The sequence below is a fragment of the Gordonia sp. J1A genome (assembly GCF_055393515.1).
The window spans coordinates 283,578-509,749 of the sequence record NZ_AP041607.1; the positions used below are offsets into that span (position 1 = coordinate 283,578).

The window sequence follows — 226,172 nt, forward strand, 5'->3', positions numbered from 1 at the left end:
CTAGACCGAAAAGGGCGGGCCTCGGCGTCCGACGGCGCCGAGGAAGACGAGCGCGGCCGGTGCGGCTTGCGGGGGAGCGGGAACGACGACGGCGGCGTAGCCGGTCCGGGGCCGCAGCCGCAGACTGCTCGCGCGAACGGCGAGCGCAGAGACGGCCCGCACCAGGATCTCGGCTCCGCACAGCAGCAGCAGTGCGGCTATGGTGCCCGCGGTGTGCATGACGGCCATCGGCGCGGTGAACAGGTCATGGTGATGACCCGAGGTGAGCACGAGCAGCAGGTGGACCAGTGCCTGGCCGGCCACGAGTGCGGGCAGTGCCCGAACGCTGGGCGCGGCGCGGACGCCGATGCCCACGGCCACCGCGGCCGCTCCGACCATCAGAAGTACCGACGTCTCGGGGAGCATGCCCTGCGCGGTCGCGTGGGCGAGCACGCCGGTGACGGCGGACGTTCCGCCGACCACTGCGCCACGCAGGCGCGAGAGGCGGATCGGCGTGTTCACCCGCTCAGATTAGCCCGGCGGCCTCAGCCGATCACCACCAGCCAGACGGCGATGTAGTGCAGGGTCGCTGCGATGGCGGTACAGGCGTGGAACACCTCATGATGGCCGAATACTCCGGGCCAGGGTTCGGGCCAGCGCAGGGCGTAGAGAACGCCGCCGAGGCTGTAGAACACGCCGCCGACGGCGAGCAGCACGATGACCGCGACGCCGGTGTTGTGGACCAGCATCGGCGAGACTGCGATGATCACCCACCCGAGCACGATGTAGAGCACCACTCCCAGCCAGCGCGGCGAGGCGGGCCAGATCATCTTGAGAGCCACTCCGACGACGGCGCCGGCCCACACGACGCCCAGCACCCACCAGCGTGTCGGCGAATCGAGACCCATCACGCAGAACGGGCTGTAGGTGCCGGCGATGAAGACGAAGATCATCGAATGGTCGGCGCGTTTCATGGCGATCCTCGCCCTGGGGGTCCGCCAGTCGATCCGGTGGTACACGCTGCTGGTGCCGAACAGCCCGCAGATGGTGATCACGTACACGACCACTGCCACCACCGCGGGGGCGCTCCGGTGCATCGCCGTGCCGACGATCAGCACGACGCCGACGGCCGCCGCGACGAAGGCGGCGTACGTGTGGATGACTCCGCGCAGCACGGGCTTGACCCCGGCGGCGGGGCCTGCGGGCCTGGTAGGCGTCGAGGAGTCCGTCATGAAACCTACGGTACCGTAAGTTTCGCTCCGGTAACTTACCGGCGGAGTAGGATCACGGCTGTGAAACTGCTCCCAGACCGGCTACGCGGAGGCATGCTGCGCGTCTACGAGCATCGGCTTGTACAGCTGATGGATCCCGAGCGCATTCCGCGGCACGTGGCGATCATCTGCGACGGCAACCGGCGGTGGGCGCGGGAAGCCGGCTTCGAGGACGTCAGCCACGGGCACCGGGTGGGCGCACAGCGCATCGCCGACATGCTCGGGTGGTGCTCGGAACTGGGCATCGAAGCGGTCACCATCTACCTGCTCTCGACCGAGAACCTCACGCGCGACTCGGACGAGCTCGATGCGCTCATGGAGATAGTCCCCGACATCGTGGACGAGATCTCCGACGTCGACGCCGACTGGCGCGTCCGGATCGTCGGAAACCTCGATCAGCTCCCGACCGCGGTCGCCCAACGGCTGCGCGAGGCGTCCGATCGCACCGAGGGCGCGGCCGACATGACCGTGAACGTGGCCGTCGGCTACGGCGGACGGCAGGAGATCGTCGACGCGGTACAGCAATTGCTGATCGAGGCCCTGGCGGCGGGCGCGTCCTCCGAGGAACTGGTGGACGCGGTGACCGTCGAGGGCATCGACTCCCACCTCTACACCAGTGGGACGCCCGATCCGGACCTGGTGATCCGGACTTCGGGCGAGCAGCGCCTCAGCGGATTTCTGCTCTGGCAGTCCGCGTACTCGGAGATCTGGTTCACCGACGCCTACTGGCCTGAGTTCCGGCGCGTCGACTTCCTGCGCGCCTTGCGGGACTACACGGCACGTAACCGCCGCTTCGGCAAATGAAGTCGATCGGCGGCGAGAATCCACGAGAGGGTTGAGAGCATGCGAGTCACCGTCGTCGGCGCCAGCGGGGAGTTCGGTTCGGTGCTCAGCGACATACTGCAACGCCGCGGTGCGCAGGTGACCCGAGCGCATCGGGCGACCGGCGTGGACGCGGTCACCGGTTCGGGCCTGGCGCAGGCGTGCGAGGGCGCCGACGTCGTGGTCGACGCCACCAGCCTGCTGTCCCGAAGCGCTGACGAATCCGTGCGATTCTTCGGTGCCGTGGCCCGGAACATCTCGATCGCCGCGGAGGCTGCGGGCGCGGCAGTGGTGTTCCTGTCGATCTACGGTGCGTCCGACCCGGTCGTCAACAGGAAGATGGGGCACTACCGCGGCAAGGCGGAGCAGGAGACGGTGTACGCCGAGACCCTCGGCGGCACGGCCACCGCGGTGCTGTCGACGCAGTGGTACTCACTGGCGCAGAAGTTCCTCTCGATGCTCACCTTCGGTCCGATCGGTGCAGCACCCCGGATGCTCAGCCGTCCCGCGGCGGTCGAGGATGTGGCCGAGGTGTTCGCCGACGTCGTGCTGGACACTGCGCGACCGGCCCGTGTGACGGTGGCCGGACCGGCCGTCATGGATCTGGCCGACGCCGCCAAAGCGATAGCCGCGCAGAAGGGTTCGCCGAGATTCGTGTTCGGCGTCAACTACGGCGGACCCGGTCTGCGCTCGGGCGGCCTGGTCCCGGACCACCCGGATGCGATCACCGAGACGACTTTCGATCAGTGGCTGGCGAGGCGCTGATGGCAGCGGCGACGCCGGCCATCGCGGCGCTGGAGCGCGCGGGCCTGCCCTTCGAGGTCCACCGGTACAAACACGACCGCCGACGCGGCGACTACGGCGACGAGGCGGTCGCCGTCACGGTGTCGACCCTCGGCGTCGACGCCGCGCAGATCCTCAAGACCCTGGTGGTGGACCTCGGCGGCGAACTCGGTGTGGCGATCCTGCCGGTGCCGGAGAAACTGTCGTTGAAGGCGGTGGCCAAGGCGTTCGGAGCGCCGAAGGCGGAGATGGCGCAGGCGGCGAGAGTGACCCGCTCCACCGGCTACGTCCTCGGCGGTGTGTCGCCGCTGGGCCAGAAGACCGCGCTGCGGACCGTCGTCGACGAGTCTGCGCTGCAATGGGATTCGGTGCTGTGCAGCGGGGGCCGCCGCGGCCTGGAGATCCGGCTGGCTCCCGCCGACCTGGTGACCGCGACGAACGCGGAGATCGCGCCGATCACGGCCTGAGGCCGCGCTCGTCGGCATCGGGCCGGCGTCAGAGTTTGCGCAGCCGCACCCGGTTGATCGCGTGGTTGCCGTCTTTGCGCAGCACGAGGGTGGCCCGCGGTCGCGTCGGCAGGATGTTCTCGATCAGGTTCGGGCGGTTGATGGAGGTCCAGATGTCGCGCGCCGCGATCGTCGCCTGCTCGTCGGTCAGCGACGAGTAGTAGTGGAAATGCGACTCGGGGTCGGCGAACGAACCGGTGCGCATCTGCAGGAATCGGGAGATGTACCACTTCTCGATGTCGGAGGTCTTCGCGTCGACGTAGATCGAGAAGTCGAACAGATCCGAGACGGTCAGGGTGGGACCGGTCTGGAGGACGTTGAGGCCCTCGACGATCAGGATGTCGGGCTGGCGCACCGAGTGCACCACGCCGGGCACGATGTCGTAACTGACGTGGTCGTAGACCGGTGCCGTGACCTCGGGCGTGCCCGACTTCACCTCGGTCACGAAGCGCAGCAGCGCGCGGCGGTCGTACGACTCGGGAAAGCCCTTGCGGTGCATGATGCCCCGCCGCTCCAACTCCGCCGTCGGCAGTAGGAATCCGTCGGTGGTGACGAGGTCGACCTTCGGGTGGGTCTCCCACCGCGACAGCAGCGTCGCCAGGACGCGGGCGGTGGTCGACTTGCCGACGGCCACCGAACCGGCGATGCCGATCACGAAGGGCACCTGTCGATTCCGCTGACGTTCGCCGAGGAAGGTCGACGTCGCCGCGAACAGTCGCTGTCTGGCCTCCACCTGCAGGTGGATCAACCGGGACAGCGGAAGGTAGACCTCAGCGACCTCGTTGAGATCGACTTGCTCACCGAGGCCGACGAGTTTGTCGAGTTCAGACTCGTTCAGCACCATGGGCATCGACTGCCGCAGCTCACGCCACTGCTTGCGGTCGAGTTCCAGGTACAGGCCGGGGTCGCGGTCGTGGGATAGACGCGCCATGGAGGGTAAGGCTACAGGGACGCCGATGTCGCGGAGACGATAGCCGGGCGTCGCCGGTAGCGTTGGTCACATGACAGGTGGCATGTCCGCGGATCCGGTGACCGAGTACCTGCGGCTGGGGCTGGCGTTCGACCGCCTCGAAGAGGGATTCGTCGACGCCTACACCGGTGATCCCGCATTGCGCGTGGAGGTCGAGAACGCGCCCGCGCCGCACCCGGCCGGGCTGGCGGACCGCGCCCGCGCGCTGCAGCGCGAGTTGCCGGCCGGTCTGCCCGCCGAACGGGCCGAGTTCGTCGGGGCCCACTTGCGTGCACTCGAGTGCTCGGCCCGCAAGTTCGCGGGCGAGGAGGTCGGGTTCGTCGACGAGGTCCAGGCGTACTTCGACGTCCGGATCGAGCCCGGCGACGAGGCCGTCTACCGCGAGGCCCACGCCGGGATGGCCGAGGCGCTCGGGGTGCCGGGGGCGACCGGCGACCGGCTCCGCGAGGCGTACGCCGCCTACCGTCGGGCCGACGAGATCCCGGCCGCCGCGGTGGCGCAACTGATCGCGGAGTTCTCGGGCAGTCTGCGCGAGACGGTGCGCACCGCCTTCCCGCTGCCGGATGCGGAGACCGTCGAGTTCGAAGTGGTCGGCGACAAACCGTGGTCGGGCTTCAACTACTACCTGGGCGGTTACCGTTCCAAGGTCGCGGTGAACACCGATCTGCCGCAGTACATGTCCTCATTGCCGGGGCTGATCGCTCACGAGGCCTACCCGGGACACCACACCGAGCACTGCCGCAAGGAACAGGGTCTGGTCGGATCGGGACAACTCGAACACACCGTGTTCCTGGTCAACACGCCCCAGTGTCTGATGGCCGAGGGGCTCGCCGACCACGCGCTCGCGGCGGCCAAGGGCACCGGGTGGCACGAGTGGGCCGCGGAGATCTACGCCGACTTCGGGCTGCGTTTCGACCCCGAGCGGGCGCGCGCGGTCGGGGCCGCGGCCGCCGGTCTGATCCGGGTGCGTCAGGACGCGGCCCTGGCGCTGCACGATCGCGGCGACGACATCGACGATGTCGCGGCCTTCCTCCAGCGCTGGCTGCTCGTGGCTCCTGACCGGGCCCGCCAGATGCTCCGGTTCCTCACCTCGCCGCTCTGGCGCGCGTACATCTCCACCTACGTCGAGGGCTACGCCTTGCTCGAGACCTGGCTCGATCGGGCCGGCCCCTCGGGTCCGGAACGTCTGGCACGGTTCGGCCGACTGCTGGACGAGCCGCTGATCCCGGCGTCGCTGCGCAGGGAACTCGCCGCGTAGCGGGCCGCCGGTTCGCCCGTGAACCCGACGCGGTGGAGAGCGGAGACACGCAGGTAGAATCGGGCGCCATGAGCCTGTTTTCGCAGTCCCTTGCCGACCTGGATCCCGATGTAGCCGCCGCCATGAACGGCGAGTTGTCGCGTCAGCGCGACACCCTGGAGATGATCGCGTCGGAGAACTTCGTTCCCCGGGCCGTCCTGCAGGCGCAGGGCAGCGTGCTGACCAACAAGTACGCCGAGGGCTACCCGGGACGCCGCTACTACGGCGGCTGCGAACACGTGGACGTGATCGAGGACATCGCCCGCGACCGCGCCAAGGCTCTCTTCGGCGCCGATTTCGCCAACGTCCAGCCGCACGCGGGTGCGCAGGCGAATGCCGCGGTGCTGCAGGCTCTCATGGAACCGGGGGAGACGCTCCTCGGACTCGATCTGGCGCACGGCGGCCACCTGACCCACGGCATGCGGCTCAACTTCTCCGGCAAGCTCTACGAGAACGCCTTCTACGGCGTCAGCAAAGAGGACTTCCGCGTCGACATGGACGAGGTGCGCAAGATCGCGCTCGACACCCGTCCGAAGGTGATCGTCGCCGGATGGTCGGCGTACCCGCGCACCCTCGACTTCGCCGCGTTCCGCGAGATCGCGGATGAGGTCGGCGCACACCTCTGGGTCGACATGGCGCACTTCGCCGGTCTGGTCGCGGCCGGGCTGCACCCGAGCCCGGTGCCGCACGCCGACGTCGTCTCCACCACCGTCCACAAGACTCTCGGCGGTCCGCGCTCGGGCATGATCCTCGCCAAGCAGGAGTGGGCCAAGAAGCTCAACTCCGCGGTGTTCCCCGGCCAGCAGGGCGGACCGCTGATGCACGTCATCGCGGCCAAGGCCGTCGCGCTGAAGATCGCCGCGAGCGAGGAGTTCGCCGAGCGCCAGCGCCGCACCCTGTCGGGCGCCAAGATCCTCGCCGAGCGCCTGACGGCCGACGACGTGACCAAGGCCGGCGTCTCGGTCCTGACCGGCGGCACCGACGTCCACCTCGTGCTGGTGGATCTGCGCAACTCCGACCTCGACGGCCAGCAGGCCGAGGATCTGCTGCACGAGGTCGGCATCACGGTCAACCGCAATGCCGTGCCGTTCGACCCCCGCCCGCCGATGGTGACCTCCGGGCTGCGCATCGGCACCCCGGCGCTCGCGACGCGCGGATTCGGCGACGCCGAGTTCACCGAGGTCGCCGACATCATCGGCACCGCGCTCGCCGCGGGCAAGGGCGCCGACGTCTCGGCCCTTCGTGCACGCGTCAGCAAGCTCGCTCTCGATCTGCCTCTGTACGAGGGCCTCGAGGACTGGGGTCTGATGAGCGCGCAGGCCTGATCCGAGCCGAAATCCAGGCGACGCCGGTCCCGTAGCGGCCGGCGTCGACCTGGTTTCGGTGGGGGCCGTCCGTCGTTTAGGGTGGGTGTCGTGGCTGTACTGAGCAATGACGAGTTGATCAACGCGCTGGAGAAGGCGCTCCCGGAGATCGCGGAGGAGCACGCCGAAGGTGCCATCTCGTGGACGCCGTCGGATTGGATCCCCTGGGACCTGGGCCGCAACTTCGCCTTCCTGGGCGGTGACGACTACGTGCCGTCCGATTCCACGCTGCCCGAGACCGCCGCGGCCGGACTCCAGGCGCTGCTGCTCACCAAGGACAATCTGCCCTCGTTCCATCGCGTCCTCGCGATGCACTTCCCCGCGTTCTCCGATTGGCGACAGCTGGTCGGCGTGTGGACCGCCGAGGACAATCGTCACTCGATCGTCCTGCGCGACTACCTGGTGGTGACCCGGGCGGTGGATCCGGTGGAGGCCGAGAACCGTCGTCGCATCCATGTGGTCGCCGGCTGGCGGCAGTCGCCCGAGGCCATCGAGAACCTTGGACCGATGGACGTCCTGGCCCTGCTCGCGGTCCACGAGAACCAGTGCGTCACGTTCATCGAGAAGCTGCTGGGCTACGTCGACGACGAGAACCTGACTCAGATCCTGACCAAGATCCAGACCGACGACGCCGTGCAGGCCGCGACGTTCCAGGCCTTCCTGATGGCGGGCGTGGTAGCGGACCAGGAGTCCACCGTCCTGGCCGTCGACAAGGCGCTCGCCGGGATCGAGCACATCGGTTCCGACATCGCCGACTTCGACGCGCAGCGCGATTTCATCTCGGACTTCGAAGACGTCTCGACCGACGCCGCGATCGCGGCGAAGCTGGCCTCGGAGCTCAAGCTGGAGAGCCTTCAGGAGCTCAGCGCCGAGGCCGAGTCCGCGCGTGCCCGGATTCTCGCGAAGGCTGCCGGGCACTGACTCCCTGCAGGCCCCGGAATCGGGTCCGGGAGATCGTCGTTCCCGGCCCGAGCCGATTCACAGACACCCGCGTCCGTAAGGCTTCGCGCGGCGAACCGCCCCGCACCTCCCGGCGGCGGTCGATCCACCATTGGTGACCGGTCGACGGGCGCGACGCCCGTCGACCGCTGTCGTGGTGCTGAAGTTGCCGCTGATCCGTGGTGTGACGAGAGATCGCTCGGCGTCGTCGTTCGGTAACTCAACCTTCACCGACGCGCCGACTGCGCTTGGCCACTCGGAGATGTGACGCAGCGTACGTTGGGCCTTAACGGGCCGCGGGGAAGCGGTTCGTTCGGGAGGTTCGATTCGTGAACGACACAGGTGTCACGAGAGGGCCGGCCCCGGCTCTCGCCGACTTCGGTTGACCGCCGGCAGGTGGAGATCGAGCAGGCACGAGCCGACCGGCTGCTCAGACAAACTCGTTCCGTGCGGGGCTGCACGGGCGACTAGGAGTCCGACGTGACCGTTCGCACCTACGTCCTCGATACCTCCGTCCTGCTGTCCGACCCGTGGGCGGTGACCCGCTTCGCGGAGCATCACGTAGTGCTCCCGCTGGTCGTCATCAGCGAACTCGAGGGCAAACGCCACCACAGCGAACTCGGCTGGTTCGCGCGTCAGGCACTTCGCCTGCTCGACGACCTGCGAGTCAGACACGAACGTCTCGATCTGCCGATCTCGATCGGCGACGAGGGCGGAACCGTGCAGGTGGAGCTCAACCACACCGACCCGACGGTCCTGCCCGCCGGTTTCCGCAACGACACGAACGACTCGCGGATCCTGGCCTGCGCGCTCAATCTGCGTGCGGAGGGCCGCGACGTCACGCTGGTCTCGAAGGACACCCCGCTGCGCGTCAAGGCGGGCGCGGTCGGCCTCGCCGCCGACGAGTACCACGCCCAGGACGTGGTGGTCTCGGGATGGACCGGAATGGACGAGATCGACGTCGCCGACACGGCGATCGACGCCCTGTTCGCCGACGGGCTGATCGATCTCGACGAGGCGCGGGAACTGCCCTGCCACACGGGCGTGCGGATGGTCGGCAACGGGCAGAGTGCGCTGGGCCGCGTCACCGAGACCAAACAGGTACAGCTCGTCCGCGGCGACCGCGAGGCGTTCGGCCTGCGCGGCCGGTCGGCGGAACAGCGCGTGGCGCTCGACCTGCTGCTCGACGAATCCGTCGGGATCGTCTCCCTGGGCGGCAAGGCCGGCACCGGCAAGTCGGCGCTGGCCCTGTGCGCGGGTCTGGAGGCGGTGCTCGAGCGTCGCACTCAGCGCAAAGTGGTCGTCTTTCGCCCGCTGTACGCGGTCGGCGGTCAGCAACTGGGCTACCTGCCCGGAGGCGAGGCCGAGAAGATGGGGCCGTGGGCGCAGGCCGTCTTCGACACGCTGGAGGGACTGGTGTCGACCGAGGTGGTCGACGAGGTCCTGTCGAGGGGCATGCTCGAGGTTCTGCCGCTGACGCACATCCGCGGACGGTCGCTGCACGATTCCTTCGTGATCGTCGACGAAGCGCAGTCGCTCGAGCGCAACGTGCTGCTCACGGTGCTCTCGCGGCTCGGGTCGGGGTCGCGCGTGGTGCTGACGCACGATGTCGCGCAGCGCGACAACCTGCGCGTCGGCCGCCATGACGGTGTCGCCGCGGTGATCGAGAAGCTCAAGGGCCATCCGCTGTTCGCACACGTGACCCTCACCAGGAGCGAGCGGTCGCCGATCGCAGCGCTGGTGACCGACATGCTGGAGGAGTTCGCGCCGGGCGCCGGGGTGTGACTCCTGGCTCGCGCACAGCATTGACCGATTCGGCGGCTTCCGGCCGAGAAGTTCGGGCGACACGCGTGAGCGGTCAATGCTGTGCGCGCTGCGCCGGACGCATGTGAGTGCCGTTGCGGACGGCCCGGATGATCTTCGCGAGGGTTGCCGTCCATCGGAAGACGATGTCGTCGTAGGTGAAGCGGAGCGTGTGATAGCCGAGGTCGAAGGCGGTCGCGTCGCGCGTCCGGTCGGACTGGAAGTGCGGCCGGTCGCCGTGGATCTCCCAGCCGTCGATCTCGATGATCAGGTAGTCGCCGATGAGGAGGTCGACCCGGCCGACTCCGTCGATCTTCACCTGCGTTCGCACGGGGACGCGGTGAGTGCGCAGTCGTCGGCGAGCCATCGACTCCGGGCCTGACTCGGCGTTCGGATCGCACTCATCGATCAGCAGTCGGACGGACTTCGGAGCGTCGCGGAACAGGTACTCGAGCTCCTCGATGTGCATCAGTCGCAGGTTCAGCACCGAATCGCAAACGACCACAAATCCCTCCGCATCGAGGCAGCGAGCCGCGTGTCGCAGTGCGGTCGGGAGGTCGTCGACTGCGTCGGCCTCCGGAACGGGCCGCCCGAACTGCCTGCAGAACGGTCCTCGAAGGTGCTGCACCGCCCACGAGTTGCCGCGGACGTGGAGCCGGTCGTCGGCGGGAACCCAGACGCCGTGGCGTCTGAGGGCCGACATGCAACTCACTACACCGCCGCGGCGGACCGCGGCGACGTCGTCACTGCGCGCCTCACCGATTCGGTACCAGCCCCGACGGAGCTGTTCGGCGTGGCCGCGCCGGATCAGGTCGTTCAAGCGGGCGCGGCCGATCATCCGTTCGATCTCTCGGTACGGGTACACCCCGGATCTGATCGCGTTCATGCGCAGATGATGCGCACTTCGGGAACTGCGTTCCGGGTTTCCTCCGCGCGGGAGCGCGAGTGTGGATCGATTGCTCCTCGTCTACAGGCGTCAACCTCATGCGCGCCGCAGAATCGACACGGCGAAGTCGGCGTCGTCGTGCCACGGGCGGACGTCCCAGGTCGACAGCCGGAGGTCGAGCGACAGGTCGGTCTCGGTCAGGGCGGCGTCGAAGGTCTCCACCGCCAGTTTCGCCGTATGGAACCCGACGGCGACGAAGCCGTCGGGCAGCAGATGGTCGGACAAGCGCTGCAGCACGACCGCCTCGGTGTTCGGCGCCACGAAGGCCAGCACATTGCCCGCGCAGACGATTGCGTCGAACTGCTCGCGCGTTCCGTCCGGCCGGCGGAGATCGAGTTCGGCGAGATCGGCGACGCGCCAGCGGGGGCCGGGGTAGTCGGTCTGCGCTGCCTCGATGAGCTTCGGATCGACGTCGACGCCGGTGACCCGGTGACCGACGCCGTGCAGGTAGCCGCCGACCCGGCCGGGTCCGCAACCGGCGTCCAGGACCCGCGCCGAGCGGGCGACCATCGCATCGATGAGTCGACCCTCCCCGAACAGATCGTCGCCGTTCGCCGCCATCTCACGGAATCGCTGGATGTACCACTCACTGTGGCCGGGCGCGGTGTCGGTGATCCATCGGGGAGCAGGGGTCATGGCCTCCACCGTAGCCGGAGCCACAGGTCAGCGGCATGGGTGCGGGGCCGGGCCTCGGTGCGGACGCCGTCGGCGAACCCTCCGCAGGCAGCTCACAGAACAGTTGCGGAAAGGTGACGATGGTCTCCAGGTGTGGCAGCCACGAGCGAACGACTGGCACACTGGCATGGTGCTGAAGTTACTGATGAGGCGAATGTTGCAAGTGGGGTTTGCGCTTACTGCGCTCCTCGGAGCACTCGTCGTGGGTGCCGGACAGGCGTCCGCGGTCCCGCAGACCGCGCCGCAGACAGGGTCTCCGCAGACCGGATCCGACAGCATCACGACGTTGATCGACAACCTGCTCAAGGGGATGAAGGAACCGGGTACCCCCGCCGTGCCCGGTGCGCAGGAGACGAGCCAGATGATCGTCGTGACGGCGCCGGTGGCGTCGTCGCAGACCGCGACGCTGACCGCGTTCGAGAAGGATGCGGCAGGTCAGTGGAAGCCGGTCATCGGCCCGACCAAGGCCTTCCTCGGCGAGAAGGGCATGGGCAAGGCGCAGGACAACGTGCACCGGACTCCGGAGGGCACGTTCGGACTCGACCAGGCCTTCGGTCGCCAGGCGAATCCCGGGACCAAGATGCCGTACTTCCAGGCGACCACGCAGGACTGGTGGGACTCCAACGAGAAGTCGCCGACCTACAACACGCACGTCAAGTCGGCCACCAGCCCGGGCGGCGACAGCGAGAACCTGTACAACAGCGGACCGGTGTACGACTACGCGGTCAACATCAACCACAACCCGACCAACACACCGGGCGACGCGTCGGCGATCTTCCTGCACGTGACCAACGGCGAACCGACGCAGGGCTGCGTCGCGATCGACCGCGACAAGATGGTCGAGATCCTCAAGTGGCTCGACCCGGCCAAGAACCCGAAGATCACCATCGGCGTCAACGTCAACGCGCCGAAGGAGGCTCCGGCCGAGCAGAAGATGCCCGGTGCCGATCTCATCGGCGGAGTCCTGGGCAATCTCGCCACGCTGATCCCGAACCTGCTCAGCGGCGCGATGCGCTGACACGCACCCAAGCCACATCGGTTGGACCCGGGGCCGCATGCGACGACGCGTGCGGCCCCGGCGCTTGTCTCGGGGGCACCACAGGCCGGTTCAGCGGGGCCGGATCTGTTCGAAACCCGTGGCGTGCGCGGCGTCGAACCCGTCGATCGCGGCGGTGAACGACTCCACCTGATTGCGGGCCTGATCGGCCACCGGTGTAGACGGATTGAGCACCTCGAGGTACACGCGGTGGCACGACAGCGACTCGACCGCCGCCTCGACGAAGCCCGTCACGTCCACCGCGTGCGTCGGGTGCGGGCCGTTCCAGAACAATCCCGAGGGCGGGTCAGCGAGCTCGTCGTAGGCGTCGACCACCGCCGCCGCGAACTCCATGTGATCGCGCTGATTGGGGAAGCCCGGCGCCCACTCGGGGCCGCCGTACGTCGCCAGGACGACGTCGGGCGACACGCGCTCGATCGCCTCTGTGATCTTCGCGCGCAGCTCCGGAGTGTTTTGCAACTCGCTGTCCGGGAAGCCCCAGAACTCCACCTCATCGACGCCGACCACGGCGGCCGAGGCGATCTGCTCACCTTCTCGCAGCGGCCCGGCCTCGGCCGCGGCCATCCCCTCGATGCCGACCTCTCCGCTGGTCGCCAGGCCGTAGACGACGCGTCTGCCTTCGGATGTCCAGCGCGCGACGGCCGCGGCCATCCCGTACTCCGGGTCGTCGGGATGTGCGACGAGCACGAGGGCGGTGGACCAGTCCGTGGGAAACGTGGTGAGGCTCATGCGAGTCACGCTACGCGGAACCGGCGATCCCGTCCGGCGGGTGCGCTCAGCCGATCAGTCCGCGCTGACGTGCGACGGCAACCACCTTGCTGCGGCTCGAGACGCCGAGCTTGTCGAAGATGTGCACCAGATGCGACTTGACGGTGGCCTCCGAGATGAACAGACGCTTGGCGATCTCGCGGTTGCTGAGGCCGAGGTCGAGATGCTCCACGATCTCGAGCTCTCGTGCCGTGAGGGCCGGCCTGCTGTCGGTGACGCGGGTCAGCAGTCGCGCCGCCACCGCTGGGCCGAGGACCGTCTCGCCGGCGGCAGCCGACCGGATGGCGCTGATCAGGGTCTCGGGCGCGGCGTCCTTGAGCAGGTAGCCGACGGCACCGGCACTGACCGATCGGACGATGTCGGCATCGGATTCGTAGGTGGTGAGGATCAGCACCTGAGGCGGATCGGCCAGCCGGCGGATCGATTGGGTGGCGTAGACGCCGTCCGCGTCGTGCGTCTCGGTCCCGTGCAGGCGCAGATCCATCAGGACGACGTCGAGGGAGAGTTCGCCGGCGAGGGCGATCGCCTCGTCGGCGGTACCGGCCTCGGCCACCACGTCGAGATCGGGGGAGGCGCCCAGGACGGCGCGCAGACCTGCGCGGACCACGGGGTGGTCGTCGACCAGCATGATGCGGATCACGGTTGCCCTCCGATCGGGAGCCGGGCGTGGATCACGGTACCGTCGTCGGGCTCCGATTCGACGCTGACGCTCCCGCCCGCCTCCGACACCCGATTCTGCATGGCGCGCAGGCCGAAGCCCGAGCCGTCGGACCTGCGCGGGGGTCGCCGGCCGGCCGGGAAGCCGACTCCGTCGTCGACGACGTCGAGATGCACCTCGTCGGGCAGATAGGTCAGGGTCACGGTGGCCCGGGTCGCGTGGGCGTGGCGGGCGGCGTTGGTGAGCGCCTCCTGCGCCGTTCTCAGCAGCGTGTTGCGGGTCTCCGGCCGGAGCGCGACGGTGTCGCCGTGCACTCGCAGTTCAGCCGGCAACCCGCTCTGGGAGACCCGATCCACCTCCTCGCGCAGGGCGTCGGTGAGGCCGTCCGGGCGCAGGTCCGGCCCGTCGAGCCCGCGAAGGAAGCGTCGCGACTCGGTGAGCGCCTTCTGTGCGGTGTCGAGCGCGGTGCGGACCTGGACGTCGCGCTGATCGCCCGGGGTCTCATCGTTGGTGGCCGAGCGCAGCAGCAGCACGATGCTCGCCAGGCTCTGCCCGGTGCCGTCGTGGATCTCCCCGCCCAGGCGCTCCCGCTCGGCGAGGATCCCGGCCTGACGTTCCTTGGCGGCCAAAAGTTCTCGGGTTGCGAGGAGATCGGCGACGAGCTCGTCGCGCTCGTCCACCATCGCGATGATCCGACGGAAGATCTCAGTCACGGCGACCGCGGTGGCGATGCCGAACGCCGGACCGATGATGCCGCCGACCATCAGCTCGGGACTGTGGAGCAGCGTGGAGCCGATCGACGTCGTCACGATCACCACCTCGGCGACCACCGAGACCGGCGGTTCGAGGAAGTACCAGCACAGCATGGCCAGGACGAAGGCCAGCCAGACGAACCCGGGGGAGAGCAGCACCAGTGCGACCCACAGCAGGGTGAGGATCACCACCCAGATGCCCGTGTCGAGGCCCCGGCCGCGCGTGTGCGACCACACGCCGAGCAGGTACCACCCGCCGACGACGGCGACACCGGCGATCACCGCGGCGGCCCCGCCGAACACGATGGGCGCCGAGCCGGCCAGAGCTTGAGCCATTCCGGCGAGCAGAAGCGCCAGGAACAGGATGTGGCCGCCCCATTCCGCATAGCGCTCGGCCGGTCGATCGTGCGTCATAGCCTCCAGTATCACCGCCCCGCCGCCACCGACCATGGCGTCTACAACTTTCGATGGATGCCCGCGCGCCGCCGGATGGATGCAGATCTGAGGTGCCCAGACGATGTTCCGGCGCCCGATTCCCGACAGGCTGGAAGCACGTTGGTCGAGCGGTTTCGCACCGCTGTTCACAGGAGGACGCGTGTATCTGGGATTGCGGGAGTTCCGCGCTGCAGCAGGGCGGTTCGCGCTCGTCGTCGGGGTGGTGACACTGCTCGCGTTCATGGTGGTCGCGCTGTCGGCGCTGACCGAGGGGCTCCGCCAGCAGTCGGTGTCGGCCGTGGAGAAGCTCCCCGGAGCCGCGTTGCTGGTGCAGGAGGACGGCGACAAGCCCGCGCTGCTGTCGGACAGCGAGATCACCCGCACCGCCGGTGAGGGCACCGAACTGGGGGTGGCGACGCTGCGTGCCAGCCATGACGGAGCCAACTCCACGGTCGCGGTGTTCGGCCGCGGCGACGTTCACGAGGTGGCGGTGTCGCCGGACATCGCGAAGACGCTGGGCGTGGTCCCCGGCGGCTCGATCCAGCTCGGATCCACGACGGTGCGGGTCGACCGCGTGGCCGACGTCGGTCAGTACGCCCATCAGCAGGTGATCTCCATGCCGGTCGGCGAATGGCGCGAGGTGACGCACCGCGATTCGGTGAACGCACTGATCGTCGACTCCGATAGTGCGGCTCCGGCGGGCCTGGTCCGGGTGGCGCACGCCGATCTGCCCGACCTGGTCCCGGGCTTCTCGTCCGAACACATGTCGCTGCTGTTGATCCAGGGGCTGCTCGTGGTGATCTCGGCGGTCGTCGTCTGCGGATTCTTCGCCGTGTGGACCGGTCAGCGCATCGGCTCGCTCGCGGTGGTCCGGGCGATGGGCGCGGGACGCTGGTACCTGCTGCGCGACGGCCTCGCCCAAGCCGGTTCGGTCCTGGTGGTCGGCCTGGCACTCGGCGCGGCACTGGCGGTCGGTTTCGCCTCGCTGCTGTCGGGCAAGGCGCCGGTGGTCGTCGACCCGGCGGCCGGGGCGACGGTCCTCGCAGGCATGGCCGTCCTGGGACTGGTGGGCGCGGCGCTGGCGCTGCGGCCCCTGGTGAAGGTGGACCCGCTGGTCGCCCTCAACCGCTGACACTTCTCCGATCCGACCGATGACTACTGATGGGAACTGACATGGGATCTGCAACTGACACGGGACTGACACTCACCGACATCGATCTGACCTACCCCGACGGCGACAGCGTGGTGCGCGCGGTGCGCGGGGTGAGCCTGCACGTGGAGCCGGGCACCACCGTCGCGCTCACCGGCCCCTCCGGATGCGGGAAGTCGAGCGTGCTCGCGGTGGCCGGCGCACTGATCCGGCCCGACTCGGGGACGGTGCGGATCGGCGACCGATGCCTCGACGGCCTCGACGCGGAGGCGCTGGCCCGCGTCCGGCGCGAACGGATCGGACTGATCTTCCAGAACGACAACCTGGTACCCGGACTCACCGCAGAGGAACAACTGCTGCTCGCGGCGCATGTGGCCGGTCGCCGGCCGTCGCGGCACCGCGCCCAGGCCCGCGAACTCCTCTCGGCCGTCGGGCTCGACGGAGCGTTCGGACGCCGGCCCGGACAGCTCTCGGGCGGAATGCGGCAGCGGGTCAACATCGCCCGGGCGCTGATGAACGGACCGCAGGTGCTGCTGATCGACGAACCCACCTCCGCGCTCGACTCGACACGGGGAACGCAGATCGTCGAACTGCTCACCGAACTGGCGCGAGACCGCGTCATCGCCTCCCTGCTGGTGACGCACGATCTGCAGACGGTGACCGGGGTGGACGGAGTGCTGGAGATGAAGGACGGCGCCCTGCTGGCCGGTGTCGGGGTCTGACACCGCTGCCGTTCCCCACCGAACGCACCGATGCCCCTCGACTCATGGAGTCGAGGGGCATCGTCGGTCCTCGGTGCGAGGCCGGGGTCAGTCGATCGCGGGGGTCGATCGCGGGGATCAGATGTCCAGGCGCGCGTACTCGCGCAGCTTGGACGTCTGGTGGACCGCCTCGATGGTCCGGATGGTGCCCGACTTGGAGCGCATGACCAGCGAGCGGGTGGTGGCCCCGTTGGGACGGTAGGTGACGCCGCGGAGCATGTCGCCGTTGGTGACGCCGGTCGCGCAGAAGAAGGAGTTCTCTCCGCGCACCAGGATGTCGTTGGTCAGGACCATGTCCGGGTCCAGGCCCGCGTCGACGGCCTTCTGGCGTTCGGCGTCGTCCTTGGGCCACAGCTTGCCCTGGATCTCGCCGCCCATGCACTTCATCGCGACGGCACTGATGATGCCTTCGGGGGTGCCGCCGATGCCCATGAGCATGTCGACGGTGCTGTAATCGCCGGCGGCGGCGATGGCGCCGGCCACGTCGCCGTCGGAGATCAGCCGGATCTTGGCGCCGGCCTCACGGATCTCGTGGATCAGCTCGGCGTGGCGGGGACGGTCGAGGACGACGACGGTCAGGTCGGCGACGTCGATGCCCTTGGCCGCGGCGACCGAATTGATGTTCCACTCGGTGGACTGGTTGATGTCGATCGCGCCCTTCGCGGCCGGGCCGACGGCGATCTTGTTCATGTAGAACACCGCCGACGGGTCGTACATGGTGCCGCGTTCGGAGACCGCGATGACAGCGATCGAGTTCGGACGTCCCTCGGCCATCAGCGTGGTGCCGTCGATCGGGTCGACGGCGACGTCCACCTCGGGGCCCTCGCCGTTGCCGACGATCTCGCCGTTGTACAGCATCGGGGCCTCATCCTTCTCGCCCTCGCCGATCACGACGGTTCCGCGCATCGACACTGTGGAGAGGAGTTCGCGCATCGCGTCGACCGCGGCGCCGTCGCCGGAGTTCTTGTCGCCGCGCCCGACCCACCGACCAGCGGCCAGCGCCGCGGCCTCGGTGACACGGACCAGTTCCATGGCCAGGTTGCGGTCGGGTGCTTGCTTGGTCATGCGGACTCCACTTTCGTTGCGAACCTTGATGAGGTCTAGACCTCGATTCTTTCATGGCCGGGACCGGCGATTGGCTGGGGGCGGCGCCCGACTGCGATAATCGAAGCCATGGCCCAGAAACCCCGGATCCTGCAAGACGGACGAGACCTCGTCTGGTCGCTCATCCCGCTGCTGGTGATCGCACTGATCGTGGCCGGGGTCAGCGGCAGTTGCTCCTGGGGCTTCGGCAACTCGGCGACCGAGCAGAAGATTCCCAGTTTCAACGTCAGTGCAGGTCTGCACGCCGATGCGGAGTCGATGCCGTTCCCGATCCGGGAGCCGAAACTGCCCGCGAACTGGAAGGCCAACTCGGGTTCGACTCAGGAGATCGGCGCCACTCTCTCCAGCAACGTCGGCTGGATCACCCCCAACGGCGTCTACATCCAGCTGACGCAGACCGCCGCGACCGAGGAGCAGCTGGTTCCGAAGCTGCTCGGCGACGGCGCGAGTGGCGGTGGCGTGCGCGAGATCTCGGGCCAGCGCTGGGTCACCTACTCAGGCGACGATCACCGCAAGGCATGGATCGCCGACATGGGCGACGTGCGAGTGGGCGTGGTGAGCCGCGGCGCGGACTCCGACATGCAGACCCTCGCGAAGGCGGTCACCGAGGCCGAACCGCTGCCGTCCAAGCGTCCCTGACCCGAGCCGGTCGCCGGATCGGCCACCGGGCCTGCGGGGAAGTTAATCTTCCAGTCCTCGTCCGCCAGCCCTCGTCCCTCAGTCCTCGTCGTCGGTCTCGGCGTCGTCGTTCAGTGCGGCCTCGATCCGTGATCGAGCTCCCTCGAGATGCTCGGTGCACCGCTTGGCCAGCGCCTCGCCGCGCTCCCAGAGCGCCAGCGACTCGTCGAGACCCAGTCCACCCCGCTCGAGTGCGGTGACCACCTCCGACAATTCGTCACGAGCCTGCTCGTAGTCGAGTTCGGCGACGGGCGTGAAATCGGCTCCGGGATCGGTCACTGTCGGCTCTCCTTCGTGGTCGGCGAGATCACTGCCGCGGCCGATCCGTCGGCGACGCGGATGCGCACGGCCGCTCCGGCCGGCAGGTCGTCCACCGAGCGGACCGCGTGCGGCTGGTCGGAGTCGGTGCGCTGCACCACGGCGTATCCGCGGGCGAGCGTCTGCGCTGGTCCGAGGGTCGACAGCTGCGATGCGAGACGTTCGGTGCGATGCTCCTCGACAGTCACCAGGTGCCGGACACTGCGGCGGATGTCGCGCACTGCGCCGTCGACACGGTCCTGCCGGTCGTCGACCATGCGCAGCGGGTTCGCGAGCACGGGCCGGGCCCGGAGCCCCTCGACCACCCGTTCCTCCCGGTGCACCCAGTTGCGCAGCGCGTGGGCACTGCGCCGGCGCAACTCGGCGATTCCCTGCAGTTCGGCCGAGACGTCCGGCACCACACGCTTGGCGGCATCGGTCGGCGTCGCGGCGCGGACGTCGGCCACCAGGTCGAGCAGCGGACTGTCGGGTTCGTGGCCGATGGCGCTCACCACGGGGGTCCGGCAGGCGGAGACGGCGCGCAGCAGCGTCTCGTCGGAGAAGGGGAGCAGGTCCTCGACGCTGCCGCCCCCGCGCGCGATGACGATGACCTGGACGTGCGGTGCGGCGTCCAGCGCCGCGAGGTGCTCGACGATCGCAGGCACCGCGGTCGGTCCCTGCACGGGCGAATCCCGGACCTCGAACCGCACCGCGTCCCACCGGGCGGTCGCGACGGCGATCACATCGCGCTGTGCGGCACTGGCGCGGCCGGTGATCAGTCCGATCGTGTGGGGGAGGAACGGCAGCGGCCTCTTTCGGCGGGCGTCGAAGAGCCCCTCGGCGGCGAGCAGGGCCCTGACGCGTTCGATCCGGGCGAGGAGTTCGCCGATGCCGACCGGCCGGATGTCGGTGATCCGCAGCGACAGAGTGCCCCGGCCGGTGTAGAAGTTGGGCCGGCCGTACACCACCACCCGGGCGCCCTCGGTGAGCGGCACCGGACTCCGCTGAAGCAGACCCGGGTCGCAGGTCACCGAGATCGAGATGTCGGCGGCGGGATCGCGCAACGTCAGAAAAGCGGTGCGCGTGCCGCGGCGCAGGCTCAGCTGGGTGATCTGACCTTCCACCCACACCTGCCCGAGCCGGTGGATCCAGTCCGCGATCTTGAAACTGAGCGTGCGCACCGGCCACGGATTCTCGGCGGTGTTCCCCTGCTCGGGCGTCATCGCGGAACCCCGGTGCAGAGCCGGGCCGGGTCGATCACTGCGCCGGTTGTCACTGCGCGGTTGCTCACTGCGCGGATTCGGCCTTCTTCTGCTGGCTGACGATGCGGTTGTCGAGCATCGTGACGAAGGGCGTGCGATTGCGGTTCGCCTTCTCGAACTCGAGGATCTCGGTGAGTTCCTCGGTGCCGAGCCCGCGGACCTTGGCGCGCAGCTGGGCCAGCGTCAGCGTCGGGTAGTCGAGGGCGGCGACGGCGGCCGGGAGATGCTCCGGCGACGCTGCGGCATCCGGCGTCGTAGAGGTGGGGCCCGCGGCCACGTCGGCCGGAGCCGAGCTGTAGAGCGCGAAACGTCCGGCGTTGGCCGGGGGCGCGGCGCTGTCGGCGGCGGACTCGTCGGGGCTCGCAGCGGGGGCCTCGGCGGCGCTCGTCTCAGCGTGGTTTGTCGCGGAGTTCATCTCAGGGGCGCGGGCCGGGGCTTGCGGAACAGTGGCCGGCGCGTCGGCACGCAGCGGCCGGCTCGCCGCCTCCGCGTCGTCGTCTTCGTCGAACCGCGCCCACTCGGGCTGTTCCTGAGACTTGTCGCACAGCGGCGCGAGCAGCTCGTCGCCCTTGATGGCGAGCTCGGCGATGTTCTGCTGAAGTCGCATGCCGGCCTGCAGACTCCGGCTCACCGCACCCATCGGCAGAGTGATGACTCGCGTCGGCAGTTTGCGGGTTTCCTCGATGGTGGTGGCGACCAGACCGGCGACCACGCGGGCAGCGTATGGAGGACGACTCATGTACTAACTCTCTCACAGCCGTACCCTGGAGTTCATGGCTGATAGTAAGCGCGTCCTTCTCGCGTCGCCCCGTGGATATTGTGCAGGCGTCGACCGGGCCGTGGAGACTGTCGAGCGGACCCTCGACAAGCACGGTGCGCCGGTGTATGTCCGCAAGGAGATCGTGCACAACCGGCATGTGGTCGACACGCTGACCGAGCGTGGCGCGATCTTCGTCGACGAGACCGACGAAGTGCCCGAGGGTGCGATCGTGGTCTTCTCCGCCCACGGAGTCTCTCCCGAGGTGCACCAGAGCGCTGCGCAGCGCAGCCTCAAGACCATCGACGCGACGTGCCCGCTGGTCACCAAGGTGCATCAGGAGGCGAAGCGGTTCGCGCGCGACGATTACGACATCGTGCTGATCGGCCACGAGGGCCACGAGGAGGTCGAGGGCACCGCCGGCGAGGCCCCGCAGCACATCCAGGTGGTCGACGGACCCGACGCCGTCGACGACGTGCAGGTGCGCGACGAGTCGCGGGTGATCTGGCTGTCGCAGACCACGCTGTCGGTGGACGAGACGATGGAGACGGTGTCCCGGCTCCGGGAACGGTTCCCGCTGCTGAACGACCCGCCGTCGGACGATATCTGCTACGCCACCCAGAACCGCCAGGTAGCTGTCAAGGCGATGGCGCCGCGGTGCGAGCTGGTGATCGTGGTCGGTTCGCAGAACTCGTCCAATTCGCAGCGGCTGGTGGAGGTGGCGCTGCAGAACGGCGCCGAGGCGTCTTACCTGGTGGACTACGCCCGCGACATCGACCTGGCCTGGCTCGACGGCGTCACCACGGTCGGCGTCACCTCGGGTGCCTCGGTCCCGGAGGTCCTCGTCCGCGGGGTGGTGGATCTGCTCGCCGAGCACGGTTACGCGGACGTCGAGACCGTGACCACCGCCGAGGAGACGCTCACCTTCGCGTTGCCGCGCGAACTGCGGCCCGCCCGCAATCCCCGCTGACCGCGGCGCCCATCGCCTCGGCAGCGATCATCGGCGGCGGCGCAGCAGGCGTCCGCCCACGACGGCGACAGCCGCGAAACCCGCACCCGCGAGGATGACGCCCGCACCGGAGCCCGACTCGGGCTCATCGTCGGGGAGAGCCAACGGCCGCAGACCCGGAGCGGCGCGCACCTCGGGGTCGTCGGTGAGTGCGGCGAGCGGATCGATCACCCCGCTGCCGACGGCGTCGTCCCGGCCGCCGCCGTGCGCCGTGTCGACGATGCGGTCGATCACCTCAGCGGCCGACAGTCGCGGGTACCGGGACCGGATCAGCGCCGCCAGGCCCGACACGTACGGCGCCGCGTAGCTGGTGCCGGCGAGCGGGGCCACCCCGTCGCCGGTGCGCAGGCCGCCGGCGAGCCGCGGGCCGCCCGAGCCCGGCATCACGCTGACCACATCGGTGCCCGGCGCCGCCACGCTCACCCACGGCCCGCGCAGGCTGAAGTCCGCCGCTGCGCCGTCGGCGGCCGCGACGGCGCCCACCGTCAGCACCAGCGGCGCGAATCGCGCCGGGGTGACGGCCGTGCGCAGTCGCGCCCACGCCTGCTCGACCGAGGCCGCACCCGACGGGTTCTGCTCCCGACACGCCGTGGTCTCGGTCAGGTTCCCGGCTGCCACGACCACCACCACGTCCCGCTCACGCGCGTAGGCCAGCGCGGTCCCGACGAGACCGTCATCGAGCGGACCGGCGGCGGGTGCGCATGCCACCTCTGAGATGTTGATCACCCGTGCACCCAGGTCGACGGCCCGTACCACCGACCGCGCGAGAGTGGTGAGCGGGCCGTATCCGGCTCCCACCACGGCGTCGTCGGCTCCGCTGCCCCGGGCGCTGAACGCTCCGCTCGACTGCCGAATCGAGATGATGGTCGCCTCGGGCGCCACACCGACGAAGTCGTCGTCGGCGGAGGGCTGTGCTGCGATGATGCCCGCGACCAGCGTTCCGTGGGCGTCGCAGTCCGACAGTCCGTCGCCGGTCCCGACGTAGTCGCCGCCGGCGACGAGGCGCGGCAGCCTGGTGTGCGGGCTCACACCCGTGTCGATGACCGCCACGGACACGCCGGCGCCGCGACTGAACCGATGGGCCGCTGCCACGTCGAGCAGTCGGTGGCCCGCGGGTTCGCCTGCGGTGTCCGCGTCGGCGGTGGTCGCGCAGCGGGCGCGCTGCTCGGTCGGCTCGGGCGGGCCCAGCGGTGCGGCCGAGACCGTCGCCCGGGCGATCACCGGCGCCGGGACCGCCACGGCGGCACCCGCGCCGGAGAACCAGACGACCGCCGCGACCGCCGTGATCGCGCCGATCCGCCGGATCACAGGGTCCGGACCGCCTGATAGACGTCCAGGACCCAGAGCAGCAGCGGAATCACCGCGGTCAGCGCGGCGTATTCGGCGATCTCGACGGCGCGCACGGCGGGCGGAGAGTAGTCGCGGCCGGATGCGACCGTGCCCAGCAGCAGAGCGCCGACCGCCCAGCCGATCGTCCCCGCGAACACCCAGACCGGTTCCGGGCCGGACCCCGCGACGGCGGCGAGCGCGGCGACGACTCCGATGATCCCGGCCGCCCCGACCAGCAGAGCCGACTGCAGCCGGTCGGCGTGCGTCCGGCCGCGGGCGGCGAGTGCCACCACGATGCACGCGCAGTAGCCCAGCGCCACCGGCGATCCGCACGCCGCAGCGGCGACGGCCGCGGTCGCGACCCCGGTGACCAGGACGGCACCGGCGAGTGCGCCCGTCAGAATCGATGCGGTCACGGCGGCGCGGCGCGCGAGCGCGTCGAGGTCGCCCAGCGCGAGGTCGGCGATTGCGCCGAGCGGATCGCGGGTCGAGAGCCGGACCGCGTCCACGCCGTCGACCACCGCGGGATCGGTCCCGTCGGGTGCCGCCGGCGCAGTGTTCGGCACCGACGGCAACGGCAGACGTCCGGCGGCGATCGCGATTCGCGGCGCGCAGAGCACCAGGCCGACGCCCGCCGCCGCGACGACTGCGGCCAGATCCCGCACTGACGGCGCCCACACCGTGGCGAGCAGCCCGGTCGCCGCGGTTGCGCCGCCGACCACGGCGATCGCGGTGTGGGCCGCCGCGGCCCGGCCGGTGCCCTGGTATCCGATCACCGCACCGGCCAGGGCAGCGATGCCCGCTAACGCGAGCTGGACTCCGCCCGCCGCGCCGGGCACGACGAGCGAGGCCGCGACGGCGCCGAGGACGCAGCCCGCGATGCTGAGGACGGCGGAGGTCCGCGGGTCGCTCTCCAGGCGACGGCCGGACAGTGCCGCCCCGAGTGAGACCGCCGCACCCAGGGCCGAGACCGCGAGGACCACCGGAGCGTCGCCGGCGGCCGCCGCCCAGCGGCCGGCCGGGACGGCCCCGACCACCGCGACCAGGAAGACCAGATAGCTCACCATGCGTGAGGCGTCCGACGACCAGCCGAAGCGGTCCCGCTGCAGAGCCGCCGCCACACCGTCGGCGACGTCGTCGATCAGCACCGTCCCGGCATCGGCCGGCGCAGTGCGGATCACCAGCAGATCGCCGTCGCACACCCCGCACTGCGCGAGAGTGTGCTCGGCGGCCAAGGCGGTTCCGTCGATGCGGGCGAGTGTCCAGTTCGCGGGTTCAGCGCTGTCGTCCACCCGGACCCGCAGAGCGTCGAGAAGATCGGGCATCAGCGCCGCGATCGGCACGCCGGCCGGAAGGCCTGCGTCGAGTTGAGTGCTCCCACCCACGATCGATGTCCGGATCATGTCCGGTTCGGTCAACACGGTCATTCGGCAAACCTTCCCCCAAGGTTCCTGATACAACCTCTTCCATCGCCCGTGAGGCGAGGACGTCGTCGAGATAACCATGTCGGGAGTCGTCGCGGTCAGCGATTGGGGGAAATCGCTCAACCGGCCTCACGCGGCGGCCGAATCAGAGCTGGGGGGCTCGAATGGGCAGTGCAACAATCGGTTTCGCGCGTCGTCCGCGGATCGTCGTGGAGGCTCCGCCGGACGGGGAGATCGAGCTGACCGCGCCGCCGGAGCTGTCGCGCGCAGTGCCGCCGAATCTGCTGGTGCGGCTTCTGCCGGCGGTCATGGTGGTCGCCGTCATCGGCATGGTCGCCATGATGGTGATGACCGGAGGCGCTGGGGCACTGGCGAATCCGATGTTTCTGATGTTCCCGCTGATGATGGTGATGTCGATGGTGGGAATGCTGGCATCCGGCGGGCGCGGCGGTCCCGAGCGGGCCGCCGAGGTGAATGAGAACCGCAAGGACTATCTGCGCCATCTCGGTCAGCTTCGCGACGATGTCGCCGAAACGGCTGCAGCGCAACGAGAATCGGCGCAGTGGCGGCATCCGGATCCGGGAGCGTTGATCGGCCTGGTCGGGGGCCGCCGGATGTGGGAGCGCAGATTCACCGACGACGACTTCGGCCATGTCCGCGTCGGCCGCGGGACACACCGCCTCGCGACCGCGTTGGTGCCGCCGGAGACGCCGCCGGGCGACGACCTGGAGCCGGTGTCGGCGGTGGCGCTGAGACGTTTCGCTGCCGCGCATGCGGCCGTCGACGGACTGCCGACGGCGATCGCGCTGCGCGGATTCCCGGCGGTCAGCCTGCTCGGGGATCCGGTGCAGGTGCGCGCCCTGCTGCGGTTCATGCTGTGCTCGCTGGCCGTACTGCACGGTCCGGACCACCTGAGGATCGCGGTCGTCGCCGACGATCCGCTCGACGCCGAATGGGATTGGGTCAAGTGGCTGCCGCACATCGGCCATCCGGCTCGTCGGGACGGGCTCGGTGCCGTGCGCATGGTGTACCCGACGCTCGGCGCCCTCGGCGACGACCTCGCCGCCGATCTCGCGGCCCGCGCGGGTTTCAGCCGGACGGCCGACTCTCCGGCGACGTCCCATCTGTTGATCGTGGTCGACACCGATCGCGTCGATGTGGACGACGAATTGATCGGCGGCGTAGGCCTCGACGGCGTGACAGTGGTGAGTCTGGGCACCGCACCGAGCCCGCTGGCGGTGCGTCGCGGGCTGCAGCTGACGGTGTCCGGCGGTCGTGTCGCCGCCCGCACCGCCGCCGGACTGGAGGAGTTCGCCGTCGCCGACCGGCTGTCCGGGCCGTGCGCCGAAGCCGTCGCGCGCAGGCTCGCCCGGTACCGCCCGGCGTCGCTCGACGCCCTGCTCGATCTCGACACGCCGGTTCTCGCGAGCGATCCCGGACTGCCCGCACTGCTGGGTCTGGGAGACGCGGGCCGCGTCACCCCGGAGTCGGCCTGGCGCGGGCGCCTCGGTGCCGAACGACTGCGCGTGCCGATCGGCTACACCCCGGAGGGCGCTCCCGTGCACCTTGACCTGAAGGAGAGCGCGCACGGCGGAATGGGGCCGCACGGGCTGTGCATCGGCGCCACCGGCAGCGGCAAGAGCGAACTGCTGCGCACCCTCGTCCTCGCGCTGATCGCGACGCACTCCCCGGACGAGTTGAACCTGGTCTTGGTCGACTTCAAGGGCGGGGCCACCTTTCTCGGTCTGGAGCAGGCCAAGCACACGGCCGCGGTGATCACCAACCTCGAGCAGGAACTCGCGATGGTGGACCGGATGGGCGACGCACTCTCCGGCGAACTGAACCGCCGTCAGGAACTGCTGCGCGCCGCAGGCAACTTCGCCAATGTCACCGACTACGAACAGGCCCGCCGGGCGGGGGCGCCGCTCGACCCGCTGCCCGCCCTCTTCATCGTCGTCGACGAGTTCTCCGAACTGCTCGCGCAGAAACCGGAATTCGCGGACCTGTTCGTGGCGATCGGCCGGCTGGGGCGCTCCCTGCACATCCACCTGCTGCTCGCGTCCCAGCGTCTCGAGGAGGGCAGGCTGCGCGGGCTCGACAGTCATCTCTCGTACCGGATCGGATTGAAGACCTTCTCCGCCAACGAGTCCCGGACTGTGCTGGGCGTCCCCGACGCCTATCACCTGCCGAGTGCGCCCGGCGCGGCCTACCTGAAGTGCGATTCGTCGGCGCCGACACGCTTCAACACGTGCTTCGTCTCCGGCCCCTATCGACCACCGGCGGGGCCGTCTGCCGGTTCCGCGTCGTGTGCGCAGACCCGGCCGGTCGCGTTCACCACCGCGGAGGTCCCGCTCGCCGAACCGGCCACGGAGCAGCCGGACGGCCAGGCCGACGAGGGTCCGTCCGCGACGGTGCTCGAGACGGTGGTCGCGGCACTGGCCGGGCACGGCCGCACCCCGCATCGGGTGTGGTTGCCGCCGCTGGAGCGGGCGATCACCCTCGATGCGCTGGCACGCGACACCGCACCCGGCACCTTGACCTTTCCGTACGGGGTCATCGACCTGCCGTTCGAGCAGCGGCGCGACACCGCATGGCTCGACGTCGCGGGTGCGGCCGGGCACGTCGCTGTCGTGGGCGGTCCGCAGTCGGGCAAGTCCACCACGCTGCGCACCCTGATCTGCGGAGCCGCCACGACCCACACCCCCGAACAGGTGCAGTTCTACTGTCTGGACTTCGGCGGCGGCACGCTCGCCGCACTCGATGGTCTGCCGCACGTCGGCTCGGTGGCCACCCGAGTCCAGCACGACCGGATCCGCCGCACGCTCGCCGAGATCCTGGCGGTGAAGACGAGCCGGGAGGCGTGCTTCGCCGAGGACGGCATCGAGTCGATGCGGGAGTACCGCGCGGCGCGCGCTGCGGGCCGCTTCGCCGACGACCGGTACGGCGACGTCTTCCTGGTCATCGACGGGATCGGCGTGCTCCGGGCCGACTTCGAGGCGCTGGAGGAGAAGGTCGACGCCCTCGTCTCGACGGGGCTGGCGTACGGCGTGCACGTGGTGGTCAGCGCGTCGCGGTGGGGCGAGATCCGGCCCGCCATGAAGGACCTGATGGCCGGTCGCGTGGAACTGCGGCTCGGTGACGCCCTCGATTCCGAGATGAGCCGCCGCGCCGCGGCCGGAGTGCCGGAGGGACGGCCGGGCCGCGGGCTGACCGCGCAGGAGAAGCACCTGCTGGTGGCGCTGCCGCGGGTCGACGGCGTCGCCGACGCGACCGATGTGTCCGCCGGAACGGCGAAGCTGGTCGAGGCCGTCGCGCGGGAATACGGCGATCGCCGGGCTCCGGAGGTGCGGACTCTCGCACGAGTGGTGGACGGTTCCGTGCTCGCGGAGACCGTCGCCGCGCAGGGAGCCGGGACGCGGGCCGGTACGGTAGCGCTCGGGCTGTCGGAGACCGACTTGGGGCCGTGCGTCCTCGACTTCGACGCCCAGCCGCACCTGCTGGTGTTCGCCGACGTCGAATCGGGCAAGACCGAGACGCTTCGCACGCTGGTCCGCGGACTGGTGGCCGGCGGAGATCCGGACGAGGTCAAGCTCGTCCTCGTCGACTACCGTCGCGGACTGCTCGGAGAGGTGCCGGAGACGCATCTGGGCGGCTACGCCAGTTCCGAACGCACGGCGCGGCCGATGATGGCGCAACTCGCCGAGTACTTCGCCGCGCGGCTGCCCGGCGACGACGTGACACCGCAACAACTCGTCGACCGCAGCTGGTGGTCGGGGCCCACCGTCTATCTGGTGGTCGACGACTACGACCTCGTCGCCACGGCGTCCGGGAATCCATTGTCGCCATTGATCGAGTTGCTCGGGCACGGTCGCGACATCGGTTTCCGGCTGATCCTCACGCGCCGATCCGGCGGTGTCGGCCGAGCGCTGTTCGATCCGCTGATCGCCTGTCTGCGCGACCTCTCGTGCGATGTCCTCCTGATGAACGGCGACCCCGACGAGGGCTACGTGGTGGGCAGGCACCGCCTGCAGCGGCTGCCGGCCGGCCGCGGCGAACTGGTGTCGCGCAACCGGTCGCCGGAGATCGTCCAGGTCGCGCTGGGAGAACGGGCGTGAGCGGCCCGGTGATCGATCTCGCGTACGGACGTGTGACCGGTCCCGGCGGCACCGTGGACCTGACGACGCTGCTGGAGGACATCGACTGCGCCGAACGGCGGGCCCTCGCCCGGCAGGCGCTGCGCGAGGTGATGCGGCGCGCCGCCGGCGCCTCCCGGATCCTGCTGCCCACCGTGTGGGGACCGGTCCGCACCGAGGCTCTGGTCGGCGAACTCGCCTCCGTGGGCGCCGCCGCCGAACCCGTTCCACGGGCGGTGGCGATCGCCGCTTCGCACGCCGACGCGACCGTGCACCGCTGCGCCGTGGTGGAGACCCGGATGCTGCCGGCCACCGGCGGACACTGGAGCGTGCACACGGTGACTCGCACCGACGGCCGGTGGTCGCTGGGGCGGGGCGCGGTGGACCTCCCGCGCCGGATATCGGCCGAACCCGGGTGGTCGGCTCCGTTGCGCGCCGCCGACGCGGTCTTCGTCGACGGTCCCGATCCGGAATCGGTCGCCGCCGCCCAGCGGTTGCTGCTCGAAGCCTTCGGTGTCCGCGCGATGGCCGTCGACAGAACGGTTCTGACCAGGCACGGAGGTCGGCTCGGCCCGGTGAGTGCCGCGGAGTTGCTCGCCGGCCTGCCCGCGCCGCCGATCGCCGCGTCGCGCCGGGGACTGCGCGCGCCGGCAGCCGTCGCCGCGGTGCTGGTGCTGGCCGCAGCCGCGACCGCCGGGTGGGCGCATTGGCCGCGGCCGGAGCGGTCCGTGCAGCAGACGGTCCGGGTGGGCCGGGCCGAACTCGCCGTTCCGGGCCAGTGGCGGCGCAGTGACGGGGACGATGCGACCGCCGGAAGCCGCACGGTGTTCGCGGCCCCCGACGACGGCAGGCGGCTGATCGTCGTCGTCTCGCGGCTGCGGGGCGGTTCCACCGTCGCGACAGTCGCGGAGAGCCTGCGGAACCGCATCGCGCAGCGCGGGGACGACGCGGTGGCCGAGTTCGCGGCCGACGTGAGCTATGCGGGCCGTCGCGTGATCGGGTATCGCGAGACGCCGGCGTCGGGTTCTCCCGTGGCCTGGTACGTGGCCGTCGAGAGCGGCACGCAGATCAGCATCGGTTGTCAGACGGGCACGGGGGAGGAGTCGGTGGACGGTCCGTGCCGCGGGGCCGTGGGTTCCCTGCGTGTGGTGAGCGATTAGGAGACGGTGACCGACGCCTCCAGCGTCACGACCACCTCGTCGGCCACCTTCAGGGCGCCCATCATCAGCGAATACGGCTTGATCCCGAACGCCGTCTGCGTCACCGCGGACTGCCCGGAGACGGTGCTGCCGTCCACCGCCACGTCGACGGTGTGGGGCTCGGTGACTCCACAGATCGTCAGATCGCCCGACAACCGGTAGCCGTCGCCGCTCGCCGACACGCCGCCGGCTCGGAAGACGATCTCGGGGAAGGCGGACGATTTCAGCGACTTGAGAGCGTTGGCGCGCGCGACCAGCCGTTCCGGACCGGTCATCGGAGTCAGCCCGCCCTCGCCCGAGAGCACCTGCAGGGAGTCGACGTCCACCCGCAGCGCCACGGAGACCGGAGTGTCGCCGTCGAAGGCGATGTCGGCTCGCCACGCGTCGAACCCGATCGTCAAGCTGTGGCCGGTCCGCGCCGCCCGCCCGGCGACGCCGGTGCGCAGGGTGAGGGCGCCGTCGCCGGGACCGATGCTGATCACTGAAGTCATGCTCTCGACGATACGGACCCAGCCGGACGCGCGTTTTGACCCGCGTCGACGAGCCCGCGTAAGCTAGATCGCTGGTGCCCTGCGTCAACAGAGTGCCCGGGTCCCCACTGGTCGCCGGGAGCACGCTCTGCAGAAGTGCCTGACCAGCAGCAAACGAGTTCAAAAGAGGACTACTGTGCCTACCTACACCCCGAAGGCCGGTGACGTGACCCGCGAGTGGTACGTCATCGACGCCACCGACGTGGTGCTCGGCCGCCTCGCCGTCGCGAGCGCCAACCTGCTCCGCGGCAAGGGCAAGCCCACGTTCGCCCCGCACGTCGACGGCGGCGACTACGTCATCATCATCAACGCGGAGAAGGTCGCCGTCAGCGGCAACAAGCTGACCGACAAGCGTCTCTACCGCCACTCGGGTCACCCGGGCGGCCTGAAGTCCCAGAGCATCGGTGAGCTCCTGGCCACCAAGCCCGAGCGCGTCGTCGAGAGCGCCGTCAAGGGCATGCTCCCGAAGAACAAGCTGGGCAACGCCATCGCAGGCAAGCTCAAGGTCTACGCGGGCCCCAACCACCCGCACACCGCGCAGAAGCCGGTCAACTACGAGATCAAGCAGGTGGCCCAGTGACCAACGAGAACCTGAACGACGTCGACGTCGAGGTCATCGAAGAAGAGACCCTGAACGAGGACGGCAGCTACACCACGGAGTCCGTCGAGGTCGTCGAGACCGAGACCGCCACTCGCGGACCGGTCGTGCTCGACCGCCCGATCCAGACCGTGGGCCGCCGCAAGGAGGCCATCGTCCGGGTCCGCCTGGTGCCCGGCACCGGCGAGTTCACGCTCAACGGCCGCACCCTCGAGGACTACTTCCCGAACAAGGTGCACCAGCAGCTCATCAAGGCTCCGCTCGTCACCGTCGAGCGCACCGACGCCTTCGACATCCACGCTCGTCTGGTCGGCGGCGGCCCGTCGGGTCAGGCGGGCGCGCTGCGTCTGGCCATCGCGCGCGGCCTCATCGAGGTCAGCCCCGAGGATCGTCCGGCACTGAAGAAGGCCGGCTTCCTGACCCGCGACGCGCGTGCTGTGGAGCGTAAGAAGTACGGCCTGAAGAAGGCCCGCAAGGCCTCGCAGTACAGCAAGCGCTGATCGCTTCGGCTACTGTGGCTCGCCTTTTCGGCACCGACGGCGTCCGAGGCCGGGCCAACGACCAGCTCACCGCAGAGCTGGCGTTGGCCCTGGCCTCGGCCGCCGTTCGCGTTCTCGGTGCAAACGCTCGTTCCCGTCCGCGCGTCGTCGTCGGACGTGACCCCCGCGCCTCCGGCGAACTCCTGGAGGCCGCGCTGTGCGCCGGTCTGGCCGCGGCGGGCGCCGACGCCATCCGGGTGGGAGTGGTCCCCACCCCGGCCGTCGCCTTTCTGACGGCTGACTATCGGGCGGATTTCGGAGTGATGATCTCCGCCTCGCACAATCCCATGCCCGACAACGGCATCAAGTTCTTCGCCGCGGGCGGCCACAAACTCCCCGACGACGTCGAGGACGAGATCGAGGCGGCGATGCACGCCGACCAGCCCCGTCCCACCGGCGCCGGTGTGGGCCGGATCCGCGACGCCCAGGACGCCGCCGAACGCTACCTCGCTCATCTGGCCGAGTCGGTCCCGACCTCGCTCGACGGGTTGACGCTCGTGGTCGACTGCGCACACGGTGCGGCGTCCCATGTGGCTCCCCGCGCGTATGAGGCCGCCGGCGCCAAGGTCATCGCGATCCACGCCGAGCCCGACGGCCTCAACATCAACGACGGGTGCGGCTCCACGCACATGGACAAACTGCAGGCCGCCGTCCTGGAGTACGGCGCCGACCTCGGCCTGGCCCACGACGGCGACGCCGACCGCTGCCTGGCGGTCGACTCGACCGGTTCGGTGGTCGACGGCGACCGGATCATGGCGATCCTGGCGCTGGCGATGCACGAGGCGGGCCACCTGACCGACGGCGTCCTCGTGGCCACCGTCATGAGCAACCTCGGCCTGCACCTGGCGATGAAGAGCGCGGGAATCGAGCTCAAGGTGACGGGCGTGGGCGACCGTTACGTCCTCGAGGAACTGCGCTCGGGCGGTTACGCCCTCGGCGGTGAGCAGTCCGGCCACATCGTGGTCCCGGCCGTCGGAACCACCGGCGACGGAGTGCTCACCGGCCTCATGCTCGCCGCGCGGGTGGCGCAGACCGGACAGCGCTTGGCCGATCTGGCCGGGGTGATGACGGTTCTGCCGCAGGAGCTCATCAACGTCCCCGTCTCCGACAAACACGCCGTCGCGGTCGCCGAAGAGGTGCTCAGCGCGGTAGCGGCCGCCGAGTCCGAACTGGACGGATGCGGGCGCATCCTGCTGCGTCCGTCGGGAACCGAGCAACTCGTCCGGGTGATGGTGGAGGCGCAGACCCCCGAGTCGGCGCGCGGAATCGCCGAACGCGTGGCCGCTGTGGTCGCGGGCGTCTGAACAGGCCCCGCGACAGACACGCCCGACCGGTCGGGGACGCGACGTTTTCGGCGTGTCGCGGAACCGTGCGGGCGGCGCGTGCGTCCAATAGGCATGGACGCCGGAAGCAATGACTCGATCCACGTCGATCTGGACCAACTCGCGGACTTCACCGCCGCCCAGCAGCACATCGTGACGACGCTCGCGGAATGCGCCGCGGAACTCGACGGCGGCGGGATGTGCGACTGGGCCGATCACGGTCCGCCGCGTCGTGCGGCGGACGCCACGCTGGACCGGCTCCTCGATCTCGCCGCCCGGCTCCGTGGCTGCGGAGTCGCGGTGGACGCGGTGGCCGCGGATCTGGGGCGGGCCGGTGCGGCGTTCGCCGACGCGGAGTCGGCCGCGGCGTCGTGGGCGACGGGCCGGCCGGCATGACGGGCTCGTGCGCGGACGGTTTCGCGACGGTGATCGCCGTCTGCCGGGAACTGGGCCTGACCGCGGTGGACGAGGCGGCCGTACGCCGGCCTCATTCAGCGGTGGACGAGTTTCGGATGCCGGCATTCGTGGCGGATGCGCAACGGTTGAGCGACCTGGCAGACCGCCTCGCCCGCGCGGAGGGAGCAGCGGGTGCGACGGCGACGACGGTCGGGGAATGGTCCGGCAGATCCGGACACGCGGCGGGCAGCGCGGTACGGGTGGTGGCAGGCGACGTCGCCGATCTGCGGAGCCGGCTGACGCAGGGGGCGGCCGTGACCACCCACGCCGCTCAGGTCCTCGAAGAGGTGCTCGCACGCCACGCAGCGGTACTGGAGACGGTGTCCCGTCGCAGGCTGGGCGGGGTGGACCTCGACGCGGTACCTGCCGCTCTGAATGCCGGCGCGGTCACCGAAGGCGAACTGCGAGCCGAAGTGCATTCGCGTCTTGACTACGCCGACTCCGCGGGGGAGCTGGCCGCCGACGCCATCGCCGCAGTCCTCGCGGAGGTGGCCTCGGCATGGACGACCGACACCGGTTCGGCAGGCGAGCTCGTACTGGCGGATCTGCGGTGACGTCTCCGGAGAACCGACTCGAGGCATTGTCCGCCGAATCCGCGAGCGGGTTCGAACAGGCCGGCCGACGCTACCGCGACCGTTTGGCAGCGGCGGCGCCCGCACCGCGCGAGGATCCGGTGCGCGTCCAGCGGCTCCGCGCCCGGCTGCGCGCCGACGCCGATGCGGCCGACGCCGTGCTCGGGCGGCTGATGCTGGCCGCAGGACTCGACGCGGCGCGGCCGCGCACGCGCGGACGGTGATCGGTCGGCACCGAGTCCCTATCCGCGATCGATGTCATAGGGTGGGAGCCGTGTTCGGGAACAACAAGGTCGTGGCGCCTCCGCCCGACAAGCTGATGAAGGAACTCGCGCGCCGCGGACCCAACAAGGTCGATCGCGGCGATCTCGGGATAGTCGGCATGTCCGGTCAGATCTTCGCACCGCGCACCGGCAGCGACCTTCCGGCAGTGGCGTTCGCGCACGGCTGGCTGGTGGGAAGTGCCCGCTACCGGGATCTGCTGTTCCACCTCGCCTCATGGGGCATCGTGGCGGCCGCGCCCGACGGCAGCCGGGGCCCGTTCCCGTCCGACATCTCCCTGGGCACCGACCTGCGCGCCGCGGCGACCGTCGCCGGCAGCGTGCAACTCGGCACCGGCCGGGTCCGCGTCGATCCGAACCGGATCGGGCTCGCCGGACACGGGTTCGGTGCCGCCGCCGCGGTCCGGGCCGCATCCGACGCCGTGCTGCTGGGCAGGCCGCCGATGAACGTCAAGGCGCTGGCGACCGTGTTCCCCGCGCCCACCACCGCCGACCTGCCTGCCGCGGCCGCGACCGTCCGGGTGCCGTCGCTGGTGCTGGCAGGCAGCGGACACCTGGCGTCGATGACCGGCAACGCACTCGACCTGGCGGAGAACGTCGCAGGCGATGTGGTGTTGCGCACACTCCCCGGAGCGGACGCGGGCGACCTCGTCGAGACGCCCTCGGTCAAGTCCCTCATCGGCATCAACGGCGCCGATCGAGCCGTCCACAAGGCGGTTCGGGCGCAGCTGACCGGCTTCTTCCTGCATCGGCTGACCGGCGACGAGAAGTACGCCGCCTTCTCCGACCCCGAGCTCACCATGGGCGACGCGCTCGCCGTCGACCTCGAGTCCGCCGACCGTCCCGAACTGGACACCGTGTCCCAGTTGCTCGGCGCTAAACCACGCTCCGCCTGACGCTATTCTTGGTACCCATGTGTGGAATCGTGGGATATGTAGGCAAGCGCGACGCGCTCGACATCGTCGTGGACGCCCTCCGCCGGATGGAGTACCGCGGCTACGATTCGGCCGGCGTGGCGATCCTGGACGGCAACGGTGCGGTGACGGTCGAGAAGAAGGCCGGCCGGCTGGAGAACCTCGACAAGCAGATCGCTGAAGTCGGCCGTGCGGCGCTCACCGGTCACACCGGTATGGGCCACACGCGCTGGGCCACGCACGGTCAACCGACCGATCGCAATGCGCACCCGCACCTCAGCACCGACCACAAGATCGCCGTCGTGCACAACGGGATCATCGAGAACTACGCGCCGCTGCGTGCCGAGCTCGAAGACTCCGGCATCGAATTCTCCTCCGACACCGACACCGAGACCGCGGTGCATCTGATGGAGCGCGAATACGCGTCGGGCCGGCACGCGGGCGACTTCGTGGCCGCCGCGTACGCCACGCTGCGGCGTCTGGAGGGCGCCTTCACCCTGGTCTTCACCCACGCCGACCACCCGGACACCATCGTCGCCGCACGCCGGTCCACCCCGCTGGTCGTCGGGGTCGGCGACGGCGAGATGTTCGTGGCCTCCGACGTGACGGCGTTCATCGAGCACACCCGCGACGCGATCGAACTCGGCCAGGACAAGGTCGTGGTCATCACCGCCGACACCTATGCGGTCACCGACTTCGACGGCAACCCGACCGGCGGCACCCCGTTCCACATCGACTGGGACCTGGCCGCCGCGGAGAAGGGCGGCTACGACTACTTCATGCTCAAAGAGATCGCCGAGCAGCCCGCGGCGCTCTCGGACACCCTGATCGGTCACCTCCGCAACGGCCGGATCGTGCTCGACGAACAGCGCCTGAGCGATCAGGACCTGCGCGACGTCGACAAGGTCTTCGTCGTCGCCTGCGGCACCGCCTACCACGCTGGACTGATCGCCAAGTACGCGATCGAGCACTGGACCCGACTGCCCGTCGAGGTGGAACTCGCCAGCGAGTTCCGCTACCGCGACCCGGTGCTCGACCGGTCGACGCTGGTGGTGGCGATCAGCCAGTCCGGCGAGACCGCCGACACCCTGGAGGCCGTACGCCACGCCAAGGACCAGAAGGCCCGCGTCCTGGCGATCTGCAACACCAACGGCGCGCAGATCCCGCGCGAATCGGACGCCGTGCTCTACACCCACGCCGGCCCCGAGATCGGGGTCGCGTCCACCAAGTGCTTCCTCGCGCAGATCGCCGCGGCCTACATGGTGGGCCTCGCACTGGCTCAGGCCGTCGGTACCAAGTACGCCGACGAGGTGACACGCGAGTTCGAGGCACTGGAACAGATCCCGGCCGCGGTCGAGAAGGTGCTCGAGCAGATGGAGCCCGTCCGAGAGCTCGCCCGCGGCCTCGCCTCGGCCGACACGATCCTGTTCCTCGGCAGGCACGTCGGCTACCCGGTGGCGCTGGAAGGCGCGCTCAAACTCAAGGAACTCGCGTACATCCACGCCGAGGGTTTCGCGGCAGGCGAGCTGAAGCACGGCCCGATCGCCCTGATCGAAGACGGGCTGCCGGTGATCGTGGTGATGCCGTCCCCCGAGGGCCGGGCCCTGCTGCACTCCAAGATGATCAGCAACATCCGCGAGATCCAGGCGCGCGGTGCCCGGACGATCGTGATCGCCGAGGCCACGGACACCGCGGCGGCGGAGGTCGCCGACCATCTGATCCCGATCCCGCACACCGCGACCCTCCTGCAGCCGCTGGTCTCGACGGTCCCGTTGCAGGTGTTCGCAGCCACCGTCGCCCAGGCGCGCGGCTACGACGTCGACAAGCCGCGGAACCTGGCCAAGTCCGTCACCGTCGAATAGCGATGAGGACCTCGTGGTGACCGGCTACTACACCGCCGCGCAGATCCGGGACGCCGAAGCCGCGACCGGCGATCTGCTCAGCGGCGGTGTGCTGATGGCCCGCGCCGCGAACGCGGTGGCGGCGCAGGTGAGCGCCGAACTGCGCGAGCGGACCGGCGGCGTCTACGGCCGGCGGGTGCTGCTGGTGGTCGGCGCGGGAAACAACGGCGGCGACGCGCTCTACGCCGGCGTTCGTCTGCGGCGGCGCGGCGTCCGCGTCGACGCACTCCTGCTCGATCCCGATCACGCGCACGGTGCGGGCCTGGCGGCGTTCCGGCGCGCCGGCGGCCGCGTGAGCGCCACCGTGCCGGACGAACTCGACATCGCCGTCGACGCCGTGGTGGGGCTCGGCGGCCGCGGCCCGCTGCGACCGCCGGCTGCGGAGGTCTTCGCGCGGATCGCGGACACGGGCGCGGCGGTGCTCTCCGTCGACCTTCCGTCCGGCGTCGATCCCGACACCGGCGTGGTGAACACACCGTCGGTGCGGGCCGACGTGTGCGTGACCTTCGGGGCGCCGAGGCTCGCCCACCTGCTCGCCGCGCCGGCCTGCGGCCGGGTGGTGGTGGCCGACATCGGCATCCCGGTACCGGCTGCACAGGTGACCAGTCCGAGCGATGCGGAGGTGGCCGCGCTGTGGCCGCTTCCCGGGCCGGGCGACGACAAATACTCGCAGGGCGTGGTCGGCGTGATCGCCGGGTCCGCGGTGTTCCCGGGGGCTGCGGTGCTCGCCACCTCGGCCGCGGTGGCTGCGACATCGGGCATGACCCGCTACGTCGGTCCGGCGGTCGACGAGGTGCTGGCGAAGTCGCCGGAGGTGGTCGCGGCGTCCACCGTCGCCGATGCCGGGCGAGTCCAGGCGTGGGCGATCGGCCCCGGAATCGGCACGGGTGAGCAAGCACACGATCTACTGGCAGATGTGCTCGGGACCGACCTTCCGACACTGGTCGACGCCGACGGGCTCACCGTGCTGGCGCGTGCGCCCGAGCTTCTGGCGGATCGGACCGCACCGACGCTGCTGACGCCGCACGCCGGGGAGTTCGCCCGGCTCGCCGGAGCCGAACCGGGGCCGGACCGGCTGAGCGCAGTGCGCGGCCTGGCCGAGAGGCTCGGGGTGACGGTGCTGCTCAAGGGCCGGATCACCCTGGTGGCCGACCCGGACGGTCGGGTCAGCGGCAACGACGCGGAGTCGTCCTGGGCCGCGACCGCCGGGGCGGGCGACGTGCTCACCGGCATCGCCGGATCGTTGTTGGCGGCGGGACTCCCCGCTCGTTCGGCCGGCGTCTGCGCGGCCCGGGTGCACGCGCGCGCCGCCGCGCTCGCGAGCGGGGGAGCGCCGATCAGCGCCGCCGCGTTGCGCGACGCGGTCGCGCCGACGCTCCGCCGTCTGCTGGATTTGCGAGAATAGGTGCGATGGACTCGCACGCTAACCTCTACGCCACTGTCGATCTCGACGCCATCGCCCACAATGTGGGCGTCCTGCGGGAGCGCTCGGGCTCCGATGTGATCGCGGTGGTCAAAGCCGATGGCTACGCGCACGGGGCGGTCGCCGTGGGCCGCACCGCGCTCGGAGCGGGTGCCATCGCGCTCGGTGTGGCGCAGATCAGCGAGGCCCGCGCACTGCGCGCCGCCGGCATCGACGGGCACCTGATCGCCTGGCTGCACACCGCGGAGGCCGATTTCGCCGGGGCGATCGCCGACGGGATCGACATCGCCGTCTCCTCGCCTCGGCAGCTGGAGCTGGTGCTGGCGCAGGCGCGCAGACTCGGCCGGACCGCCACGGTGACGGTGAAGCTCGACACCGGGCTCGCGCGCAGCGGCGTCAGCCCGGAGGAATGGGCGCAGACCGCCGACGCGGTGGCTGCCGCATGTGCGGAGGGCGCGATCAGCCTGCACGGTGTGATGTGTCATCTCGCCTTCGGCGACGTGCCCGACCATCCGCTCAACTCACAGCAGGCGCAGCGTGTCGACGATGCCGTCGCCGACCTGCGTGCGCGCGGCGTACGGCCGCAGCTGGTACACATCGCGAACTCTCCGGCGGCGCTCACCCGGCCCGACCTGGCGCGCGACGCGGTCCGTCCGGGACTGTCGATCTACGGCTACTCGCCGGTCCCGGACATCGGCGACTTCGGGCTGATTCCGGCGATGACGCTGGAGACGCGGATCTCGCTGGTCAAGAAGATTCCGGCCGGGCAGGGCGTCTCCTACAACCACACGTGGGTCGCTCCCGCCGACACCGTTCTCGGCGTGGTGCCCGCGGGCTACGCGGACGGAGTTCCGCGCCTGCTGTCCGGCCGGTTCGGCGTGCACGTGAACGGCCGGATCTTCCCGAACGTCGGGCGGGTCTGCATGGATCAGCTGGTGATCGACCTCGGACCGGACGGCGGCGGCGTCGCCGAGGGCGACCGGGCCGTGCTGTTCGGACCCGCGGGCGCCGCGGGCGGCGCGCCGGTGCCGACCGCGACCGACTGGGCCGACACCATCGGCACGATCGACTACGAGATCATCTCCCGAATCGGTTCGCGCGCGGTGCGACGGTATGTCGGCGGTCCCGGGGGAGACGTCGATGCCTGACCGCGAGCGTGCGAAGCCGCGACGGAAGGCCGCATGGCGCTCGGGACTGTCGGAGGCGCGCTCGCTCGGCGCGGTGACGGCGGGCGGCGCCTTCCGCCGCCGCAAGCTCCGCAAGGCCGACGGGCGGATCGATCCGCACGCGGGCGTCGATTTCAAAGCGATCTACGCCGACGAAGCTGCGACGGTCACCGCCGACGACGGTGTGTGTCTCGCGGTCCGCACGGTGCTCACCGGCGGTCCCGACGTGCGCAGCGACCGCAAGTGGGGGCGCACCGCGACGCCCGAGCTGACCGTGGTCTTCGTGCACGGGTTCACCCTGCGGATGGCGGCCTGGCACTTCCAGCGGTTCGGTCTCGCCGAGCGCTGGGCGGGCCGGCACATCAAGATGGTCTTTTACGACCAGCGCGGCCACGGAGCGAGCGACCCGGCGTCCGCCGAGAGCTCTACGATGGCGCAGCTCGGCGACGACCTCGCCGCGGTGATCCGCACGATGGCGCCGACCGGACCGGTGGTTCTGGTGGGCCATTCGATGGGCGGGATGTCGATCATGTCGTTCGCGCGACGTCATTCGCGGATGTTCTCTCACAGCGGTCGCATCGCGGGCGTCGCACTGGTCTCCACGGCGGCCAGGGGCATCACCGAGGCCGGGCTCGGCGAAGGACTCAACAACCCGATCGTCGATGCGCTGCGCCTGTCGGTCCGCTACATCCCGGGCGCCGTGCAGGCCGGCCGGGGGATCACGCGCCGGGCGGTGGAACCGGTGCTCGTCGCGGCGAGTTTCGGCCACGACCACTACAGTCCGCGCGCCGGCCACGCCGTCGAGTCGATGATTCAGAACACGTCGATCGCGACCATGGTGAACTTCCTGCACGTCTTGGAGAGCCACGACGAGGCGACGGCGCTGCCGGTGCTCGCTCAGGTACCGACGGTGGTGATGTGCGGCGACGAGGACCGGCTGACGCCGCTGCCGAACTCACTGAGCATGTACGGACAGCTCGGTCACGACTCCCGCATGGTCATCGCGGAGGGCTGCGGGCACATGCTCCCCATGGAGGACCCGGAGCTGGTCACCGACGCCATCGACGACCTGGTCTCGCGGTCGCGCCTGGCGCTGGGCCGGCCGGTGCTGCCGTGGCGGCTCTCCGGCCGCGCGCGTTCGGACAAGCACGCACGATCGGAGCGACAGGGATGACGCCGCAGCGCACCTCCGGAACCCGCGACCTGCCCGAGGTAGCCGACACCGAAGACCTCGGCCGCGAGCTCGCCGCCGACCTCGGCCCGGGGGATCTGGTGATCCTCGACGGTCCGCTCGGTGCGGGGAAGACGGCGCTGACGCGCGGTATCGCCGCCGGGCTCGGGGTGGCCGGCCGTGTCTCGTCGCCGACCTTCATCATCGCCCGTCAGCACGCTCCCGGCGTGCCCGGCGGCACCGGCCTGGTCCACGTCGACGCCTACCGGCTGGGCGGCCTGGACGATCTGGACGCCCTCGATCTCGACACCGACCTCGACGACAGCGTGGTCGTGGTCGAATGGGGCGAAGGCGTCGTGGAGCGACTCGTCGACGAATACCTCATCGTCCGGCTGCGCCGCGACGACGACACCGAGACACGACATGCGACCTGGGAGTGGGTGAACCGATGACCGCGCAGCCGCCGATTCGGGCTCTGGCGCTGGACACCGCGACTTCCGCCGTGGTGACCGGCGTGGTGGAACTGCGCGACGAGGGGCCCGTGACGCTCGCGGAGCGGATCGTGACCGATCAGCGCCGTCACGCCGAAGTGCTCACGACGCTGATGCGGGACGTGCTCGCCGAGGCGGGTGTGGCGGGCGACGCCCTCGACGCCGTGGTCGTCGGTTGCGGTCCCGGACCGTTCACCGGGCTGCGCGTCGGAATGGCCACCGGAGCGGCGTACGCCGACGCGCTCGGCCTTCCCGTCTACGGGGTGTGCACGCTCGATGCGATCGACCGCGGCACGCCTGCGCCGGAGGCGGGGACGCGACTGGTACTCACCGATGCCCGTCGCCGCGAGGTGTACTGGGCGCTGTACGAGGCCGGTCGGCGTGTCGCGGGACCGGCCGTCGACTCACCCGACACGCTGGTCGCCGAACTGGCGGGCCGCACGCTCTCCGACGTGGTGGGGGAGAGCAGATTCACCGAGCGCTTCGGCGCGGCGGGCGCCGACCTGGTCACACCGACTCCGGCCTCGCTGGTCGCCGTCGCCGCCGAGCGACTCACCGCTCGGGCTCCGGCCGAGCCTCTGACGCCGTTGTACCTGCGCCGCCCGGACGCCGTCGAACTCAAGGACCAGAAGCGCAAGTCGCTGCTGCCCTCGGCGACACATGAGTGAGGGCCCCGGCCCGGTCGTCGACGAACTGACTCCCTCCGACCTGGCCCGATGTGCCGAGATCGAGCGGGAACTCTTCGCCACGGATTCGCCGTGGCCGCTGACCGGCTTCGTCGCCGAACTGCGGGCGCCGCACAACACCTACTTCGCGGTGCGCACCGCCCCGGGCGCCCCGGTCTCCGGCTACGCGGGTATCAGCGTGCTGGGCCGTGCCGGCGACCACGAGTGCGAGGTGCACACCATCGCGGTCGACGCCGCCTGCCAGGGGCGCGGCTACGGGCGGGCTCTGCTCGACGCGTTGCTGCGGGTTGCCGACGCCGTCCACGCGCCGGTATTCCTGGAAGTGCGCACCGACAACGTCCCGGCGATCGCGCTGTACGAGCGCAGCGGATTCGAGGTGGCGGGAGTGCGACGCAATTACTATCAGCCGTCCGGCGCGGACGCGTACACGATGGTGCGCGCCGCGCGCCGGGACGGCGACGAACACAGCAGCGACGAACACAGCAGCGACGAACACAGTAACGACGAACCGGGCAATCACCGGCCGGAAGGGCACGCGACCTCATGATCGTGATGGGTATCGAGAGCTCCTGCGACGAGACCGGAGTCGGTGTCGTCGAATGGGACGGCGAGACGGCGACGCTGCTGGCCGATGAAGTGGCATCGTCGGTGGACGAGCACGCGCGGTACGGCGGCGTGGTCCCGGAGGTCGCCTCGCGGGCCCACCTGCAGGCGATGGTCCCGACGATGCAGCGGGCGCGTGAGGCGGCCGGGATCGACCGGCCCGACGCCATCGCGGTGACGATCGGACCGGGACTCGCCGGAGCCCTGCTGGTCGGCGTCGCCGCGGCCAAGGCGTATGCGCTGGCCTGGGATGTGCCGCTGTACGCGGTCAATCACCTCGGCGGACATGTCGCGGTCGACACCCTCGAGCACGGTCCGATGCCGCCCGCGGTGGCGCTGCTGGTCTCCGGCGGGCACACGCATCTGCTCGGCGTGCAGAACCTGTCACAGCCGATCGTCGAAATGGGCACCACCGTCGACGACGCCGCGGGGGAGGCCTTCGACAAGGTGGCGCGGCTGCTGGATCTCGGCTACCCGGGGGGTCCCGCACTCGACGCGGCCGCCCGTGGCGGCGATCCCGCCGCGATCGCGTTCCCGCGCGGCATGACCGGGCCCCGCGACGCGCCGTACGACTTCTCCTTCAGCGGTCTCAAGACGGCCGTCGCGCGATACGTGGAGGGCCGGGTCCGGTCGGGTGCCCCCGTGTCGGTGCCCGACGTCGCCGCGTCGTTCCAGGAGGCGGTCGCGGATGTGCTGACCGCCAAGGCGCTGCGCGCATGCCGTGATCGCGGCGTCGACACCCTGGTCTTGGGCGGCGGTGCGACCGCCAATTCGCGGATCCGGTCGCTCGCGGCCGAGCGGACCGCCGCCGCGGGTATCGAACTGCGCGTGCCGAAGCCGAGGTTGTGCACCGACAACGGCGTCATGGTCGCCACCCTGGGAGCCCACGTGATCGGTGGCGGCGCCCCTCCGTCGCCTCTCACCGTGGCGACCGATCCCGGGATGAGCGTGCAGATCAGCAAGCTCTGAGCTGCCGCGACCGGCTCGGACACCGGGGCCCTTGATGTGCTGGCACTCTCATGGGTAGAGTGCTAGTTGGCATCCGAAATGCAGCGCCGCGGCACCCGCGACGACGTGGCAAAGCGACCCGGTGCCGCGAACTTCCCATCAGTTACATGAAGGAAAAGGAACTGACATCGTGGCGAGCGTGAACATCAAGCCGCTTGAGGACAAGATCCTCGTTCAGGCCGTCGAGGCTGAGACCACCACTGCTTCCGGCCTGGTCATCCCGGATTCGGCCAAGGAGAAGCCGCAGGAGGGCAAGGTCATCGCTGTCGGCGAAGGCCGCGTCACCGATCAGGGCAACCGTATCCCGGTCGACGTCAAGGAAGGCGACGTCGTCATCTACAGCAAGTACGGCGGCACCGAGATCAAGTACGCAGGTCAGGAATACCTGATCCTGTCGGCCCGCGACATCCTCGCGGTGGTCGGCTGACGCCAGTCGGCGGACAGACACAGATCAGCCCCGGTTGAGTCCGATCTCAACCGGGGCTGATCGCTGTCTGAGGCTCGATGTCCGGGGCGTTCGGGGCCTCGTACAGGGACCGGCGCTCCGGGACGCTCAGCCGGCCAGGCGCCGGGGATTGCGTCGCCGCATCAGATTCCGCTCCGACTCGGTGAGGCCTCCCCAGATCCCGTACGGCTCGTCCACACGCAGGGCGTGCGCACGGCACTGCTGCAGCACGGGGCAGTCGGCGCAGACCTGCTTGGCACGCCGTTCGCGCTGCATCCGCGCCTGGCCGCGCTCACCCTCGGGGTGAAAGAAGACCGACGATTCGAGCCCTCGGCATCTGCCTTGCATCTGCCAGTCCCAGAAGTCGGAGTTGGGGCCGGGCAGTCTGTCGATTGTGGTCGTCAATCTTCGCTCCTGAATGAGAAACGCTCTTACCTACGACGCTCACGGTATGTGCGTCCGGAAAAGCGAGTCAACTCGTTCTCCGGTCTCGAATCACTGCGATTAAAAGCGAACAAGTGAACGCCCGGTGACGTGACGGGGACCATGGCGGTCTCGGCGGGCGACGGATACTCCGACTCTATGTCGCCCTTTACCTGCGATTTTGTTGATCGAGGGCGGAGGCGCTGGGCCGGTCGAACGGCGCGGCGCCTCGGTGGGAGGATGGACTGCAATCGTACGAAGGTTACGTCGGAGATAACGGGAGTTGTCGACTGCGGCAATTCTGCTTCCACGTGATCATCTTTTGTTAGTCGAAATGAAATCTTCATTCTGCGCGCAGGCGCCGGTAGTGAAAGGTGAATTGCGAATGTCGGATCAGTGGAACGACGCATTCGGCGTCGACGCACCGCCGGACTGTCCGCCGGGGGGCGATCGCTGGGCGCGTGCGGTTCGGCTCGGAGCGCTCGGCAGGGCCGCCGCGGCGCGTGCGCTGATCGCCGACCTGCTCGCCGATCCGGCCACCGGCGCCGGGGTCACCGCACTGGCACTGGCGACTCGCGCGTCGCTCACGCGGCAGGCCGGGGGTCACGGGTACGCGCGAGCCGATGACGGTGCGGCACTGCGCGTCGCGGTGAGCGCGGGAGCGGAGGAGAGCCGCTGGGCCGCCGTCGCTCGAGTGGACGCCCTCGTCGGGCTGGCCGCGGACGGGTTGGGGATCGGCGACTTCGCCGGCTCGGCCCGGCTCCTGGAACGCGCGGCGGCAGAATCGGCGGGCACAGTATCGACGGCGGCCCGCGGGAACTGGGTGCTCGACGGCCGTCCGGCACTGCGCCTGGCGTGGGTGCGTACCGAACTGGCCCTGTACACCGGCCGGTCCGACGCCGCGGACCTCGCGGCGCGGGCGCTCGAGTTGTCCGCCGGGGCACCGTCGGTGCGCCATCGGCTCAAGACCGCACTGATCGCCGCTGCCGCCGACGCGGCCTCGGGCCGGGTCGAGGCGGCGGCGCAGACTGCACGGAACGTCGCAGGCGACTGCGCGGCGGCCGGACTGGCGCCGCTGGAGTGGGCAGCACGCAGCATGCTCGCCTCGTTCGCCGCCGACCGGAACGAGCAGAGCCGGGCGGCGGCCGCCATCCAGGAGAAACTCATCGGCCTGGGCATGGGCTTCGCGCCCTTGGCGGGTTCGGCGCACGCGGCTCGGTACGCTTGATTGATGACTGATCTAGGCGAACCACACGGCGCACCGCGGTCAGTAGTCTCCCGAATGCGTAACACCCGGGCACCTAAGCGGCGATGAAACTTACAGGTGATGCGTTGGGCCAGGCGGTCCGTGCGGCGGCCGATGGTGACCGCGCTGCGCTGACCTCAGTGCTCGACAGTGTGCGGGAACCAGTCCTGCGCTACTGCCGAGGACGAATCGGTGCCGGAGAACGACACTTGTTCTCCGCTGACGACGTGGCTCAGGAGGTGTTGATGGCGGTGATGACGGCGTTGCCCCGGTACGAAGACCAGGGGCGTCCCTTCATGGCGTTCGTATATGGCATCGCCTCGCACAAGGTCGCCGACGCGATGCGTTCGGCGGCCCGCGTGAAGTCAGATCCGGTAGAAGACGTCCCCGACTCGCTCGACTTCTCGAACGGGCCGGAACAGGCTGCCCTCGAATCAGATGCCTCGAGGCAGATGCGAGATCTTCTCGGCACCCTTCCCGAGAAGCAACGCGAGATTCTGGTGCTTCGGCTCGTCGTCGGTCTCTCCGCTGAGGAGACCGCGGACATGGTCGGCAGCAGCCCGGGAGCGGTGCGAGTGGCACAGCATCGGGCGCTCACCAAGCTCAAGAAACTCATGACCCCAGGAGGTGAACGTCGATGACGGAGGACGAAATGCCTACCGGTCCCATCGACGTGGGCGCGGTGCACCACGACGACGAATTCATCGACGATCTCGCGGCAGGCAGGGCCGCCCGGATCGGCGACGACGCCGAGTACCGGCTCGCCGGTCTGCTCGCGCAGTGGCGCGCGGAGTCGTTGGCCGGGCCGGTTCCGAGCACGCCGACGATCGCCGACATCGAGACCGCCATCGCTCGGGCCAACGAGCGGGAGCGTCGCGGCGGACTGGCGCGCAGGCTCCGGGTGGTCTCGGGTGCCGCCGCCATCCTGGCGGTCGCCGGTGCCGGCCTGCTCGTGCTGTCGGAGGGATCGCAGCCCGGTGATCCGCTGTGGTCGGTGAAGCAGGTGGTGTTCTCCGAGCAGGCGCAGCAGACGCAGTCGCGGATGAACGCCGAGCAGAACATCGCCGAGGCCAAGAAGGCGCTCGCCGCGGGCGACACCGTCAAGGCCCGCGAATTGATCGCGAAGGCCGAGAAGGACATCGGCCCGCTCAAGGACAAGTCCGAGGCCGATCAACTGCGCAGCCTGATCGAGGACGTGCGCAGGCAGGACCCGAGTGCGCTGATTCCGCCGCTGTCGTCCCTGCCGTCGCTGCCGTTGCCGACCTCCGCCACCAGCCCCGACGTCCCGGACCCGACCGTGATGCTGAAGCCGCCGGGCTCCTCCAGCGGTTCGAGCAGCCCGAGCACCGCGCCGTCGACCACGCAGGAACCGTCCACGAGCAAGACGGACACGGACAAGCCGACGACCACCACGTCGTCGGCGACGGCGTCGGCGTCGGTGACGACCACCGCGCCGTCGGAGAGCATCCGCTGACCCGAGGGGCCGCGAGGTAGTCCGAACAGCGAGAGGGACCGTGATCGACGATCACGGTCCCTCGCGTGTGTTAGGAGTTCGTTCCCCTGCGGATCAGTAGCGTTCGTGATAGCGCAGTGAGGCGTCGGCGTACCCGCGGCAGTAATCCCAGGTGACGTAGTCGTCGGGCTCGGGATCCACTGCGGGCTCGTGCGGTCGGACCGTGCCGTCCACGAGCAATTGGCGCAGATTGGAGCGCAACATGTCCCAGTCGTGGTAGTGATCTTCGCGACAGTCCTCGCACATCACTACCAGGCCCCGCACACCGCGCGGCGCGAGGAGGCGTTCGTACACATCGAGGTCGGCGAGATCCTCTTCCACCGCGGTGCGTTCACCCTCGTCAAGAGGGATTCCCGGGTCGAGCGCGTCCAGGGCCGACGCAGGGTCGTTCGGGTCATCGGCGAAGGGGTCCGGCGGGAGTCCGGGGAACTGGTCATGCACGTCCTCCACCGTAGCCGATAACCGGGCGGACAGGCTTCCTCAATCCACAGCGGATACGATGTGCAGATGACGCAGGTTCGCACTGGTGGAGATGATCCCGACAAGGTCGCAATGCTCGGCCTCACCTTCGACGACGTACTGCTGCTCCCGGCGGCGTCGGATGTCGTCCCGAACGCCGTGGACACCTCGTCCAGGCTGACCCGGGAGATCACCCTCCGGGTCCCGCTCGTCAGTTCGGCGATGGACACCGTCACCGAGGCCCGGATGGCGATCGCGATGGCGCGCGCCGGCGGTATGGGCGTGCTGCACCGCAACCTCTCGATCGAGGCGCAGGCCGCCGCCGTCGAGACCGTGAAGCGCTCGGAAGCGGGCATGGTCACCAACCCGGTCACCTGTCTGCCGACCAACACGCTCGCCGAGGTCGACGCGATGTGTGCGCGGTACCGGATCTCGGGTCTGCCCGTCGTCGACGCGTCCGGCGATCTGGTCGGCATCATCACCAACCGCGACATGCGCTTCGAGGCCGACGAGACCCGGCCGGTGTCCGAGGTGATGACTCCCGCGCCGCTGATCACCGCGTCCGAGGGCGTCTCCGCCGAGGCGGCGCTCGGTCTGCTGCGCAGGCACAAGATCGAGAAACTGCCGATCGTCGACGGCAACGGCAAGCTGACCGGACTGATCACGGTCAAGGACTTCGTGAAGACCGAGCAGCACCCCGACGCCACCAAGGACGCCGACGGCCGGCTGCTGGTGGGCGCGGCCGTCGGAGCGGGCGACGAGGCGTGGAATCGCGCGCTCGCCCTCGCCGAGGTCGGCGTCGACGTGCTCGTGGTCGACAGCGCCCACGGCCACTCGCGCGGGGTGCTCGAGATGATCGCCAAGCTCAAGGCGGAGGTCGGCGGCCGCGTCCAGCTGATCGGCGGCAACGTCGCGACTCGGTCGGGTGCGCAGGCGCTCATCGACGCGGGCGTCGACGCGGTCAAGGTCGGCGTCGGCCCCGGCTCCATCTGCACCACCCGCGTCGTCGCGGGCGTCGGCGCGCCCCAGATCACCGCGATCCTCGAGGCCGTCGCCGCGTGCAAGGCGGCCGATGTCCCGGTGATCGCCGACGGCGGTCTGCAGTACTCGGGCGATGTCGCCAAGGCGCTGGCCGCCGGTGCCTCGACCGCCATGCTCGGCTCGCTGTTGGCGGGTACCGAGGAGTCGCCGGGTGAGTTGATCCTCGTCAACGGCAAGCAGTTCAAGAGCTACCGCGGCATGGGCTCGCTGGGTGCGATGCAGGGGCGTGGCCAGGGCAAGTCGTACTCCAAGGACCGCTACTTCCAGGACGACGTGCTCGCCGAGGACAAGCTGGTCCCCGAGGGCATCGAAGGTCGGGTGCCGTTCCGCGGACCGCTGTCACAGGTGATCCATCAGCTCACCGGCGGCCTCCGCGCGGCCATGGGCTACACGGGGTCGCAGACCATCGCCGACCTGCAGAACGCGCAGTTCGTGCAGATCACCGCGGCGGGTCTCAAGGAGTCGCACCCGCATGACATCACCCTCACCGCCGAGGCGCCCAACTACTATGCACGCTGAGCCGGTTTGCGGCGCGACCGCCGCAGCCCGCTCGCCTGAGTTTCCACTAGAAAGGCGCAATGGTGCGTGACCTCGTCGAATTCGGCATGGGCCGGACGGCTCGCCGAACGTACGAACTGGAAGACATCTCGATCATCCCGTCCCGGCGGACGCGGTCGTCGAAGAACGTCTCGACCGCATGGCAGATCGATGCATACCGCTTCGAATCGCCGATCCTGAACCATCCGACCGATGCGCTCGGCTCGCCGGAGTCGGCCATCGCGATGGGGAAGCTCGGTGCGCTCGGCGTGCTGAACGGCGAAGGCCTCTGGGCCCGCCACGAGCACGTCGAGGACAAGATCGCCGAGCTGGTCGAGATCGCGGAGAAGAATCCGGACCCGTCCGCGGCGATCCGTCGCCTGCAGGAGCTCCATCGCGCCCCGATCAACCTCGACCTGCTGTCGCAGGCCGTCGCCCGAGTGCGGGAGGCCGGTGTCACCACGGCGGTCCGGGTGAGCCCCCAGCACGCCCCCGAACTGACACCCGCGCTGATCAAGGCGGGCGCCGAGATTCTGGTGGTGCATGGCACGATCATCTCCGCCGAGCACGTGGTGCTGGTCGACCGCGGCCACGAGGACGGACTCGTCGCCGAACCGCTCAACCTGAAGACCTTCATCTCCGACCTCGACATCCCGGTGATCGCCGGAGGCGTGCACGACCACCGCACGGCACTGCATCTGATGCGTACCGGCGCCGCGGGCGTCATCGTCGGATACGGCTCCACGGAGGGATCCACCACGACCGGTGAGGTCCTCGGCATCGGGGTCCCGATGGCGACCGCGATCGCCGACGCGGCCGCGGCCCGTCGCGACTACCTCGACGAGACCGGTGGACGCTATGTGCACGTGATCGCCGACGGCGACATCCACACTTCGGGCGACCTCGCCAAGGCGATCGCGTGCGGTGCCGACGCCGCGGTGCTGGGCACACCGCTCGCCGCCGCCGACACCGCTCCGGGCCGCGGCTGGTTCTGGCCGTCGGCTGCGGCGCACCCCGACACTCCGCGCGGTGCGTTGCTGCAGGTGGCGATCGACGAGGAGCGGCCTTCCCTCGAGACCGTGCTGAACGGACCGTCCGACGATCCGGACGGCCTGCTGAACCTGGTCGGCGGCCTCCGCCGGTCCATGGCGAAGGCGGGTTACTCCGATCTCAAGGAGTTCCAGAAGGTCGGCCTCTCGGTCCGAGCCTGACCTCGCGACGCCAGGCGTCGCCCACTCGGTGAGCCGAGACCCCGGAGTACCGGGGTCTCGGCTCTCTTGGTCTGCGACATGGTCGTGAACCGTCCTGAGTCGTTTCGGGCTGATACCGATCAGTTTCGGTGCCGGCGGCTGTCAATACTGGTGACAGCATCCGACGACAGGAGAACCGTCATGTCATTCCAGGCATACCTCGACACCATCGAGATCAAGACCGGGCACACCCCACGCGAACTCGTCGAGCAGGCAGCCGAACGCGGTTTCGGCCCGGGCACCAAGGCCGGGCCGATTCTCGAATGGCTGAAGGACGAGTACGGGCTCGGCCGTGGACACGGCATGGCGCTGGTCCACGTCATCACCAAGGGGCCGAAGATCAGCGCGAAACACGTCGGGACGTCCGGCCCGCACCGCGATGCCGGCGACACGCTGTGGCTCGACGGGGCGGCGACGAACCCGTCACGCTGACGCGGGCGGGAGGCGGAGGCATCGTCCGTCGTTGACAATATGTGTGAACTGTCTCATAGTTGGGACATGAAGAACGATCTGTCTCCGGAGTTCACCTTGCGGTCGGGTCCGTCCTGGCGCGATCCGTTCGAGATGTACGCGCTCCTGCGCGACCGCGACCCTGTCCATCACGTGGTGCCCGAGGGGGATCCGGCGGCGGACTACTACGTCCTCACTCGCCATGCCGACGTGATGGCCGCCGCGCGGGACTGGGAGACCTTCTCCTCGGCGCGCGGATTGACCGTGGCGTACGGCGAACTGGAGAGCATCGGCCTGCAGGACAACCCGCCGATGGTGATGCAGGATCCGCCGCGGCACACCGCCTTCCGTCGCCTCGTGGCGCGCGGCTTCACGCCGAGACAGGTGACGACGTTGGAGCCCGAGGTTCGCGAGTTCGTGATCGAGCGGCTCGACGACCTTGCCTCCCGCGGCGGCGGAGACATCGCCGCGGACCTGTTCAAACCGCTGCCGAGCATGGTCGTCGCCCACTACCTCGGCGTGCCGGAGTCCGATCGCGGACAGTTCGACGCGTGGACCGACGCGATCGTCGCGGCCAACCCGGGCGCCGACATGGCCTCGGCCGTCGAATCGGCGTCAGAGGCGGTGATGGGGCTGATGGCGTACTTCGCCGACCTCATCGAATTCCGCAAGCGCAGTCCCGGCGACGACACGGTGTCGCATCTGGTGGCCGCCGGCCTGACCGACGACCCGGCGGACCAGTCGGGCGTCCTGTCGGTGCTGGCGTTCGCCTTCACAATGGTCGCCGGCGGAAACGACACGACCACCGGCATGCTGGGCGGCTCGTCGGCGCTGCTGACCATGCATCCGGATCAGCGTGCGATTCTTCGGCGGGAACCCGAGCTGCTGCCGTCGGCCGTCAACGAACTGCTGCGGCTGACCTCGCCGGTGCAGGGGCTGGCCCGTACGGCGACGCGCGACGTCGAGGTCGAGGGGGTGACGATCCCGGCGGGCCGCAAGGTGCTGCTCTGCTACGCGTCGGCCAACCGTGACGAACGCATGTACGGGGAGGACGCCGCCGACCTGGACGTCCGCCGCGACCCCGCGAACATCCTCGCCTTCAGCCACGGATCCCACCACTGCCTCGGCGCCGCCGCCGCACGGATGCAGGCGCGGGTGGCGCTCGAAGAACTGCTCGCGCGGTGCCCGGACTTCCACGTCGACGTCGACGGAATCGAATGGGCGTCCGGAAACTATGTGCGGCGACCGGTCTCGGTACCGTTCTCGGCATGACCGACGATCAGGATCTCCGAGTGCGCGGGGCGGATTGGATGCGCGGCACCCGGCGGCCCGCCGTACAGGACGCGATCCTCGAGATCGCGGGCGAGGTGTTCGCCACGAAGGGGGCCAACGCCTCGATGGGGGACATCGCCGCCGCGGTGGGGTGTTCCCGGGCGACCCTGTACCGCTATTTCGACGGCCGGCGCCAGTTGCAGCTGGCGTACATCGAACGGGTCGCTCGCCGTATCGGCGCCGTGGTGGCCGAGACCGTCTCCGACCGACCGGAGCCTGCGGACCGGCTGACCGAGTCGATCATCGTGGCGCTGACGGAGGTCCGCCGGGATCCCGCGCTGGCCGCCTGGTTCACCGCGGCGGGTGCGGGGGTGGCCGGTGAACTGGCGCTGTCGTCGGAGTTCATCGAGACGGTGGCGACGGCCTTCCTCGGCGCCGGCGGTGAGGACGGGGGAGAGGCGGCGCGATGGGTGGTCCGGGTGATCGTGTCGCTGCTCGCGGTGCCAGAAGGGTCGCCGGAGCGAGAGCGCGCCGTGATCGCTCGTTTCGTCACGCCGACCGTGCTCGGATTCACCGAGACCAGAAGTTAGCGTAGCCTACACTGGCTTTCGATAATGAGACAATGATCATTAGTATGGTCGGCTATGGCGCAGACTGATTTCGACGTCCTCATCATCGGTTCCGGATTCGGCGGCAGCGTCAGTGCGCTCCGCCTCATCGAGAAGGGATATCGCGTCGGCATCGTCGAAGCCGGTCGCCGCTTCGAGGACGACCAGTTCGCCAAGACGAGTTGGCGTCTCAACCGGTTCGTCTGGGCGCCGAAGTTCGGTTTGATGGGCATTCAGCGCGTCCACATGCTCAAGGACGTGATGGTTCTCGCCGGCGCCGGCGTCGGCGGCGGATCGCTGAACTACGCCAACACGCTCTACAAGCCGCCCACACCGTTCTTCACCGATCCCCAGTGGAACCACATCACCGACTGGGAATCGGAGCTGACGCCCCATTACGAGCAGGCTCGCCGGATGCTCGGTGTGGTGACCAACCCGACGTTCACCAACTCGGACCGCATCATGAAAGAGGTGGCCGACGAGATGGGCGTCGGCGACACCTTCACCTCCACCCCGGTCGGCGTCTTCTTCGGAGCCAAGACCGGCGGCGAGGGCGCCCCGGGCCAGACGGTGCCCGACCCCTACTTCGGCGGCGCGGGTCCCGAACGCACCGCCTGCACGGAGTGCGGCGCGTGCATGACCGGCTGCCGCGTCGGCGCCAAGAACACGCTGATGAAGAACTACCTCGGTCTGGCCGAGCGGAACGGCGCGACGATCATCGACCGGACCACCGTCGATCGCCTGGAGCAGCGGGCCGACGGCTCATGGCTGGTGTCGGCGCACGGGTCGTCGTCCTGGGGCCCGTTCGGCGCCCGGCGGCGGCAGTTCACCGCCGACCAGGTGATCGTCGCCGCGGGCACGTTCAATACGCAGAAGATCATGCATCGCGCCAAGGGCTCGACCCTGCCGAGGCTCTCGGACGCGATGGGCGTGCTGACACGCACCAATTCCGAATCCATCCTCGGGGCGCAGGCGCGGTCGTACGATTCGAGCCGCGACTTCACCGAGGGCGTCGCGATCACCTCGTCGTTCCACCCCACGTCCAACACTCACATCGAGCCGGTGCGGTACGGCAAGGGCAGCAACGCGATGGCCTACCTGCAGACGCTGCTCACCGATGGCGGCAGCGTTCCCAACCGGCTCGGCCAGTTCCTCAAGAACGCCGTCACCAACCCGCTGATGCTGCTGCGGCTGTTCTTCGTCCGCAAGTGGAGCGAGCGGACGGTGATCGCGCTCGTGATGCAGAACAACAACAACTCGCTGACGACCTTCGTCCGCAAGCGCGGTCCGTTCAAGTACGTGACGAGCAAGCAGGGCATCGGCGAGCCGAATCCGACCTGGATTCCGGAGGGCAACGAGGCGACCCGCCGGATCGCGGCCAAGCTGCCCGGCGGACTGGCGGGCGGCACCTGGGGCGACATCTTCAACATGCCGCTCACCGCGCACTACCTCGGCGGATGCGTCATCTCCGACGACCCGGCCACCGGCGTCATCGACCCCTACCACCGCGTCTGGAACTACCCGACGCTGCACATCACCGACGGCGCGGCGATCACCGCGAACCTCGGCGTGAACCCGTCGCTGTCGATCTGCGCGCAGGCCGAGCGTGCGATCTCCCTGTGGCCGAACAAGGGTGAGGCCGACCCGCGTCCCGCACAGGGCGACGTTTACCGGCGGCTGACTCCGGTGGCGCCGAAGGCGCCGGTGGTTCCGGCGGACGCGCCCGGCGCGCTGCGCTTGCCGATCACCCCGGTGGAGAAGGCCTGACCGACCTGAACGCTTATGCCGTTCTCCGTGACCCGAATCGGGTCACGGAGAACGGCATAAGCGTTTGAGCAGGAAGAATCAGATGTAGATCGCCGGGTCGGCGTACGGATCGTGCACCGGTGCGCCGGCCGCCCGTGTCGTCGCGGCGACGCCCACTGCGACGAATCCGGCCGGAACGTCATGCACCACAACGGCATTGGCGCCGATCTTCGCGTCGTCACCGAGAGTGATGGGACCGAGGACCTTGGCGCCGGCGCCGATCAGCACGCGGTCGCCGACGGTGGGATGACGTTTGCCCTTCGACATGCTGACGCCGCCGAGGGTGGATCCGTGGAACATCACGACGTCCTCGCCGACCTCGGCGGTCTCGCCGATCACCACACCCATGCCGTGGTCGATGAACATGCGGCGGCCGAGCCTCGCGCCGGGATGGATCTCGATGCCCGTGACGAACCGGCCCAACTGCGAGAGCAAGCGCGCGGGTAGACGCGCCGCCCCGCCGGAGTTCCACAGTCGGTGAGCCACCCGGTGGAACCAGAGTGCATGGACTCCCGGGTAGGCGAGTGCGACCTCAATCATCGACCGGGCCGCCGGATCCCGCTCCTGCGCGACGCGCAGATCTTCGCGCAGCAGGCGAAGTAGCGGAACCGGCTCGGACATCAGTCGACCAGCCCTTCGAAGAGCAGCGTCGACAGGTAGCGCTCGCCGAAGTCGGGGAGCACGACGACGATGGTCTTGCCCTTGAGCTCCGGACGCTTGGCGACGTCGACGGCGGCGGCCAGCGCGGCACCGGACGAGATGCCGACGAGCAGGCCCTCCTCGGTGGCCGCCCGGCGGGCCCACTTCACGGCGGTGTCGACGTCGACGTCGATGACCTCGTCGTACACGGTGGTGTCGAGGACCTCGGGGACGAAGTTGGCGCCCAGGCCCTGGATCTTGTGCGGTCCGGGCGCGCCGCCGTTGAGGATGGGCGACTCGGCGGGTTCGACGGCGTAGATCTTGATCTCGGGCTTGCGCTTCTTGATGACCTGGCCGATACCGGTGATCGTGCCGCCGGTGCCGATGCCGGCCACCACGGCGTCGACCGCGCCGTCGGTGTCGTTCCAGATCTCCTCGGCGGTGGTGCGACGGTGGATCTCGGCGTTGGCCTCGTTGGCGAACTGGCGGGCGAGGACCGAACCGCGGCGCTCGGCGGCGATCTTCTCCGCGGCGTTGACGGCGCCGGCCATGCCTTCGGCGGCCGGGGTCAGGACGAGTTCGGCGCCGAAGGCGCGGAGCAGGGCGCGGCGCTCCTTCGACATCGACTCGGGCATCGTCAGGACGACATTGTAGCCGCGCGCCGCGCCGACCATCGCCAGTGCGATGCCGGTGTTGCCGCTGGTGGCCTCGATGATCGTGCCGCCCGCGGGCAGTTCTCCGGAGGCTTCGGCGGCGTCGACGATCGCCACGCCGATGCGGTCTTTCACGGAGTTGGTGGGGTTGTAATACTCCAGCTTGGCCAGGATCGTGGCGTCCACGCCGTCGGTGATGCGGTTGAGGCGCACCAGCGGGGTGCGGCCCATGAGAGCGGTGACGTCGTCGAAAATGGTGGGAGACATGACTTTTCCTTTGCGAAATGGGTCCGTGAGGGTCGGTTTGCAGACACTGATGGCCTGGATCCGGTGCTCAGGTGCCGACCCTGAGAACGGGACGGCACGGTGCGATGAGCCCTACTGACAGTGATCGGTGAGGAAGTACACCGAGTGGGCGAAGAGGGCGCGCGACAGGTGCGGGAAGGGGTCCACCGCATCCTCCTTGAAGTCGTCAAGCCGTCTGATTGAAGGCTAACAGACCGCGGTGACCGACAGATCGGGGAAGGGCTGCTCGTCAGTCCATTCCGCGTGCGGCGAGGGTCTCGGCGAAGCCGTCGGCCGTCTGCAGGGCGGCGAGCACCGTCGGTGCCAGGAGAACGCGCGGGCCGGCGCGCAGTCCGCGGGCGCGACGCGCCTCGTCCACCTGGGCGAGCACTTCGGCGATCAGTGGGATGCTGCGGATGGTGAGCGCGAACGCCATGGCGATGAGGTCGGTCCGCACGCCGAGCCGGCGCAACGGGGAGAGTCCGGTGATGATCGCGTCGAGCATGTCGGTGGTCCGGGTGGTGAGTGTGACGACGGCGGCCAGCCCCACCGAGGCGAGCAGGACCGCGCACACCACGAAGGCTCGCGCGGCGTCGGTGATGATCCACTGGAAGACGAAGAGCGCCGCCAGTACCCAGACCACGCCCTTGATCTGCGACCAGGCGTGGCGGGGCGGAATCCAGGCGAGGGCGAACGTCGCGACGGTGACCGCCAGGGCGATCCCGGCGGCGATCGGTGTTCGGACCACCACGGCGAGCGTGATGATCGACGCCATCAGCGCGACGATCTTGAACCCCGCCGGGAGCCGGTGCAGCAGGGAGCGGCCGGGGACGTAGACGCCGATCATCGGCTCATCAGGTCGCGGTAGAAGGCGAGTGCGGGGGCCGGTTCGTCGTCGGCCACCACCCGGCCGTCGTCGAGGACGAGCACGCGGTCGAAGTCGTCGAGCATGTCGAGGTCGTGCGTCAGCACGATCAGCTGTTCTGCGAGGTCGGCGAACACTCCCCGGAGCATGAGCGCGTTGCGGAGGTCGAGCATGGTGGTGGGCTCGTCGGCCACCAGAATGGTCGGTCCGACCACCATCACTGCGGCGAGCGCGAGCAGTTGCTTCTGGCCGCCGGAGAGCTGATGCGCGGGCTGGTCGGCGTGGCCGTCGAGGCCGAAGTCGGCGAGTACCTCGCGCGCCCGGGCGCGACGCTGGGCCTTGTCGGAGACGATGCGCGAGAGCGAGAGCTCGATGTCCTCGGCCACGGTCGGCATGATGATCTGCCGGTCCGGATCGGAGAAGATGAAGCCGACGTCGCGCCGGACCCTGCGCTTGTTCTTGCGGACGTCGAGCCCGTTGACCGTGACCGTCCCGCGGTCGGGGAGGACGAGCCCGTTGATCATCCGTGCCAGCGTCGACTTGCCGCTGCCATTGGCGCCGACGATGCCGACGCGGCGTTGCGAGATGGCCAGGTCCACTCCGCGCAGTACCACGCGGTCGCCGAAGGCGTGCTCGACGCCGTCGAAGACGATCGACGACGGGGCGGGCTCAGGCACGGCGGAGGAACGACGGCCGCAGCGGCGCGATGAGACCGGGACGGCCGCGATGCACGGGGGCCGCGACGAGAGCGGTCACGAGCGCCTTGAGCACGTCGCCGGCGACGAAGGATCCGTTGGTGGCGATGGCCGCGCCCAGCGACATGTCGGTGCGCAGGAGCAGGCCCACGATGCCGCACGCGTAGATGATCAGGACGCCGCCGAAGAGGTTGATCACGATGCCCGCCACGATGTTGTACTTCGGCATCATCAGCGCGGTGAGCAGGCCGATCACGATCACCGCGGGCAGGAAGCCGACGAAGTAGCCTGCGGTCGGGGAGCCGAGCGCCACCATGCCGGTGCGTCCGCCCGCCAGGATCGGCAGGCCGGCGATGGCCAGCACCATGAAGATGACGACCGCGAGCGTGCCCTTCTTCGGTCCGAGTACCGCCCCCGCCAGCATCACGCCGAGCGTCTGCAGGGTGATCGGGACTCCGCCGGCGAGATTGATCTGCCCGGGGAGGCCGAGGACCGCGATGAGCGCGGCGAAGACGGCGGACTGAGCCAGGTCGGCAATGGTCAGCGACCAGCGCGAGCGGCGGCCTTCGGTGTCGGAGGAAAGGTGCGTCACAGGGTCAAGGGTATTTGGCGAGTGGCACAGATACCTATTGCGGGCTGGGCGGCAGCGTGGTGCGGGAGCGAAACGGGTGGGGTGGCGGGTTGGGAGAGTTGTCCGCTGATGTACAGAATGGCTCACTCAGCGTGGTTCATCCCGAGCTTCGGGGCCCAACGTTCGCGCGGGGAGGGCGGACTGTCCAGACCAGTCTCGTGTCTGAGATGCGCTCGGCTGTCGAGCAATCGAGCGTTCGGGCAACGCTCCGCGAGAAGCTGAAGTTGGCTTGACTCGGTTCCTGTCGCACCTGAATCCTGCGACCATTCGCGCTCGCGCGGGGAGCACATCCGCACAGGTCGGCTCGCCACGCGCACCACCGGACTCCCCGTCCGCGCCGGGGAGCACCGCTCGCCGTTCTGGTCGGTACAGACGCCATATTCACCACCACTATCCAAGTCCAACGCCCTCTCGCCACTTCGTCGGGGGAGGAATCCGCAAGACCCTCAGCCCGCCTCGCCGCGCACGTGTGGTGCTGCGGGATCGGGCGGGTGCCACTCGCACTTCGCAACCGACCCGATCAAGAGGCTGTCGCGGCTGAACACCCTCGACTGCCTCGAGAGGCACCTGAGCGACTGGGTCGAAACCTGCGGTAGCCGCGGTATTCGGGCGGCGACGGTGCGGATGAGGCTCGACAGCGACCTCGTCCTCCTCTTGGTCGGCGCCGATGACTCTGATTGCGAGGGAGCGAGGGACCAGCGGTTGGCCGAACCCTCACGAGTGATCGGTGCGTGGACCGGAAGCAACGGTTGCGTCGTCGTATACCGAGACGAGGTCCGTGCGGCGGTCGCCGCAGGCGAGCCCCTGTTCGATGAGCTGGCCAACATGGCTGACCGCTGCGGGACGCAACCTGGCTCGACGCTCAGCTGAGCTCATCGGGGAGACCGTGATCGCGGTGGCTACTATCACTTCTGGAACCGGTTGAGAAAGAAGGCATAGCGAGCGTGGCTAAGGAACCAAGTAGATCAATTGGGCTCGGCTTCGGTAACGGCGGTTTGGTCGACTACGGCGACAGTGTCGAATACCGCCCGACGGGCAAACTACTGCCAGCGTTCCGGGTGAACGTTGCCGACATCGTCGGGTTCTCGGTGCGAAAAGTGACGCGCGATGACAAGAAGCGGCTGGGCGCATCCGGGATGCAGCAGGTGTTCGTCGTGCAGGGCTCTGGGACGACGCTGGCCGAGGTCGCGGTCAACTACGGTGCGGCCGACAAGATCGAACAGGCGCTGCGCGCCCACCCGATGTTCGGCACCAAGACGAGCCGCCCTGAGCCCGTCCCGACCGCGGCGCCGTCATCGCCATCGACCTCGTGGGTCGACGAGTTGGCGAAGCTCGCCGCACTGCGGGACGCCGGTGCACTGACCACCGAAGAGTTCGAGACCGCCAAGAACAAACTGCTGCAGTAGTCGCCAGACGGGTTGGCCGATCGCTCTTCGAGGGACTGCCAGCTGCCGCGCCCGTGGCGGCCTCGCCTGCGGCGAGCGGGTCTCGGCCGACTGGCGCACATTCGAGGCCGGGCCGACGAACCTTCGCGGCGGGGGCATGGTCTACGGAAGGGTGATCGGCTGCTGCCGAAGGTCGTCAGCACTTCGCCCGAGCAGGTGATGGGCCCGATGAAGGGGTGGGCATCGAAACACCAGATCAGTCGGCGATTCGGGGGTTCCTGGGGGATGTGTGCGTTCCTTGATAATCGCCCGAAGAACGGGACGTCTGCGCTGCTAGGTTAGATTCGAAGGTGCTCTCGCGGACGCCGGTTGCGCCGCAGGGGACATCAGTGCGAGGGACGGGCTGGATAACCGGCGGGCAAGTACCATCCCCGCTTGCGCGGGGAGCACGGCACCCACGCCGTCGTTCCCGAGTTCGACCATGGGCCATCCCCGCTCGCGGGGAACACATTCGCGGGGAACACAAAGCGTCCTAGTCTTCCAAACTAGCTACGCGGGGAACTCGCTTCCGGACTTCCATCGTCCAGTCGAGGAACCGCGATCCGATCATTCTAGTCGACCGCGACGGTCGCCGCAGGGCTCCCGAACTGCCTCGCTGGTCCGGACCACCAGCGACGATCGTGCGCAAGATAGACTTCACGTCGTGACGGAAACATCCCCCGACCACCCGCGTCCCGTACTCGTCGTCGACTTCGGAGCCCAGTACGCGCAGCTGATCGCTCGCCGCGTTCGCGAGGCCCGCATCTACTCGGAAGTGATCGCGCACGACGCGACGCTGGAAGAGATCAAGGCCAAGAATCCGGCCGCGCTGATCCTGTCGGGCGGACCGGCGTCGGTGTACGCCGACGATGCGCCGACCATCGACGAGAAGCTCTTCGACCTCGGCGTTCCGGTATTCGGCATCTGCTACGGATTCCAGAAGATGACGGCCGCTCTCGGCGGCACCGTCGCGAACACCGGCGGACGCGAGTTCGGCCGGACAACGCTCACGGTCGCCGACGGCGGCAAACTGCACCGCGGACTGCCGGAGTCGCAGCCGGTGTGGATGAGCCACAACGACGCCGTGCAGGTGGCCCCGGAGGGCTTCACCGTCACCGCGTCCACGCCGGGCGCGCCGGTCGCCGCGTTCGAGTGCGCGGAGCGGCAGATGGCCGGCGTGCAGTACCACCCGGAGGTCCTGCACAGCCCGCACGGACAGGAAGTGCTGGCCCGCTTCCTCTACGAGATCGCGAACCTCACGCCGACGTGGACCGCGGCGAACATCGCCGAGGCGCTCATCGCCGACATCCGGGAGCAGGTCGGCGACGAGGGTCTCGCGATCTGCGGACTGTCCGGCGGCGTCGACTCGGCGGTGGCGGCAGCACTGGTGCAGCGCGCGATCGGCGACCGTCTGACCTGTGTTTTCGTCGACCACGGACTGCTGCGCGCCGGTGAACGCGAGCAGGTGCAGACCGACTTCGTCGCGGCGACGGGCGCGCGGCTGGTGACGGTGGACGCCGAGGACGTCTTCCTCGGCCACCTCGACGGCGTCTCCGATCCGGAGACCAAACGCAAGATCATCGGCCGCGAGTTCATCCGCTCCTTCGAGGGCGCGGTGTCGGAGGTGCTGGGCGACCAGGCCGCCGCGGGCAAGAAGGTCGACTTCCTCGTTCAGGGCACCCTGTACCCGGACGTCGTCGAATCCGGCGGCGGCAGCGGAACCGCGAACATCAAGAGCCACCACAACGTCGGCGGCCTGCCGGAAGACCTCGAGTTCAAGCTCGTCGAACCGCTGCGCCTCCTCTTCAAGGACGAGGTCCGTGCCGTCGGCCGTGAGCTCGGCCTGCCGGAGGAGATCGTCGCCCGACAGCCGTTCCCGGGCCCCGGTCTCGCGATTCGCATCGTCGGATCGGTCACCAAGGACCGGCTCGAACTGCTGCGCAAGGCGGACCTGATCGCGCGCGAGGAACTGACGTCCGCCGGCCTCGACGGCCAGATCTGGCAGTGCCCAGTAGTCCTGCTGGCCGACGTCCGCAGCGTCGGGGTGCAGGGCGACGGTCGTACGTACGGCCACCCGATCGTGCTGCGCCCGGTGTCGAGCGAAGACGCGATGACCGCCGACTGGACGCGCGTGCCGTACGAGGTCCTGGAGACGATCTCGACCCGCATCACCAACGAGGTCCCGGACGTGAACCGCGTGGTGCTCGACGTGACGAGCAAGCCGCCGGGCACGATCGAATGGGAGTGACCTCCCGCTGAACCGCGCCGAGTGCCGCCCGCATCTGGATGTGGGCGGCACTCGGTGGTTTCGGGGCGGGTGGTGTGTGGCGGTGGGTGGTCTCGACTCGCTCCGTCGCTGCGCTCCGGTGCGGCTCGACGAGCCTGTGGTAGCGCTTCGTTCCGGTGCGGCTCGACGAGCCTGTGGTGGACGGCGAGGGACGGTTCGACGGGCCTGGGCCGGTGGCGGTGGGTGGTCTCGACTCGCTCCGTCGCTGCGCTCCGGTGCGGCTCGACGAGCCTGGGCAGACGGCGAGGGTCCTACTTTCTTCGGAATCCGCTCGCGATCAGGCCGACGCCCACCACGATTCCGATCGCGAGCAGTGCCCAGGGCAGGTAGGTCGTGTCGAGGAGGAAGGGGCCGTCGGCCAGGCACCAGGCGGCCACCAGGAGGGTCACCAGCGCCGAGAGACCCATCACCACTGAGCGGTGGCGCTCGGGTTCGGCGGTGCCGGTCTGGTCGGGAGTCTCGTCGATCAATGCTTCATCTCCACGGTTCCGAGGTTGAGGTTCGCCTTCACCGTCAGCGTCGGTGTCTTGGCGTCGGGGTTGACGATCCCGTCGGGGCACGTCTGATCACCGACCACCGTGCTGCACTCGGTCTTGACGCGGATGTCGTCGGGCAGCCAGACCGTCATATCGCCGATGCCCTGGTGGATCTCGATGGTTCGGTCGTGGTCGAGCCCGCCGAGATCGCGGAGGTCGAGGCTGGTGGTGCCGATGGTCAGCTGGTAGGTCTCGCTGAGCTGCTCGGCGCTGCGCGGATGCCAGGAGCGGTCGCCGATCCCGCCGGAGGCGAAGGCCGGCCGATCGCCGGAGAACGCGGTGGCGGTGACTGCCACGACGCCGACGATGATGGCGAGCGGCACCAGTCCGGCCGCGCGCGTATTGCTCTGCCTGCGCTGCAGCGCGTCGATCGCCATTCCGACACCCAGCACCGCCAGCGCGAGTCCGGCGATGCGGCCCACGGTGAACCACTCGACGTCGCCGAGTACGCGGGCGGCGGTGCCGACGGTCGCGGCGATGAGGGCGAGACCGGCGAAGACCGACGTCAACGGAGACCGGGGCGGCTTCACCACGGGCGGCTCGGGCGGTGTCGGTTCCGGCAGATCCCAGGCGAACCTCGCGGTCCCGAGCGGATCCCACGACGGCGGTGCGTCGGGCGGGGCGGGCGCCGGCGGTTCAGCGGCCGCGAACGGGATCGTCTCGGACGCGGGCCGGACGGCGGTGTCGGCGAGAACGTCGTTCGTGACCACCTCGTCCGCGATGAGCGTCGGCGCGGGCGTCGCGGTCGTCGATCCGTCGGACGGCCTCAGCTGATCCGCGCTGGTTCCGGCGGGCGCGGTCGGGGTGCGCTGATAGAGCAGCCACCAGCCGCCCAGCATCAGCACGAGTCCGAGCAGTCCGCTGGTGCCCCAGAACGGCGACGAGCCCATGTTGCTGAAGACGATGACCGCGATGACGGCGACCACGATCCAGTACCAGGGCATGTCGTGCCGCACGCGGTGATGTGCGCGATGCGACTGATGGATCTTGCGGGGTGCCGTCTCGTCTTCGGCGGGAAGAGCGATCAGCGCGGCGATGTAGAGCAGGATTCCGCTGCCCCCGAACAACGCCGCGACGACGAATGCGACCTTCACCAGCGTCGGATCGACCCGGTAGCGCATGCCGATGCCGGTGCAGACGCCGCCGACGGACTTTCCGGTCCGGCGGCGGACCGGCCGGGTGTTCCAGATGTCGATCAGAGTCTTGGTGTCCATGCAGTCAATCTTGGACGCCTGATCAGCGAGGCAAATCGGGTTAAACCCTGAGATGCTCCCTGATGTGCACGCGGTCCGGTTCGTGCCACTATCGAATCAATGACTCACGTGACGCAGACCCCGCAAGTCGACCGTGTGCGCCGGCGCAACGGAGGCAAGGTCGTGGGCGGAGTGTGCGGCGGCATCGCCGACCACCTGGGCGTCGACGTCTTCCGCGTCCGCGTGGTCTTCGTCGTGCTCGCCGCGCTGGCGGGGGCGGGCGTGGCCGCCTACGGACTGCTGTGGTTCTTCTGTCCGACGGGCACCGACGTGGAGCGGCCCGCTCCTCGGGAGCGCCGGCAGGCGCAGGGATTGATCGTCATCGGCGTGGTGGCCTTGCTGCTCAACGGTTTCGCAGCCTCGAGCGCGCCGGCGTCCACGCTGCTGGCACTGGTGGTGGTACTCGGCGGTGCGGCGCTGGTGTGGCGCGAGGTGGACGTCACCGGCGTCTCCTCGCGCGGGGGCGTGGTGACGTGGCTCCGACTGGCCGCCGGCGCCGTCCTCGTGGTCGGAGGACTGGTGGTGCTGGTGACCGCCCCGGACACCGCGCTGGCCGGAATGAACCCGACCCTGCTCGCGGTCCTCGGGACGCTGTTCGGCGTGTTGCTGCTGACCATCCCCCTGTGGATGCGGATGTGGCGGACGCTGAACGCCGAGCGTGCCGCGCGGATCCGGAACCAGGAACGCGAGGAGATCGCCTCGCACCTGCACGACTCGGTTCTTCAGACGCTCGCGCTGATCCAGAAGCGCGCCGACCAGCCCGACGCCGTCGCACAGCTCGCCCGTCGCCAGGAGCGCGAGCTGCGGCAGTGGCTCTTCGGCGACCAGGCGCGCAGGCGCGAGTCGCTCGCCGCGGCCGTCTCGGCGGTCTCGGCGGAGGTGGAGGACGCGTACGGTGTCGAGATCGAGACGGTGACGGTCGGCGACGTGACTCCCGACGAACTGCGCGACGAGACGGTCTCCAACGGGTTGCAGACGGTGGTCGCGGCCGCTCGCGAGGCATTGGTGAACGCCGCCAAGCACTCCGGCGCCGACAAGGTGGACGTCTACTGCGAGGTGGACGACGACCACGTCGAGGTCTTCGTCCGCGACCGCGGCAAGGGGTTCGATCCCGACGCGGTGAGCCAGGACCGCCAGGGCATCGCGCGGTCGATCCGCGCGCGCATGGAGCGTGTGGGAGGGTCGGTGCGAATCACCTCGACACCGGGCCGTGGTACCAATGTGGCGCTGATGCTGCCGCGTGGCCGGCGGCACGGGCCGTCGGCGTCCATCGATTCGGAAACTCAACGGACACAGGAGCTCTCATGACCGCCGACAAGACCTACCGGGTGTTCCTGGTCGACGACCACGGGGTGTTCCGCTCGGGGGTGCGCACCGAGCTCGCCGGCGAGGCCGGACTCGAGGTGGTCGGCGACGCGGGCAACGTTCCCGAAGCGGTCGCGGGCATCGTCCAGGCGCGTCCCGACGTGGTGCTGCTCGACGTCCACATGCCGGGCGGCGGAGGTGTCGCGGTGCTCCGCGGGGTGACCGACGCGCTGGGTTCGGAGGCGCCGGTGTTCCTCGCACTGAGCGTCTCCGACGCCGCCACCGATGTCATCGCCACCATCCGCGCCGGCGCGCGGGGGTACGTCACCAAGACCATCGACGGCACCGAACTGGCCGACGCGGTCCGTCGCGTCGCCGAGGGCGACGCGGTGTTCAGTCCGCGACTGGCCGGATTCGTCCTCGACTCCTTCACCGGGCGGTCGCCGGTGCCCGAACCGCAGCTCGATCCCGAACTCGATTCGCTGACCCGCCGCGAGATGGAGGTGCTGCGCCTGCTCGCGCGCGGCTACACCTACCGGGAGATCGCGGAGGAACTGTTCATCTCGGTGAAGACGGTGGAGACTCACGCGTCGAACGTGCTGCGCAAGACGCAGCAGTCCAACCGCAACGCCCTCACCCGCTGGGCGGTGAACCGCCAGATCGGATGAGGCGGGCGCGGGTCACATCACCAGGATGATGATGCCCGCGGCGATCGCGGTGAGCAGTGCGAATACGGCGAAGACAGCGGCCGCGAGACCGGCGTGACTGCTCGGCCCCTGCTGCTGGTAGTAGGTGGGCGGGGGCGTGTACAGGCCCGGCGCCGACGAATACTGCGTGGGAGCGTAGGGCACCGGTTCCGGCGTGGTTCGTGGCGCGTAATAGCCGGAGGCGACCTGAGTCGGGTTGTGGGGCGCCGAGCCCTGCGACGTGTCCGGGGCCGAGTGCGTCTGCGGGGCGGACGTCTGCGGAGTGGACGGTTGCGATGTGGAGTGACCGCTGATCGGGGGCAGTGTGGCCGACCGGTTCCGCGCCGACAGCGGTTTGGTCGCCACCAGCCCGGTGAGCACGTTATCGGTGGTGCCGAGGGTGTCGGCAGCGTACTTGGCGAGCAGATCTCGGGCCTGGGCCATCGTCGGCCGATTGGCGGGATTCGGCTCCAGCAGCCGCAGGAGGATCGGCGAAAGCGCGCCCGCCCGGGTGATCGGATTGATCTGACCGAGCGCCACCCGGTGCAGCGTGGCGATGTAATTGTCCTCGCTGCCGAACGGGGGACGCCCCTCGATCATCGTGTACAGGGTGGACCCCAGCGAGTAGACGTCCGAGGACTCGCCCGGTTCATCGCCTCGGGCCACTTCCGGTGCGAAATACGCGGGCGTGCCGGTCACGACACCGGTCTGAGTGATGGATACGTCGTCCTTCGCGCGGGAGATGCCGAAGTCGGTGATCTTGACCAGGCCGACGTTGCGGCCGGTGTTCGCGATCAGGATGTTGGCCGGCTTGATGTCGCGGTGGACGATGCCGGAGGCGTGCGCTTCGGCGATGGCGTCGGCCACCTGCGCGCAGATCTGCGCGGCCTCGACCGGATCGATCGTCCCGTTCTCGTGCAGGACGTCGGCCACGCTGTGGCTCGGCAGGTACTCCATCACCAGCCACGGCTCGTTGCGATCGAGCGCGACGTCGTGCATCGCAACGGCGTTCCGGTGCGAGAGCCGAGCTGCCAACCGGCCCTCACGCAGCGCTCGGGCCCGGGAGGTCTCGGCGACTGATTCGTCCATCCCGCTGGTGGTCAGGACCTGTTTCACCGCCACCTCGCGGTCGAGGAGTTGATCGTGCGCCAGCCACACCGCACCCATGCCGCCGTGTCCGATCCTTCGGATCAGCCGGTAGCGTCCGGCCACCAGATACGACGGGCCGGGTGTGGCAGGAGAGGTCATGGCCCGATGATAGCCGCAGGCGGTGACGGCGATCGGGGCCGCACTCACTGTGCGCGCCGGCCCTTGACGAGTCCATCGCACGTATGTTCGGATAGGTGGCATGGCAGCGCTGACCGAACTGGTGTGCGGCGACTTCATGCGATCGACCATGATCCCGGAGGCGCCGGGCGTCCGGGTGCACGAGGTGCTGGCGCGGACAGTGCTGGAATCGGTCACCGGCGACCGGAGTCATCGGCACTCCTTCGCGGCCTCGGCTCTGCGGCGGTCGGGCGAGGCGATGCAGGTGAAGATGAACGCCCCGGCGGTGCTCCGGAGGGAGCTGCGGCGTCGGTCGTGGCGTCGCGACACCGTGGCGATCGGAGTGGCCGAGGATCCCTACGATCCGGTGGAAGAGCACTACCGGATGATGCCTCAGGTCCTGTCGGTCCTGTCGGAGTCGCAGACGCCGATCGCTCTCTACACCGCGTCGACGCTGCTGCTGCGCGATCTGCCGTTGCTGCGGTTGATCGGGCGGGCGGTGCCGGTGACGGTGTCGATCTCACTGGCCACCCTCGATCCGGGACTGTCGGCGCGGGTCGATCCTTCGGCATCGTCGCCACGGGCGCGACTGGACATGGTGGCGCGGCTGTCGGAGGCGGGACTCGCGCCGCATATTCGGATCGCGCCGCTGCCGCCGTTGCTCGCCGACGGCACGGCGCAGCTCGACGAACTCCTCGCGGCGTTGTCGGCCGCGGGTGCCGCCCGGGTGTCGGTGTCTCCGCTGCAGTTGGGCGGTGACGACGGTGCTGACTTCCTCGGCTGGCTGGGAAATGAGCACCCTGCGCTGGTGCGCAGGTACCGCTCCCTCTACGGCCGACGGAGCTTCGTGTCGGCGGAGTATGCGCTCGGTCTCCGGGCACGGATGACGCCGCTCGTGGAGAAGTACGGTCTGGGCAGTGACCCGGAGTCGGAGAGTGTGAATCCGGCCGAACCGTCGGTGCTTCCGCCGGCGGGGACGGCTCCCTCGCCAGATCTGACGTTGTTCTGATCAGGTTCGGATCGGGTCTGCGGCTGCGGTCGCTGCGTGCGGAATCGAGGTACCGCCAGGAAGTGGGCCGGGTCAGGCTCCGGAGTCGTCGATCAGGTTCTGTTCGCTGCGGTCGATGAAGAGTGCGCCGCACAGTGCGGCCAGGATCAGCAGTATCACAATCAGGCCGATGAGGATCGCTTTGCTGACGGTGACGAGCTCCTGGGCGTCACTCAATCCGAGTCCGTCGAGGAACCCGGCGAAGTACCAGGACGGCCAGATCCACACCGCTACGGGGACGAAGGCGGCGGCAGTGGATCCGACGGCGGCGACTCCGGCCAGGACTCGGCCGATGCTCTGGGCTTTCGCGGCGGGCAGCAGTGCGACGATTCCGGCGAGGGCGGCCAGCGCGCATGCGGCGACGATCAGCCAGCCGCGGCCGGCCGGTGCCACGCCGAGGTCGCTCTGGCTCACGGTGCCGATTCCGAGTCCGTTCCATGAGGCGTCCATGCCCAGTCGGCGCAGGTCGAACCACGGCAGCGCCGTGACCGCGATTCCGGTGACGGCGGCGGCGATGACGGCGAATGGAAGGGCTCGGGACTGCATGGATCCGAATGGTAGAGCATGGTGCGCCGACGGTCGCTGTTGCGACTGAAGGGACGCAGATCCTCGCGTGTGGCGGGTGTTTCCTGCTCCGTTGACGGTTGTCAGAGGGCGGACTTAACATCGAACACAAGTTCGAACACCGGCATCTTCCCTGCCGCTTCGGACGAGAGGTGAGAACACGGGCGCAAGCCCGGAACGACGAGGGGAAGCGCCATGAATGCAGCGGAGAAGGCCGAACTGGAACACCTGCGTCGCAAGCTGAGCCGGCTGTCCGGCCAGTCGGGCGCTCGTGCGGGAACGGCCTCGGGAGTGGTGTCGTCGGGAGTGATCGCCGTGCCGGAGTCCGTGGCGTCGTTGTTTCCGAAGCGCGGGCTCCCGCGTGGCTCGGTGGCCGCGGTGTCCGGTGCTTCGGTGGTGCCGATGTCGATCATCGCCGAGGCGAGTCGGACGGGGGCCACGGTGGCTCTGGTCGGGCTGCCGCGACTCAATCTGGCCGCGGCGGTGGAGATGGGGGCGGATCTGAGCCGGATCGCGGTGGTCGCCGAGCCGGGAGCCGATCGACTGGAGGTGGCTGGGGTGCTGCTGGACGGAATGGACCTGGTGGTGCTGGGATTCGAGGATCGACTGGGTCCGACGGGGTCGTCGGTGGCACCGGCCCGAGCCCGGGTGCTCGGGGGCCGGGCGAGGAAGCAGTCGTCCACGCTGCTGGTCCTCGGTGACTGGCCGGGGACGGCCACGCGTGTGCAGGGGCGAGTGCGGGAGTACCGGCATCTGCCGGTACGGCGAAGCGGATACGGCCGCATCGGGGGTTTTCGGGTGGAAGTTCAGGTGTCGGCGCCGGGGGCTCGCCCAGTGAGCGACGTGTTCGACCTCGTGGTGCCGGGACTGGGAGAAGAAGGAGTGATGCGGCTGGTCCGGCCGACGATGCCGAAGGCGGGGTCAGGTGCAGAACACGGGGCCCGGGTGCCGGCGGCGCTGGCGGTGGCGAATTGACCGCCGATTCTCCCGGCAGGCGAGTGCTGGCACTGTGGTGTCCGGACTGGCCGACGACGGCGGCCGCCGCGGCGGCCGGGCGAGTTCCGGGCGATCCGGTGGCGGTGCTGCGGGCGGGACGAGTGGAGGCGTGTTCGCATGCGGCCCGCGTCGACGGGGTGAGACGGGGGATGCGCAAACGGCAGGCGCAGTCGTCGTGTCCGCGGCTGACCGTGTACGACGCCGACCCGGCACGCGATGGGAGATTGTTCGAGCCGGTGGTGGCGGCGGTGACCGGCGTGGTCCCGATGACCGAGGTGCTGCGGCCGGGACTGCTGGTGGTGGCCGCCGATCGTGCGGCGCGCTTCTTCGGCGGGGAGGAGCAATTGGCCGAACGGCTCACCGATGCGGTGGCCGAGGTCGGCAGGGGCCGCGACGCAGATGGTCTCGGAAGGACGGTGGTCGGGGGAGTCACGGCCAGAGTCGGGGTGGCCGATGAGCTGTTCACCGCGGTGCTCGCCGCGAGATCGGGGCAGACCGTCCCGCCGGGGACGGATGCCGCCTATCTCTCGGCGAGGCCGGTCGCCGACCTGGTGGCAGAACCCGCGCTGAACGGCCCGGGACGTGAGGATCTGGTGAGTCTGTTGTGGCGCTTGGGGATTCGCACCCTGGGCGCCTTCGCTGCGATGGATCCCGCGGATATCGCATCACGTTTCTCCGGCGATGCGATCACCGCGCATCGGCTGGCCCGAGGTCTGCCGGGCCGGCGGCCCAGCCGGGCACCGATCCCGCCGGGTTTGGCGGTGGAGCACAGCTGTGATCCGCCGGTCGATCGGATCGACGCCGCGGCCTTCCTGGGACGGCGAATGGCGCAGGAGCTGCACGAGCGACTGTCCGCAGCCTCGCTGGCCTGTATGCGACTGACGATTCACGCGTTCACGGAGCGAGGGCAACGGCACTCACGGACCTGGCGATGCGTGGAGCCGCTCACGCCGGAGGCCACTGCCGACCGTGTGCGCTGGCAGCTGGAGGGGTGGCTGACCGGCCGGGCCGGCAGCGTCGAAGCGCCTGACTCACCGGTCGTCCGACTGGTGCTGGAGCCGGTCGAGGTGGTGAATCCGGGAACGCTGCAGTCGGCGCTGACGGGCGCCGGGCTTCCGGGCGACACCGGTGGCGGTCTCGGCGATCAAGCACGTCGGGCTCTGGTCCGGGTCCAAGGGCTGCTCGGCGGCGAGTCGGTGCGGGTGCCGGTGCGCAGCGGTGGTCGGGGACCGGCCGAGCAGGTGGCGCTGGTGGCCTTCGGCGACGAACTGCGACCGCCGCGCGATCCGGCGGCCGCCTGGCCGGACCGCCTTGCCCGGCCGACGCCCTCGCTGCTGGTGCAGGCCACAGCGGAGGTCCTCGACGCCGAGGGGCGGTCGGTCGCCGTGAGTCCGCGCGGTGCGTTCAGTGCGGAGCCGGTGACCGTGCGGCTCGGGGCGCGGTCGCATCGTCTGCACTGGTGGGCGGGACCGTGGCCGTTCGGTCCGGGGAACGCTCGGGCACAGGCACTGCTGGAAGACGGCCGCGCACTGCTGCTCTGCTGCCGGGAGGCGGTGTGGGTTGTGGAAGGAGTCTATGAGTGAGGCGAACCCGTTCCGGCGATCCCAGAGGAGGACTCAGCTGTTCGCGCCACGCGCCGCGACCGGCCATGATTCGAGTTCACCGTACGGGTCCGGACCGGCGAACAGTTCGTCGACCAGGTTCACCGCGGTACAGACGTGGTTGGGTATCACCCGTACCCGGTCGCCCACCTCGGGCACGACGGCAGCCGGTGGGAACTCGGCGACGGCATGATGCTCGGACAGCGAGACGAGACGGGCGTCGAGATGATCGGCGAGCCGGCCGAAACCGGTGGTCCAGCCGGGGCGGTCCGCCCCGAGGATCTTGCTGCCGGCGTCGAGCACCACCCGGGAGCCGGATGCGCTGACCACCGTGGACACCGCGGTCAGTGCGATGTCGTCGATACCGCAGCTGCCGAGTTCCAACTGCTGGGCGTCGTTGAAGACGTAGACGCCCGGACGCAACTCGGTGACCACGCCGGGATCGGCGAGTCGTGCGGTCGGCGTCGACCCTCCGCTCACCACGGAGACGTCGATACCGTTGTCGCGCAGAGCGTTCGCAGCGACGGCCAGGGATCGGGCCTCCTGCTCCGCGGCGTCGGCTCGCGCTGTGTCGAGTCCGTAGCCGTGGCCGGGGAAGGTGAAGACACCGGCCACGGTCAGTCCCGCGTCGCGAGCCGCGTCGGCGACCGAGACCACGCTATCGGCGGGTACACCGCTGCGGTGCATGCCCGAATCGATCTCCACGAGCACTCCGACGGGAGCGCCGCCGAGTCCTTCGGCGAGACGGCGCACGCCCTCGACGGAATCGGCACCGACGGTCAGCGTCACCCGACCGGCGAGTGCACGCAGGCGGCGGGCCTTGTCCTCCGACAACCACAGCGGATAGGCGACGAACAGATCGTCGAACCCGGCGTCGGCGAAGACCTCCGCCTCGCCGATCGTCGCGACGGTGAGTCCGACGGCACCGGCGGCGAGCTGCCGCTGCGCGACCCGAACGCACTTGTGCGTCTTGGCATGTGGTCGCAAGCGCACGCCGTGCCGTTCGGCCCACCCGGCCATCGCGGCGAGATTGCGGTCGAGGCGAGCGGGATCGACGTGCAGGAACGGAGTGTCGGGCATACCTGATGGTGGCATGGACGACGGCTTTCGTCGTCAGCCGGTGCGGCCGAGCGCGGCGTCGGACTCCTCATGCAGAAGGAAGTCCTGATGGAGCAGCCGGTTGGTGAGCCGCGGTGCGGCGTGATGACCGAAATCGATGAGGTCGCCGAGTAGCGTGTTCACCCGCTTGGGGCGCTCGACGATCGCGTGCAGCACCCGGTGGGCGGCCTTGTCGACGCTCCAGATCCCCCGAGCGCTGTCGTAGGCGTTGGTCGGAACGATCATCCGCGTTCGGGTCAACGGGATGCGCACATTGCTGAACGTGACGTGATCGGAGAGGGTCTCGGCACCGGTGGCGTCGCTGAACGCCTCCAGTGCGGCCTTCGACGCGGCGTACGCGCCGAATCGTGGTGCGCGGCTTTGGACTTCGATCGAGGACACGTTGACGATATGTCCGGACTGCCGCTCGATCATGTGCGGCAGCAGGGCGAGCGTGAGATAGACGGCGCCGAAGTAGTTGACGGCCATCATCCGGTGATAGTCGTGCGACCTGGTCACCGCGTTCGCGGTCGCCCGTCGGATGGACCGGCCTGCGTTGTTGACCAGCACGTCCACATGGCCGTGCTCGCAGATCACCGACTTCACAAGGGTCTGCACCGCGGCCTCATCGGTGATGTCGACGGGATAGGCGTACGCGCGTCCGACGGGCAGCCCGGGTTTGGGAACCTCCGCGTCGAGTTCGGCGGCGGTCTCGATCAGCCGATCGGCGTCGCGGGCCACCAGGAAGACGTTGGCGCCGCGCCGCACGCACATGCGGGCGGTCGCGCGGCCGATTCCCGACGACGCCCCGGTGATCAAGATGTTCTTGCCGACCAGCGGGCCCCGCGAATCGTTGCGGCGGTGACGGGCCGGATCGAGATTCTCGTACCAGTACCGCCACAGTCGGGGTGCGTACTCGTCCAGATCGGGCAGTCTCACACCGAGCGTGTCGAGTTCGGCGGCGGTCGCGTCGCTGCGGAACACCACGGGAAGGGAGGCGACGTCGAGGATCGCGGGTGGGACGCCGGTCTGTTCGGCGATCAGGTCGCGGCCGGGCCGCAGCAGTCCGCGACCGCTGGCGGCCAGCATCGGCCTCACCAGCCCCGAAGGCAGTGCGGTGAAGGCCCACGGTCCGTCGAAGGCCGGTGACAGGGCGTTGAACAGGTCGGTGATCGAGCGTGGGTCGGGGTCGGCGAGATGGAACACGAGCCCGCTCCGGCCGTCCTGCACATCGATCAGCGCGACCATCGCCTCGGCGACGAAGTCGACGGGGACGACGTTGAGGGGCCCCGGATCGGGGATCGGCAGCGGCAGGAACGAGGGCAGCTGACTGAGCACGGCGAGGTGACCGAAGAAGTAGTAGGGGCCGTCGGCCCTGTCGACCTGTCCGGTGACGGAGTCGCCGACGACGGCCGACGGCCGATACACCCGCCAGCGCAGGCCCTCGGTCTCCCGCACGACGCGCTCGGCGTCGAACACGGTGCGGTGGCATTCGGTCGGCAGGCCTTGGCCGAGGTCGAAGTCGGTCTCGGTGAAGTCGCCGCGATGGTCGCCGGCCACCGCGATCGAGGAGAGATGGTGCAGGAGCGCGCCGCGGGCGAGAGCGAACTCGGCGACCCTTCGGGTGCCGTCGACGTTGACCGCCCGCAGGTCGGCCTCCTCGGCGGTGAGGTCGTGCAGTGCGGCCAGGTGGATCACGTGGTCGACCTCGTCGACGTCGGATCCGTGCAGGCCGAGGTCTTCGTGTGTGAGGTCGCCGGCGACGGCGACGACGCGGTCGCCGCCGTCGATCCCCTCCATGGCGGCGGCGAATCGCTGCAGTGATCCGGTGCGCACGAGCGCGTACACCCGGGCCTGCTCGTCGCGGGCCAGCAGGCGCGCGACGACTCGACGGCCGATGAAGCCGCTGCCGCCGGTCACGAAATAGCTCGTCACCGACCCAGAGTCTCACAGAGAGATACCGATGTGAATGATTGACAGCGGTAATTCGTGCGTCGGTCCGGTCTCTGGCACGCGTCTGGGGTGTGGCCGGGGCGGGCCACGGCAAGGCAGATATCGAACATATGTTCTATCATCGGTGTGTGGGATGGAACAACGGGCCTCCGACCTGGTCGGAGATGGAGCGAGTGCTGTCGGGGCGTGCGCCTGCGCGCGGCGACCGGCTCGGTGAGACGTTTCCGCCCACGTTCAACGGCGCGGGGCCGCCGGGGGACGGCGGCGATTCGCCGGCATGGTCGCGTAAGCGGGGCCCGTACCAGGCCACCGACATCGAGTTCGGCGCATCGACGGTGCCGTACGCCGAGTTGCACGCGCACAGTGCCTACAGCTTCCTCGACGGCGCGTCGATGCCCGAGGCCATGGTCGAGGAGGCGCAGCGGCTGGGGCTGCGCGGGCTCGCGCTGACCGATCACGACGGCTTCTACGGTGTCGTCCGATTCGCCGAAGCGGCCCGCGAGTTCGGCATGCCGACGGTGTTCGGCGCCGAACTCTCGCTGCAGCGAGACAGTGCCCGCGCCGGTGCGGTGGACCCGCCGGGGGAGCACCTGTTGGTCCTCGCACGCCGCGCCGAGGGCTACCGCCGGCTCTCCCGTGTCATCGCCGACGCGCATATGAGCGGTGGCGAGAAGGGGCTGTTGCGCTACGATGCCGACGCGATCACCGAGTACGCCGCCGACGGCGACTGGCTGGTTCTGACCGGGTGCCGCAAGGGTGCGGTGCGCCGGGCGCTCGACCGCGGCGGCCGGCGGGCCGCCGACACCGCGCTCGGGACGATGATCGACCGTTTCGGGGCCGGGAACATCGCCGTCGAGCTGAGCCCCGGTGCCGGGTCGGACGACGACGAACGCAATGCGATTCTGGCGTCACTGGCCGCATCCCATCGGGTGCCGACAGTCGCGACCACTGGCGCGCACTTCGCCGCGCCGGAGAACGGCCGACTCGCTACGGCGATGGCGGCGGTGCGCGCCCGGACCGATATCGCGACCATCGACGGCTGGATGCCCGGGGTGGGCGGGGCGCACCTGCGCAGCGGAGACGAGATGCTCCGGCTGATGCCCGCCCACCGTGAAGCCATCGACAACGCCGTCGCCTTCGCGGAGGAATGCGCCTTCTCGCTCGGGCTGATCGCCCCGAACCTGCCGCCCTTCGCCGTCCCCGACGGCCACACCGAGGCCAGTTGGCTCCGCGCACTCACCGAACGGGGAGCCCGCGAGCGTTACGGCACCAGGGAGCAGCGTCCCGACGCGTACCGGCAGATCGACCACGAGCTGGCGATCATCGAGACGCTGACCTTCCCCGGCTACTTCCTCGTGGTGCACGACATCGTCTCGTTCTGCAAGGACAACGACATCCTGTGTCAGGGCCGGGGCAGCGCGGCGAACTCGGCGGTCTGCTACGCGCTCGGGATCACCAACGTCGACCCGGTCGCCAACCATCTGCTGTTCGAGCGATTCCTCTCACCCGAGCGGGACGGTCCGCCGGACATCGACGTCGACATCGAGTCCGACCGCCGTGAGGAGGCGATCCAGCACGTCTACGCCAAGCACGGGCGCAGTCACAGCGCACAGGTCACCAATGTCATCACCTACCGCGGGCGGTCGGCCGTGCGCGATATGGCCCGGGCGCTCGGGTACGCCCCCGGACAGCAGGACGCCTGGAGCAAGATCCCCGACTCCGCGCCCGACGACGTCCGCGAGCTCGCCGCGCAGATCTCCTCGCTGCCGAGACATCTGGGGATTCACTCGGGCGGAATGGTGATCTGCGACAGGCCGATCGCCGACGTCTGCCCCACCGAATGGGCCCGGATGGAGAATCGCAGCATCCTGCAGTGGGACAAGGACGACTGCGCGGCGGTCGGCTTGGTGAAGTTCGATCTGCTGGGCCTGGGCATGCTGTCGGCACTGCACTACATGATCGATCTCGTCGCCGAGCACAAGGGCGTGCGGGTGGATCTGGCACGGCTCGACCTGGCCGAGGAGGCCGTCTACGACATGCTGTGCCGCGCCGATTCGGTCGGCGTCTTCCAGGTGGAGTCACGGGCGCAGATGGCGACCCTGCCGCGGCTGAAGCCGCGGAACTTCTACGACCTCGTCGTCGAGGTGGCGTTGATCCGGCCGGGGCCGATCCAGGGCGGTTCGGTGCATCCGTACATCCGCCGGCGCAACGGGCTGGAGGAGCCGCACTGCGATCATCCGTCGATGGAGGACGCACTCGGGCGCACCCTCGGCATTCCACTGTTCCAGGAGCAGCTGATGCAGGTGGCGCGCGATGTCGCGGGTTTCGGCGCCGCGGAGGCCGACCAGTTGCGTCGTGCGATGGGATCCAAACGGTCGCCGGAGAAGATGCAGCGGCTCCGCACACGGTTCTACGACGGGATGCGCGAGAGACACGGCATCACCGGCGACCTCGCCGACCGCATCTACGAGAAGATGGCAGCGTTCGCGAATTTCGGTTTCCCGGAGAGTCATTCGCAGAGTTTCGCGTCGCTGGTCTTCTACTCCGCGTGGTTCAAACTCCATCACCCGGCGGCGTTCTGCGCGGCGCTGCTGCGCGCCCAGCCGATGGGCTTCTACTCGCCGCAGTCGCTGGTCGCCGATGCCCGGCGGCACGGCGTCCAGGTGCACCGACCGGATGTGAACTCCTCGCTCTCCCACGCGAGTCTGGAGAACGACGGGCTCGACGTGCGGATCGGCCTGAGTGCGGTGCGCGGACTGTCCGACGACCTCGCGACGAGGATCGTCGAGGAGCGGACCTCCGGCGGTCCGTTCGTCTCGGTGGCGGATCTGTCCCGGCGTGTGAATGCGACGACGGCGCAGCTGGAGGCTCTCGCGACCGCGGGCGCGTTCGAGAGCCTCGGTCTGGATCGCAGACAGGCGCTGTGGGAGGCCGGTGCCGCCTCGGGACTGCGCGACGACCAGCTCGACGTGCCGCCACCGCGGGCGACCCCGACGCTGCCCGGCATGTCGGAGGTGGAACTCACGGCCGTCGACGCGCTCTCCACCGGCATCTCACCCAAGTCCTATCCCACCGAATACCTGCGGCCCCGGCTCGATGCGATGGGTGTGGTCCCGGCCGCCCGGCTGCTGTCGGTGGCCGACGGCAGCCGGGTGCTGGTCGGGGGAGCGGTGACGCATCGGCAGCGGCCGGCCACCGCTTCGGGTGTCACGTTCGTGAACCTCGAAGACGAGACCGGCATGGTGAACGTGGTGTGTTCGGTGGGGTTGTGGGCACGCTATCGGTCACTGGCGCAGACGGCGTCGGCGTTGCTGATCCGGGGCCGGGTGCAGAACGCGGAGGGAGCGGTGACCGTCGTCGCCGATCGGCTGCAGCGACTGGATCTGAAAGTGGGAACGCGGTCTCGGGACTGGTGCTGACGACTCGCCGCACCACCGGCCGAATCGGGATATCGTCGCGGTGACGACGGAGGCGCACAGAGAGCGGGGAGACGCATGGAGGTCGTGATCGTCGATCGTCCGGAGCTGGTGATGGCCGACATCATCGCCGAGGCGATCGAAGGCGGTGCATCGACGCTCGGCCTCGCGACCGGATCGTCGCCGCTGGCCACCTACACCGAGCTGATCCGCAGGCACCGCGAGAACGGGCTGTCGTTCGCGGGCGTCGACGCGGTACTGCTCGACGAGTACGTCGGGCTTCCGCCCACGCACCCGGAGTCGTACGCCCGGTTCATCCGCGACAACTTCACCGATCACATCGACATCGGCACGGTGCACTCGCCGGACGGCATGGCTCCCGATTTCAAGGCCGCCGCCGAAGCCTACGACGCGCTCATCGGCCGCCTCGGCCCGGTGGACGTGCAGATCCTCGGCATCGGCAGCAATGGGCACATCGGATTCAACGAACCGTCGTCGTCACTGACCTCACGCACCCGGATCAAGACGCTGACCGAGAAGACCAGGCAGGACAACGCCCGATTCTTCGACTCGTTCGACGAAGTGCCGATGCACGTGATCACCCAGGGGCTCGGCACCATCTGCGATGCCGAACGGCTCGCGCTGGTCGCCACCGGCGAGGGCAAGGCGGACGCGATCGCGGCGGCGGTGGAGGGACCGCTGTCGGCGTCGTGCCCGGCATCGATCCTCCAGTGGCATCGTCACGCGACGGTGGTGATCGATCCCGCGGCCGCGAGCAAGCTGGCCGACGCCGACTACTACAAGTACGTCTACGCCCACAAGCCTTAGGCGTCCGCAGTGGTTCGCGAACTCGCGGTGCGGCTCGGCTCCGGTCCCACGTAGCGGGCCACCGGACGGATGATCTTGCGCTCGGCGGCCTGTTCGAGGATGTTCGCGGTCCAGCCGACGATTCGCGCGACGCCGAAGGTCGGCGTGAACATCTCCGGCGGCAGACCGACCTCGCTCATCAGCACACCGGCGTAGAACTCGACGTTCGCGTACAGTCGCCGACCGGGCTTGAATTCGTTGATCGCGGTTTCGATCTCGGCCTCCACCGCGGCCGCCTGCCGGACCAGGGGTGAGTCGTAGCGCGTGGTGACCACCTCTTTCAGCAGTTCGGCGCGGGGGTCGTGCGTGCGGTAGACGGCATGACCGAAGCCCATGATGACCTCGCCGCCGGCCACCTTTCCCCGCACCCAGTCCCGGGTGTTCGACGGATCGCCGATCTCCTCGAGCGCCGCCAGCGCCCGTCCGGGCGCGCCGCCGTGCAGCGGGCCGAGAAACGCACCGAGCGCGCCCAGGATCGACGATGTCATGTCCGACCCCGATGAGGCGACCACGCGCCCGGCGAACGTCGAGGCGTTGAAGCCGTGGTCGATGGTGGTCACGAGGTAGGTCTGCAGGGCGCTGACGGCGTCGTCGGCGGTGTTCCCGGTCGCCATCCGCAGGTAGTCGGCCGTGTGTCCGGCGGCGGGGTCGGCGTCGACGACGTCGAGTCCGCGCGCGAGCCGGTGCGCGGCGGCGATCACGGTGGGAGCGATGGCCGCGTAGCGCAGCGCGGCGTGGATGCGGTCGGCTTCGGGCAGGTCGAACAGCGGGCGTTCGGTGATCCCCGCCGTCGCCAGTGCCACGCGCAATGCCGCCAACGGCTCCACATCGGGGGTGACGACGCTGCGCAGCAGATCGACGGTGGTGCCGTCGAGGACGCGGAGTTCACCGATGCGGCGCGCGAACCGCTCCGACGCCGCCGCGTCGGGAAGCTCGCCGTAGATCATCAGATGCCAGACGTCCTCGAAGCGCGCCGTGCGCGCCAGCTCCGTCGCGTCGTACTGCCGGTAGTGGTAGAAGCCCTCCTCGCCGCGCACGTCGCCGATGGCCGTGTCGGCGACGATCACATTCTTCAGTCCGCGGGGAACGGTGATGGGCGTGCTCTGAGTCATGCGGCCGAGTCTGCGCCCATTGATCAACATCTGCAATGTTGATTGAATCAACCCGTGGACCAGTGGATTACCACGTCGGAGGCGGCGGCCCGGCTCGGAGTCAAGCGCGGGACGCTGTACTCGTACGTCAGTCGCGGCGTCCTGTCCTCGCGGCGGATGCCGGGCCAGTCGGAATCGCTGTTCGACCGCACGCAGATCGACTCCCTGGCCGCCGCCAAGCACGACGGACGCCGGGCGGGCGACCGACTGCTGCGGTTCCGCGCCGTCGCCAGCGGCGTGTCCGCGATCCGCGACGACCGCCTGTACCTGCGGGGCCGTGACCTCGCCGAACTGTGCGCGGAGACCGATTTCGCGGGGGCGGCGAAGTTGGTCCTCGGAGCCTCGTCGGTCGTGACCCCGCCCGACGTCGACGGTTCCGTGGTGTCGGGCGTGCCCGTCGAGCGCCGCATCCCGTTGACGGTGGCGTTGATCGCCGCGGCCGACCCGCTGCGGGCCGATCTGTCGGACATCGGCGACCGCGTCGTGGGACTGCTTCCGCGTCTTGCCGCATCAGTGCCCGAAATCGACTTCACGCACCCGTGGATCGACCTGCTCGCGACCGTTCTGATCGACAACGGGCTCGCCGCGTCGACGACGGCGGCCCGGGTCGCGGCGTCGGCACGCGCCGGGGTGTTCGACGCGCTGCTCGCCGGATACGCGGCGCTGTCGGGTCCGCTGCACGGTGGGGCGCCGGCCACTGCCCGGGTGCTGCTCGACGCGGTGGTCGGCGGGACGGCAGTCGATCGCGCGCTGGCCGACGCGGTGGTCGGAGGCCGTGTGCCGGGGTTCGGGCACGTGATCTACACCGGGGTGGATCCGCGGGCGCGGATCGTGCTCGACCGTGTCCGGGCCGACCGGCCCGACTCGCAGGCCCTGGCTGCGGCCGAGTCGATCGCCCGCCGGGTGGGGCGGCCGATGAACATCGACTTCGCCGGTGCTGTCGTCACCCACGAGCTGGGGCTCCCGGTGCGGTCGGGGGAGGTGCTGTTTCAGTACGGGCGGACGGTCGGGATGGCCGCGCACGCGGTCGAGGAGTACGGCGAGGCGCCGCTGCGGTGGCGAGGCAGCAGGACGGGGTGACGAGTGGGACGTGCCGGACGCGACCTCGTCACCGGCGTCACACCGCGCCGTCGAACCCGTGCTGACGCCACGCCTCGTACAGCGCGACGCTGGTGGCATTCGCCAGGTTCATCGAACGCCGCCCCTCCAGCATCGGGATGCGCAGCCGGTCGGTGATCCGCGGATCGGCGAGGACCTCGTCGGGCAGTCCCGTGGGTTCCGGTCCGAACAACAGCACATCGCCGGTCTCGTAGGCGACGTCGGTGTAGAAGCGGGTGGCGTGGGCGGTGAAGGCGAACACCCGTCGGGGAGCGAGCCGTTCCCACGCGGTGTCCAGGTCCGGGTGGACGGTCACATTGGCCATCTCGTGGTAGTCGAGACCGGCACGGCGCACCTGGGCATCGGTCATGGTGAACCCGAGCGGCTCGATGAGGTGCAGTTCGCAGCCCGTGTTGGCCGCGATCCGAATCGCATTGCCGGTGTTCGGAGGGATGCAGGGCTGGTAGTAGACGATTCGGAACACACGAGGATCCTATGCTCCGGCACCTCGCAAGCCGGAGTCGAGGCACGGGCGCTTGACGCGTCTCGAATGAATGTGCGAGGATGTTGTATCCGCGATTCGCTGGCGTAGACCCTCTCACGGTCCGCCGGAAGCGATCCGCGAATCTCCCGAGGAACTCTGGGTCAAGGATCGGCGCATCGATGCAGCCGAACCACGAGAGCCTCATGAAGTCCGTGACTGGGCCGATATCGGAGCCCCAGACCCATGACATCTCCCGCGACGGCGTGAGCCGTTGCCATCTACCCGAATGCCAGGAGGCATCACATGAACAGCACTATCGACAACAACAACACCACCATCACCTCGATCGCGGGACGGGCCGGGCTCGATCCGAAGCAGACCGTCTGGTTTCAGATCGACGACGCCACCGGCTTCTACGTGACGGTCGAGGAGTTCCTCGCCGTCGCGCGGTCGCAGCAGATGGCCGCCGCCTGACCTCTGTTCGCGGCAGGGACCGGGCGGTTCAGCACAGGCTGGGTTCGCCGATCTTGACGACCGACAGAACGGCGTCGCCCTCACCGATCGGCGTCCCGGGGGACGGAGTCTGAGCGACGACCACCCAGTTCCGATCGCGGATCTGGTGCCGGCCCCTGCCGGTGGCGTCGTTGCTTCGCGAGTAGAAGACACCGGCCCGCTGGATCTCGTTCTGAGCCTCTTGGAGGTTCATGCACACGACGTTCGGCATGATCGCGTTCGCGGCCGAGCTGACTGGTGCCGCAGCGTGCTGGGTATTCATCTCGGTCGTCTCCGGCGCCGTCGCGCCTCCGGCGGAGACGTCGCCGGTGGAACAGCCGACGAGCAGGCCGGCTGCGACGACTGCCGCAACGACACCGGTCACAGAGCGAAACATGGGGCGCCTCTCATTCTGATGAATGGGACGATACCGACTCATATCGGGCGGCGGCGGGGAACCACCCCGCGTCCGCCGCCTCAGATTCGTCGCGACAGCACCACGCGCCCGCCTCGTGCGGGCGCGTACGCGACGCCTCGGGAGTGCCAGCGTTCGCCCTTCGCCGCGGTCGGCTGGACGGTGAACGTGCGCAGCAGTTCTCGGAGCACCACATCCATCTCCATGTGCGCGAACGCTGCTCCGATGCAGCGCCGGGTGCCGCCGCCGAAGGGCAGCCACGCCTGCCCGGGCTTCGCGTCGACGAAGCGCTGCGGGTCGAACCGTGCCGGGTCGGCGAACTGCCGGCTGTCGTCGTGCAGCAGTGAGATGGCCACCACCGCGTTGTATCCCTTGGGGATTCGGTAGTCGCCGAGTTCGAGACCGTCCTCGGCGATGACGTGTCTGCCGAACAGGTCGATCACCGGCCGGCTCCGCTGGACCTCGTGGATCGTCGCGATCCGGAGTGTGTTCTCCTCCGACCGCGCCTCGGCCGCGAGGTCGGCGAGAATCCGCGGGTGCCGGCTCAGACGCTCCATCGCCCACGCGAGCGTGGTCGCGGTGGTCTCATGACCGGCGGCGAGCAGGGTCAGCAGTTCGTCGCGGATCTCCGCGTCGGACATGACCGTGCCGTCGTCGTAGCTGCTCTGCACCATCAGCGCGAGGATGTCGTTGCGCTCGGCGAGGTGGGCGTCAGCGCGGGCCTGAGTGATCAACGGCGAGATGACTGCGTCGTACTCGGCGCGCTCGGCGTCGAATCGGTTGCGCGGGTTGGCCTTTCCTCCCAACCGCGGCAGTTCGGGAAGCGTGGCGAGCCGCGACCCGTTCGTCACCAACGGAGGCATGAGGTCGGCAAGCGCGTCGAGTCCGCTGCCCTGCGCCCCGAACACCGCGCGGAGGATGACGTTCAGCGTGATCCGCATCATCGGCTCGAGCGTCGCGAAGGGACGTCCGACCGGCCAGCGCGACGCCTCCGAGGCGAACTCCTGCGCGACGATCGCCTCGTACTCCTTGATTCGCCGCCCGTGCAGCGGCGGAGTGAGCAGACGCCGCCGGCGCCGGTGCTCGTCGCCGACGAGTGCGAACATCGAACCGCGGCCCAGGGTGCGCCCGAGGTTGGGCCGGACGTTGACGACGGTGTCCGACTTCGCCATGCACAGTTGCTTGGCCATCGCCGGATCGCTGATCAGCACGGTCTCGCCGAAGAACGGAAGGGCCAGCGCGGCGGCGTCGCCGTAGCGGTGCGCGATCCAGCGCAGGGATCGACGTCGGTCGACGAGGAATCCGGCACCCTGCACCGCGCGCGGCAGCCGAGGGCCGGGTGGAAGACGGTGCGGCCCGTCGGCGCGTGTGCGTTCCGGATCGGAGACTTGGAGATCCACGACATCGTCCTTTCTCGGGAGCGGGCACCGGCGGAACGCGGCCGCGTCACCGCCTGGTACCGGTCGGTACCAACGGTACGATGAAGTACCGAACTTGCCAAGGGGACCCGTGAGGTGGGAGATGCCGACGACCGCGCAGGAGAGCCCGACCGTCCGCGGACGGCTGCTCGACGCGATGCGCCAGTGCCTGACCGATCGCGGCTACCAAGCGACCACCATCGCCGACATCGTGCGTGTGGCACGCACGTCGAAACGTTCCTTCTACGCCGAGTTCGCAGACAAGCAGGAGTGCTACGTAGAACTGCTGGGCGCCGTCAACGTGGAACTGCTGGCGGCCATCGAGACGGCCGTCGACCCGGCGTCCGCGTGGCCGGCGCAGGTGCGACAGGCGGTGCACGCATACATCACGGTGTGCGAATCGAATCCCGGCACCACGCGCAGCTGGATTCGGGAATTGCCGGCTCTCGGTGACGCGGCCCGTGCGGTGCAGCTCGCTTCGCTGGAGGCGTTCACGGCTCTGATGGCACGCCTGACCGGCACGGACCGGTTCCACGCCGCGGGCATCCCGCCGATGTCTCGCGAGACCGCGGTGATCGTCTGGGGCGGCATTCGGGAACTCGCGGCATCGACGATCGAACGCGGCCTTCCGCTGAGCTCGCTCGAGGAGCCGGCGGTGGCGGCGTGCGTCGCCCTGGTCGGCGGCACGGCCGCTGCGCGCGCCGTCGACTAGGGGGTACGCGCGATCGGCGGGGATAGTGGAACAATAGAGACCCGTGACGGCGATTCGACTGGACGGCAAACTCACCCGCGACGAGATCTTCACCGATCTGAGCGCCCGCGTGGCGCGGCTCAACGCAGCCGGGATCACTCCCGGACTGGGAACCGTGCTCGTCGGCGACGACCCGGGTTCGCACTCGTACGTGAAGGGCAAGCACTCCGACTGCGCCAAGGTCGGCATCGCGTCGATCCGCAAGGATCTCCCGGCCGACGCGACCACCGAGCAGCTGAACGCCGCGATCGACGACCTCAACGCGGACCCCGCGTGCACCGGCTACATCGTGCAGCTGCCGCTGCCCAAGCACCTCGATGAGAACGCGGCGCTCGAGCGCATCGCACCGGAGAAGGACGCCGACGGTCTGCATCCGATCAACCTCGGCCGCCTCGTGCTCGGTAAGGAGTCGACCCTGCCGTGCACGCCGCGCGGCGTGATCCACCTGCTGCGCCGCTACGACATCCCGCTCGACGGCGCGCGCGTCACCGTGGTCGGCCGCGGCGTCACCATCGGCCGGCCGATCGGCCTGCTGCTGACCCGCCGGAGCGAGAACGCGACGGTCACGCTGTGCCACACCGGTACCCGCGACCTCGCGGCCGAGGTGAGCCGCGCCGACATCGTGGTCGCGGCAGCCGGCGTGCCGCACCTGATCACGGCCGACATGGTGAAGCCGGGTGCCGCCGTCATCGACGTCGGCGTCAGCCGCACCGAGGCGGGACTCACCGGCGACGTGCACCCCGACGTCTGGGAGGTCGCCGGCGCGGTGTCGCCCAACCCGGGCGGCGTCGGTCCGCTGACGCGCGCATTCCTGCTGGCGAACGTCGTCGAGCGCGCCGAAGCTCAGCTGGCGGACCTCGAGAGCAAGTGATGGCGGCCGAGGCGTCCGGGGGTGCCGCGCACGACGGGCCCGTCCCGGTCGACTCGGCACGGGTGGAATCGATGCGCCGTGCCCGCAAGCTGCACGGCTTCATCGCGAACGTGCCCTACTACACCGTTCTGGCGGTGATCGCCGTCGCGGCGCTGCTGGTGCTGATCGACCGTTGGCGCCGCGGGGCATTCGTCTTCGGCTCGGCGATGCTCCTGGGCGCGGTGTTCCGTGCGTTCCTTCCGGCGAATCGCGTCGGCCTCCTGCAGGTGCGCAGCCGCGTCTTCGACATCTGCGCCATGGCGGCGCTCGGCGGCACCGTGCTCTGGCTCGCCACATCGATCGACTCGCTCGGAACCGCATAGCACCTCCGCCGGGTCGGCGCCGGGATGTGTCACGGTTGAGGCATGACCGAATCTGCCGACGCATGCGATCTGTATCGCCGCTGGATCGATGAATTGTGGAACGGGCCGACCGACCGTGAACGTCTCAAGGCGGTCGCCGAGGAACTGGTGAGCGAGGACTTCCTCGGACACTGGCCGAGCGCGGAGGTCGCCGGTCCCGGCAAGCTCGCCGCACTGGTCGACGCCACGAAAGCCACCTACCGGGACCTGGTCTTCGAGGTGGAGGTCGGGCCGTTCGCCGCCGACGGCTACGTGGCCGGGCGGTGGGCAGGTCAGGGTACGACGTCCGACGGCCAGATCTCGTATCTGACGGGCAACGACATCCTGAGCGTCCGTGACGGACGGTTCACCGAGTACTGGGTGGCCTCGACGGAACTGTGAGAGTGAGCGCTGCGGGGTGCGGCTCAGTCCGCCGACCGCCGCAGGCGCGCGACGTCCATCGTCTTCGCGAGGAGTTCCCGGATCGGCTCGAACTCGGTGAGGAATCCGTCGTGGCCGGCGTCGGAGCGGATCACGTGCAGCCCGCCGACGCAGTCGCCGAGCTCGCGGGCGATCTCCTCGAGCTGGTACAGCGGATACAGCCGGTCGGAGTCGATCGCGCCGACGACGGTCGGCACGCTGCATCCGGCCAGGGCCGCCGCGACGCCGCCGCGGTCGCGGCCGACGTCGTGGTTGTTGAGGACATCCGAGAGCACCACGTAGGCGCCCGGATCGAAGCGCCGCTTGAGCTTCTCGGCCTGGTGCTCCAGATAGCTGGCGATGGAGTAGCGGCCGTCGACCAGCGGGTTCTCCTCCCCCTGGGGGCGGTTCTCGAAACGCTGGTCGAGTTCGCGGTCGCTCCGGTAGCTCAGATGCGCGATTCGGCGCGCGATACCCATTCCGATGCTGGGGGAGCGGCCGGTCCCGTAGTAGTCGCCGCCCTGCCACGCGGGATCGGACTTGATCGCCTCGATCTGGGTGGTCTGCGTGCCGATCTGATCGGCGCTGGCGCGTGCGCCCACCGCCAGCACCAGCGCGGCGCCGACCGCGTCGGGGTAGGTGACGGCCCATTCGAGGGCACGGGCACCGCCCATCGAGCCGCCCGCGACGGCGGCCAGCCGGCTGATGCCGAGTGCCTCCAGCGCGAGCGACTCCGACCGGACGAGGTCGCGAACGGTGAGCCGCGGGAAGCGTGACCCCCACGGCCTGCCGTCGGGAGCGAGGGAGCCGGGACCGGTGGAGCCGAAGCAGCCGCCGATCGCGTTCGGCGCCAACACGCACCATTCGTCGGTGTCGACCGCGCAGCCCGGCCCGATCAGTCCGTCCCACCATCCGGTCATCGAGAACTGATCGTCGGCCGGGCCGGCGACGTGCGAGTTACCGGTGAGCGCGTGCAGCGCCAACACGATGTTGTCCCGGGCCGCCGTCGGCGTGCCCCACTTCTGGAAGGCGACGGTGACGTCGGCCAGCGTGGCTCCCGAATCGAGAGTCAGATCGCCGATCGAGACGCTGACCTGAGCTCCGTCCGGACGGGTGGCCCAGTCGGGGTCGCTCACCGTCGTGGCCGGGTCGATACTGACCGACACCTGGCCTCCCTTCAGTGGACGAGACAACGGCAGTGGACGAGACAACGGCTACTTGACTCGCGCTGCCGCGGCGAACCCGGTGGTGAGGTCGGCGAGGATGTCGTCGATGCCCTCGATGCCCACGGCGAGCCGGACCAGACCCGGCGTCACACCGGCGGCCAGCTGCTCCTCCGGGGAGAGCTGGCTGTGCGTGGTGGACGCGGGGTGGATCACCAGCGAGCGGACGTCGCCGATGTTGGCGACATGGCTGTGCAGGGTCAGCGCGTTCACGAAGGCCTTGCCCGCCTCGACGCCGCCCTCGATCTCGAATCCGATGACCGCGCCGGCGCCCTTCGGCAGCAGCTTCTGCGCCCGTTCGTAGTACGGCGACGACTTGAGACCGGCGTACGAGACCGAGGTGACCTGGTCGTTGGCCTCCAAGAACTCGGCCACCTTCTGTGCATTGGAGACGTGGCGCTCCACGCGCAGGCTCAGCGTCTCGATGCCCTGAGCCAGCAGGAAGGCGTTGAACGGGGAGATGGCCGCGCCCGTGTCGCGCAGCAATTGCGTGCGCGCCTTGAGCGCGTAGGCCGGAGCCCCCAGGTCGGCGAAGACGACGCCGTTGTAACTCGGGTCCGGGGTGGTGAAGCCGGGGAACAGGTCTTCACCGTCGCGCTGGACGCGCCAGTCGAAGGTGCCGCCGTCGATGATGACGCCGCCGATCGCGGTGCCGTGACCGCCGATGTACTTGGTGGCCGAGTGCACGACGATGTCGGCCCCGTGCTCGATGGGATTCAGCAGATACGGCGTCGCGACCGTGTTGTCGACGATCAGCGGGAGGCTGTGCGCGTGTGCGACGTCCGCCACTCCGGCGATGTCGAGGACCTGATTGTGCGGGTTCGCGATGGTCTCACCGAACAGTGCGCGGGTGTTGGGCCGGATCGCCGACTTCCACGACTCGAGATCGTCGGGATCGTCGACGAACGAGACCTCGATGCCGAACTTCGGCAGCGTGTAGTGGAAGAGATTGTATGTGCCGCCGTAGATTCGGGGGCTGGAGACGACGTGTCCGCCGGCCTCGACGATGTTCTGAATCGCGTAGGTGGTGGCGGCCTGGCCGGAGGCCACCAAGAGGGCCGCGACGCCGCCGCCGAGAGCCGCGAGGCGCTGCTCGACGGTGTCCTGCGTCGGATTCATGATCCGGGTGTAGATGTTGCCCGGCTCGGCGAGCGCGAACAGGTTCGCCGCGTGGTCGGTGTTGTCGAACACGTACGACGTGGTCTGGTAGATCGGCAGTGCGCGTGTCTTGGCGGTCGCGTCGACTACCTGCCCGGCGTGCACCTGGGTGGTCTCGAAGCTCCAATTCGCGGCGTCAGACATGAGACGTCATTCTCTTTCTTCGGTCGGCGGCCCGGGGCGGGCCTCGTATGTTGGGTCCGACCCTCGGACCCGCGCTTGCTGCGGCGACTTCCGTCGCAGCCAGGTCATCACCCGGAGCACCCCACCGCGGATGGAGGGTTGCCGGTCAGCAAGCCGGGGCTGTGCGCTGACACTCATGACCTGTTGCTGAGGATATATCAACTCGATGCGGCTGTTGAAACGGCTTCACCGCCCCTGGTCGTAAATCTGTCGACTCGGTGGGCGATGTGGTAGGACCGCGCAAAAGCGGCGACCGGTGCGAGCGGTCGGTCTCGGCGCGTCGGCGCTGTGTTCAAGGAGAACTGCTGCCGCACAGGGCATTCGGCGCGGATCTGCGGAGGCGCGGCGGTGCTTGCACGATCGCTCGGTCGCTGAGCTGCTCATGGGATATGCTGGTTAAAACAGTACGCGCGTTCTGTTTGGAGCCCGCCGCGCCGAACGACCGTCCGTATTACGTTTGAGGACGAGTGGCCGGCGGTCTACTGCTGAGGAGGGCACAGAGCCATATGGGCAAGATCAAGGTCGAGGGCACCGTCGTCGAACTCGACGGCGACGAGATGACGCGAATCATCTGGCAGTTCATCAAAGAGAAGCTGATCCACCCCTACCTCGACATCGATCTGGATTACTACGACCTCGGGATCGAGAACCGCGACGCGACCGACGATCAGGTCACGGTGGACGCCGCGCACGCGATTCAGAAGCACGGTGTCGGCGTCAAGTGCGCCACCATCACCCCCGACGAGGCCCGCGTCGAGGAATTCGGTCTCAAGAAGATGTGGCGATCGCCTAACGGCACCATTCGGAACATCCTCGGCGGCACCATCTTCCGGGCTCCGATCCTGATCTCGAACGTGCCTCGGCTGGTACCCGGCTGGACCAAGCCGGTGGTCGTCGGGCGTCACGCCTTCGGCGACCAGTACCGCGCCACCGACTTCAAGGTGCCCTCGGCGGGCACGGTCACCATCACCTACACGCCCGACGACGGAAGCGAGCCGATCGAGCACGAGATCGTCCGAATCCCCGAGTCGGGTGGCGTCGTGATGGGCATGTACAACTTCAACAAGTCGATCGAGGACTTCGCGCGGGCGTCGTTCAACTACGGACTGCAGCGCAACTATCCGGTGTACCTGTCCACCAAGAACACCATCCTCAAGGCCTACGACGGCGCGTTCAAGGACATCTTCGCCGACGTCTTCGAGCGTGAGTTCAAGGCCGAGTTCGATGCCGCGGGGCTGCACTACGAGCACCGGCTGATCGACGACATGGTCGCCTCGTCGCTCAAGTGGGAGGGCGGCTACGTCTGGGCGTGCAAGAACTACGACGGCGACGTCCAGTCGGACACCGTGGCCCAGGGCTACGGCTCGCTCGGACTGATGACCTCGGTTCTGATGACACCCGACGGCCAGACCTGCGAGGCCGAGGCCGCGCACGGTACCGTGACCCGGCACTACCGGCAGCACCAGCAGGGCAAGCCGACGTCGACCAATCCGATCGCGTCGATCTTCGCCTGGACGCGTGGTCTGGACCACCGCGGCAAGCTCGACAACACCCCCGAGGTGCGCGAGTTCGCGGAGAAGCTCGAGGACGTCGTCATCAAGACCGTCGAGTCGGGGAAGATGACCAAGGACCTGGCACTGCTGGTCGGCGGCGACCAGGCGTACCTCACCACCGAGGAGTTCCTGGGCGCCCTCGACGACAATCTGCAGGCCGCGCTGCGGTAGTCCTCTCCTCCGGGTGTCGGAGGTCACCGCGGGTCTGTGGAATGGCGCTCGGCGTGCGGGTGTTGCGCATCGGGTGGACACCGAGACTCAGGACGTGGCGGCATCGTGCGACGGCGAGCATCCGGCTCGGCGGGTGGGCTGGGTGGTCGGAGCACTCGCGCTCGGCGGGTTCGGCATCGGAACCACCGAGTTCGTCGCGATGGGGCTGCTGCCGAACATCGCGTCGAGCCTCGGCGTCAGTGAGCCGACCGCCGGGCACCTGATCTCCGCCTATGCGCTGGGCGTGGTGGTGGGCGCTCCGCTGATCGCGGTGCTCGCGGCCCGGGTGTCGCGACGGACGCTGTTGATCGCACTCATGGTGGCGTTCACTCTCGGCAATGCGCTGAGTCTGGTGGCGCAGAACTATCCGACGCTGATGGCCGCACGCTTCGTCGCCGGGCTGCCGCACGGGGCGTATTTCGGCGTGGCCTCGTTGGTCGCCGCCCACCTCGCCGGCCCCGGCCGCCGTGCGCAGGCGGTGGGGCAGGTGATGATGGGACTGTCGGTGGCCAACGTCCTCGGGGTGCCGGCGGCCACCTGGCTGGGCCAGGCGCTCGGGTGGCGCGCCGCCCTCGCCCTCGTCGTGGTGATCGGTGCTGTGACGGTGCTCGCGCTGTGGCGCGTGGTGCCCGATCTGCGGTCGATGCGCACCACCGATCCCGCCACTGAACTCGGCGGACTCCGCCACGGGCAGATCTGGCTGACGCTGCTGGTCGGCGTGGTGGGATTCGGCGGCTTCTTCGCCTTCTACACGTATCTGAACACCGCGCTCACCTCGCTGGGCGGACTGTCGGAGGCCGCGGTGCCGATCGCGCTGATGCTGTTCGGCGCGGGAATGGTGAGCGGCAATTACCTCGGCGGCCGTCTCGCCGACCGCCTGGGCGACAAGGCCATCGCCATCGGCATGGCGAGCGCAGCGTCGGCGCTGGTGCTGTTCGCGCTCCTGGTGTCCACCGGGTGGCCGGCCGTGATCATGACCTTCTTCGTCGGCTGTTCCGGATCGGCCGCCATCCCCGGGCTGCAGACGCGATTGATGGACGTCGCGCACGATGCGCAGACGATCGCGGCCGCGCTCAACCATTCGGCGCTGAACGTCGCCAACGCTCTCGGCGCATGGGTCGGCGGACTGGTGATCGCCCACGGTCTCGGCTACCGGGCACCGTCACTGGTCGGTGCGGTCCTCGCGGTGGGCGGCGTGCTGGTGCTCGCGGCGGCGGTGGCGGCTGCGCGGCGGTCCGGCGAGGAGATGCCTCAGCGGGAGGTCGCGGTTCCGGTCGGAGACGAGCCCGTGGGCGATGTCCGAAGCGGTCGCTAGGGTGGTCCCGTGACCACACCGTTCTCCATCACCACGATCAACGTCAACGGGATCCGTGCCGCTGTGAAGCAGCGCTCGGACGACAATCCGGGCATGCTCCCGTGGCTCGAGGACGCCGCACCCGACGTGGTGCTGATGCAAGAGGTGAGGGCCGGCGACGCGATCGCTCGCAAGGCGCTGCAGCCCGCGCTGGATGCCGGGTGGCACTTCGTGCACACGGAATCGTCGGTCAACGGCCGCGCCGGCGTCGGGATCCTGTCTCGCCGCGCACCCTCGCAGGTGCGGGTCGGTTTCGGCAGCGACGAGTTCGACACGGCGGGACGCTATATCGAGGCGGACTTCGACTTCGGCGGTGAGACGGTGACCGCGGCGAGCCTGTATCTGCCGACGGGGGCGGCGCCGACCGAGCAGGAGAAGGACATCGAGAAGTACGAGGAGAAGCGGCGCTTCCTCGAAGCGTTCCGGCCCTACCTCGACAAACTGCTCGGCACCGGGGGACTGGCGGTGGTGGCGGGCGACTGGAACATCGCGCCCGACGAGCGTGACATCAAGAACTGGAAGGGCAATCTCAAGAACGCGGGTTTCCTCCCGCACGAGCGGGCATGGGTCGCCGGGCTGCTGGAGGCCGGCTGGGTGGACGTGGCGCGCGAGCATCACGGCGACGTCGCTGGGCCGTACGCGTGGTGGTCGTGGCGGGGCAAGGCGTTCGACAACGACGCCGGCTGGCGTATCGACTACCACCTCGCGACGCCGGCATTGGCTGCACGAGCGCAACGGACGTGGGTTGATCGAGCCGGCGCGTACAACCTTCGGTGGTCCGATCACGCCCCGGTGACCGCGGTGTTCGGCTGAGCGGTCCGCGGCCTCCGGGGCGCATCCGTCAGCTGGCCGATTTGCTTCCGCTGCCGATGCCGCCGATCACGCCGCCGACCAGTCCGGCCACCACCTCGCTGATGATGTCCTGGGTGGACCCGGAACTGGACAGATCGCCGCTGACGCTGCCGATCGCCTCGCCGGGAGACATCGGGCGAGTCAGGAAGCACGCGGTGAGACCGGGGAAGGTGCCGTCGACGCCGACAGTTCCGGTGACGGCGATGCCGCCGCTGGTGACCGGGAAGCCGGGAATCTCCGACAGCGGCATGTCGTAGGTGAACGACGCCGTGACGGGATGGCTCGAGGTCACCGACCAGCCCGTGTTCGAGACCTTCCAGCCGGTACCGGACGCAGTCACCGGAACCGCCTCTTCTTTGAGGCCGGTGAGGAAGTGGTACGCCCTCACCTTCGCCGTCGGCTTCCCGAATCCGGCGGGCGGGGTGTCGGTGATCGAGTTGACGTACGGATTGCCGGCACCGGAGGTGCCGACGTCGATCGTGTAGGTCACCTTCGCGAGCGCACCGGCGGTCTGGGTCACCGACTCGGAGTAGTTATGCGTCGCTAGGGTGGCCTTCTTGGTGGTGCGGCTGGCCGACGAGCAGGTCGCGGCGTCGGCGCCACCTGCCGCGCCGACGGAGGCGGCGGTGAGGCCACCGCAGATCAGGGCGGCTGCGGTGACGAGAGAAGTCGTGCGGGACAAGGGGATTCGCTTCATGCGGGACCACCGTTCAGAGAGAATCATCAGTGACTGCGCCAAGGGCGCTTCGGTGCGATCCTGGCACGCACACAGCCGAGGAGCCGATTCGCGGCGCGGGCGATGGCACGAATCCGAGGTCGGCGGCGGGCGCTTCTCCGCGGTCCCGACTACGCGGAAACAAGCGGGTCCGCTTCCCGTCACGGGAAGCGGACCCACTGGATGAATCGTGTGGGATCAGCCGGCCATGTCACCGACGATGCCGCCGATGACGCCCGGCAGCACATCGGAGAGTGAACCGGTGCTCGACAGCTGTCCGTCCGAGGAACCCAGACCCGCGGAATCCAGGCTGCCGGTGATCGCCTCGCCGGCGTTGGGTGCGCGCACCGTGGTGCAGGCGGTCAGGTTCGGCATCTGCTTCGAACCGATCGACCAATCCGGCGTTCCTCGCACGGCGGCACCGCCGCTGGTGAGCTGCTTTCCGACTCGAACGCTGCTGGGGAGCTGGTAAGTGAAGCTCGCCGTGTATGCCTGACCAGCGAAGATCGCCCACCCGGTGTGGCTGATCCGCCAGCTGGCGTTGTCTTTGGTGACGTCGCCGGGTGCGACGGCCCGTTCCTGGATGAGTTTGTCGAACGCACCGCCGCCGCCGAGAATGCCGCCGAGCAGGGTGAACGCCTTGACCTTGACCGTCGGCTTCACATCACGTAGTTCCGCCGGCGGGGTGTCCCAGACGCCCTGCACGTACGGGTTACCTGCGCCGGTTGTGCTGACGGAGATCGAATAGGTAATCGATGCACCCTGGCCGACCTCGGCGGGTGCCGACTTCTGGAAGATGTACTTGATGCTGGGAATGATGGCGTCGCTGACAGTCTCGGTCGACTCCGACTTGCAGGTGGCGGCCGAGGCGCCGCCGACGGCACCGGTGACCGCGGGGGCAGCGGTGAGTCCGGCGCCCGCGACGGCGGCGGCAGCAGCGACGATCGCGCCGCGCTTGACGAGGGACAGCTTCATGGGGGCTCCGTTGTTCGGAAGGGATTGACCAGGAGGGAGAGGCCGGTGCGGTGACCGGTTGAAGCCTGAAGCTAACAGTGGTGGTGACCACGTGACGATCCAATGACCGGACATGTCACATATGGCGACACGATTTCGGTGTTTCGTCGGCCGATCGACCGGCGCGGAAGCCGGTCCGCGACCGTCGGAAACTCGATTGTCCGGGTCTGAAACAATTGAGGTCATGACATCGCCTGTATCGCGGCCCGCACCGCGCCGCCGCGTCCTGTCCGGAATCCAGCCGACCAGCGACTCGTTCCACCTCGGGAACTACCTCGGCGCGGTACGGCAGTGGGTGCAGTTGCAGGACGAGTTCGACGAGGCCTTCTACTTCATCCCGGACATGCATGCGATCACGGTTCCGCAGGACCCGAAGGTGCTGCGGGAGCGCACCCGACGCAGCGTCGCACAATTGTTGGCGGTCGGCGTCGACCCGAAGCGCGCGACCATCTACGTGCAGTCGCACGTGCCGGAGATCGCACAGCTGACCTGGGTGCTGTCGTGTCTCACCGGGTTCGGCGAGGCCAGCCGGATGACGCAGTTCAAGGACAAGTCGGCGAAGTCGGGAACCGATGCGGCCGGCGTAGGCCTGTTCACCTATCCGATCCTGATGGCGGCCGACATCCTCGCCTTCCAGGTCGACAGCGTTCCGGTGGGCGAGGACCAGCGGCAGCATCTGGAACTGACGCGCGACCTCGCCCAGCGCTTCAACAAGCGATACGGCAAGACGCTGACGGTGCCGAAGCCGTACATCGTCGAAGAGTTCGCCAAGATCTACGACCTCCAGAACCCGACGGCGAAGATGAGCAAATCGGCCGACTCCGACTCGGGTCTGATCTCTCTGCTCGATGAGCCGAAGCGGTCGGCCAAGAAGATCCGCTCGGCCGTCACCGACAATGACAGGGTCGTCGCCTTCGACCGCGAGAACAAGCCGGGCGTCTCCAACCTCCTCACCATTCAAGCGGCGCTGACCGGGCGTGCGATGGACGAAATCGTCGCGTCGTACGAGGGCAAGGGATACGGTGAGCTGAAAGTCGATACCGCCGACATCCTCACGGAGTTCGTCACGCCGTTGCGCGGTCGCGTCGAAGAGATCCTGGCCGATCGGGCTCACCTGGACGGCATCCTCGCCGACGGAGCCGCACGCGCTCGGGAGATCGCGTCGGACACCGTCGCCGCCGTCTACGACAAGGTCGGATTCCTGCTGCCCGGCTGATCGCCGGGTAGGGTCCGAGCGACGGCGCCGCGGGGAGTGACGTGGCCGAGACGAAGGGGAGCATGGACCGCATCAAGGAGATCATCGCCCGGCTGAAGGCGCTGTACGACGCGTCGATCGACCGGTGGGGCCTGCTGCGCCACGTCGTCGCGACGCTCGACCGGTACAACGAGCGTCGCGGAAATGCCTACGCCGCGGCGATCAGCTTCATCGGCATCCTGGCTCTCGTCCCGATCCTGATGGTGTCGTTCGCCATCGCAGCCTTCGTGCTGGTCTGGAATCCCGCGCTGCTGACCGATATCACCGATGCGATCGTCGAACACGTGCCCGGCGAGCTCGGGGATCAGCTGAACTCGGTGATCGACTCCGCCATCGCCTCGCGCCGCACGGTCGGTGTGATCGGTCTGGTGACCGCGGCGCTGACCGGTATCGGCTGGATGACGTTGATGCGCAACGGTCTCACGGAGATGTGGGGCGGGCGCGTCAAGAACAACGCGATTCTCGGCAAACTGTACGACCTCGGCACGTTCGTGGCGCTCGGACTGCTGTTCCTCGTCACCATCGGACTGAACATCGTGTCCACCGGGCCGCTGGGCTCGCAGATCACCGACTATCTGGGTCTGCCCGACAACTGGCTCATGACGTTCCTGCTGCGCGCGGCGTCGGTGATCGTCGGGGTGGCCGCCACCTGGGTGCTGTTCATCGTGGTTCTCGCGTGGATGCCGCGCTGCACGGTGTCGGCACGTGCGATCCTGTGGCCGGCCCTCGGCACGGCGGTCGTATTCGAGATCCTGAAATCGGTGAGCAGCCTGTATCTGCAGAAGGTGTTGGGGAGCCCGGCGGGCACCGCGTTCGGCCCGATCATCGGTGTGATGGTCTTCGCCTATCTCGCTTCCCGGATCGTGCTCTACGCGGCCGCCTGGAGCGCCGCCGACCCGAACAACGAGCGGTTCCTGATCGTCGACGAGCTCGAGCACCCGGAGGAGCCGGAAGCCGAACCCGTGGTCCTGGCGCCGGTGTATGAGGCGGAGCCGGAGAAGCAGGCGCGCCGTCTGATCGCCGCGGCCGGGATAGGCGCCGCGGCGGCGGGGCTGGCCGGCTGGCTCGGCCGTCACGACCGCTGAGTCAGCGCCGTGATCGCTTCCGCCACAGGACCGCCGCGGCGGTGAGACACACGGCGGCGAAGGCCACGAGCCCTGCCGTCCAGACCGAGGCGGGCGAGGGATCGTCGTGGCCCGGCTCGGCGGTCGTGGCGGCGGCCGATGGCGGATCGGCGACATCGAGTGTTCCGACGGAGGTGTCGGGCGGGGCCGCGAACCCGTAGTCGAACATCCGCTCAGCCTGCTGCGAGTACATGTTGTCGGCTTCGTTGAGCCCGTACATCTGAGTCACGATCACCCTGCGGCCGTCGCGCTCGGCGGCGCCGACGAAGGTCTTCAGGGCGTCGTCGGTGTACCCGGTCTTGCCGCCGAGCATGCCGGGCCAGCCGTCGCGGAGCAGGGTGTTCGACGTGTGCATCGTCCATGCCGGATGGTCGACGTCGCCGGGAACGTCCGGCCGTTTCGGATAGCCGGGGAAGGTGAAGGTCCTCAGTGCGACGATCTGACGGAACACCGGATTCCGCATCGCCTCTCGGAAGATCACCGCCAGATCGAACGGCGAGGTCGACATCCCCGGTGCGTCCAGGCCCGACGGGCTGGCCGCACGGGTGTCGTCGGCGCCCAAGTGGGCGGCCTTCGCGTTCATCTTCGCCAGCGCCGCGTCATGCCCGCCGAGACGCCCGGCCAGCGCGGAGGCGCAGTCGTTGCCGGAGACGACCAGCAGGCCGGTGAGCAGGTCGCGCACCGCGTAGCGGCCGCCCGGGCCCATCCCGCAGGAGTCGCCCTCCATCGACCAGTCCGCGGGCGTCGGTTCCACAGACGAGTCGAGGTCGAGTTCGTCGAGGACGACGAGCGCGAGCAGGACCTTGATGGTCGACGCCGGGCGGTACCGGCCGTGCGGATCCTTCGCGGCGATCACTCGACCCGAGTCGAGGTCGGCGATCAGCCAGCCGGAGGAGTTGAGACGGTCGGGCAGCGGGCCCGCCGCGGGGTCGGCGACTACGCCGCATCCGCCGAGCGCGTCACCGCCGACTGGCCGCTGGGGCACCGGCAGCGGCGAGGGCGAGGGGACGCCGGGAGCGACCGCTTCGGATTCGTCGACCGCGGGCGGCGGATCGGTGCGATGCGGGCATGCGTCGGTGTTCGGGGTGGTCATCGGCACCGGAGGAGTGACCGCCACGGCCGGATCGGCCGACGAGGGCGGTGCGCACAGCGCCGCGACGACGCCGAACGCGGCGACCGTCGCCCCGGCGCGCTTCAAGACGGACATGCTCATGACGAGCGTCACCCTACAGGGCGGTCGTCGGGCGGTCCGCGCTCGGCGTCCGGGTGCGGGTGGTTTCGACTCGCTCCGCTCGGCGTCCGGGTGCGGGTGGTTTCGACTCGCTTCGCTCGCTCAACCAGCCTGGGGGAGCGTTCGACAGTCCCAGGCCTTCTGCAGGCCAGTTGAGCGAGCGAACTCCAGGCCAGTTGAGCGAGCGAACTCCAGGCCAGTTGAGCGAGCGAAGCGAGTCGAAACAAGCGCTGCCCGCGGCGCAGACGACGAGGCCCCCGGAAGTAACCGGGGGCCTCGTCGGGGCTGCAGAGAAAGGTCTGCTTCTAGCGGGCGAACATCAGGGCGCGCTTGACTTCCTGGATCGCCTGCGTCACCTGGATGCCGCGGGGGCATGCGTCGGTGCAGTTGAAGGTGGTGCGGCAGCGCCACACACCGTCGACGTCGTTGAGGATGTCGAGACGCTCGGCGGCGCCCTCGTCACGGCTGTCGAAGATGAACCGGTGAGCGTTCACGATCGCGGCCGGTCCGAAGTACGATCCCTCGTTCCAGAACACCGGGCAGCTCGTGGTGCAGCACGCACACAGGATGCACTTGGTGGTGTCGTCGAACCGGGCGCGGTCGGCCTGGCTCTGGATCCGCTCGTACGTCGGCTCGTTGCCCGAGGTGATCAGGAACGGCTTGATGGCGCGGTACGCGTCGAAGAACGGCTCCATGTCGACCACGAGGTCCTTCTCCACCGGGAGGCCCTTGATGGGCTCGATGGTGATGGTGATCTCCTTGGACGAGTCCTTCGGCAGCAGATCCTTCATGAGGAGCTTGCAGGCCAGCCGGTTGACGCCGTTGATCCGCATCGCGTCCGAACCGCAGACGCCGTGGGCGCAGCTGCGGCGGAAGGTCAGCGAGCCGTCCAGGTAACCCTTGACGTACAGGAGCAGGTTGAGCAGGCGGTCGGTCGGCAGCGCCGGGACACGGAAGCTCTCGAAGCCCTGGGCGTCCGGGTTCTCCGGGTTGAACCGGTAGATCTTCAGCGTGACCATCGTCGCCTCGGCCGGAACCGGAGGCAGCGGGGGCTCATTGGTCGCCGGGGTGGATTCGAGTGTGGCAGTCATCAGTACTTACGCTCCATCGGCTCGTAGCGGGTCTGAACGACGGGCTTGTAGTCGAGCTCGATGTCGGCGAGCAGGCCGTCGCCCTTCTTGTACGCCATGGTGTGCACCAGGTAGTTCTCGTCGTCGCGCTTCGGGAAGTCCTCGCGGGCGTGACCGCCGCGCGACTCCTTGCGGTTGAGCGCACCGGCGACGGTGACCTCGGCCAGTTCGAGCAGGAAGCCCAGCTCGACGGCCTCGAGCAGATCGCTGTTGAAGCGCTTGCCCTTGTCGTGGACGCGGATGTGGTTGTACCGCTCCTTGAGTGCACGGACATCGGCGAGCGCCTTGTTCAGGGTCTCGTCGGTGCGGAACACGGACGCGTTGTTGTCCATGGTCTGCTGCAGTTCGGTGCGGATGTCGGCCACGCGCTCGTTGCCGTGCTCGGACAGCAGGCCGGCGAGCCAGCCGTCGACCATCGCCGTCGGGTTCTCCACCTGCTCGGTGAAGTCGGTGGAGTTGGCGTACTCGGCAGCGGCGATTCCGGCGCGGCGACCGAAGACGTTGATGTCGAGGAGCGAGTTGGTGCCCAGGCGGTTCGCGCCGTGGACCGACACGCAGGCGCACTCGCCGGCGGCGAACAGACCGTGAACGATCTGCTCGTTGTTCGCGAGCACCTGGCCGCGGACGTTGGTCGGGATGCCGCCCATCACGTAGTGGCAGGTGGGGTACACCGGGACCAACTCGGTGACCGGGTCCACGCCCAGGTAGGTGCGCGAGAACTCGGTGATGTCCGGGAGCTTCTCGTTGAGCACGTCCTCGCCCAGGTGACGCACGTCGATGTAGACGTAGTCCTTGTTGGGTCCGGCGCCGCGGCCTTCGAGCACCTCGAGCACCATCGACCGGGCGACGATGTCACGCGGGGCGAGGTCCTTGATCGTGGGTGCGTACCGCTCCATGAAGCGTTCGCCGTCGGCGTTGCGGAGGATGCCGCCCTCGCCTCGGACCGCCTCGGAGATCAGGATGCCCAGACCGGCCAGACCCGTCGGATGGAACTGGTGGAACTCCATGTCCTCCAGCGGCAGGCCCTTGCGGAAGATGATGCCCATGCCGTCGCCGGTGAGCGTGTGCGCATTGGACGTGGTCTTGTACATGCGACCCGAACCGCCGGTGGCGAAGACGATCGACTTGGCGTGGAAGACGTGGATCTCGCCGGTGGCCAACTCGTACGCGACGACACCGTTGGCGACGGGCTCGCCGTTCTCGTCGGTCGTCATGTTGACGTCCAGAGCGTAGAACTCGTTGAAGAACTCGACGTCGTGCTTGACGCAGTTCTGGTACAGGGTCTGAAGGATCATGTGACCGGTGCGGTCCGCGGCGTAGCAGGCGCGGCGGACCGGCGCCTTGCCGTGGTCGCGGGTGTGACCGCCGAAGCGGCGCTGGTCGATGCGGCCCTCGGGGGTGCGGTTGAACGGCAGACCCATCTTCTCCAGGTCGAGCACCGCGTCGATGGCCTCCTTGGCCATGATCTCAGCGGCGTCCTGGTCGACGATGTAGTCGCCGCCCTTGACCGTGTCGAAGGTGTGCCACTCCCAGTTGTCCTCTTCGACGTTGGCCAGAGCGGCGCACATGCCGCCCTGTGCCGCGCCGGTGTGGGAGCGGGTGGGGTAGAGCTTGGTCAGGACTGCGGTGCGGGCCCGCGGTGCGGCCTCGATGGCAGCGCGCATACCGGCGCCGCCGGCGCCGACGATGACCACGTCATAGCGGTGTTCCTGCATGGGTTTCTAGTTCTCCTTAGCTGGCGCTGCCGAAGGTGAGGATCGCGTAGGTGCCCAGCACGAGGATCAGGATCATCGACAGGGCGAGCAAGGTGTTCAGCCAGAAGCGGGTGGAGTCCTTGCGCGAGTAGTCGGCGATCACCGTGCGGACGCCGTTGCCGCCGTGCAGCTGCGCGAGCCAGAGCATGAAAAGATCCCAGACCTGCCAGAACGGCGACTTCCAGCGGTCTGCGACGAACGACGCGTCGATGCGGTGCACGCCGCTGTCCCACATGAGCATGATGAACATGTGGCCGAACGTCAGGACGATGAGGGCCAGGCCCGAGAAACGCATGAACAGCCACGCGTTCTTCTCGAAGTTGCCGCGGCTGCGGATGCGCGGGGCACCCGGCGCGTCCAGGCTGGCGGGGCGGTCGTAGGCGGTGCCGAGGGTCTTTGCTTCAGTCATTGTTTCTCAGCTCCCTTAAAGCGCGTGCGTGATCAGGATCTGCAGCATGCGCACGGCAGCCGCGATGAACACGATCGCGAAGACGGTGAGGATGGCCCACAGCATCTGGCGCTGGTACTTGGCGCCCTTCGACCAGAAGTCGACGAGGATGACGCGCAGACCGTTGAGGGCGTGGTAGAGCACGCAGAAGACGAGACCGATCTCCATGAGGCCGATGATCGGCGTCTTGTAGGTGTCGATGATCTCGGTGTACGTGTTCTCGTTGACCCGGATGACGGCGGTGTCGAGCACGTGCACGAAGAGGAAGAAGAAGATGGACACGCCGGTGATGCGGTGCAACACCCACGACCACATGCCTGGGTCACCTCTGTAGAGAGAGCGCTTGCGCACCGGTGCCGGTGCAACCTCTGTGGGGGTGCTCATCGCGAAACTACGCCTCCGTTGTCGTGGACTTGGGGTGGGACCGCAAGCGCACGCGTAGGTCGCTGCAAGACCCAATGCTCCTGACTTTAAACCTAAGCTGAGTGTTGTCGTAAATTGCCGGAGCAATGTGACCAAGGTCCACCGATTTAATTAGGTGTGCCTTACCTACGGTGATTTGTGTGGAGAGGGGATCAATTGACTGCGGGAATCGACTTCGATTCATTGCGAAACGCGGCGTCGACGGCGATGACCAGGGCATACGCCCCCTACTCCGGCTTTGCGGTCGGTGCGGCGGGAATCACACTCAGCGGCCAGATCATCACCGGAAGCAATGTGGAGAATGTCTCATACGGCTTAGGGCTCTGCGCCGAGGAGTCGATGGTCGCGGCGGGCATTTCTCTCGGTCGTATGGACGCCGATCGCGCCTCGCGCGAACGACTGATAGCGGTGAGCGTCTGTGACGCGCGCGGCAGCGTGCTGACCCCGTGCGGCCGCTGCCGACAGGTGCTCCTGGAGTTCGGCGGCGAGGAGCTTCTCGTCGACTCGGCCGGGGGGCCTCGGCCGCTGCGGGAACTGCTGCCGGACGCCTTCGGCCCGGGCCACCTGGAGGCGATCCGGTGACCGCATCGCTCGAGCCGGTCGACGCGATCCTGGCCAAGAAGGACGGCCGCGAACTGACCGGTGAGCAGATCCGCGGGATGATCGCCGGATTCACCGCGGGCGACGTGGCTCCGGAGCAGATGTCGGCGCTGCTGATGGCGATCGTCCTGCGCGGGATGACCCGTCGCGAGATCGGAGACTGGACCGCCGCGATGATCGACTCCGGCATCACGATGGACTTCTCGGACCTGCGGCGCGGCGGCCGGCGGGTGCCGACCGTCGACAAGCACTCCACCGGCGGCGTGGGCGACAAGATCACGCTGCCGCTCACGCCGCTGGTCGCGTCGTACGGAGTCGCGGTGCCGCAGTTGTCCGGCCGCGGGCTCGGTCACACCGGCGGCACCCTCGACAAGCTCGAGTGCATACCGGGATGGCGGGCCGAGGTGTCCGTGGACGCGATGCGCAGTCAACTGGGCAGGGTCGGTGCGGTGATCTGCGCGGCGACCGCCGACCTCGCGCCCGCCGACCGCAAGCTGTACGCACTGCGCGACGTGACCGGGACCGTCGCGTCGATCCCGCTGATCGCCAGCAGCATCATGAGCAAGAAGATCGCGGAGGGCACGCAGTCGCTGGTGCTCGACGTCAAGGTGGGCTCCGGCGCGTTCATGAAGGACATGGCCGACGCGCGGGAGCTCGCCGAGACGATGGTGGCGCTCGGTGCGGACGCGGGCGTGCGTACCAGCGCCCTCCTGACCGACATGGCGACGCCGCTGGGCCGCACCGCGGGCAACGCCGTCGAAGTCGCCGAGTCCCTGGAAGTGCTGGCCGGCGGCGGTCCCGCGGACGTGGTGGAACTGACGGCGGCGCTGGCGTCGGAGATGCTCGACGCCTCCGGGATGCACGACGTGGATCCGCTCCGCAACCTGGCGAACGGCAAGGCGATGGACACCTGGCGCTCGATGATCGAGGCGCAGGGCGGAGATCCGGATGCCCCGTTGCCCGTACCGCGCTGCACGCACGAGGTGATCGCCGACCGCGACGGCCGGTTGGCGAGGCTCGACGCGCTGGCCGTGGGGCAGGCGGCCTGGCTGCTCGGTGCCGGGCGCAGCAGGCCCGGTCAGGCCGTGTCGGCGACCGCCGGCGTCGTGTGGCACGCCGCCATCGGCGACCAGGTGCGCCGCGGGCAGCCGCTGCTCACCCTTCACACCGACGACGAGACACGCATCGAGGGTGCGCTGGCCGCCCTCGACGGCGGGGTCGACGTGCGCGTCGAGCCCGTGTCCCGGCCCGCTTCACGCATTCTCGACCGGGTTCCGGCCGCCGGGTGAATCGACGAGCGGGGACTGGCTTTCGGCGCTACGTTGGATCGCATGGTCGACAAGCGGATTCGCATCGGATACCAGATTCCCAACTTCACCTACCCCGACCCGCTCGAGCCGGAGAACGCCGGACCGGTCGCGGACATCTTCCCGACCGTTGCGGCGCAGGCGCGGGAGGCCGAGGGCTCCGGCTTCGACACCGTCTTCGTGATGGATCACTTCTACCAACTGCCGGGACTGGGTGCGCCGAGCGAGCCGATGCTGGAGGCGTACACCACGCTCGGTGCGCTGTCGGGCGCGACATCCGAGATCAAGCTGTCGGCGCTCGTCACGGGCAACACGTATCGCAATCCGGCGATGCTCGCCAAGACCGTCACCACCCTCGACGTGGTCAGCGGCGGCCGGGCGGTGTGCGCGATCGGCGCGGGTTGGTTCCAGCTCGAGCACGATCAGATGGGTTTTGAATTCGGGACCTTCACCGATCGGTTCGAGCGGCTGTCGGAATCGCTCGAGATCCTCTCGCCGATGCTGCGCGGCGGGCGGCCGGAGCTGACCGGCAAGTGGTACTCGGCGCACGACACGCTCAACCAGCCTCGGTTGCGCGACGACCTGCCGATCATGCTCGGCGGCGGCGGGGAGAAGAAGACCTTCGGTCTGGCCGCGCGCTACGCCGACCACCTCAACGTCATCTGCAACGCCTCCGAACTGCCGCGCAAGATGGACGCGCTCGCGGCACGGTGCGAGGAGGCCGGACGCGATCGCGACACCCTGGAGACCAGCTTCCTGAGCTTCGTGATCATGGACGTGGACGGCGACCGTGCCCGGAGCCTGGCGCACGACTACCTCCGCAAGACCGGCGTGGACCCGGAAGTGATCGACGACGAGACCTACGCGCGCGCCACCGACCGGATGTTCATCGGTACTCCGGACGACGTCGCCGACCAGTTGCAGCGGCGGGTACTCGACCAGGGGATCGACGGGCTGGTGATCAACATGGTCCCGAACGGGCATCTGCCCGGGAAGGTGGCTGAGGCCGGGGCGATGCTGACGGCGCTGCTGAACTGAGCGGTCGCGCTCATCGCGCGCGGCCGCCGGATCGGCGCTACCGTCGAGGCCATGGTCACTTCCGCCACGATCACCGTCGAAGAATGCCGGTTGGCGCCGAAGGTGCTGCTGCACGATCACCTGGACGGGGGACTGCGCCCGGCCACCGTCGTCGACCTCGCTCGCAGGGGCGGCTACGACCGCTTGCCCGCCGATGACGCCGACGAGCTGGCGGAGTGGTTCGCCACCGCCGCTGACAGCGGATCGCTGGAGCGCTACCTGGAGACGTTCGCGCACACCGTCGCCGTGATGCAGACCGCCGACGCCCTCGAGCGGGTGGCCCGCGAATGCGTGGAGGATCTGCACGCCGACGGTGTGGTGTACGCCGAAGTGCGGTTCGCTCCCGAGCTCCATCTGGAGCAGGGACTGTCCCTCGACGAAGTGGTGGAGGCGGTGCTGCGCGGCTTCGCGGCGGGGGAGGCCGCGGCGTCGTCGGGAGGAGGCCGGCCGATCATCGTCCGATGCCTCGTGACGGCGATGCGGCACGCGGCGCGTTCTCGCGAGATCGCCGAACTCGCGGTCCGCTTCCGTGGCCGCGGTGTGGTCGGGTTCGACATCGCGGGCGCCGAGGCCGGGAATCCGCCGAGCCGACATCTCGACGCCTTCGAGTACCTGCGCGGCGAGTGCTCGCACTTCACCATCCACGCCGGCGAGGCGTTCGGGCTACCGTCGATCCACGAGGCGGTCGCGTTCTGCGGCACCGACCGGCTCGGCCACGGGGTGCGGGTGATGGACGACGTGGTGCTCCCGCCCGGCTCCCGGCCGACCGACTCATCCTTCGACGGCGCGAAGCTGGGCCAAGTCGCCGACTACGTCCGCGACAAGCGGATTCCGCTGGAACTGTGCCCGAGCAGCAATGTGCAGACCGGTGCCGTCGCGTCGCTGGCGGATCACCCTTTCAACATCCTCGCGAAACTGCGGTTCCGGGTGACGGTGAACACCGACAACCGCCTCATGAGCAACACGTCCATGAGCCGTGAGTTCATGGTCCTGCATCGTCAGTTCGGCTACGGGTGGGCCGATTTCGAGCGGTTCACCGTCAACGCGATGAAGTCGGCGTTCCTCCCGTTCGACCAGCGTCTGCGCCTGATCGACGACGTGATCAAGCCCGGGTTCGAGGTGCTGATGGGGTGAGGGGGGTGGAGTGGGGTGGGTTTCGACTCGCTTCGCTCGCTCAACTGGCCTATTAGGAGGGGAGGCTCGCTCAACTGGCCTAGGAGGCTAGGAGGGAGGCTCGCTCAACTGGCCTAGGAGGGAGGCTCGCTCAACTGGCCTAGGAGGGAGGCTCGCTCAACTGGCCTAGGAGGGAGGCTCGCTCAACTGGCCTAGGCGGGCGTAGAGGCGTGCTCGCGTTACTGGCCGTGGGGCGGGGCGGCGGCTAACCCCGCCGTACCAGGCGGTCCTCGAAGTCGTGGACCAGCGCGCGCCACACCTCGGCCTCGTTGTCGAACGGGCCCGACGGGGCGAGCCGCTTCGGGTCGGGATTGATGGCGTAGTCGACGAACCAGCCGAGCGGCGTGGTGGTGGCGAGCGCCTCGTTGACCGTGTCGATGCCCGCGTAGTCGGCGGCGTCGGTGAGCAGTTCGACGGCCAGATCGAGCTGGCGGCTGTCGATCCGGCGCGGGCCGTCCAGGATGTCCTCGCCGATGCCCTGGAGCGCGTAGACGTTCTCGGGGAGGACGTCGTACTCGATCTCGTTGGTGTCGGCGGCGGCCTGCACGTCATTGAAGGTCGACAGCTTCGCCAGATCGTGGTCGTCGTTGTCGGCCAGGAAGCGAGTGAGCGCCCGTTGCGATCCGAAACCGTAGATGGTGCCCTTACGGCCCAGGAACACCGGATCGTCGCCGAGGTAGCAGCGCAGGGTCAGGAACTCGCCGGCGTCGGTGTAGATGCGGATGGGATCGATCCCGACGCCGGCCCAGAAATCGTCCTCGTCGATCTCGTCTTCCTCGTCGTCGTCCTGCTCGTCATCGTCGTCGGCGTCGTCGAGGACCACCTCTTCGGCATCGAAGTCGGGCTCGTCCTCGTCCTCGGCGGAGGCCGCCGCGGCCAACTCGTCCTCGGCGATCGTCACCGCGTCGGCGTCGACCTTCGGCACGGTGATGACCGCATCGAGAGCGTCGATCACATCGTCCCAGTGCTTGGCGATGAGACGCCCGATGCGGACCCAGAGGTCGACGCCGTCGCGGCCCTCGAAGTTGTTGGTGCCGACCGTGACGGCGCCCAGGATCGGGTTGCCCGTGAAGAACTTGGTGACCGGGGCCAGTTCGCAGACCTCGCCGATGATGCGGACGATCTCCAGCGCGTCCTCGAGCTCGCCGAGGACCTCCGGTCGCGGGTCCTCGGCGGCCAGCTCGGGGACGCCGATGAGGTCGTAGCTGTGCCGGTCGTCGGGGACCAGCTCGGCCGCCTGCACCTTCTTGATCGTCTCCCACGCGGGGTGATCGACGAGGTCGTTGTCGTCGTCTGTGCGCACGAAGGCGACGAGTTCGGCGACGCCGGGCAACGCGTACAGGTCGTCTTCCAGACCCAGGAACGCTTCCCACTCGTCATCGCCCTCGCGCCACCGCGGAGCCCACAGTGTGAAGAGGTTGCCTTCGGTCAGTCCGAGTTCGATGGGAACGATGTCACCGGCCATGGTCACTGAGCCTAATCAAGAACTCGTTCGCGTGCTGCACGGGGCCGGTCGACGTCGTGAATTCGGGTCAGTGGCCGGTCATGGCCGGACCGTTCTCGTCCGTCATCGCACCCGGCGGAGTCATCATCTCGCTGGTGGCCGGCGGCGCCATCGTCGGCGACATGGGTGCCATCTGCGAGGACATCGGCGGTGACATGGGCGTCTGGGACATCGGCGGGGACATCGGGGTCTGAGACATGGGTGCGGGGGACATCTGCGAGGACATGGTCGACGGGGTGGTCGGAGTCTTGTCGTTGTCGTCGCCGCACGCCGAGAGCACTGCGACCAGGGCGGCGGCGCCCGCGAGCGTGACCACGGCGGTGCGACGGGTGGAGGTGGAGATCATCGGAGTTCGTTTCGTCGACGGGGTGGCCGGCTCGGCCGCCCTCGCTGATGATTCGTCGCCGAGACGGCCGAGTATTGGTTTCGATCGAAATCGGCAGTGACACCAATCCGTGACGCATCGGGTGTCGAATGGTTGGTGTGGACCACACGAATCAGTCTGTCGTGACCGGCACGGTGTCGTTCGACGACCTCCTCGAAGCGGTCGGCGAAGGCGACCGCGACGCCTTCGACGTGCTCTTCGACGAACTCGGCCCGCGCACGTTGGCGCTGGCTCGACGCGTGGTCGGCAGCAGCGCCCGCAGCGAGGAGGTGCTGCAGGACGCGTGGCTGCAGGTATGGCGCACCGCAGGCGCCTACGACCGCGGCCGCGGCAGCGCGCGGGCCTGGATCACCACGCTCGTCCACCGCCGCGCCGTCGACACCGTGCGCCACGACGTGGCCGAACACCGGCGTGACGAGCGGTTCGAGGCCGCGCGCGTCCCGGACTTCGACTCGGTCAGCGACGACGTGGTGGCGCGTGACGAACGGATCCGGGTGCGGGCCTGCCTGGACACGCTGACCGTCAAACAGCGCGAGGCGATCGATCGCGCCTACTTCGGCGGACTGCCGTACTCGGAGGTCGCGGCGGCCCTCGCGCTGAGTCCGGCCACGGTCAAGACACGTATCCGTGACGGGCTGCAACGGCTCCGGACCTGCATGGGAGGACGGTGACCATGAGCGATCCACGATCTGGAAGCACCCGCGACCACCCGCGTGATCTGCTGCCCCTGCACGCGCTCGACGCGCTCGACGAACTCGACAGGCGCCGGGTGGAGGCGCATCTGCAGACGTGCCCCGAATGTGCGGCCGCATGGGCCGCCTGGCAGGAGACCGCGGCAGATCTGAGTACCGACGCGGACCCGGTACCGCCGCCGGTGCGGGCCGCGCTCATGCGCGCCGTGGACGGTGAGGCGTCCGCCGCGCCGTCCGCCGGCCGCTCGCGCCGCTCGCGCCGCTGGGTGCGCGCGGCGGCAGCGGCGTGCATCGCGGTCGCGGCCGCGGGCGGCGTCGTCACCTGGCGGGTCGTCGCCGACCACCGGCCGTCGGCGACGTCGACCTCGGGGACCTCGATGGACGACGTGCTCGCCGCACCCGACATGGAGAAGGCCACCGGTGCCGTCGGCGACGGCACGGTCAAGGCGATGTACGCACCGTCGCAGCGCGCCACCGTGGTGAGTGTTGAGAACCTGCCGCCGACCGACCACCGGACCGGATACCAGGTGTGGATCACCGTCGACGGGCGGAAGAAGTCGGCGGGCATGGTGCACGGTGCCGACACGTCGAGCGTCATCATGACCGACATGAGCCGGCCGGCCGGCGTCTCGCTGTCGGTGGAGCCGATGACCGGTTCGCCGCAGCCGACCTCACCGATGGTGGTCCAGTTCCCGATTCCCTGAGATCTGTCCCGCGATCCAATCCCCGCCGCGCTCGGCGTCGAATCAATCGTGAACAGACCGGTCGAGAGGAATGGATCCGCGATGCTGACGATGATTCTGGTGGGGTTGGCCGGAGGTCTGGTGACCGGGGTGTCGCCGTGCGTGCTGCCGATGATTCCGATCATCTTCGTGACCGGCGGCGCCCAGACCGGGACTCGCGAGACGTCGGCGTCACCGGGCCGGGCGATCGCGATCATCGGCGGAATCGTGGTCAGCTTCAGTCTCATCACGCTGCTCGGGACTCTGGTGCTCGCCGCGCTGGGACTGCCGAGCGGACTGCTGCGATGGACCGGCATCGTCCTGCTGGTGTTGATCGGACTGGGCATGCTGATCCCGTCGGTGGCGCATGTGCTGGAGCGTCCGTTCGCGCGACTGCCCGGGTGGACGCCGAAGGGCCGAGGCGGGCGGGCCGCGCCCTTCCTTCTGGGCCTGGGACTGGGCACCCTGTACGTGCCGTGCGCCGGCCCGGTGCTCGCCGCGATCTCGGTGGCCGGCGCGACCGGCGACATCGGGTGGCGGACCGTGGTCCTGACCGTCTCGTTCGCCGTCGGCGCGGCACTGCCGCTGGCCGTGTTCGCGGTCGCGGGGGCGTCGCTGGCGAAGCGGCTGGCCGCGTACCGGCGGCGGCAGCGCACCTTCCGCGCGGTGGGAGGGGTGATCCTCATCGGGCTGGCGGTGGCACTCGTCTTCGACGCCCCGGCCCGGCTGCAGGCGGCGATTCCCTCGTACACCGCCTCGGTCGACCGTGCGCTGTCGCAGTCGGACGCGGTCAACCGCGCACTCGGACGGCAGACGGGCGGTGCCGCGGCGTGCACGGGCGGCGACGGGCTCGCCGACTGCGGCAGTGCGGCCGACTTCACCGGAGGCGGTCGCTGGTTCAACACGCCCGGCGGCGCCCCGCTGACGGTGGCCGGGCTCCGGGGCAAAGTGGTCCTCGTCGACTTCTGGACCTACTCGTGCATCAACTGCCTGCGCGACGGCCCGCACGTGCGCCAGTGGTGGGACGCGTACCGGACGTCGGGACTGGAGATCGTCGGAGTCCACACGCCGGAGTTCGCGTTCGAGAAGGACTCGGGCAATGTGGCCGCCGCGATCGGCGACGAACACATCGGCTATCCGGTGGTGCAGGACAACGACTACGCGATCTGGAACGCCTACGGCAACCGCTACTGGCCGGCGAAGTACCTGATCGACGCGCACGGCACCGTGCGTGCCGTCTCCTACGGTGAGGGCGGCTACGAGGAGATGGAACAGCGAATCCGCACTCTGCTCCACGAGGCCTCGCCCGAGCGTGCGCTGCCGGCACCGGTCAGCGGCGCCACCGTGACTGCCGGCGACCTCGGCGGCGGACCGGCCTCCGGACCGATCTCGCCGGAGATGTACGTGTCGGCGTCGCGCTCGGAGGGCTCCTACGCGGGCGGTGCGCTGACTGTGGGACGCCGCACCTTCTCATTCGGCGCCGACTCGAAGCCCAGCACATACGCGCTAGCGGGCGAGTTCGACGTGACCGACGAATCGGTGCGCGCGGTCGACGCCGCCCGTATCCGCCTCGACAGCACCGCCTCATCGGTCAACGCGGTTCTCGGCGGCACCGGCCGCGCGGTCGTGCACACACCCGGAGCCCCGGACCGGACGATCGACGTCTCGGGCCCGCCGCGGCTGTACAACCTCGCCGACGACGGTTACCGCCACCGTGACACGACGATCGATCTGAGCGACGGACTCGAGGTCTACAGCTTCACCTTCGGCTGAATCCGGACCGACGGCCGCCCGCCTCGACCGTCATCGGGGCCGGTAGAAGCCCTCGAAGGTCTGGTCGGCGTTGGAGGTGCGCAACGGCGTCACTCCGACCGGATCGCCGCCGGTCTCCACGAGCTGGCCGTTGCCGATGTACATGGCGACGTGCCCGGACCAGACGGCGAGGTCTCCCGGCTGCAGGTCGTCCTGTGACACGGCGAACCCCGCGGTGTCCTGGTCCTGGGCGAGCCGAGGCAGCTCCACTCCCGCCTGCCGGTAGGCCCACTGGGTGAAGCCGCTGCAGTCGAAGCCGTCGGTGGTGGTTCCGCCCCAGACGTACGGGGTGCCCTGGACGCTGAGCGCAGCGCGGACCGCGGTCGCGGCGCGCTCGTTCTCGGCGTACGACACGGAGCCGTCGGGGAGGGTGATCGGGATCCGTCCGCCGCCCGACGACGGAGCACCGGCCGACGGGGCACCGGAGACGGCCCGCGCCGTGCTCGGATCGGCCGCCGCCTGCCCCTCCAGGGCGGAGGCGTCGCGCGAGAGGTCGACCTGCGCTCGCTGCACCACGTGGACCCCCCGCGCCAGATGGCTCAGCGCGAGCGGGACCAGCGCGGCCAGCCCTGCGGGCGAGGCGATCGCCGGGACCGTCGCGGCAGTCGCGACGAACGATTCGACGAGAGCATTCAGTTCGGTGTTCGCCTCCTTCACCCGCCCGGCCGCGTGCTCGATGATGGACGTGATGTCGCTGCCGGCGGTGCCGATCGAGTCGTCGACGGCCGCCAGACGGCGTGATGCGGTCCCCGCGCGGTCGCCGCCCGCGCCGCGCCAGCCCGCTGCGGTGGCGGCGACACTCCGGTCCGACAGTGTCGAAGCCTCGGCCAGTGCGGACCCGGTGTCGGAGTACACCGCCGTCGCCCCGGGCGGGAGCACTCCGGTGCCGAGTGTCGCCACCAGCGCTTTGAGTGGCGCGATCAAGAGTTCGGCACTCATGCCGGCACCCCGGCGACGGCCTCGGCGTTGGTGCCGTCGCAACACTGGTAGGCGGTGCGGGCGGTGCTCGCGCAGTCGGCGGCCGATGCGTGGCGCGAGGCGAGAGCGTCGAGTCGGTCGGCCCGCGCCGCGCCCAGCCGTTCGAGCGCGGCCAGGAACTCGACGCCGATCAGCCCGAAAGTCGGTACCAGCGTGCTCGTGCCGGATCGCTCGGCCGCCGTGCGCGCACGGACGGCCTCTGCCGCTCCCGACTGGTTGGCGGCGACGGCGTGGACCGCGGCCGGATCGACGATGACCGGTGTGCCGGATTGGACGTTCATACCTAATTGGACGCACCCGGCCGCCGAACGGTTCCGCCGCCGTCGGCCACGGCGTGTCACCGACTGCCCGACATTACGATGAGCGCATGACCGACACCCCCTCGTCAGGCCTGCACGTCCGCATCGTCGATCACCCGCTGACCCGCGCGTGGCTGTCGGTTCTGCGCGACGAGGCCACCGACAACGCGGCCTTCCGGAACGCGCTCGCCCGACTGGCCCAGATGCTGGTCTACGAGGCCTTCGCGGATGTTCCGGAACGCCCGTTGCAGGTGCGGACTCCCGTCGGGGACGCGTCGTGCAGCAGGCTCGCGTCCACGCCGCTGTTCGTTCCGGTCCTGCGCGCCGGTCTCGGCATGCTCGACGCCGCGCTCGCAGCGGTGCCCGAGGCCGGGATCGGTCTGGTCGGCGTGGCCCGCGACGAGACCACGGCCATGCCCACCGAGTACCTCGCATCGCTGCCGCAGGACCTCACCGGGCGTCCGGTGTGCGTGCTGGACCCGATGCTGGCGACCGGCGGCTCGCTGGTGCACACGCTGGATCTGCTCGTCGCCCGCGGCGCCACCGATCTCACGGCGATCTGCGTGGTCGGGGCACCGGAGGGGCTCGACGCGCTGCGCGCGTGGGGCGGATCGCTGCGCCTGGTGATAGGTGCGGTCGACGAACGGCTCAACGAGGCCAAGTTCATCGTTCCCGGGCTCGGCGACGCGGGCGACCGCCAGTTCGGTCCGCGCTGAGCCCCCGGATCATCCCCGGGTCGCCGGAGGCAGTCGCCGCGGCCCCGGCCCCTGTTCGCCCAGGACATCCCCCGGGTTGACGTACGGACACTCGGTGAGCGACAGGCAGCCGCAGCCGATACAGTCGGCCAGATCGTCTCGCAGGGCCACCAGACCGGCGATGCGGCGGTCGAGGTCGGCCCGCCAGTCCTGAGCCAGCCGTGCCCAGTCCTGCCTGGTCGGCGGCTTCTCATGCGGGAGTGCGTCCAGTGCGGCCTTGATGCGGGCGAGCGGAATGCCGAGTGTCTGCGAGGCGCGGATGAAGGCGACCAGCCGCAGCGTGTCCCTGCGGTACTCCCGCCTGTTCCCGGCGGTGCGGCGGCTGGTGATGAGCCCGATCTGCTCGTAGTAGTGCAGCGTCGAGACGGCGACCCCCGCACGGTCTGCGACCTGTCCCGGTTTGAGCCACGCTCCGCGCGGCGAGCTCTCGGCCATCGGCCCTTTCCTTGACATCAAGTGCACTTGATGAAGTGCACTGTAAGTCATGAGCACCGAACGGGGCGATCTGCGATGAGCATGGAATCGGTCGCATGGGACGTCATGTACAAGTCGATGCACGCCGCCGACGCGAAATCGGCCCGGGCGGACCGGCGGGCGACACTGCGCCGGATCAGCGGTTTCGCGCGCCCGCACCGGCGGCGCATCATCACCTTCCTCCTGCTGTCGGTGGTGACCGCGGTACTCACCGTCGTCACGCCGCTCCTGGCCGGCCGGGTGGTCAACCTCATCGGATCCGGAGGCTCGGCCGCCGGCCGGGAGATCGTGATGCTGGCGCTGTTGATCGCGGCGATCGCCGTCGCCGAGGCTGCGGCCTCGATCGGCACGCGGTGGCTGTCGTCGAACATCGGTGAGGGGCTGATCCTGGACCTGCGCCGAGCCGTGTTCGACCACGTCCAGCAGATGCCGGTCGCGTTCTTCACCCGAACCCGGACGGGTGCGCTCGTGAGCCGGCTCAACAACGACGTGATCGGCGCGCAGCGCGCCTTCAGTGACACCCTCTCGGGGGTGGTGTCGAATGTGGTGACCCTGCTGCTGACCCTGGGCGTGATGGTCGCGATCAGCTGGCAGATCACCGTGCTCGCCCTCATCCTGCTCCCGGTGTTCGTGGTGCCGGCGCGACGCATGGGCAGCCGGATGGCGGGGCTCGCGCGGGAGAGCGCGGATCACAACGCGCGGATGTCGACGCAGATGACCGAGCGCTTCTCCGCTCCGGGCGCCACGCTCGTGAAGCTCTTCGGGCGCCCGGAGATCGAATCGAAGGAGTTCGGCGACCGCGCCGACGCCGTTCGAGACATCGGAGTCCGCCAGGCGATGCTGCAGAGTTACTTCTACACCGCGCTGATGCTCGTCTCGGCACTCGCTCTGGCTCTGGTCTACGGTCTCGGCGGTTGGCTGGCGGTGCATCAGCATCTGTCCGCCGGAGCGGTGGTCTCACTGGCTCTGCTGCTCACCCGCATGTATGCGCCGCTGACCGCGCTGGCCAATGCGCGCGTGGAGGTGATGAGCGCGCTCGTCAGTTTCGAGCGGGTCTTCGAGGTGCTCGATCTGCGGCCGCTGATCGTGGACCGCCCCGGGGCCGAGACCGTACCCGACGCCGCGGACGGCGTCACGGTCCGATTCGAGAACGTCTCATTCGGGTACCCGTCCGCGGACAAGGTGTCCCTGGCCTCGCTGGAGGATGTGGCGCAACTGGACTCCCGCACCGGCGGCACGGTCCTGCACGAGGTCGACTTCGAGGTCCCCGCCGGCTCGATGGTCGCTCTCGTCGGGAGTTCGGGCGCGGGCAAGTCGACGGTCGCGTCGCTGGCCACCCGGCTCTACGACGTCGATGAGGGCGGCATCTCGCTCAACGGTGTGGACCTCCGCGACCTGCGGTCGGATGCGATCCACCGCACCGTCGGCCTGGTCACGCAGGACGGGCACCTCTTCCACGACACCGTCGGCGCCAATCTGCGGCTGGCCCGGCCGGACGCCTCCGACGACGAACTCTGGGAGGCGTTGGCGCGGGCGCGTCTGGACGATCTGGTCCGCTCGCTGCCCAACGGTTTGGACACGGTGGTCGGCGAACGCGGCTACCGCCTCTCGGGCGGCGAACGCCAGCGGCTGACCATCGCGCGGCTGCTGCTCGCCCGACCGTCGGTGGTGATCCTCGACGAGGCCACCGCGCACCTGGACTCGACGTCGGAGGCCGCCGTCTCGGCGGCCCTCGCGGAGGCGCTGACGGGGCGGACGTCGCTGGTCATCGCCCACCGGCTCTCCACGGTCCGGGCGGCCGACGAGATCATCGTGCTCGAATCAGGCCGGGTGGTCGAGCGCGGCGACCACCGATCGCTGCTGGAACGCGGCGGCCGCTACGCCGAGCTCTACCGGACGCAGTTCGCGACCGGTCCGACTCCGAGCACCACGACCGCGAGCGGAGGAGCGGGCCGCTAATCCACCCAGCTGGAGACCATCGGCTCCACGGTGAGCGTCGAGCCGTTCTCCCGGATCGTCAGCGAGCTGGGGGAGACCACGTAGTCGACGCTGCCGTTGGTCGCGACGAAGGTGTCGCCGCTGCGGGTCGGATACCCCACCTCGACCGTGTCACCGTCGGCCTCGCCCTTGTAGTAGTAGCGGCCGGTCTGTGTGCCCACCTGGCAGATGACGACGCGAGAGCGCTCGGTGTATCCGACGAACACCGCGTCGTCCTCTGAGGCGTTGCAGCGCGGCCCGGACAGGAAGCCCTGGCGGTCGGCGCCGGGGACGGTGACCGGACCTGAGCCCGGCGCGGTGGTCGGGATCGTCGGCGCGGTGGTGGTGGGCTGCGCGGTGACGGTGGGCGGCGTCGGAGTGCCGGTCGCGGTATGAGTGACGGTCGTCGGTGGACTCGACGACGAGACCGGGGCCGCGGTGTCCGACTTCCTCCCCTGCGAGTACAGGACGGCGGCGGCGATCCCGCCGATCAGCAGCACCACGCCGGCGATGATCGCGACCAGCACCGCCGGCGACGACCAGGGCGACTGGTTGCGGGGTGGCTGAGGACCGGTCGGGGGCCCGCCCTGCGAATACCCCGGATCCGGATACTGCGGATAGCTCATCGTCGGATCTCCTCCCCGCGACGACCGGCCGGAAGCTCGGCCAGGACGTCGTCCAACAGCTGCGACAGCTCGTGGTGCACGGTGCTGACGCTACCGTCCGCGACCGGCGCGCTCAGCTGTCCGTAGTACTTGAGTTTCGGTTCGGTTCCGCTCGGACGGGCGAAGACGCGCAGAGCGACGCCGTCCGGCCGCCGACCGGTCAGCTCCACGCCGTCGGTTCGCAGGCCGTCGGTGCGTTCGGCGTAGTCGGCGGCCGTCACCGGGATGCCGGCGAGCGCCGCCGGCGGCGCGGTGCGCAGACCGGCCATGATCGCAGCGATCTCGGACGGATCGTCGAGCCGGAGCGACCGCGGTGCCGTCACGTGCACGCCGTTCTCAGCGTGCAGCGCGCCGAGTGCCGCGGCCAGCCCGCCGCGCCCGATCCAGGACGACGCGAGGAAGGCGGCGGCCACCGCCGCGCTGATTCCGTCCTTATCGCGGACGGCAGCCGGGTCGACGCAGTGCCCGAGCGCCTCCTCGTAGGCGTAGACGAGCGGTTCGCCCGCCCGAACGAGCCATTTGAACCCGGTGAGGGTGCGGCGGGCGTCGGCGCCGCGACGCAGCGCCGCGGCGTGCAGCAGCGTGCCGGAGACGATCGAGCTGGCGACCACCGGGCGGTCGCCGTGCGGCACCGCCGACTCGGCGACGGCGTCGAGGACCCAGGTGCCCAGCAGCGCCCCCGTCTCGTCGCCGGTGAGCATGCGCCAGCGGTCGCCGTCGCGGATGCCTACCGCGCAGCGATCGGCGTCCGGGTCGAGCGCGACCGCGAGATCGGCGTCCACGTCGTCGGCCAGTGCCAGCAGCAGGTCGGTGGCGCCGGGTTCCTCGGGGTTCGGGAAAGCGACCGTGGGGAAGTCCGGATCGGGAGCGAACTGCTCGCCGACCACGTGCACGTCGGAGAATCCGCAGCGGGCGAGCGCCTCCACCGCGAGGTCGCCGCCGACGCCGTGCAACGGTGTCAACGCGATCCGCAGGGGCCGCGCAATCGCCCCCTCGAAGCGTGCGCAGATCCGCGCCAGGTAGTCGGCGCGCGCGGCGCGGGCTCGTCGGTCCGGAGCCACCGGTCTCCGGGGAATCGTCTCCGCCGGTCCGGTCGCGGCGATCGCGGCCTCGATCTCCCGATCGGCGGGGCCCACCAACTGGGCGCCCGGGCACGGCGGATCGCCCAGGTACACCTTGTAGCCGTTGTCACGCGGCGGATTGTGTGAGGCGGTGATCATCACGCCGGCGGCGGCGCCGTGCACGCGGGTCGCGAAGGCCGTCACCGGCGTCGGCGCCGGGCCGGGCAGCGCGATCACGTCGAATCCCCTCGCGGCCAGGACCTCGCGCGTCGCCGCGGCGAACTCCTCCGAGCCGTGGCGGGCGTCGCGGCCCACGACGACGGGCGCTCCGGCGTGTCCGCGCGCGATCAGCCAGTCGGCCAGGCCCGCCGTCGCGCGGGTCACCGTGGCGACGTTCATCCCGTCGGGCCCGGGCGCCACGGGGCCCCGCAGACCGGCGGTTCCGAAGGTCAGCATCGGCTCACCGTTCGGCGAGCGCGCCGATGACCGCGCCGAGCAGCCGGCCCATCCGCTCGGCCGACTCGCGGCCCACGGCCAGGACCTCCGCGTGGTCGAGCGGCTCCCCGGTGATTCCCGCCGCGAGATTGGTGACCAGCGACAGTCCGAGGACGTCGAGGCCGGCCGCCCGGGCCGCGATCGTCTCGTGCACGGTGGACATCCCCACCAGGTCGGCCCCCATCACGCCGAGCATGCGGATCTCGGCGGGCGTCTCGTACTGGGGACCGGGCAGTCCCGCGTATACGCCTTCGGCCAGTTCGGGGTCGACGCGGCGGGCCGCCGCACGCAGCGCCGGGCTGTAGGCGTCGACCATGTTCACGAAGTGCGCGCCCTCCAACGGGGACCGGCCGGTGAGGTTGATCTGGTCGGCGATGAGCACGGGTCGGCCCACCTCGAGTCCGGGACGGATGCCGCCCGCCGCGTTCGTCAGGACGACGGTGTGCGCGCCGGCGGCGGCCGCGGTCCGTACCGGGTGCACCACGCGCGCCAGGGCATGGCCCTCGTAGGCGTGGATCCGGCCGAGCAGGACGAGCACGCGGGTTTCGCCGAGCTGAATCGACTCGACGGTGCCCGCGTGTCCCCGCGCGGACGGGGTCCCGAAGCCGGGGATGTCAGCCATCGGCAGTCGCGCGACCGGCGTGCCGAGCGCCGCCGCAGCCGGTGCCCACCCGGATCCCAGGACGACGGCCACGTCGTGGCGGGGACAGTCGGTAGCGGTGGCGATGACGGCGGCCGCGGCGGCTGCCGCGGCGTCATGATCGACGGTTGGATCCATGAGGCAACCGTAGTGTCTCACCCGTGCCTGCTCCTGCCGAGGTGTGCGGCGATAAGGTTTCTGCCATGCCGTACTTGACTCTCACCGAAGACGCCGCCGAGTTGTACCTGGGTACCGAGGGCATGGAACTGGACGAGGCGAATCCGGAGAACCGCTTCGGCCGTGAGTGGATGGCCCGGGTGTCGGAGCTGACCGATGAGGCCGTCGCCGCGAAGAAGCCGCTCATCATCAGCGCCACCGGCAAGTTCTTCACCAACGGCCTCGACACCGATTACATCTTCTCCGGTGCGGAGCCGCTGCCGGCGTATCTCGATGCCGTCCACGCCCTGTACGCGAAGGTGGTGACGGCCGCGACGCCGACGATCGCGGCGATCAACGGCCACGCGTTCGGCGCCGGAGCGATGCTCGCCCTCTGCGCCGACTACCGCATCATGCGCTCCGACCGCGGGTTCTGGTCGCTGCCGGAGGCGGCGCTGAACATGCCCTTCCCGCGCGGGATGGCGGGTCTGCTGCGCACGCGTGTTCCCGATGCGACCCTCACCGAGGCGATGCTGACCTCCCGCCGCTACGGTGCCGCCGACGCCGTCGCCGGCGGGATCGTCGACGAGGCGGTCGAGGCCGACCGCCTGCTCGACCGCGCCCGCGAGGTCGCCCGCGAGCGCGCGTCCTTCGCCGGCGACAACCTCGGTGCCGTCAAGCGCGCGCTGCGACTGCCGCTGTTGGAGGACCTCACCGCCCCGACCCCCGAGACACTGCTGTGAGTTCTCCCGTGATCGACGCCTGGCTCGCATCGAATCTCGGCCGCGTGGTGGCGTGGCGCCGGGAGATCCACGCCGAACCCGAGCTGTCGATGGCCGAGTTCGCGACCACGGCGAAGGTTGTGCAGATCCTGAGCGATGCGGGCCTGTCCCCGAAGATCCTGCCGAAGGGCACCGGGGTGGTCTGCGATCTGGGGCCGGCCGACAAGCCGCGCATCGGGCTGCGCGCCGACCTGGACGGGCTGCCGATCCCGGAGCAGACCGGACTTCCGTTCACCTCGCGGGTGGAGGGTGTCTCGCATTCCTGCGGGCACGACGCGCACGCGGCCATTCTGCTCGGCACCGGGCTGCTGCTGTCCGAGTTCGCCGAGACCGGCGGCGAACTGCCGTTCGGGGTCCGGCTCCTGTTCCAGGCGGCCGAGGAGGTGATGCCCGGCGGTGCGCTCGACGCGATCGATGCGGGAGTCACCGACGGACTCACCAGGATCTTCGCGCTGCACTGCGATCCGCACCTGGCGGCCGGAACGGTCGGTCTGCGCGCGGGTGCGCTGACCTCCGCGGCCGATCGTGTGGAAGTGCATCTGCGCGGGCCCGGCGGGCACACCTCGCGTCCGCATCTGACCGCCGACCTCGTGTACGCGATAGGCACCGTCATCACCGGGCTCCCCGGACTGCTGTCGCGCCGGGTGGACCCGCGCTCGGGCACCGTGATGGCATGGGGTGCCGCGCATTCCGGTGACGCCCCCAACGCGATCCCGCAGGAGGGACGCTTGCGCGGAACGGTCCGGACCGGCGACCGCGACGTGTGGCAGGACCTCGAGCCGCTGGTGCGGAGCATCATCGGCGAACTGGTGTCGCCGCTGGGAGTCACCTACGACTTGACCTATGTGCGCGGTGTGCCGCCGGTGGTCAACGACCCGCACAGTGTCGCGATGCTGCGCCGCAGCGTGGAGGCCATCGGTCCGGCGGCAGCGGTCGACACGCCGCAGTCGCCCGGCGGCGAGGACTTCGCGTGGTATCTGGAGTCGGTGCCCGGCGCCATGGCCAGGCTCGGAGTGTGGACCGGCGTCGGCCAGCAGTGCGATCTGCACCAGCCGAACTTCGACATCGATGAGCGCGCGCTCGGCGTGGGCGTCGCGACGCTCGCGGGAGTCGTGCTCTCCGGAGAGCTGGACTGAGCGGCCGAAAAATTTTGGCTCCCGCAACGGCCTCTCAGACCGCTCCGGGAGCCAAAATTCTTCCCGACCGCGGTCAGCCTTCGTTGTCCATCGGCTCCGCGGGCCCGGGACCCACGTTGCGCGCCTCGTGCAGGCGCAGCCGCTCGACGTAGTCCGCGGGCGCGCCGGCGATCTCGGCCGCATCGGCCATCACGCCGAGATACCGCGCGGACGGCAGACCTCCCTCGTAGCCGTCGATGACGTACAGCCACGCCAGTACCGGTCCGTCGGCGGTGTCGACTCGCGCACGGATCTTGCGGTGCACGCCGAGCTCGGTGCCCTCCCAGCGGTCGAGGTTCTTCTCGTCCTCTGCGGTGACGTCGTAGAGCACCACGAATACGCGCGCGTCGGGATTGTCGCGGTCCTCGGTCACGGTGGCGAGCGAACCCTCCCAGCCGATGTCGTCGCCCGCGAAGGTCAGCCGCCAGCCGTTGAGCCATCCGGTCGAGGCCATCGGCGAGTGCGGAGCCCGCTCCAGCATCTGGGCAGGGTCCATGTTCGACGCGTAGGCGGCATAGATCGGCACGTCGCCAGCCTATTCGGTCGGTGGCCGATGAGGGAACACCGGCCGGTCCGGGCGGCGCGCGCAGCAGCCAGGGGATAAGTTTGTTCACGGAGTCCAGAGTCGTGTCTAAGGAGTGTGCACAGTGGCGAAGATCGTGATCATCGGTGGTGGGCCGGCCGGCTACGAGGCGGCCCTGACCGGTGCGGCCTACGGCGCGGAGATCACGGTCATCGATTCGGACGGGATCGGCGGCGCGTGCGTGCTGTGGGACTGCGTTCCGTCGAAGACGTTCATCGCGTCCACCGGAATCCGCACCGAGGTGCGCCGTGCCGTGGACCTCGGCATCAACATCGCCACCGACCAGGCGATGGTGACCCTGCCGCAGATCCACCAGCGGGTGAAGGATCTGGCCTTCGCGCAGTCGGCCGACATCCGTTCACGTCTCATCAGCGAGGGCGTGACGATCGTCAATGGAACCGCACGGCTCGGTCGGACGGGAACCGGAATCGGAGCGCACGAAGTGGTGGCGACGCTCGCCGACGGCAGCACCGAGACCTACGAGAGCGACGTGGTGCTCATCGCCACCGGGGCGTCGCCGCGGATCCTGCCGACGGCGCAGCCGGACGGGGAGCGGATTCTCAACTGGCGCCAGCTCTACGACCTGGCCGAGCTGCCCGAGCATCTGGTGATCGTCGGATCGGGTGTCACCGGCGCCGAGTTCGCCCACGCGTACACCGAGCTGGGTGTGAAGGTGACGCTGGTGTCGAGCCGGGACCGCGTGCTTCCGCACGAGGACGAGGATGCCGCGCGCGTCCTGGAGGAGGCCTTCTCCGAGCGCGGAGTGACCCTCATCAAGTACGCGCGCGCCGACCGGGTGACGCGCGATGAGGACTCCGCCACCGTGCACCTCGCGGACGGCAAGGAGGTGACGGGCACCCACGTGCTGATGACGGTCGGTTCGGTCCCCAACACCGGTTCGCTGAACCTGGAGGAGGCGGGCGTGGTGACCGATCGGGGCGGGTACATCACCGTCGACCGGGTCTCCCGCACATCGGCGCCCGGCGTGTACGCCGCCGGCGACTGCACGGGGGTGCTGCCGCTCGCCTCGGTGGCCGCCATGCAGGGACGCATCGCCATGTACCACGCGCTCGGCGAGGGCGTGAGCCCGATCCGGCTCAAGACGGTGGCGTCGGCCATCTTCACCCGGCCCGAGATCGCCAACGTCGGTGTCTCGCAGAAGGCCATCGACGCGGGGGAGTACCCGGCGCGCACCGTGATGCTGCCGCTGTCGACCAATCCGCGCGCCAAGATGAGCGGTCTGCGCCGCGGCTTCGTCAAGATCTTCTGCCGCCCGGCGACCGGCGTGGTGATCGGCGGCGTGGTGGTCGCGCCCAACGCTTCGGAGCTGATTCTGCCGATCGCGATCGCCGTGGAGAACAAGTTGCAGGTCTCGGAGATCGCACAGACGTTCTCGGTGTACCCGTCCCTGTCGGGATCGATCACCGAGGCCGCCCGCCAGCTCGTCCGGCACGACGATCTGGATTGAGCACCTGGCGGGAACTGCTGGGGCGCGACAACCGCGCGCCGATGGTGGTGATGGCGGGCGGCGTGGCGCTGTTCGCGATCAACGTCTACCTGACCACCTCGCTGCTGCCCAGTGCGGTCGCCGACATCGGCGGTCAGGACCTGTACGCCTGGACGATGACCGTCTTCCTGGTGGTCTCGGTGATCTCGTCGATGTTGGTGAGCCGCTGGCTGGCCGGGCTCGGGGCCAGGCGGTCGTACGTGTGGGCCTTCGCGCTGTTCGCTGCGGGCACGGTGGTCGCCGGCGCGTCGCCGACCATGACCGTGATGCTGGTGGGCCGGGCCCTGCAGGGATTCGGGGCCGGTCTCCTCGGCGGCCTGGGCTTCGCGGTGGTGCGGTTGGTGCTGGCTCCTCATCTGTGGCAGCGGTCCATCGCCCTGATGTCGGCGATGTGGGGAGTCGGCAACTTCGTCGGACCCGTGGTCGGCGGATTCTTCGCCCAGATCCACTTCTGGCGTGGGGCATTCGGCCTGCTCACCCTCCTGGCGCTGGCGCTGATCGCGATGACGCTTCGGGCGCTTCCCGCACGGCGCACATCCGGTGAACCGGCCGCCGCGGTTCCGTGGATGTCGCTGGCGTTGCTGACGACGGCGGTCGGAGCGATCAGCGTGGCCTCGCTGGTGCACGGGATCGCGACGTGGACGCTGCTGGCCTTCGCCGTGCTGGCGGGCCTGGGCTTCGTGGGCTGGGAGCGGCGGGCGAGTTCCCGAGTGCTGCCGGAGACGACCTATCGGGGCCGGTCGCCGCTGCGATGGATCTACCTGGCGATCCTGGTTCTCGCCGCGGTGTCGACGGTGGAGACCTTCCTGCCGCTGTTCGGGCAGCGGATCGGCGGGCTCGGGCCGCTCGCCGCCGGTTTCCTCGGAGCGGCACTGTCCTGGGGATGGACGGTCGCCTCGATCTCCGCGAGCGGAATCGAGAGCGAGCGCGGGCGGCGAGCGGTCCGGATCTGCGGTCCGCTCCTGCTGGGGTCGGGGCTGATCCTGTACGGCCTGCTGCAGATGCGCGACCCCTCGCCCGGCGTGATCGTGGCGTGGTACGCGGTGCTGTTCGTCGGCGGCTGCGGCATCGGCATGGCGATGGCGCACTGGTTCACCGCGGGTCTGCGGGTCACCGATGACGAAGCGGAGGCCGCCCAGGCGTCGGCGGGACTGAACACCAGCCAGCTGATCGCGAACGCCTGCGGCTCGGCGCTGGCGGGTCTGCTGGTGGCTCTGGGCGGCCCCGACATCGTGGGATCGGCCAGGGTCCTCAGCTTCGGTTTCGCCGCGTTGGCCTTCTGCGGCATCGCGGTCGCGCTGCGGGAGTTCGCCGTCGACCGCCGCATGCGCGAGCCCGATTCGCCTACGCGGCGAGGAGGTCGTCGATCTGGTTGATCGCCGCCGAGGCTCCCTCGATGATGCCCATCTCCAAGACCTTCTGGAGGTTCTCGGCGCTCTCGTAGGTGGAGGTGAAGACAGCGCGCGTGCCGCTGTCGGTGGCCTCGAAGACGTAGCGGTTCTGCGACACCGGCATGCCGTCGAGCGGCTTGAGTTCGGCATCGGCGAAACCGTCCTCGAAGGTGAACGACGACATCGGGTCGATTGTCTCGAAGCGCCACCAGCCCCCGAACTTCTCACCTTCGGGACTGGTCATGTAGTAGGTGGCGCGTCCGCCGGGAGTGAAGTCGTGCTCGACGAAGGTCGCCGGGTACTCGGGCGGTCCCCACACCTTCTCGAGTCGGCGCGGGTTCTCGTACACCTCCCAGACGCGCTCCACAGGCGCGGCGAATTCGGCGGTGATGGTCAGGGTGAGAGCGTCCGTGTCGGTCTGGACGTCGATGACAGGCATGGCTGGTCCTCAGGGTCGATGGTCTCGTGGGATGTCAGAGGGATCGGTGGTGTCGGTCGTCGGGGCCGGGGATGCGGCGAGCAAGTCGTCGACGCGGGCGATGCGGCCCCGCCAGATCTGTTCGATGTCGGAGAGCATCGCCGACACCGAGCGCACAGCGTTCACGTCGCCGGACGCCATCTGCTGGCGGCCCGCACGGCGTTTCACCAGCAGACCGGCCCGTTCGAGGACGGCGACGTGCTTCTGTACCGCGGCGAAGCTCATGTCGTACTTCTCCGCCAACGCGGTGACCGAGTGCTCGCCGGCCAGCACCCGCCGGAGGATGTCCCGCCGTGTGCGGTCGGAGAGGGCGTGGAACAGCGCGTCAGCGCGGTCCTCGTCGTCCTCGGTCACCTCTCAAACATACAACTAATCGGTTGTATGTCAATGGCTCATGCCAGATCGAAACTGTGCGTCACCGCGCGGTTCCAGCCCTCGAAAAGCCGTGTGCGGTCGGACTCCGACATCCGCGGTTCCCACCGCCCGCCGCGCGCCCAGTTGTCGCGGATCTCATCGGTGCTCGACCAATAGCCGACGGCGAGGCCGGCCGCGTATGCGGCGCCCAGCGCGGTGGTCTCGTTCACCACCGGCCGCACCACGGGGACATCCAGGATGTCCGACTGGAACTGCATCAACAGCTCGTTGACGACCATGCCGCCGTCCACCTTCAGCGTCTGCAGGTGCACGCCCGAGTCGGCCTGCATCGCCTCGATCACCTCGCGCGTCTGGTACGCGGAGGCCTCCAGGACGGCGCGTGCGATGTGCGTGCGGTCGGCGAACCGCGTGAGCCCGACGATCACGCCGCGCGCATCCGGTCGCCAGCGGGGCGCGAACAGCCCGGAGAACGCCGGGACGAAGTAGACGCCCCCGTTGTCGTCGGCTCGGCGGGCCAACTCCTCCACCTGGGCGGCCGTGTCGATGATCCCGAGGTTGTCGCGCAGCCATTGGACCAGGGAGCCGGTGACCGCGATCGATCCCTCCAGCGCATAGCGTGCCGGCTCATCGCCCAGTCGATAGCAGACGGTGCTCAGCAGGCCGTGTTTGCTGAGCACTGCCTCGGTGCCGGTGTTGAGCAGCAGGAAGTTGCCGGTGCCGTAGGTGTTCTTCGCCTCGCCGGGTTCCAGGCAGGCCTGGCCGAACATCGCGGCCTGCTGGTCGCCCAGGATGCCGCCCAGCGGCACATCTGGGAGGGAGCCCGAGGTCCGCAGGCTCCCGATCACACCGGAGCTCGACCGGATCTCGGGAAGCATCGACATCGGGATGCGCAGGTCCGCGCAGATCTCCGGATCCCATTGCAGCGTATGCAGATCCATCAGCATGGTGCGGGACGCATTCGTCACGTCGGTGACGTGCAGCCCGCCGTCGACGCCGCCGGTCATGTTCCACGCCAGCCAGCTGTCCATCGTTCCGAACAGCAGGTCGCCGGCCTCGGCGCGATCGCGGGCGCCCTCGACGTTGTCAAGGATCCACGCGACCTTCGGCCCGGCGAAGTACGTCGACAGCGGCAGCCCGGTCCGCTCGCGATAGCGGTCGACGCCGTGCTCGCCCGCGAGTTCCTCGCACAGCGCATCGGTGCGGGTGTCCTGCCAGACGATCGCGTTGTGGATCGGAGTGCCGGTGTGCCGATCCCAGACGACGGTGGTCTCCCGCTGATTGGTGATCCCGCATGCCGCGATGTTCCCCGGATGCAGCTGCGCCGCCGCCAGCGCGGCGGCGGCCACGCGACGGGTGTTGCGCCAGATCTCCATCGGGTCGTGCTCCACCCAGCCGGCGCGGGGAAAGATCTGTCTGTGCTCCACCTGCTCGCTCATCATCACAGACCCCTTGCGGTCGAAGATCATCGCCCGGGTGGACGTGGTTCCCTGATCGATTGCGGCGACGTACTGAGCATCCGATTTCACGCCGTCAAGTCTGGCATGACGGCCGGTTACCCTCGGGTAGTCTTGCGAAATATGGAGAGCGAGTTCAATCCGGATCGGCCCGCCGACCTCAGCCCCGCCTATCGCGACGAGGCCTGGCGCAGACTGGGCTCTGAACAGTTCGACATCGTGGTCGTCGGCGGCGGAGTGGTCGGCGTCGGTGCGGCGCTCGACGCGGCCACTCGCGGTCTTCGTGTGGCGCTCGTGGAGGCGCGCGACATCGCGTCCGGCACCTCGAGCCGCTCGTCGAAGATGTTCCACGGCGGGCTCCGCTACTTGGAGCAGTTCGAGTTCGGCCTGGTTCGGGAGGCGCTGCGTGAGCGCGAGCTGTCGCTGCGCCTGCTCGCTCCGCATCTGGTGAAGCCGCTGCCCTTCCTCGCTCCGCTCACGCGCCGCTTCTGGGAGCGCCCGTACATGGCCGCCGGCCTCTTCCTCTACGACCGGATGGGCGGCGCCAAATCGGTTCCGGGACAACGGCATGTGTCGCGGTCGGGTGCGCTGCGCGTGGCGCCGAGCCTCAAGCGCGATTCGCTGATCGGCGGTATCCGGTACTACGACACGGTCGTCGACGATGCCCGTCACAGCCTCACCCTCGCCCGCACCGCGTCGCAGTACGGTGCGGTGATCCGGACCTCGACGCAGGCCGTCGGCTTCCTCACCGAGTCCGATCGGGTGATGGGCGTGAAGGTCCGCGATTCGGAGACGGGGGAGACCACCGAGGTGCGCGGGCACTGCGTCATCAACGCGGCCGGCGTGTGGACCGACGAGGTGCAGGCGCTCTCGAAGCAGCGCGGTCACTTCAAGGTGCGTGCGTCCAAGGGAGTGCACATCGTGGTCCCGCGCGACCGGATCGTCTCGGAGACCGCGATCATCCTGCGGACGGCCAGTTCGGTGCTCTTCGTGATCCCGTGGGAGACGCACTGGATCATCGGCACCACCGACACCGACTGGAACCTCGACCTCGCGCACCCCGCCGCCACGCGCAAAGACATCGACTACCTCCTCGACCGGGTGAACCAGGAACTGGTGACCCCGCTGACGCACGACGACATCGAAGGTGTGTACGCCGGGCTGCGACCACTGCTCGCCGGTGAGGACGACGAGACCTCCAAACTCTCGCGCGAGCATGCGGTGGCCGTCGTCGCGCCCGGCCTGGTGTCGATCGCGGGCGGCAAGTACACCACCTACCGGGTGATGGGGGCCGACGCCGTGGACGCCTGCAACGATTACATCCCCACCCGTGTCGCACCGTCGATCACCGAGCGGGTGCCGCTGGTGGGGGCCGACGGCTACTTCGCATTGATCAACCAGTGCGAGCACCTGGGCCAGCGGTTCGGCCTGCATCCCTACCGGATTCGCCGGCTGCTGAACCGCTACGGCTCACTGCTCGACGACGTTCTGTACTACGCCGACGCCGATGAATCGCTGCTGCAGCCGCTACAGGCGGCACCGCAGTACCTGCGGGTCGAGATCGTCTACGCGGTGTGGGCCGAGGGCGCACTCCACCTGGAGGACGTGCTCGCCCGTCGCACGCGGATCGCGATCGAGTACAGCCACCGCGGAGTCGACTGCGCGCAGGAGGTGGCCGAGCTGATCGCCCCGATCCTGGGATGGGACGAGACGAGGGTCGCCACCGAGGTGGCGACGTACAAGGCGCGGGTGGACGCCGAGATCGCCTCGCAGCGCCAGCCCGACGACGCCTCCGCCGATGCACTGCGTGCCGCGGCACCGGAGGCGCGCCGCGAGATCCTCGAACCGGTTCCCGTTCCGGATTAGCGGCGAATCCGACTCACGTCGCCCGGCTCACAGACCAAGTGCCCTGTACAGCCCGGGGGGTCGTGGGCCAGACTGGGGCCATGAGTACGGAGCCGGTGGAGAACCTGAGCAACGAACAGTCGTGGGAACTGCTGGAGGGCAGCGTCCTCGGCAGGCTGGCGGTCTGCGTCGACGGGCAGCCGGACGTGTTCCCGGTGAACATCTACGTGTCGAACGGCAAGATCCTGTTCCGGACCTCGGAGGGCACCAAGCTGGCGGAGCTCGCCGTCAACGACCGAGCAGTGATCGAGGTGGACGCCTTCACCAGCCGGATCGGGTGGAGCGTGGTGGCCAAGGGGCGGGCCCGCATCCTCCGAGACTCCGCGGAGATCGAAGCGGCCGACCAGACCCCGCTCAACCCCTGGATTCCCACGGTGCGGACGACATACGTGGAGATCGCCGTGGAGGAGATCACCGGCAGGCGGTTCGTCTTCGGGCCCGAGCCCGACCACGAGATCCGCTGATCCGGTTCACCCGGCCGACTCGGCGGCGAAGGCGCCCTCGGTGATGATCGCCTCGGTGTCGAGTGGGCGTGTCACCGACCAGGTCTCGGTGAAGACGCACTTCGACATCTTCCATTCGCCGTTTTCGACGACGTACTCGTCGTCGTATTCGCCGGTGGCGATCGTCTCGGTACGGTCCGACAGGTTGAGCTGTCGGAATCGCAGCGTCCACCGGCCGGTCGCAGACGCCTCACCGGTGAGCCGGATCTCCGGGTGCATCCCGTGATGCATGTCGAGGATGACGTGGTGACCGTCCACTTCGTGCAGTGCCACCTGAGTGAAGATCCGCGCCATCGGCTCGACGTCGTCGAACGCGCCGAGGCGGCCGTAATCGATCCGGGCGCCGGAGGCGATGAAGGCGTCACGGAATCCGCGGGGATCCTTGGCGTCACAGGCGCGCCAATAGCGGTACTTGAGTTCCTTGATCGCTTCGATCTTCTCGAGTGCGGTCACGCGCTGTTCGATGTCCATTCGTCCTCCTGACGTCGCGATGGGGGTCGACGCCCGGGTCGACCGGCCTTGCGCCCGACCCTAGGGGTTCGATGCATCCGCGTCACCGTGTCTGGCATCGCGGGCACACATAGATGCTGCGCTCGGCCGGCGGCTCGCCCAGCATCCCGCGTTCGACGGCGGTACCGCATCTGCGGCACGGACGACGGTCGCGGCCGTACACCCACAGTTCCCGGCCGCGGCCGGTGGCGCCCGTGGTGACGCGGGTGACGCGCAGGCGGTTGGCCGTCAACAGTCGGTGCGCGAGGTCTACCAGTGGCGGCAGGTCGACCGCGGCCGTCGGTGTGGCCGGGTGGACGCGCCGCATGAAGCAGAGTTCGCTGCGATACACGTTGCCGACACCCGCCAGACTGCGCTGGTCGAGGAGAGCGATGCCGATCGGGGTATCGGGGGCGGCGGCCAGATTCTCGACGGCGCGAGCCGCATCCCAATCGTCGCCGAGCAGGTCCGGGCCGAGATGGGCGACCGCGGGGCCGGGATCGGCGAGCAGTTCCAGGACGCCGAGATCGAAGCCGACGGCCTCGATGTCTCCGGCACGCAGCACCACACGTGCGGTGTGCCACGGCCGGCGCCACTTCGCACCGATGGTGTGCACATCCCACAGGCCCTCCATCATCAGATGCGAGTGGATCGAGACCGGGATGCCCGAGGGACGCAGCAGGTCGATGAACAAGTGCTTTCCCACCGACCGCACGGACTCGACGCGCGCACCGGACAGGTCGGTGGTGGCGTAGCGAGGTATTCGGAAGTCGCTGTCGCTCAGGGTTTTTCCGGCAAGCGCGGTGCGGAGGCGATGCACTGCACGGAACACGGTGTCGCCTTCGGGCACCGCTACCGGCTCCTCGGGTCGTAGTTCATCCGCAGTCCCCGGGGCGTGGTCGCGAAGCCGGAGGCGACCAGTCGCTCACCCAGCGATGTGCGGCGTACCGGCTCGCCGTCGACCTGATCGATGTGAATGCGCGGCACCGCCCCGGTGGTGACCGCGTGCGACAGCGCCGCCGCGGCCGCCTCGAGGAGCTCGGTCTCGGCGGTGAAGGTGAGCACCGTCTTTCCGCCGCGCTCGATGAACACCGCGGCGCGTCCGCCCACCAGGATCACGACCGCTCCCGGCTTCCGGCCGGGCCGATGCCCCGATTCGACGGCTCGCTCGGGCCAGTCGAGGGCCGCGCCGTACGGATTCGCCGGATCGGTGGCCGCGAGCACCACCGCCGCGCACCGTTCCTCGCGTGAGACGACAGTCGACTCGCGCAGGATGTCGACGGTGTGGCCGGCGGCGAACTGCGCGCCTCCCAGCCCGTCGATGTAGTACCCGCGCCGCACCTGGCCGTTGTCCTCGAAGACGCCGAGCGCCTTGTAGATTCGCGCGAATCCGCCCTCGGTCGATTCGGCGGTCACGGCTCCCTTCGTCACCACGCCGTAGCGGTCGAGAAGCACGTCGCAGGTGGCAGCGGCAGCAGTGGTCGGATCGACGGGGATGCGACGGATCACCGACCATCGCCCCCCGACCGTGGGCGGCGTGGCTGCCGTACCCGCAGCACCCGCCAGATACTGCGACGACAGCCGTGCGGCGCGCAGACGCGGCGGCCGACCGCGAGTCCGGTGGGCGGAGGTGGCCGACGATCGTGCGCTGCGCGGCGGGTTCAGCGCGGCGCGGACCACCGAGAACGAGTCGTTCGTGATGATTCCGGCCCACACGAGATCCCACAGCAGGTCGGGCAGTTCACCGTCGGGGATCGCGTGTTCTGCGCTGTTCAGCGCGTCGGACAGTTCGCGGAAGCGCAGGGCCCCGCCCCGGTCGAGAGCGGTCCGGACCGCTTCCTGAGCGGGAGTCGGTTCGGCGTCCTCGGCGGGCCGGAGGGTGAGTGCGGCGGCGTCGGCCAGATGCAGGGCCACCCAGCCGTCGGCCCCGCCGATGGCCCCGTGTCCGGACCAGATCACCTCGCCGGAGGCGGTCAGCTCATCGAGCATCGACGGCCGGTAGTCCTCCACCCGCGCCGGCAGCACCAGCGTCTCCCACGCCGACGCCGGTATCGGCTGTCCGGCGAGCTGTTCGACGACGGCCGCGACGCCGGCGGCGCCGCGCAGCCGTGACTTCCCGGTGACGTGCTGCCAGCCGAGCAGGAATCGGGTGTACGCCTCGGCGCTGACCGGCTCCACTTCGGCGCGCCCGGCCGCCAGCGATCCGCGGCGGAGCTGGGTGAGGACGTCGGAATGGCACCACTGGCTCGGGGTGCGGCCGGTCTGCGGTTCGGGCGGGAGCGGAATGAACTCGCCCTCGATCACAGTTCGTCGCGCCGCGAGCTCTTCGAGGGTCCGCGTCACCACCGCGGGTGCCATGCCGAGAGCTTCCGCGACATCGGCGGTGGTGAACGGTCCGTGGGTGCGGGCATAACGGTGCACCAGGTCGGCCAGGGGATCGGCGACAGCCTGCAGATAGGCGACCGGGACGCCCAGCGGCAGCGGTATGCCGAGGCCGTCGCGGAGTCGCGCTGCGTCGTCGACCGAGGCCAGAGCGGTCGCGCCGCGGAAGGGCACCTCGATCAAGCGGCCGTCGGCGAGGAGTCGCTCGAGCACCTCGTCGAGCGGAACGGCGAGTGGGTCGTCGCCCCGGTAGCGTTCGGCGATCTGTCGGGGTGTGCACGGTCCCAGCCACCGCAGCAGGTCCACCACATCTTGATCGTCGCGCGCACGCCGTTCCGGAGCCGTCCGCTGGAGCCGCGCGACGACCTCCGTGATCACTGCGGGATCGAGCAACTCACGTAGGTCGACGCGGCCGAGGAGCTGGGCGAGCAAAGCGGTGTCGAGGGACAGCGCGGTCGCCCGGCGTTCGGCGAGCGGGGCGTCGTCGTCATAGATGAATGAGCCGACGTAGCCGAGCAGCATCGAGGCCGCGAAGGGCGACGGGGTGGACGTTTCGACCTCGGTGATCCGCATCCTGCGCTGCATGATGCGGGTGAGGACGTCCACCAGCGAGGGCAGGTCGTAGACGTCGGAGAGACATTCGCGGACCGTCTCGAGAATGATCGGGAAGTCGCCGAAACGCGACGCCACCGCCAGCAGTTGGGCGCTGCGCTGCCGCTGTTGCCACAGCGGGGCGCGTTTTCCGGGATCACGGCGCGGAAGCAGCAGCGCCCGCCCGGCGCACTCGCGGAACCGCGACGCGAACAGCGACGAATCGGCCAGCGCGCGTGTGACGTCCGCTTCGATGTGCTCGGGGTCGAGGAGGAAGACGTCGGCTCCCGGCGGATCGTCATCGGTGTCGGGGAGGCGCACGATGATGCCGTCGTCGGTGGCAGTGGTGGCCCCGTCGATGCCGAGACGTGCCGAGAGCTGCGCGGCCACGGCACCGGCCCACGGTGCGTGGACCCGCAGGCCGTAGGGGGAGTGCAGCACCAGCCGCCAGTCGCCGAGCTCGTCGCGGAAGCGTTCCAGTACGAGGGTGCGGTCGGTCGGGAGCACGCCGGTGGCATCGCGCTGCTGGGCGATCAGCGCCGACAGGTTGCGCTCTGCGTTGGCGCTGAGCCCGAGTTCGGCGGCGAGTGCGGCGAGCTTCTCCGCATCGCCTGCGATCCCGATGAACTCACCGATCGCCGCACCGAGTTCGGCCGGACGACCGACGGCGTCGCCGATCCAGAACGGCAGCCTCCCCGGCATGCCGAACGCGGGCGAGACCAGCACCCGATCGTGTGTGATCTCCTCGATTCGCCAGCTCGACGCGCCGAGGGCGAACACGTCGCCGACCCGTGACTCGTAGACCATCTCCTCGTCGAGCTCTCCGACCCGGCGGGGCTGGCTGCTTTCCGCGCGGTCGGTCCCACCCACGAGGAAGACGCCGAACAGCCCGCGGTCGGGGATGGTTCCGCCGGAGGTGACCGCCAGGCGCAGGGTGCCGCGCCGGGCGGTGAGCCGCCCGGCTGCGCGGTCGTAGTCCACCCTCGGGCGCAGTTCGGCGAATTCGTCGGACGGGTACCGGCCGGAGATCAGATCGAGGACGGCGTCGTACACGTCGCGGGTGAGGGTCCGATACGGCATCGCGCGCCGGACGGTCGCGTACCATTCGTCGACGTCGAGATCGTCGACGGCGGTGGCCGCGATGGTCTGCTGGGCGAGGATGTCGAGCGGGTTTGCCGGGACCGAGAGCTCCTCGATGCGGCCGGCGAGCATTCGCTGCGCCACCACCGTGCAGTGGATCAGGTCGGTGCGGTGCTTCGGAAACAGCACGCCGCGACTCACCTCGCCGACCTGGTGTCCGGCGCGGCCGATGCGCTGCAGCCCGGCCGCGACGGACGGTGGGGCCTCCACCTGGATCACGAGGTCGACGGCACCCATGTCGATGCCGAGTTCCAGTGAGCTCGTTGCGACCACGCACCGGAGCGTGCCGGATTTCAGATCGTCCTCGATCTGTGCACGCTGCTCTTTGCTCACCGAGCCGTGGTGGGCGCGGGCGAGGACGGCAGGCGCGCCCGCCGTGTCTCCACTGGCCGAGACGTAGGCGGGCATCCCGCCGGGCACCGTCGGATTCGGTCGGTCCGGGTCGAACTCGATGCCCGCGCGTTCGGCGCCGATCTCGTTCAGCCGGGCGGTCAGACGTTCGGCGAGACGACGAGAGTTCGCGAAGACGATCGTCGAGCGATTCTCCTCGATGCGGTCGACGATCGCCGACTCCACATGGGGCCAGAGGGAACCGGCGGTCGGGGAGAAGGCGTCGTCGAGATCGTCCGTCCCGGTGTTCGGCGGCGGGATGGCGGTCATGTCCTCCACCGGCACGTCCACGGAGAGGTCGAAGGTCTTCGCCGCGGGCGGCTTCACGACGGTGCAGTCGCCCTCGCCCGCCAGGAACTCGCCGACGAGTTCCTCGGGCCGCACGGTCGCCGACAGCCCGATGCGCTGCGCGGGCCGCTCGAGCAGCGCATCGAGCCGTTCGAGCGAGAGCGCCAGGTGCGTGCCCCGCTTGGTCGCTGCGACGGCGTGCACCTCGTCGACGATCACCGTCGTCACCGTGGTGAGGGTCTCACGCACCGAGGAGGTCAGCATCAGGTAGAGCGATTCGGGCGTGGTGATCAGGATGTCGGGTGGATGAGTCTGCAGCCGTCGGCGGTCGGCCGCCGCCGTGTCCCCGGACCGGACTCCGACCGTGATCGACGGTGCGTCGAGTCCCATGATCTGCGCCGCGTGCGCGATGCCCACCAGTGGTGCCGACAGGTTCCGCTCCACGTCGACGGCGAGTGCTTTGAGCGGTGAGATGTAGAGGATCCGGACGCCCGGAGCCGTGCTCGCACTGCCGCCGGTCGCGGCGTCGATCCGCTCGCGGTACAGCGAGTCGATGGCCCACAGGAAGGCTGCGAGGGTCTTGCCCGACCCGGTCGGAGCCACGACGAGCGTGTTCTCGCCGCGGGCGATCGCCGTCCACGCTCCGGATTGGGCTCGGGTCGGCGCGCCGAACGCGTCACTGAACCACCGCTGCGTGGCCGGATGCATGCTCCGAAGGATCTGACTGCCCGATGCCACACTCCCATTCAAGCGCACACCTGTGACACTCGGCGGATTGCGGCCGGCGGTACACTCAGCGGGCCGATGCGGTTAACCCGGTGCGAATCCGGGGCGGTCGCGCCACTGTGAGCGGTCCGCCGACGACGCCGTCGGACCGCGAGCCAGACAGTCGCATCGGTGTGAACAATTCCGACCCCGGGCGCGTGATCCGGGAGAACAGGACGTCGACGATGACCGCATCCACCGCAACGCAGGGCCTACGATCCCTCGCCGTGCCGAACCTCTCCGCCGCGAGCGCGGCCCTCTGGCTCACCGCCACCGTGGCACTCGCGGCGCTCGCCTACTACTTCCTGGGATACGACCAGGGCGCGGTGTCGGTGTTCGGCAGCGACACCCATGTCCACGAGTTCGTGCACGACGCACGGCACTTCCTCGGCTTCCCCTGCCACTGAGCCGGGGAGACAACAGAACAATGGAGCGCAGATTCACCGGCGCAGGCGTGCTCGCAGGCCTGATCGCCGGGCTGGTGTCGTTCGTCTATGCGCGGATCTTCATCGAACCACAGGTGCGGCTGGCCATCGACTACGAGGAGGAGCGGTCGCACGCCGAGTCGATGCTGTCCGGCGAGCACGCACATGAGCACGAGATCTACAGCCGAACCGTCCAGGAGAACGTCGGTGCGGGAGTCGGCACGGTCGTCTTCGCCGTCGCCATGGGCGCCCTGTTCGCCGTCGCGTTCACAGTTCTGTGGGCCTACGTGGGACGCCGGTGGCCGGCCGCGGACCCGCGGGCGGTCGCAGCGGGGCTGGGGGCCGTGGCCTTCGTGGCCGTGATCGGCGTCCCCTACTTCGTCTACCCGCCCAACCCGCCCGCGGTCGGCGAGGAGGACACCATCGGAGCGCGGTCGGGCGCCTACCTGACGCTGACGCTGGTGTCGGTGGCGCTGATGGTCGTCGCGGTGATCCTCGGCTGCCGGCTCGCGGACCGGATCGGCGGACTGTGGTCGGGTGTCACCTCCGCGGTGATGTACCTGGCCGGTGTGACCATCACGGCCGCGCTTCTTCCCGAGTTCAAGGAGATCCCCGGTCCGGTGATGGACGGTGACCGGATCGTCGGCGCCGGATTCCCCGGGCAGGTGGTGGCCGATTTCCGGGTGTACGCGATCGCGAACCAGGTACTCCTGTGGACGGTCCTGACCGTGGCGTTCGTCGCGCTGCTCGGCGTGATGATGCGCCGGTCCAAGGCTTCCGACCGCACGCTCGCGGAGGTCGGCGCCTGACGTCGGTGCATCTGGTGGTCGCCGCGCGGACCGCACCCAACAGAGCGGTCCGGTTCGGCGGCGAGCACGACGATCTCGACTCCCGCGGCCGCCGGGATGCGGCGGTGCTCGCATCGCGGCTGCCCCGGGCCGGACGGGTGATCGCCGGACCCGAGAGATCGGTGACGCAGACCGCACGCCTGGCGTGCGGTCTGTTCGGCGTCGACCCGCGACTGGCGTCGCTCGACGTCGGCCGCTGGCGGTCGACCGCGCCGGAGTCGGTCGACCCGGCGCAGTTGGGCTCCTGGTTCGGTGACCCCCTGTGGTCGGGCCACGGCGGTGAGTCGGTCGGCGCGTTCGTGGGTCGGATCCGCGGCGTCCTCGCAGCGCTCACCGCGGGCGGGCCGGCGACGCTCGTGGTCGCGGGCCCGGTCGCACAGGCCGTGCTCTGCGAGGACGCCGCGAGCTTCTTCGCGGCCGACGTGTGCCCGGGCGGGCTGTACACCGTCACTCTCTGACGCCCACTCTCTGACGCCCACTCTCTGACGCTGCGGAACAGGTGCGACGTCGATGTCAGAGGGCCGTGCCACTATCGGCCGCATGGACGACAGTTGGAGCGGCGACGGCGCGGACGCGCACCTGGTGATTCCGGCGGACTGCATCGCCTGGTGCCGGAATCAGCCCTACGCCGAGACGGTTCTCGAGGATGTCGTCGAAGTGGATCTGGATTGGTGGAACGAGCGCCTGGCGCAGTGCGAGATCCCGGCGCAGGTCAGCGGGCGCGATGCGGACGGAACGCAGGTGTGGAAGGGCGCCGCGTACCTGCGTCGGGGCGATCTCGAGCCGGGTGTGCACGGAATGGGCCTCGGCGACGAACCGGAACTCGATCGCCTGTACATGTGTGCCGCCTGGCTGGCCGAGCACCCGCTGCGCGGCGGTGTCCGCCGATTCGTCGACGTTCGGTCCGGGCGGGATGCGGGCAAGCCGTTCGCCGCGGTCGAGCGTGCGCTCGTCGCCTGCCGGCGCGCTCCGGCACTGATCGACGCTGCGGCGTATCGGGACTGGTCGGGATGGCCGGTCGCTCCCGGAGTGGGCCACGTGCTGATGTCCCTGTACTGCTGGGCGATCCACTCCGGGGCACCCGACCGTCCGCAACTGCTGGATGCTGCCAGCGCCGGCAGCCTCACGTGGAACGGCTGGCTTGTCGCGTCGTCGGTGTCACACTACTCCGTCCGCAGATACGTGCGGTACAACGCCCTGCTTTACCGGTGGGCCGCGCAGGCGGCCGTGGCGCCGGAACTGGTCGAGATGTGGCTCAATCGGCAGTGGCACAGTCGGCTGGCCGAGGCCGCCCTACGGGACGGATCGGCGCTGTGACGAGCCGGTCGGCCGCGGGCGTCGACCTACCGGGTTGGTGACACGATGCGCTACCGTCAGAGCTAAGTGAAACGTGTTCCAGTTTGGAGGCTTGATGTTCGAGTGGTCTGAGGAAGATGTGATGGTCCGCGACGCTGTGCGCGGCTTCATCGACAAGGAGGTCCGGCCCAATCTGGAGGGTCTGGAGTCGGGGTCGCTCCCGCCGTACGACATCCTCCGCAAGATGCTGGCGACCTTCGGGATGGACTCGATGAACGCCGAGAGCCTGGAGAAGGAGCTCGCAGCCGAGGAGGCGGGCGAGCCGCGATCGTCGGGCGGCGGATCGAACAGTCTCGCCAACTCGATGTTCCTGATCCTCAACATGGAGATGGCGGGAGTCAGCCTGGGTCTCATCGCGTCGATGGGCGTCTCAATGGGTCTGACTGTCTCGACGATCCGCAGTCGCGGCACCCTGGCGCAGAAGCGTCGCTGGCTTCCGGAGTTGGTGACGATGGAGAAGGTGGGGGCGTGGGCCATCACCGAGCCCGACAGCGGCTCGGACGCGCTCGGCGGGATGAAGACGACGGTGCGCCGCGACGGCGACGACTACATCCTCAACGGCAACAAGACCTTCATCACCAACGGCCCGTACGCCGACACCATGGTGGTCTTCGCCAAGCTCGACGAGGGCGACGGCACGCCGATGCGCGATCGCAAGGTGCTCACCTTCGTCCTCGACAAGGGCATGGAGGGACTCACCCAGGGCAAGCCGTTCAAGAAGATGGGCATGATGAGTTCGCCGACCGGCGAACTGTTCTTCGACAACGTCCGGGTGGGCCGGGATCGTTTGCTCGGAGAGACCGAGGAGACCGGATCGGACAAGCGGGGCGGCGACAGCGCGAAGGCCGGATTCACCGCCGAGCGGATCGGCATCGCCGCGCTGTCGCTGGGCATCATCAACGAATGCCAGCGGCTCTGCATCGACTACGCCAAGACGCGTACCCTGTGGGGGCAGGAGATCGGAAAGTTCCAGCTCATTCAGCTCAAGCTCGCGGAGATGGAGATCGCGCGGCTCAACGTGCAGAACATGCTCTTCGTCGCGATGGAGGCGGCCAAGGCCGGCAAGCCGCCGACACTGGCCCAGGCGTCCGCGATGAAGCTGTACTCGTCCCGGGCGGCGACCGAGGTCGCGATGGAGGCGGTGCAGCTCTTCGGCGGCAACGGCTACATGGCCGAGTACCGCGTGGAGCAGCTGGCGCGCGATGCGAAGTCGCTGATGATCTACGCCGGGTCGAACGAGATCCAGGTGACCCACGTGGCGAAGGGACTGCTGGCGCAGTAAGGCGCGCGACCGAACCACACCGACTCCGACCGATGCCCGCAGGGGGAACCTGCGGGCATCGGTCGTATCCGGGGGCGGTGCGCCGACCACCAGTCCGTGCCGGACCGTCCTACGAACGGCTGATATGTCGCAGTTTTTGTGCTGGCAGCACGTAATTCGGGACGTATCGACTGCTCGATGAAGCGATCGCTCTCGTGGGGTCCATACATTTATCGGACGCTGTCGCGGTGCCCTCCCACCTGATCCCGCGCCGCGAATCGAGGAGGCTGTGTTGAAAACCAAGATCGTGCTGCGACGACTCGCAGCAGTAGGGGCGATCGCTGCGCTGGGCGCGGTCGGCGTGATGTCCGGATCGGGTGCGGCGGACGCCGACACCGTCGGTCCGGCGAAGGGCAGCAGCAGTGCCGTGAACTTCTCCCGCGAGATCAGCGGACTCAAACTGGTCGACGGCAAAGTGCCCAACGGTGAGGTCGTCACCGTCACCAACCGGCTCGACCGCAAAATGGCCTGGCTCATCTACTGGGTGAAGGACAAGCACCCGATCTGCATGGAGGCCGTGCCCAACACCTCGGTGTGGAAGGTGAGCGGTAAGACCTACACGAACAACCCGAATGTCTCCGGCACTCAGAAGCCGGGCGAGTTCTCCGCCGGCCCGGGATGGGCGATGATCGACCCGCCCGCGGCCAACTCCTGGGAGAGCATCGCCTGGTCGCAGGACTATCTCCTCAAATGCGACGTCGGGACGCTGAACACCGGCGGGCTGCAGTACTCCACCACTTGGGTCGGCGACAGCGGCGATCACCCGAACATCGGTCCGAACATCGAGGTGACCCGCGGCGTTCCCGGGATCTCGGTGAACCCGAAGGACGCCATGGCGAACAACGACGTCGAGATCACGATCAAGAACCCGGACGGGCGCCCCGGCGACAAGGTGGTCCTCACCGCCGACGGCAAGCCTCTCGACGGCTGCGGGAACCTCGAGCTCGACGGTGACCGCCGCGTCACATGCACCTGGGTGCCGACGAAGGCCGGGTCGTACCCGCTGCGCGCGGTCATCTCCAGTGCGGAGCCGATCACCGTCGCCGAGACCGTCTATGTCTCGGCCAGCCCGGCCGGCGGCGGCAGCCTCGGCGGGAGCCTCGGCAGCGGGAGCGCCGGAATGGACACCGGCAGCATCTATACGGGCAGCCTCGGATGAGCGCGCAGAACACCACTTCGAGAAAGCAGACGAACATGTCGACAATCAGACGGACGATCGCGATCGCGGGCAGTTGCGCGGCAGCCGCCACGCTTGCGGCGCTCGGCACCGGGGCCGCCGCAGCCGACACCGTGGGCCCGGCCACCGGCGGCAATGACACGGTGAGCTTCCAACGATCGGTGGAGGGCGCCGGCCTCGTCGACGGCAAGGTGAAGGTCGGCGACCGGGTGACCGTCACGAATCGGATCGACCGCAAGATGGCGTGGCTGGTGTACAACGTGCGCGACAACCATCCGTCCTGCATGCAGGCCGTGCCGAATACGTCGGTGTGGACCGTCTCGGGCGGAACGTACACGAACAACCCGGACGGTCCCGGAACGCAGAAGCCGAGTGAGGTCACCTCCGGAGACGGCTGGGTCAAGATCGACGCGACCGGTGCCGGTTCCTGGGCGGCGACGCCGCTGATCTGGACGCAGGACTACACGATCACGTGCTCGCCGGGGGAACTGAACACGGGCGGTTTGCAGTGGTCGACGACCAACGCGTTCGAGGCGAACAACAACAAGCCGGACGTGGGTCCGGTCATCACGGTGATCCCGGCGTCGTCGCCCGGTGGCGGGGACGGTTCCGGCGGAGACACCGGCAGCGGTGGCACCGGTTCCGGTGGTGACGGCTCGGGCGGCGACGGCGCGGGCGGTGCCGGCGGCGGTTCGGGGTCGGGTAGCTCCGGGACCGGCAGCCTCGGGTCGGGCAGCCTGTCGAACCTCTTCGGATGATTCAGGAGTAGTCAGATGAGCAGACTCAACAGATCTGCGGTCCTCGCTCTCGCGGCGTCGTCCGCGGCGGTCGTGGCAGGGACGGCGGGCATCGGTGCCGCGTCCGCGGAGACGATGACCCCGGTGACCGGTAGCAACGACACCGTCAGCTTCTCGCGAACGGTCGGCGGCGCCGCCCTGGTCGGCGGCAAGGTGACGGTCGGCGACAGGGTGACCGTCACGAATCGGATCGACCGCAAGATGGCGTGGCTGGTGTACAACGTGCGCGACAACCATCCGTCCTGCATGCAGGCCGTGCCGAATACGTCGGTGTGGACCGTCTCGGGCGGAACGTACACGAACAATCCGGACGGGCCCGGAACGCAGAAGCCGAGCGAGGTCACCTCCGGAGACGGCTGGGTCAAGATCGACGCGACCGGCGCGGGATCCTGGGCGGCGACGCCGCTGATCTGGACGCAGGACTACACGATCACTTGCTCGCCGGGGCCGCTGAACACCGGCGGTCTGGAGTGGTCGACGACCAACGCGTTCGAATCGAACAACAAGCGCCCGAACGTGGGCCCGACCATCACGGTGGAAGCACCCGCCCCCAAGACCGCGTCGGCCACGGCCGTGTCGGTGACGCCGGCGCCCAAGGCCGGTGAGACCTCGACTGTGAAGGCGACGGTCACGGCCGGCGGCAGCGGTGCCACCGGCGGCACAGTCGAGTTCTTCAACAACGGCGCCTCGATCGGGACCGGCACCGTCGCCGCGGGAGTCGCGACGACGAACTGGAAGCCCGCCGCGGGTGGTGCCTACTCGCTGAAGGCGGTCTATTCGGGAACGGCGACCATCGAAGCGTCCAACGCGACGATCACGGGCACCGTCGCGGCAGCCGACCCCGAACCCGAACCCGGCGCGCCGGTGATCGCGGTCAACGGATCGCCCAAGGTCGGCACCGCCACCCCGGTCGTGGTGACGTCCGACGCATCCGAGGGCAGTGCGGTCACACTCACCGCGAACGGTGCCGCGATCTGCTCCGGGCTCGTTCTCACGAACGGCAAAGCCACGTGTCAGTGGACTCCCACGACCGCCGGTGCCGTGGAGTTGAAGGCAGTGGTCGGCGCGAAGTCGTCGATCAGGAACCTCGTCGTCGAGGCCGCCGGCGGTGGCGACCCCGGTGACGGCGGTGGCGACCCGGGCGGTCCCGGTGACGGTGGCGACCCCGATCCCGGCACCGGCACCGGCGGCGGCTCGGGCAGCCTGGGCGGCGGCAGCCTCGGTGGCCTGTTCGGCGGCAGCCTCGGCGGGCTGCTCGGCGGCATCACCGACGCGGTCGGCAGCAGCAACTGATCGACGCCGACCACCGATAGACACGAGTGCCCCGGACCATGAGGTCCGGGGCACTCGTGCTCGAAGGGGAAGCCTCAGGCGTCGACGGTGGCGGCGACCTTCCGGTAGTCCAGGAAGGCGTCGTCGACCTCGCCCTTGCGAAGCTGCTTGACGTCGGCGGAGACCGCCATGGTCATGGTCCACGGGCTCTGCGTTCCCTGCTTCGGCAGACGGTCGAGGGCCCGCTTGACGTATCCGGCGCCGAAGTCGAGCAGCGGCCGGGTCTCCATGCCGGGATCGGCCACCGGCCGCACCGAGCTGTAGCCGCCCTGGTCCATGTGGGTCAGCATGCGACAGAAGTACTCGCACAGCAGGCCGATCTTCAGCGTCCACGACGAGTTCGTGTAGCCGATCGCCAGCACCCAGTTGGGCACGCCGGACAGCATCACGCCACGGTAGGCGACGGTCTCGGACAGGTCGATCGGCTCGCCGTCGCGGCTGAGCTCCATCCCGCCGAACAACTGCAGGTTGAGACCGGTGGCCGTGACGATGATGTCGGCCTCGAGCACCTGACCGGACTCGAGTTCGATGCCGTCGGCGACGAACCGCTTGATCCGACCGGTCTCGATGGACGCGGTGCCCTTCTTGATCGCCTTGAACAGGTCGCCGTCCGGGACCACGCACAGCCGCTGATCCCACGGGTTGTAGGGCGGGTTGAAGTGGGTGTCCAGGTCGTAGTCGCGGGGGAGGAGCGCCGCATTGGAGGCGCGGATGACCTTGCGCGCGACGCTCGGATAGCGCTGGCAGAACTGGTACACCAGCTTCTGCTGGAAGATGTTCTTCTGACGGCTCAGCCGGTAGCCGCGCTCGGCGCCGAGCGTCTTCTTGAGTGCGTTGGAGATGGCGTCCTCGCGGGGAAGCGGGATCACGTAGGTCGGCGTGCGCTGGAGCATCGTGACGTGTGCGGCATCGCCCGCCATCGAGGGGACCAGGGTGACGGCCGTGGCGCCGGAACCGATGACGACGACCTTCTTGCCCCGGTAGTCGAGATCCTCGGGCCAGTGCTGCGGATGGACGATCTGCCCCGCGAAGTCGTCGCTGCCTGCGAACTCCGGAGTGAAGCCCTCGTCGTAGTTGTAGTAGCCGGTGCCCGCGAACACCCAGCGGGTCTTGACCTCGGAGGTCTCGCCGGTGTCGTTGTGCTTGACGGTCAGGGTCCACAACTGCTCGGCCTCGGACCAGTCGGCCGACACCGCGCGGCGGTTGAACGCGATCTTCGACTCCAGGCGGTCCTCGGCGACGGCCTCACGCAGGTAGTCGAGGATGCGGGGTGCGTCGGCGATGGCCTGGGGATCGCGCCACGGCTTGAACTCGTATCCGAACGTGTTGAGATCGGAATCGGAGCGGATGCCGGGGTACCGGAACAGATCCCAGGTACCGCCGATGGAGTCGCGTGATTCGAGGATCACGAAGCTCTTTCCGGGATGCTCGGTGGTGAGGTAGTGCGCGGCGCCGATTCCGGAGATGCCTGCGCCGAGGACGACGACGTCGAGCGGCTGCTCGCTCAAAATCGAGTCGGCGGTGGCCGATGTGCCCGTCGATTCGGTGGTCATGGTGTTCCTTCTCGTCAGGAGGGCTGAACCTTCGATACCAATGATCGTTGTAACCGTCGATGAAAAGCAAGGATGAATCGCACCAACATCGCCGTAGTCGGGGTGCATAATCGACCATATGGCGTCTGACGAGGCAGAACTGGCCGAACCCAGTCGTGAGGTGGCCGACCTCATCCTGGCCGGTGTGGAGACGGTTCTGAACGCTCCGCCCGAATGGGTCGCCGATATGAACCACGCCGCGATGCACCCCGCCGGGATGGAGCGCGTCCTCGTGGATGCGGATCTGCGAGAGGTCGCCCTGCGGATCAACGAGGGCAATCTGAACCACTGGGCTCGAAGCAACCTGGCCGACCCCGGCGCACGGGTGAGCGTCAACCTCAACGAGGAGACGATCGGCTTTGTCCGCGATCTGGTCAGGCGCGGATTCGACGCCGGTGCGCTCGACTCGTTCCGCACCGCGCAGAACACCGCCTGGCGGCTCTGGATGCAGATCTGCTTCGGGCTGACCTCGGACGCGAGACTGCTGCGGGAGCTTCTCGAGGTGACCTCGGTCTCGATCGCCACTTTCATCGACGACACGGTGGCCGAACTGACGCACCAGATCGACGTCGCCCGCGCCGAACTCGCGGGCGACAACCACGCCCAGCGGCGTGCTGCGGTCGCGCTGATCCTGGAGGGTGCGCCGATCGCGCCGGCCCGCGCCGACCTCGCTCTCCGATACTCGATCGAAGGACCGCAGTCGGCGATGGTGATCTCGGGGGACGCCGGGCTGGCACCCGACGATCTGGAGGCCGCCTGCGAGGCGATCATGGTCGCCTCCGGCGTCGGTCGCCGTCTCACCGTCCTGGCCGGGGCCTCGGAACTGTGGGTGTGGCTGCCGACCGATCGGCTGGTGGTGGACGCGGCACTCGCGGCGCACCCGCATGTACGGGTGACGGCCGGCTCGCCCGGCGCGGGTCGAGAGGGGTTCCGCCGCAGCCACTTCGAAGCACTCGAAGGACAGCAGTTGCTGACCAGGCTCGGCTCGACGGCGCGGTTCGCCGCATACGACGACCTCGCGTTGCTGGCGGCGATGACGCGCGATCTGACACGGCTGGACGCCTTCGTCGCGCACACCCTCGGCGATCTGGCGTCCGCCGACCGCGGTCTCCACGAATCGGTTCGGATGTGGTTCGCCTGTCAGTGCAACGCGAGCGCGGCCGCCGCGCGCCTGTACACGCATCGCAATACCGTGGTCCGGCATGTGGCGCGTGCCCAGGAGTTGCTGCCGCGGCCGCTGGAGACGAACGCCGTCGCCGTGGCGGCGGCGCTCGAAGCTCTGCGGTGGCGCGAGTAGGTGCGCGGCGGGTCAGACGTCGGCGAGGACGTCGTCGGTCCGATGAGTGAACGGCTCCTTGGACCGGCTCAGCTCCACCGCACGCGTGAACTCGGCATCGATCTCCGGGTCCGCGCGGAAGGTCAGCAGACTGACGACCACGGTGACGATCAGGCTGGCCGCGAAGCCCGGGATGATCTCGTAGAGGTCGTCGCTCAGCGAGGTCTGACCCCACACGTAGGCGACGACCGCGCCCGCGACGATGCCCGACAGGACTCCGACGGTGCTGACCCGGCGCCAGTACAGGCAGAGGATCACCGCCGGGCCGAAGGCCGACCCGAAGCCCGCCCAAGCGAAGGCGACCAGATCCAGAATGCTGTTCGACGGCGAGATCGCCAGCAGCGCGGCGATCACCGCGATCGTCAGAACACCGAGACGGCCGAGCATGACGTAGGTCTTGTCAGTGAGTTCACGGCCCCTGCCGGTCTTCTCGGCGACCAGCTTGTACAGATCCTCCACCAGAGCTGACGAGCAGACGACGAGCTGGGAGGAGATGGTGGACATGATGGCCGCGAGGACGGCGGCCAGCACCAGGCCCGCGATGAAGGGGTGGAACAGCAGCTGCGACAGGGACAGGAACACGGTCTCGGCGTCCTTCGGGGCCTGCGCGGTGTGCTCGGCGAAGTAGGCGATGCCGACCAGTGCGGTGCCGACGGCGCCGAGCGCGCACAGCAGCATCCAGCCGATGCCGATACGGCGGGCGACACCGGCCTCGGACGGGGACCGCAGCGCCATGAAACGCACGATGATGTGCGGCTGCCCGAAGTAGCCCAGCCCCCACGCGGCTGCCGAGATGATGCCGATGACGGTGGTCCCGGCGAAGAAGCTCAGCCCGTTGTCCATCGCGGCGTTCACTCCGTCGATGGTGGCGCCGACGCCGCCCAGGTCGATGATGCCGATGATCGGTACCGCCAGAAGCGCGACCACCACCAGCAGCCCCTGCGCCACGTCGGTGAGCGACGCGCCGAGGAACCCGCCGAACAGCGTGTACAGCATGGTGATGCCGGCGACGATCAGCATGCCCGCGGTGTAGTCGACCCCGAAGGAACTGTCGAAGAACTTTCCGGAGGCGACCATGCCGCTGGAGACGTAGAACGTGAAGAACACCAGGATGATGACGCCGCAGGTGATCCGGAGGATGCGCGAGTCGTCGTGCAACCGCGATTCGAAAAAGCTCGGAATCGTGATCGAGTCGCCTGCCACCTGCGTGTATGCGCGCAGTCGCGGCGCGACCAGCTTCCAGTTGGTCCACGCGCCGATCAGCAGTCCGATCATGATCCAGGATGCCGAGAGACCGGAGAGATACATCGCGCCCGGCAGGCCCATCAGCAGCCAACCCGACATGTCCGACGCACCAGCGCTGAGTGCGGCGACCCACGGCTTGAGTCCGCGGCCGGCGAGCATGTAATCGTCCAGACTGTTCCGCGTGCGGCGGTACGCGTACCAGCCGATGCCGAGCATGGCTGCGAAGTACAGCGCGACCGCGACCAGCTGGATGGTCTTCTCGTCGGGCGCGACGGTCATAGGTCATCTCCTAGAGGTGGGTTCAGCCGGAAGCAACACACGCGTCAAATGTGACACAGGTCTCCCGCTCACGACGATTCTTCCCGGTGACCGACCCGGCACAGCATGTGGGGACGTACAAGATGTACGTCCCCACATTGTGGCGATCTATGAAGACTTGAGGTCTTCGGCCAATTCGACGAAGGCGCGGTCGAGGTTCCCGAATCGATGCAGGGTCATCGAGACCGACTGCTCGGCGAGCCAGTACCGCAGTTCGACGCGTCCGGACGCGGTGACGGTGTCGTCGAGCACCGCGAGTTCGGGTCGTCCGAGGGTGAGATCGCGCAGTGTCTGCGTCGCCGGAGAAGCCAGGCGGACACGGGCGATGCCCGCCCGTCCGATCCGGTCGACGAAGGCCTGGTCGTCGCGGGCGGGATCGATCGGCACGCCCAGCGCGGCCGCGGCGTCGAGCACCGCGCGCAAATCGTCGCCGATGTCCGGCGCCGGTGCCGCCACCACGCGCGCACCGCTCCGGTGCGCGGCCGCGAGGAGTCGTGCCACCTTGACGGGCGTCGACTCCGCCGTCACCCGCAGCGCCACCGCCGCGGGGCGATAGCGGAAGATGTTCGCCTCGCCGGCCAGGCCCGTCTCGTCGCGCGGCGTCCCGAACTCGGCGGCCCACGCGGTGTCGTCGTCGCTCACCGCCGCTCGCAGCCATGCCGTCTCACCGGCGGTGAGCACCGGCGAGACCGAGTCGATGAAGGCGCCGACCTCGGCGAGCGCGGCCGGCGCGGCGTCGGGCAGGCAATCGCGGTCGGCCCACGATCCCATGAGCATCAGGTAATTGGGACCGCCCGCCTTGGAACCCAGACCCACCGACGACCGCTTCCACCCGCCGAAGGGCTGCCTGCGGACGATCGCGCCGGTGATGCCGCGGTTGACGTACACGTTTCCCGCCTCGACGCGGTCGATCCACGAGCGGACCTCGCGCGGCTCGAGGGAGTGCAGACCCGCGGTGAGTCCGAAGTCGGTGGCATTCTGCAACTCGAGGGCCTCGTCGAGCGTCTCAGCGCGCATCAGTCCGAGAACCGGTCCGAAGCACTCGGTGCGGTGGAAGAACGATCCGGGCGCCACACCGTCCTTGATTCCCGGTGACCACAGCCGGTCGTCGATCCGCCGCGGCTTCAGGAGCCAGCGTTCGCCGGGCTCGAGGGTGGTCAGTGCCCGCAGCAGCTTGTCGCTCGGATCCTCGGTGAGCGGTCCGACGGTGGCCGAGAGATTGGTGGGCCAGTCGACGATGAGTGAGGCGGCCGCGTCCACCAACTGACGGCGGAACCGCTCCGAGGAGTACGTGCTGCCGACGAGGATCGCCAGCGACGCCGCCGAGCACTTCTGGCCCGCGTGGCCGAAAGCGCTGTGGACCAGATCGGCGATGGCGAGGTCGCGATCGGCGGACGGGGTGATGATCAGCGCGTTCTTACCGGAGGTCTCGGCGTTGATCCGCAGGTCCGGACGCCAGGACGCGAACAGGGACGCGGTCTCGGAGGCGCCGGTGAGCACGACGCGGTCGACGTCGGGATGACTGATCAGTCGTCGCCCGGCCGGGCCCTCGTCGGGAAACACTCCCTGGCACGCCTCGCGCGGAACACCTGCCTCCCAGAGGGCTTCGAGAATGGCCATCGAGCAGTGCGGTGTCGGCTTCGACGGCTTGTGGATCACCGCTGCGCCGGCGGCCAGGGCGGCGAAGGTGCCGCCCGCGGGGATCGCGATCGGGAAGTTCCACGGCGGTGTCACTACGATCACCCGGTCCGGAGTGAAGGCGGCCGCGGCGACCTCGTCCAGTTCCAGTGCCCTGTGCGCGTAATAGCGGGCGAAGTCGATGGCTTCGGAGATCTCGGGATCGGACTGGGCGACGGTCTTGCCCGCCTCTGCCGCGGCCAGCGAGACGAGGTGTCCGCGCCGGCGGGAGAGGATGTCCGCGGTGCGGTAGAGGATCGCCGCGCGGTCGGCGGCCGGGCGTGCGCTCCACTGTGCGGCGGCCGACCGGGCGCGTTCGACCAGCGCGTCCACCTCGTCTTCGGCGACCCGGTCGGGAACGGGCTGGGAGGCGAGCCACTGCGGTGTCGCGGTGGCGAGCGCGTCGCGCGCCCATCGCTGATTGGCGGGCAGGGCGGCGTTGGTATCCGGTTCGTTCGCGAAGGCCGGAAGCGGCAGTGCCGGATCGAGGGCAGTCTCGGCGGACTGGTCGAGTGTTCGGTCCTGCCGGTCATTGGGCAGGGGAGGCGCATAGCCGTCGGTGGTGAGGATGCGGCCGAGTTCGGCGAGCGCATCGCGGAACCGCCCCGACTCCCGGTGATAGATCGCGCTTCCGGGCGCGAGGTCGAAGATGCCCGACATGAAGTTCTCAGGCGCGGCGTTCTCCTCGAGACGCCGTACCAGGTACGAGATCGCGACGTCGAATTCCTTCGGCTTCACCGTCGGCACGTACAGCAGCAGCCGGCCGACGTCGGCGCTGAGGACATCGGCCTGCTCGGTCGCCATGCCCTGCAGCATCTCGAACTCGACGCGGTCGGACACACCGCGGCGATCGGCCAGCAGATGGGCGAAGGCGATGTCGAACAGATTGTGCCCGGCCACACCGACGCGCAGGCCCCGCATGTGATCCCTGTTGAGCAGCCAGTGCAGCACGAGTTTGTAGTTGGCATCCGTCGCGGTCTTCGACGAGCAGGTCACCTGAGGCCATCCGGCCACCTCGGCGTGCACGGACTCCATAGCGAGGTTGGCGCCCTTCACCAGCCGGACCTTGATCCCGGCGCCACCGGCCGCCACCCGGGCGGCAGCGAAGTCCGACAGGCGCGCCATCGCGCCGAGTGCGTCCGGCAGGTAGGCCTGCAGCACGATCCCCGCTTCGAAGTCCTTGAGTTCGGGGAGGCTCAGGAGCCGGGTGAACACCTCGATGGTGAGCTCCAGATCGCGGTATTCCTCCATGTCGAGGTTGATGAACTTGGTGCCCGCGGGCGCGGCGGCGGCCTGGAGGTACATCGGCGTCAGTCGGTCGATGATGTACTGCGCCGTCTCCTCGAACGCCCACATCGAGATCTGGGAGGCGACGGAGGAGACTTTGATCGAGACGTAGTCGACGTCATCGCGCCGCAGCAACGCCCGCGCGTCCGCGAGATGGTTGTCGGCCTCAGCGTCACCGAGCACAGCCTCGCCCAGCGGGTTGATGTTGAGCCGATGGCCGCTCTCGCGGAGCTTGGCGACCGCCCGGCGGAAGGGCCGCTCACGGGCGTCGACGATCATGTGCCCGACCATCGAACGCATCCGTGCGCGGGCGGCGGGGATGACGACCCCGGGCAGCCTCTCGGCCAGGACGCCGCCGGCCTTGATCTGCAAGCGGTCCCACGCGCCCAGTGTGGCCGGGGTGCTCGCCGCGAGTTCGGCGAGCGCTTGGGCGGCCGCCTTCTGGTCCTCGGTGCCGATCACCCGGTCGACGAAACCGACGGTGAAATCGAGCCCGCGCGGATCGGCCAGGACCGAGGCGAGACGGCGAGCGGACGCATGCGGCTCGGTCTGCGCCGCCGCGGCGGCGCGCAGCCAGTCGGTGACGAGTTTCTCGGAGGCGTCGGCGAGCTCGTTCAGTTCGGTGAACACTTCGGTGGGCGCCGGAATCGGATCGGTGGCGTGTGCGGTGGTCATGATGCCAGTACACGTCGGCGCGCCGCGGCGGTCGTCGGACAATACTACGAACGATCACGTGGTTTCTTGTACGATTCTCCAGCTGACCTGACAGACTCTACTGCCATGACCACTGGTGACGAGGATTCCGGAGCGACGAACGACGATGTGTCGGCGACGCATCCGTCGGTGCTCCTCCGAGACGTCGTCTCGGCCCTCGACACCGCCGTGGCACACGTCCTCGCCGACGCCGATCCGGAACGGCGGATCACCTCGGTGTCGATGATCGATGCCGACGATCTGGCCGGCGGTCTCGATGCGCCGACGGACGCGGTGCTTCTGGTGGGACTCGGCGCGGCCGCGGTCCTCGAGTGGATGCGGGGGCGCCGCACGGAGGAGATGCCCGCCGAGGGGCCGCGTGTGGTCTTCACCAAGGCGAATCCGTCCGGGCTGGCAGAGGTCGCCGCCCGGGCGGGGATGGCCGTGGTGGTGGTCGATGCCCGGGCGCGGTGGGACCGGGTGCTGACGACGGTGCAGGGTTGTCTGGACCGGGTTCGGGACGATGACTCCGCGGACCTGACGCCGCCCGTCGACGTCGATCTCTTCGGTCTGGTGGCGCTGGTTGCGAACGGTACCGGGGGACTGGTGTCCATCGAGGACGCGACCAGTGCGCGGGTCCTCGCGTACTCGCCGTCGAAGGGCGAGGCCGACGATTTGCGCGTGCAGACGATCCTCGGTCGGGCCGGGCCGCCCGCGTACTTGGATCTGCTTCGCCGCTGGGGTGTGTTCGACGCGATCCGCCGCGGCGGCGAGGTGGTCGACGTGCCCGAGCATCCGGAACAGGCGATGCGCCGCCGCCTGGTCGTCGGCGTCCACGCCCGATCCGGCAGGCATCTCGGCTCCATCTGGGTGCAGGAGGGCGCCCGACCGCTGGCCGACGACTCCGCCGACGTGATGCGCGGGGCCGCCGCCATCGCCGCGCGCATCCTGACCCGGGAGATGCGTGCGCCGTCCACCGAGGGGCAGTTGGTGCAGCGTCTGTTCGGCGCGCACGGGGGCATCGACGTCTCGTCGGCGGGCGCGTACCTGCGGTGGCCGGTGGACGAGGCTGTCGCGGTGATCGGGATCGCGCCCACCGGCGGCGACCAGGCCGTCTACGAGGACGCGATGGCCGCAGTCGGCGGTGCGCTCCGGTTGCACGCCAGCGCCTTCGCCGCCGCGGCCGTCACCACGGTGCTCGACGGTCGCGCGTATCTGCTGCTGCCGGCGGTCAACACGGCCGCGATCATGCGTTGGGTCGGCGGACTCGTCACGAAGTTCGACGGGGACGCGGCGCTGGCGGGCGCGGTGCTGCACGCCGCAGTGGTCAGCCCGCTCGCCGGGCTGGCCGACGTTCCGGCCGGGCGGGCCGAAGTGGACCGCGTGCTCACGGCCACCGCGTCGGCCCCGGGCGCGGCGCGGGTGACGAGTCTGGCCGAATCGCGGACCGCAGTGCTGCTCGGCGAGATTCTCGACGTGGTCGCTGCGCGCGAGGACCTCGTGGACCCGCGGGTGGCCGCGCTGGCGGACTACGACCGCAAGCACTCCGCCGACCTGGTGGCGACCGTCCAGGCCTATCTCGACGCGCACGGCAATGTGCGCGATGCGGCCGCCGCGGTGGGCGTGCACGCGAACACCCTGCGCTATCGGATCGAGCGGGCTCAGCAGCTCTCGGGCCTGCGCCTGGAGGACCGGGACGACCGGCTCCTCACCACCATCCAGCTCGCGTTGCTCCGCACCGCCGTCCGCCGCTGATCCGCTCTCAGGCGAACGACAGGAACAGCTTCTCCATCTTGGCCTGATCGACGCTGTCGGGGCCCTCGGTACTGATGCAGTGGATCAGGCCCGTGGAGACCAGGGCGTAGCCGCTGCGCGCCAGCGCCTTGTCGACCGCGGCGAGCTGGGTCAGGGCGTCCTCGCATTCGGCACCCTCTTCGAGCATGCGGATCACCGTCGCCAGATGGCCATGGGCACGTCGCAGCCGCGTGAGCACCGGCTTGAGCTTCTCGTCGGGCAGTTGCATGTCGACTCCTCTCGTCTCCTCGATTATTGCATAACCCCCCGGGGGGATGTACGGTCTCCCAGTAACCCCCCAGGGGGATACGGAGGAGGACGAATGACATGAGAAGTGAAGAACTGGAACCGACGCGGGCGTCCGCCGCGTCCGCGGACACGGTGGAATCGCGGCCCGGGCCGCTCGGTCGGCTCGGCGTCTGGGTGAGTGCCCACGGCCGGTTGGTCGCGGCGGCGTGGATCCTGATCGTCATCGGGCTCGGCGTCTTCGCACCGTCGGTGGAGAAGAATCTCTCCGGCGCCGGCTGGCAGGCACAGGGATCAGATTCGGTGGCCGCGCGCGATCTGGCGGTCGAGCACTTCGGCGGCAACGCCTCGTCGGCCATTCAGGTGGTCGTGACCAGCGAACGTCCGCTGACCGAGGGCGACGGACCGGCGGTCGTCGCCGCGGTCGGCGACATCCTGCGCGCGGACGGGCGGATCAGCCAGGTGATCGAGCCGGCACCGGGGGCCACGCTCTCCGCCGACGGTCGGACGGCGATCATCATCGGCGGAGCGGGTGCGGACACCAACGAGATGGTGCGCGCCGCGACCGATCTGTCACCCGAACTCAAGGCGCTCTCACGCGACGGCGTCGAGGTCGCGCCCACGGGCGCCTCGGTGATGTGGTCGGACTTCAACAAGGCCAACCTCGAGGCGATGCTGACCTCGGAGATGATCTCGTTTCCGGTGACGCTGTTCATCCTGGTCGTGGCGTTCGGTGCCCTCGTCGCCGCCGGGCTGCCGCTGCTGCTGACGATCGCCGGACTCGTCGCGTCGGCGGGCATCCTGGTCCTGGTCAACGCCGTGGTCCCGGTGTCGATCTGGGCGATGAACTTCGCAATGATGTTCTCCCTCGCGCTCGGCATCGACTACGCGCTGTTCCTCGTCGTCCGATTCCGCGCGGCGCGGATGGGGCAGAAGCTCCCCATGCGAGCGGCGATCGCCCAGACCATGGACACCGCGGGCAAGGCGGTGCTGCTCTCCGGCGCCACCGTGCTGGTCTCGCTGTCCGCGGTGATGCTGGTGCCGTCGCCGTCGTTCCGGTCGATGGCGGGCGGGATCATGATCTCGGTCGTCTTCATACTCGCGGCCACCCTCACGCTGTTGCCGCTGGTGCTCTCGAAGTTGGATCATCGCATCGACAAGTTGCCGCTGCCGTGGGTGAAGGCAGGCGAACATCGGTCACCGCGATTCGAGGCGTGGGCGCAGCGACTGTGGCGGCATCCGCTCCGGTGGGGAGCGGCGGCGCTGGCGATCCTCGTGGTGCTCGCCATTCCGCTGGTCGGTCTGACCACCGCCATGCCGTCGATCAAGGTGCTGCCGGAGGACGCGAGTGCGCGCGTCGGCTACCACCGGGTCCAGGAGGCCTTCGGCGCCGGCGCGCCCGGCATGCTGACCGTGGTCGCGCCGACGGCGGTGGCCGACGAGGCCCGCACGGTGCTGGCTCAAGACCCGGGCGTGGCCGCGGCGACCCCGCCCGCGCCGCCCACCGATGGTGCCGACTACCGGATGATCCAGGCGATGCCGACGGTCGATCCATCGGACCCGGCACTCGCGCAGACCGTCGACCGATTGCGCGCCGACCTGCCGTCGGGTGTCCTGGTGGGTGGTGCGGCCGTTGAGAATCTGGACCTGAAGGCCCAGCTCGACCGGAGCACTCCGGTGGTGATCGCGGTGGTCCTGACGCTCGGGTTCCTGCTCCTGCTGTTCGCGCTGCAGGCGCCGCTCATCTCGTTCCTCGGGACGCTGGTCAGTCTGCTCTCGACCGCGGCTGCGTTCGGCGTGGCGCGGCTGGTGTTCCAGGACGGACTCGGCGCCGGACTGTTCGGCTTCGAGTCGCAGGGCTTTCTGGACGCGTGGGCTCCGGTGTTCTTCTTCGCGATGATCTTCGCCATCGCGATGGACTACACGGTGTTCCTGCTCGCCTCCGCCAAAGAGCACTGGGAACGTGACGGCGACGCGAGGTCGGCGATGGTGGGCGCGGTGGCGCACTCGGGGCGGGTGATCTTCGCCGCGGGCGGAGTCATGGTGGCGGTGTTCTTCACCTTCGCCCTGTCCGGACCGCTGCCTCCCAAGGAGATGGGAGTGATCCTCGGCGTCGCGGTGCTGCTGGACGCCTTCCTGATCCGGCTGGTGCTGCTCCCGGTGCTGTTGCGGCTGACCGGACGGGCGGCCTGGTGGACGCCGGCCTGGATGCGGAAGGTGCTCCCGACCGTGAGTTTTGCTCACGACTGATCGGCACGACCGCCCGTCGTTGATTCGATCCCGTACCGCCCGGTTCACTGCGCCCGGCGGTACGGGATCGAGTCGCTGATGCGTTCGTCGATGTGTATCCCGCCGCCGAGCATCGGGAAGGCGCGCTGGGAGCAGTCCGGCCGCGGACACACCTTGCAGCCGACGCCGATCGGAACCACGGTCCGGTCCTCGGTGAGGTCGACGCCCGTCGAATAGATCAGTTCGTCGGCGTGCGCCAGATCGCAGCCCAGCCCGATCGCGAAGTCGGAGGGCGTTGCCAGGTGACCGCCCGAACCGGAGTCGATGGTCCGCGCCAGCCAGAAGTAGCTGCGGCCGTCCGGCATCTGAGACACCTGGGTCCGCACCCGGCCGGGCGTGGCGAAGGCGTCGTGCACCACCCACAGGGGGCAGCTGCCGCCGACGCGGGAGAAGTGGAACGCCGTGGCCGACTGCCGTTTGGAGATGTTGCCCGCCTTGTCGACCCGCACGAAGATGAACGGAACGCCCCGGTCGCCGGGTCGCTGCAGGGTGGACAGCCGGTGGCAGACGGTCTCGAAACCGACCTCGAACCGCCGGCTCAGCAGATCGACGTCGTACCGGAGTTCGCGCGCCGCCGCGGCGAACTCGGTGTAGGGCAGGACCAGCGCGCCCGCGAAATAGTTCGCGAGGCCCACGCGCGCCACGGGTACCGAGGCCTCGTCGAGGGTGTCCGCGGACGCCACGAGTGCATCGATGGCCGGGCGTTGCGCGAGGAGCGCGAGCTGAGTCGCGAGCTGAAAGGCACGCTGGCCCGCGGACAGCCGACGGGCCAGGGTCACCGTCGCCGACTCCGGGTCGTACACCCGCTTGGGTCCGGTGCCCCGGCCGGCGGGGGCGATTGCGACCCGGACGCCGAACCGGTCCGCCAGCAGTTCCGCCAACTGCAGATCCAGTCCGCCCACCGACAGACCCGCGTCGGCGAACAACCGCTCGGCCGCCAGATCGAGCTCGGCGATGTAGTTCCGACGGTCGTAGAAGTAGTCGCGGACCTGTTCGAACGGGGTGACGTGGGGGTCTGCGGATCCGTCACCGGACCGCGCTCGCAGCGTCTCCAGTTCGGCGGTCGCCGCGGCCAGCCGGCGATGCATGCCGACGAGGGCGCGTCCGAGTCCCGGCATGCGCGCCACCATCTCCGACACCTCGGTCCGACTGACCTTCTCGCCCTGCTCCAGGATCACGTCGGCCAGGTCTGCCGCGAGCCGGGCGTCGCCCGACGCCGCGAAGAAGTCCGGTGCCAGATCGAAGGCCGACGTGATCGTGAGCAGCACCGGAACGGTGATCGGGCGCTGATCGTTCTCGAGCTGGTTGACGTACGTGGTGGACAGGCTCAGCCGCCGGGCGAGCGCCGCCTGCGACAGCCCGAGTTCCTCGCGCAACCGGCGCAGCCGGGCACCCACGTATGTCTTGGCCATGCGGTCAACTGTATCGGCAGCAGGATCCGCAACATTCGCAATCTGCGTCGGTACGGTACGCAGAAATACGCATTTGCCAGGGCTTTCGGTGGGGACTCCGGTCTGCGTACGGTGCGAACATGATCAACCACGAAGTCCGCACCCGCCGCAGCGCCGAAGAGTTTCCGTTGAGCGAGCATCTCGCGTACAAAATCGCTCAGGTGGCCGCCGACCCCGTCGGTGTGCCCGACGAGACCGCCGAGATGATCGTCAACCGCATCATCGACAACGCGGCCGTGAGCGCCGCGTCGGTGGTGCGACGACCGGTCGTGAGCGCGCGCAGGCAGGCGCAGACCAGGCCGGTCGCCGGCGGCTCCACGGTCTTCGGCGTCGACGGCTCGTACGCACCGGAGTGGGCGGCCTGGGCCAACGGCGTCGCGGTGCGCGAACTGGACTTCCACGACACCTTCCTGGCCGCGGAGTACTCGCACCCCGGCGACAACATCCCCGCTCTGGTGGCGGTGGGGCAGCGAGTGGGCGCCGACGGCGCCGATCTGATCCGCGGACTGGCCACCGCGTACGAGATCCAGATTGATCTCGTGAAGGGCATGTGCCTGCATGAGCACAAGATCGACCACGTCGCGCACCTCGGTCCGTCGGTCGCGGCCGGTCTCGGCACCATGCTGCGGCTCGATGTGCCGACGATCTACCAGGCCGTCGGCCAGGCCTTGCACCTGACCACCGCCACGCGGCAGTCCCGCAAGGGACTCATCTCCAGTTGGAAGGCGTACGCCCCGGCCCATGCGGGCAAGATCGCGGTCGAGGCAGTCGACCGGGCGATGCGCGGGGAGGGGGCGCCGTCGCCGATCTGGGAGGGCGAAGACGGGGTGATCGCCTGGATGCTCGGTGGGCCCGAGGCGCGCTACACGGTGCCCCTGCCTGCGCCGGGTGAGGCCAAGCGGGCCATCCTGGACAGCTACACCAAGGAGCACTCGGCCGAGTACCAGAGCCAGGCGCCGATCGACCTGGCCCGGCGGATGCGCGACCGGGTCGGCGACCCTTCGCAGATCGCGTCGATCGTGCTGCACACCAGTCACCACACCCACTACGTGATCGGCACCGGGTCGAACGACCCGCAGAAGTTCGACCCGACCGCGAGCCGTGAGACGCTCGATCACTCGGTCATGTACATCTTCGCCGTCGCTCTCCAGGACGGCGAATGGGACCACGAACGCTCGTACGCGCCCGAGCGCGCCGCCCGCCCGGACACGGTGGAACTGTGGCGCAAGATCTCCACCGTCGAGGACCCGGAGTGGACGCGCCGCTACCACTCCACCGACCCGAACGAGAAGGCCTTCGGTGCGCGCGCGGTCATCACCCTCGCAAGCGGCGAGGTGATCGAGGACGAACTGGCCGTCGCCGACGCCCACCCGCTCGGCGCCCGTCCATTCGCCCGCGACCAGTATCTGGCGAAGTTCGCGCGCATGGCGCAGGGCGTGATCGACCCCGCCGAGCAGGAGCGCTTCACTGCTGCGGCGACCGGCCTCGCGGACCTGCCCGCCGGCGGTCTCGACACCCTCAACGTCCGCGTCCTGCCGGACGTGCTGGCGTCCACGCCCGAGACCGGGAAGGGAATCCTCTGAGATGACCGCCACTTCCGGAAGCGTCTTCTCCTCCGGCCGTAGCGACGCCGACAAGCGGCGCGGCCTGCGCGACGCCCTGAACTCCGGCGAACTCCAGCGCTGGCCGGGCGCGTTCTCACCGTTGGTGGCCACGATGGTGGCCGACGCCGGATTCGAGGGCGTGTACGTCTCGGGCGCCGCGCTGGCCGCCGATCTGGGGCTGCCCGACATCGGCCTCACCACCCTCACCGAGGTCGCCGCGCGCGGCGGAGCGATCGCGCGAGCCACCGACCTGCCGACGCTCATCGACGCCGACACCGGGTTCGGCGAGCCGATGAGCGCGGCCCGGACCGTCGCGACACTCGAGGACGCCGGGCTGGCCGGTTGTCACTTCGAGGACCAGGTGAACCCCAAGCGCTGCGGACACCTCGACGGCAAGGAAGTGGTCCCGGTCGACGACATGCTGCGCCGGCTGGGAGCCGCGGTCGGTGCGCGTCGGGACGAGAACTTCATCGTGTGCGCCCGTACCGACGCCCGGGGCGTCGAGGGTCTCGACGCGGCGATCGACCGGGCGAAGGCGTACGTCGACGCCGGAGCCGACCTCATCTTCACCGAGGCCCTGGCCACCGCGGCCGAGTTCGAGCGTTTCCGCGCGGCGATCGATGCGCCGCTGCTGGCGAACATGACCGAGTTCGGCAAGTCGGAACTGCTCACCGCCCAGCAACTCCGGGATCTCGGCTACAACGCGGTGATCTATCCGGTCACCACACTGCGTATCGCGATGGGCGCCGTCGAGGCCGGTCTCGGCGAACTCTCCGAGACCGGTACGCAGCGGGGCCTGCTCGAGCGGATGCAGCACCGGGCCCGCCTCTACGAGCTGCTTCGATACGCCGACTACAACACCTTCGACGATCAGCTGTTCACCTACACCCGACCGGGGGATCAGACATGACAGACACACCCACCGCGCAGACCGCTGCCGCTTCACCGAGCGGGACCGACGCCATCTACAAGGGATTGGCCGGCGTCGTCGTGGACACCACCGCGATCTCGAAAGTGGTCCCGGAGACCAACTCGCTCACCTATCGCGGCTATCCGGTGCAGGAACTCGCGGAGAAGTGCTCGATGGAGCAGGTCGCGTACCTGCTCTGGTACGGCGAGCTGCCGGGGGATCACCAGCTGCAACAGTTCACCCAGCGCGAGCGCGCCGCCCGGCGTCTGGACCGATCGGCACAGGCGGTGCTGGCCCGCACTCCCGAGACCTGCCACCCGATGGACGTGGTCCGGACGATGATCAGCTATCTCGGCACCGAGGACCCCGACGAGGACGTCGCCGCGCCCGCGTCACTGCTCGACAAGGCTCAGCGGATGTTCGCGGTGCTGCCCACCATCGTCGCCGCCGACCTGCGACGCAGGAGGGGGCTGGACCCGATCGCCCCGCACCACGGGCTCGGCTACGCGGAGAACTTTCTGAACATGTGCTTCGGAGAGGTGCCCGATCCGGTGGTCGTCCGGGCCTTCGAGAAGTCGATGGTGCTCTACGCCGAACACAGCTTCAACGCCTCCACCTTCGCTGCCCGCGTCGTGACCTCGACCGGATCGGACATCTACAGCGCGGTGACCGCGGCGATCGGCGCGTTGAAGGGACCGCTGCACGGCGGCGCCAACGAGGCCGTGATGCACGACATGATCGAGATCGACCGCCCCGAGCGGGCGCGCGCCTGGCTCGACGCGAAGCTGTCCGCCGGAGAGAAGGTGATGGGTTTCGGCCATCGCGTCTACAAGCGGGGAGACTCCCGGGTGCCCACCATGTACCGCGCGCTGCGGGAGGTCTCCGAACACCTCGGTCAATCCAGATGGCTCGCCGTCTACGCCGAGCTCGAAGAGGAGATGGTCTCGCGGACCGGGATCCGGCCGAACCTCGACTTCCCGACCGGACCGGCGTACTTCCTCATGGGTTTCGACATCCCGATGTTCACGCCGCTGTTCGTGATGAGCCGCATCACCGGGTGGACGGCCCACATCATCGAGCAGACCGAGTCGAACGCCCTGATCCGTCCGCTGTCCGCGTACTCGGGCCCGCAGCAGAGGTCCGTTCCGGCGTGAGCATCTCGAAGATCCTGGTCGCCAACCGAGGCGAGATCGCGGTCCGGGCCTTCCGTGCGGCCCGCGACCTCGGCCTCGGAACGGTGGCCGTGTTCCCGCACGAGGACCGCGGCGGCATCCACCGATTCAAGGCCGACGAGTCGTATCAGATCGGCACGCCCGGCCACCCGGTCAAGGCCTATCTGTCAGTCGACGAGGTGATCGGGGCGGCGCTGAGATCGGGGGCCGACGCGGTGTACCCGGGCTACGGCTTCCTCTCGGAGAACGCCGGACTGGCCCGCGCGTGCGACGAGAACGGACTCGTCTTCGTCGGACCGTCGGCCGCGGTGCTCGACCTCACCGGCGACAAGAAGCGCTCGGTTCAGGCCGCCCGCGAGGCGGGCCTGGCCGTGCTCGCCGGGTCGGCGCCGTCATCCGACCCCGACGAGCTGGTAGCGGCGGCGGCCGAGCTGACGTTCCCGGTATTCGTCAAGGCGGTGGCCGGCGGCGGGGGCCGCGGGATGCGAAGGGTGGAACGGATCGAGGATCTCGCCGATGCGGTGACGGCGGCGGGCCGGGAAGCCCATGCGGCATTCGGCGATCCCACGGTGTTCCTGGAGCAGGCGGTGGTGCGACCGCGACACATCGAGGTACAGATCCTGGCCGACGCCGGCGGTGACGTGGTGCACCTGTACGAGCGGGACTGCAGCCTGCAGCGGCGGCATCAGAAGGTCATCGAGATCGCGCCCGCCGTGGGCCTGGACCCCCAGGTGCGCAACCGCATCTGCCGCGACGCCGTCGCCTTCGCTCGGCATATCGGGTACACCTGTGCGGGCACCGTCGAGTTCCTGCTCGACGAACGCGGCCGGCACTACTTCATCGAGATGAACCCGCGGATTCAGGTGGAGCACACGATCACCGAAGAGGTGGTCGAGGTGGATCTGGTGTCGGCCCAGCTGCAGATCGCCGGCGGTGCCTCGCTCGCCGGGATGGGGCTGCACCAGGACGCGATCACCGTCCGCGGTGCGGCGCTGCAATGCCGCATCACCACCGAGGATCCCGCCGACGGCTTCCGGCCGCAGACCGGCCGCGTCCGCGACTACCGCGCGCCCGGCGGGGCGGGGGTCCGGCTCGACGGCGCCGCCGCTCTGGGCAGCGAGGTGACCGGCCACTTCGACTCGATGCTCGTCAAACTCACCTGCCGGGGCCGCGATTTCGCGACCGCGGCCGCGCGGGCCCGGCGGGCGCTGGCCGAGTTCTCGATCCGCGGCGTCACCACCAACATCGGGTTCCTCCGCGCGGTCCTGGAGAACGACGACTTCCTCGCGGGCGGGACCACCACCTCGTTCATCGACGACCACCCGGAACTGCTCACCGGGCACGCACCGGGCGACGACGTCGGCAAGCTGCTGGCGTATCTGGCCGACGTGACGGTGAACCGGCCGCACGGTGAGGCGCCGTCGACCGTCCGTCCCACCTCCAAACTGCCCGCCGTCCCGGCGAGCCTGCTGGCGCGGCCGCCCGCGGGCTCACGGCAGCGTCTGCTGAGTCTGGGGCCGGACCGGTTCGCCGAGTCGCTGCGGACTCAGTCCGCCGTCGCGATCACCGACACCACCTTCCGCGACGCCCATCAGTCGCTGCTCGCCACCCGGCTGCGCACCAGCGCCCTCGACGCCGTCGCACCGTACGTGGCGGCACTGACCCCGCAGCTGTGGTCGGTGGAGTGCTGGGGCGGTGCCACCTACGACGTAGCGCTCCGCTTCCTGAAGGAAGATCCCTGGGAGCGGCTCGAACGACTCCGGGAGGGGTTGCCGAACGTCTGCCTGCAGATGCTGCTCCGCGGTGCCAACACCGTGGGCTACACCCGGTATCCGGACGACGTGTGCCGCGGCTTCGTCGCGGAGGCGGCGGCCACGGGCATCGACGTGTTCCGGATCTTCGATGCGCTCAACAGCGTCGAAGCCATGCGGCCCGCCATCGACGCGGTACGCGAGACGGGGACGGCGGTGGCCGAGGTGGCGTTGAGCTACAGCGGCGACCTGTCGGATCCGAGTGAAGATCTGTACACCCTCGACTACTACGTGCGTCTGGCCGAGCAGGTGGTCGACGCCGGCGCCCACGTGCTCGCGATCAAGGACATGGCCGGTCTGCTTCGTCCGCGTGCCGCGACCGCCCTGGTCGGCGCGTTGCGCCGGGAGTTCGACATCCCGATCCACGTCCACACCCACGACACCGCGGGCGGTCAGGTCGCCACCTATCTCGCGGCGATCGCCGCGGGAGCAGACGCGGTCGACGCCGCCAGCGCTCCGCTGTCGGGCACCACCAGTCAGCCATCGCTCTCCGCGGTGGTGGCGGCGCTGGAGAACGGCGAACACGACACCGGGCTGGATCTTCGCAGCGTGTGCTCCCTGGAGCCCTACTGGGAGGCGGTGCGCCGCGTGTACGCGCCGTTCGAGTCCGGGGTGGGAGCCGCGACCGGACGCGTCTACGAACACGAGATCCCCGGGGGACAGCTGTCGAATCTGCGGCAGCAGGCCATCTCCCTCGGCGTCGGCCACCGCTTCGAGGAGGTGGAACGGGCCTACGCCGACGCCGACGCACTGTTGCGGCGGCCGATCAAGGTGACGCCGTCGTCGAAGGTGGTCGGCGATCTCGCCCTGGTGGCGCAGCAGATCACCGCTGCCGAGTTCGCCGCCGACCCCGCATCGCACGATGTCCCCGACTCGGTGATCGGCTTCCTCGCCGGCGATCTCGGAGAGCCCGCCGGCGGTTGGCCGGAACCGTTGCGCACGCAGGCCCTCGCGGGCCGGACCCACACGCCGCCGACCGCCGCCCTCGCGGCCGACGATCGCGAGGCGCTCACCCGATCCGGGCCGCGCAGGCGGCGGGTTCTGGACCGGCTGCTGTTCCCCGGTCCGGCGGCCGAGTTCGGCGACCATCGGGCGACGTTCGGCGACACCTCGCGGCTGTCGGCGACGGAGTTCTTCTACGGTCTGCGGCCCGGCGAGGAGCATCGCGTCCGACTGGGTCCCGGCACCGAGATGCTCGTCGGTCTCGAAGCGGTCGGCGAACCCGACGACCTCGGCCGCCGCACCGTGTTGTTCACGGTGAACGGGACACTGCGGCCGGTGCCGGCCCAGGACCGGTCGGTGGAGCCGTCGGCAGCTGTCGCCGAACGCGCCGACCGCAGTGATCCGCGCCAGATCGGAGCGCCTTTCGCCGGCGTCGTCACCGTCACCGTGGCCGAGGGCGACAGCGTCACCGCGGGATCGACCGTGGCGACGATCGAGGCGATGAAGTTGGAGGCCTCCATCACCGCGCCCGTCGGTGGGGTGGTCGAGCGGGTCGCCGTCGACGCGGTCGCCGAGGTGGCGCCCGGCGACCTGCTCGTGGTGATCGGTTAGCCGCCCTCGGGACGCCGCACCGGGTAGAGATGACGGCATGGAGATCACGCGGCAACTGGCACGGGAGCGGATCGGGAGCTGGGCCCGCCGGACCATCGACGACCCGGCGGGCAGGCTCCGGCACTCGGCGGTCGCCATCACCGTCGTCCGTCACGGCGGGGAGTACGGGATCTGGATCGCCCGGCGGCCGTCGTCCCTGCGCAACCACTCCAATCAGTTCGCGCTCCCGGGCGGACGCCTCGATCCCGGCGAGACGCCGACCCGGGCCGCGTTGCGCGAACTGCACGAGGAGATCGGGATCGAGCTCGGTGAGGAGACGGTGCTCGGCCTTCTCGACGACTACGAGACGCGGTCGGGCTATCTGATGACACCGGTGGTGTGCTGGGTGGACGACGACCCGCCCGTCCATCCGAGTCCGGCCGAGGTGGACAAGCTCTTCTTCGTGTCCTTCGACGAATTGCGCAGGCCGGCGGTGTTCAGCCGGATACCGGAGTCGCCGCGCACCCTGGTCGCGCTGAACATCGCGGGCGCCCGGATCCACGCGCCGACGGCCGCGGTCGTGTATCAGTTCGCCGAGGTGGTACTGGCCGGCCGGGACACCCGCGTTCACGATCTCGAACAGCCGGTGTTCGCCTGGCGCTGAGAACGCCGCGAGCGGGGCTACACCGCGAGCGGATGCTGGGTGCTGCCGTGGCTCGGCGGCCGGTGTGACGGATCGGGTTCGTGTGCACTCGTGAGGACGAAGGACTCCGCACTCGCGTACTCCCAGTCCTCGCGCCACGACTCCGGCGGGCGGGTCAGCAGTTCGCCCGGCGCGAGCCACTCGTAGATCTCCGCGTACGACTTCGATCTGTTCGGCCCCACCGTCCGCATCAGCATCGACGGGTGGAGATCGTCGAAGCTCGTCAGCCCCATCGACGCGACGAACTGCTTGGCGTTGTCGACGACGTGGCGCTGCAGGTTGTAGACCCGTTCGGTCTTGTCGGGCACGTCGAGTGCGCGGGCTCGCTTCGGATCCTGGGTGGCGACGCCGACCGGGCACTTGTTGGTGTGGCACTGCTGCGCCTGAATGCATCCGACGGCCATCATCATCGCCCTCGCCGCGAGGGTGAAATCGGCGCCCTGGATTACGCGCTTGACGATGTCGATGCCGTTGGTGATCTTGCCCGACGCGCCGATCCGGATCTGGTCGCGCAGACCGGTGCCGACCAGTGCGTTGTGTACCGTCATCAGGCCTTCGGTCAGCGGGGTCCCGACGTTGTCCTCGAATTCCACCGGCGCGGCCCCGGTGCCGCCCTCGGCCCCGTCGACGATGATGAAATCGGGTGCGATCCCGGTCTGGCGGATGGCCTTGCAGATGCCGAGGAGCTCACTGCGCGAACCGACGCACAGTTTGAAGCCGACCGGCTTGCCGCCCGACAGGTCGCGCAGACGGCCGATGAACTCGCACAGCCCGACGGGGGTGTGGAAAGCGTTGTGCGAGGGCGGTGAGACGACGGACCGCCCGGCGGGGACACCCCGAATCTGCGCGATCTCGGCCGTCACCTTGGGGCCGGGCATCACTCCGCCGAGACCGGGTTTGGCCCCCTGGGACAGCTTGATCGAAATGCACTTGACCTGCGGGTTCGATGCCTTGGCACGGAACTGCTCGGGGTCGAAGTGCCCGTCGGGGGTGCGGCAGCCGAAATAACCCGTGCCGATCTCCCAGATCAGATCGCCCCCGGGCCGCAGATGGTAGGAGCTGAGCCCACCCTCACCGGTGTCGTGTGCGAAGCCGCCTTTGGCGGCACCGCCGTTGAGTGCCAGGATCGCATTCGCCGACAGCGCGCCGAAGCTCATCGCGGACACGTTGTACATCGCCATGTCGTACGGCTGAGTGCACGCCGGCCCGCCGATCCGCACGGTGGGGGTCTCGTCGGTGGCGGAGTGCGCGACGATCGAGTGCCGCACGTACTCGTATCCGATCACCGTCGGATCGCGCTGGGTGCCGAACGGGTCGACGTCCTTGACGTCCTTGGCGCGTTCGTAGATCGTGGTGCGCGTCTCCCGGTCGAACGGGGTCCCGTCGGTGTCGCGTTCGATGAAGTACTGCTGGATCTCCGGCCGGATGCTCTCCATGAGGAAGCGGAAATGCCCGAGCACCGGATAGTTCCGCAGAATGCTGTGGCGGGCCTGCACCAGGTCGTACGTGCCGACCAGCGCGATGAAGGCGAGGACGCCGGTGACGAATAGCCACCACGGGGAGACCAGGACGAGCGTCGAGGACACCGCGGCGAGAACCCACGTCGCGGCAACAGCCAACCATCTGAGCATCGTCTCCACCTCTTGTCGCGGGAACCGCCGGTCGGGGAATCGGGCGGCTCCCACTGTAGTTCGGACGCGGCGGTACCGGAGGCAGGACGGGCCGCACCGGATCCATCGGTCACCGGTGAGCGGTGTCCGATGGATCCGGTCGCGATCAGGTGGCGGGCACCGTGGCCCGATCGGCGGCGATCTCCTCGCGGACCCGGCGGGCGGCGTCGACCATGTTCCGCAGCGCGGCGGTGACCTCGTCGGTGCGGCGGGTCTTGAGCCCGCAGTCGGGATTGACCCACAGCCGGTCGGCGCGCACCGCGTCGAGCGCTTCACGCAGCGACGCGGCCATCTCATCGGCGGCCGGCACGCGTGGCGAATGGATGTCGTAGACGCCCGGACCCACCTGGGCGGCGAAGCCTGCCGCGTCGAGGTCGTCGAGGACCTCCATATGGGAGCGCGCCGCCTCGATGGAGGTGACGTCCGCGTCGAGCGCGGCGATTGCACCGATCACCTCGCCGAACTCCGAGTAGCACAGATGCGTGTGGATCGCGGTGGCGTCGCCGACCCCGCCGGTGGCGATACGAAAGGCGGTCACCGCCCAGTCGAGGTACGCCGCGCGGTCGGCGGTCCGCAGCGGCAGCAGTTCGCGCAGTGCCGGTTCGTCGACCTGGATGATCGGTACCCCCGCGCGCTCGAGATCGGTGGTCTCGTCCCGGATCGCGAGAGCCACCTGACGCGCGGTCTCGGCGAGCGGCTGGTCGTCGCGGACGAACGACCACGCGAGGATCGTCACCGGGCCGGTGAGCATGCCCTTGACCGGCTTCTCGGTCAGGGACTGCGCGTAGGTGATCCAGCCGACCGTCATCGGCGACGACCGCCGGACGTCGCCGAACAGGATCGGCGGCCGGACGCAGCGTGACCCGTACGACTGGACCCAGCCGGCGGCCGTCGCGAAGAAGCCGTCGAGTTGTTCGGCGAAGTACTGGACCATGTCGTTCCGCTCGGGTTCCCCGTGGACGAGGACGTCCAGACCCACCTGCTCCTGCAGGGCGATCACCGCGGCGATCTCCTGCTCCATCCGGGACCGGTAGGCCGCCGAGTCGATGGTTCCGTTGCGCAGCGCGAGGCGCGCCTTGCGGATCTCGACCGTCTGCGGGTACGAGCCGATGGTCGTGGTCGGCAGGACGGGCAGGCCGAGCGCGGCGTCCTGCGCCTCACGGCGGTCGGGCGCGGGCGAGCGGGTCCAGTCGGCCGGAGTGAGCCCGGCGAGGCGTTCGCGGACCGCGGCGACGTGTACGCGCGGGTCCGCTGCCCGGGACGCCAGTGCCGCGCGCGCCGCCTCGAACCGGCACGCCTGGTCGTCCCGGCCGTGCGCCAGGGCCCGAGCGAGCGCGGCCACCTCGCCGAACTTCTCTTCGGCGAAGGCCAGCCATCCGTGCAGCACCGGGTCGAGTTCGAACTCGCCGCGCACGGTGTACGGGACGTGCAGTGTGGAACACGAGGTCGAGACCGCGAGGGCACCGGCGTGCGCGCGCAGCGACTCGAGCGCGGCCAGCGCCGCGTCGAGGTCGGTGCGCCAGACGTTGCGGCCGTCCACCACGCCGGCGACTACCAGTTTTCCGGTCAGATCGGCCGTGCGGACGGTGTTCGGAGAGCCGGTCACCAGGTCCACTCCGACGCCCTCCACCTCGGTCCGCGCCAGTGCCGCGAGACGGTCGCCCGCATCGCCGAAGTACGTCTGCACCAGGATCCGCGGGCGCGTCCGGACAGCCGACAGCACACCGTAGACGCGTTCGGCCAGGTCGGTGAGACCGTCGGCCTGATCGGTCACCAGCGTGGGTTCGTCGATCTGGACCCAGTCGACACCGGTCTGGGCCAGGCGGCCGAGGAGCTCGGTGTAGAGCGGCAGGAGATCGTCGATGCGGGTCAGCGGTGTCGGGCCGCCGTCGACCGCCTTGGCGAGCGCGAGGAAGGTGATCGGTCCGATCACCACGGGACGGGCGGGCACGCCCTGAGCCTGCGCCTGAGCGATCTCATCGAGGACTGTGCCCGGGTCGAGGGTGAACTCGGTGTCCGGACCGATCTCCGGAACCAGATAGTGGTAGTTGGTGTCGAACCACTTGGTCATCTCCAGCGGTGCGATGTCGGGGCCCGGGCCGCCGGCGGTGCCGCGGGCGGCGGCGAAGTAGCGGTCCAGCGGATCGTCGATCGCCGCCACTCGCGGTGGCAGCGCGCCGAGCATCACAGCGGTGTCGAGCACCTGGTCGTAGTACGAGAACGTGTTGACGGGCACCGAGTCGAAACCGGCGTCGATCAGTCTGCTCCAGCTGTCGCGGCGGATGCCCGTTGCGACCCGGGTGAGTGCGGCGGCGTCGATCCGGCCCGCCCAATAGGCTTCGACCGCGCGCTTGAGCTCCCGGTTGGCGCCGATCCGGGCGACGCCGGGGACGGTGGCCGTGAAGCCCGCCGAGTCGGTGGTTCTGGTGTCGGTGGTGATAGTCGTGTCATCGGACATGACGTGTTCTTCTCCTGCATGAGTAGTTCGAGCCGTCGCCATACCGGGCGCTGCGAACCGCAGTTCGTCAGTCGCCCGTTTCCTCGAGGCGGACAGCCACCGGGCGCGGATGCGCTCGATACATCCGGCAGGTCTTCGGGCTCGTCGGCGCGCGGGCCAGGAATGGAGCCCGCTTCTACTGGCCGTCGCTTCCCAGGCGCCGCCGCCGGTGAGCCGTGGCTCGGGCGGGGCGGTCCCAGTGCGTGTGACGGCGGTCGTTCCGACATACCGCTGCGGGTCAGCTCCGGAGTCTCACCGGATTCCCTCTTCGCGGGCGGTCGCTGCCGTCGGCAGCGAACTCGCGTCGACGCCCGGCGGGAAGCAGGGGCTCCATAGTGATCCCGGCCGGGCGAACCAGTTGCAGTTATCGATGGTAAAGGACCGGGTACCATTGGGCAGCATGGGATCCGGCGGTGATTTTAACTCCGGCGGACCGGCTCATCCGGTCGCTGGGATCATCCTCGTAGCCCGTGGAGACGAGCGGAATCCCGCAGGTGACGGCGATGTTCCGACAGAACAGCGACTGATGGCCTGCGTGTCAAGTCTGGGCGCCGGCGGCTGCAAGGACATCTATGTGGCGCTCGGCGCCCGCGTGGTTCCGGCGCCCGACACCTCGTCGACGACGCTCTATCTCCCCGAGTGGTACGACAGTCTCGACGCCTGCTCGAGTGCGGCGCTGAAGTTCGTCGATCAGCATCCGAGTCTGGCGGGGGCGGTGATCCAGACCCTCGACAGCCCGGATGCCGGTTCGATCGCCGTCGCACGCGTCATCGAGGCCGCCGCCGACTGCCCGACGAGTCTGTGCCGCGCGGCGTTCGGCGGCCGTCCCGCCCAACCCTTCTACCTGGGAGCCGAACGCGTTCGCGAGGCCATCGCGGAGCTGGGGGCGGGACTGCCTGCCGTGCGGTATCTCGTCGCGCACCGCGACGACATGGTGCTGGTCGACTGCACCGATCTCGGGAACCCCGCCGACTCGCCCCTCTGAGCGCCGGCCTGAATGCGCGGCGACCTGGATGCGCGGCGTCCGGGTCAGCGGCCCGGCAGTCCGGAGCGCAGAGCCGCCGCTTCGACGTCGAGCAGTGCGCTCGCGCAACGGGTGGCGGGATCGACCGCGGCCGCGAGCGCGGCGTCGTAGCCGTCGCGGGCGAGGCTGGCCACCGACCCGGCGGCGTCGACGCCGATCAGCGCCGCGAGTTCTCCGGTGGTGGGGACGCACACCGCCCACGTGAGACGCGACTCGTCGGCCCACGCGGCGTCGGCGGCTCGGATGTACTCGACCGGATCGCCGACGCCGAGGAGCTCGAGCGCGGGCACATCGGACAACCGCTCGTCGTGCCGCAGGGCGCGAAGATACCACGCACCGGCGTTGATCTCGACAGCTTCCATGACGGGTCCTTCTCGTTCGCTCACGAATCGGCCGGATCCGGGCGCGTGCACGGCTCCGAAAACGGGCTGTGCCGTTCCTCCTGACTCCACATCGGTCAGGCGGAACGGCACAGCCGGAGGTGTATCCGGTTCTACTTGATCTCGAGCAGCACCGTGCCCTGGGTGACCGCGGCACCGGCCTCGGCGGACAGGCTGGTGATGGTGCCGGCCTTGTGCGCAGTGACCGGGTTCTCCATCTTCATGGCCTCCAGGACCACGACCAGGTCGCCCTCGGCGACCTCGTCGCCCTCACCGACGGCCACCTTGACGACGGTGCCCTGCATCGGCGCGGTCACGGCGTCGCCGGAGGCAGCGGCGCCGCCGCCCTTCTTGCGCGTGCGCGACTTCGGCTTGCGGCGGATGGCGCCGTTGGTGCCGCCACCGCCGCCCAGGTTGAGATCGCCGGGCAGCGAGACCTCGACGCGGCGGCCGTCGACCTCGACGATGACCTTCTGGCGCTGGGTGTCGTCCTCGTCGTCGAGCGGCTCACCGCCGGTGAAGGGCTTGATCGGGTTGTCCCAATCGGTCTCGATCCACTTGGTGTAGACCTCGAAGCCCTCGACGCCGTTCTCGTCGGTGCTGCCGATGAAGGCGGGGTTCGACACGATGTGGCGGTGGAACGGGATCACGGTGGCGAGGCCGTCGACCTCGAACTCGGCCAGTGCGCGGCGGGCGCGCTCGAGTGCCTGGGTCCGGTTCTCGCCGGTGACGATCAGCTTGGCCAGCATCGAGTCGAACTGACCGCCGATGACGTCGCCCTGGCGGACGCCGGAGTCGACGCGGACGCCGGGGCCGGAGGGCTCGCGGTAGACGGTGATCGGGCCGGGCGCGGGCAGGAAGCCTCGCCCGGCGTCCTCACCGTTGATCCGGAACTCGAAGGAGTGACCACGCGGGGTCGGATCCTCGGTGATCTCCAGGGGCTTGCCCTCGGCGATGCGGAACTGCTGGCGCACCAGATCGATGCCCGAGGTCTCCTCGGTGACCGGGTGCTCCACCTGGAGTCGGGTGTTGACCTCGAGGAACGAGACGGTGTCACCCTGGACCAGGTACTCCACGGTGCCCGCGCCGTAGTAGCCGGCCTCGCGGCAGATGGCCTTCGCGGAGGAGTGGATGCGCGCCCGCTGCTCGTCGGTCAGGAAGGGAGCGGGGGCCTCCTCCACCAGCTTCTGGAACCGGCGCTGCAGCGAGCAGTCACGGGTTCCGGCGACGACGACGTTGCCGTGCTGGTCGGCGATGACCTGGGCCTCGACGTGTCGCGCCTTGTCGAGGTACTGCTCCACGAAGCACTCGCCGCGACCGAATGCCGCGACGGCCTCGCGGGTGGCCGACTCGAACAGCTCGGGGATCTCCTCGACGGTGTGCGCGACCTTCATGCCGCGGCCGCCGCCGCCGAAGGCGGCCTTGATCGCGACCGGGACGCCGTACTGCTTGGCGAACTCGACCACCTCGTCGGCGCCGGCGACGGGATCCTTGGTGCCGGCGGCCATCGGCGCCTTCGCGCGCTCGGCGATGTGGCGTGCGGTCACCTTGTCGCCGAGGTCACGGATGGCCGACGGGGGCGGGCCGATCCAGGTGAGACCGGCGTCGATCACGGCCTGTGCGAAGTCCGCATTCTCCGAGAGGAAGCCGTATCCGGGGTGGACTGCGTCAGCGCCGGACTTGGCGGCGGCGTCGAGGACCTTGTCGAACACCAGGTACGACTCGGCCGACGTCTGGCCGCCGAGTGCGAACGCCTCGTCCGCCAGCTGCACGAACAGTGCGTCGGCGTCCGGTTCGGCGTACACGGCGACACTGGCGATGCCTGCGTCCTTCGCGGCGCGAATCACGCGAACGGCGATCTCACCGCGGTTGGCGATGAGGACCTTCTTGATGGTCGTCTGACTGATCTCAGCGGAACTGGTCACTGGCACTCCTGTGGCACCACCGGTCAGGCGGTGCCGTTGTCGGGGACGGCTCTCACCATCCGGGGTCGACGGGCTGCGTCTCGCGCGGGATTCTCCCGCTCGTGGCGTCCTACACGTGGCTCGCATCAGACGGGCAACGTGATTTCCGCGACTCAGATTAACGCACCGATCAATTGCTCGGTACGACGCATCTCACGCAGGTCAAGAAAATTGTCTACCCGGCTTCGGCTGTACGCGCGAGTAGGTCCGCGAAACGGTCGAGGAAGACGGGAACATCACCTGCGGTTTCGGCGGGATAGCGAGCGTGCATCCGCAGGCCGCCGGGCGTCCGGTTGACCCACACGTAGACCTCGTCGTCGGCATAAGAATGGCTGCGCAGGACCCGTGCGGCACCGTCGTCGGCGGCCTGGGCACGCGGTGCCCCGCGCGTGTCCATGTACGAGACCACCGTATGCGGCGAGCCGGTGACGCCGATGAGATCCGCCACACGAAGGAACGGAAGCTCGCTTCCGTGCCGCGAAGCGCTCAGTTCCGCGGTGCTCCGCCGCGACGCCTCGGCGGGCGTGGGATCGTCGGAGACGTCGATCACCAGGGGCGCCAGACCGACGAACCAGCCCAGCGAGTGCAGCCACGAGCGGTCGGTCCGCGTATGCCGGGGCATGATCACGGCGAAGTCGTCGGCGCCGCTGGTCTCGCGGAAGGCCACCGCCATCGCTCCCAGGATCCCGCCCACCGGGGACGCGCCCGAGGCGGCGCAGAAGGCCTCGAAGCGGGTCGCGCCGGCGTCGTCGAGGAGCAACCGGGTGCGCGCGAGCTGGACCGGCCCGGTGCCCTCCTCGGCGGGCCCCGCCCGACCGGGGGTCAGCAGGGGGTTCGGTGGCAGTCGGCCGCCGAACCGGGCGACGAACTCGGCCCATGTGCGCACTGCGCGGTGCTCGGGGTCGGCGACGTCGGCGGCGCGGCGCTGGGCGTCGCTGAAGTCGAGGTAGCTGCCCGTGGGCTCGAGAGCCGGTGGACGACCCTCGCGGGCCGCCCGGTACAGCTCCGACAACTCGTGATGCGCATTGACCAGGGAGTAGCCGTCCACCAGCGAGTGGTCGGCGGCGAAGAACAGGGTGAAACTGTCCGGTCGCGCCACGGTCGCGAACCGGTACGCCGGCCAGTGCAGAGGGGCGGTCGCGCGGTCGAACGATCCCGCGATCTGCTCGAGGAGCAGCGGCGTCTCGGTGTACCAGCCGATGCGTGCCATCTTGACCCGGACGGTGTCGGGCTCGGTGGTGTAGCGCTCCGTGCGGTAGCGGGCGTCGCGGTCGGCCTTGAGCACCACGTGCGTCCGCAGCACCTCGTGGCGATTGATGTACGCCACCAGCGCGGAGCGGACCGAGGGCACCGACATCGGTTCGTCGAACTCGATCGCGAGCCCGAGCCACGATTCGCGGCCGCCCTCGCGATGCGTCAGCGCCCGGTACTCGAACGCCGACCGCAGATGCTCCTCGTGGTTGTGCGAGGTCTCGCGTACGTCTCGGCTCCAGCTGCCCAGACCGCCCGGCACAGCCGGAATCCACTCGACCAGGCCGCCGGGCTGAATCGGGGCGTCGAGGATCTGCAGAAAGTCCATTGCGCTGCGACGGCGTTCAGCGGGAGGTCTGCTCGCGCACCTGACGCTTGATCCGCGTCAGCATGCCCGCCATCCCGTTGAGACGCAGCGGACTGATCACCGACGACAGACCCAGCTCGTGGAAGAAGTCGTCGGGCACCGCGGTGATCTCCGAAGCACTGGCGCCGTCGAGCCCCTCGTGCAGGATGGAGGCGAAACCCCGGGTGGTGGGTGCCTCGGGCGGAGCGCTGAAGTACAGGCGCACGGCCTCGGCGTCCGAGGCGTCCACAGACAGGAAGATCGGCGACTGGCACTCGGGAACCGGCTCCATCGACTCGGGCTTCAGCGACTCGGGCAGCTCGGGGAGCTCGCGGGAGAACTCGAGCAGCAGAGTGACCTTGTCCGAATCCGCCAGATCGGCGAAATCCGAGACGATCTCGGCGAGAGGGGCGGGCAGCGTCATGGAACTGTTTCCGGCGTCAGTCGGCGACGCCCGTGCCCGGCTCGTCGCCGACGGCGATCGGAACCCGGACGCGGTTGCCCCATTCGGTCCAGGAGCCGTCGTAGTTGCGGACGTTCTCGAAGCCGAGAAGATGGGTCAGCACGAACCAGGTGTGGCTCGACCGCTCGCCGATCCGGCAGTACGCGATGGTCGGGGTGGCCGGGTCGAGACCGGCGTACACGTCTTCCAATTCGGCCCGGCTGCGGAACCGGCTGTCGGGGGCGGCGGCCTTGGCCCACGGGATCGAGACGGCGGTGGGGATGTGACCGCCGCGCAGCGCACCCTCCTGCGGGTAATCGGGCATGTGCGTGCGTTCGCCCGTGTACTCCTGCGGCGAGCGCACGTCGATCAGCGGAGTCGAACCGATCTCGGACAGCACGTCCTCGGCGAAGGCGCGGATCTTGGAGTCGTCGCGCTCCACGACCGGATAGTCGGTCGGGCGGTAGACCGGGACGTCGAAGGAGGTCTCGCGCTGTTCGTCCATCCACGCGTCGCGGCCGCCGTCGAGGAGCCGGACGTCCTCATGGCCGAAGAGCGTGAAGACCCAGAGGGCGTACGCGGCCCACCAGTTGCTCTTGTCTCCGTAGATCACGACCGTGTCGTCGCGGGAGATCCCCTTCTCGCTCATCAGCTTCGCGAACTGCTCGCCGTTGATGTAGTCGCGGGTGACCGGATCGTTGAGGTGAAGGTGCCAGTCCACCTTCTGGGCGGTGGGAATGTGGCCGATGTCGTAGAGGAGCACGTCCTCGTCCGACTCGATGATCTTCAATCCGGGCGCGCCGAGGTGCGCGGACAACCACTCGGTCGTCACCAAGCGCTCCGGATGTGCGTATGCGGAGAAAGCCGGATTCGGATCGAATTCCACAGTCACTGAGGGTCTCCCGCCTCTGCTGATGTCGGAGGCGACCGGAACCGGCCGCGGATACAAGCATACGGACGACCGCGCCGAGGCGTTTCGCCGGACCGGTCTCAAGTTCGTTCCGATCCGCGGTCCGGCCTGCGCAATCGTCCGAATGACGTCGGGCACGTCGCCGGGGGCGACGGTGTTAGCGTTCCCGTCATGCCGAGAAGGGGATCGGGGCGCGGGCTCCGGACAGTGGTGGGTACGGCCCTGGCGGTCGTGGCCGCGCTGACGATGAGCGCATGCGGGGTGGACGGAACGGCGCATCGCGCGGCGCCCACGCCACCCGCGCACTGTTCGGCCGCTCGGTGTCCGGAACTGGCCGCCGTCTCGGCTGAGCGGCTGGCGGCCTCCGGGGTCGACGAGACGAATCAGTCGACCGCGGTCCCGGCGTACATGTCGGCGGTGCTCGACGACTTGGACTCGGTGTGGCAGGACTGGTTCGCCCAGTTGGCGATCGAGGGGTCGACGGCGGGCCGGGTGCTGATCGCCCCGGGCGATGCCTTCCACAGCGCGTGCCTGGACTCGGGTGAACTGCCCGACGGAATCCCGAGCGATTTCCCGAACGCCTTCTTCTGCCCGCTCGACCGCCGGCCGGACGGCGGCGGCACCGACAGGCAGGGGTCGGTGATCCTGCCCGTGCAGACCTTCGCCGACATCTGGAACGGCAAGCTCATGGGCTCGTCCGGCATCATGCTCGGTGACTTCACCGCGGCCACCATCATGGCCCACGAATACGGCCACAACGTCGTGTACCGCCTCGCGAAGGCGTACGGCATGGGCGACGCGGCCGGGCCGCCCGGAGACGACCGCGAGTTGATCGCCGACTGTTTCGCGGGCAACTGGGCGGCCACCGTCTTCGAGCGCAAAGACCTGTCATTCACGTCGATGCTGCAGGCCGCAGCGCTGATCGTCAGTGTCGGCGACGCCGCGCCCGGGCAGGGCCACGGAACCTCCGTAGCGCGGGCGCGGGCCCTCTGGCGCGGATTCACCGACAACCTCAGACGGCAGGGACAGCCCGGCGACTGCCTCAAGGCGTACTGGCCCGCCGTACTCCGGCAGTGAGGTCTCAGCGCTCGGCGGACCACAGGTCGGCGACGTCGACGCCGACCTGCGTCAGCAGGCGCCGGACCAGCGGCAGGCTGATGCCGATCACCGACGACGGGTCGCCGTCGATGCCGTCGATCAGCCAGCCGCCGATCCCGTCGAGAGTGAACGCGCCCGCGACCTCGAGCGGCTCGCCGGTCGCCGCGTAGCGTTCGATGACCTCGTCGGAGACGTCGGAGAAGAATATCGCCGTCGACTGACTGTGACTGGCGGACGCGACGACCTCGCCGTCACGCAGGCGCCGCACGCAGTGTCCGGTGATGAGATGACCGGTGGTCCCGCGCATCCGTCTCCACCGCTCGGCGGCGGCCGCCGCAGTGTGCGGTTTGCCCGCGAGCGACCCGCCGGTGAGCAGCATCGAATCGCAGGTCACGACCACGCCGTCGGTCGCCGCACCCGCCGCCTGCGGTGCGCCGTCACCGAGGACGGCGGCGACCACCGCGTCGGCCTTCGCCTCGGCCAGCCGGGTGACGATCTGCGCGGGCGGGGCGCCCGCCAGCTCGTCGAGCAGGGCGTCCTCGTCCACGTCTGACACGACGACCGCCGGCCGCAGTCCGGCGTCTCGCAGCACGCGCAGGCGTGCGGGCGAGGCCGAACCGAGGACGACGGTCGTCGCGGTGGAACGGTGTGCGGGGCTCACCAGCCGCCGCGGTTGGTGAAGCTGCCGGGCTGGCCCCAGTTCACCCGGAACATGTCGACGGGGCGGCCCCAGTCGTTCCGGATCTGCGGTCCGGTGTCGGCGGTGCCGCCGCTCGCCGCGGCGAAGACACCGACCAGGGCGGCCAGTTCCGCGTCGGTCGGCTTGCCGTCGACGATGGTCAGGAACGGGCGGGCGGGCTGCTCTTGGCTGCCCGCCGAGGTGACGTCGTCACTCATGTCGTCGCCTTTCTGGATCGGGGAGCGGACTACAGCGGGATGTTGCCGTGCTTCTTCGGCGGCAGCTGCACCATCTTGCGCTCCAGCAGCTTCAGGGCATTCGCGATCTGGCCCCGGGTGTGGCTCGGCGGGATCACCGCGTCGACATAGCCGCGCTCAGCCGCGACGTACGGGTTCACCAGGGTGTCCTCGTACTCCTGCTGCAGTTCCAGGCGCAGTGCGTCGACGTCCTCGCCGTTCGCCTGCGCCTCCTTGAGGCGGTTGCGGTAGACGAAGCCCACCGCGCCCGAGGCGCCCATGACCGCGATCTGAGCGGTCGGCCAGGCCAGGTTCACGTCGGCGCCCATGTGCTTGGAGCCCATGACGTCGTACGCGCCGCCGTAGGCCTTGCGGGTGATGACGGTGATCTTGCCGACCGTCGCCTCGCCGTAGGCGTAGAGCAACTTGGCGCCGCGGCGGATGATGCCGTTGTACTCCTGCTCGGTGCCGGGCAGGAAGCCGGGGACGTCGACCAGGGTGACGATCGGAACGTTGAAGGCGTCGCAGGTGCGCACGAAGCGCGCCGCCTTCTCCGAGGCGTCGATGTCGAGACAGCCGGCGAACTGGGTCGGCTGGTTCGCGACGATGCCGACGCTGCGGCCGTCCACCCGTCCGAAGCCGACGATGACGTTCATCGCACGCTCGGCCTGCACCTCCAGGAACTCCTCGTCGTCGAGGATGTTCCGGATGACGTTGTGCATGTCGTACGGCTGGTTGGGCGAGTCGGGGATGATCGTGTCGAGCGCGAGATCGTCCTCGGTGAGATTGTCCTCGATGGCGCCGACGCGCTCCGGTGCGGGCAGGCGCGGGGCCTCGGCGCGGCAGTTGCTCGGCAGGTAACCCAGCAGTTCCTTGACGTAGTCGAGGGCGTCTTCCTCGTCCTGGCCGACGTAATGGGCGACGCCCGACTTGGTCATGTGCGTGTGCGCGCCGCCCAGGTCCTCCTGAGTGACGTCCTCACCGGTGACGGTCTTGATGACGTCGGGACCGGTCACGAACATCTGGCTGGTCTGGTCGACCATGACCACGAAGTCGGTGAGAGCGGGGGAGTACACGTGGCCACCGGCGTTCGGGCCCATGATCAGCGAGATCTGGGGGATGACGCCGGAGGCGCGGACGTTGCGGCCGAAGATCTCGCCGTACAGGGCGAGGGAGACCACGCCCTCCTGGATGCGGGCGCCCGCACCCTCGTTGATGCCGATCAGGGGGCGGCCGGTCTTGATCGCCAGGTCCATGACCTTGACGATCTTCTCGCCGTACACCTCGCCCAGGCTGCCGCCGAAGACCGCGGCGTCCTGGCTGAACACGCACACCTCGCGGCCGTCGACGGTGCCGTAGCCGGTGACGACACCGTCGCCCATCGGGCGCCGCTCGGCGAGCCCGAAGTTGGTGGACCGGTGACGCGCCAGCGCGTCGAGTTCGACGAACGAACCCTCGTCGAGAAGGTGGGTGATGCGCTCGCGTGCGGTGAGTTTGCCCTTGGCGTGAACCTTCTCCGCAGCGGCTTCGCCGACCGGGAACTCGGCCTCGGCGAGGCGGTTGCGCAGATCGGCGAGCTTGCCCGCCGTGGTGTGGATGTCCGGCGCAGCGCCGTCGTCGCGTGAAGCAGTCGTCATGGGATCCGATGCTAACGACCGACACCTATGCGAGGTCAACCGCGCCGATAATGTGAGAATATCCTCACATTCGAGATCACTGCGGAAGCGGTGCTGTGAGTGTATTCACTCGCGGGCCCGTAAAGTGCTCGTACATGAGCAACGACGTGCCCGATCAGGAAATCCTCGCCGAACAGCTGTCGGACACGCGGTGGCGCGCCGTGGAGGTGATCGCCGAGACCGGCTCGACCAATGCCGATCTGATTGCGCGAATCGATGCCGGGGAAGACGTCGACGGCATTGTTTTGATCGCCGCGCGGCAGACCTCGGGCCGCGGCAGGCATGCGCGGGTATGGGAGACACCGCCCGGACAACTCGCCGTCTCGGCTGCCATCGCGGTCGACGCCGATGCGATTCGCAGCCTCGGCTGGTTGTCGTTGCTCACCGGCCTCGCCGTCCACGACGCCGTCTCCGCACTCACCGGAACCGGTCTCGAGCTCAAGTGGCCCAACGATGTCCTCGCACCCGGTGGCGGCAAGCTGTCGGGCATCCTTTCGGAGTTCCGGCTCACCGGCGACGGCGGGGGCGTGGCGGTGATCGGCACCGGACTGAACCTGGATCTGCCCGCCGGGTCGGCGCCCGACACGGCGGCCTCGATCAGTGGCCTCGCCGACGCGCCGGTGGACCAGACCCGAGTCGCGGCCGCGTATCTGCGGGCGTTGTCCGAGCGGCTCGCGGACTGGCCCGACCGCATCGACGTCCTCGCCGGGAACTATCGCAGCGTCAGCGCCACCCTGGGGTCACGGGTCCGGCTGATCCTGCCCGGCGACGTCGAGGTGGTCGGTATCGCCACCGACATCGACGACGAGGGGCGGGTGATCGTCGACGGTCCGGACGGTCCGGTCACGGCGTCGGCGGGCGACGTCACGCATCTGCGGCCCGTCGACTAGCGCCGGACACCTCTAGCTGCGTTTGCGGTCGCTGCTGGCGCGGCCCATCGTCGGGATCAGCGTCAGCACCGGCAAGCCGATGATCAGGTGCAGCACCGCGGTGCCGATGCCGGACGAGATCTGCTCCGACAGCAGCAGCGGAAGGATCACCGCGGCGGCGATCAGCAGCCCGACGATCCATCGGTAGAACTGATTGGGCGCAGGCGTACCCACCTGCAGCAGGTACCACAGGGCGCCGGCGACGATCGCGGCGACGAACCCGGTGACGGCGAACCACACCTCGTCCTGTGCGAGCGGATTCCAGATGCCGAACCGGCCCGACTCGTTGATCTTCTGGGTGACGGCGCGGATCACCCAGGCGGCGAGCCAAGCGGCCAGCCCCGTGACCACTCCGGTCATCAGAACGCCTCCGCAGAACATCAGCGGGTCGATGTCCGGGCCGCGGCGGCGGGGTGTGGCGGGCGGCTGACTGTACTGGGCGTCGTACCCGGTCTGGCCGTAGTCGCCGGCCTCGGTGTACTGCCCGTAATCGTTCGGCCGGCTGTAGGCACGCGTCGCCGGCGGCTGAGGCGGACGGTGGTTCGGGTCGCGCGGATCGTTGTACGTCATGGTCCTTGCCTGTTGTTGCTGCTCGGTATCGCTGCGGTCGTGAGGCCAGATCCGCCCCAGTGTAGCGCCGATATCAGGCCCTCCTAAGAATCCGGCACTAAGGTGAAACGCCATGGGTTACCCGCGCGAGAACCTTGCGCCCGGCGAGGTGGTGGTCATACACCGGCATCCGCACTGGAAGAGCCTGCTGGTGCCGGTGCTGATCTTCTGGGCGGTGACCGCTGCCGCGGGAGTCGCGGTCGGTTACGCCCAGACGTCCGCAATGGCCGACCGGGCCGCGTTGTGGGTCACCGCCGTCGTCGTCGCGATCTGGGCGGCGGCCGTGGCGTGGTTCCTCATCCGGCCGCTGATCTCGTGGAAGACCACTCATTTCGTCGTCACCGACCGTCGGGTCATCTACCGCAGCGGCGTCCTGACCAGGTCCGGAATCGACATTCCGATCCGCAGGATCAACACCGTCGAGTTCCGGCACGGGGTGATCGACCGGATCCTCCGCACCGGCACTCTGGTGATCGAATCGGCATCCGACGAGCCGCTCGCCTTCCATGACATCCCGCAGGTGGAGGCGGTGCACGCTCAGCTCTACCAGGAGCTGCTCGACGAGGACGACGACGCGCTGACGGGCCGCGTCGACGAGTGGCGCCGATGATGAGGTCGCGAGCGGTGCTCCTGGCCGAGGACGACGCGGCCATCGCCGAGCCGCTGGCCCGAGCGCTGAGCCGGGAGGGCAACGACTGCGAGATCGCGGCCACCGGTCCCGAGGCGCTGGAGAAGGTGCGCAGCGGCGACTACGGACTGCTCATCCTCGATCTCGGCCTGCCCGGGATGGACGGTCTGGAGGTGTGCCGCCGGATCCGCTCCGAACTGCCGCAACTGCCCGTGCTGATGCTGACCGCTCGCACGGACGAGGTGGACTTCGTCGTCGGTCTCGATGCGGGCGCCGACGACTACGTCGGCAAGCCCTTCCGCCTGGCCGAGTTGCTCGCGCGCGTGCGCGCGCTGATGCGGCGCAGCGTCACGGCCGTGGAGGGGGAGGAGATCCTCGACAGCGGCGACATCCAGCTCGACCCGCGGGCTCGGCGCGTGGTGGTGGACGGCGAGGATCTGACGCTGGCGAACCGGGAGTTCGATCTGCTCCGCTTCCTGATGGAGCGGTCGGGCGAAGTGGTGTCGCGCGACGAGATCATGGACGCGGTGTGGGGGTCGACGGATCTGCGGTCGTCGAAGACGCTCGACATGCACATCTCCTGGATCCGGCGGAAGATCGGCGACGACCGTCCCAAGAATCGCAGACACATCGTGACCGTGCGCGGTGTCGGCTTCCGGTTCGACCCGTAGGAGCCGTGTGCGTCGTCGAATCCTGAAGATGATGATCGCGTCCCTCGTGGCGATGGGCGTGATGTTCGGCGTGCCGATGACCATCATCACCTGGGACTGGTTCTCCACCTCCGCTCACCAGGACCTCTCCGAGCGGCTCAAACGCATGAGCGAGCACGTGCTCGCGGAGGAGGCCGCCGGCCGCGCCGTATCCCCGCACGATCTGGATCTCGAACAGTTCCGTCTGCTGGTGCCGCCGAACGGTCGCCTCACGCTCACCTATCGCGTTCGCGATCGGGACGCGCCCGGCGGCTACCAGCGCGGGATCCGCCAGATCGGCCATGTCTTCGACGGCGCGGCGGTTTCGGAGTCGGTCAATCTCGGCCGCGACGTGGACCTGACGCTCGCGATACCGCAGGAGGACGTCCGTCCGACCCAGTTGCTGGCGGTGCTGACCCTGCTGCTGGCGATCCTGGTCGCCGTCGTCGGCGGTGCGGTGGTGGCCGTCCTCACGGCGCGGCGGCTGTCGGAGCCGCTGTCGGACGTCGCGCGCCGCGCCGCCGCGATGGGTCGGGGCGACTTCTCCTCCGACTGGCCTGCATACGGCATCGATGAGCTCGATCGGGTCTCGGCGGCGCTGGCTGACGCCAATGACGAGATCGTCCTGCGGCTCGAGCGCGAGGGCGAGATCATCGGGGACGTCTCCCACCAGCTGCGCAGCCGGCTCACCGCGATCGGGCTGCGGCTCGACGAGTTGACCCTGCACCGCGATCCGGCAGTGGTCGCCGAGGCCGAGGCGGGACTGGCGCAGGTGGAACGGCTCGCCGACGAACTGGACGAGATGATCGCGGCCTCGCGTGCGGATCCCAAGGCGCGGGTCGCGATCGACGTCACGTCGGTCGTTCAAACCCTGGTGCGCGATTTCGAGCCCGCGTATCGAGCGGCCGGGCGGTCGGTGCGGATGGCGGTCGACGAACCGGTCCCGCACACCTACGGTCGTCCGGGCCGCCTCCGCGAGGCGCTGAGCGTGCTCGTCGACAACGCACTGGTCCACGGGGGCGGGGAGTGCGTCGTCCGGGTCGGGGTGCTGACATCGCGCGAGATGGTCCGCGTCACGGTGTCGGACGCCGGCGCCGGCGTGCCCGACGAGGTGGTACCGGAGATGTTCCGCCGGGGTGTGTCGGGCGGGGGACGGAACGGGCTGGGTCTGTCACTGGCCCGCGCCCTGGTGGAGGCCGACGGCGGTCGGCTCGATCTGGTGTCGCGGCGGCCCGCGGTGTTCGCGGTGGTGGCGCCGCTGCATCCGGCGAGCGGTGCGTCCTACGGCGAGGAGTCAGACGCCGGCGGCGGTGCCGGTGCGGACGGCGGTGGGGCAGATGGCGACGGGACAGGCGGCGACGGGTCGACGCTCACGCATGTCCGAGTTCCTCATCGCTGAGTTCCTCGGACGTGGGGTTGACGTCGGTGGATCCGCCTTCGCCGCCGCGCGGCTGCTCGTCGGGGAAGGCGAACCGCCGCAGCGCCCAGAACCGGAAGACCATCTGGAGCAGGTTGCCGATCACGAAGGCGAGCAGGAAGTCGAAGATCGCGAGTTCGAGGCCGACCAGGTTCTCGCGCATGTTGAAGACGTTGTTCGCGATCCAGATCGGCGCGGCGGCGATCAGGACGGCGATGCCGCTGATGGCGAAGAACAGGAGCGCCTCGTGGTGCTTCTCGCGTCCGCCGCGGTTCTTGAACGCCCACTCGCGGTTGAGGACATAGCTCAGGATCGTGGCGACCACGCCGGAGATCACCTTGGCCACCGTCGGCTTCGGTTCGAGAACGCTGAGGGCGAGTGCGTAGTAGACCGCCATGTCGACCACGAATGTGGTGCCGCCGACGATCGCGAACTTGATCAGTTCGCTGTGCTTGAGCACCAGCCGTCGCACGGGCTCCGGCAGTCGCTTCACTGCCCCGTCAATTGTCGGCACAAGGTTCGAGTGTACGTAATCTGGCCCGCCGAATTGTCACCGACCGGCCGGGGTGCGCGTGTCCGCGGCCGGGCATGACAACATTGAACGGTGACTTCCAGCCCAGACCGACGTTCCAGCGGCATGCCCACCGTGACCATGATCGGCGGTGGTCAGTTGGCCCGAATGACCCATCAGTCGGCCATCGCCCTCGGTCAGTGCCTGCGGGTTCTGGCGGGCAGCGCCGACGAGCCGGCCGCGCAGGTGAGCGCGAACGTGGTGCTCGGCTCGCACGATGATCTCGACGCCCTCCGCGCCGCCGCCGAAGGGGCGGTCGCGCTCACCTTCGATCACGAGGGAGTTCCGCTCGCTCACCTCGAAGCGCTCGAGGCCGAGGGCGTCGCGGTGCGCCCGCCGTCGAAGGCGCTGCACTTCGCACAGGACAAGCTGGCCATGCGGACCAAACTGTCGGAACTGGGCCTCCCGGTTCCCGACTTCGTCGACCTGTCGGGCGAGGTCGGCGCGGCGCGCTCCGCGCTGATCGCCTTCGGCGAGTCCCACGACTGGCAGGTGGTTCTGAAGGCGGTCCGAGGCGGTTACGACGGTCGCGGAGTGTGGCTCACCGACAACCGCGACGAAGCGTTGCGCGTCTTCGACGACACCTCCTCGGGCGACACCGTGCTCATGGCGGAGCAGAAGGTGGCGATGGTGCGCGAGCTGTCGGCGATGGTGGCACGGTCGCCGTACGGACAGGGCGCCGCGTGGCCGGTCGTCGAAACCGTCCAGCGCAACGGCCAGTGCGCCGTCGTTCTGGCTCCGGCTCCGGGCCTGGACGCCGATGTCGCTCAGCAGGCGCAGCAGATGTCGCTCACGCTGGCCGAGGAACTGGGCGTGGTGGGCGCCATGGCGATGGAGCTGTTCGAGACGACGGACGGCGAACTGGTGGTCAACGAGCTCGCGATGCGCCCGCACAACAGCGGTCACTGGACCATGGACGGCGCCGTCACCTCGCAGTTCGAACAGCATCTGCGCGCGGTTCTCGACTATCCGCTCGGCGATACCGCGGCGCGCGCCGACGTGATCGTGATGGCCAACATCCTGGGGGCGCCGGAGGCTCCGCAGATGTCGATGGACGAGCGCCTGCATCATCTGTTCGCCCGGATGCCCGAGGCCAAGGTCCATCTGTACGGGAAGGGCGAGCGGCCCGATCGCAAGATCGGACACGTCAATGTCGTAGGACGTCCGGGTGAGGGCGTCGACGACGTCCGCGAACGGGCCGAGCGCGCCGCCCAGTGGATGAGCGCGGCCGTGTGGACCGACGGCTGGGATCCGCACGCGGGCTAGTCGGACGTGGTGACACCATCGTGACGCTGCGGTCTCGGTGCGTGAACGAGGGTGTGAAGCCGCCACGGGGTTGAATTGACACCATCGTGGTGTCATGATTGATGTCATGGACCTCGATCAGTACGTCGACGACCTTCAGCGCCGGTTCGGAGCCGCGGCGGAACGTGACCTCTCCGACGCCGCTGACAACGGGGTCGACGACGTCCGCGCCGCCGCGGAGCGTCTCGCGAACAGTATGGACGCCACCATCCGACTCGCCCTGCTCGATGTCCTGTCCGCGGCGGCCGGCGAGATCACTCGTGACCTGGTTCCCGGGTCGGTCGACCTCCGCCTGCGCGGGCGCGAGGTGGACTTCGTAGTCGCAACGCCGCGCACCACCGACGATGCCGACTCGGAGTCCGCGATCGGCGTCGACTTCGACGACACCACCACCTCACGCACCACACTGCGACTCCCGGATGTCCTCAAGGCGCAGGTGGACGAAGCCGCGGCCGCCGAGGGCGTCTCGGTCAACACCTGGCTGGTGCGCGCCGTCGCCTCAGCCCTGAATCCGCGGCGGCGACGATCCGTGCAGCGCGCGTTGCGCACCGGCGGCGACTTCGCCGGCTGGGCGCGCTGACCACTCTCCACACCTTCGCGAACGATCCCATCACCCCGTCTCGACCACGGGGTCGGTCGACTGCACTCTCCGGAAGGCTCTCCCATGCCCACCTACCGCACCCCAGAACCCGTCGATCTCGCCGTGAACCTGCCGCTCGGCCACATCGACGTCATCGCGAGCGACCGCACCGACGCCGTCGTGACCGTATCGCCCAGTAACCCGGACAAACCCGCCGATCAGCGCGGTGCGGCAGCGACCACCGTCGAGTTCGACGGCCGCCGAATCACCGTCCTCGGACCGCGTCCCAGGTTCCGCTTCCTCGGCCCCTCCGAGTCGGTGGACATCACGGTCGAACTCCCGGAGGGCTCGCGATTCACCGCCGAATGCTCCACGGGAGGTGTCCGCGCCACCGGCAGGCTGGCCGCGACCCGGGTGAAGGCGTCCGTCGGTGCCGTCGACCTCGACGCCACCGGCGACCTGTGGCTGCACGCCGCGTACGGCAACGCCACCGTCGGCACGGTCGACGGGTCGGCCGAGGTCGTCGCGGGGCACGGGCAGATCCGGATCGGCACCGTCGCCGGCGACGCCGCACTGAAGTCGTCGTACGGCAGCGTCCACCTCGGCACGGCGCACGCCGCCGTCGAAGCCACTCTCTCGTACGGCGACCTGCACATCGACGGTTCGGCGTCGTCGGTCACCGCGCGCACCGCGTACGGAAGCGTCACCGTCGGTGAGGCGCGCGGCGGCGCTCTCGACCTGGAGAGCAGCTTCGGGACGATCGTCGTCGGCGTCGCCGACGGGGTTCCCGCCTGGCTCGACCTCTCGTCCACTCAAGGACAGCTGCGCAACCGTCTCGACGGTTCCACCGTCCCGTCGACCGGTGAGCATGTGTCCATTCGCGCGCGAACGTTGTACGGCGACATCGAGATTCGGCGCGCCCACTCGGTTTCAGACAGCGCTCGCTCAGTCGAAGACGAAGGAACACGGTCATGACCACGACCATCGCTCCGCCCGCGATCAGGATCCGCGGAATCGAGAAGTCCTATGACGGCCGTTCTGTGCTGCGCGGGGTCGACCTCGACGTCGAGGCGGGCAGCGTCGTCGCACTCCTGGGCGCTAACGGTGCAGGCAAGACGACGCTCGTCCGCATCCTCTCGACGTTGACGCGGCCCGACGCAGGCACCGCCGTCGTCGGCGGCCACGACCTCGCGACCGAGCCCCTCGAGGTTCGCCGGTCGATCAGCCTGACGGGTCAGTTCGCCGCCGTCGACGAGGTACTGACCGGCCGCGAGAACCTGATGCTCATCGCCCGCCTGCGCCACGAGCACGGCCCCGGCGCCGTCGCGGACGGCCTGCTCGAGCGCTTCCGGCTCACCGACGCCGGCGGACGCGCCGTCGCCACGTACTCGGGCGGCATGAGGCGTCGTCTCGACATCGCCATGAGCCTGATCGGTGATCCGTCCGTCATCTTCCTGGACGAACCGACCACCGGACTGGACCCCGAAGCCCGCATCGACGTGTGGGACACCGTCCGCGAACTCGCCGGCCGCGGCACCGCGATCCTCCTGACCACCCAGTATCTCGAGGAGGCCGAACAACACGCCGACCGCACCGCCGTGCTGCACGACGGCCGGATCATCGCGAACGGCACACTCGCCGAACTGAAGCGACTGCTTCCGCCGACCAAGGTCGAATACGTCGAGAAGCAGCCCACCCTCGAGGAGATCTTCCTCGCGCTCACCAGACACCGCACCGAGAACGAAGGCCGGTCATGACCACACACGTCCTCAGCGACACCGGCGCCCTCCTGGGTCGCTCGCTCAAGCACGTCACGCGCAGTGTCGACACCATCGTCACCACCGCGCTCACCCCGATCGCCATGATGCTCCTGTTCGTCTACGTCTTCGGCGGAGCCATCAAGGCGAGCACCGGAACTGCGAGTTACGTCGACTACCTGCTTCCCGGAATCCTGCTGATGGCCATCGCCTCGGGCGTCGCGTACACGGCACTGCGCCTGTTCAACGACCTTCAGAGCGGGCTGTTCGAGCGCTTCGGATCGATGCCGATCGCTCGCGCCGCCGTCCTCTGGGCCCACGTCCTCACCTCGATGGCGGCGAACGCGGTCACGGTGGTCATCATCATCGCGGTCGGACTGGCGATGGGTTTCCGATCGTCCGCGGGACCGCTCGCCTGGCTCGCAGTCGCCGGCATCCTCGCCCTCTTCACGCTGTCGTTGACGTGGATCGCGGTCGTCGCGGGACTGGCCGCCAAGACCGTCGACGGTGCGACCGGGTTCTCGTACCCGCTCATCTTCCTGCCCTTCGTCAGCTCCGCGTTCGTCCCGACCGACACCATGCCCACCCCGGTGCGGGTCTTCGCCGAGCACCAGCCGGTGACCTCCATCGTCGACACCGTCTCCGCGCTGCTCGGCGAGCAGCCCGTCGCCACCGCCGACCTCGTGGCCGCGCTCGCGTGGTGCATCGGGATCGGCGCCATCGCCTACGCGGCGGCGATTCGCCTCTACCGCCGCAAGATCCGGTGATCGCGAAGACGCCGGCCGCCGGCCTTCGAGCCGCTTTCACACCGTGTCGGGGACGACAGCCGGCGTCACCGCGCACGGTTGCCTCGCCTACGCTGTTGAGAATCAGCCCCCGAGAACCTTGGAGACGTCGATGACCGCACCCGCCACCGTGCCCGCACCCCTCGTCGGCCTCATCATGGGCAGTGACTCCGACTGGCCGACGATGCAGGCCGCGGCGGAGGCGCTCGCCGAGTTCGGCATACCGTTCGAGGTCGGCGTGGTCTCGGCGCACCGCACCCCCCAGCGGATGCTCGACTACGCGAAGAACGCCGCGGGACGCGGTATCTCGGTGATCATCGCCGGTGCCGGTGGCGCCGCTCATCTGCCGGGCATGGTCGCGGCGGCCACACCGCTACCGGTGATCGGGGTGCCCGTTCCCCTGAAGTACCTCGACGGGATGGACTCACTGCTGTCGATCGTGCAGATGCCGGCCGGCGTGCCGGTCGCGACGGTGTCGATCGGCGGCGCCCGGAACGCGGGTCTGCTGGCCGCACGCATCCTCGGAGCCTCCGATCCGGCCGTTCAGAGTGCGATGGCGAAGTTCCAAGCCGGACTGGAGGAGATGGTCCTCGAGAAGGACGAGAAGCTGCGCAGGACCCTGCTCGACGGCTGACCGACCGCTACGGGCTCAATGCGGCCACCACGTCGGCCGCCGGGACCGCCTGAGCAGCCCGGAAGCCGGTCCCGGCCCAGAGATTGATGACGTCCGGGTCGGTGGAACCGGCCCGGCGTATACCGCCGGTGAGAGTGTTGACCTGGGGATACACCGGCGGTGCCGCATCACTGTAGGCGGCGATGAACTCGTTCACCAGGCCACGCGCCAAGCGGCCCGAGTACGCCCGGGTGGTGACGGTCTCGGTGAAGCGCGGGTCGGCGAGGGCGTCCCGGTGCGCCTGTTTGGTGCCGGCCTCGGGGCAGCGGAGCAGAAGCGTCCCCACCTGCACGGCGGCGGCGCCCGCCTCGAGCAGTGCGATCGCGTCGTCGCGGGAGGCGACGCCGCCCGCAGCGATCACCGGCAGGCCCGCCGCGTCAGCAACACCGGTGAGGAGGGGCAGCGTGTCGATGCCCGGGTCGGCGTCGAGGATGCCGAACGTGCCGCGGTGTCCGCCCGCCGACACGCCCTGGGCGCAGAGCGCGTCCACTCCGGACTCTCGCGCGATCAGCGCCTCGTCGACACAGGTGACGGTCCCGACCACGAAGACCTCCGCGGCGTGCAGTCGTGCCACCGTGGCGGCGTCGGGACAGCCGAAGGTGAACGAGGCGACGGGCACGCGCTCGTCGATCAGCACCTGGACCTTGGCGTCGAAGTGGTCGTCGGTGAACGGAACGTGCTCGGGCAGCGGTGCGCCCAGCCGCTCGGCGAGCGGGGCGAGCCGGTCGCGGTACTCGGCGAAGGCCGCTTCGTCGAACGGGATCTCCTCGGGCACGAACAGATTGACGCCGAACGGCGCATCGGTCAGCGCGGCGATCGCGCGGATGTCCTCACGGAGTCGTTCGGGCGTGAGATAGGCGCCACCGTAGAAGCCGAGACCACCCGCGCCGGAGACGGCTGCGGTGAGTTCCGGCGTCGACGTGCCTCCGGCCATCGGAGCGCCCGCGATCGGAACGCCGAGCAGACCGAGATCGAACATCATTCACTCTCCTTTCGGAACCCGGACGATCTCCAGGCTCACCTCGCTGCGCAGGACGAATCCCATCGCCTCGTACAGGCTGCGCGCCGGATTCTCCGCCGTCGTGTGCAGAAAGGGCAGGTCGCCGTCGTCGACGATGACCTGAGCCACCGCGGCGACGAGTCTGCGTGCCAGTCCGCGTCCGCGTGCCTCCGGATGGGTGCACACCGCGCTGATCTCCACCCAGCCGGGAAGCCGCAGCCGCTGACCCGCCATGGCGAGCAGCCGGCCGTCGCCGTCCCGGTAGCCGAGGTAGACGCCCATCTCGACGGTGCGCGGGAGAAAGGGCCCGGGCTTGGTCAGTGTCACCAGCTCGGTCATCTCGGCCACGTCCGGCGGGCCGAGCCGGACGAGTTCCGGGTCGGGTCGCCGTTCGGTGTCCTCACCGGAGTACTGCACCAGATCGAAGGTCTCGACGTGCCGCCAACCCGGGGGCGCCGGGGTCCGGCAGTCGCGCAGGCCGACGGTGTTCCCGGGTCCGGCCAGCGCTGCCATGTCGACCCAGTCGGCGTCGGTCATCTCGCGCGGATGACCGAAGAACACCGAGACCTCCGGCTCGAACGCACTGATGCGGCCGCGCCGCCGGGCGAACCGCTCCTGCCGCCCGGTCAGAGCGCAGGTGAACGGATCGTCGAGCGGCGTCAGATCGACGGTGCCCGTCATTCGACTTCCAGCTTCCGGCGGAAGAACGCGATGACCGCCTCGAGCGTGTCGTGCGTCGGCTGTCCGGGTTGGTCGATCAGGTGCTCGGTGAGCACCGAGTGCGGCGGAATCAACGCGTCCGGGGCAGCGGCGTCGTCGGGCAGGTCGACGCCGATGAAGGCGTCGCCGAGCTGTTCTCGCAGAAAATCGAAGCGGCTGCCCGGGACCAGCCGGTCGCCCTCGAACCGGGCACCCATCACCTGCAGTCCCCGCGCGCAGCGGACCTTAACGGTCTCCAGATCGCCGGGCGAGATGTCGATGGTCCTGCGCCGTGCGGGCGTGAGGCCCACCGGCAGCGAGGGCTGCGACAGCACGGGCGCCAGCATGGTGTCGTCGACCGCCATCGCGAGTGCGAAGCCGCCGGTGACGCACATGCCGACGGCGCCCACGCCGGGGCCGCCGCACTCGGCGTGGGCCCGTCGCGCGAGGGCACGCAGCCAGGACACCACCGGCGACGACCGCCCCGTGGCGAAGACGGTGAACTCCCGGCTGACGCATACCCGGCCGAGCGCTCGGGCCATCAGCGCACCGGTCCGGGCCGGTCCGGTCACACCGCCGGGGAACGGATCGGCACCGTCGACGCCGAACAGCGAGGGGACGTACACCGTGCAGCCCGCGTCGCTGACCCGGCGGGCGAAGGCGGCGACCTTCGGTGTGATGCCGGGGATCTCGGGGATCACGATCACCGCCGGGCCCGATCCGCGGCGGTAGTACCGGTGGGTGACGCCGTCGTCGGTGAACTCTGCGCGGTCGAAGCCGTCGAGTGCGTCGGTCATGCTTCGACGAGGCGGCCGTAGAGCACTGATTCGGACAGCTTGGCCGGAATCCGAGCGGACTTCACGACGTCGGGGGAGTCGGACGGGATCACCCGCACGCCGGCCACCTTCAGCTCCCTACCGCTGCGGACGAGCGTGAACTCGCCGGCGGCGAGCACGTTCTTGACCCAGTCGGAGTCGGCGCCGTAGTTCAGTGCGATGCTGATGCGGCCGGCGTCGACGAAGGCCAGGACCGGCGTGCGGTAGCGGCGGTTCGACTTGCGCCCGACGTGTTCGACGATCGCCCACGGTGCGATCCGTCCCGCCCACAGTCCTTGGATCGGATTGGTCACGTACTTGTTGACGAGCGCCACGGCATGCGGAACCTTCATGTTCTCCAGCTTGCCGTATCGACGAGCGGTCGGCGAGGCCGAGGCATGAGGCGAGGGGATCTGCGCGATAATGTCGGCATGGCGACGACCGACCAGGTGCACACCGATCCCGCGGAGTTCGCCGCGCACGTGGTGGCGGAATCGATCCGCCTGTTCTCCGAACGCGGCTACGAAGCCACACCGGTCGACGAGGTCGCCGCCGCCGCCGGCGTGTCGCGCCGGACCCTGTTCCGGCAGTTCCGGTCCAAAGAGGACCTCATCTTCGCCGACCACGAGTCCCTGCTCGAACAGGTCACCGACTTGCTGCGAGGCGAGGAAGAGGCGGGCACCGATCCCTGGTGGGCGGTGTGTGCCGCGGCCGAGCTCGTCTTCGCGCACTTCGCGACGCTCCGCGATCTCGCGGTCCGGCGCTATCAGGTGGTGGCGCGGGTGCCTGCCTTGCGCGACCGGGAGCTGGTCACCACCTACCGCTATCAGCGCAAGTTCGAGGAGTTCCTCCGCCGCGCTCTGCCGGATGTGCCGCGGGTGCGGATCGTGGCCTTCGCCGCCGCCGTGACCGGCGCCCACAACTATCTGTTGCGGTCGATGGTCCGCGGCGACGAGAACGCCACCGCCGAGACCCTGCGGCGGGAGTTGCTCGCGATCTACGGCGTGGTCGGTGAGTACGCCGATCCGTCGTCGGCCTCCGCTCCCGAGGTCGCGGTGGTCAGCTTTCCGGCCGGGACCACGCCCGATGAGGTCGCGGAGGCGGTGCGGAGGCAATTGACGCGGCACCCAGTGCCGTGATGCACTTATCGAGAAGACGATCACGGCACTGAGTGACAGGGCTCGTAGCGCCGGTTTAAGGAGAAACGATGGGCAAGTTCGGGAACCCCGATTTCGACCTCTTCCAGCTCCCGGAGGAGCACCAGGCGCTGCGCGAGGCCATCCGCGCGCTCGCCGAGAAGGAGATCGCACCGCACGCCAAGGACGTCGACGAGAAGGCTCGCTTCCCGGAGGAGGCGCGCGCCGCACTCGTGGCCAGCGGCTTCAACGCGGTGCACGTTCCCGAGCAGTTCGACGGGCAGGGTGCGGACTCGGTCGCGGCCTGCATCGTGATCGAAGAGGTTGCGCGCGTGGACGTCTCGGCGTCGCTGATCCCCGCGGTCAACAAGCTCGGCACCATGGGCCTGATCCTGTCGGGCTCGGACGAGCTCAAGGCCAAGGTGCTGCCGTCGATCGCCTCGGGTGAGGCCATGGCGTCGTACGCACTGTCGGAGCGCGAGGCCGGATCGGACGCCGCCTCGATGAAGACGCGCGCCCGCAAGGACGGCGACAGCTGGGTGCTCAACGGCTCCAAGTGCTGGATCACCAACGGCGGCAAGTCCACCTGGTACACCGTCATGGCGGTCACCGACCCGGAGAAGGGCGCCAACGGCATCTCCGCGTTCATGGTCCACAAGGACGACCCCGGTTTCACGGTGGGCCCGCTGGAGCACAAGCTCGGAATCAAGGGCAGCCCCACCGCGGAGCTGTACTTCGAGAACTGCACCATTCCCTCCGACCGGATCATCGGCGACGAGGGCACCGGCTTCAAGACCGCTCTGGCCACCCTGGATCACACCCGTCCCACCATCGGCGCGCAGGCCGTCGGCGTGGCGCAGGGCGCCCTCGACGCGGCCATCGCGTACGTCAAGGACCGCAAGCAGTTCGGCAAGACCATCAGCCAGTTCCAGGGCGTCGAGTTCATGCTCGCCGACATGGCGATGAAGGTGGAGGCCGCGCGTCTGATGGTCTACACCGCCGCCGCTCGTGCCGAGCGCGGCGAGGGCAACCTCGGCTTCATCAGCTCGGCGTCCAAGTGCCTGGCGTCGGATGTCGCGATGGAGGTCACGACCGACGCCGTTCAGCTCTTCGGCGGTGCGGGATACACCACCGACTTCCCGGTCGAGCGCATGATGCGCGATGCCAAGATCACCCAGATCTACGAGGGCACCAACCAGATCCAGCGCGTCGTCATGAGCCGCGCGCTGCTGCGCGGCTGAACCCGGCCGGACCGTCGAATGCGCGGGCCGGCCGCCGTCCCGACCGAGAGGTCAGCGGGTGGCGGCCGGCCCGCGCATTCGTGTCGGTCAGGTCCGGACGACGGTGGCCTTCTCGGTCTCGGCGATCGCCCGCAGACGGGAGTCCTCGACGTCCCCCGCGACGACGACGAGAGACGCCCCGGACAACAGCGGAGCGGCGAGGTTCGCGACGACGTCGGTCACGGTGCGCCATCCGCGGGTGGTGAGCAGTCGGTCGGCCGGATCGAGCCCGCCGTCGGCGGCCGAGAGCACCTGCGCCACCGTCACCTCGTCGACGGCGTCCCGCCCGGAACCCGCCGGGACGAACTGGTCACCGTGCGCGCGCACCGACTCGCCGAAGTCCTCGACGCCGACCGGGAGGTCGCGCACGCCCATGGCGAACGGATCCAGGGGAACCGCGATCACCTCGTCGGTGTCGTGCTCGTCGACCCGCTCCCGCGAGGTGAAGGTCGCGCGGTCGTCGGCCGCGTCGTCGCTCAGGTCGACGGCGACGCCCGCCCACCACGCACCGAGCAGAACGGCCGCGGTCTGCCAGTGTTCCGGCAGATCCACCCGCACGCGGTCGCCGGGCGCCAGGCCCAGCCCGTCCCGCAGGTAGTTCGCGATCTTGGCGGCCCAGTTGCCCAGCGTCGCACCGGAGAGCTCGGTGCGCTCGCCGGTCGACTCGTTGTAGTAGGTCAGCATCGGCCGCGCATGGTCGGGCACGGCCGCGAAGATCGCGCCCGTGACGGTGTCGTGGCTCATCGAGTGTCCTCGCTTATCGTGTCCGGCTCCGGCGACCGCCGGAGCTAGTTGACGCAGACCGGTCCGTCGCCGTCGGCCTTGATGACCGGGGACGGGCGCTTGGACGACGGCGCCGACGACGACCCCGAGTCCGAACCGCTGTCGCCGCCGGTGTCGGAGACCGCACCGAGACCGTAGTTGTAGGTGTTCGTCAGCACCAGCCGGAGCTTGTCCTCGGGGAGCGACGAGTCCTCGCGGATCTCGATGGGGCCCGCCTTGAGGTCCTTCACCAGTTGCTTGGCGCCCTCGTTGTCCTTCGAATCGGCGAAGATCAGCGAATCGAATTCGTTCATCGGTTTGCTCGACGTGGCGCCCTGCTGGTAGCCGAGGCCGCTCAGCAGCCGCATCACGTTGGACGCCAGACCGTCCACGGTGCCCGCGTTCACCACGTCGACGGTGTAGTCCGAGCGGGGATTCTCCGATCCGGCCTTCGATGTGCGGCCGAGCTGCCGGTCGACGAAGGCGTGGACCGCCTGCGGGTCGACCTTCAACACGCTCTGCGTCCCGTCATCGCTCCAGGCCTGATCGTCTTCGATCGGGATCGTCGTGAACTTCACGTTGCCGCCGGTGAGGTCCTTCAGATTCTCTGCGAACGAGAGGACGTCCCAGCCGTCGTCGATCATCACCGAGCGCGACACGGCATCCTGCAACTCCTGGAGTTTGCCCGCGTTGGTCAGTGTCTGCGTCGAGAGGATCTTCTGCGCCAGCGAAGCCATGTACACCTGCTGTCGCGTGATCCGGTCCAAGTCGCCGCGAGGGAGATCGTGGCGCTGCCGGACGAAGCTGAGCGCCTTCGGACCGTTCAGCGTCTGCCGGCCGGCGCGGAACTTGGCGCCCGAGAAGGGCTCGTCGACCGCATTCTTGAGACACACGTCCACTCCGCCGACGGCATCGGTGAGCAGCGCGAATCCCAGCAGTCCCACCTCCGCGTAGTGGTCGACGGTGATGCCGGTCAGATTCGCGACGGAATCGATCAGGGCCTTGCGCCCGGCCTTGGTCCCGTCCTTCTCTGCCTGCTCCTCGCTGGTGCCCTGCTCCACCTCGCGCTCGCGGACGCCCTCCTTGGTGGCGCCGTAGGCGGCGTTGATCTTGCTCATGCCGATCCCGGGGACGTCGACGTACGCATCGCGGGGGATCGAGATGGCGGTGGCCTTGGACCCGTCGGTCGGGATGCGCACCAGGACGATGGTGTCGGTGCTGGTGCTGACGTCGCCGCCCACCCGCAGCCATTTGAGCTCCTGCTCCGAGAGCGGGTTGCCCTTCGCATCCACTCGGGAGTCGGTGCCGACGAGGAGGATGTCGATGGCGCCGTCGTCACCGCCGCCGAGGCCGAGGTCTCCCAGCAGCGTGACGGCCCCGTTGAGGCTGCGCACTTTCGCCCAGCCCAGCCCCGTGACGACCAGTGTCATCACGGTGACGAGGGCGATCAGTGCCCGGCCGATGTTCTTCGGTGCGATCCCGGCGATCGGGCGGGTCGTCCAGAGTTTGAGGGCGGCGCGGAAGCTGCCCGGCGGTGGACCGGAGGGCCGCGTGCGCGTCCGGGCGCCGTGGCGCGCGGCCCGGTCCGTCTTGCTGCGGGGGTCGGTGCTGCGGGGGCGTCGGCGGGGCCGCGTGTGGATCTCCTCGGAGGTCCGGCGGGACCGGGTGCCCGCACCCGTGCGCGTCGGCACGGACCGCCGCGTCGAGGGCTCCCCGGCACGGCCGCCGGAAACGGCGCCGGCGTCGGTGTCCTCGGGCTCTGCCGAGCCGTCGCGTCGTGACTCCACCTGTCGCGATGTCCCTTCCGGTCGTCTCGGCTGCTGGTCTTCCGCAAGAATACTGATCGGGAGAGCCGTTGCCGGGGAGGCGCAGCCGGTGCCGGGCCCGGTGATCTGCAGCACTGCCCGCGACCGTGAGCTCCCGGCGGAGGTCCGGATGCACCAGGATGGTCACTCATGGGTTCGAATCGGGTGTACATCGTCGGCGCCTCCGGGCAGGTGGGATCGGCGCTCGCGTCGACGCGCGGCGGCCGGGAAGCGGTCATGCTGACCTCGTCCGATGTCGATGTGCGCGACGAGCGATCGGTTCGCGACGCGTTCGGTGGCCTTGCGCGAGGCGATGTGGTGATCAACACCGCGGCGTACACCGCCGTGGACGCCGCCGAGACCGACTGCGAGGCGGCGCACGCGGTGAATGCACTCGGTCCGGCCCATCTGGCGGCCGTCACCGGCGCGTCGGGGGCGCGACTCATCCATCTGTCCACCGACTACGTCTTCGCCCGCGACGACGCGGGCTCCGGCGACGCACCGCGACCCTTCGAACCCGGTGACGTCTCCGGTGAGCCGCCGACGGTGTACGGCGCCACCAAGCTCGCCGGCGAACGCGCCGCGCGCGAGGCCGATCCGCGGACGATCGTCGTGCGCACCGCGTGGGTGTTCACCGGCGGGTCCGCGGACAGCGACTTCGTCGCGACGATGGCCCGACTGGAGGCCGAGCGCGACACTTTGCGGGTGGTAGACGATCAAGTGGGATCGCCCACCTACGCGCGCGATCTCGCGGCCGGCCTGTGGGAACTCGCCGAACGGTGCGACGGGCCGAATCTGCGCGACGGCGCGACTCTGCACGCCACCAACGCCGGAACGGCCAGTTGGTGCGATCTGGCCCGCGCCGTGTTCGTCGAGCTCGGTGCCGACCCGGCCCGGGTCCAGGCGTGCACCACCGCAGAGTTCCCGCGCCCCGCGCCGCGGCCCGCGTACTCGGCGCTCTCCGGCGCGAGTTGGGCTGCCGCGGGTCTCACACCGCTGCGGAAGTGGACGCTCGCCCTGCACGATGCGATCGCGGTCCGCACCCGGACGCTCGGTTAGTCTGAGCGCGTGACTGCCAGCTTCGCCGTCGTGACCGTGACCTATTCCTCGGGCGACTACCTCCACAACTTCCTTCGCACGCTGACGCGCGCATCGCGTGAGACGCCCGAAGTGATCATCGCCGACAACGGGTCCACCGACGGCGCACCGGAACAGGCGGCGGCCGACCACGACAACGTCACCCTGGTGCACACCGGCGGAAACATCGGCTACGGCGGCGCCGTGAACCGGGGAGTCGCGCAGATAGACGAGGACATCGAGTTCGTGGTGGTGGCCAACCCCGACGTCGAATGGTCGGAGGGCGCGATCGACGGACTGCTCGAGGCGGCGCGCCGCTGGCCGCGGGCCGCGAGTCTGGGGCCGCTGATCACCGAGCCCGACGGCACCGTGTACCCGTCCGCGCGCCGCGTCCCCGATCTGATCTCGGGAACCGGCCACGCGGTGCTCGGCACGGTCTGGAAGTCGAACCCCTGGACGGCTGCGTACCGCAACGACGACGCCGACCTCACCGAACGGCCGGTCGGCTGGCTCTCGGGCTCGTGTCTGCTCCTGCGGCGCGCGGCCTTCGACGCCATCGGCGGCTTCGACTCGCGCTACTTCATGTTCATGGAGGACGTCGACCTCGGCGACCGGCTGGGCCGGTCGGGGTGGCTCAACGTCTTCGTGCCGTCGGTGTCGGTGATGCACGCGAAGAGCCATTCGGTCAGCAGACATCCGGAGAAGATGATTCCGGCTCATCATGCGAGCGCCTATCGTTTCACCGCCGACCGGAATCCCGGTCCGTTGCGCGCGCCGATCCGCCTGGCGTTGCGGGCCGGGCTGGCGGTGCGGTCGAAGATCGCGGTCGCCGCGGCCCTGCGTGAACAGCGCCGTACGGGAGGGCCCGCGTGAACAGCCGCGACACGAGTGTGGATAAGGAAGGAAACTCTGTGACCTCATCAGTTCAGGCACTGATCCTCGTCGGAGGAAAGGGCACGCGGCTGCGTCCGCTGACCCTGTCGGCGCCCAAGCCGATGCTCCCGACTGCGGGGACCCCGTTTCTGACTCACCTGCTGTCGCGGATTCGGGAGGCGGGGATCACCGACGTGGTCCTCGGCACCTCCTACCAGGCGCACGTCTTCTCCGACCACTACGGCGACGGTTCCGATCTGGGCCTGAATCTGACCTACGTCACGGAGAGCGAACCGCTGGGCACCGGCGGCGGGATCCGCAACGTCTACGACGAGCTGACCGCCGACACGGTGCTCGTGTTCAACGGCGACGTCCTCGGCGGCACCGACATCCGCGACGTACTGTCGACGCACGAGCGCTCGGGTGCCGAAGTGACCCTGCACCTGGTCCGGGTCGGTGATCCGCGCGCCTTCGGCTGCGTGCCGACCGACGCCGACGGGCGGGTCACGGCGTTCCTGGAGAAGACTCAGGATCCGCCGACCAATCAGATCAACGCGGGCACCTACGTCTTCGACCGCAAGGTGATCGGCGAGATCCCGGCCGGTCGGCCGGTGTCGGTGGAGCGCGAGGTGTTCCCGTCGCTGCTCGCGCAGGGACGGCACATTCAGGCGCACGTCGACGACGCCTACTGGCGCGACATGGGGACTCCCGAGGACTTCGTCCGCGGTTCGGCGGACCTGGTCCGCGGCATCGCGCCGTCGCCCGCGCTGGCGAAGCCCTGCGGGGAGTCGCTCTCGCTCGACGGCGCCGACGTGGCGTCCGACGCCGTGCTGATCGGCGGCACCGTCGTCGGCCGCGGCGCGCGGGTCGGGTCGGGGGCACGGCTGGACGGCGCGGTGATCTTCGACGGCGCGTCGGTGGAGGCAGGAGCGGTGGTCGAGCGCAGCATCGTCGGGTTCGGCGCCACCGTCGGCGCGCATGCGCTGGTGCGCGACACCGTCATCGGCGACGGTGCACAGGTCGGTGCCCGATGCGAGCTGCTGCGCGGCGCGCGCGTATGGCCGGGAGTGCAGATCCCCGAGAGCGGAATCCGGTTCTCGACCGACGTGTGATCCCGAGCGCGATCGGCCGGCCGCTCAGGCCTTGGCGGCAGCGAGCAGACCCGTTCCCACCGGAATCACAGCGGGCAGCAGCCGGTCGTCCTCGGCGATGATCGACGCCGCCTCGCGCGCGGCCAGGGTCCGCGGATCGTCGGCCTCACGGTCGGCGATCGTGCCGTCGGCCGAGGCGTTGTTCACGACGACCAGTCCGCCCGGCCGGAGAATGCGGATCGCCTCGGTGACGAACAGGGGATAGCTCAGCGGTGCTCCGTCGACGAAGACGAGATCGTATGTCTCGTCGGCGAGCCGGGTGAGCACGTCGGTCGGCGCGCCGTTGATGAGCCGGGTGCGGCCGGGACCGATGTGCGCGTCGGCGAAGGTCTCGCGGGCGGCCCGGTGATGCTCGGGCTCGGGATCGATCGTGGTCAGGACGCCATTCTCGGGCATGCCCGCCAGCAGCCAGAGCCCGCTGACGCCGACTCCGGTGCCGATCTCGACCACGTGCGTCGACCCGGCGACCCGGGCCAGCAGCGACAGCAGCGCTCCGGTGGCGGGGGAGATCGCCGTGGCGCCGAGCTCCTCGGCGCGCATGCGGGCTTCGATCAGGGCCTCGTCCTCGATGATCGCGGCTTCGGCGTACTCGCTCAGGCTTGCGGCCGCGGCCGCTGTGTCACTCATGACATCGAGGGTGCCATACGGTCGTTGACCTGCGGTTGCGGGCACGCCGTCTGCGGGCCCGGTCTTCCTTATCAAACCCTCAGGACAGTTATAGGGGCACCACATTCAGGTGCGACAGGGTAGAGCGCAATGGTCCGGAATATCGATCGCGCCGGGCGCGTTGATCGGGGAGAATAGCCCTGACAGGCCCGGAGCGAGGAAAGGAACTGGCACCTACACGATGACCGTCCCGATGATCGGCAAAGCAGACCCCGACACCACCACCGGAGCGTTCCGCGGAACCGCGGGCTTCGACGCGACCGGCGATCGAGATCTGATGCCCTCGTGGGACGAGTTGGTGTCAGAGCACGCGGACCGGGTGTACCGGCTGGCGTACCGCCTCTCCGGAAATCAGCACGACGCCGAGGACCTCACCCAGGAGACCTTCATCCGGGTGTTCCGGTCGCTGACCAACTACAAGCCCGGCACCTTCGAGGGCTGGCTGCACCGCATCACCACGAACCTGTTCCTCGACATGGTCCGACGCCGCGCCAAGATCCGCATGGAGGCGCTGGAGCAGGACTACGACCGGATCCCCACCGACACCCCGGACCCGCAGCAGGCCTTCGCCGACGCCAACCTCGATCCCGATCTGCAGACGGCCCTCGACTCGCTGGCGCCGGAGTTCCGCGCCGCCGTGGTCCTCTGCGACATCGAGGGACTCTCGTACGAGGAGGTCGGCGCCACGCTCGGGGTCAAGATGGGCACCGTCCGCAGCCGGATCCACCGCGGACGCCAGGGCATCCGCCAGTACCTGGCGGCTCGCGGCCACACCGACAGCCGCTCGGTCGCGGCCGCAGAGTGACCTCCGCGACCCTCTCCGGTTCTGTCGGCTACGCTGGACCGTGGCTCTGAATCGAGTTCGAGTGCATCTGAGGAGAGGGGTGACGCCGGTGGGTCTGGGCCAGACAGGACGTTCACGCGGGAGTCGGTGGTCGCCGTTTCCGACGTCGATCGCACCGAACCCCGAATACCGGCGCCCGACCGTATTCGCGTCCACCGAGCATCTGAATCCCGAGGCGGTCGTCGCCTACGTCGACGACGAACTCACCCGTCAGGCGTCGGCGCGTGCCGACGCTCATCTGGCGCTCTGCCCCGACTGCTCGCGCGAGGTCGCCGCACAGGCGCGTGCGCGGTCGATGCTGCAGACCTGCCAGACCGACCTCAGCGTGCCCGACTCGCTCCGCGCGCAGCTCAGCCAGATCCCGACTCAGGAGATCGACTTCCGCAGGGATCGACGCACCAACCGCTGGGGCCGCTGACTCGTGACCGACAGCTCTGCTTCGTCCGACGACCGGCCGACCGATCCGGTGCTGCCCGCGAACGAACCGGCGTCCGACCTCGCCGCCACCTTCGGCAGGCCGGAGGGTGTCGACGGCTCGTTCGCTCCCGAGGCATCACCGGCGGAGCGCCCGCAGCCCACGATCGCACCGCCCGATCCGGTCCTCGCGGAGGCCTTCGGCCGGCCGGAGGGCGAGACCCAGACGCTGCAGCGCGACCCGTACGCCCAGCCCGCCACGGACGACGTGCCGGAACCGGATCCGTGGCGTGATCCCGACAGCGCCGCGCACCTGTCCGCACCGGCTGTCGGCGTCGACCCGGAGTCGTCGCCGAGGGAGAAGGGGCCGCTACTGGGGATACGCGAGCTGCTGTTCGGCGGCCGGGTGCACTGGTGGGCTCTGGCGACTCTCGGACTGCTCGCACTCCTCGTCGGACTCTTCGGCGGGCTCGTCGGACGATGGACCGCAGAGGTCGTCACGCCGCTGCACGCCGACACCGTTCACCTCGAGGGCGACAGCCCCGACTCCGCGACCGGCGGCACCGATGTGGAGCGGGTCGCCAAGGCCGTTCAGCGATCGGTGGTCACCATCGAGGTCCGCACCGCGGTCGACGGCGGCTCGGGTTCGGGATTCATCGTCGACAAGGCCGGGTACATCGTCACGAACAACCACGTGATCTCCAAGGCCGCCAACGACTCCAAAGCCAAGCTCGAAGTCGTCTTCTCCGATCGTCAGCGCGTGCCCGCGCGGCTCGTCGGACGCGACGTGAAGACCGATCTGGCCGTCATCAAAGTGGACGACGTCGCCAATCTGACGGTCTCCAAGCTCGGCGACTCCGCCGACCTTCAGATCGGTCAGGAGGTGATCGCCTTCGGTTCGCCGCTCGGGCTGGACAAGACGGTCACCAGCGGCATCATCAGTGCACTCGATCGGCCGGTGCCGCTGAGGCCGGACGCCGACTCCGATACCGACGCTGTGATCAACGCCATCCAGACCGATGCGGCCATCAACCCGGGCAACTCGGGCGGGCCGCTGCTCAACGACGACGGCCAGGTGATCGGCGTCAACACGGCCGGCGCGATGACCGGCGGCGGGTCCATCGGTCTCGGCTTCGCGATTCCGATCAACGAGGTCATCCCGATCGCGAACACCCTGATCGCGGACGGAAAGGTGAAGCACCCGTCGGTCGGCATCACCGCCGCCACCGTCCGTAACGACCGCATCTTCGGTGCGCAGATCAAGGACGTCGCCGGGGGCAGTCCGGCGGCCCAGGCCGGTTTGCGCGAGGGCGACGTGATCACCAAGTTCAACGGGCGCCCGATCGAGAGCTCGGACGAGTTGACCGTCGCGGTGCGGACGTCGAAAATCGGTGAGCAGGTGAAGTTCACGTATTGGCGCGACGGTCGATACTTCGACGGCGAGCTCACCCCGGTCAGCGATTAGCGCCGGAAGCGTCGGACCAGTCCAGAGAGCGGCGAGGAATCATGTTCAGCAGTGTCGGTTGGGGTGAACTCCTCATTCTGTTGGCCGCAGCGCTCATCATCCTCGGCCCCGAACGTCTGCCGGGCGCGGTCAGCTGGGCGATGGGCGCGGTACGCAAGGTGCGCGACTATGCGACGGGGGCGAGTTCGCAGCTGCGTGACGAACTCGGGCCCGATTTCGATCAGCTCCGTGAGCCGCTCACTCAGCTCAACGAACTCCGCCAGATGAGCCCGAAGAGCATCGTCACCAAGCACATCTTCGACGGTGACTCGTCGACGATCGACGATCTGGGCAAGTCGGTGCGTGAGACCCTCGACGTGAGTCGGCCGCTGGCGAAGCCGGATGGGGAGCGGCAGGTGTCGCGCGAATCGCCGCAGCCGCCCGCACCTCCTGCCCGCAAGTACGACGTGACCGACTGGGACGCGACCTAGCCGGACCGGTCGGGTCCCGGCGGGTCAGTGCCGGGTGGTGTCGATTCCGAGGCTCATGCCGGCGAGCCCGCGCCGGCGGACGGCCAGCTTGTCGGCGATGGCGCGCAGCGCCGAGCCGGAGGCGGATTCGGGTGCCGAGAGCACCACGGGAGTGCCCACGTCGCCGCCTTCGCGGAGTTCCTGTTCCAGCGGGACCTGCCCGAGCAGTTCTACGGGAGATCCCACGGCACGGGTGAGCCGCTGCGCCACCAACTGGCCGCCGCCCGAGCCGAAGGGCTCTATCCGCGTGCCGTCCGGGAGCTGCATCCAGGACATGTTCTCGACCACGCCGAGGATCTTCTGCCGAGTCTGCAGGGCGATCGCGCCCGCGCGTTCGGCGACCTCTGCGGCGGCCTGCTGCGGGGTGGTCACCACCAGGATCTCCGCACCCGGAATGAGCTGGGCGATCGAGATCGCGACGTCGCCCGTGCCCGGCGGCAGATCCAGGAGCAGCACGTCCAGATCGCCCCAGTAGACGTCGGCGAGGAACTGCTGCAGCGCCCGGTGGAGCATGGGGCCGCGCCACGTGACCGGCGTGTTGCCGTCGGTGAACTGGCCGATCGAGATGAACTTCACGCCGTGACTCTGCGGCGGCATGATCATCGACTCCACCTGGGTGGGCTTCGCGTCGCTGCCGAGCATGCGCGGAACACTGTGACCGTAGATGTCGGCGTCCAGGACGCCGACGGACAGACCGCGGTCGGCGAGTGCGGTCGCCAGGTTCACGGTGACACTCGACTTGCCCACACCGCCCTTGCCGGAGGCGATCGCGTACACCCTGGTGAGATTGCCCGGCTTGGCGAACGGGATCTCCGGCTCGGCACGGTCGCCGCGCAGCTTCTTGCGGAGTTCGGTGCGCTGTTCGTCGTCCATCACGTCCAGTTCGACGCGCACGGCGCCCACACCGGGCACATCGGCGACGGCCGTCTCGACGTTGTCGGAGATCTTGGTGCGCATCGGGCAGCCCGCCGTGGTCAGGTACACCCCGACGTCGACACTGCCGTCGGCGGCGACCGCGACGGACTTGACCATGCCGAGGTCGGTGATCGGCTTGCCGATCTCCGGGTCCATCACTTTGCTCAGTGCGGAACGGACGGCGGACTCAGTGGGTGTGGCGGGGGTGGTCACACCTCAACCATATCGCTGCCGAGACGGACTCGGCTTCTCGCCTCAGCGGTCGGCGGTCTTCGCCGGGCCGGCGGGAGCCGGCGCCGGCTTCTTGGGCGAGGGCTTGGGGGCAGGCGCCGGGGCCGGACCGATGCCGGGCGGCAGGCAGATGATGCCGAGGCAGGCCTGCGGAGGCTTGCTCGGTGACGGCTTACTCGGCGGCGTGGACGATTTCGGGGTGGACGGCCGGGTGGACTCGCCGGGCTTCTTGTCGCGGTCCCCGTTCTTCTTGTCGCGGTCCTTGTCCTTCTTGTCTTTGTCCTTGTCGTCCGGAGTCGCCGACATCTCCGGGATGGGTGTGGTCGGCATCACGCCGGTCGAGTACGCGGCCGCCCATGCGAGCACGTTGTTCACATAGGCCATCGAGTGGTTGTAGCGCAGGACCGCGTTCACCTTGTTCTGGCCGGCCATGATGTCGGTGAAACCGGCGCACAGGTAGCGTCCGGCCGAATAGGTGGCGTCGAAGATGTTGTCCGGGTCGGCCTTGCCGTCGCCGTTGGCGTCGGCGCCCCAGGCCGCCCACGTGCTCGGGATGAACTGCATCGGACCCATCGCGCGGTCGTGCCCGCCGTCGCCGTCGAGCCTGCCGCCGTCGGAGTCGTGGATGACGGCGTTTCCGGCGAGCGAGCCGTCGAGTACCGGGCCGCGGATCTTGGTCAGGGTGTTGCCGTACGCGTCGACGTTCCCGTTGCCCGCGTGGCCGGACTCGATGCGTCCGATGCCGGCGAGAAGGAACCAGGGCAGCTTGCACTGCGGCGACTCGGCGGCCACCCGGGTGGCGGCGAGCTTGTACGCCTTGAGGACCATCCCGGGAATGCCGAGGGGACCTGCGGGAAGGTCGGCGGCGAGCCGGAACTGCGGGTCGCCGCCGCCGGCGGCCGTGGGGTCGGCCGGGGGAGCGAATCCGACGAGTTGGCTGCTGCCGGAGGGCACGGTCTCCGCGACCGCGCGGGCGGCCACCGCGCTCTGGGCACCCGCGAGATCGATCGAGGGTCCCGGCTGGACCGAGGACACCGGATCGGCCGCGACACTCGACACCGTTCCGCCGAGCACCAGCGCGCCGAGTGCGGCCGCGGTGGTCCCGACCGCCAGGCCGCGGCGCGGCACGTGAATCCGGTTCGGGCGGCTGCGCCAGAAAGTCATCCCATTGGTCCCCATCGACTCTCACTGCATTCGGCGTGTCGTTCACGTCGAATCAGGGGGAGTCTGCGATCATCCCCCCGACGACTGTGAGCCAGCATACATGCAGCGTTTCCTCCGGTCATGTCGGATCCGGTTCTTCACCCTTGCCCGCGCGTGCCGAAATCCGTTCCACCAGTTCGTCGACCAGATCGTCGAGTTCGCGGCGCAGATAGTCGCGGGTGACGGTATCGCCGACCGCGAGCCGCACGGCGGCGAGTTCACGGGCCAGGAACTCGGTGTCGTCCTTGGTCTGGGCGGCGCGGGCGCGGTCCTCCTCGAGCGAGACACGGTCCCGGTTCTCCTGGCGGTTCTGTGCCAGCAGGATCAGCGGCGCGGCGTACGCGGCCTGAGTGGAGAAGGCCAGATTGAGGAGGATGAACGGGTACGGATCCCATTCGAAGGCGAACAGGCCCACGTTGAGAAGCACCCAGATCACCACGATCACGGTCTGGATCAGCAGGTACCGGCCGGTGCCGAGGAAGCGGGCGATCCGCTCGGAGTACACGCCCACCACGTCGGAGTCGAGATTGACGTTGAACCGGCTGCGACGAGGGCTCGGAGTGTCGAGATGGCGTCCGGAAGGACTCATGGAGCGGTCCCTTCGGGGTCGGTCTCGCGCCAGTCGCGCGGGAGCAGGGCATCGAGGAGGTCGTCGACGACGACGGCGCCGAGGAGGTGATCGGCTTCGTCGATCACCGGTGCGCAGACCAGATTGTAGGTGGCGAAGAACCGGGTCATCTTCTCCAGCGAGTCGTCGGGGAGCAGTCGCGGCATCTCCTTGTCGAGGATGCCGCCCACCAGATTGGCCGGCGGCTCTCGGAGCAGTGCCTGCGTGTGCACCGCGCCGAGGAACTTCCCGGTGGGGGTGTTGGTCGGCGGGCGGACGACGAAGACCATGCTCGCGGCCGCCGAGTTCACGTCCGGGTCGCGCACCCGGGCCAGTGCCTCGGACACCGTCGCGTTCGCGGTGACGATCAGGGGTTCCGGCGTCATGACGCCGCCGGCGGTGTCGGGGGAGTGCAGCAGCAGCCGCCGGACGGATTCGGAGTCCTCCGGGTCCATCCGGGACAGGAACGCCTCGGCCTCGGCCTGGGGCAGTTCACCCATCAGGTCGGCGACGTCGTCGGGGTCCATCGCTTCGAGGACGTCGGCGGCGCGGTCGGGCTCCATGCTGCCGAGGATCGCGGTCTGATCGTCGGTGGGCATCTCCTGCAGCACGTCCGCGAGACGCTCGTTGTCGAGCGCCGCGGCGATCTCGTCGCGCCGCTTCACCGGCAGTTCGCGAAGCGCGTTGGCGACGTCGGGCGCGCGCATGTCCTCGAACTGCGCCAGGGCCATCTCCACGCCCTGTCCCGGGCGAGAGAGTTCGAGACGGTTCATGCCGCGGACGTGGCGCCACTGCACGACGATCGTCTCGCCGCGCCTGCGCAGGCCCTTGCGGGTGGTGCGCAGCGCCACGCGGCTGACCATCCAGTCGCGGCTGCGGTTCTGCTCGATCGCCAGATCCACCACCGTCAGGTCCACATCGTGCAGTTCGGGGTAGTCCGGATCGTCGGTGCGGACCCGGGTGTCGAGGATCTGACCCACCGCCAACGCCTCGTTCGGGCGCACCCGCAAGCGTCGCAGATTCACATGTCCGGTGGTCAGGGTGACGGCGTCGGGCTCGATGCTCGTCACACGCAGCATCGGCACGAAAATGCGTCTGCGCGTGGTGAGTTCGACGGCGAGCCCGAGCGCGCGCGGCTGTTTGCCCGGCATGTGCATGGAGATCACGACGTCCCGGACCCGACCGATTGATTCACCATCAGGGCCGAGAACGGCGAGGCCGACTAGTCTGGCGACGAAGACCTTGAGGGCGGGCGTCATACGTCAAGCCTAAAGTGAGCCGAGCTCAGGAGCCGAAGTGACGAACCCAATGCGACCGATGCCGGGATTGCCGACGCCGCCGAAGGGCTGGCCGGTAGGGTCCTACGACACCTACGCGCAGGCCCAGCGCGCGGTGGACTACTTGTCCGACAACGAATTCCAGGTCGACAATCTGACGATCGTCGGCGTCGACCTGATGCAGGTCGAGAAAGTCCTCGGACGACTCACCTGGGGCAAGGTGATCGCGGGAGGCATCGGGTCCGGCGCCTGGCTGGGCCTGTTCTTCGGCGCACTCGTCTCACTGGTGGTCGGGACGTCGTGGACGCCGATCCTCTTCGGCGTGCTCGCCGGCATGGTGTTCGGGCTGATCAGCGCCGCCATCCCGTACGCGGCCACCCGCGGCCAGCGTGACTTCACCTCCACCATGCAACTGGTCGCCGGACGGTACGACGTGCTGTGCGATCCGCGCACCGCGGAACAGGCGCGCGACATGCTCGCCAAACTGGCTCTCTGACCGCTCCTCCGTCGTCTCGGGCGCGCCGATGTGCCATCGTGTGCGCTATGTCACCTGTCGTGGGATAACCTAAGGCCCGCATCAGCTTTCACAGCTGATTCTTAGACGAGGCCGACAGGCAGGAGGCTGGCAGCGAGATGAGCAAGGGTAGATCCGCGCCGAGGGGACGATCTCTGGCCAGGCGGCTGTCGGCAGTGGCGGTGGCGGCGGCGGTCGCCGCGCCGATGCTGGCCGGTTGCTCCACGGGCTACGAGCAGGGTGTTCTGAACATCTATGCGCCGGCCGACGGCTTCGATTACATCAAGCAGTTCGCGCAGACCTGTACCGAGGAGTCGGGCGGGCGCTACAAGCTGCAGGCCAACGTCCTGCCCAAGAGCGCCGACGATCAGCGACTGCAGTTGGCCAGGCGGCTGGCCGGAAACGACCACACCCTGGATCTGATGGGCATGGACGTCGTGTGGACCGCGGAGTTCGCGAACGCCGGCTGGCTCGTGCCGGTCCCGGACGACACCGCGGCCGAGATCGAGAAGACCAATCTCGGCGGCCCGGTGGCCACAGCGATGTGGCAGCGGCCCGACGACGCGGCCAAACGCATGTACGCGATGCCGATCTGGACCAACACCCAGTTGCTCTGGTACCGGCCCGACCTGATGAAGGACACGCTCGGCAGCCGGCGGGCGCCGGCGACCTGGGATGAGATGCTCAGCGATACGCAGGCCATCAAGAAGGCCGGCGGACCGAGCTGGATCATGGTCCAGGCCAAGCAGTACGAGGGCCTGATGGTCTGGTTCAACTCGCTGCTCGCCAGCGCCGGTGGTTCGGTGCTCGATCCGAACGACGCGTCCAAGGTGACCCTCAGCGACACCCCGGAGCACCGGGCGGCGACGCTGAAGGCGCTCGAGGTGATGAAGGCGGTGGCCACGGCGCCGGGGCACGACCCGTCGATCACCCAGTCCGACGAGGGCACCGCCCGGCTCGGGATGGAGACGGGCAAGGCGGCGTTCGAGATCAACTGGCCGTTCGTGTGGGCTTCGGCGCGCACCAACGGTGCGACCGGCGACGTCGCCTTCCTCCAGGACGTTCTCTCGCCGTACAAGACTCTGCTCACCGACGAGGACAATCCGCCGACAGACGCGCAGCTCGCTCCGATCAACGCCAAGATGCGTAAGCACTTCGACTTCGCGCTCTACCCGGGTGTCTTCCCCGGCAAGACCGCGAAGTCGACGCCCGGCGGGCTGAACCTGGCCGTTGCGTCCACTTCCCGGCAGCCGGAGCTCGCCTTCGAGGCGGCGAAGTGCATGACCAGCGAGAAGGCGCAGAAGGTGTACGCGATATCGGGTGGAACGCCGCCGACCATCGCGTCGATCTACGACGACAAGGACTTCAAGCTCGCGTATCCGATGGGCGACGTGATCCGCACACAGCTCGAATCCGAGCACTCGGCGCCGCGGCCGGCGTCGCCGCAGTATCAGGCGATCTCGACGCTCGTGACCGCCACCCTCGCGCCGGTGGGCGCCTGGGATCCCGCACAGATGGTCGACAAGCTCACCGAGCAGGTCCAGAAGGCCATCGACGGCGAGGGGATCATCCCGTGAGCGACGACAAGCACGACGACCAGCGGTCGCCGGAACCCCGTGACGGGGACGGCGTCTCGGGGGACGGGCACGGTCAGCACTCCCGCGACGGCGCCGAGCCGGTGCACTCCGACGTATGGGTGCCGCCGGAGGCCGCCGCACCCCGACCCGATGAACCCGCCCCGCCACCGCCGCCCCCACCGATGCCGCAGGCCGTGCCCGAGACCGCGATGGCCGCGGCTGCCGCCGGAGCGACTCCCGCCGGGCCTGGAATGAACGGAGGTTCGATGTCTGAGATCCTCGACACCGGTCCCACTCCGGCGCAGCCGGCGCCCCTGGCGCCGAAGGCGACTGGACGCAAGTCGTCGGAGCGACGTCTGGCGTACTGGCTCATCGCACCCGCCGCGATCGTCATGGCGCTGGTGACCGGTTACCCGATCGTCTACGCCTTCTGGCTCTCGCTCAACAAGGCGACGCTGACCGCGCCGGACGAGCAGAAGTTCATCGGCCTGTCGAACTACGGCACCGTCCTCTCGGACGGCTACTGGTGGTCGGCGCTGGGCGTGACCGTGTTCATCACCCTGGTGTCGGTGCTGATCGAACTGGTGCTGGGCATGGCGATCGCCCTCGTCATGCACCGGACCCTGTTCGGCCGGGGCGTGGTCCGCACCGTGGTCCTCATCCCGTACGGCATCGTGACGGTCGCCGCGGCGTTCTCCTGGTACTACGCGTGGACGCCGGGCACCGGCTACCTGGCCAACCTGCTCCCGGACGGCTCCGCGCCGCTCACCCAGCAGTGGCCGTCGCTGTTCATCATCATCCTGGCCGAGGTGTGGAAGACGACGCCGTTCATGGCGCTGTTGCTGCTCGCCGGGCTGGCGTTGGTGCCGGACGACCTCCTCAAGGCCGCCCAACTCGACGGCGCGGGCGCGTGGACCCGGCTCTTCCGCATCATCCTGCCGCTGATGAAGCCGGCGATCCTCGTCGCGCTGCTCTTCCGCACGCTGGACGCGTTCCGCATCTTCGACAACATCTACGTCCTGACGGCCGGCTCCAACGGCACAGGGTCGGTGTCGATGCTCGGCTACGACAACCTCTTCAAGGCCTTCAATCTCGGTGTCGGCTCGGCGATCAGCATCCTGATCTTCCTGTGCGTCGCCATCATCGCTTTCGTGTTCATCAAGGGGTTCGGCACCGCCGCCCCCGGCTCCGACGACGAGGGGAGGTGACCACCGATGGATGCGAGCATTCGCCGTAAAGTCGGCTGGACCGTCGCCAATGTTCTGGTGGTCCTCTACGCGATCATCCCGCTGTGGTGGATCATCAGCCTGTCGTTCAAGCCGACCGGCAGTGTGACCGACGGCAGCTTCATCCCGAAGCAGTGGACCTTCGACAACTACAAGGGAATCTTCGACACCAGCCTGTTCACGTCGGCGCTGATCAACTCGATCGGCATCGGCCTGATCACCACGGTAATCGCCGTGCTGCTGGGAACCATGGCCGCCTACGCGGTCGCGCGGCTCGAGTTCCGCGGGAAGAAGCTGCTCATCGGAGCGGCCCTGCTGATCGCGATGTTCCCGCAGATCTCACTGGTGACGCCGCTGTTCAACATCGAACGCCGGCTCGGCCTGTTCGACACGTGGCTCGGTCTGATCCTGCCCTACGTGGCCTTCGCGCTGCCGCTGGCGATCTACACTCTCTCGGCGTTCTTCCGGGAGATCCCATGGGACCTGGAGAAGGCCGCGCAGATGGACGGAGCCACGCCGGCTCAGGCGTTCCGCCGCGTGATCGTCCCGCTGGCGGCGCCGGGCGTGGTGACCGCCGCGATCCTGGTCTTCATCTTCGCGTGGAACGACCTGCTTCTGGCGTTGTCGCTGACCTCCACCGAGAATGCGGAGACGGCGCCCGTCGCGATCTCGCAGTTCACGGGCAGCAGTCAGTTCGAGGAGCCCACCGGGGCCATCGCCGCAGCGGCCGTCGTCATCACCATTCCGATCATCATCTTCGTGCTCTTCTTCCAACGTCGTATCGTCGCCGGCCTCACCTCCGGCGCGGTGAAGGGATAACCCATGGCCGACATCGTTCTGGAGAACGTCTCCAAGCAGTACCCGGACGGCTCGATCGCCGTGCACGGGGTGAACCTGAACATCGCCGAAGGCGAGTTCGTCATCCTGGTGGGACCGTCGGGCTGCGGCAAGTCGACGACGCTGAACATGATCGCCGGTCTCGAGGACATCACGTCCGGTGAGTTGCGCATCGGCGGCAAGCGGATGAACGAGGTGGCTCCGAAGGACCGGGACATCGCGATGGTCTTCCAGAGCTACGCGCTGTACCCGCACATGTCGGTGCGTCAGAACATCGCCTTCCCGCTCAGCCTCGCGAAGATGGACAAGGCCGAGATCGCCCGCCGCGTCGACGAGGCCGCCGCGATGCTCGACCTCACCGAGTACCTCGACCGCAAGCCCGCCAACCTGTCGGGCGGTCAGCGTCAGCGCGTCGCGATGGGTCGGGCCATCGTCCGCACGCCCAATGCGTTCCTGATGGACGAGCCGCTGTCGAACCTCGACGCGAAGCTGCGTGTCCAGATGCGTACCGAGATCGCCTCGCTGCAGGCCCGGTTGGGGACGACGACCGTGTACGTGACCCACGACCAGACCGAGGCCATGACGCTCGGCGACCGCGTCGTGGTGATGCGCGCGGGCTACGTCCAGCAGGTCGGCGCGCCGCAGGAGCTCTACGACCGCCCGGCCAACCTGTTCGTGGCCGGATTCATCGGCTCGCCGGCCATGAACTTCCTCCCGGGCAGGCTGACCGCGACCGGCGCGGACACCGCCATCGGCCACATCGAGTTCCCCGACTACAACGAGATCGCCGGCCGTGCGCGCCAGGCCGACAGCAACGGCGAGGTGCTGCTGGGCATCCGGCCGGAGCACCTGGTGGACGCGGCGCTGACGCACGAGGCCGAGTTGGCCGGCTTCCTCAGCTTTCCGATCACGGTCGACCTCGTGGAGTCGATGGGGTCGGACAAGTACGTGTACTTCGGCTGGCAGGCGCCCGACTCGGCGACGCAGGTGCTCTCGAAGCTGGCAGAGGACCTCGGTTCCACCACCGCGGGCGGGCAGAAGGTGGCCCGGCTGTCGCCCTACACCCAGGCCCGCAGGGGCGAGACGCTCACCCTGGCGCTGAACCCGGCACGGATGCACGTCTTCGACACCGCGAGCGGCGTCAGCCTGCGCTGAGGCCGTGCGCCGGGCACGGCCCCGCACCGATCCGACTCACCCCACCGGTGTTTAACTGGTGGGGTGAGTTCTGTCAGCGATCGGGTGATCGCCCACGTGTCCGCCGCCGTCGGCAGCGAGCCGCAGCGGGCGTCGGTCACCTTTCTCGGCGTCGAACCGATCGACGTGCTGCGGTTCGCCGACGGCGACCGAGTGGTCTACGTGACGGTGGGGTGCGCACGCCACCCGATGCACGATCCGGCCGACTTCGCTCCCGACCCGGTCCGCGGACCGCGAGCCGAGGTGACGGTGACCCTGCGCGCGAGCATGCCGCTGCAAGGACTGCACAAGTCGCTGGCCATGCTCGCCGCGGCGCCCGCCGTCGAAGGGCTGATCCTGGCGGAGGACTCGCTGATCGACCTGCAGGAGCCGCTGTGGGCCGGGGCGATCTGCTCGGCCTTCCTCCTCACCGGCGACGACCGGTTCGCCGATCTGCCGCTCGACGACCCCGCCGATCCGGTGCGTTTCCTGCGTGCGGTGCCGATCACCGCGAACGAAGCGGCATGGGTGCGGCTCAAGGGCGCCGATGAGCTGCGCGCGGCGTGGGCCGAGGCCGGCACGGATGTGACCGACCCCGGCCGGGCCGCGGTGTCGCCGTAGCGTCGCTCACAGCCAGTGGGAGCGGTGAAAGATCCGCCACAGGGTGAAGCACACCGCGAACAGAGTGAGCAGCAGCAGCGGGTAGCTGTACCGGTAGTGGAGTTCGGGCATGAAGTCGAAGTTCATCCCGTAGATCCCCGCCGCCGCGGTGGGGACCGCGGCGATGGCGGCCCACGCCGAGATCTTCCGCATGTCGGTGTTCATCTGGGTGCTGACCTTGGTCGCGGCGGCGTTCAGCAGTGCCGTCAGGCGCTCGTCGTACTCGACGACCAGGTCGTTCGCCGTGGTCAGATGGTCTGCGACGTCGCGGAAGTGCCGTTGGATCTCGGTGTCGTGCGGGGTGAGCGCCGCCGATTCGAGTGTGCCGGAGCTGCCCGACAGCAGTGAGAGCGGCACCGCCAGCGGCTGGACCGCGCGGCGCAGCTCCAGCACCTCGCGTTTGAACAGGTAGACCACGTCGATGTCGAGATCCCGTGACGACGCCGCGAAGACGCGCTCTTCGAGCCCGTCGACGTCCGCCTCCATCTCGCGCACGACTCTCAGGTAGGAGTCGACCACCCGGTCGGCGATCGCGTGGACGACAGTCGCGGGGCCGAGCCGCAGATGCTCGGGTGTCTGCTCGAGGCGCGCGCGTACGCCCGCGAGATGTGTGTGTTCCCCGTGGCGGACGGTGATGACGAAGTCCCGTCCGGCGAGCACCATGATCTCGCCGGTCTCGACGATGTCGTTGGCGACCTCGTCGTCGTCGTGGTCGATGTACTTGACGGTCCGCAGAACGAGGAACAGAGTGTCGTCGTAGGTCTCGAGCTTGGGACGCTGGTGGGCGTGGACGGCGTCCTCGACCATCAGCGGGTGCAGCCCGAAGGTCTCGGCGACGTCGTTCATCTGCCGCTCGTCCGGTGCGTGCAGACCGAGCCACACGAAGCCGCTTCCGGTGGTCCGCACGAATGCGAGAGCCGAGCGGATGTCGGGCGGGGTGGGCTGCCGGATGCCGTCGACGTAGACGCCGCAGTCGACGATCGCGCGAGCCACGGGGACCGGGGGCGTTGCGACCTCGGGGTTCTTACCCGGCCCGCGGTTACCCGGCTGCAGCATTCTCGGCATGGACGGCACACGTCGACCTTAGCGAGCCGCCGGGCCGCCCGCTTACACTCAGTCCGTGCCATTCGACGTCTCCGTGTACACGACGACCGCGATCACCCTGCTCGTCATCATGGACCCGCCCGGGCAGGTTCCGGTGTTCCTGTCCCTCGTCGGCCGGCGCTCAGCCGAGTACCGGCGTAAGGCCGCCTGGCAGGCACCGCTGGTGTCGCTGCTCGTCATCAGCCTGTTCGCGGTCGGCGGCCGCGCCATCCTGGCCTACCTGCACATCGGCATACCGGCGCTGCAGGGCGCGGGTGGACTGCTGCTGTTGTTGGTCGCGCTGCAACTGCTCATGGGACTCGGCGGTTCGACCGCCGCACAGGTGTCCGACGACGTCAACGTGGCGCTGGTACCGCTCGGCACACCGATGCTCGCCGGCCCCGGAGCCATCGCCGCGGTGATCGTCGCCGTCAGCCAGGTACACGGAGATGTGCCCGGGTACACGGCGATCGCCGCGGCCATTCTCACCGTCCATGCCGTGGTGGCGCTGGCGCTGTTCTTCTCGACCGGCATCATCAGGGTGCTGCGGGTCAGCGGCATCACGCTGCTCGCCAAGATCGCCGGTCTGCTTCTGGCGGCCATCGCGGTCCAGTTGATCGCGACGTCGGTGATCGGTTTCGCGGCCACGGCGTGAGCGTCGATTAGTCTGGTCGGCGATGTCTACTCGACGATTCTCCCGCCGCGCCGCCGCTCTCGCGGCCGCGATCGGCGCGGCTGCGACCCTGATCACGGCGTGCGGATCCGATGTACCGGCACCTCTGCGCGTCGGTACCGACGGCACCCCCGAGATGCAGGTGGCAGCGCAGATCTACGCGGGAGCGCTCGCGCGCACCGGCGTCCGAGTCGACGTCGGCGGCCGGGCGTCGGCCGACAGACGGCTCCTCGACGAGGCGGCGCAGGGCGATGTGGACCTGTTCCCGGCGTTCACCGGCGAACTGCTGACCGCGTTGATGCCCGGGCCCGACGCCGTGTCGAGTGAAGACGTGGAGGAGGCGGTGAACCGCGCTCTGCCGCAGGGCGTGACGATCGGCGATCCGGCAGCGGTGAACGACCGCAGGCAGTTGATCCTCGCCCAGACCGTCTCCGACGCCGATCACCTCACCGACCTGGCGCAATGCGGGGCGGTGCCGCCCGGACTGCCGTTGGTGAGCACCGGCGAGCTGACCGCGGAGGAGAAGCAGGCGTTCAGCGTCTGCCGGTTCGGTGCGATCACGGAGCGCCTGACGCCGCAGCAGGTGGCCGACCGCGTCCGCGGCGGGCAGGCGCTCGGAACGCTGACCGGGCTGGAGGCGGCGACGGCGCTAGCCGGCCGCGACGACGTGACGGCCCTGCGGTCGGCCGAATCCGGGCCGATGGCGCAGGATCTCGTGCCCGTATTCCGCGCATCCCTGATCGGCAAGCCGCAGATGAAGGCGCTCAGCCGTGTCGCCGGTGAGTTGACCACCGCGGATCTGGCCGAGCTCGCCGCGCGCGTGGAGCGGGGCGCAGACCCCGCGGCCGTCGCGAACGAATGGATCGGCACGCACGGCGTCTGATCCGCCGGGCTCGTACACCGAGACGGGGCCGGAGCGACGATCGTCTCGTCGCGGCGGCCCCGTCCGTGGTCCGGGAGGCTACTTGGTGCGCTTGAGCGCCCAACCGGTGACGCGGGCGCCGATGCCCTGGTAGCCGGAGGCCACCAGACGGACGCACAGATCGAGAACCTTCGCGTCCGCGCCGACGAGGACGCGTGCGCGGTCGCGCTCGACCGCCTTGATGATGATGTCGGCGGCCTTCTCCGAGCTGGTGTTCGCCAGGTACTTGTCGAACAGCTCGGCGGTCTTCGCCTGGTCGTGATCGCCCGACGTGGTCGCATTGCGGGCGATCGCCGTCTTGATTCCGCCCGGATGCACGCAGGTCACCTTGACCGGGTGCTTCGCGATGATCATCTCCTGATTCAGCGCCTCGGTGAAGCCGCGGACGGCGAACTTGGCGGAGTTGTACGCGGCCTGACCCGGTTCGGCCAGCAGGCCGAACAGCGACGAGGTGTTGACGACGTGGCCGTCGCCCGACGCGATCAGGTACGGCAGGAACGCCTTGGTGCCGTTGACGACGCCCCAGTAGTCGATGTCCATGACACGCTCGATGTCCTTGAACTCCATGGTCTCGACCTCACCGTGGTGCGCGATGCCGGCGTTGTTGAAGATCGCGTTGACGGTGCCGAAGTGGCCGGCCACGGTGTCGGCGTACGCGAGGACGGCCTCTCGCTCGGCGACGTTGAGCAACTGGCTGTGCACCTGCGCACCGGTCGCTGCGACCAGCCGCTCGGTCTCCGCGAGACCGTCCGGGTTCACATCGGAGATGGCGATCTTGGCACCGCGCTTGGCGAGCTTGACCGCCAGGTCGCGGCCCATCCCGGAGCCGGCGCCGGTGATGACGATGACCTTGTTGTTGAAATCCTTCATAGTTCTCTCCTGAAGTCGGGAAGTTGCGGTGTCGGGAAGTCGGGTGTCGGTCGGGTCAGGCGTCGGTGCCGACGGGTTCGGCCGGGGCCTCGTCCGCGGTCTGCACGGGCTCTGCGACGACGGCGGGCCGGTCCGCGGTGCGCACGTCGTACGCGTCGAGGTCGAACGAACGCGTCTGATTGCGGAAGTTGAAGGTGAACCCCGGCCACAGGACGGTGATATCGCCGTTGTGATCCTTGTACCAGGAGGCGCACCCGCCGTTCACCCAGACACTGGACCGCAGCGTGCGCTGGATCCCCGCGTTGAAACGGTCCTGCGCGTCCTTGCGCACGTCCACTCTGGTGATGCCGTGGGCGCGTGTCTTGCGCACGTAGTCCACCAGGTAGTTCAGCTGTGACTCGATCATGTACACCATCGACGTGTGGCCCAGGCCGGTCGACGGTCCGATCAGCAGCATCAGGTTCGGGAAACCGTGGACGAACGAGCCCTTGTAGGCCTGCATGCCCTCGCGCTCCCAGACCTGTGCCAGGCTCTCGCCGTTCGCTCCGACGATGGTGTCGAAGACAGGGGAGTCGGTGACGTGGAATCCGGTCGCGACGACGATCACGTCGACGTCGCGGGCGGTGCCGTCCGCGGTGACGATGCCGGTCTCGGTGATGCGGTCGATGCCGTCGGTCACCAGTTCCACGTTGTCCTGGTCGAGGGTCGGGTACCACTCATTGGACTTCAGGATGCGCTTGCAGCCCACCGCGAACCGCGGGGTCACCGCCTTGCGGAGCTCGGGATCGCGGATACCGCGGAAGATGTTGGCTCGGCTGAGCGCCTCGACGGGCTTGAGCGCCTTCGGGGCGTAGGTCATCCCGGCCGCGACCACCTCGTTGAACGAGTAGATGCCGCCGCGGATGGCCGCCTGCAGACCGGGGACGTTCTTGAACGCCCAGTTCTCCACGCTCAGGTACGGACGCTCGTTGCGCGGGATGATCCACGGCGCGGTGCGCTGGTACACGTCCATGTGTCCGACCACCTTGCCCAGCTGCGGCACGATCTGGATCGCCGAGGCGCCGGTGCCGATGACGGCCACGCGCTTGCCGGTGAAGTCGTAGTCGGTGTCCCAGCGGGCCGAGTGCACGATCTTGCCCCGGTAGTCGCCGAAGCCCTCGATATCGGGGAGGTTCGGCTCGCACAGCGGTCCGACGCCGCCGATGAGGGTGCGCGCGGTGAGGGTGTGGCTCTCGCCGTCCCGCTCGTAGTCCAGCTTCCAGCGTCCGGCGGTCTCGTCCCACTCCGCACGGCGCACATCGGAGCCGAACAGAGCGTGCTCGCCGATGCGGTGCTCGTCGGCGACGGCGTTGATGTAGCGGTGGATCTCGGGCTGATGAGAGTACGACCGGGACCATTCCGGATTGAGCGCGAACGAGTAGGAGTACAGGTGCGACGGGACGTCGCACGCGGCACCCGGGTACACGTTGTCGCGCCAGGTGCCGCCGAAGTCCTGGCCGCGGTCGAGCAGGACGTAATCGTCCACACCCTCCTGGCTGAGCTTGATGGCTGCACCGAGTCCGGAGAACCCGGCTCCGATGATCGCGATCTCTACATCATGCGTTGTCATGGTGCCTACGATAAGCGCGTGTTGACCGCGAGTCAATAGGCAATTGAATTCAGGTCAATAAGCGCTTACGGTTGGTGCATGACCACCGCCAGAACCCGTTTGAGCCCTGCTGCACGCCGTCGTCAGCTCATCGATCTGGGCGTGCAGATGGCACGCGACCGTCCCCTGGAGTCGGTCACGATGGAAGCGGTCGCCGAAGCGGCGGGAGTGTCGAAGGCACTGATCTTCCACTACTTCGAGTCCAAGGCCGATTTCCATCTGAGCGTCATCACCGAGCAGGCGGAGGAGATGCTCGCCCGCACGGAGCCGCAGGCCGAGCTCGGCGATCCGATCGCGATGCTCCAGGCCTCGATGACCGCCTACGTCGACTACGTCGCCGACAACGGGCGCGGGTTCGTGGGCGTCATCCGCGGCGCGGCGAGTGCGGACGACGCGATCAGAGCGGTCGCCGACCGGACGCGCGCGGCGATGACCGAGCGGATTCTGACGCACGCGCCCGCCATCGGGATCGAACGGAGCCCGGCGATCGAACTGTCGGTGGCGGGCTGGATCGCCTTCGTGGAGGAGACGCTCGTCCGCTGGCTCGACGACCCGGTGATCACCCGGGAACAGCTCGTACAGATCTTCGTCGCCGCTCTGCCCACCCTAGCCGGGCTGGTCGGGAACGTGACTCAGACATGAGCCGGCGCCGGCGATGCCGGCCGCGGACACACGAGAGGGGCCGCCTCGCCGAAGCGGGGCGGCCCCTCTCGTGTGTCGTGTCAGAGTCGCATCAGATCAGCGGAAGGCCTGATCGATGATCTCCTGCTGCTCCACCGCGTGGACCTTGCTGGAGCCCGACGACGGCGCGGACATCGGCCGGCGCGAGATCCGGCGGAGGCCGCCGAGCAACTCGGGGAGCATCTCCGGCAGCCAGAGACCGAGGAACGGCCACGGACCCTGGTTCGCCGGCTCCTCCTGAACCCAGACGAAGTCCTTCGCGTTCGGGTACTGCTCCAGCGTGCGCGCGAGCCTGCGGTAGGGCACCGGGTACAGCTGCTCGACGCGGATGATCGCGACGTCGTCGCGACCGTCCTTCGCCTGCCGTGCGGCCAGCTCGTAGTAGAGCTTGCCGCTGACCAGCTGCACACGCTGCACCTTGTCGCGGTCGCCGCCCTGCTTGGCGAAACGCGGGTCGTCGATCACGGAGAGGAACTTGCCCTCGGTGAAATCCTCCACCGGCGAGACGGCCGCCTTGTTGCGCAGCATCGACTTCGGGGTGAAGACCACCAGCGGCCGGCTGATGCCATCGTGCACGTGGCGCCGCAGCAGGTGGAAGTAACTCGCCGGAGTCGAGGGCAGCGCGACGGTCATCGAACCCTCGGCGCACAACTGCAGGAAGCGCTCGATGCGGCCCGAGGTGTGGTCGGGACCCTGGCCCTCGTGGCCGTGCGGCAGCAGCAGCACGACGTCGCTGCGCTGACCCCACTTGGCCTCGCCGGAGCTGATGAACTCGTCGATGATCGACTGCGCACCGTTGACGAAGTCGCCGAACTGCGCCTCCCACAGGACGAGTGCGTCGGGGTCGGCGAGGGCGTAGCCGTACTCGAAGCCGAGCACGCCGTACTCGCTCAGCGGCGAGTCGTACACCAGGAAGCGGCCGGTCGCGTCGGGCAGGTGGTTCAGCGGTGTGTACTCCGAGCCGTTCTCGCGGTCGATCAGCACCGAGTGGCGCTGAGTGAACGTTCCGCGGCGGGAGTCCTGACCGGACAGCCGCACCGTGCGGCCTTCCTGAACCAGGGTGCCGAAGGCGAGGATCTCGGCGAACGACCAGTCGATGTCGCCCTTGACCGGCATCTCGTGGCGCCGCTTGATGACCGGCTTGACGCGCGGATGGGCGTTGAATCCCTCGGGCAGATTGCCGAAGGCGTCGCCGATCTCCGCGAGCTTCTCCTGCGGCACCGCGGTCACCAGCTTGGTGAGCAGCGTCTGCTCGCCCTCCACCGACGGCGACGCCTCGGGTGTGAACCGTTCGAGTTCCTTGACTTCGACGAAGACGCGCTCGAGTTGTCCCTGGTAATCGCGCAGTGCGTCCTCGGCCTCCTTGGTGGAGATGTCACCACGGCCGATCAGCGCTTCGGTGTAGCTCTTGCGGACGCTGCGGATGTTGTTGATGACGTCGTACATCGCCGGCTGGGTCATCGACGGATCGTCGCCCTCGTTGTGGCCCAGGCGGCGGTAGCAGACGAGGTCGATCACGACGTCGCGGTGGAACGCCTCGCGGTAGTCGACGGCGAGCTTGGCGGCCCAGACGCAGGCCTCCGGATCGTCGCCGTTCACGTGGAAGACCGGTGCGCCGATCATCTTCGCGATGTCGGTGCAGTACTGCGTTGAGCGCGAGTGCTCGGGTGCGGTGGTGAAACCGACCTGGTTGTTCACCACGATGTGGACGGTGCCGCCGGTGCGGTAGCCGTTCAGCATCGACATGTTCAGCACCTCGGCGACGATGCCCTGACCGGCGAAGGCGGCGTCACCGTGCAGCATCAGCGGCAGCACGTCGAACTCGCGGTCCTCCGACATGCCGTCCTGCTTGGCGCGGACGATGCCCTCGAGGACCGGGTCGACGGCCTCCAGATGGCTGGGGTTGGCGGTGAGCGAGACGGTGATCTCGTTGTCGCCGAACATCTGGTAGTACTTGCCCTCGGCGCCGAGGTGGTACTTCACGTCGCCGGAGCCGTGCGCGTCAGCGGGGCCGAGATTGCCCTCGAACTCGGTGAAGATCTTCGAGTACGGCTTGCCGACGATGTTGGCCAGGACGTTCAGCCGGCCGCGGTGCGGCATGCCGATGACGACCTCTTCGAGCTGGTGTTCGGCGCTCTGATCGAGAACCGCGTCCATCATCGGGATGACGGCTTCGGCGCCCTCGAGCGAGAAGCGCTTCTGGCCGACGTACTTGGTCGCGAGGAAGGTCTCGAACGCCTCGGCGGCGTTCAGCTTGCTCAGGATGTACTTCTGCTCGGCGACCGACGGCTTGGCGTGCTTGATCTCCACCCGCTCCTGGAGCCAGCGCTGCTGCTCCGGGTCGAGGATGTGCGTGTACTCGACGCCGACGTGGCGGCAGTAGGCGTCGCGCAGGATCGACAGCACGTCGCGCAGCTTCATGTTCCGCTGTCCGTGGAAGCCGCCGACGTTGAAGGTGCGGTCCAGATCCCAGAGAGTCAGGCCGTAGGTCAGTACGTCGAGGTCCGGATGCGAGGCCTTGGCGGCCGCGTTCATCATCAGCGGGTCGGTGTCGGCCATCAGATGACCGCGGCTGCGGTACGCGGCGATGAGCTCGAGGACGCGCGTGTTCTTGTCGACGAGTCCGGCGGGGACGTCGCGACGCCAGCGGACGGGCTCGTACGGGATCTGCAGCGAGGTGAACAGCTCGTCCCAGAAGGAGTCGTCGAGCAGCAGCGTGTGGACCTTGCGGAGGAAGTCGCCCGATTCGGCGCCCTGAATGATCCGGTGGTCGTAGGTGGACGTCAGCGTCATCAGCTTGCCGACACCCATCTCGGCGATCTGCTCATCGCTCGCGCCCTGGAACTCGGCCGGGTACTCCATGGCTCCGGCGCCGATGATGGCGCCCTGGCCCTGCATCAGCCGCGGCACCGAGTGGACGGTGCCGATGGTGCCGGGGTTGGTCAGCGAGATGGTGACGCCGGCGAAGTCCTCGGCGCCGAGCTTGCCGTCGCGGGCTCGGCGGACGATGTCCTCGTACGCCGCGACGAACTCGGAGAAGTTCTTGGTCTCGCAGCCCTTGATCGCGGCGACGACCAGCGTGCGGTTCCCGTTCTTTCCCGGCAGGTCGATCGCGAGACCGAGATTGGTATGGGCGGGCGTGACGACGTTCGGCTTACCGTCCACGACGGCGAAGTGGCGGTTCATGTTCGGGAACGCCTTGATCGCCTGGACGATCGCATAGCCGAGGATGTGCGTGAAGCTCACCTTGCCGCCGCGGGTGCGGGCGAGGTGGTTGTTGATCACGACGCGGTTGTCGATCATCAGCTTCGCGGGAACCGCGCGGACGCTGGTCGCGGTCGGGACCTCGAGCGAGGCCGACATGTTGCGCACGATGGTCGCGGCGGGGCCGCGGAGCACCTTATTCGTGTCTGTCCCGGCATCGGCGGCAGGCTTGGCGGCGGACGCCGCCAGGCTGGTGCCGGATGCGGCCTTGGTCGCGGCCGACTCACGTGCCGGTGCGGGGGCGCGGGTGGGCGCCGGTGCGGCCTTGGTCGGTTCGGTGTCGAGCGTGACCGCCTGCTTCGGAGCCACCCGGGTCGCCTGGGCCGCACCGTTCGAGGACGGGGCGGTCGCCGTCGAACCCGGGCGATAGTTCTTGAGAAGCTCGTGCCAGCTCGGATCGACTGATTCGGGGTTGGTCTGGAATCGCTGGTACATCTCCTCGACCAGCCATTCGTTTTGTCCGAAGTCGGATTCGGAAATCGAACTGCTCACAGCGCTGTCTCGCCTCAATTCACCCAGGTGTTCTTCGATCGCGTGGCGGGTGAACCGCTGGTCTCGTGAACCGCGGCCGACCTGCCATCAATCGATGGTACGCGGACCGCTCGCGGCTCGGGCGCTGTGTGCCGCACAGACGGTGACACGCCGCGGTAAGTGGTCAATCTCACGTGCTGACCACCGTGTGACAGCGGGGATCGTCTCGGTCAGCGGAACGCCGAGCGGCTCAGCCGACGCTGGAGCGGTCGGCCGGGCGCGGCCCGGCAGCCGGCGCCTCGCAGTCGTCGGGGGAGACGCCGGCGTCCCACAGACGCCGGTACTCGCCGTGTGCCGCCAGCAGTCGGTGGTGCGTGCCCCTCTCCACGATCCGGCCGCCCTCGACCACCGCGATCACATCCGCTCGTGCGGCGGTGGCGAGGCGGTGCGCGACGATCACGCTCGTGCGGCGCCGGGAGAGTGCCTCGCCGGCCGCGAGCACCTGCGCCTCGGTGGCCTGATCGAGAGTCGCTGTGGCCTCGTCGAGCAGGATCAGATCCGGCTCCACCAGTTCGGCGCGGGCCAGCGCGATCAACTGGCGTTGCCCGGACGAGAGTCCCCGCCCGCGTTCGGACACGCCGAACTCCATGCCTCCGGGGAGACCGGCGATCATCTGCGCCGCGCCCACTCGTCGCGCGGCTTCGGCGATCCTTTCGCGCGAGGCACCGGGCCTGCCGTAGGCGATGTTGTCGGCAACGGTCCCCGCGAACAGGTGGGGTTCCTGTGGGACCACGCCCAGGCGGCTGCGATAGCGGTGCAGATCGATGGTCCGCAGATCGATACCGTCCATCCGCACGCTGCCGGCCGTCGGGTCGTAGAAGCGCGCAAGCAGTTTGACGATGGTCGACTTGCCCGCGCCCGTGGTGCCGACCAGCGCCAGCGAGGTGCCCGCCGGGATGTGCATCTCGATCCCGCTCAACGCGTCGCGGTCGGCCCCGGCGTAACGGAAGTCCACGCGGTCGAGCCGAACGTCGCCGTCGAACGCGGGAGCCGCCAGTTCGGCGGGCGAGGCCTCCGAATCGGCCTGCGGTGCGTCCACCAGGGAACTCGGGGTCAGCAGCAGATCGCGGATGCGACGCAGACCGACCGCCGCCTGCTGATACGAATCGAAGACCGTCGTGAGCTGCTGCACGGGCCCGAACAACATCGCGAGGTAGAGCACGAACGCGATCAGGGTGCCCGAGGACATCGCGCCGGAGGCCACCTGATGGGCGCCGAACCCGAGGACGACGGCGGTGGCCGCGTCGGAGCAGAACGTGATGAAGGGGAAGTACACCGAGATGGCGCGCTGGGAGTCCATCCGAGCGTCGACCCACTCGTCGCTGCGCCGGCCGAACTCGGCCCGTGCCACCGGGATGTGCCGGTACACGCGTGTGGTCGCCAGACCCGCGATGTTCTCCTGGAAGTCCGCGTTCACCGCAGACACCAGTTCGCGGGTGCGGGTGTAGGCGCGCGAGCTGATCCGGCGGAACACGACGGTCGCGATCAGCAGGACCGGGAACACCGGAGCGATCACCAGACCGAGCTCCCAGTCGGTCGCGATCAGGGCGCCGAAGACACCGACCAGGGTCAGCACCGCGACCACGGCCGACGACAGCCCGTTCTGGACGAATCCGGAGAGGGCATCGACGTCCGTGGTCATCCGCGTCATGATGCGGCCCGAGAGTTCGCGCTCGTAGTAGTCGAGGCCGAGTCGTTGCAGGTGGGCGTAGCTGCGGATGCGGAGGCCGTACAGGACGCGTTCTCCCGCGCGGGCCGCCGCCACCACGTTCACCGCCCCCGCGATCCAGGCGGCGGCGACGAGCGCGAAGCCGGTGAGCGCGGCGACCCCGATCACGTCGGCATCCGAACGCGAGGCGGCGTCCAGAACTGTGCGCGCCAGCGACGGGAAGGCCAGTCCGATCAGCGTGTCCGCAGCGATCGTCGCCAGCACCACGGCGAGCAGACCGGCCACCGGACGCAGAATCTGTTTGAGACTGAAGTCGGTGCGTTCGGCGCGGGCGGCCTCGACGTCCACCTTCGGATCGTCGTCGGCGGGCGGCAGTGCGGCCACCGCGGCACGGATCTCGTCGGTGGCGGGCATGGCGCCGAGCACTCCGGCCCGACCGCCGCCGCCGGGACCGATGCGCATCGGGGGCGCGGCCTCACGGCGGGCTTTCGGAGCCGGCGCGTCGACGCCGCCGGGCCACAGCTCCTCGATGCCGATGTCGTTCTGCGCGCGCACGCTCGCGGAGGCCGCCGCCCGCTGTTCCGCGGTGTCGGTCGGCGACATCAGCGCGCGGAAACGCGCACTGCGTTCGGTGAGTTCGGCGACCGTTCCGACGTCGCTGACCACGCCGTCGTCGAGGACCGCGACCCGATCGGCGATCGCCAGCGTGGAATCGCGGTGCGCCAACACCAGCATCGTGGTCCCGAGAGCGCGGAAATGAGCGAAGATCCGCGCCTCGGTCGCGGCATCGACCGCCGACGTCGCGTCGTCGAGGACCAGTACCCGGCTGCCCTGATACAGGGCTCGGGCGAGGGCGACTCGCTGTCTCTGTCCTCCGGACAGAGTGAGGCCTCGCTCGCCCACCTCGGTGGCGTATCCGTCCGGCAGTTCCGCGGCGAAGTCGGCGGCCGCCGCGCGTGCGGCGGCCCGGATGGAATCGTCGACCCCGTCCGGCGGCACCGGTTGCGGGCCGAGGCCGATGTTCGCGGCGATCGTCGTCGAATACAGGAACGGGTCGTCGAAGGCGAACGCCACTGCTCGGTACAGTTCGTCCGGCGCCAGCTCTGTGACGTCCAGACCGCTTCCCTCGGCGCCGATGAGCGCGACCGTCCCCGACTCGGCCCGATAGGCGCCGGTCACGAGTTCGGCGAGGGTCGACTTGCCGGATCCGGGCGCGCCGACCACGGCGACGCATTCCCCCGGCGCCACGCGCAGGTCGACGCCGCGGAGAACCCGGCGTCCGCCGAGCGTGAGTCCGACGCCGTCGAAGCTCAGGCCGAGCGGGCCGTCGGGAACGGTCGTCGTGTTCTCGAAGGCGCGATCGCGCGGGTGGTCGGCCACCTCGTACACGCGAGTCACCGCCGATGCGGCGAGCTGCGCGTTCACGACCAGGTTGGTGAGGATGCGCGCGAGGCCGGTCATGGTGGCGAGATAGGTGGAGAAGGCGAGGAACGTGCCCGCGGTGATGTCGCCGGCATAAACGAGGTATCCGCCGAGACCGATGACGGCGACCATCCCGAGTTGCGGAATCGATGCCATGGTCGGCGTGAAGCGCGCGCTCAGGTTTGCGGCGCGCAGTTTGAAGCGGTACAGCCGCTCGCCCAGGGCGGCGAGTTCGTCGGTGGCCCTGCGTTCCTGGCCGAAACCCTTCACCACACGCACGCCGGTCACCGTCTCCTCGACGTGGCCGGCCACCTCGGCTGAGGCCTGCTGCGCCGCCCAGGTGGCGGCGAACAGCCGTTTGCGGCTGCGGTACACGATCACCGCGATGAGCGGGACGATGGCGATCGCGACCAGCGTCAGCAGCGGCGACAGCCAGGCCATCACACCCAGCGACAGCACCACCTGGACCGCGCCGCCGAGCGAGAGCGGTGCCATGGCCAGCAGTGACTGGACCACCTGGAGGTCGGAGATGGAGCGGGACACCACTTGGCCGGTGCGAATCGTGTCGCGCGCCGGTCCGTCGACGTGATGGAGGGTGTCGAGCAGCCGGCGGCGCAGACCGTCTTGGACCGTGACCGACATGCGACCGGCGGTCATCCGTCGGCCGAACTGACAC

210 protein-coding genes and 3 riboswitches (1 of these 213 only partly in view) are annotated in these 226,172 nt (G+C 69.2%); of the genes, 122 read left to right on the forward strand and 88 right to left on the reverse strand.

The features are described 5' to 3' along the window. Together ACZ5QD_RS01355 and trhA are read right to left on the reverse strand one after the other, a co-directional pair. Positions 1-501, reverse strand: a complete 501-nt coding sequence (locus tag ACZ5QD_RS01355) for a hypothetical protein (RefSeq protein ID WP_006898044.1) — start codon at positions 499-501, stop codon at positions 1-3. A gap of 23 nt (positions 502-524) precedes the next feature. Continuing rightward, positions 525-1,211: a PAQR family membrane homeostasis protein TrhA gene (trhA, locus tag ACZ5QD_RS01360; protein ID WP_062367143.1), complete on the reverse strand. Its 687-nt coding sequence runs from the start codon at positions 1,209-1,211 to the stop codon at positions 525-527. A gap of 60 nt (positions 1,212-1,271) precedes the next feature. On the opposite strand from trhA, the gene ACZ5QD_RS01365 reads away from it, so the two are divergent. Genes ACZ5QD_RS01365 through ACZ5QD_RS01375 form a run of 3 tightly spaced genes read left to right on the forward strand, consistent with a single transcriptional unit; the run spans position 1,272 to position 3,322 of the window. Further along, positions 1,272-2,054, forward strand: coding sequence for an isoprenyl transferase (locus ACZ5QD_RS01365; protein WP_006898042.1), 783 nt, complete (start codon positions 1,272-1,274; stop codon positions 2,052-2,054). 39 nt (positions 2,055-2,093) lie between these two features. After that, positions 2,094-2,837, forward strand: a complete 744-nt coding sequence (locus ACZ5QD_RS01370) for an SDR family oxidoreductase (RefSeq protein ID WP_375002452.1) — start codon at positions 2,094-2,096, stop codon at positions 2,835-2,837. Then, positions 2,837-3,322: an aminoacyl-tRNA deacylase gene (locus tag ACZ5QD_RS01375; protein WP_062367179.1), complete on the forward strand. Its 486-nt coding sequence runs from the start codon at positions 2,837-2,839 to the stop codon at positions 3,320-3,322. The genes ACZ5QD_RS01370 and ACZ5QD_RS01375 overlap by 1 nt, the downstream gene beginning before the upstream one ends. Positions 3,323-3,350: 28 nt before the next feature. On the opposite strand, the gene coaA is transcribed toward ACZ5QD_RS01375, so the two are convergent. Next, a complete protein-coding gene (coaA, locus tag ACZ5QD_RS01380; protein ID WP_006898038.1) occupies positions 3,351-4,292 on the reverse strand; it encodes a type I pantothenate kinase in 942 nt (313 codons plus the stop codon). A gap of 70 nt (positions 4,293-4,362) precedes the next feature. Between coaA and ACZ5QD_RS01385 the strand changes: the two genes are divergently transcribed. The 4 genes from ACZ5QD_RS01385 (at position 4,363) to ACZ5QD_RS01400 (ending at position 9,716) form a co-directional block, all read left to right on the forward strand. Beyond that, positions 4,363-5,589: a DUF885 domain-containing protein gene (locus ACZ5QD_RS01385; protein ID WP_375002449.1), complete on the forward strand. Its 1,227-nt coding sequence runs from the start codon at positions 4,363-4,365 to the stop codon at positions 5,587-5,589. Between the two features lie 68 nt (positions 5,590-5,657). Continuing rightward, positions 5,658-6,953, forward strand: coding sequence for a serine hydroxymethyltransferase (gene glyA, locus ACZ5QD_RS01390; RefSeq protein ID WP_006898036.1), 1,296 nt, complete (start codon positions 5,658-5,660; stop codon positions 6,951-6,953). 90 nt (positions 6,954-7,043) lie between these two features. Continuing rightward, positions 7,044-7,913 carry an acyl-ACP desaturase gene (locus ACZ5QD_RS01395; protein ID WP_006898035.1) on the forward strand — a complete coding sequence of 290 codons (870 nt, stop codon included), beginning with the start codon at positions 7,044-7,046 and terminating at the stop codon, positions 7,911-7,913. A gap of 498 nt (positions 7,914-8,411) precedes the next feature. Further along, complete coding sequence (locus ACZ5QD_RS01400; protein WP_006898034.1) at positions 8,412-9,716, forward strand: PhoH family protein; 1,305 nt, start codon at positions 8,412-8,414, stop codon at positions 9,714-9,716. Positions 9,717-9,789: 73 nt separating this feature from the next. Here the strand turns inward: ACZ5QD_RS01400 and ACZ5QD_RS01405 are convergent, their stop codons facing one another. Next, entirely contained in the window at positions 9,790-10,620 is an 831-nt protein-coding gene (locus ACZ5QD_RS01405; RefSeq protein WP_039868091.1) for a PDDEXK family nuclease, read from the reverse strand. A 96-nt stretch (positions 10,621-10,716) separates the two neighbouring features. Beyond that, complete coding sequence (locus ACZ5QD_RS01410) at positions 10,717-11,316, reverse strand: class I SAM-dependent methyltransferase (protein WP_006898032.1); 600 nt, start codon at positions 11,314-11,316, stop codon at positions 10,717-10,719. A gap of 193 nt (positions 11,317-11,509) precedes the next feature. On the opposite strand from ACZ5QD_RS01410, the gene ACZ5QD_RS01415 reads away from it, so the two are divergent. Continuing rightward, a complete protein-coding gene (locus tag ACZ5QD_RS01415) occupies positions 11,510-12,373 on the forward strand; it encodes a L,D-transpeptidase family protein (protein WP_045539659.1) in 864 nt (287 codons plus the stop codon). Positions 12,374-12,463: 90 nt separating this feature from the next. Here the strand turns inward: ACZ5QD_RS01415 and ACZ5QD_RS01420 are convergent, their stop codons facing one another. The 3 genes from ACZ5QD_RS01420 to ACZ5QD_RS01430 are packed head-to-tail and all read right to left on the reverse strand — an operon-like array spanning position 12,464 to position 15,004. Beyond that, positions 12,464-13,141 carry a PIG-L deacetylase family protein gene (locus ACZ5QD_RS01420; RefSeq protein WP_412475593.1) on the reverse strand — a complete coding sequence of 226 codons (678 nt, stop codon included), beginning with the start codon at positions 13,139-13,141 and terminating at the stop codon, positions 12,464-12,466. Between the two features lie 46 nt (positions 13,142-13,187). Continuing rightward, a complete protein-coding gene (locus ACZ5QD_RS01425; RefSeq protein ID WP_006898029.1) occupies positions 13,188-13,820 on the reverse strand; it encodes a response regulator in 633 nt (210 codons plus the stop codon). Then, complete coding sequence (locus tag ACZ5QD_RS01430) at positions 13,817-15,004, reverse strand: sensor histidine kinase (RefSeq protein WP_039868099.1); 1,188 nt, start codon at positions 15,002-15,004, stop codon at positions 13,817-13,819. Before ACZ5QD_RS01430 ends, ACZ5QD_RS01425 begins: the two co-directional genes overlap by 4 nt. Before the next feature lie 181 nt (positions 15,005-15,185). On the opposite strand from ACZ5QD_RS01430, the gene ACZ5QD_RS01435 reads away from it, so the two are divergent. Together ACZ5QD_RS01435 and ACZ5QD_RS01440 are read left to right on the forward strand one after the other, a co-directional pair. Then, complete coding sequence (locus tag ACZ5QD_RS01435) at positions 15,186-16,157, forward strand: ABC transporter permease (protein WP_045539652.1); 972 nt, start codon at positions 15,186-15,188, stop codon at positions 16,155-16,157. A gap of 41 nt (positions 16,158-16,198) precedes the next feature. Further along, entirely contained in the window at positions 16,199-16,897 is a 699-nt protein-coding gene (locus ACZ5QD_RS01440) for an ABC transporter ATP-binding protein (RefSeq protein WP_062367126.1), read from the forward strand. Between the two features lie 117 nt (positions 16,898-17,014). Here ACZ5QD_RS01440 and glpX read toward each other — a convergent pair whose 3' ends face one another. Then, entirely contained in the window at positions 17,015-18,001 is a 987-nt protein-coding gene (gene glpX / locus ACZ5QD_RS01445) for a class II fructose-bisphosphatase (protein ID WP_006898025.1), read from the reverse strand. Positions 18,002-18,109: 108 nt separating this feature from the next. On the opposite strand from glpX, the gene ACZ5QD_RS01450 reads away from it, so the two are divergent. Then, a complete protein-coding gene (locus tag ACZ5QD_RS01450; protein WP_006898024.1) occupies positions 18,110-18,679 on the forward strand; it encodes a DUF4245 domain-containing protein in 570 nt (189 codons plus the stop codon). A gap of 78 nt (positions 18,680-18,757) precedes the next feature. Here the strand turns inward: ACZ5QD_RS01450 and ACZ5QD_RS01455 are convergent, their stop codons facing one another. The 3 genes from ACZ5QD_RS01455 to ACZ5QD_RS01465 all read right to left on the reverse strand — a co-directional run bounded on the left by ACZ5QD_RS01455 (position 18,758) and on the right by ACZ5QD_RS01465 (position 21,016). Continuing rightward, positions 18,758-18,997 (reverse strand): exodeoxyribonuclease VII small subunit, encoded by a 240-nt coding sequence (locus tag ACZ5QD_RS01455; protein ID WP_062367124.1) that lies wholly within the window; start codon positions 18,995-18,997, stop codon positions 18,758-18,760. After that, positions 18,994-20,238: an exodeoxyribonuclease VII large subunit gene (gene xseA / locus ACZ5QD_RS01460; RefSeq protein WP_006898022.1), complete on the reverse strand. Its 1,245-nt coding sequence runs from the start codon at positions 20,236-20,238 to the stop codon at positions 18,994-18,996. The genes ACZ5QD_RS01455 and xseA overlap by 4 nt, the downstream gene beginning before the upstream one ends. A 64-nt stretch (positions 20,239-20,302) precedes the next feature. Further along, on the reverse strand, positions 20,303-21,016 hold the full coding sequence (locus ACZ5QD_RS01465; RefSeq protein ID WP_278126544.1) for a lipid droplet-associated protein: 714 nt from the start codon (positions 21,014-21,016) through the stop codon (positions 20,303-20,305). A 34-nt stretch (positions 21,017-21,050) separates the two neighbouring features. Between ACZ5QD_RS01465 and ACZ5QD_RS01470 the strand changes: the two genes are divergently transcribed. Continuing rightward, positions 21,051-22,004, forward strand: coding sequence for a 4-hydroxy-3-methylbut-2-enyl diphosphate reductase (locus ACZ5QD_RS01470; protein WP_081598154.1), 954 nt, complete (start codon positions 21,051-21,053; stop codon positions 22,002-22,004). 27 nt (positions 22,005-22,031) lie between these two features. Here the strand turns inward: ACZ5QD_RS01470 and mycP are convergent, their stop codons facing one another. After that, complete coding sequence (mycP, locus tag ACZ5QD_RS01475) at positions 22,032-23,351, reverse strand: type VII secretion-associated serine protease mycosin (RefSeq protein ID WP_006898019.1); 1,320 nt, start codon at positions 23,349-23,351, stop codon at positions 22,032-22,034. After that, entirely contained in the window at positions 23,348-24,799 is a 1,452-nt protein-coding gene (eccD, locus tag ACZ5QD_RS01480; RefSeq protein WP_278126547.1) for a type VII secretion integral membrane protein EccD, read from the reverse strand. Before eccD ends, mycP begins: the two co-directional genes overlap by 4 nt. A gap of 161 nt (positions 24,800-24,960) precedes the next feature. Between eccD and eccCa the strand changes: the two genes are divergently transcribed. Both eccCa and ACZ5QD_RS01490 read left to right on the forward strand, forming a co-directional pair. After that, a complete protein-coding gene (gene eccCa, locus ACZ5QD_RS01485) occupies positions 24,961-28,911 on the forward strand; it encodes a type VII secretion protein EccCa (RefSeq protein WP_464367051.1) in 3,951 nt (1,316 codons plus the stop codon). Next, entirely contained in the window at positions 28,908-30,089 is a 1,182-nt protein-coding gene (locus tag ACZ5QD_RS01490; RefSeq protein WP_346075945.1) for a type VII secretion-associated protein, read from the forward strand. Before eccCa ends, ACZ5QD_RS01490 begins: the two co-directional genes overlap by 4 nt. Here the strand turns inward: ACZ5QD_RS01490 and ACZ5QD_RS01495 are convergent. Continuing rightward, complete coding sequence (locus ACZ5QD_RS01495) at positions 30,086-30,619, reverse strand: YceI family protein (protein ID WP_464367052.1); 534 nt, start codon at positions 30,617-30,619, stop codon at positions 30,086-30,088. The two genes, ACZ5QD_RS01490 and ACZ5QD_RS01495, sit on opposite strands and share 4 nt — an antisense overlap. 175 nt (positions 30,620-30,794) lie before the next feature. Here ACZ5QD_RS01495 and rplM point away from each other — a divergent pair, with 175 nt between their 5' ends. The 16 genes from rplM (at position 30,795) to groES (ending at position 44,216) form a co-directional block, all read left to right on the forward strand. Further along, positions 30,795-31,238, forward strand: coding sequence for a 50S ribosomal protein L13 (rplM, locus tag ACZ5QD_RS01500; protein ID WP_006897159.1), 444 nt, complete (start codon positions 30,795-30,797; stop codon positions 31,236-31,238). After that, positions 31,235-31,756, forward strand: coding sequence for a 30S ribosomal protein S9 (gene rpsI / locus ACZ5QD_RS01505; protein ID WP_006897160.1), 522 nt, complete (start codon positions 31,235-31,237; stop codon positions 31,754-31,756). The genes rplM and rpsI overlap by 4 nt, the downstream gene beginning before the upstream one ends. 14 nt (positions 31,757-31,770) lie before the next feature. After that, entirely contained in the window at positions 31,771-33,099 is a 1,329-nt protein-coding gene (glmM, locus tag ACZ5QD_RS01510) for a phosphoglucosamine mutase (protein WP_062367114.1), read from the forward strand. A 93-nt stretch (positions 33,100-33,192) separates the two neighbouring features. After that, entirely contained in the window at positions 33,193-33,513 is a 321-nt protein-coding gene (locus ACZ5QD_RS01515) for a hypothetical protein (RefSeq protein WP_006897162.1), read from the forward strand. Next, positions 33,510-34,127 carry a hypothetical protein gene (locus ACZ5QD_RS01520; RefSeq protein WP_464367053.1) on the forward strand — a complete coding sequence of 206 codons (618 nt, stop codon included), beginning with the start codon at positions 33,510-33,512 and terminating at the stop codon, positions 34,125-34,127. The genes ACZ5QD_RS01515 and ACZ5QD_RS01520 overlap by 4 nt, the downstream gene beginning before the upstream one ends. Continuing rightward, positions 34,124-34,369, forward strand: a complete 246-nt coding sequence (locus tag ACZ5QD_RS01525) for a hypothetical protein (RefSeq protein ID WP_006897164.1) — start codon at positions 34,124-34,126, stop codon at positions 34,367-34,369. Before ACZ5QD_RS01520 ends, ACZ5QD_RS01525 begins: the two co-directional genes overlap by 4 nt. Positions 34,370-34,419: 50 nt before the next feature. Then, positions 34,420-35,322 (forward strand): alpha/beta hydrolase family protein, encoded by a 903-nt coding sequence (locus ACZ5QD_RS01530; RefSeq protein ID WP_006897165.1) that lies wholly within the window; start codon positions 34,420-34,422, stop codon positions 35,320-35,322. A gap of 17 nt (positions 35,323-35,339) precedes the next feature. Continuing rightward, entirely contained in the window at positions 35,340-37,202 is a 1,863-nt protein-coding gene (glmS, locus tag ACZ5QD_RS01535) for a glutamine--fructose-6-phosphate transaminase (isomerizing) (RefSeq protein ID WP_464367054.1), read from the forward strand. A 13-nt stretch (positions 37,203-37,215) separates the two neighbouring features. Then, positions 37,216-38,646 (forward strand): NAD(P)H-hydrate dehydratase, encoded by a 1,431-nt coding sequence (locus ACZ5QD_RS01540; RefSeq protein WP_464367055.1) that lies wholly within the window; start codon positions 37,216-37,218, stop codon positions 38,644-38,646. A gap of 5 nt (positions 38,647-38,651) precedes the next feature. Beyond that, complete coding sequence (gene alr, locus ACZ5QD_RS01545; protein ID WP_346075956.1) at positions 38,652-39,812, forward strand: alanine racemase; 1,161 nt, start codon at positions 38,652-38,654, stop codon at positions 39,810-39,812. Then, positions 39,805-41,004 carry an alpha/beta fold hydrolase gene (locus ACZ5QD_RS01550; RefSeq protein WP_045540290.1) on the forward strand — a complete coding sequence of 400 codons (1,200 nt, stop codon included), beginning with the start codon at positions 39,805-39,807 and terminating at the stop codon, positions 41,002-41,004. Before alr ends, ACZ5QD_RS01550 begins: the two co-directional genes overlap by 8 nt. After that, positions 41,001-41,453 carry a tRNA (adenosine(37)-N6)-threonylcarbamoyltransferase complex ATPase subunit type 1 TsaE gene (gene tsaE / locus ACZ5QD_RS01555; protein WP_006897170.1) on the forward strand — a complete coding sequence of 151 codons (453 nt, stop codon included), beginning with the start codon at positions 41,001-41,003 and terminating at the stop codon, positions 41,451-41,453. The genes ACZ5QD_RS01550 and tsaE overlap by 4 nt, the downstream gene beginning before the upstream one ends. Continuing rightward, positions 41,450-42,160, forward strand: a complete 711-nt coding sequence (tsaB, locus tag ACZ5QD_RS01560; RefSeq protein ID WP_045540286.1) for a tRNA (adenosine(37)-N6)-threonylcarbamoyltransferase complex dimerization subunit type 1 TsaB — start codon at positions 41,450-41,452, stop codon at positions 42,158-42,160. Before tsaE ends, tsaB begins: the two co-directional genes overlap by 4 nt. After that, a complete protein-coding gene (gene rimI / locus ACZ5QD_RS01565; RefSeq protein WP_045540287.1) occupies positions 42,153-42,725 on the forward strand; it encodes a ribosomal protein S18-alanine N-acetyltransferase in 573 nt (190 codons plus the stop codon). Before tsaB ends, rimI begins: the two co-directional genes overlap by 8 nt. Then, entirely contained in the window at positions 42,722-43,750 is a 1,029-nt protein-coding gene (gene tsaD / locus ACZ5QD_RS01570; RefSeq protein WP_045540289.1) for a tRNA (adenosine(37)-N6)-threonylcarbamoyltransferase complex transferase subunit TsaD, read from the forward strand. Before rimI ends, tsaD begins: the two co-directional genes overlap by 4 nt. Before the next feature lie 169 nt (positions 43,751-43,919). Continuing rightward, complete coding sequence (gene groES / locus ACZ5QD_RS01575; protein ID WP_006897174.1) at positions 43,920-44,216, forward strand: co-chaperone GroES; 297 nt, start codon at positions 43,920-43,922, stop codon at positions 44,214-44,216. 126 nt (positions 44,217-44,342) lie between these two features. On the opposite strand, the gene ACZ5QD_RS01580 is transcribed toward groES, so the two are convergent. After that, a complete protein-coding gene (locus ACZ5QD_RS01580) occupies positions 44,343-44,582 on the reverse strand; it encodes a WhiB family transcriptional regulator (protein ID WP_045540292.1) in 240 nt (79 codons plus the stop codon). 460 nt (positions 44,583-45,042) lie between these two features. Between ACZ5QD_RS01580 and ACZ5QD_RS01585 the strand changes: the two genes are divergently transcribed. The 3 genes from ACZ5QD_RS01585 to ACZ5QD_RS01595 all read left to right on the forward strand — a co-directional run bounded on the left by ACZ5QD_RS01585 (position 45,043) and on the right by ACZ5QD_RS01595 (position 47,377). Beyond that, positions 45,043-45,885, forward strand: coding sequence for a hypothetical protein (locus ACZ5QD_RS01585; protein WP_006897176.1), 843 nt, complete (start codon positions 45,043-45,045; stop codon positions 45,883-45,885). Positions 45,886-45,968: 83 nt separating this feature from the next. After that, positions 45,969-46,544 carry a sigma-70 family RNA polymerase sigma factor gene (locus ACZ5QD_RS01590; protein ID WP_006897177.1) on the forward strand — a complete coding sequence of 192 codons (576 nt, stop codon included), beginning with the start codon at positions 45,969-45,971 and terminating at the stop codon, positions 46,542-46,544. Positions 46,545-46,555: 11 nt separating this feature from the next. Then, on the forward strand, positions 46,556-47,377 hold the full coding sequence (locus tag ACZ5QD_RS01595; protein WP_051999664.1) for an anti-sigma-D factor RsdA: 822 nt from the start codon (positions 46,556-46,558) through the stop codon (positions 47,375-47,377). Positions 47,378-47,470: 93 nt separating this feature from the next. Here ACZ5QD_RS01595 and ACZ5QD_RS01600 read toward each other — a convergent pair whose 3' ends face one another. Next, positions 47,471-47,857, reverse strand: a complete 387-nt coding sequence (locus ACZ5QD_RS01600; RefSeq protein ID WP_039867726.1) for a DUF5319 domain-containing protein — start codon at positions 47,855-47,857, stop codon at positions 47,471-47,473. Positions 47,858-47,923: 66 nt separating this feature from the next. On the opposite strand from ACZ5QD_RS01600, the gene guaB reads away from it, so the two are divergent. The 6 genes from guaB (at position 47,924) to ACZ5QD_RS01630 (ending at position 54,800) form a co-directional block, all read left to right on the forward strand. After that, positions 47,924-49,435, forward strand: a complete 1,512-nt coding sequence (guaB, locus tag ACZ5QD_RS01605; protein ID WP_006897180.1) for an IMP dehydrogenase — start codon at positions 47,924-47,926, stop codon at positions 49,433-49,435. A 62-nt stretch (positions 49,436-49,497) separates the two neighbouring features. Continuing rightward, positions 49,498-50,664: a GuaB3 family IMP dehydrogenase-related protein gene (locus ACZ5QD_RS01610; protein ID WP_039867727.1), complete on the forward strand. Its 1,167-nt coding sequence runs from the start codon at positions 49,498-49,500 to the stop codon at positions 50,662-50,664. Positions 50,665-50,844: 180 nt separating this feature from the next. Further along, positions 50,845-51,135: a DUF4287 domain-containing protein gene (locus ACZ5QD_RS01615; protein ID WP_006897182.1), complete on the forward strand. Its 291-nt coding sequence runs from the start codon at positions 50,845-50,847 to the stop codon at positions 51,133-51,135. A 66-nt stretch (positions 51,136-51,201) separates the two neighbouring features. Then, positions 51,202-52,425: a cytochrome P450 gene (locus ACZ5QD_RS01620; protein ID WP_464367056.1), complete on the forward strand. Its 1,224-nt coding sequence runs from the start codon at positions 51,202-51,204 to the stop codon at positions 52,423-52,425. Continuing rightward, positions 52,422-53,015 carry a TetR/AcrR family transcriptional regulator gene (locus ACZ5QD_RS01625; RefSeq protein ID WP_231875708.1) on the forward strand — a complete coding sequence of 198 codons (594 nt, stop codon included), beginning with the start codon at positions 52,422-52,424 and terminating at the stop codon, positions 53,013-53,015. The genes ACZ5QD_RS01620 and ACZ5QD_RS01625 overlap by 4 nt, the downstream gene beginning before the upstream one ends. Positions 53,016-53,069: 54 nt before the next feature. Further along, the gene (locus ACZ5QD_RS01630) at positions 53,070-54,800 is read left to right on the forward strand and encodes a GMC family oxidoreductase N-terminal domain-containing protein (protein ID WP_433820469.1); all 1,731 of its coding nucleotides are present in this window, start codon (positions 53,070-53,072) and stop codon (positions 54,798-54,800) included. Between the two features lie 78 nt (positions 54,801-54,878). Here the strand turns inward: ACZ5QD_RS01630 and cysE are convergent, their stop codons facing one another. The 5 genes from cysE to ACZ5QD_RS01655 form a co-directional block, all read right to left on the reverse strand. After that, entirely contained in the window at positions 54,879-55,460 is a 582-nt protein-coding gene (cysE, locus tag ACZ5QD_RS01635) for a serine O-acetyltransferase (RefSeq protein WP_006897186.1), read from the reverse strand. Further along, a complete protein-coding gene (gene cysK, locus ACZ5QD_RS01640; protein WP_045537792.1) occupies positions 55,460-56,398 on the reverse strand; it encodes a cysteine synthase A in 939 nt (312 codons plus the stop codon). Before cysK ends, cysE begins: the two co-directional genes overlap by 1 nt. A 268-nt stretch (positions 56,399-56,666) precedes the next feature. Beyond that, positions 56,667-57,263, reverse strand: coding sequence for an energy-coupling factor transporter transmembrane component T family protein (locus ACZ5QD_RS01645; RefSeq protein WP_433820467.1), 597 nt, complete (start codon positions 57,261-57,263; stop codon positions 56,667-56,669). Beyond that, positions 57,260-57,958 (reverse strand): energy-coupling factor ABC transporter ATP-binding protein, encoded by a 699-nt coding sequence (locus ACZ5QD_RS01650; protein WP_433820465.1) that lies wholly within the window; start codon positions 57,956-57,958, stop codon positions 57,260-57,262. The genes ACZ5QD_RS01645 and ACZ5QD_RS01650 overlap by 4 nt, the downstream gene beginning before the upstream one ends. Beyond that, positions 57,951-58,568: a biotin transporter BioY gene (locus tag ACZ5QD_RS01655; protein WP_045537794.1), complete on the reverse strand. Its 618-nt coding sequence runs from the start codon at positions 58,566-58,568 to the stop codon at positions 57,951-57,953. Before ACZ5QD_RS01655 ends, ACZ5QD_RS01650 begins: the two co-directional genes overlap by 8 nt. Before the next feature lie 1,136 nt (positions 58,569-59,704). Here ACZ5QD_RS01655 and ACZ5QD_RS01660 point away from each other — a divergent pair. Both ACZ5QD_RS01660 and guaA read left to right on the forward strand, forming a co-directional pair. Beyond that, entirely contained in the window at positions 59,705-60,013 is a 309-nt protein-coding gene (locus ACZ5QD_RS01660) for an SHOCT domain-containing protein (protein ID WP_156150453.1), read from the forward strand. Positions 60,014-60,695: 682 nt separating this feature from the next. Beyond that, positions 60,696-62,279: a glutamine-hydrolyzing GMP synthase gene (gene guaA, locus ACZ5QD_RS01665; protein ID WP_045537798.1), complete on the forward strand. Its 1,584-nt coding sequence runs from the start codon at positions 60,696-60,698 to the stop codon at positions 62,277-62,279. Positions 62,280-62,569: 290 nt separating this feature from the next. Here the strand turns inward: guaA and ACZ5QD_RS01670 are convergent, their stop codons facing one another. Together ACZ5QD_RS01670 and ACZ5QD_RS01675 are read right to left on the reverse strand one after the other, a co-directional pair. Further along, on the reverse strand, positions 62,570-62,788 hold the full coding sequence (locus tag ACZ5QD_RS01670; RefSeq protein ID WP_006897206.1) for a hypothetical protein: 219 nt from the start codon (positions 62,786-62,788) through the stop codon (positions 62,570-62,572). Then, entirely contained in the window at positions 62,785-64,068 is a 1,284-nt protein-coding gene (locus ACZ5QD_RS01675; protein ID WP_045537800.1) for a PspC domain-containing protein, read from the reverse strand. The genes ACZ5QD_RS01670 and ACZ5QD_RS01675 overlap by 4 nt, the downstream gene beginning before the upstream one ends. A 99-nt stretch (positions 64,069-64,167) precedes the next feature. On the opposite strand from ACZ5QD_RS01675, the gene ACZ5QD_RS01680 reads away from it, so the two are divergent. Together ACZ5QD_RS01680 and ACZ5QD_RS01685 are read left to right on the forward strand one after the other, a co-directional pair. Then, positions 64,168-65,415, forward strand: coding sequence for a sensor histidine kinase (locus tag ACZ5QD_RS01680; protein ID WP_045537802.1), 1,248 nt, complete (start codon positions 64,168-64,170; stop codon positions 65,413-65,415). After that, complete coding sequence (locus ACZ5QD_RS01685) at positions 65,412-66,080, forward strand: response regulator (protein ID WP_006897209.1); 669 nt, start codon at positions 65,412-65,414, stop codon at positions 66,078-66,080. Before ACZ5QD_RS01680 ends, ACZ5QD_RS01685 begins: the two co-directional genes overlap by 4 nt. A gap of 12 nt (positions 66,081-66,092) precedes the next feature. Here ACZ5QD_RS01685 and ACZ5QD_RS01690 read toward each other — a convergent pair whose 3' ends face one another. Then, on the reverse strand, positions 66,093-67,346 hold the full coding sequence (locus tag ACZ5QD_RS01690; RefSeq protein ID WP_045537813.1) for a serine/threonine-protein kinase: 1,254 nt from the start codon (positions 67,344-67,346) through the stop codon (positions 66,093-66,095). Between the two features lie 100 nt (positions 67,347-67,446). Between ACZ5QD_RS01690 and ACZ5QD_RS01695 the strand changes: the two genes are divergently transcribed. Beyond that, positions 67,447-68,373: an SPL family radical SAM protein gene (locus ACZ5QD_RS01695; RefSeq protein WP_045537804.1), complete on the forward strand. Its 927-nt coding sequence runs from the start codon at positions 67,447-67,449 to the stop codon at positions 68,371-68,373. A gap of 72 nt (positions 68,374-68,445) precedes the next feature. Here the strand turns inward: ACZ5QD_RS01695 and ACZ5QD_RS01700 are convergent, their stop codons facing one another. Beyond that, positions 68,446-68,958: a hypothetical protein gene (locus ACZ5QD_RS01700; RefSeq protein ID WP_045537805.1), complete on the reverse strand. Its 513-nt coding sequence runs from the start codon at positions 68,956-68,958 to the stop codon at positions 68,446-68,448. Between the two features lie 213 nt (positions 68,959-69,171). Between ACZ5QD_RS01700 and ACZ5QD_RS01705 the strand changes: the two genes are divergently transcribed. Together ACZ5QD_RS01705 and ACZ5QD_RS01710 are read left to right on the forward strand one after the other, a co-directional pair. Further along, on the forward strand, positions 69,172-69,951 hold the full coding sequence (locus tag ACZ5QD_RS01705; protein ID WP_006897213.1) for a hypothetical protein: 780 nt from the start codon (positions 69,172-69,174) through the stop codon (positions 69,949-69,951). Then, positions 69,948-71,555, forward strand: coding sequence for a DNA polymerase Y family protein (locus tag ACZ5QD_RS01710; protein WP_045537807.1), 1,608 nt, complete (start codon positions 69,948-69,950; stop codon positions 71,553-71,555). Before ACZ5QD_RS01705 ends, ACZ5QD_RS01710 begins: the two co-directional genes overlap by 4 nt. 33 nt (positions 71,556-71,588) lie before the next feature. Here the strand turns inward: ACZ5QD_RS01710 and ACZ5QD_RS01715 are convergent, their stop codons facing one another. Both ACZ5QD_RS01715 and ACZ5QD_RS01720 read right to left on the reverse strand, forming a co-directional pair. Beyond that, a complete protein-coding gene (locus tag ACZ5QD_RS01715) occupies positions 71,589-72,653 on the reverse strand; it encodes an alanine racemase (RefSeq protein ID WP_006897215.1) in 1,065 nt (354 codons plus the stop codon). A gap of 33 nt (positions 72,654-72,686) precedes the next feature. Then, positions 72,687-74,606: an SDR family oxidoreductase gene (locus ACZ5QD_RS01720; RefSeq protein ID WP_062367093.1), complete on the reverse strand. Its 1,920-nt coding sequence runs from the start codon at positions 74,604-74,606 to the stop codon at positions 72,687-72,689. Between the two features lie 146 nt (positions 74,607-74,752). Here ACZ5QD_RS01720 and ACZ5QD_RS01725 point away from each other — a divergent pair, with 146 nt between their 5' ends. Both ACZ5QD_RS01725 and nagB read left to right on the forward strand, forming a co-directional pair. Continuing rightward, the gene (locus tag ACZ5QD_RS01725; RefSeq protein WP_045537815.1) at positions 74,753-78,043 is read left to right on the forward strand and encodes an error-prone DNA polymerase; all 3,291 of its coding nucleotides are present in this window, start codon (positions 74,753-74,755) and stop codon (positions 78,041-78,043) included. A gap of 75 nt (positions 78,044-78,118) precedes the next feature. Further along, positions 78,119-78,868 (forward strand): glucosamine-6-phosphate deaminase, encoded by a 750-nt coding sequence (gene nagB, locus ACZ5QD_RS01730; RefSeq protein ID WP_006897218.1) that lies wholly within the window; start codon positions 78,119-78,121, stop codon positions 78,866-78,868. On the opposite strand, the gene ACZ5QD_RS01735 is transcribed toward nagB, so the two are convergent. Further along, positions 78,865-80,019: a citrate/2-methylcitrate synthase gene (locus tag ACZ5QD_RS01735; RefSeq protein WP_062367090.1), complete on the reverse strand. Its 1,155-nt coding sequence runs from the start codon at positions 80,017-80,019 to the stop codon at positions 78,865-78,867. The genes nagB and ACZ5QD_RS01735 overlap by 4 nt on opposite strands. A gap of 54 nt (positions 80,020-80,073) precedes the next feature. Here ACZ5QD_RS01735 and ACZ5QD_RS01740 point away from each other — a divergent pair, with 54 nt between their 5' ends. Beyond that, positions 80,074-81,138 (forward strand): citrate synthase, encoded by a 1,065-nt coding sequence (locus ACZ5QD_RS01740; protein WP_062367089.1) that lies wholly within the window; start codon positions 80,074-80,076, stop codon positions 81,136-81,138. A 37-nt stretch (positions 81,139-81,175) separates the two neighbouring features. Here the strand turns inward: ACZ5QD_RS01740 and ACZ5QD_RS01745 are convergent, their stop codons facing one another. Beyond that, positions 81,176-81,640 (reverse strand): tRNA (cytidine(34)-2'-O)-methyltransferase, encoded by a 465-nt coding sequence (locus ACZ5QD_RS01745; protein ID WP_006897221.1) that lies wholly within the window; start codon positions 81,638-81,640, stop codon positions 81,176-81,178. 303 nt (positions 81,641-81,943) lie between these two features. Between ACZ5QD_RS01745 and ACZ5QD_RS01750 the strand changes: the two genes are divergently transcribed. Then, a complete protein-coding gene (locus ACZ5QD_RS01750) occupies positions 81,944-82,114 on the forward strand; it encodes a hypothetical protein (protein ID WP_197462922.1) in 171 nt (56 codons plus the stop codon). A 28-nt stretch (positions 82,115-82,142) separates the two neighbouring features. Here ACZ5QD_RS01750 and ACZ5QD_RS01755 read toward each other — a convergent pair whose 3' ends face one another. After that, positions 82,143-82,517 carry a PASTA domain-containing protein gene (locus ACZ5QD_RS01755; protein WP_231650278.1) on the reverse strand — a complete coding sequence of 125 codons (375 nt, stop codon included), beginning with the start codon at positions 82,515-82,517 and terminating at the stop codon, positions 82,143-82,145. A gap of 92 nt (positions 82,518-82,609) precedes the next feature. Further along, positions 82,610-83,947, reverse strand: coding sequence for a cytochrome P450 (locus ACZ5QD_RS01760; protein WP_062367087.1), 1,338 nt, complete (start codon positions 83,945-83,947; stop codon positions 82,610-82,612). 121 nt (positions 83,948-84,068) lie between these two features. On the opposite strand from ACZ5QD_RS01760, the gene ACZ5QD_RS01765 reads away from it, so the two are divergent. Genes ACZ5QD_RS01765 through ACZ5QD_RS01780 form a run of 4 tightly spaced genes read left to right on the forward strand, consistent with a single transcriptional unit; the run spans position 84,069 to position 86,369 of the window. Next, positions 84,069-84,677 carry a TetR/AcrR family transcriptional regulator gene (locus ACZ5QD_RS01765; RefSeq protein WP_006897226.1) on the forward strand — a complete coding sequence of 203 codons (609 nt, stop codon included), beginning with the start codon at positions 84,069-84,071 and terminating at the stop codon, positions 84,675-84,677. A gap of 43 nt (positions 84,678-84,720) precedes the next feature. After that, complete coding sequence (locus tag ACZ5QD_RS01770) at positions 84,721-85,587, forward strand: bifunctional methylenetetrahydrofolate dehydrogenase/methenyltetrahydrofolate cyclohydrolase (RefSeq protein WP_006897227.1); 867 nt, start codon at positions 84,721-84,723, stop codon at positions 85,585-85,587. Further along, on the forward strand, positions 85,587-85,949 hold the full coding sequence (locus ACZ5QD_RS01775) for a DUF3017 domain-containing protein (protein ID WP_278126704.1): 363 nt from the start codon (positions 85,587-85,589) through the stop codon (positions 85,947-85,949). The genes ACZ5QD_RS01770 and ACZ5QD_RS01775 overlap by 1 nt, the downstream gene beginning before the upstream one ends. Before the next feature lie 42 nt (positions 85,950-85,991). Next, positions 85,992-86,369, forward strand: coding sequence for a nuclear transport factor 2 family protein (locus ACZ5QD_RS01780; RefSeq protein WP_346075999.1), 378 nt, complete (start codon positions 85,992-85,994; stop codon positions 86,367-86,369). A gap of 23 nt (positions 86,370-86,392) precedes the next feature. On the opposite strand, the gene metX is transcribed toward ACZ5QD_RS01780, so the two are convergent. Beyond that, positions 86,393-87,553 (reverse strand): homoserine O-acetyltransferase MetX, encoded by a 1,161-nt coding sequence (metX, locus tag ACZ5QD_RS01785; protein ID WP_412475608.1) that lies wholly within the window; start codon positions 87,551-87,553, stop codon positions 86,393-86,395. Positions 87,554-87,601: 48 nt separating this feature from the next. Beyond that, positions 87,602-88,912 (reverse strand): bifunctional o-acetylhomoserine/o-acetylserine sulfhydrylase, encoded by a 1,311-nt coding sequence (locus ACZ5QD_RS01790; RefSeq protein ID WP_412475609.1) that lies wholly within the window; start codon positions 88,910-88,912, stop codon positions 87,602-87,604. Between the two features lie 66 nt (positions 88,913-88,978). After that, positions 88,979-89,093, reverse strand: a riboswitch (SAM riboswitch). Positions 89,094-89,457: 364 nt separating this feature from the next. Here ACZ5QD_RS01790 and ACZ5QD_RS01795 point away from each other — a divergent pair. The 3 genes from ACZ5QD_RS01795 (at position 89,458) to ACZ5QD_RS01805 (ending at position 92,881) form a co-directional block, all read left to right on the forward strand. Beyond that, positions 89,458-90,675 carry an NADP-dependent isocitrate dehydrogenase gene (locus tag ACZ5QD_RS01795; protein WP_006897232.1) on the forward strand — a complete coding sequence of 406 codons (1,218 nt, stop codon included), beginning with the start codon at positions 89,458-89,460 and terminating at the stop codon, positions 90,673-90,675. Between the two features lie 94 nt (positions 90,676-90,769). Beyond that, positions 90,770-92,029 (forward strand): MFS transporter, encoded by a 1,260-nt coding sequence (locus tag ACZ5QD_RS01800; RefSeq protein ID WP_231650279.1) that lies wholly within the window; start codon positions 90,770-90,772, stop codon positions 92,027-92,029. A 9-nt stretch (positions 92,030-92,038) separates the two neighbouring features. Beyond that, entirely contained in the window at positions 92,039-92,881 is an 843-nt protein-coding gene (locus tag ACZ5QD_RS01805) for an exodeoxyribonuclease III (protein ID WP_045539307.1), read from the forward strand. Positions 92,882-92,909: 28 nt separating this feature from the next. On the opposite strand, the gene ACZ5QD_RS01810 is transcribed toward ACZ5QD_RS01805, so the two are convergent. Then, positions 92,910-93,617 carry a hypothetical protein gene (locus ACZ5QD_RS01810; protein ID WP_412475610.1) on the reverse strand — a complete coding sequence of 236 codons (708 nt, stop codon included), beginning with the start codon at positions 93,615-93,617 and terminating at the stop codon, positions 92,910-92,912. 216 nt (positions 93,618-93,833) lie between these two features. After that, the gene (locus tag ACZ5QD_RS01815) at positions 93,834-94,835 is read right to left on the reverse strand and encodes a hypothetical protein (protein WP_464367057.1); all 1,002 of its coding nucleotides are present in this window, start codon (positions 94,833-94,835) and stop codon (positions 93,834-93,836) included. Between ACZ5QD_RS01815 and trpS the strand changes: the two genes are divergently transcribed. Together trpS and ACZ5QD_RS01825 are read left to right on the forward strand one after the other, a co-directional pair. Beyond that, positions 94,834-95,865: a tryptophan--tRNA ligase gene (trpS, locus tag ACZ5QD_RS01820; RefSeq protein WP_006897237.1), complete on the forward strand. Its 1,032-nt coding sequence runs from the start codon at positions 94,834-94,836 to the stop codon at positions 95,863-95,865. The two genes, ACZ5QD_RS01815 and trpS, sit on opposite strands and share 2 nt — an antisense overlap. A 62-nt stretch (positions 95,866-95,927) precedes the next feature. Then, positions 95,928-96,989, forward strand: a complete 1,062-nt coding sequence (locus ACZ5QD_RS01825) for a YhjD/YihY/BrkB family envelope integrity protein (protein ID WP_222111059.1) — start codon at positions 95,928-95,930, stop codon at positions 96,987-96,989. Position 96,990: 1 nt separating this feature from the next. Here the strand turns inward: ACZ5QD_RS01825 and ACZ5QD_RS01830 are convergent, their stop codons facing one another. The 5 genes from ACZ5QD_RS01830 to sdhC form a co-directional block, all read right to left on the reverse strand. After that, positions 96,991-98,241, reverse strand: a complete 1,251-nt coding sequence (locus ACZ5QD_RS01830) for a D-alanyl-D-alanine carboxypeptidase family protein (RefSeq protein WP_464367058.1) — start codon at positions 98,239-98,241, stop codon at positions 96,991-96,993. 323 nt (positions 98,242-98,564) lie between these two features. Then, positions 98,565-99,350 (reverse strand): succinate dehydrogenase iron-sulfur subunit, encoded by a 786-nt coding sequence (locus tag ACZ5QD_RS01835; RefSeq protein ID WP_006897240.1) that lies wholly within the window; start codon positions 99,348-99,350, stop codon positions 98,565-98,567. After that, positions 99,350-101,104, reverse strand: coding sequence for a succinate dehydrogenase flavoprotein subunit (sdhA, locus tag ACZ5QD_RS01840; protein WP_006897241.1), 1,755 nt, complete (start codon positions 101,102-101,104; stop codon positions 99,350-99,352). The genes ACZ5QD_RS01835 and sdhA overlap by 1 nt, the downstream gene beginning before the upstream one ends. 16 nt (positions 101,105-101,120) lie before the next feature. Then, a complete protein-coding gene (locus tag ACZ5QD_RS01845) occupies positions 101,121-101,552 on the reverse strand; it encodes a succinate dehydrogenase hydrophobic membrane anchor subunit (protein ID WP_006897242.1) in 432 nt (143 codons plus the stop codon). Positions 101,553-101,567: 15 nt separating this feature from the next. Next, positions 101,568-101,975 carry a succinate dehydrogenase, cytochrome b556 subunit gene (sdhC, locus tag ACZ5QD_RS01850; protein WP_006897243.1) on the reverse strand — a complete coding sequence of 136 codons (408 nt, stop codon included), beginning with the start codon at positions 101,973-101,975 and terminating at the stop codon, positions 101,568-101,570. Positions 101,976-102,170: 195 nt separating this feature from the next. On the opposite strand from sdhC, the gene ACZ5QD_RS01855 reads away from it, so the two are divergent. Genes ACZ5QD_RS01855 through ACZ5QD_RS01870 form a run of 4 tightly spaced genes read left to right on the forward strand, consistent with a single transcriptional unit; the run spans position 102,171 to position 106,132 of the window. Continuing rightward, on the forward strand, positions 102,171-102,596 hold the full coding sequence (locus tag ACZ5QD_RS01855) for a cytidine deaminase (RefSeq protein WP_464367059.1): 426 nt from the start codon (positions 102,171-102,173) through the stop codon (positions 102,594-102,596). Further along, positions 102,593-103,903, forward strand: coding sequence for a thymidine phosphorylase (locus ACZ5QD_RS01860; RefSeq protein ID WP_375002370.1), 1,311 nt, complete (start codon positions 102,593-102,595; stop codon positions 103,901-103,903). Before ACZ5QD_RS01855 ends, ACZ5QD_RS01860 begins: the two co-directional genes overlap by 4 nt. A 42-nt stretch (positions 103,904-103,945) precedes the next feature. Then, positions 103,946-104,959, forward strand: coding sequence for an LLM class F420-dependent oxidoreductase (locus ACZ5QD_RS01865; RefSeq protein WP_464367060.1), 1,014 nt, complete (start codon positions 103,946-103,948; stop codon positions 104,957-104,959). Positions 104,960-105,010: 51 nt separating this feature from the next. Then, positions 105,011-106,132: an adenosine deaminase gene (locus ACZ5QD_RS01870; protein WP_045540457.1), complete on the forward strand. Its 1,122-nt coding sequence runs from the start codon at positions 105,011-105,013 to the stop codon at positions 106,130-106,132. Positions 106,133-106,376: 244 nt separating this feature from the next. On the opposite strand, the gene ACZ5QD_RS01875 is transcribed toward ACZ5QD_RS01870, so the two are convergent. Next, positions 106,377-107,636 carry a hypothetical protein gene (locus tag ACZ5QD_RS01875; RefSeq protein WP_006897248.1) on the reverse strand — a complete coding sequence of 420 codons (1,260 nt, stop codon included), beginning with the start codon at positions 107,634-107,636 and terminating at the stop codon, positions 106,377-106,379. An 80-nt stretch (positions 107,637-107,716) separates the two neighbouring features. Between ACZ5QD_RS01875 and ACZ5QD_RS01880 the strand changes: the two genes are divergently transcribed. The 5 genes from ACZ5QD_RS01880 to ACZ5QD_RS01900 all read left to right on the forward strand — a co-directional run bounded on the left by ACZ5QD_RS01880 (position 107,717) and on the right by ACZ5QD_RS01900 (position 111,247). Then, positions 107,717-107,869, forward strand: a complete 153-nt coding sequence (locus ACZ5QD_RS01880; RefSeq protein ID WP_156479425.1) for a hypothetical protein — start codon at positions 107,717-107,719, stop codon at positions 107,867-107,869. Between the two features lie 3 nt (positions 107,870-107,872). Then, entirely contained in the window at positions 107,873-108,121 is a 249-nt protein-coding gene (locus ACZ5QD_RS01885; protein WP_062367073.1) for a hypothetical protein, read from the forward strand. Positions 108,122-108,182: 61 nt separating this feature from the next. Further along, positions 108,183-108,731, forward strand: a complete 549-nt coding sequence (locus ACZ5QD_RS01890) for a sigma-70 family RNA polymerase sigma factor (RefSeq protein ID WP_464367061.1) — start codon at positions 108,183-108,185, stop codon at positions 108,729-108,731. A gap of 2 nt (positions 108,732-108,733) precedes the next feature. Continuing rightward, entirely contained in the window at positions 108,734-109,456 is a 723-nt protein-coding gene (locus ACZ5QD_RS01895; protein WP_062367069.1) for an anti-sigma factor, read from the forward strand. Positions 109,457-109,537: 81 nt separating this feature from the next. Continuing rightward, the gene (locus ACZ5QD_RS01900; protein WP_464367062.1) at positions 109,538-111,247 is read left to right on the forward strand and encodes a cytochrome c biogenesis protein DipZ; all 1,710 of its coding nucleotides are present in this window, start codon (positions 109,538-109,540) and stop codon (positions 111,245-111,247) included. 30 nt (positions 111,248-111,277) lie between these two features. Here the strand turns inward: ACZ5QD_RS01900 and ACZ5QD_RS01905 are convergent, their stop codons facing one another. Together ACZ5QD_RS01905 and ACZ5QD_RS01910 are read right to left on the reverse strand one after the other, a co-directional pair. Then, on the reverse strand, positions 111,278-112,225 hold the full coding sequence (locus ACZ5QD_RS01905) for a C40 family peptidase (RefSeq protein ID WP_006896531.1): 948 nt from the start codon (positions 112,223-112,225) through the stop codon (positions 111,278-111,280). Beyond that, positions 112,222-112,545 carry a type VII secretion target gene (locus ACZ5QD_RS01910; RefSeq protein WP_062367064.1) on the reverse strand — a complete coding sequence of 108 codons (324 nt, stop codon included), beginning with the start codon at positions 112,543-112,545 and terminating at the stop codon, positions 112,222-112,224. Before ACZ5QD_RS01910 ends, ACZ5QD_RS01905 begins: the two co-directional genes overlap by 4 nt. A gap of 86 nt (positions 112,546-112,631) precedes the next feature. Here ACZ5QD_RS01910 and upp point away from each other — a divergent pair, with 86 nt between their 5' ends. Continuing rightward, positions 112,632-113,279, forward strand: a complete 648-nt coding sequence (upp, locus tag ACZ5QD_RS01915) for a uracil phosphoribosyltransferase (protein ID WP_062367062.1) — start codon at positions 112,632-112,634, stop codon at positions 113,277-113,279. Positions 113,280-113,288: 9 nt separating this feature from the next. On the opposite strand, the gene soxR is transcribed toward upp, so the two are convergent. Further along, positions 113,289-113,753 carry a redox-sensitive transcriptional activator SoxR gene (gene soxR / locus ACZ5QD_RS01920; protein ID WP_006896528.1) on the reverse strand — a complete coding sequence of 155 codons (465 nt, stop codon included), beginning with the start codon at positions 113,751-113,753 and terminating at the stop codon, positions 113,289-113,291. Positions 113,754-113,828: 75 nt separating this feature from the next. Between soxR and ACZ5QD_RS01925 the strand changes: the two genes are divergently transcribed. After that, positions 113,829-115,751, forward strand: coding sequence for an ABC transporter ATP-binding protein (locus ACZ5QD_RS01925; RefSeq protein WP_464367063.1), 1,923 nt, complete (start codon positions 113,829-113,831; stop codon positions 115,749-115,751). On the opposite strand, the gene ACZ5QD_RS01930 is transcribed toward ACZ5QD_RS01925, so the two are convergent. From ACZ5QD_RS01930 to ACZ5QD_RS01940, 3 genes are read right to left on the reverse strand one after another with little or no spacing between them, the layout of a single operon-like run. Further along, the gene (locus ACZ5QD_RS01930; protein WP_375002346.1) at positions 115,748-116,395 is read right to left on the reverse strand and encodes a hypothetical protein; all 648 of its coding nucleotides are present in this window, start codon (positions 116,393-116,395) and stop codon (positions 115,748-115,750) included. The two genes, ACZ5QD_RS01925 and ACZ5QD_RS01930, sit on opposite strands and share 4 nt — an antisense overlap. Next, positions 116,392-117,951: a phospho-sugar mutase gene (locus ACZ5QD_RS01935; RefSeq protein ID WP_062367055.1), complete on the reverse strand. Its 1,560-nt coding sequence runs from the start codon at positions 117,949-117,951 to the stop codon at positions 116,392-116,394. Before ACZ5QD_RS01935 ends, ACZ5QD_RS01930 begins: the two co-directional genes overlap by 4 nt. Positions 117,952-117,955: 4 nt before the next feature. Next, positions 117,956-118,768: a purine-nucleoside phosphorylase gene (locus ACZ5QD_RS01940; protein ID WP_062367053.1), complete on the reverse strand. Its 813-nt coding sequence runs from the start codon at positions 118,766-118,768 to the stop codon at positions 117,956-117,958. Between the two features lie 65 nt (positions 118,769-118,833). Between ACZ5QD_RS01940 and ACZ5QD_RS01945 the strand changes: the two genes are divergently transcribed. Then, the gene (locus tag ACZ5QD_RS01945) at positions 118,834-119,529 is read left to right on the forward strand and encodes an enoyl-CoA hydratase/isomerase family protein (RefSeq protein ID WP_006896523.1); all 696 of its coding nucleotides are present in this window, start codon (positions 118,834-118,836) and stop codon (positions 119,527-119,529) included. Beyond that, positions 119,526-120,704: an amidohydrolase gene (locus tag ACZ5QD_RS01950; RefSeq protein WP_062367052.1), complete on the forward strand. Its 1,179-nt coding sequence runs from the start codon at positions 119,526-119,528 to the stop codon at positions 120,702-120,704. The genes ACZ5QD_RS01945 and ACZ5QD_RS01950 overlap by 4 nt, the downstream gene beginning before the upstream one ends. A gap of 73 nt (positions 120,705-120,777) precedes the next feature. Here the strand turns inward: ACZ5QD_RS01950 and ACZ5QD_RS01955 are convergent, their stop codons facing one another. After that, positions 120,778-121,269, reverse strand: coding sequence for a gamma-glutamylcyclotransferase (locus ACZ5QD_RS01955; protein WP_006896521.1), 492 nt, complete (start codon positions 121,267-121,269; stop codon positions 120,778-120,780). Positions 121,270-121,390: 121 nt separating this feature from the next. Here ACZ5QD_RS01955 and ACZ5QD_RS01960 point away from each other — a divergent pair, with 121 nt between their 5' ends. Together ACZ5QD_RS01960 and ACZ5QD_RS01965 are read left to right on the forward strand one after the other, a co-directional pair. Continuing rightward, positions 121,391-122,794 (forward strand): NAD(P)H-quinone dehydrogenase, encoded by a 1,404-nt coding sequence (locus tag ACZ5QD_RS01960; RefSeq protein WP_278126741.1) that lies wholly within the window; start codon positions 121,391-121,393, stop codon positions 122,792-122,794. Beyond that, entirely contained in the window at positions 122,791-124,209 is a 1,419-nt protein-coding gene (locus tag ACZ5QD_RS01965) for an MFS transporter (protein WP_346075814.1), read from the forward strand. Before ACZ5QD_RS01960 ends, ACZ5QD_RS01965 begins: the two co-directional genes overlap by 4 nt. On the opposite strand, the gene ACZ5QD_RS01970 is transcribed toward ACZ5QD_RS01965, so the two are convergent. Genes ACZ5QD_RS01970 through glpK form a run of 3 tightly spaced genes read right to left on the reverse strand, consistent with a single transcriptional unit; the run spans position 124,178 to position 126,603 of the window. Next, on the reverse strand, positions 124,178-124,663 hold the full coding sequence (locus ACZ5QD_RS01970) for an SRPBCC family protein (RefSeq protein ID WP_346075812.1): 486 nt from the start codon (positions 124,661-124,663) through the stop codon (positions 124,178-124,180). The two genes, ACZ5QD_RS01965 and ACZ5QD_RS01970, sit on opposite strands and share 32 nt — an antisense overlap. Positions 124,664-124,672: 9 nt before the next feature. Continuing rightward, positions 124,673-125,056, reverse strand: a complete 384-nt coding sequence (locus tag ACZ5QD_RS01975) for an ArsR/SmtB family transcription factor (protein WP_006896517.1) — start codon at positions 125,054-125,056, stop codon at positions 124,673-124,675. A 38-nt stretch (positions 125,057-125,094) separates the two neighbouring features. Then, positions 125,095-126,603 (reverse strand): glycerol kinase GlpK, encoded by a 1,509-nt coding sequence (gene glpK, locus ACZ5QD_RS01980; RefSeq protein WP_082781277.1) that lies wholly within the window; start codon positions 126,601-126,603, stop codon positions 125,095-125,097. A gap of 51 nt (positions 126,604-126,654) precedes the next feature. Here glpK and ACZ5QD_RS01985 point away from each other — a divergent pair, with 51 nt between their 5' ends. Together ACZ5QD_RS01985 and ACZ5QD_RS01990 are read left to right on the forward strand one after the other, a co-directional pair. Continuing rightward, positions 126,655-128,397 carry a glycerol-3-phosphate dehydrogenase/oxidase gene (locus ACZ5QD_RS01985; RefSeq protein WP_006896515.1) on the forward strand — a complete coding sequence of 581 codons (1,743 nt, stop codon included), beginning with the start codon at positions 126,655-126,657 and terminating at the stop codon, positions 128,395-128,397. A gap of 80 nt (positions 128,398-128,477) precedes the next feature. Further along, positions 128,478-128,900 carry a pyridoxamine 5'-phosphate oxidase family protein gene (locus tag ACZ5QD_RS01990; RefSeq protein ID WP_039867448.1) on the forward strand — a complete coding sequence of 141 codons (423 nt, stop codon included), beginning with the start codon at positions 128,478-128,480 and terminating at the stop codon, positions 128,898-128,900. A 6-nt stretch (positions 128,901-128,906) separates the two neighbouring features. On the opposite strand, the gene ACZ5QD_RS01995 is transcribed toward ACZ5QD_RS01990, so the two are convergent. The 3 genes from ACZ5QD_RS01995 to ACZ5QD_RS02005 all read right to left on the reverse strand — a co-directional run bounded on the left by ACZ5QD_RS01995 (position 128,907) and on the right by ACZ5QD_RS02005 (position 134,927). Continuing rightward, positions 128,907-129,410 (reverse strand): nuclear transport factor 2 family protein, encoded by a 504-nt coding sequence (locus ACZ5QD_RS01995; protein WP_006896513.1) that lies wholly within the window; start codon positions 129,408-129,410, stop codon positions 128,907-128,909. A gap of 82 nt (positions 129,411-129,492) precedes the next feature. Then, positions 129,493-130,278: a DNA-formamidopyrimidine glycosylase family protein gene (locus tag ACZ5QD_RS02000; RefSeq protein WP_006896512.1), complete on the reverse strand. Its 786-nt coding sequence runs from the start codon at positions 130,276-130,278 to the stop codon at positions 129,493-129,495. Between the two features lie 2 nt (positions 130,279-130,280). Beyond that, positions 130,281-134,927: an ATP-dependent helicase gene (locus ACZ5QD_RS02005; RefSeq protein WP_464367064.1), complete on the reverse strand. Its 4,647-nt coding sequence runs from the start codon at positions 134,925-134,927 to the stop codon at positions 130,281-130,283. Between the two features lie 104 nt (positions 134,928-135,031). Next, positions 135,032-135,107, forward strand: a riboswitch (cobalamin riboswitch). A gap of 62 nt (positions 135,108-135,169) precedes the next feature. Between ACZ5QD_RS02005 and ACZ5QD_RS02010 the strand changes: the two genes are divergently transcribed. The 8 genes from ACZ5QD_RS02010 to ACZ5QD_RS02045 all read left to right on the forward strand — a co-directional run bounded on the left by ACZ5QD_RS02010 (position 135,170) and on the right by ACZ5QD_RS02045 (position 142,201). Then, positions 135,170-135,391 carry a CbtB domain-containing protein gene (locus tag ACZ5QD_RS02010; protein WP_464367065.1) on the forward strand — a complete coding sequence of 74 codons (222 nt, stop codon included), beginning with the start codon at positions 135,170-135,172 and terminating at the stop codon, positions 135,389-135,391. Between the two features lie 20 nt (positions 135,392-135,411). Next, complete coding sequence (locus tag ACZ5QD_RS02015) at positions 135,412-136,218, forward strand: CbtA family protein (protein ID WP_464367066.1); 807 nt, start codon at positions 135,412-135,414, stop codon at positions 136,216-136,218. A 5-nt stretch (positions 136,219-136,223) separates the two neighbouring features. Continuing rightward, entirely contained in the window at positions 136,224-136,715 is a 492-nt protein-coding gene (locus tag ACZ5QD_RS02020; protein ID WP_464367067.1) for a histidine phosphatase family protein, read from the forward strand. Between the two features lie 82 nt (positions 136,716-136,797). Continuing rightward, positions 136,798-137,574: an 8-oxoguanine DNA glycosylase OGG fold protein gene (locus tag ACZ5QD_RS02025; protein WP_464367068.1), complete on the forward strand. Its 777-nt coding sequence runs from the start codon at positions 136,798-136,800 to the stop codon at positions 137,572-137,574. A 94-nt stretch (positions 137,575-137,668) separates the two neighbouring features. After that, complete coding sequence (locus tag ACZ5QD_RS02030; RefSeq protein WP_464367069.1) at positions 137,669-138,895, forward strand: acyl-CoA dehydrogenase family protein; 1,227 nt, start codon at positions 137,669-137,671, stop codon at positions 138,893-138,895. Positions 138,896-139,163: 268 nt separating this feature from the next. Further along, positions 139,164-140,093, forward strand: coding sequence for a hypothetical protein (locus ACZ5QD_RS02035; RefSeq protein WP_464367070.1), 930 nt, complete (start codon positions 139,164-139,166; stop codon positions 140,091-140,093). Positions 140,094-140,128: 35 nt separating this feature from the next. Further along, on the forward strand, positions 140,129-140,869 hold the full coding sequence (locus ACZ5QD_RS02040; protein WP_464367071.1) for a hypothetical protein: 741 nt from the start codon (positions 140,129-140,131) through the stop codon (positions 140,867-140,869). A gap of 15 nt (positions 140,870-140,884) precedes the next feature. Next, complete coding sequence (locus ACZ5QD_RS02045; RefSeq protein ID WP_464367072.1) at positions 140,885-142,201, forward strand: Ig-like domain-containing protein; 1,317 nt, start codon at positions 140,885-140,887, stop codon at positions 142,199-142,201. A gap of 74 nt (positions 142,202-142,275) precedes the next feature. Here the strand turns inward: ACZ5QD_RS02045 and ACZ5QD_RS02050 are convergent, their stop codons facing one another. Next, complete coding sequence (locus ACZ5QD_RS02050) at positions 142,276-143,793, reverse strand: flavin-containing monooxygenase (protein WP_222111019.1); 1,518 nt, start codon at positions 143,791-143,793, stop codon at positions 142,276-142,278. A 118-nt stretch (positions 143,794-143,911) separates the two neighbouring features. On the opposite strand from ACZ5QD_RS02050, the gene ACZ5QD_RS02055 reads away from it, so the two are divergent. Further along, positions 143,912-145,129, forward strand: coding sequence for a PucR family transcriptional regulator (locus ACZ5QD_RS02055; RefSeq protein ID WP_464367073.1), 1,218 nt, complete (start codon positions 143,912-143,914; stop codon positions 145,127-145,129). 12 nt (positions 145,130-145,141) lie between these two features. Here the strand turns inward: ACZ5QD_RS02055 and putP are convergent, their stop codons facing one another. Together putP and ACZ5QD_RS02065 are read right to left on the reverse strand one after the other, a co-directional pair. Continuing rightward, on the reverse strand, positions 145,142-146,692 hold the full coding sequence (putP, locus tag ACZ5QD_RS02060) for a sodium/proline symporter PutP (protein ID WP_464367074.1): 1,551 nt from the start codon (positions 146,690-146,692) through the stop codon (positions 145,142-145,144). A 147-nt stretch (positions 146,693-146,839) separates the two neighbouring features. Further along, positions 146,840-150,370, reverse strand: a complete 3,531-nt coding sequence (locus ACZ5QD_RS02065; protein WP_464367075.1) for a bifunctional proline dehydrogenase/L-glutamate gamma-semialdehyde dehydrogenase — start codon at positions 150,368-150,370, stop codon at positions 146,840-146,842. A gap of 105 nt (positions 150,371-150,475) precedes the next feature. Between ACZ5QD_RS02065 and ACZ5QD_RS02070 the strand changes: the two genes are divergently transcribed. Continuing rightward, positions 150,476-152,143 carry a PucR family transcriptional regulator gene (locus tag ACZ5QD_RS02070; RefSeq protein WP_464367076.1) on the forward strand — a complete coding sequence of 556 codons (1,668 nt, stop codon included), beginning with the start codon at positions 150,476-150,478 and terminating at the stop codon, positions 152,141-152,143. A 7-nt stretch (positions 152,144-152,150) separates the two neighbouring features. Here ACZ5QD_RS02070 and ACZ5QD_RS02075 read toward each other — a convergent pair whose 3' ends face one another. Further along, positions 152,151-152,411, reverse strand: coding sequence for a metal-sensitive transcriptional regulator (locus ACZ5QD_RS02075; protein WP_006896497.1), 261 nt, complete (start codon positions 152,409-152,411; stop codon positions 152,151-152,153). A 98-nt stretch (positions 152,412-152,509) separates the two neighbouring features. Here ACZ5QD_RS02075 and ACZ5QD_RS02080 point away from each other — a divergent pair, with 98 nt between their 5' ends. Continuing rightward, a complete protein-coding gene (locus tag ACZ5QD_RS02080; protein ID WP_464367077.1) occupies positions 152,510-154,678 on the forward strand; it encodes an MMPL family transporter in 2,169 nt (722 codons plus the stop codon). A gap of 44 nt (positions 154,679-154,722) precedes the next feature. Here ACZ5QD_RS02080 and ACZ5QD_RS02085 read toward each other — a convergent pair whose 3' ends face one another. Further along, positions 154,723-156,129, reverse strand: coding sequence for a short-chain fatty acyl-CoA regulator family protein (locus tag ACZ5QD_RS02085; protein ID WP_464367078.1), 1,407 nt, complete (start codon positions 156,127-156,129; stop codon positions 154,723-154,725). A gap of 119 nt (positions 156,130-156,248) precedes the next feature. On the opposite strand from ACZ5QD_RS02085, the gene prpD reads away from it, so the two are divergent. Genes prpD through ACZ5QD_RS02110 form a run of 5 tightly spaced genes read left to right on the forward strand, consistent with a single transcriptional unit; the run spans position 156,249 to position 163,862 of the window. Continuing rightward, positions 156,249-157,751 (forward strand): 2-methylcitrate dehydratase PrpD, encoded by a 1,503-nt coding sequence (gene prpD / locus ACZ5QD_RS02090; RefSeq protein ID WP_412475620.1) that lies wholly within the window; start codon positions 156,249-156,251, stop codon positions 157,749-157,751. 1 nt (position 157,752) lies between these two features. Then, complete coding sequence (prpB, locus tag ACZ5QD_RS02095) at positions 157,753-158,682, forward strand: methylisocitrate lyase (RefSeq protein WP_412475621.1); 930 nt, start codon at positions 157,753-157,755, stop codon at positions 158,680-158,682. Further along, positions 158,679-159,836 carry a bifunctional 2-methylcitrate synthase/citrate synthase gene (locus ACZ5QD_RS02100; RefSeq protein WP_464367079.1) on the forward strand — a complete coding sequence of 386 codons (1,158 nt, stop codon included), beginning with the start codon at positions 158,679-158,681 and terminating at the stop codon, positions 159,834-159,836. Before prpB ends, ACZ5QD_RS02100 begins: the two co-directional genes overlap by 4 nt. Beyond that, the gene (locus tag ACZ5QD_RS02105; protein WP_464367080.1) at positions 159,833-163,219 is read left to right on the forward strand and encodes a pyruvate carboxylase; all 3,387 of its coding nucleotides are present in this window, start codon (positions 159,833-159,835) and stop codon (positions 163,217-163,219) included. Before ACZ5QD_RS02100 ends, ACZ5QD_RS02105 begins: the two co-directional genes overlap by 4 nt. 37 nt (positions 163,220-163,256) lie before the next feature. Continuing rightward, a complete protein-coding gene (locus ACZ5QD_RS02110; protein WP_278126774.1) occupies positions 163,257-163,862 on the forward strand; it encodes an NUDIX hydrolase in 606 nt (201 codons plus the stop codon). 17 nt (positions 163,863-163,879) lie between these two features. Here the strand turns inward: ACZ5QD_RS02110 and ACZ5QD_RS02115 are convergent, their stop codons facing one another. Together ACZ5QD_RS02115 and metE are read right to left on the reverse strand one after the other, a co-directional pair. Further along, on the reverse strand, positions 163,880-165,532 hold the full coding sequence (locus tag ACZ5QD_RS02115; RefSeq protein ID WP_006896489.1) for an FMN-binding glutamate synthase family protein: 1,653 nt from the start codon (positions 165,530-165,532) through the stop codon (positions 163,880-163,882). Positions 165,533-165,677: 145 nt separating this feature from the next. Continuing rightward, positions 165,678-168,029 carry a 5-methyltetrahydropteroyltriglutamate--homocysteine S-methyltransferase gene (metE, locus tag ACZ5QD_RS02120; RefSeq protein WP_464367081.1) on the reverse strand — a complete coding sequence of 784 codons (2,352 nt, stop codon included), beginning with the start codon at positions 168,027-168,029 and terminating at the stop codon, positions 165,678-165,680. Positions 168,030-168,138: 109 nt separating this feature from the next. After that, a riboswitch (cobalamin riboswitch) is annotated at positions 168,139-168,372 on the reverse strand. A gap of 231 nt (positions 168,373-168,603) precedes the next feature. Here metE and ACZ5QD_RS02125 point away from each other — a divergent pair. Then, positions 168,604-169,053, forward strand: a complete 450-nt coding sequence (locus ACZ5QD_RS02125) for a hypothetical protein (protein ID WP_231650343.1) — start codon at positions 168,604-168,606, stop codon at positions 169,051-169,053. A 44-nt stretch (positions 169,054-169,097) separates the two neighbouring features. Here the strand turns inward: ACZ5QD_RS02125 and ACZ5QD_RS02130 are convergent, their stop codons facing one another. From ACZ5QD_RS02130 to ACZ5QD_RS02150, 5 genes are all read right to left on the reverse strand, one after another. Continuing rightward, entirely contained in the window at positions 169,098-169,454 is a 357-nt protein-coding gene (locus tag ACZ5QD_RS02130) for a hypothetical protein (RefSeq protein ID WP_464367082.1), read from the reverse strand. Positions 169,455-169,585: 131 nt separating this feature from the next. Then, positions 169,586-171,397 (reverse strand): acetyl/propionyl/methylcrotonyl-CoA carboxylase subunit alpha, encoded by a 1,812-nt coding sequence (locus ACZ5QD_RS02135; RefSeq protein ID WP_222111024.1) that lies wholly within the window; start codon positions 171,395-171,397, stop codon positions 169,586-169,588. Between the two features lie 214 nt (positions 171,398-171,611). Then, entirely contained in the window at positions 171,612-173,015 is a 1,404-nt protein-coding gene (locus tag ACZ5QD_RS02140; RefSeq protein WP_006896484.1) for a condensation domain-containing protein, read from the reverse strand. A gap of 16 nt (positions 173,016-173,031) precedes the next feature. Beyond that, on the reverse strand, positions 173,032-173,457 hold the full coding sequence (locus ACZ5QD_RS02145; protein ID WP_006896483.1) for a SufE family protein: 426 nt from the start codon (positions 173,455-173,457) through the stop codon (positions 173,032-173,034). Positions 173,458-173,473: 16 nt separating this feature from the next. After that, on the reverse strand, positions 173,474-174,367 hold the full coding sequence (locus tag ACZ5QD_RS02150) for a sulfurtransferase (protein WP_006896482.1): 894 nt from the start codon (positions 174,365-174,367) through the stop codon (positions 173,474-173,476). Positions 174,368-174,556: 189 nt separating this feature from the next. On the opposite strand from ACZ5QD_RS02150, the gene ACZ5QD_RS02155 reads away from it, so the two are divergent. After that, positions 174,557-175,462 (forward strand): neutral zinc metallopeptidase, encoded by a 906-nt coding sequence (locus ACZ5QD_RS02155; protein WP_346075779.1) that lies wholly within the window; start codon positions 174,557-174,559, stop codon positions 175,460-175,462. A gap of 4 nt (positions 175,463-175,466) precedes the next feature. On the opposite strand, the gene ACZ5QD_RS02160 is transcribed toward ACZ5QD_RS02155, so the two are convergent. The 3 genes from ACZ5QD_RS02160 to ACZ5QD_RS02170 are packed head-to-tail and all read right to left on the reverse strand — an operon-like array spanning position 175,467 to position 178,035. Then, positions 175,467-176,144 (reverse strand): Maf family protein, encoded by a 678-nt coding sequence (locus ACZ5QD_RS02160; protein ID WP_346075777.1) that lies wholly within the window; start codon positions 176,142-176,144, stop codon positions 175,467-175,469. Then, on the reverse strand, positions 176,141-176,380 hold the full coding sequence (locus tag ACZ5QD_RS02165; protein ID WP_006896479.1) for an acyl-CoA carboxylase subunit epsilon: 240 nt from the start codon (positions 176,378-176,380) through the stop codon (positions 176,141-176,143). The genes ACZ5QD_RS02160 and ACZ5QD_RS02165 overlap by 4 nt, the downstream gene beginning before the upstream one ends. A gap of 29 nt (positions 176,381-176,409) precedes the next feature. Then, entirely contained in the window at positions 176,410-178,035 is a 1,626-nt protein-coding gene (locus ACZ5QD_RS02170; RefSeq protein ID WP_062367543.1) for an acyl-CoA carboxylase subunit beta, read from the reverse strand. Between the two features lie 134 nt (positions 178,036-178,169). Here ACZ5QD_RS02170 and ACZ5QD_RS02175 point away from each other — a divergent pair, with 134 nt between their 5' ends. Further along, positions 178,170-178,964 (forward strand): biotin--[acetyl-CoA-carboxylase] ligase, encoded by a 795-nt coding sequence (locus tag ACZ5QD_RS02175; protein ID WP_006896477.1) that lies wholly within the window; start codon positions 178,170-178,172, stop codon positions 178,962-178,964. Between the two features lie 12 nt (positions 178,965-178,976). Here the strand turns inward: ACZ5QD_RS02175 and ACZ5QD_RS02180 are convergent, their stop codons facing one another. Further along, positions 178,977-179,573, reverse strand: coding sequence for a hypothetical protein (locus tag ACZ5QD_RS02180; RefSeq protein WP_006896476.1), 597 nt, complete (start codon positions 179,571-179,573; stop codon positions 178,977-178,979). Between the two features lie 112 nt (positions 179,574-179,685). Here ACZ5QD_RS02180 and ACZ5QD_RS02185 point away from each other — a divergent pair, with 112 nt between their 5' ends. The 3 genes from ACZ5QD_RS02185 to ACZ5QD_RS02195 are packed head-to-tail and all read left to right on the forward strand — an operon-like array spanning position 179,686 to position 182,328. Beyond that, positions 179,686-180,222 (forward strand): PH domain-containing protein, encoded by a 537-nt coding sequence (locus ACZ5QD_RS02185; RefSeq protein ID WP_006896475.1) that lies wholly within the window; start codon positions 179,686-179,688, stop codon positions 180,220-180,222. Further along, positions 180,219-180,911, forward strand: a complete 693-nt coding sequence (locus ACZ5QD_RS02190) for a response regulator transcription factor (RefSeq protein WP_197078082.1) — start codon at positions 180,219-180,221, stop codon at positions 180,909-180,911. Before ACZ5QD_RS02185 ends, ACZ5QD_RS02190 begins: the two co-directional genes overlap by 4 nt. Before the next feature lie 7 nt (positions 180,912-180,918). After that, complete coding sequence (locus tag ACZ5QD_RS02195) at positions 180,919-182,328, forward strand: HAMP domain-containing sensor histidine kinase (RefSeq protein ID WP_464367083.1); 1,410 nt, start codon at positions 180,919-180,921, stop codon at positions 182,326-182,328. Here the strand turns inward: ACZ5QD_RS02195 and ACZ5QD_RS02200 are convergent. After that, positions 182,300-182,860, reverse strand: a complete 561-nt coding sequence (locus ACZ5QD_RS02200; RefSeq protein WP_464367084.1) for a GtrA family protein — start codon at positions 182,858-182,860, stop codon at positions 182,300-182,302. The two genes, ACZ5QD_RS02195 and ACZ5QD_RS02200, sit on opposite strands and share 29 nt — an antisense overlap. Before the next feature lie 90 nt (positions 182,861-182,950). Between ACZ5QD_RS02200 and ACZ5QD_RS02205 the strand changes: the two genes are divergently transcribed. The 6 genes from ACZ5QD_RS02205 (at position 182,951) to purE (ending at position 187,978) form a co-directional block, all read left to right on the forward strand. Next, a complete protein-coding gene (locus ACZ5QD_RS02205; protein WP_278126801.1) occupies positions 182,951-184,183 on the forward strand; it encodes a 5-(carboxyamino)imidazole ribonucleotide synthase in 1,233 nt (410 codons plus the stop codon). 106 nt (positions 184,184-184,289) lie between these two features. Next, positions 184,290-184,802, forward strand: a complete 513-nt coding sequence (locus tag ACZ5QD_RS02210) for a histidine kinase (protein WP_341338674.1) — start codon at positions 184,290-184,292, stop codon at positions 184,800-184,802. An 84-nt stretch (positions 184,803-184,886) separates the two neighbouring features. After that, a complete protein-coding gene (locus ACZ5QD_RS02215; protein ID WP_222111029.1) occupies positions 184,887-185,777 on the forward strand; it encodes a DUF4097 family beta strand repeat-containing protein in 891 nt (296 codons plus the stop codon). Then, on the forward strand, positions 185,774-186,559 hold the full coding sequence (locus ACZ5QD_RS02220; RefSeq protein WP_278126806.1) for an ABC transporter ATP-binding protein: 786 nt from the start codon (positions 185,774-185,776) through the stop codon (positions 186,557-186,559). The genes ACZ5QD_RS02215 and ACZ5QD_RS02220 overlap by 4 nt, the downstream gene beginning before the upstream one ends. Further along, on the forward strand, positions 186,556-187,326 hold the full coding sequence (locus ACZ5QD_RS02225) for an ABC transporter permease (protein WP_006896467.1): 771 nt from the start codon (positions 186,556-186,558) through the stop codon (positions 187,324-187,326). The genes ACZ5QD_RS02220 and ACZ5QD_RS02225 overlap by 4 nt, the downstream gene beginning before the upstream one ends. A gap of 130 nt (positions 187,327-187,456) precedes the next feature. Then, on the forward strand, positions 187,457-187,978 hold the full coding sequence (purE, locus tag ACZ5QD_RS02230; protein WP_006896466.1) for a 5-(carboxyamino)imidazole ribonucleotide mutase: 522 nt from the start codon (positions 187,457-187,459) through the stop codon (positions 187,976-187,978). Positions 187,979-187,985: 7 nt separating this feature from the next. On the opposite strand, the gene ACZ5QD_RS02235 is transcribed toward purE, so the two are convergent. Genes ACZ5QD_RS02235 through ACZ5QD_RS02250 form a run of 4 tightly spaced genes read right to left on the reverse strand, consistent with a single transcriptional unit; the run spans position 187,986 to position 190,884 of the window. Then, positions 187,986-188,996 carry an NAD(P)H-dependent flavin oxidoreductase gene (locus ACZ5QD_RS02235; RefSeq protein ID WP_039867471.1) on the reverse strand — a complete coding sequence of 337 codons (1,011 nt, stop codon included), beginning with the start codon at positions 188,994-188,996 and terminating at the stop codon, positions 187,986-187,988. A gap of 3 nt (positions 188,997-188,999) precedes the next feature. Next, positions 189,000-189,698, reverse strand: a complete 699-nt coding sequence (locus tag ACZ5QD_RS02240) for a GNAT family N-acetyltransferase (protein WP_006896464.1) — start codon at positions 189,696-189,698, stop codon at positions 189,000-189,002. Beyond that, the gene (locus ACZ5QD_RS02245; protein ID WP_006896463.1) at positions 189,695-190,513 is read right to left on the reverse strand and encodes a dienelactone hydrolase family protein; all 819 of its coding nucleotides are present in this window, start codon (positions 190,511-190,513) and stop codon (positions 189,695-189,697) included. The genes ACZ5QD_RS02240 and ACZ5QD_RS02245 overlap by 4 nt, the downstream gene beginning before the upstream one ends. Next, positions 190,510-190,884: a nitroreductase family deazaflavin-dependent oxidoreductase gene (locus ACZ5QD_RS02250; protein ID WP_222111031.1), complete on the reverse strand. Its 375-nt coding sequence runs from the start codon at positions 190,882-190,884 to the stop codon at positions 190,510-190,512. The genes ACZ5QD_RS02245 and ACZ5QD_RS02250 overlap by 4 nt, the downstream gene beginning before the upstream one ends. 78 nt (positions 190,885-190,962) lie before the next feature. Between ACZ5QD_RS02250 and ACZ5QD_RS02255 the strand changes: the two genes are divergently transcribed. Both ACZ5QD_RS02255 and ACZ5QD_RS02260 read left to right on the forward strand, forming a co-directional pair. After that, complete coding sequence (locus ACZ5QD_RS02255) at positions 190,963-191,670, forward strand: TetR/AcrR family transcriptional regulator (RefSeq protein WP_222111032.1); 708 nt, start codon at positions 190,963-190,965, stop codon at positions 191,668-191,670. A 68-nt stretch (positions 191,671-191,738) separates the two neighbouring features. Next, positions 191,739-192,908 carry an acyl-CoA dehydrogenase gene (locus tag ACZ5QD_RS02260; protein ID WP_006896460.1) on the forward strand — a complete coding sequence of 390 codons (1,170 nt, stop codon included), beginning with the start codon at positions 191,739-191,741 and terminating at the stop codon, positions 192,906-192,908. 87 nt (positions 192,909-192,995) lie between these two features. Here the strand turns inward: ACZ5QD_RS02260 and ACZ5QD_RS02265 are convergent, their stop codons facing one another. Both ACZ5QD_RS02265 and ACZ5QD_RS02270 read right to left on the reverse strand, forming a co-directional pair. After that, a complete protein-coding gene (locus ACZ5QD_RS02265) occupies positions 192,996-193,691 on the reverse strand; it encodes a TIGR03089 family protein (protein WP_222111033.1) in 696 nt (231 codons plus the stop codon). Between the two features lie 44 nt (positions 193,692-193,735). Then, positions 193,736-195,496 carry an LCP family protein gene (locus ACZ5QD_RS02270; protein ID WP_222111034.1) on the reverse strand — a complete coding sequence of 587 codons (1,761 nt, stop codon included), beginning with the start codon at positions 195,494-195,496 and terminating at the stop codon, positions 193,736-193,738. Between the two features lie 168 nt (positions 195,497-195,664). Between ACZ5QD_RS02270 and rfbD the strand changes: the two genes are divergently transcribed. From rfbD to manB, 3 genes are read left to right on the forward strand one after another with little or no spacing between them, the layout of a single operon-like run. After that, positions 195,665-196,573, forward strand: a complete 909-nt coding sequence (rfbD, locus tag ACZ5QD_RS02275) for a dTDP-4-dehydrorhamnose reductase (RefSeq protein WP_222111035.1) — start codon at positions 195,665-195,667, stop codon at positions 196,571-196,573. Positions 196,574-196,582: 9 nt separating this feature from the next. Then, positions 196,583-197,464: a glycosyltransferase family 2 protein gene (locus ACZ5QD_RS02280; protein WP_006896456.1), complete on the forward strand. Its 882-nt coding sequence runs from the start codon at positions 196,583-196,585 to the stop codon at positions 197,462-197,464. 38 nt (positions 197,465-197,502) lie between these two features. Further along, on the forward strand, positions 197,503-198,576 hold the full coding sequence (manB, locus tag ACZ5QD_RS02285) for a mannose-1-phosphate guanylyltransferase (RefSeq protein ID WP_006896455.1): 1,074 nt from the start codon (positions 197,503-197,505) through the stop codon (positions 198,574-198,576). 24 nt (positions 198,577-198,600) lie between these two features. Here manB and ACZ5QD_RS02290 read toward each other — a convergent pair whose 3' ends face one another. Next, positions 198,601-199,242: an O-methyltransferase gene (locus tag ACZ5QD_RS02290; protein WP_006896454.1), complete on the reverse strand. Its 642-nt coding sequence runs from the start codon at positions 199,240-199,242 to the stop codon at positions 198,601-198,603. 232 nt (positions 199,243-199,474) lie between these two features. Here ACZ5QD_RS02290 and sigE point away from each other — a divergent pair, with 232 nt between their 5' ends. The 4 genes from sigE (at position 199,475) to tatB (ending at position 202,474) form a co-directional block, all read left to right on the forward strand. Beyond that, positions 199,475-200,086 carry an RNA polymerase sigma factor SigE gene (gene sigE, locus ACZ5QD_RS02295; RefSeq protein ID WP_464367252.1) on the forward strand — a complete coding sequence of 204 codons (612 nt, stop codon included), beginning with the start codon at positions 199,475-199,477 and terminating at the stop codon, positions 200,084-200,086. Positions 200,087-200,165: 79 nt separating this feature from the next. Beyond that, complete coding sequence (locus tag ACZ5QD_RS02300) at positions 200,166-200,543, forward strand: zf-HC2 domain-containing protein (RefSeq protein WP_464367085.1); 378 nt, start codon at positions 200,166-200,168, stop codon at positions 200,541-200,543. A 3-nt stretch (positions 200,544-200,546) separates the two neighbouring features. Continuing rightward, positions 200,547-202,004, forward strand: a complete 1,458-nt coding sequence (locus ACZ5QD_RS02305; RefSeq protein ID WP_464367086.1) for a S1C family serine protease — start codon at positions 200,547-200,549, stop codon at positions 202,002-202,004. 41 nt (positions 202,005-202,045) lie between these two features. Further along, positions 202,046-202,474, forward strand: coding sequence for a Sec-independent protein translocase protein TatB (gene tatB / locus ACZ5QD_RS02310; protein ID WP_062367549.1), 429 nt, complete (start codon positions 202,046-202,048; stop codon positions 202,472-202,474). Between the two features lie 24 nt (positions 202,475-202,498). Here tatB and ACZ5QD_RS02315 read toward each other — a convergent pair whose 3' ends face one another. From ACZ5QD_RS02315 to ACZ5QD_RS02330, 4 genes are all read right to left on the reverse strand, one after another. After that, the gene (locus ACZ5QD_RS02315; protein WP_006896449.1) at positions 202,499-203,641 is read right to left on the reverse strand and encodes an Mrp/NBP35 family ATP-binding protein; all 1,143 of its coding nucleotides are present in this window, start codon (positions 203,639-203,641) and stop codon (positions 202,499-202,501) included. A 42-nt stretch (positions 203,642-203,683) separates the two neighbouring features. After that, positions 203,684-204,838 (reverse strand): lytic transglycosylase domain-containing protein, encoded by a 1,155-nt coding sequence (locus tag ACZ5QD_RS02320; RefSeq protein WP_464367087.1) that lies wholly within the window; start codon positions 204,836-204,838, stop codon positions 203,684-203,686. Between the two features lie 103 nt (positions 204,839-204,941). Next, entirely contained in the window at positions 204,942-205,451 is a 510-nt protein-coding gene (locus ACZ5QD_RS02325) for a DUF1003 domain-containing protein (protein WP_006896447.1), read from the reverse strand. Continuing rightward, entirely contained in the window at positions 205,448-206,728 is a 1,281-nt protein-coding gene (locus tag ACZ5QD_RS02330) for a magnesium transporter MgtE N-terminal domain-containing protein (RefSeq protein WP_006896446.1), read from the reverse strand. Before ACZ5QD_RS02330 ends, ACZ5QD_RS02325 begins: the two co-directional genes overlap by 4 nt. 37 nt (positions 206,729-206,765) lie before the next feature. On the opposite strand from ACZ5QD_RS02330, the gene ACZ5QD_RS02335 reads away from it, so the two are divergent. The 6 genes from ACZ5QD_RS02335 to ACZ5QD_RS02360 all read left to right on the forward strand — a co-directional run bounded on the left by ACZ5QD_RS02335 (position 206,766) and on the right by ACZ5QD_RS02360 (position 212,694). Beyond that, complete coding sequence (locus tag ACZ5QD_RS02335) at positions 206,766-207,242, forward strand: YflT domain-containing protein (protein WP_039867440.1); 477 nt, start codon at positions 206,766-206,768, stop codon at positions 207,240-207,242. Between the two features lie 137 nt (positions 207,243-207,379). After that, a complete protein-coding gene (locus ACZ5QD_RS02340) occupies positions 207,380-208,837 on the forward strand; it encodes an extracellular solute-binding protein (RefSeq protein ID WP_222111041.1) in 1,458 nt (485 codons plus the stop codon). Beyond that, the gene (locus ACZ5QD_RS02345) at positions 208,834-210,045 is read left to right on the forward strand and encodes a carbohydrate ABC transporter permease (protein ID WP_082781302.1); all 1,212 of its coding nucleotides are present in this window, start codon (positions 208,834-208,836) and stop codon (positions 210,043-210,045) included. Before ACZ5QD_RS02340 ends, ACZ5QD_RS02345 begins: the two co-directional genes overlap by 4 nt. A 6-nt stretch (positions 210,046-210,051) precedes the next feature. Continuing rightward, positions 210,052-210,882 carry a carbohydrate ABC transporter permease gene (locus tag ACZ5QD_RS02350; protein WP_222111042.1) on the forward strand — a complete coding sequence of 277 codons (831 nt, stop codon included), beginning with the start codon at positions 210,052-210,054 and terminating at the stop codon, positions 210,880-210,882. A 3-nt stretch (positions 210,883-210,885) separates the two neighbouring features. Continuing rightward, positions 210,886-212,055: an ABC transporter ATP-binding protein gene (locus ACZ5QD_RS02355; protein WP_006896441.1), complete on the forward strand. Its 1,170-nt coding sequence runs from the start codon at positions 210,886-210,888 to the stop codon at positions 212,053-212,055. Between the two features lie 63 nt (positions 212,056-212,118). Continuing rightward, positions 212,119-212,694 (forward strand): suppressor of fused domain protein, encoded by a 576-nt coding sequence (locus ACZ5QD_RS02360; protein ID WP_039867438.1) that lies wholly within the window; start codon positions 212,119-212,121, stop codon positions 212,692-212,694. Positions 212,695-212,700: 6 nt separating this feature from the next. Here ACZ5QD_RS02360 and ACZ5QD_RS02365 read toward each other — a convergent pair whose 3' ends face one another. Beyond that, entirely contained in the window at positions 212,701-213,798 is a 1,098-nt protein-coding gene (locus ACZ5QD_RS02365) for a magnesium and cobalt transport protein CorA (protein WP_039867437.1), read from the reverse strand. A gap of 55 nt (positions 213,799-213,853) precedes the next feature. On the opposite strand from ACZ5QD_RS02365, the gene ACZ5QD_RS02370 reads away from it, so the two are divergent. Next, positions 213,854-214,471, forward strand: coding sequence for a MarC family protein (locus ACZ5QD_RS02370; RefSeq protein ID WP_039867436.1), 618 nt, complete (start codon positions 213,854-213,856; stop codon positions 214,469-214,471). A 22-nt stretch (positions 214,472-214,493) separates the two neighbouring features. Then, on the forward strand, positions 214,494-215,372 hold the full coding sequence (locus ACZ5QD_RS02375; protein ID WP_006896437.1) for a glycine betaine ABC transporter substrate-binding protein: 879 nt from the start codon (positions 214,494-214,496) through the stop codon (positions 215,370-215,372). Between the two features lie 78 nt (positions 215,373-215,450). On the opposite strand, the gene ACZ5QD_RS02380 is transcribed toward ACZ5QD_RS02375, so the two are convergent. Next, positions 215,451-216,281 carry an SDR family NAD(P)-dependent oxidoreductase gene (locus tag ACZ5QD_RS02380; RefSeq protein WP_045538384.1) on the reverse strand — a complete coding sequence of 277 codons (831 nt, stop codon included), beginning with the start codon at positions 216,279-216,281 and terminating at the stop codon, positions 215,451-215,453. 55 nt (positions 216,282-216,336) lie between these two features. Beyond that, entirely contained in the window at positions 216,337-217,890 is a 1,554-nt protein-coding gene (locus ACZ5QD_RS02385) for a flavin-containing monooxygenase (protein WP_062367554.1), read from the reverse strand. A gap of 78 nt (positions 217,891-217,968) precedes the next feature. Here ACZ5QD_RS02385 and ACZ5QD_RS02390 point away from each other — a divergent pair, with 78 nt between their 5' ends. Beyond that, positions 217,969-218,571, forward strand: coding sequence for a TetR/AcrR family transcriptional regulator (locus ACZ5QD_RS02390; protein ID WP_006896434.1), 603 nt, complete (start codon positions 217,969-217,971; stop codon positions 218,569-218,571). A 96-nt stretch (positions 218,572-218,667) separates the two neighbouring features. Here ACZ5QD_RS02390 and ACZ5QD_RS02395 read toward each other — a convergent pair whose 3' ends face one another. After that, positions 218,668-222,366 (reverse strand): multifunctional oxoglutarate decarboxylase/oxoglutarate dehydrogenase thiamine pyrophosphate-binding subunit/dihydrolipoyllysine-residue succinyltransferase subunit, encoded by a 3,699-nt coding sequence (locus ACZ5QD_RS02395; RefSeq protein WP_006896433.1) that lies wholly within the window; start codon positions 222,364-222,366, stop codon positions 218,668-218,670. A 229-nt stretch (positions 222,367-222,595) separates the two neighbouring features. After that, positions 222,596-226,172: the 3' portion of an ABC transporter ATP-binding protein gene (locus tag ACZ5QD_RS02400; protein WP_006896432.1), read on the reverse strand. Its footprint extends 242 nt past the window's final position; the window shows 3,577 of its 3,819 coding nt (coding positions 243-3,819); its start codon lies off the right edge, out of view; it ends in the stop codon at positions 222,596-222,598.

Excerpts from the sequence above, each read along its gene's own strand:
- trhA (WP_062367143.1), bottom strand. The coding sequence starts at position 1,211 with ATGACGGACTCCTCGACGCCTACCAGGCCCGCAGGCCCCGCCGCCGGG.
- ACZ5QD_RS01370 (WP_375002452.1), top strand. The coding sequence starts at position 2,094 with ATGCGAGTCACCGTCGTCGGCGCCAGCGGGGAGTTCGGTTCGGTGCTC.
- ACZ5QD_RS01375 (WP_062367179.1), top strand. The coding sequence starts at position 2,837 with ATGGCAGCGGCGACGCCGGCCATCGCGGCGCTGGAGCGCGCGGGCCTG.
- coaA (WP_006898038.1), bottom strand. The coding sequence starts at position 4,292 with ATGGCGCGTCTATCCCACGACCGCGACCCCGGCCTGTACCTGGAACTC.
- ACZ5QD_RS01385 (WP_375002449.1), top strand. The coding sequence starts at position 4,363 with ATGACAGGTGGCATGTCCGCGGATCCGGTGACCGAGTACCTGCGGCTG.
- glyA (WP_006898036.1), top strand. The coding sequence starts at position 5,658 with ATGAGCCTGTTTTCGCAGTCCCTTGCCGACCTGGATCCCGATGTAGCC.
- ACZ5QD_RS01405 (WP_039868091.1), bottom strand. The coding sequence starts at position 10,620 with ATGAACGCGATCAGATCCGGGGTGTACCCGTACCGAGAGATCGAACGG.
- ACZ5QD_RS01410 (WP_006898032.1), bottom strand. The coding sequence starts at position 11,316 with ATGACCCCTGCTCCCCGATGGATCACCGACACCGCGCCCGGCCACAGT.
- ACZ5QD_RS01415 (WP_045539659.1), top strand. The coding sequence starts at position 11,510 with ATGTTGCAAGTGGGGTTTGCGCTTACTGCGCTCCTCGGAGCACTCGTC.
- ACZ5QD_RS01420 (WP_412475593.1), bottom strand. The coding sequence starts at position 13,141 with ATGAGCCTCACCACGTTTCCCACGGACTGGTCCACCGCCCTCGTGCTC.
- ACZ5QD_RS01430 (WP_039868099.1), bottom strand. The coding sequence starts at position 15,004 with ATGACGCACGATCGACCGGCCGAGCGCTATGCGGAATGGGGCGGCCAC.
- ACZ5QD_RS01440 (WP_062367126.1), top strand. The coding sequence starts at position 16,199 with ATGGGATCTGCAACTGACACGGGACTGACACTCACCGACATCGATCTG.
- glpX (WP_006898025.1), bottom strand. The coding sequence starts at position 18,001 with ATGACCAAGCAAGCACCCGACCGCAACCTGGCCATGGAACTGGTCCGT.
- ACZ5QD_RS01450 (WP_006898024.1), top strand. The coding sequence starts at position 18,110 with ATGGCCCAGAAACCCCGGATCCTGCAAGACGGACGAGACCTCGTCTGG.
- xseA (WP_006898022.1), bottom strand. The coding sequence starts at position 20,238 with ATGACGCCCGAGCAGGGGAACACCGCCGAGAATCCGTGGCCGGTGCGC.
- ACZ5QD_RS01465 (WP_278126544.1), bottom strand. The coding sequence starts at position 21,016 with ATGAGTCGTCCTCCATACGCTGCCCGCGTGGTCGCCGGTCTGGTCGCC.
- ACZ5QD_RS01470 (WP_081598154.1), top strand. The coding sequence starts at position 21,051 with ATGGCTGATAGTAAGCGCGTCCTTCTCGCGTCGCCCCGTGGATATTGT.
- eccD (WP_278126547.1), bottom strand. The coding sequence starts at position 24,799 with ATGACCGTGTTGACCGAACCGGACATGATCCGGACATCGATCGTGGGT.
- eccCa (WP_464367051.1), top strand. The coding sequence starts at position 24,961 with ATGGGCAGTGCAACAATCGGTTTCGCGCGTCGTCCGCGGATCGTCGTG.
- ACZ5QD_RS01495 (WP_464367052.1), bottom strand. The coding sequence starts at position 30,619 with ATGACTTCAGTGATCAGCATCGGTCCCGGCGACGGCGCCCTCACCCTG.
- ACZ5QD_RS01515 (WP_006897162.1), top strand. The coding sequence starts at position 33,193 with ATGGACGCCGGAAGCAATGACTCGATCCACGTCGATCTGGACCAACTC.
- ACZ5QD_RS01520 (WP_464367053.1), top strand. The coding sequence starts at position 33,510 with ATGACGGGCTCGTGCGCGGACGGTTTCGCGACGGTGATCGCCGTCTGC.
- glmS (WP_464367054.1), top strand. The coding sequence starts at position 35,340 with ATGTGTGGAATCGTGGGATATGTAGGCAAGCGCGACGCGCTCGACATC.
- alr (WP_346075956.1), top strand. The coding sequence starts at position 38,652 with ATGGACTCGCACGCTAACCTCTACGCCACTGTCGATCTCGACGCCATC.
- ACZ5QD_RS01550 (WP_045540290.1), top strand. The coding sequence starts at position 39,805 with ATGCCTGACCGCGAGCGTGCGAAGCCGCGACGGAAGGCCGCATGGCGC.
- tsaE (WP_006897170.1), top strand. The coding sequence starts at position 41,001 with ATGACGCCGCAGCGCACCTCCGGAACCCGCGACCTGCCCGAGGTAGCC.
- tsaB (WP_045540286.1), top strand. The coding sequence starts at position 41,450 with ATGACCGCGCAGCCGCCGATTCGGGCTCTGGCGCTGGACACCGCGACT.
- rimI (WP_045540287.1), top strand. The coding sequence starts at position 42,153 with ATGAGTGAGGGCCCCGGCCCGGTCGTCGACGAACTGACTCCCTCCGAC.
- tsaD (WP_045540289.1), top strand. The coding sequence starts at position 42,722 with ATGATCGTGATGGGTATCGAGAGCTCCTGCGACGAGACCGGAGTCGGT.
- ACZ5QD_RS01580 (WP_045540292.1), bottom strand. The coding sequence starts at position 44,582 with ATGCAAGGCAGATGCCGAGGGCTCGAATCGTCGGTCTTCTTTCACCCC.
- ACZ5QD_RS01585 (WP_006897176.1), top strand. The coding sequence starts at position 45,043 with ATGTCGGATCAGTGGAACGACGCATTCGGCGTCGACGCACCGCCGGAC.
- ACZ5QD_RS01590 (WP_006897177.1), top strand. The coding sequence starts at position 45,969 with ATGAAACTTACAGGTGATGCGTTGGGCCAGGCGGTCCGTGCGGCGGCC.
- ACZ5QD_RS01595 (WP_051999664.1), top strand. The coding sequence starts at position 46,556 with ATGCCTACCGGTCCCATCGACGTGGGCGCGGTGCACCACGACGACGAA.
- guaB (WP_006897180.1), top strand. The coding sequence starts at position 47,924 with ATGACGCAGGTTCGCACTGGTGGAGATGATCCCGACAAGGTCGCAATG.
- ACZ5QD_RS01615 (WP_006897182.1), top strand. The coding sequence starts at position 50,845 with ATGTCATTCCAGGCATACCTCGACACCATCGAGATCAAGACCGGGCAC.
- ACZ5QD_RS01620 (WP_464367056.1), top strand. The coding sequence starts at position 51,202 with ATGAAGAACGATCTGTCTCCGGAGTTCACCTTGCGGTCGGGTCCGTCC.
- ACZ5QD_RS01625 (WP_231875708.1), top strand. The coding sequence starts at position 52,422 with ATGACCGACGATCAGGATCTCCGAGTGCGCGGGGCGGATTGGATGCGC.
- ACZ5QD_RS01630 (WP_433820469.1), top strand. The coding sequence starts at position 53,070 with ATGGCGCAGACTGATTTCGACGTCCTCATCATCGGTTCCGGATTCGGC.
- cysE (WP_006897186.1), bottom strand. The coding sequence starts at position 55,460 with ATGTCCGAGCCGGTTCCGCTACTTCGCCTGCTGCGCGAAGATCTGCGC.
- cysK (WP_045537792.1), bottom strand. The coding sequence starts at position 56,398 with ATGTCTCCCACCATTTTCGACGACGTCACCGCTCTCATGGGCCGCACC.
- ACZ5QD_RS01645 (WP_433820467.1), bottom strand. The coding sequence starts at position 57,263 with ATGATCGGCGTCTACGTCCCCGGCCGCTCCCTGCTGCACCGGCTCCCG.
- ACZ5QD_RS01675 (WP_045537800.1), bottom strand. The coding sequence starts at position 64,068 with ATGGACACCAAGACTCTGATCGACATCTGGAACACCCGGCCGGTCCGC.
- ACZ5QD_RS01680 (WP_045537802.1), top strand. The coding sequence starts at position 64,168 with ATGACTCACGTGACGCAGACCCCGCAAGTCGACCGTGTGCGCCGGCGC.
- ACZ5QD_RS01685 (WP_006897209.1), top strand. The coding sequence starts at position 65,412 with ATGACCGCCGACAAGACCTACCGGGTGTTCCTGGTCGACGACCACGGG.
- ACZ5QD_RS01690 (WP_045537813.1), bottom strand. The coding sequence starts at position 67,346 with ATGACCTCTCCTGCCACACCCGGCCCGTCGTATCTGGTGGCCGGACGC.
- ACZ5QD_RS01695 (WP_045537804.1), top strand. The coding sequence starts at position 67,447 with ATGGCAGCGCTGACCGAACTGGTGTGCGGCGACTTCATGCGATCGACC.
- ACZ5QD_RS01700 (WP_045537805.1), bottom strand. The coding sequence starts at position 68,958 with ATGCAGTCCCGAGCCCTTCCATTCGCCGTCATCGCCGCCGCCGTCACC.
- ACZ5QD_RS01705 (WP_006897213.1), top strand. The coding sequence starts at position 69,172 with ATGAATGCAGCGGAGAAGGCCGAACTGGAACACCTGCGTCGCAAGCTG.
- ACZ5QD_RS01715 (WP_006897215.1), bottom strand. The coding sequence starts at position 72,653 with ATGCCCGACACTCCGTTCCTGCACGTCGATCCCGCTCGCCTCGACCGC.
- nagB (WP_006897218.1), top strand. The coding sequence starts at position 78,119 with ATGGAGGTCGTGATCGTCGATCGTCCGGAGCTGGTGATGGCCGACATC.
- ACZ5QD_RS01735 (WP_062367090.1), bottom strand. The coding sequence starts at position 80,019 with ATGACTCAGAGCACGCCCATCACCGTTCCCCGCGGACTGAAGAATGTG.
- ACZ5QD_RS01750 (WP_197462922.1), top strand. The coding sequence starts at position 81,944 with ATGAACAGCACTATCGACAACAACAACACCACCATCACCTCGATCGCG.
- ACZ5QD_RS01765 (WP_006897226.1), top strand. The coding sequence starts at position 84,069 with ATGCCGACGACCGCGCAGGAGAGCCCGACCGTCCGCGGACGGCTGCTC.
- ACZ5QD_RS01775 (WP_278126704.1), top strand. The coding sequence starts at position 85,587 with ATGGCGGCCGAGGCGTCCGGGGGTGCCGCGCACGACGGGCCCGTCCCG.
- ACZ5QD_RS01780 (WP_346075999.1), top strand. The coding sequence starts at position 85,992 with ATGACCGAATCTGCCGACGCATGCGATCTGTATCGCCGCTGGATCGAT.
- ACZ5QD_RS01790 (WP_412475609.1), bottom strand. The coding sequence starts at position 88,912 with ATGTCTGACGCCGCGAATTGGAGCTTCGAGACCACCCAGGTGCACGCC.
- ACZ5QD_RS01795 (WP_006897232.1), top strand. The coding sequence starts at position 89,458 with ATGGGCAAGATCAAGGTCGAGGGCACCGTCGTCGAACTCGACGGCGAC.
- ACZ5QD_RS01810 (WP_412475610.1), bottom strand. The coding sequence starts at position 93,617 with ATGAAGCGAATCCCCTTGTCCCGCACGACTTCTCTCGTCACCGCAGCC.
- trpS (WP_006897237.1), top strand. The coding sequence starts at position 94,834 with ATGACATCGCCTGTATCGCGGCCCGCACCGCGCCGCCGCGTCCTGTCC.
- ACZ5QD_RS01815 (WP_464367057.1), bottom strand. The coding sequence starts at position 94,835 with ATGACCTCAATTGTTTCAGACCCGGACAATCGAGTTTCCGACGGTCGC.
- ACZ5QD_RS01825 (WP_222111059.1), top strand. The coding sequence starts at position 95,928 with ATGGACCGCATCAAGGAGATCATCGCCCGGCTGAAGGCGCTGTACGAC.
- ACZ5QD_RS01830 (WP_464367058.1), bottom strand. The coding sequence starts at position 98,241 with ATGAGCATGTCCGTCTTGAAGCGCGCCGGGGCGACGGTCGCCGCGTTC.
- ACZ5QD_RS01835 (WP_006897240.1), bottom strand. The coding sequence starts at position 99,350 with ATGACTGCCACACTCGAATCCACCCCGGCGACCAATGAGCCCCCGCTG.
- sdhA (WP_006897241.1), bottom strand. The coding sequence starts at position 101,104 with ATGCAGGAACACCGCTATGACGTGGTCATCGTCGGCGCCGGCGGCGCC.
- ACZ5QD_RS01845 (WP_006897242.1), bottom strand. The coding sequence starts at position 101,552 with ATGACTGAAGCAAAGACCCTCGGCACCGCCTACGACCGCCCCGCCAGC.
- sdhC (WP_006897243.1), bottom strand. The coding sequence starts at position 101,975 with ATGAGCACCCCCACAGAGGTTGCACCGGCACCGGTGCGCAAGCGCTCT.
- ACZ5QD_RS01865 (WP_464367060.1), top strand. The coding sequence starts at position 103,946 with ATGGTCGACAAGCGGATTCGCATCGGATACCAGATTCCCAACTTCACC.
- ACZ5QD_RS01870 (WP_045540457.1), top strand. The coding sequence starts at position 105,011 with ATGGTCACTTCCGCCACGATCACCGTCGAAGAATGCCGGTTGGCGCCG.
- ACZ5QD_RS01875 (WP_006897248.1), bottom strand. The coding sequence starts at position 107,636 with ATGGCCGGTGACATCGTTCCCATCGAACTCGGACTGACCGAAGGCAAC.
- ACZ5QD_RS01880 (WP_156479425.1), top strand. The coding sequence starts at position 107,717 with ATGGCCGGACCGTTCTCGTCCGTCATCGCACCCGGCGGAGTCATCATC.
- ACZ5QD_RS01885 (WP_062367073.1), top strand. The coding sequence starts at position 107,873 with ATGGGTGCGGGGGACATCTGCGAGGACATGGTCGACGGGGTGGTCGGA.
- ACZ5QD_RS01895 (WP_062367069.1), top strand. The coding sequence starts at position 108,734 with ATGAGCGATCCACGATCTGGAAGCACCCGCGACCACCCGCGTGATCTG.
- ACZ5QD_RS01900 (WP_464367062.1), top strand. The coding sequence starts at position 109,538 with ATGCTGACGATGATTCTGGTGGGGTTGGCCGGAGGTCTGGTGACCGGG.
- ACZ5QD_RS01905 (WP_006896531.1), bottom strand. The coding sequence starts at position 112,225 with ATGAGTGCCGAACTCTTGATCGCGCCACTCAAAGCGCTGGTGGCGACA.
- ACZ5QD_RS01910 (WP_062367064.1), bottom strand. The coding sequence starts at position 112,545 with ATGAACGTCCAATCCGGCACACCGGTCATCGTCGATCCGGCCGCGGTC.
- upp (WP_062367062.1), top strand. The coding sequence starts at position 112,632 with ATGACCGACACCCCCTCGTCAGGCCTGCACGTCCGCATCGTCGATCAC.
- soxR (WP_006896528.1), bottom strand. The coding sequence starts at position 113,753 with ATGGCCGAGAGCTCGCCGCGCGGAGCGTGGCTCAAACCGGGACAGGTC.
- ACZ5QD_RS01925 (WP_464367063.1), top strand. The coding sequence starts at position 113,829 with ATGAGCATGGAATCGGTCGCATGGGACGTCATGTACAAGTCGATGCAC.
- ACZ5QD_RS01930 (WP_375002346.1), bottom strand. The coding sequence starts at position 116,395 with ATGAGCTATCCGCAGTATCCGGATCCGGGGTATTCGCAGGGCGGGCCC.
- ACZ5QD_RS01935 (WP_062367055.1), bottom strand. The coding sequence starts at position 117,951 with ATGCTGACCTTCGGAACCGCCGGTCTGCGGGGCCCCGTGGCGCCCGGG.
- ACZ5QD_RS01940 (WP_062367053.1), bottom strand. The coding sequence starts at position 118,768 with ATGGATCCAACCGTCGATCATGACGCCGCGGCAGCCGCCGCGGCCGCC.
- ACZ5QD_RS01945 (WP_006896523.1), top strand. The coding sequence starts at position 118,834 with ATGCCGTACTTGACTCTCACCGAAGACGCCGCCGAGTTGTACCTGGGT.
- ACZ5QD_RS01970 (WP_346075812.1), bottom strand. The coding sequence starts at position 124,663 with ATGCCTGTCATCGACGTCCAGACCGACACGGACGCTCTCACCCTGACC.
- ACZ5QD_RS01985 (WP_006896515.1), top strand. The coding sequence starts at position 126,655 with ATGGAGAGCGAGTTCAATCCGGATCGGCCCGCCGACCTCAGCCCCGCC.
- ACZ5QD_RS01990 (WP_039867448.1), top strand. The coding sequence starts at position 128,478 with ATGAGTACGGAGCCGGTGGAGAACCTGAGCAACGAACAGTCGTGGGAA.
- ACZ5QD_RS01995 (WP_006896513.1), bottom strand. The coding sequence starts at position 129,410 with ATGGACATCGAACAGCGCGTGACCGCACTCGAGAAGATCGAAGCGATC.
- ACZ5QD_RS02005 (WP_464367064.1), bottom strand. The coding sequence starts at position 134,927 with ATGCATCCGGCCACGCAGCGGTGGTTCAGTGACGCGTTCGGCGCGCCG.
- ACZ5QD_RS02010 (WP_464367065.1), top strand. The coding sequence starts at position 135,170 with ATGACCGCATCCACCGCAACGCAGGGCCTACGATCCCTCGCCGTGCCG.
- ACZ5QD_RS02015 (WP_464367066.1), top strand. The coding sequence starts at position 135,412 with ATGGAGCGCAGATTCACCGGCGCAGGCGTGCTCGCAGGCCTGATCGCC.
- ACZ5QD_RS02025 (WP_464367068.1), top strand. The coding sequence starts at position 136,798 with ATGGACGACAGTTGGAGCGGCGACGGCGCGGACGCGCACCTGGTGATT.
- ACZ5QD_RS02030 (WP_464367069.1), top strand. The coding sequence starts at position 137,669 with ATGTTCGAGTGGTCTGAGGAAGATGTGATGGTCCGCGACGCTGTGCGC.
- ACZ5QD_RS02040 (WP_464367071.1), top strand. The coding sequence starts at position 140,129 with ATGTCGACAATCAGACGGACGATCGCGATCGCGGGCAGTTGCGCGGCA.
- ACZ5QD_RS02045 (WP_464367072.1), top strand. The coding sequence starts at position 140,885 with ATGAGCAGACTCAACAGATCTGCGGTCCTCGCTCTCGCGGCGTCGTCC.
- ACZ5QD_RS02050 (WP_222111019.1), bottom strand. The coding sequence starts at position 143,793 with ATGACCACCGAATCGACGGGCACATCGGCCACCGCCGACTCGATTTTG.
- ACZ5QD_RS02055 (WP_464367073.1), top strand. The coding sequence starts at position 143,912 with ATGGCGTCTGACGAGGCAGAACTGGCCGAACCCAGTCGTGAGGTGGCC.
- putP (WP_464367074.1), bottom strand. The coding sequence starts at position 146,692 with ATGACCGTCGCGCCCGACGAGAAGACCATCCAGCTGGTCGCGGTCGCG.
- ACZ5QD_RS02065 (WP_464367075.1), bottom strand. The coding sequence starts at position 150,370 with ATGACCACCGCACACGCCACCGATCCGATTCCGGCGCCCACCGAAGTG.
- ACZ5QD_RS02070 (WP_464367076.1), top strand. The coding sequence starts at position 150,476 with ATGACCACTGGTGACGAGGATTCCGGAGCGACGAACGACGATGTGTCG.
- ACZ5QD_RS02075 (WP_006896497.1), bottom strand. The coding sequence starts at position 152,411 with ATGCAACTGCCCGACGAGAAGCTCAAGCCGGTGCTCACGCGGCTGCGA.
- ACZ5QD_RS02080 (WP_464367077.1), top strand. The coding sequence starts at position 152,510 with ATGAGAAGTGAAGAACTGGAACCGACGCGGGCGTCCGCCGCGTCCGCG.
- ACZ5QD_RS02085 (WP_464367078.1), bottom strand. The coding sequence starts at position 156,129 with ATGGCCAAGACATACGTGGGTGCCCGGCTGCGCCGGTTGCGCGAGGAA.
- prpD (WP_412475620.1), top strand. The coding sequence starts at position 156,249 with ATGATCAACCACGAAGTCCGCACCCGCCGCAGCGCCGAAGAGTTTCCG.
- prpB (WP_412475621.1), top strand. The coding sequence starts at position 157,753 with ATGACCGCCACTTCCGGAAGCGTCTTCTCCTCCGGCCGTAGCGACGCC.
- ACZ5QD_RS02100 (WP_464367079.1), top strand. The coding sequence starts at position 158,679 with ATGACAGACACACCCACCGCGCAGACCGCTGCCGCTTCACCGAGCGGG.
- ACZ5QD_RS02110 (WP_278126774.1), top strand. The coding sequence starts at position 163,257 with ATGGAGATCACGCGGCAACTGGCACGGGAGCGGATCGGGAGCTGGGCC.
- ACZ5QD_RS02115 (WP_006896489.1), bottom strand. The coding sequence starts at position 165,532 with ATGCTCAGATGGTTGGCTGTTGCCGCGACGTGGGTTCTCGCCGCGGTG.
- metE (WP_464367081.1), bottom strand. The coding sequence starts at position 168,029 with ATGTCCGATGACACGACTATCACCACCGACACCAGAACCACCGACTCG.
- ACZ5QD_RS02130 (WP_464367082.1), bottom strand. The coding sequence starts at position 169,454 with ATGGAAGCTGTCGAGATCAACGCCGGTGCGTGGTATCTTCGCGCCCTG.
- ACZ5QD_RS02140 (WP_006896484.1), bottom strand. The coding sequence starts at position 173,015 with ATGGACTTTCTGCAGATCCTCGACGCCCCGATTCAGCCCGGCGGCCTG.
- ACZ5QD_RS02145 (WP_006896483.1), bottom strand. The coding sequence starts at position 173,457 with ATGACGCTGCCCGCCCCTCTCGCCGAGATCGTCTCGGATTTCGCCGAT.
- ACZ5QD_RS02155 (WP_346075779.1), top strand. The coding sequence starts at position 174,557 with ATGCCGAGAAGGGGATCGGGGCGCGGGCTCCGGACAGTGGTGGGTACG.
- ACZ5QD_RS02165 (WP_006896479.1), bottom strand. The coding sequence starts at position 176,380 with ATGAGTGACGACGTCACCTCGGCGGGCAGCCAAGAGCAGCCCGCCCGC.
- ACZ5QD_RS02170 (WP_062367543.1), bottom strand. The coding sequence starts at position 178,035 with ATGACGACTGCTTCACGCGACGACGGCGCTGCGCCGGACATCCACACC.
- ACZ5QD_RS02175 (WP_006896477.1), top strand. The coding sequence starts at position 178,170 with ATGAGCAACGACGTGCCCGATCAGGAAATCCTCGCCGAACAGCTGTCG.
- ACZ5QD_RS02180 (WP_006896476.1), bottom strand. The coding sequence starts at position 179,573 with ATGACGTACAACGATCCGCGCGACCCGAACCACCGTCCGCCTCAGCCG.
- ACZ5QD_RS02185 (WP_006896475.1), top strand. The coding sequence starts at position 179,686 with ATGGGTTACCCGCGCGAGAACCTTGCGCCCGGCGAGGTGGTGGTCATA.
- ACZ5QD_RS02190 (WP_197078082.1), top strand. The coding sequence starts at position 180,219 with ATGATGAGGTCGCGAGCGGTGCTCCTGGCCGAGGACGACGCGGCCATC.
- ACZ5QD_RS02210 (WP_341338674.1), top strand. The coding sequence starts at position 184,290 with ATGGACCTCGATCAGTACGTCGACGACCTTCAGCGCCGGTTCGGAGCC.
- ACZ5QD_RS02215 (WP_222111029.1), top strand. The coding sequence starts at position 184,887 with ATGCCCACCTACCGCACCCCAGAACCCGTCGATCTCGCCGTGAACCTG.
- ACZ5QD_RS02220 (WP_278126806.1), top strand. The coding sequence starts at position 185,774 with ATGACCACGACCATCGCTCCGCCCGCGATCAGGATCCGCGGAATCGAG.
- ACZ5QD_RS02225 (WP_006896467.1), top strand. The coding sequence starts at position 186,556 with ATGACCACACACGTCCTCAGCGACACCGGCGCCCTCCTGGGTCGCTCG.
- purE (WP_006896466.1), top strand. The coding sequence starts at position 187,457 with ATGACCGCACCCGCCACCGTGCCCGCACCCCTCGTCGGCCTCATCATG.
- ACZ5QD_RS02235 (WP_039867471.1), bottom strand. The coding sequence starts at position 188,996 with ATGTTCGATCTCGGTCTGCTCGGCGTTCCGATCGCGGGCGCTCCGATG.
- ACZ5QD_RS02240 (WP_006896464.1), bottom strand. The coding sequence starts at position 189,698 with ATGACGGGCACCGTCGATCTGACGCCGCTCGACGATCCGTTCACCTGC.
- ACZ5QD_RS02245 (WP_006896463.1), bottom strand. The coding sequence starts at position 190,513 with ATGACCGACGCACTCGACGGCTTCGACCGCGCAGAGTTCACCGACGAC.
- ACZ5QD_RS02250 (WP_222111031.1), bottom strand. The coding sequence starts at position 190,884 with ATGAAGGTTCCGCATGCCGTGGCGCTCGTCAACAAGTACGTGACCAAT.
- ACZ5QD_RS02255 (WP_222111032.1), top strand. The coding sequence starts at position 190,963 with ATGGCGACGACCGACCAGGTGCACACCGATCCCGCGGAGTTCGCCGCG.
- ACZ5QD_RS02260 (WP_006896460.1), top strand. The coding sequence starts at position 191,739 with ATGGGCAAGTTCGGGAACCCCGATTTCGACCTCTTCCAGCTCCCGGAG.
- ACZ5QD_RS02265 (WP_222111033.1), bottom strand. The coding sequence starts at position 193,691 with ATGAGCCACGACACCGTCACGGGCGCGATCTTCGCGGCCGTGCCCGAC.
- rfbD (WP_222111035.1), top strand. The coding sequence starts at position 195,665 with ATGGGTTCGAATCGGGTGTACATCGTCGGCGCCTCCGGGCAGGTGGGA.
- ACZ5QD_RS02290 (WP_006896454.1), bottom strand. The coding sequence starts at position 199,242 with ATGAGTGACACAGCGGCCGCGGCCGCAAGCCTGAGCGAGTACGCCGAA.
- sigE (WP_464367252.1), top strand. The coding sequence starts at position 199,475 with ATGATCGGCAAAGCAGACCCCGACACCACCACCGGAGCGTTCCGCGGA.
- tatB (WP_062367549.1), top strand. The coding sequence starts at position 202,046 with ATGTTCAGCAGTGTCGGTTGGGGTGAACTCCTCATTCTGTTGGCCGCA.
- ACZ5QD_RS02320 (WP_464367087.1), bottom strand. The coding sequence starts at position 204,838 with ATGGGGACCAATGGGATGACTTTCTGGCGCAGCCGCCCGAACCGGATT.
- ACZ5QD_RS02325 (WP_006896447.1), bottom strand. The coding sequence starts at position 205,451 with ATGAGTCCTTCCGGACGCCATCTCGACACTCCGAGCCCTCGTCGCAGC.
- ACZ5QD_RS02330 (WP_006896446.1), bottom strand. The coding sequence starts at position 206,728 with ATGACGCCCGCCCTCAAGGTCTTCGTCGCCAGACTAGTCGGCCTCGCC.
- ACZ5QD_RS02340 (WP_222111041.1), top strand. The coding sequence starts at position 207,380 with ATGAGCAAGGGTAGATCCGCGCCGAGGGGACGATCTCTGGCCAGGCGG.
- ACZ5QD_RS02350 (WP_222111042.1), top strand. The coding sequence starts at position 210,052 with ATGGATGCGAGCATTCGCCGTAAAGTCGGCTGGACCGTCGCCAATGTT.
- ACZ5QD_RS02355 (WP_006896441.1), top strand. The coding sequence starts at position 210,886 with ATGGCCGACATCGTTCTGGAGAACGTCTCCAAGCAGTACCCGGACGGC.
- ACZ5QD_RS02365 (WP_039867437.1), bottom strand. The coding sequence starts at position 213,798 with ATGCCGAGAATGCTGCAGCCGGGTAACCGCGGGCCGGGTAAGAACCCC.
- ACZ5QD_RS02375 (WP_006896437.1), top strand. The coding sequence starts at position 214,494 with ATGTCTACTCGACGATTCTCCCGCCGCGCCGCCGCTCTCGCGGCCGCG.
- ACZ5QD_RS02380 (WP_045538384.1), bottom strand. The coding sequence starts at position 216,281 with ATGAAGGATTTCAACAACAAGGTCATCGTCATCACCGGCGCCGGCTCC.
- ACZ5QD_RS02385 (WP_062367554.1), bottom strand. The coding sequence starts at position 217,890 with ATGACAACGCATGATGTAGAGATCGCGATCATCGGAGCCGGGTTCTCC.
- ACZ5QD_RS02390 (WP_006896434.1), top strand. The coding sequence starts at position 217,969 with ATGACCACCGCCAGAACCCGTTTGAGCCCTGCTGCACGCCGTCGTCAG.